Source organism: Pseudomyxococcus flavus (genome assembly GCF_050038885.1).
Classification (GTDB): Bacteria; Myxococcota; Myxococcia; order Myxococcales; family Myxococcaceae; genus Myxococcus; species Myxococcus flavus.
Map to the genome: position 1 here is coordinate 3247501 of NZ_CP143624.1, position 230686 is coordinate 3478186.

Below are 230686 nucleotides of genomic sequence, written 5' to 3' on the forward strand. Positions count from 1 at the left end.
GTCCCGAGGGGACTCATAGGCCAGGGCTTCGTGCGTGAAGAAGCGGTGGTGCTGCTCGGTGTGGCGGTGGAAGAGCAGCCCCAACCCCCGCCGGCGGTGATGCATGGGCCCGCGGTGGCCCAAGAACTCCACGATGTTTCCCAAAAGGAAGACGGCGGGCAGGGTCAGCCATTCCGCGGCGGGCCCTGGCTCCACGCGTGAGAGCGCAAGGCCGATGACCGACAGGCCGCCCAGGCTCGTGAAGGCGAAGTGCGCGCGCCCGGAGTAACGGGGGCCCACCCGCTCGCGCCGGTACGCCTCACGAAACGCCGCCACGCGGTCTGGAATCGAGCGCGTGGCCCTGGCGGCCCCGTCCATCCCTCTCCCGTCTAGGCCTTCTGGCGGGCCTTCGCCTTCTGCAGCTTCTTCATCCGGTCCAGGATGAGGGTGCGTTTGAGGCTGGACAGGTGGTCCACGAAGACGTGCCCATCCAGGTGGTCGATTTCGTGCTGCAGGATGTGGGCAATCCGGCCCTCCGCCTCGAGCTCGTGCCACTCCCCCGTCTTGTCCTGGTAGCGAACCTTCACCTTGTGGAAGCGCGGGCACTTCTCCCACTCGCGCGGGACGGAGAGGCAGCCCTCCTCCAGCGTCACGGGCTCCTTCTTCTCCAAAATCTGCGGGTTGACGATTTCAAAGGACGTCCCGTCCTCCCGTGTCACCAGCGCCACGCGCAGGGGCTCGCCGACCTGGTTGGCGGCGATGCCGATGCCCTCTGCTTCCTTCATGGACTCGGCCATCTCCTCGAGGAGCTTCTCGAGCGAAGGGCCGAAGTCAGTCACGGGCTTGGTGGACGTGGTGAGGACCTTATGGGGCCAGATGACGATGTCGCGAGCCATGGGCCGCAATCTGCCATGCACGCCTGCTCAACGCCCTCCGATTCCGCATTCCAACGGTCCAACGGCGTACACCCCGGCCATCCCCGGGTCCGGCTCACCGGGGGTCCGGCCACAGCAGGCAATAGAACCCCGAGAAGGGCAGCGTCGCGCGCCGGTACAGCACCGCGTTGCCCCGAGGCGCGCCCCCCTCCAGCCAGGCGACATGGACCTGGGCGCCACAGCGGGAGGACACCACGGACGCTTCTCCCGAGTCTTCCTGGCTCCGGCTCAAGTTCTCCACCGGCCCCAGGCCCAGGCCCAAGCCCACCGTGGCGCGCGTCAGGACCTCCCGCTCGCCATTGAACCCCTCCGTCCAGACCAACCGCACGCCCGTTCCCGCTGGCACCATCCGAAGGGACGAGGATTGAACCTGCGTCTGCGTCACCTTCCGGGGGGCCGTGAAGGTTGCGCCACCATCGACACTCATTGTCAGGACGATGTCGGGCCCCAGGGCGCCCGGGGACAGGTCCTGCCATGCGACGAAGAGCCGTGAGTCCCGCGCCACGACCTGGGGCCGGGTAGACGCCTTCCCGTCATTGCTGACATTGACCACGGGCCCGAAGGTGCGCCCCGCATTCGCGCTCCGCCGCAGCAGCACCTCGCAGGTCGAAAGGCCCGTGCCACACTCCGTCCACACCGCGTAGACGTCGTTGCCCTGCACCGTCAGCGTGTGGTTCCGCGAGCCCTCGCCCAACCCCGCGAGCTGCTGGGCCGGCTCGAAGGTGCGCCCACCGTCGGTGCTCCTCCGGAAGGAGAGGCTCGACGCCTCGTCACTGCCCGAGCCGTTCCACAACACGTAGACGTGCTCCCCTTGCGCCGCCAGCGCCACGTCACCGTAGCCCCGGCCGCTCAGCGCCTCGGCGTCCGCGAAGACACCTCCCGCGGAGCCGCGGATGAAGTGAATCCCTCCACGCTCGTCTTCGCTGGAGCGGAACCACCCCATGTAGACATGGCTGGCCGTGGCCGCGAGGCGCAGCCCGCCCTCCTTGTCCTGGGTCAGCTCGAGGACATTGCCAAAGGTGGCGCCGCGGTCGTTGCTCGAACGAAAGCGCAGCCCGCCTTCGAGCCACGTCACGTAGACACGCTCTCCATGGGCCAGCACCTTGACGCCTCGGGCATTCGCGCCGGGAATCGAGCTGGCCGCGCTGAGGCTGCGCACCGGCTGGAAGGAGGCACCTCCATCCATGCTGCGCTGGTACTTCACATCACGCCCCCCTTCCGCCCCGTCCAGCCAGACCACGTGCACATCCCCCTGCCAGGTGCATACCTGGGGCACCTGGAAGCCCACTGCCGTCGTGGTCAGGGTCTGCGGAGGTGAGAAGGACTGCGCGCGGGCGCTCGCCGGCAGCGCGCACACCGCCAGCGCCATCATCGCCCCCACCATCGGGCCGCCACGATTCGGACTGCGCATACGCGCCACGCCCCCTGCGCCCTGGCATGCGGCGCCGACCGGCCGGGGTAGCGCGGCGACACGCTCCGCCGCCATCCGTCCCGGGTGCATCTTCACGTCGCCGCAGTGGATGCCGGACAGTGGGCGCATCCACGCTGACAGGTCTGATACACCCGTCCCATGCACCCGCACGCCCAGCTCCTCACTGACTTCTATTCAGCGTTCCAACGACGTGACGCCCAGGCCATGGCGGCCTGCTACCATCCCGAGGCGACGTTCACCGACGAGGCCTTCGTCGGACTCCATCACCGTGAGCCCGGCGCCATGTGGCTCATGCTCTGTGAGCGCGGCAAGGACCTGGAAGTCACCTTCCGCGATGTCCAGGCCGATGACCAGCACGGCCGTGCCCACTGGGATGCGCGCTACACCTTCAGCACCACCGGCCGGAAGGTGCTCAACCGCGTCGATGCGGAGTTCGAGTTTCGCGACGGCAAGATTGTCCGGCACCGCGACCACTTCGACTTCTGGGCGTGGTCCCGCCAGGCGCTCGGGCCCGCGGGGCTGGTGCTCGGGTGGACGCCCCTGCTGAAGAAGAAGGTCCAGGCCCAGGCCCGGAAGTCGCTGGATGCCTTCATGCGTGCGCGCGGAATCCCCACCGTCTGAGGTGAGCCCCATGTCCGAGAACGCCGCGGGGGATGTGGATGCCCTGGACCGGTGGCTCCTGGAAGTCGCCATGGAGCTGCCCACGCCCCTGCACATGCTCGTCGCACCCAACCCCCATGTCGCGCTCAACATGCCGGACGACCCGCGGCTGTCCCGGCAGGAGCTGTGTGAGCGCCTGTCAGGGCTCGCCGAGCGTGGGCTCATCCGCGTGTACCCGTTTCCAAGCGGATTCCAGGAGCTGTTCTCTTCCGAGGAGATTTCGCGGGCCATTGACGCCTGGCAGCCCCGCTCCTACTTCGTCTACGAGCTGACTGCCGCCGGGGGCGCGGTCTGGGAGCAGCACGCCAAGCCTGACTGGAGCCGGTACGTCAATGCCGGGCAGGAGCCCTCGGCGAATGACGCACCGGAGACGTGGGTCATCGAGGCCGCGAGCCCCGAAGCCGCGGAAGAGGAGTTCCGCTTTCACGAGACGCTCGGTGACGAGAATCAGCCCGTGGCCGAGTCGAAGCGCGGCGAGGCGCTGGTGCCGTGGCAGCTGAACTACTGGAAGACGCTGCCGCGTGGTTACCGGCTGCGATACGTCACCGTGCCCCGGCCTCGGGACAGTGCCCGGATGATGCGCGCTCCCTCCCGACCGCCCTGGTACACACGCGTGTGGCTGTGACGCGCCCCCGCCGCTTGTCCGGGTCACTCAGGCCAGCGGCTATTGGCGTCCGCTCGCGGCGGGTTCGGCCTTTCGCGACGCCTTCGGCCTGGCTGCGTCGCGGTAGGCGTAGAGCGTGTAATACGAGCCGGTGGCATAGCCTGGCAGCTTCCGGGGGTTGAAGACGCTGGTGCTCGATACCGTCCCGCCCAGGTAGCCCTTGGGCACGTCCACGAGCCGCATCGCGCAACCGGCGAGCACCAGGCCCGCCGCAGGCACGTCGTTGCTCACCACCGTGCACGTGCCCTGCGCCGTGAAGCCGCCTTCCGGCAGGTTGTAGCGCATGTGGACATTCAACTGCTGCCCGGCGGGGAATGCGCTGTCCTTCAGCTCGATGCACGCCGTCGCCGTGCCCACGCGCCGGTTTCCGGCGTCCACCGCCGTGCCGCCGCCCGGTTGGTGCAGCGGGATGAAGACGCTCGCGCCGAGCTTCACGTTCGCCGCGAAGGGCGCCGCCGCGCAGACCTTCGCGTCCGCGGGGACCGCGGGGTCCTCCTGCGTGCGGAACTGCATCACCACCTCCGTGGCGACCGCTTCCGCGGACAACAGGAGCATTCCCGCCCCCCACATCGCACTTCCCCTCAGACGCGACATGCGCACCTCCGTCCGAACCCGTGCCTTCGACGCGCGGCGTTGACCGCGGCTACTGCCAGGACAGCGTGTACTCGGTGTCGAGCGGCCCCGTCTGGCGGCCGTGCACCTGCACCTGCTTGCCGCCCACGGCCTCGATGACCGCCTGCAGCGTGCCCTCGTGGTAGGCGGGCGGCATGAAGTCCCGCTTCATCGTGAAGATGCCGCTGGTGTCGCCCGTCCACTTCACTCCGCGCTCGCCATAGCTGACCGCCGCGCGGTAGCCCGAGTGCAGGTTGCCCACGAGCCGCTTCGGGCTGTCCGAGGCCAGCAGCAGCAGCGTCTTGCCCGCCGCCGAGGACAGGAAGTCCGTCGTCGCGACCACGCCCATGCGCCGCAGCGCTCCGTCGAAGCCTCCGTGCTGCGGCGCCATCACCTGCGCCGCGGTGAAGGACATCTTCAAGAAGGCAGCCACCGGGTAGTTGAAGAAGTCGATGAAGCGCGTCTCACCACTCGCTGCCAGGCAGCGCGCCACCGCGCTGTCGCCGCCCATGGTGCGCACGGCCGAGACCACGCCATTGAAGAAGAGGCCTCGGGCCGTGTCGTCCTTCGTCGCCAGCGCGAGCCGTGCTTCCAGGTCCCGGGCGGTGTTTGCATCCAGATTGTCCATTACAACCTCACGAGCTGCGCTCCGTAGTGGATGTTCGCGCCCACCGCGGCCACGACCACCAGGTCGCCACTTCCCAGACGCACGCGCCCCGCGTCCAGGTCCTCGGCCAGGAGGATGAGCATCCCCGCAGCCGAGGTATTGCCATATCGGTCCACATTGCACGCCACCGCCTCACGCGGCAGCCCCGCCCGCGCCACGAAGGCGTCCATCACCCGCTTGTTCGGCTGGTGGAAATAGTACCGCTGCACCTGCGGGCGGAGCTCCGGGTGCGGATCGAGTACCGTGTCGAGGCACTTCTGCATGTACTCCGGATAGCTGCGCGCCACACGGAAGCCATCTACCACGAAGGCCATGTCCGCCGGACGCATTCGTCCCGGCTGGTACGGCAGCTTCAGCAGGCCGCCGCCCTTCCGGATGACCAGGTCTCCATGCGCATTGCCCGAGAAGGAGGCCAGGATGCCCTGCGTCCCCGCCTCGCCCGGCTTCGACTGGAGCACCACCGCGCCCGCGCCGTCCCCGAAGACGTACATGGAGAGGTAGCCCTGCAGCGTCTTCGCTCGGCCGGGTCCGGGCGGCAGCTCGTCGGTGTAGACCTCGCGGTTCACCAGCGGCGACGTGAAGGCCGAGGCGACCACCGCCACCGTGCGCATGCGGCCCCCGTCCATCATCTTCTTCACCAGGTCCAGGACGTACGGCGTGCCACCGCACCCGTCATCCACCACCAGGCCGAAGGCGTCCTCGCGAAGCTCCAGCCGCCGGTGCAGCTCCATGGCGTCGTGGTTGAAGTGCGGCGCGTCCGGCGTACACGTCACGACGAAGAGCGCGTCCAGCTCCTTGGCGTCCACTCCCGACTGCGCGAGCGCCTTGCGGAGCGCCACCTCGCACATGTCCGTGTTGCTGGCCGGGTAGATGTGCCCGTCGTTGTCCGGCGGCGGCACCGCCCGACCCGATGCCTCATCGATGTCCCAGAGGAAGCGGCGCTCGCGAATCCCGACCTTCTCTTCGATGCGTGCCGCGGACCATCCCGGGATGGCTCGGGCGATGCGCTCGTTGCTCACAACCCGTGAAGGAACGAAGGCACCTGCACCGACGACACAGACATTGGGTGTCATTTAATGGCCTCGTTTTTTCACAGCCTCGCCACATGGGAGAGATTCCCTGGCAAGCGAGGTTGAGCAGGATTCAGGCCACTTACGAAGTCATTGAAACGACTGCCCCTGGTCTCCCAGGCGGATTCACCCGTGAATCACCACTGAGCGGGCAACTCACTCAAGCATTCAGGATTATTGCACATTTTGGATGCTTCACAGATGAAGCGCCAACCTGTGAGAATGAAGCGCGCGGTGTTGAGAATTCTCTTCCGCTGACTCGCCATGTCACCTGCGGTGTCGAATTCGACTTCGCCCCGAGTGAAGAGACATGTGACAGGCATGAGTGAATCATGACCCCTGTCTCATTCGCGGGCTGAACATCTCACTGCGAGTGCATGTTTTGAAGCAAAAGCGTCAGCGCTGCCTGTCTGGATGAGACATCCGTGCTGTATTCAACACGCCGGGAAGGCCGCCCGTTCCGGGCGGCCACTCACCCGCGGGACCGCGCTCAGAACGGAATGTTGTCGTCATCCGTCGGCGGCGGGATGTCGTCGCCGCCGTAGCCGCCGCCACCCCGGCCGCCGCCGTAGCCCCCACCACCGCCGTAACCACCCTGGTTGCCGTAGCCACCTTCGCTGCCGCCCGCGTCACCGCCCCGCTGACGCGCGATCTCCGCTTCGATGGCGGCGAGGAGCTGGCGCTCCTTGTCGTGCCAGCGCGACTTGCTCGCGTCGTTCAGCGTGCGACGCGCGCCGTTGGCGTAGAACTCCAGATCGCCCATGCTGGCGCCGACGATGGGCGCGCCCTTGCTGCGGCCGTAGTTGGGGAAGACCATTCCATCGCCGCCGCCACCACCGCTGCTCGCGGGCGCCGAACGCCGCGCCGCCGGGGCCGCCGCATCCGGCGTGCCGCCGATGGACATCTCTCCCAGCGTCAGCGTGAAGCCCTCGCCGCTCTTGAACGCCGTGCCCACTCGCACCTGCTCCACTCGCCCGTCGGGCCGACGCACCGCCACGGTGACCGGATAACCTTGCTCGCTCATGCGGGCCGAATCCCATCCCGCTCGACCCCTGTCAACGGTCACCCGACCGCGGATGTCCGGCACTCTGCCGCCTGCTCGGCCTGCGCCAGTTGGCCCTCACGGGTGCGCTGCCTGGGCGCGATGGCCCCTTGCCATGTCGGGGCACATCGAGGGCGACGCCTTCTCCCGGGTCCGCAGCATGGACACCGGATGGCCACGCCCCAATCCCATTGGGAGTCAACCTGCTGCCCTGGTGTTCCTTGCGCGACCGCCAGCAGCGTAGGGGGCAAGCGCTCCGGCGACGCTGCGGGTTGCCGCCTCCCCGGCCACACTGCGGCTCAGTTCCAGCTTGGCGCCTCCGCCCGGCCGTACTCGAGCGCCGGCATCACGACCGCCAGCCATTCAGGAACCAGGTGTTCCAGCGACAATGCAGGTTGCCGCCTCCCCGGCCACACTGCGGCTCAGTTCCAGCTTGGCGCCTCCGCCCGGCCGTACTCGAGCGCCGGCATCACGACCGCCAGCCATCCAGGAACCAGGTGTTCCGGCGACGCTGCAGGTTGCCGCCTCCCGCATGGTCGCGCACGGGCGCTTGGGGCTGGGCGCTGGCAGCCTGGAGACCAGACACTCCGGCGAAGCTCACGTCTGGAGGTGCGTCATCCACTCGTTTGACGCCTCTCGCCTGTGAGCAGCCCAGACACGGGCATCAAGACGCGGATGGGACCTGGCCATCCGCCCGGCTCCGTGGCCCTGGGCGCTCGCGGATGCCTCGACGTGAAGGCGAGGTCAGAACAGCGAGCCCTGCGCGGCGCTGCCCTTCTTGCGCTTGCCCGCCTTGGCCTTCGCGCCCTTCGCGGCCCTTACGACCTTCTTCGCCGAAGCCTTCTTCGGCCGGGTCTTGGTGCCGGCAGCCTTGGCGCTCTTGCTCCTGGCCGAGGGCGCCTTCTTCGCGCCGGCAGCCTTCGCCTTGCGCCCGCCCTTGGCCGCGGCCTTGACTGTCTCGGCGCTCTCACGCAGCGCCTTGCTCGCCGCGCGGCCACGCGGCAGCGTCACTTCCTGCACGGAGTGCGGCGGCGCATCATCCCGCCATTCCGCAGGCCGACGGTTGGTCCGCATCAGCAGACGCAGCTTCTGGTAGTGCGCCGAGCAGTAACCCTTGGAACGGCTGGGCCGGTCGCACCCGATGACGGCGCATGCCCGCGGCCCCTCTTCCGTCGACACGCTCAGCGGCTTCGCCGCGGCGACCCTCCCGGTGGGAGCCCGGCCCTTCACGGCCACGCTCGCCTGCTTCCGGCGTCCCCGACGGCCTCGCGCCGAGGCTGGCTCAGGCAGGGCCGCGGGCGTCCTCACGCCAGCCATCGCGCCCAGGCGGCTGGTCAACGGCGCCAGCCGGTGCGTCACCGAGCGCAACAACTCCAGGGCTTCCAGGCCCTCCTCCATGCGCCGGACCGCCTCCTGCAGAGGGACCAACTGCGCATCGAGTTCGCGCCGGAAGATTTCGCCAAGAGCATTCGCAATGGACATTACACGGGAGAATACACGGGGCCCCGGCTAACCGGTGTGAAAACCTGTGCTTGGCTCATACCAATCGTTGACCGGCGGGCGAAGGCATACATCCCGTGAGGTCGGCCCCTCCCGGCAGAGGACCGGCTACCCTCGGCGGCTCACCGTGGCCGGCGGCTCGCGAACCGGCACGGGCTGCGTCGGCGCCTCCCGCCGGAGCTCGGGCGTCCGGACGACGGCGGGCGTCCCGCAGGTGCGCACCGCCAGGGAGGCGGCCCCCACGAGCAACAGTGCAGGAACGAACAGGTGACCCATGGCGCGTCCTCGAAGCAGGTGACGGAGCGGGTGCCCGGCCAACCCCACGGGTCTGCCCTCCCCCCGATACATACGAACGATGATGCCGTTCGGGTCTGACGTTTCCGGGTGCCCCGGTACGTGAGCCCCCACGGCGGCGGCGCGGGTGTTAAAGGGACGGGGCATGAGCCAGGCGCCCACTCCCGTCCGCTTCAAAGGCACCGACACCTACCTGACCCACGAGAGCCTCCAGGCCGCGGTCAATTGCGCGCTGACGCTCCAGCGCCCCCTCCTGGTGAAGGGCGAGCCCGGCACGGGCAAGACGCTGCTGGCGGAGGCCATCGCCGAGGCCCTGGGGCACCGCCTCATCACCTGGCACGTGAAGAGCACCACCCGCGCGCAGGACGGTCTCTACGTCTACGACACCGTCCAGCGCCTGTATGACTCGCGCTTCAACGACGGCGACGTGCGCGACATCCGCAAGTACATCCGCCAGGGCCCCCTGGGCGAGGCCTTCTCCTCCCCCGAGCGCGTGGTGCTGCTCATTGACGAGGTGGACAAGGCGGACCTCGAGTTCCCCAACGACTTGCTCCACGAGCTGGACCGGATGCGCTTCCGCGTCACCGAGACGGGCGACGAGGTGGTGGCGAAGCACCGCCCCGTGGTGGTCATCACCTCCAACAACGAGAAGGAGCTGCCCGACGCCTTCCTGCGCCGGTGCGTGTTCCACTTCATCGACTTCCCGGACGCGGACCTGATGCGCCGCATCGTCGACGTGCACCACCCGGGCCTGGACAGCGCGCTGGCGGAGCAGGCGCTGAAGGTCTTCTACGAGCTGCGCAGCTTCACCCGCCTGCGCAAGAAGCCCTCCACCAGCGAGCTCATCGACTGGATTTCCGTGCTCAAGGCGCAGGGGGTCCACGACCTGAAGATGGACGAGCAGCTCCCCTTCCTGGGCGCGCTGCTGAAGAAGGAGCAGGACCTGGTCTCCGTGGCGGAGGCCTTCGGCCGCGGGCGCCGTCCCCGGGCCTGAAGAGGCACTGCCATGTTCCTGCCCTTCTTCTACGAGCTGCGCCGGCGCGGGCTGAAGGTCGGCGCCCAGGAGGCGCTGGCGCTGGCGGGCGCGCTGCGCGCGGGCCTCCACGACAGCCACCTGGACGGCTTCTACCACGTGGCCCGGGCACTCCTCGTGCACTCGGAGACGCAACTGGACGTCTTCGACCAGGCCTTCCTCGCGCACTTCCAGGGCGTGGAGACGGCGAGCCTGGAGCTGACGCAGGAGCTGCTCAACTGGCTGGAGGAGGCGCGCGAGCGGCCCGACCTGAGCCCGGAGGAAGTGGCGCTGCTGGAGCAGCTGGACCCGGAGGAGCTTCGCAAGCTGTTCGAGGAGCGCCTGCGCGAGCAGAAGGAGCGCCACGACGGCGGCAACCGCTGGGTGGGCACTGGCGGCACGTCCCCCTTCGGCAACAACGGCTTCGGCCGCGAGGGCATCCGCGTGGGCGGCGCGGGCGGCAGGCAGAGCCGCGCGCTGATGCAGGCCGGCGCCCGGAAGTACGCGGGCTACCGCGACGACGTGGTGCTGGACACGCGGCAGATGGCGGTGGCGCTGCGCAAGCTGAGGGCCTTCGCTCGCGACGGCGCGCCGGACGAGCTGGACGTGGACGAGTCCATCGCCGCCACCGCGCGCAACGCGGGTGAGCTGGAGGTGGTGACGCGGCCACCGCGACGGCCCAACACCCGCGTGGTGCTGGCCATGGACGTGGGCGGCTCCATGGACCCGTACGCGGCGCTGGTGAGCCGGCTGTTCAGCGTGGCGAGCCAGGCCACGCACTTCAAGGAACTGCGCACCTACTACTTCCACAACTGCGTCTACGGGAAGCTGTACGCTACGCCGCAGCTCACCGGCGGCATCACCGTGCCGGAGCTGGTGGCCCAGGTGGGGCGGCACCACAAGCTGGTCATGGTGGGAGATGCCTCCATGGCGCCGTACGAGCTGGGCATCCGCACCGACGCGAACGGGCATTACAAGGCGGACGGGCAGGAAGGGCTGACGTGGCTGATGCAGCTGGCGCAGCACTTCGAGCGCAACGTGTGGCTCAACCCGGAGCCCATCGGCACGTGGCGCTCGGGGACCATCGCCGTGATTGCCCGCCTCTTCCCCATGTTCGCCCTGACGGTGGAGGGCCTGGGTGAGGCCGTCACGCACCTGACGCGCGGGCGCACCGTGAGGGGCGCGGCGGCACGGCGGTAGACGGCGCGCGGGATTCATTCCCGTGCCCTCCGGGGCAGGAATTCCCGGTGTGCCCGTGGACTGGCGGACGGCCCGGCGGGCTCCCTCGCATTTGGTGCAGCACCTGGAGCGCCACTTGCGGCATGGTGCGCGCGCACGCGAGCGGGACCGCGAGGACACCATGACAACCGACAAGCAGGACGTGCTGGCCATCAATACCATCCGCACCCTCGCCATGGATGCGGTGCAGCAGGCCCACTCGGGCCACCCGGGGGCGCCCATGTCCCTGGCTCCCGTGGCGTACCAGCTCTGGCAGCAGGAGCTCCGGTATGACCCGTCCCACCCCATCTGGCCGGACCGTGACCGGTTCATCCTGTCCAACGGCCACGCCTCCATGCTGCTGTACGCGCTGCTCCACCTGGCCGGGGTGAAGCGCGTCACGCGCGACTACACCGTCGAGGACGCGCCCACCGTGTCGCTCGACGACATCAAGAAGTTCCGGCAGCTCGACTCGTCCACCCCGGGACACCCCGAGTACCGGTGGACCAGCGGCGTGGAGACGACCACCGGCCCCCTGGGCCAGGGCGTGTCCAACAGCGTGGGCATGGCCATGGCCAGCCGTTGGCTGTCCGGCTACTTCAACCGCCCCGGCTTCGAGCTGTTCAGCTACGACGTCTATGCCATCTGTGGCGACGGCGACCTCATGGAGGGCGTGGCGTCCGAGGCGGCCTCCGTCGCCGGCCACCTCCAGCTGCCCAACCTCTGCTGGATCTACGACAGCAACCACATCTCCATCGACGGCAGCACGGACCTGGCCTTCACCGAGGACGTGGGCAAGCGCTTCGAGTCCTACGGCTGGCGCGTGCTGCGCGTGCCGGACGCCAACGACCTGAACGCGATGGGCGAGGCGCTGCGCACCTTCAAGACGATGCGCGGCAAGCCCACGCTCATCATCGTCACCACCCAGATTGCCTACGGCGCGCCCAAGCTCCAGGGCTCGTCCAAGGCGCACGGCGAGCCGCTGGGCGAGGAGGAAATCAAGGGCACCAAGCGCTTCTACGGCTGGCCCGAGGACGCGAAGTTCCTGGTGCCCGACGGCGTGCGCGAGCGCTTCCAGGAGCGCATGGGCAACCGCGGCAAGCAGCTGCGCACCGAGTGGGAGCAGAAGTTCGCCGAGTACCGCAAGCAGTTCCCCGAGCTGGCCGACCAGCTCGAGCGCATGCAGCGCCGCGACGCGCCCCAGGGCTGGGACGCGGAGCTGCCGACGTTCCCCGCCGACGCCAAGGGCCTGGCCACGCGTGACTCCAGCGGCAAGGTGCTCAACGCCATCGCCAAGCACTACCCGTGGCTGGTGGGCGGCTCGGCGGACCTCAACCCGTCCACGAAGACGTACATCACCGGCTCGGAGCCGATGAAGCCGGGCGACTTCGCCGGGCGCAACGTCCACTTCGGCGTGCGCGAGCACGCGATGGGCTCCATCGTCAACGGCCTGTGCCTGAGCAAGCTGCGCGGCTACGGCGCCACGTTCCTCATCTTCAGTGACTACGAGCGCCCCGCCATCCGCCTGTCCGCGCTGATGGAGCTGCCGGCCATCCACATCTTCACCCACGACTCCATTGGCGTGGGCGAGGACGGCCCCACGCACCAGCCGGTGGAGCAGCTGGCGTCGCTGCGCGCGATTCCGGGCATCATCGTGCTGCGCCCCGGCGACGCCAACGAGGTGGCGGAGGCGTGGCGGGTGATTGGCCAGCAGCGCAAGCACCCGGTGGTGCTGGTGCTCACGCGCCAGCCGGTGCCCACGCTGGACCGCAGCAAGTACGCGCCCGCGTCGGGCGTGGCCCGCGGCGGCTACGTGCTGTCCGAGGCGGAGGGCGGCAAGCCGGAGGTCATCCTCATCGGCACCGGCAGCGAGGTGTCGCTGTGCCTGGACGCGCAGGAGAAGCTCAAGGCCGATGGCATCGCCGCCCGCGTGGTCAGCCTGCCATCGTGGGAGCTGTTCGAGGAGCAGTCCCAGGAGTACCGGGACAGCGTCCTGCCGCCGTCCGTGCGCGCCCGCGTCTCGGTGGAGAAGGCCGCCGCCTTCGGCTGGGAGCGCTTCGTGGGACATGACGGCAACATCGTCGCCATGCGCAGCTTCGGCGCCTCCGCGCCCATCAAGGCGCTCCAGCAGAAGTTCGGCTTCACCGCGGACCACGTGGCCGCGCAGGCCAAGGACTCGATGAAGAAGGCGAAGGCGCGGTCGTAGCCCGTCGCCCGCAAAAAGTAAGGGCCTCGGACCGTCCCCCAACGGTCCGAGGCCCCTCGGGCCTTCTCGGCATCCAGGTGCTCTCCCTGGCAGGCCCATGACGCGGAAGTCGCGACCCCCGTCGCATCCCAGCCCCCCGGCTGGTTCCTCCCGCGCCATGTGCCCATCAGGTCACTTCGGCGTCGTTCCCGGCGTCCTCTCGGCGTGAGCGCTGCGTCCCCCCGGTCGCTTCCCGGTCCCCCCGAACCGGTCTCCGCTCACCCCATCAAGTCCTCCAGGTCCGACTGACTCTTCCGCCCGGGTGATTCGCCCCCCGGCGCCTGGTCCCCCCAGACCAGGCCACCCGTGCTTCGAGCCCCGCTCCGTGCTGGAGCGTGATGCCTTGGCCTATTGCGCGTGGCGTGCCAGACACCGGCCCGGGTGGGCGCTGCTGGGCGATTCGAGTCTTTTCAATGGGTTGCCGAAATGAAGGGTGGTTTCCCGCCGGCTCGAGGGGGTGGTGACAACTGTCATCACCGATGACAGTTGTCATCACCGGGGGGGGCCGGAGGTGGTGACTGTTGTCATCGGCGGCAGTGCCGGGTAGGCGTCCGTGACATCCTGGCGCGTTGCGCGCGGCCGGGGCGTCCGTGAGCGGAGCCGAACCCGCGTGGGCGGCTCAGAGCCCGCCGCGTAGCTCCAGAGCGCGGCCTGGCGCCGCGCGCCGCCGGACCGGGTACCCGTGAGCGAGGTGACGTGGCGTGGGTGTCTCAGAGCCCGCCGCGTAGCTCCATGTCGCTCCAGAGCGCGCCGTCGCGCTCCCGCAGCAGGAAGGTGAGGCGCCCCTGGTGGAAGCCCCGGATGGGGGCCTCCGGGTCCGGGAAGCCCGCGGGCAGTTTCCAGTCCGGGGGCAACACGCCGCTCGGGGGAATGGAGCGCTCACGGCGCAGCTCGCCCACCTCCGCGTCGGTGAGCGTCCGCACGCGGGCCCAGGGCAGCAGCTCCCGCCCGTGCAGCCATCCACGCTGGCCGGGGCCCGGGTCCTCCCACGGACCAATCGCCGTGCGCCGCAGGGCGGACAGGTGCGCCCCGCAGCCCAGCACGCGCCCCACGTCGCGGGCGAGCGCCCGCACGTAGTAACCGCCGCGGCAGCTCAGCCACAGGCGGCTGCTGCGCGGCAGGTCATGGGACAGCCAGCGCGCCGCGTGCAGGTACACGCGCGAGGGGGGCAGCTCCACCGCCTCGCCCCGGTGCACCTTGCGATAGGCGGGCTCGCCGCCCACCTTCTTCGCGCTGGTGGCGGGAGGCACCTGCTCACGCCAGCCCACGAAGGACGCGAGCGCCGCGTCCAGCGCCTCGGGCGTCAGGGCGCTTGCGTCTCCCTGGTGGACGGGCCGGCCGTGCAGGTCCCCCGTGTCCGTCTCCGAGCCCCAGACGACTTCGGCCTCGTAGGTCTTCGGGACCGCGTGCAGCAGCTCGAACAAGCGCGGCGCCTGTCCCACCAGCACCAGCAACAGCCCTTCCGCGAACGGGTCCAGCGTCCCACCGTGACACACCGGTGTCCGCTTGCCCGGCTGCGCGGCCTGCGCCTCCGCCATGAATTGCTGCACCACCGAGAAGCTCGTGGCGCCCACCGGCTTGTGGACCCGGTAGATGCCCGGACTCAGTCTCCCTCCCACCTCGACCCTCCTGGGCCCCCAGCCTACCCCGCCCAGCGACGCCGGGGACGCGAGGGCCGGCGCGTGCGTCCTGCGCCATCTTCCCAGACATCCGTGGGGGCACTCGCGGTTGCAAGGCCAGGACCATGACAAGGACCGGCGGCCCGGGTCCGCCCCGCAGCGCCCGATTCCCCTCCATCCGGCAACCATCCGAACCCGGAAACGCCAAGGTCGGCATATCCATACGTAGAGCCGCAAGACCGCCACACCCGCAGTGCCCCTGATTCCCTCACGAGGTGCCTCATCATGACGTCTCCGCTCCGTTCGGGTCGGGCGCTGCTGCCCACGCTCGTCCTGATGCTGTCCTCCGTCACCGGCTGTGATGACGACACGCCCACGCCCGTTCCCGACGCGGGGACTCAGCACCCCACGGACTCCGGAACGGATGGCGGCACCGACGACGCGGGGACGGATGGCGGTCCCTCGGAGCCGTGGGACGGCAGTTACACGGTGCTCGACGACCCGGGCGACTGGATTGACCGGGGCGCGTTCTCCGAGTGCCGGTTCACCGCCACCAACCCCACCCTCGAGGAATGCGAGGACCCGGCGAACTTCGACCTGTCGTCCTGCAACGCCGACCAGCTCGCCGCGGTGGCGCCACACGGCATCTACGCGGGCGACGGGCGGGGAGCGCGGCCGCTGGAGGATGGCGGCACATCCGTCACGCCGGGAGTCGCTGGCTTCCAGCTCTTCTCGGACGGGGGCACCGATACGCTCCTGGGCAGGCCCCTCACCACGCGGATGACGGACGGCGGCAGGTTCTTCCTCTCCGCCCGGCAGACGCACCCCGCCCTCGGGGAGCAGGTCTTCTCCCTGGCCGGCTGCGAGACGCCCAAGCCCGGCTTCATCACCGGCTGCTACGTCACTTGCCGGCAGACGCCCCAGTTCTACACCTGGACCCCGGGGACCTTCGAGGTCGAGCGCGCGGAGCGCAGCGGTGAAGCCGAGGTCTCGGGTGGGCTGCAGCTCGTCTCCGAGTCCTTCGTGGAGCTGGGCATGCCGGCGGACGTCTACGTCACCCACGGCCACGCCTACGTGGTGTCCCTCAACCGCTCCGGCCGCTTCGGCGGGCTCACCGTCTTCGACGTGAGCGACCCGGCGCACCCCGTCTTCAAGACCTCCATCAGCCTGCCAGGTGACTCGTACTGGAACGGCGTATGGGCCAAGGACAACGCGCTGTACGTCGCGAGCGCCGACACCGGCGTCTCCGTCTTCGACATCTCCAACCCGGGGGCACCGGAGTTCGTCATGGGCCTGCCCGGCAACGGCTACGCCAACGTGCACACCGTGCTGGTGGATGGGGACCGGCTGTATGCGTCGGACATCACCGACTACGTGGGCAGCACCCGCGTCTACGACGTCAGCACGCCGCTGGCGCCCGTCCTGCGGCAGGTCATCACCCTGCCCGAGCAGTACGCCCTGGGCGGGCCGCATGACTTCTTCGCGTACCAGGACCGCCTCTACATCAGCAACGCCTTCGGCGGTTACTCCGTCATGGATGTCAGCGACCTGGAGAACGTGCGGCACCTGGGACAGTACTTCTACCCGGGGTTCGGCGGCTTCGCGCACCACAGCGCGGTGGGCACCTTCGCCGGACGCACCATCGCGTTCGAGGGCGGCGAGTTCCCGGGCTCGCACCTGCGCGTCCTGGAGGTCTCCGACCCGGCGAACATCGTGAAGATTGGCGAGTACCGCATGCGGTACTCCACCTCCATCCACAACATGATTCTCAAGGGCGAGCGGCTGTACATCGCCTGGTACCACGAGGGCCTGCGCGTGCTGAACGTGGCCAATCCCACCCAGCCCCGGCAGGTGGCGCACTTCAACACGTTCCGGGACAGCGACCCGAATCGAGGGGACAGCCCCTTCGAGGGTGCCATCGGCATCCGCGTGCCCGGGGATGGGTACGTCTACGTCGTCGACACCTCGCGCGGGCTGCTCATCTTCAACGAGCTGTGAGCCGGCCCGGGGCGCCTCTTTCCGGCGCTCGCGGCGACCTCTAAGCTGGAGGCAGGGCGCCCGGTGGTCGGGGCGGGCGCCCCATCTCTCCACACTCGAGGCTCCCGCATGTTCCGTCGTGCCGTGCGTCCGCTGCTGGCGCTCGCCTGCGCCGCGTCGCTGTCCGCCTGTTCCTCGTCGGAGCCCGCACCGCCCGCGCCTCCTCCCGAGCCGCCGGCCTATGACGGCCCCTGGGCGGTGGTTCCGGAGCAGGGTGAGTGGGTGGACCCGGGCCCGTTCGAGACGTGCCCCACCCTGAGCGCCCAGGCCGCGTGCGGCGCCCCTGAGACGTTCGTGGTGCCGGGCTGCGACATGGGCTCGCTGGCGACCCTGGAGCGGCAGGGCGCCATCTACCGCGCGGAGATTCGCTACGAGCTCCCGAGCAGCGGCGGCGGCACCCGCAGCGCGCCCGGCAGCGGCGGCTTCCAGTTCGATGCCGCCGGCCAGCCGCTGTCCGTCATGGGCCGCACGCCCAATGCCTCCTCCGTGGAGGGCGAGCGGTTCGTCCTCTCCACCGAGTACACACGCACCTCCAACGAGACGGACCGGCTCACCTTCGCCGCGTGCCGCGCCCAGGGGCCCCGCAGCCTCTCCGGCTGCTTCACGTGGTGCCGCAACGGAGCGCTGCACTACCTGGGCTCCTTCCGCGCCGAGCGCATGACGTGGCGGGAGGACGAGCCCGAGTCCTCCGCCCTGGAGCTCCTCTCCGAGTCCTTCGTGGAGCGGGGCACGCCGGTGGACGTGTACGTCACGCGTGGCCATGCCTACGTGGTGTCCATCAACGCGCCCCAGGGCGAAGGCGGGCTCACCGTCTTCGACGTGCGCGAGCCCCGCGCGCCCGTGCAGACGGCGTCCTTCCAGCTCCCCAGCGACGGGTACTGGAATGGGGTCTGGGCCAAGGACAACGCGCTGTACGTCGCCAGCGGGGACGCCGGCCTGCTCGTGTTCGACCTGGAGAACCCGGCGCGGCCCACCTTCGTGCGCAACCACCCGGGGAACGCCGGCCCCATCAACGTTCACACCGTCTTCGTGGAGGGAGCGCGGCTCTACGCCATGTCGCCCTCCCCCAGCCAGGAGACGCTCATCTTCGACATCGCCAACCCGCTGGAGCCCCGGCTCCTCACCCGCTACGCATACCCGGGCGGCACGGGCTACCCGCACGACGCCTTCGCGTACGGCGGGCGCCTCTACGTCAACCACACCACCGACGGGTTCCTCATCGTGGGGCTCGACGGCGAGACACCGTCGTTGCTGGGCCGGTATGGCTATGCGCACGCCTTCAGCCATGCCAACGCGGTGGGCACGTTCAGCGGCCGCACCGTGGCCTTCGAGGGCGGCGAGACGCTGGGCGCCCACGTGCGGGTGCTGGACGTCACGAACCCCACGGGCATCGCGAAGATTGGCGAGTACCGGCTGCGTGGCCTCACCTCCATCCACAACATGGTGCTGGTGGGCACGCGCCTCTACGTCGCCTGGTACCACGAAGGCGTGCGCGTGCTGGACGTATCCAACCCCGCCCAGCCGCGCGAGGTGGCGCACTTCAACACCTTCCGGGAGACGGACCCGCGCCGGACGGACGGCATGTACGAAGGCGCCATCGGCATGCGCGTGCCCGGTGACGGCCACGTGTACGTGGTGGACACGTCGCGCGGGCTGCTCATCTTCGACGAGCCATAGCCCCGTGGCTCACGCCTCGATGCGGTTGCGGCCGTTCTCCTTCGCCCGCAGCAGCCGCGCGTCGGCGGTCCGCAGCAGCGCCTCCACGGTGTCGCCATCCCCTTGCGACACCGCGATGCCGGCGCTGAACGTCACGTGGAAGGGCTCGCCGTTGTCGCCCTCGAACGTCATGGCGGACAGCTCCGCCGCGGTGCGGGCGAGGATGTCCGTGGCGCTCCCCGCGTCCTCCCCCAGCAGCCCCACCACGAACTCCTCGCCGCCCCAGCGGCCGCGCACGTCCTCGCGACGGAAGCGCGCGCCCAGCAGGCGGCCCAGCCACATCAACACGCGGTCTCCCGCCAGGTGGCCGTAGCGGTCGTTCACGTGCTTGAAGTGGTCCACGTCCAGGAAGCACACCGCCAGCGACTTCCCCTGACGCCGCGACTCGGCCAGCCGCGTGCGCAGCCCGTCCAGGAAGGGCCGGCGCAGCAGCAGGCCCGTCAGGGCGTCCCGCTCCGCCCGCTCGCGCGACAGCCGCGTGCGCTCCAGGCGGGCCTGGACGCGCGCCCGCAGCTCCTCGCGCAGCACCGGCTTGGAGAGGTAGTCATCCGCGCCCGCCTGGAAGGCCGCGAGCCGGAACTCCAGGCCCAGGTGGGCCGTAATCAGCAGCACCGGCAGCTCCTGCCACTCCGGCGTGGAGCGCAGAATCCGGCACAGGTCGAAGCCGCTGGGCCCCGGCATCTGCACGTCGAGCAACAGGAGGTCCGGCCGGTGCTGGGCCAGTGCCTCCATCAGCCCGTGCGCGTCGTTCAGCCCCACCACCTCCACGTGGTCGCTGGCCAGCGCCTGCGACAGCGCGGTGATGGCGTCCGGGTCGTCATCCACCACCAGCACCCGGGCGCGCTCCGGGCGTCGCGCCGCGACCATGCGCTCGACCGCGGCGGAGAAGTCCTGTGCGGTGAAGGGCCGGGGCAGGAAGAGGGATGCCCCCGCATGCGCCGCCGCCACCCGGTCCTCCAGCACGTCGCGCGTCCCCGTGAAGGCCAGCGGCAATACGGGCAGGCCCTCCTCGGCGCGCAGCGCATGGGCCGCCTTCAGGCCGCCCAGGGGACCTCCCAGGTCCATGTGCAGCAGCACCCCGTCCACCCACCGCCGCCGCACCACGCCGCAGGCCGCGTCCGCCGTGCGCGCCGTCACCACGCCCACGCCCAGCTGCTGCCCCAGCCGCTCCACGTCCGCCAGCAGCTTCGCGTCCTCGTCCACCACCAGCAGCACGCCCTCGGAGGACGGGGGCGGCGCGGCGGCGGGCTTCACCGGCACCGCGGCGGCGGCGGCCAGCTCGCGGAAGGCCGCGTCCAGCGCCGCCACGTCCACCGGCGCCCCGCCCCGGGCCGGGAGGAGCACCGCCTCGAGCTCGCCCGCCCGGAGGCTCACCTCCGCGAAGCCATAGCTGCCCGCGGTGCCGTGCAACTTGTGGACAACCGTGCAGGCTGGCGCCAGGGCCTCGCGCTCGCCGGACCGCACGCGGACGAGCAGCGCCTCCAGCTCCGCCACCTTGTCCTTGAGCCGGGCGCCGTACTCCGCGTTGAGCGCCGCGATGCTGGCGGCCAGGTCCTCCTCCAGGTCCACTTCCTCGGCCGCTTCCTCCAGCGCCTCGGGCGGCGGTGGCGGAGGCAGGACGGGCGCGGGGAAGAGCTGGCTCACCCAGACGAGCAGCTCCTCCGGCTTGTAGGGCTTGTGGATGATGCGCACCACGCCGAGCTGCCGCGTGAGCAGCTCGTGGCTCTTCAGGTCCTTCCAGAAGGCGGAGGCGAAGAGGACGGGCAGCTTCGGCTGCGTCTTGCGCAGCTCGCGGATGAAGTCCGCGCCCGTCATCCCCGGCAGCAGGCCGTCCACGATGGCGGCGTCCACCGGCCCCCGGGCGAGCACGGCCTGGGCCTCCGCCGCGGTGCGCGCGGACTCCACGCGGTAGCCCTTCTCACGCAAGAAGGCGCAGACCAGGGACTGCAGGTCCCGGTCGTCTTCCAGGAAGAGGAGCGTCCTGCCACTGCTCATGGCGGGTGTGCCTTTCTCGCCAGCAGGCCGTTGAGGAGGTCACGCACGGAGGAGACCAGCTCCTCCTCCGAGGCCCGCGACTTGGTGAGGTGCCGGGTGACGCCCAGGGTGAGCTGCCGCTCGTCCGTGCGCGTCAGGTCCCTGCCCGTGAAGACGATGAGCGGCGTGGCGCGGCCCCGGCCCTGACGGAGGATGTCCACCACCTCGAAGCCGTCCAGGCGGGGCAGGCCCACGTCCAGGATGATGAGGTCCGGCGTCATCTCTCGCGAGAGCTCCACGGCGCTCTCGCCGTCGGCCGCCTCGAACACCTGCACGCCCAGCCGCTCCATCCGCGCGCACAGCGTTTGCCGGGTGCTGGCGTCGTCGTCCACCACCAGCACCCGCGCCTGTCCCGGCTGCCGGGTGGCGTAGCGCAGCGACTCGAGCAGCCGCGACTCCTCCAGCGGCGGGGGCATCCAGTCCACCCAGTGCGGCACGCCTTCCGCCTCGTCCGAGCGCCCGGACAACGCCAGCACGGGCAGCGCGTGCGTGCGCGGCTGCTCCCGCAGGCGGCGCACCCAGTCCAGGGCCTGGCCGTCCGGCCAATGCATGTCCACCACCAGCGCGTCCGGCAAGTCCGTGTCCAGGTGCCTGGCCGCCTCGGCGAGGCTGGTGGCGCACCGCACGCGGTAGCCTTCGTGGGACAGCAGCCCGCGCAGCCGCGATGCCAGCTCCGTGTCCGCGGTGGTCACCAGCACGTCATGCAGGGCCGTGTCCCGGGGCACGTAGGCCGGCGCCACGGCGGGCGCGGGCGTCACCGACTCCAGCGTGAAGGTGAAGGTGGAGCCCTGGCCCGCCTCGCTCTCCACGTGGATGCGGCTGCCGTGCTGCTCCACGATGGCCTGCGAAATCGCCAGGCCCAGGCCCGTCCCGCCCTTGGAGCGGGTGTCCGAGCTGTCGAGCTGCTGGAAGCGTCCGAAGAGACGCGCGCGTTGCTCCTCGGAGATGCCAGGGCCCTGGTCCACGATGCTGAAACGCACGCGGCCGCCCGCCTCTTCCCCCACCCGCACCGTCACGCCCGCTCCCTGGGGGGAGAACTTCACCGCGTTGGACACCAGGTTGGTGAGCACCTGGATGAGCCGGTCCCGGTCGCCCTTCACCCGCGGCGCGCCCGTCACCTCCGCGTGGAGCGACACGCCCGCTCCGTCCGCCATGCCCTTGACGCCCGCGAGGGTGGCCTCCACCAGCTCCGCACACTCCAGGGAGGCGACCTTCAGCTCCAGCTTCCCGGCCTCGATTTTCTCCAGGTCGAGGATGTCGTTGATGAGGCGGATGAGGCGCTCGGTGTTGGTGCGGGCGATGCGCACCATGTCCTGGGCCTGGGGCGGCAGGTCGCCCACGATGCCGCCCTCCAAGAGGCCCAGGGAGCCGCGGATGGAGGTGAGCGGTGTGCGCAGCTCGTGGCTGACGGTGGAGATGAACTCGTTCTTCATCTTGTCCACGGCCTTGTGCTCGGTGAGGTCGCGCACGAAGACGGTGTAGCGGGGCGGGCCGTCGCTGGGCACGCGGACGATGGTCAGCTCCGCGGGGAAGGTGCTGCCATCCATGCGCAGGCACGGAGACTCCAGCCGGGTGGCCTGTCCCGAGACCGTGCTCCGGCCCGCGGCCAGCACCTTCTGCCGGGCCCCCTCCGGCAGCGCCGCGGGCATCGCCACGGAGAGGAAGTCGCGCCCCACCACGTCCGCGGCGGCCACCTGGAAGGTGCGCTGCGCGGCGGGGTTCAGCTCCAGCAGGTCACCCCCGCCGTCCAGCAGGAGGATGCCGTCCGGCGAGGCCTCCAGGATGGCCGCCTTGCGCGCCTCGCTGGCGCGCAGCTCATCGTTGGCGGCGGACAGGGCGCGGGTGCGCTCCTCCACCCGTCGCTCCAGCTCCTGGTTGAGCGAGGCCAGCTGGGCGGTGGTGCGCGACAGCCGCAGCACCACCACCAGCACGTAGGCGACCAGCGCCAGCGACACCATGAAGAAGATGATGCGCGAGCGCTCGTTGCGCGCCTGCGTGCGCTCGTACAGCTCCAGGTAGGTGACGATGACGCGGTCGGCCCGCATGCTGGCGGTGCCCTCCAGCAGGGCACGGAGGGCCGCGTTCGCCTCGGACTTCGCGCCCCGTGCGTCCGCGGCGCGGACCCGCTCCAGGAGCGCGGCGCTCTCGTCCAGGGCTTTCAAGTACAGGTCCAGCGCCGCGTTCATCGTGCGCCGGTCCATGTCGGTCAGGAAGGAAGGGAACTCGCGCAGCGCTTCCGCGCGGGCCCGCAGCGCGGCGAAGTCCTCCGGGTCCGTGCCGTGCAACGTGCGCAGGCCCAGGCGCTCGCGCAGCACGTCCATCTCCAGGTCCGCGCTGGATACGCGCAGGTGCCGCAGCGCGCTGCGATAGCGGTCGTTCTCCGACGTGGACCAGGGGCGGCCCATGGTGAACAGACCGCACAGCAGCAACAGCACGCCCGCGGCCACCACGCCCGAGCGACGCGAGAGCCCAAACGGCTGGCTCATCCTGGCACCAGCTTGCGAATCTCCTGGGGCAGCGTCATGGGGTCGAAGGGCTTGCCGATGACCCCCAGCGCGCCCAGCTCCAGGTAGCGCGCCACCTCCTGCTTCTGGATTTTCGCCGTCATGAAGATGATGGGCGTGTGCGCCGTGGCCTCCTCGGCGCGCAGCCGGCCGAAGGTGGTGGGCCCGTCCATGCCCGGCATCATCACGTCCAGCAGGATGAGGTCCGGCTTCTCCGCGCGGGCCTTCTCCAGCGCCTCGGCGCCGGATGCGGCGAGCACCGTCTGCCAGCCACCCACGCGGCTCAGGCTGAGGTTGCCAATGGTGCGGATGTCATCCTCGTCGTCGACGAGCATCACCTTGCGAAGGGGCGTCATGGCTGGGCCTGGATTCTACCAGGGCCCCCAGGACCGCCCGCCGCCGCGACAACGCCGGGGATGGGACCACCCCAGGGAACGGTCCGTTACCCGCCACACGGCGAGTCCAGGCGCTCGCCGTCCCCCGCGGCGTGAGGGCGCTACGGCACGCCCGTGAGGACACGCCCGTCGTAGACGCGGATGTAGCCCTCGCCCTGGTCCGTGATGGCGCCGAAGCCGCCGATCACCACGACATGGCCCGTCGGGGTGAGCGCGAGGCCGCTGATGCGGACCGGGCCTCCCGTCCCCGTGCTCCCTTCGACGTAGGTCACCGGGCCGGGAGTGCGGGTCGTGAGGCTCATCGCCGAGAACCAGCCCCGGCCCGCCCCCGTTCCGCTCGCGAGGAGCTCGTTTCCGCCGACGAGCAGCGTGCCGGAGGGCGCGAAGGTGTGCAGGGTGACCAAGCCCGGCCCGTTCGGAGTGGCCGCGCTCCACTGCGTATCCCCGTTCGCGCCAATCCACCACTGAGTGAAGCCCCCGGTGGGCAAGGAGTCGGGCACGAGGGTGCTCGTCGCGCCCTCGGCGCTGACGGCGAAGAGGTTCCAGTTGTCCTGTGTCTCCCACTGAAGGGCGCCCTCGGTGCTGTACTTCCGGAAGTAGGACTTCACGAGCAGCAACTCGGAGGACGTCGCGCTCCGGTTGAACGCGCTGCCGGACAGATAGACCTCCCCGCGGGCATTCACCGCCAGGCCGGAGGCGAAGTTGAACTGGCCCTCATCGAAGAGCAGGCTCCAGCGCTCGGTCCCCTGTGGCGAGAGGGCGATGAGCTTGAGCTGACGCGCGTGCTCGGCATTGCCCAGTGTCAGCAACACGTAGACGTGCCCGCTGGCGCTCACGGCGAGCTCATGCCAGCTCGGATATTCGGCGGCCTCCGCGAAGGTCCACTCCGCCTGCCCGCCCACGCCGTACCGGGTCACCCGCCCGGAGTAGTCCACCACGTAGGCGTTGCTCGCGCCATCCGGGACCATCTTCACCCCGCCGCTCACGGGAACCGACCAGAGCAGCAGCCCGGTGCTGCTGAACCGCTGCAACTGCCCGACCTCCAAGACGAGGATGTCGCCGCCGGTCGAGACCGCCACGCTCCGGGGATGGGAGTCCCGCCGCGCCTCCCACCGCAGGACCGGGTCGAGCTCCTCCAGGGAGACGACCTTCGTCCCGTCGATGACGAGCGAGCAGCCGCCGCCCGCCACCACGGCGCAGTCCCCGCCCCAGGTCGGAAACCCTCTCGGCGTGGCCCGGAGCGTCACCTGGGCCTTTCGGACCGGCACTCTGCACGGCTCTTCGCAGGACCAGCCTTCCCCCTCGGCCACCACGAGCGCTCCGTCACCGGGCATGCTCCGCACCTCCACATAGCCGACGCCCATGCCCTTGAGGACCGCGCTGTCCACGTCGGGAGCGCCCTCCACTTCGAGAAGCGCCTCGCTCGGTCCCGCCAGAGGGGGCGAGAACCGCACCCGCACCTCGCACTCCATGCCCGCGTCGAGGAAGCGCTCGCAGGTGTTGGCGGTGATGGTGAACCCACGGCCCTCCACCTTGACGGAAACGGACTCCACCGCCCACGGAGACGCATTGCGCACCGTGAAGAGGTGCTCAGGGGAGGCCTGGCCCACCTCCAGCTCACCGAAGTCGACCACATCCCGGTCGATGATGAGCACGGCCGGGTCCGGCTTCTTTTCGCCGTCGGAGTCGGAGCACGCGGTGGAAAGGACAGACGCGCTGAGCAGCAGGGGGAGCAAAGGCTTGCGGAGCATGCGCGGCTTCCTATGCGAGCCCATGTCCGCGTGACAAGTGGCGCCCCCTCGCCCCCGCGCGGAGCCCACAGGTCGGTGCGCATCCGTCTGTCATTGCCCGGCGGGCAGGGAGTCAGCCTCGCGTCCCCGCCCACCCGGGCTTCGCGGGAGCCGCGGACGAAGCGCCCAGGCGCCCGCGTCGCCTGGCTCCGCCACTTAGTGTCCCCGCGCGCCAGCGCTGAGGCGCATGAAGGCGTTCTGAGCGGCGGGGGGAGTGCAGAGCCGCGTGGTGATGGAGAAGGCGTGCGCCATGAACGGTCTCTCTCCTGGCACTGGCGCCCTGGGCACCGCATTGGCGGACAGCGCACGAAAGACAGGCACGCGGCCGGGCGGCCGTCACGCGCCCAGCGGGAGGGCGTTCGACCGATAGCCGCCAGGAGGATGCCTGTTCGTTGACTCCTGGCGGCTCCAGAATCCCTGTGACGCGCTCAACGCGCCCGCGCTGTTAACTCGTCCATCCCGCACCGGGTACGGAGGAGGCACATTTGGGTGGGGCTGAAGCAGCCGGAGACGCACGCTACCAGGAACTGTTCAACGGCGCGGATGTCTCCCTGTGGGAGGAGGACTTCACCGCCGTGACGGCCGCGCTCGACGCGCTCCGTGCCTCCGGCGTGCAGGACCTGCGCGCCTGGCTCGAGGAACATCCCGGGTTCGTGCTGGAAGCCGCGGAGCGGGTGAAGGTCGTGGACGTGAACGAGGCCACGCTGCGCCTGCTCGAGGCACGAAGCCGCGACGAGGTGAAAGGCTCCCTGCCCCGCTTCTTCGCGCCGGAGACGGTGAAGGCCTTCACCGCCGAGCTCCTCCTGCTCTGGGATGGCGGCACCCGCGTGGAGCTGGAGACGGCACTCCAGACGATGGGCGGCCGCCGTATCGACGTGGTGCTCACCCTGACGCGGCCGTCCAGGGAGCGCAGCGACCGGGTGGTCATCACCATGACGGACATCACCGCGCGCAAGGCGTCCCAGCGGGCGCTCCAGGAGAGCGAGGCCCGCTTCCGGAACATGGCGGACCACTCGCCGGTGATGCTGTGGGTGACGGACGTCACCGGCCGCAGCATCTACCTCAGCCGGAGCTGGTACGAGTTCACCGGGCAGACGGAGGAGACCGGCCTGGGCTTCGGCTGGCTCCAGGCCGTGCACCCGGACGACGCCAGGCGCTCGGAGGAAGCCTTCCTGGCCGCCAACGCACGGCGGGGTCCATTCCGGGTCGACTACCGGCTGCGGCGCAAGGACGGCGAATACCGGTGGGCCATCGACTCGGCGAGCCCCCGCTTCGGGCCGAGCGGCGAGTTCCTGGGCTACATCGGCTCGGTCATCGACATCTCGGAGCGGAAGCAGGCCGAGCAGGAACGCGAACGGCTGCTGGCCGGAATGGACGAGGCCATCCGGCTGCGCGACGAGTTCCTCGCCGTGGCCAGCCATGAGCTGAAGACGCCGTTGACGCCACTCAACCTGAGGCTTCAGACGCTGGCGCGGGCGGCTCGGGCGCGGCGGGGGCCAGAGCTGCTGGAGCGATTGCCGGCGGACCTGGAGGTGATGCAGCGGCAGGTGAAGCGGCTGTCCGCGCTGGTGGGCGAGCTGCTCGACGTCACGCTCATCAGCGGCGGCCAGCTGCGGCTGGAGCTGGAACCCGTGGACCTGGGAGCCCTCATCCGCGAGGTGGCGTCGCGCTTCGAGGGCGAGTCCCAGCGGACGGGAACGCCCATCCGGACCGAGCTGGACGAGGTCGTGGTGGGCCACTGGGACCGTGTACGCCTGGAGCAGGCGGTGTCGAACCTCCTGTCCAACGCGCTCAAGTACGGCGTGGGGCGCCCCGTCCACGTCCAGGCCGGCAAGGAGGGTGCGCACGCCTGGCTCACCGTCCGCGACGAGGGCATTGGCATTCCTCCCGAGGCCATGGACCGCATCTTCGAGAAGTTCGAGCGCGCCGTCTCCGAGCGGCACTACGGCGGGCTGGGCCTGGGGCTCTTCGTCACGCGGCAGAACGTGCGGGCCATGGGAGGCACCATCGAGGCACGCAGCACCCTGGGACAGGGCGCCACCTTCACGATGCGCCTGCCCTGTCAGGTGCCGGAGCCGCACGCGAGGCGGTAACAGGCGCCATGACGGAGCGGCGCTCCGTGGCCGGCTCCGGGCAGAGCACCGCCGCCGTGTCAGCCGGTCGCCCGGCGCTTGCGCGCGGCCCGGGCGGCGGGCTTCGCCGCGGCGGCCGGCGCCGAGGCCTGACGCGGCAGCACCGTGACGACGGCGTTCACCACGCGGGACACAGCACGCAGCTGCCCGGGCTCGAGCTCCCGCAGCTTGCGCGTCATGCGGCGCAGCTCCACCGGGTCCTCCTTCACCTGCTTCCGGGGCGTGGCGGGCGCGCCGTCCGTGCGGCCCACCCCCAGCAGCGTGTCCGCGGAGACCTGGAGCACGTCACACAGGCGGCGCAGCGTCTGGGTCCGGGGCAGCATCTTCCCGCGCTCCAGGCGGCTGTAGACCTCCATGGCCATGCCCATGCGCTCGGCGACGTCGCCCTGGGTGAGCCCCAGCCGCAGGCGGGCATCGCGGGCGGCCGCGCCCAGGAGGGCGGCCAGCTTGTGGTCTACGGGCTCACGCATGGCGGCCGAGGGTTGCACGCTCGGCGGCGCCTGCAAGTTTCCGTCCGCCGCCCCGGTGCATTCCCTACCCAATCCCCTACCTCCCAAGTGAGGACACTACCTCAAAGGGCAAACGTCATGCTATGGACCTCCCAGGTTGAATCATGACGCCCTTTGCAATGACAGCCGCTGGAACCCCGTCTGAGTTGGACCTCCAAGGTCCCATGGGAGTCCGTCCGTGATGCCAGGAGAGGACCTGCACCCGCTGATGCTCCAGGACTCGGAAGAGGTGGGCACCTTCCGCATCGTGCGGCGGCTGGCCACGGGAGGCTTTGGCGCCATCTTCCTGGCCGAGTCGGAGACGCACCGGCAGGTGGCCCTGAAGTTCGCGCTCCAGGGGCCCTCGCCCGAGGAGGACGGCCCCGGCGCGGACGCCCGGACGTGGAAGGAGGCCCACGTCCTCATGCGCCTGGAGCACCCCAACGTCGTGCAGCTGCTGGGCTACCGGCGGTGGCCGGACGTGAAGAATGGCTACCTGGTCCTCATCATGGGCTACGTGGAGGGCCCCACCCTGTCCGAGTGGGCCCTGCACGCGCAGCCCACGCCCCGGCGCGTGGTGCAGGTGTTCCAGCAGCTGGCGCTCACCCTGGACGCCATCCACCGCGAGGGCGTGCTCCACCGCGACATCAAGGGCAACAACATCATCATCCGCGCGTCGGACGGGCAGCCGGTGCTGGTGGACTTCGGCTCGGGCGACCACGCGTGCTCGCCCGTGCTGACCGAGGACACGCTGCCGCCGGGCACGCCCAGCTACCGGAGCCCGGAGGCCCTGCGGTTCTGGATCCAGCCCCGGCCCCCGGGTTCGCGCTACGCGTTCGCGCCCACCGATGACCTGTACTCCCTGGGGCTGGTGCTCTACGAGGTGCTCACCGGGAGCTTCCCCTATCCCGCCCACCTTCCACCCTCCGGGCTGCTGGCCAGCATCGAGGCCGCCAGCTTCCCGCCACCGTCGGCCCGCAACCCACGCGTCCCCGCCGTGCTGGACGCCATCGTGTCCCGGCTGCTGTCTCCCCATGCGGCGGGCCGCTACCCCACGGGCGGGGCGCTGTTCGACGCGCTGAGCGACGCCCTCCCGGTCGCGGACGCCTCCTGGGATGAGCCGCTGTTTCCGCCGCGAGCCCCCGACGAGGCCGTCACCGAGGAGGCGGTGGAGCTCTTCGATGGCGACGAAGAGGCTCGCGAGCTGCGCCGCTGGATGCGTGCACCCGAGTGGCCCGGCTACGCGATGCCTTCCCAGGTGGGGGACACGCAGGTCACATCGTCCACGGAGCCGGGAGCGCCCTGGCTCACGCCCCGTGGCGCGGTGGCGGGCGCGGGCTGGCCCCTCCGGCTGCGGCGATGGCTCGGTGGACTGCTGCGACACCTGGCGGCGCTGTGGCCGTGGCGCCGCTGACGCCCTGTCCGGACGCCTGAACCCCTGACATCCATTCACTGTTGCTCAACCTGGGACGTTCCCTGCGGGCAGACGTTCGTGCTACCTGGGAAATCCCTCTCACGTCACACCACCCCAGAGGTCCATTCGAAGATGATGACGCCTGACACGACGACGGAGGAGCTTCCCGGAGGTCCTCACAGGCCACGCGTGCTGTTCACCGTGGCTGGCACGGTGTTCGAGTTCGTCCGCAAGCTGGAGATGCGCTCCACGGGTGAGCTGTTGATGCTGGCGCAGCGACGCTACCGGAACGGCCTGGGCGGGCCGGTGGTGGTGAAGCGGCTGCGAAATCCCGCCACGTTCGTGGAGCGGCGCCGGCTGGTGGAGGAGGTGGCCCTGACGTTCCGGCTCAACCACCCCGCCATCGCCAAGGTGCTGCTGCTGAAGCTGTACCGCGGGGCGCCCCACGTGGTGATGGAGTACGTGGAGGGCCGGTCACTGGACACGGTGCTGAACCTGGCGGCCATGCGGCGGCGGCCCCTGTCCGCGGCCTTCGCGGCGCACGTGACGGCGGAGGTGGCGGAGGCCCTGCACCACGCCCATGTCCTGACGGACGAGTGGAACCGGCCGCTGCACATCGTCCACCGGGACGTGAGCCCCCGGAACATCCGCGTGGGCGTGCATGGCGAGGTGAAGCTGACCCATTTCACGGTGGCGGCCTCGTCGCTCGCGGGGCGCGAGGTGACGAGCCGCGCGCTGGTGAAGGGAGACATCGCCTATGCCTCGCCGGAGGCCTTGCGGCGGCGGAAGGTGGATGCCCGGTCGGACCTGTTCTCGCTGGGGCTGGTGCTCCTGGAGTTGCTCACGGGGCGGCATCCGTTGATGGTGGATGACCTCGTTCCGGTGGTGGAGCCGGAGCCGCTGGAGCTCCAGGCCCAGGGCCCCACCTGGATGCCCGTGAAGGAGGTGGCGGCGCGGATGGCGCAGCTCGGCCCGGAGCAGGTGGAGCGGCTGGCGTCGGGCGTCCCCGCGCCGCTGCTGGCCATCGTGCAGCGGGCGCTGCGACAGAACCCGGCGGAGCGGTTCCAGAGCGGCGCGGAGATGGCCGGGGCCTTGCGCGCGTGGCTGGAGGCGCAGGGGCTGCACCGGGGACGTCAGGCCATTGCCGAAGAGGTGGAACAGGCCGCCGTGGAGGCGACGGTCCGGCGGAACCAGGCGGAGCTGCTCGAGGGCGGGCTCTATCCAGAGGGACTGACGGCGGAGGAAGCGGCGTTGACCGGAGAGCCGACGTCCGAGCCGCCGCTGGGAGAGAGCCCGGGGTCCGCGGCTCGGCTCTCCCAGGTGGCGGAGCTGACGCTGGAGGCGCGAATCACCCTGTCGATGGAGCCGCCTGTGGAAGCACAAGGCTCCGAGGCAGTAGAGCCGCCGATGCAGGTGCAAGGCTCCGAGCCGGTGATGCCGACGGTGAAGGCGCAAGGCTCCGAGGCAGTAGAGCCGCCGATGCAGGTGCAAGGCTCCGAGCCGGTGATGCCGACGGTGGAGGCGCAAGGCTCCATGGCGGTGATGCCGCCGATGCAGGTGCAAGGCTCCGAGCCGGTGATGCCGACGGTGAAGGCGCAAGGCTCCGAGGCAGTAGAGCCGCCGATGCAGGTGCAAGGCTCCGAGCCGGTGATGCCGACGGTGGAGGCGCAAGGCTCCATGGCGGTGATGCCGACGATGCAGGTGCAAGGCTCCGAGGCAGTAGAGCCGACGGTGGAGGAGCAAGGCTCCGAGGCAGTGGTGCCGACGGTGGAAGCGCTGGGCTCCAAGGCGATAGGGCCGCCGATGCAGGTGCAAGGCCCCGAGGCAGTAGAGCCGGCGGTGGAGGCGCAAGGCTCCATGGCGGTGATGCCGCCGACGCAGGCGCAAGACTCCACGGCAGTAGAGCCGCCGACGCAGGCGCAGGGCTCCGAGGCGGTAGCCCTGGAGGCACAGCGCCCGGACGTCACGGCTCCCGTCCAGGCTGCCGCACAAGCATCGGGAACGGAGCGACTCCCGCCTGGCCCCGGCGGAGAGCGCTCGCCGGGAGCACAGTCGACTCCGTCCGAAGCCGCAGCCTCGCAGCCACCACATCCCGCGCCCACGAAGCCCGGGACGCCGTGACGCCCGCCGGGTCGCGGCGGGCTAGAGCGCGCCCGCTGCGTACAGCACGCCCACGAGCACCAGGAGCACCACGACGACCACGGCCGCCACGCGCCACGCGGAGATGGGCGCCTCGCCCAGCACCACCTGCGCGTCCTGCCCGTGTACCAGCACCCGGTACGGCTTGTCCCGGTAGCGATAGGCCAGCACGTACACGGGCAGGGCCAGCCGTCGGGTGCGCAGGCTGGACAGCGCCACCGCGACGTGGATGTTCCGGAAGCGGCGGCCCGGGATGACGCCCTGCTGGAGCTGCTCGCGAGACAGCCGCTCCACCGCTTCCAACACGCTGCGCCGCGCCCCCGAGCGCGTCGCCTCGAAGCGCTCGATGTGGGCGCCCTCGGGCCCCACCGGGGTGTCCCGCGCGGAGTCAGGCTGATAGTGGGGCGCGAGCGCCTCGCACTCCGCCACCTTCAGCCCGCGTGAGGCGGGGACCGGGATGCCGTCGAAGTCGAAGCGCGTGCGTCCCGCGTGCGGCGCCCAGTCCGACCGCCGGGAGCCCGCATCCGAGTCCGCCGTCCAGCTCACGTCCACGCCCGCGTCGAACATCCACGCCGGCCACCACACCGGGCGCAAGGACTCCAGCGACGCCTCCTGCGCCAGGCCGGAGGGGCGGAAGAAGCCACCCCGCCCCAGGAAGCCCATCAGCGCGCCGCGCGCGGCCTCGGGGTCCACGGTGAAGGGCAGCCAGGCCTGGGCCTGCTCCACCGGGTCCGCCGTCGTCTCCACATGGGTGACGGAGCCGCAGTAGTCACACCGCGGCGCCTTCGCCTCCACCGAGTACTCCACCGCCGCGCCACAGCTCTCGCACCGCACCACGCGCGCCCGGACACGCTCCACCGCGGCCCGAGGCGGCGGCGGCGCCGTCAGCCCACAAATCGGGCAGCGCAGGTCCTCCGCCTCCAGGGCGCTGTCGCAGCGCTGGCAGGGCGGCACCGCCACGGCCTCGGCGCTCATCGCCCACCTCCCGAGGTGAGCAGCCAGCCCACGGCCAGCACCGCCAGCAGCACCACCACCGCGGCCAGTACCTTCCAGGGAGAGATGGGCGCCTTGCCATGGACGGCGCCTGTCTGGCCATTCACCAGCACCCGAAGCGGCGGCGCATCCTCCGCGTACTTCACCGCCAGCACCCAGACGGGGAGCAGGCACACGTCGAGCGCCTCCCACTCCAGGCGCGACTGGTGCTCCAGGTCCCGGTACGAGTCCCCCGGCATGAAGCGCGACAACTGGATTCCTATCCGCTCCACCGCTTCCCGCCGGGCCAGCGACTGGCACTGCTCCAGCGTGAGCGAGGGCTCCTCGGCCATCCAGCCGGAGATGAGGGCCGGGGTGTAGCGGGCCAGCGCGCGCAGGTCGAAGGGCTCCAGCGCCTCCAGCTCCGCGTTCTCCAGCCCCTTCGACGCGGTGACGAGCACGTCCGCCACGTAGCCAGAGAGCTCTCCCTCCAGCCGGCGCCACTCGGTGCGCGTCACCGTGCGCGTGCGCGTCACCGTCTTCCCGTTCTCCGTCGTCGTGTACGTCTCCGTCTCCTGGTAGTTCTCGCCGATGGAGGCGCGGTAGCGCGCCTGCGCCAGCACGCTGTAGAGGTACGCGGGCACATACACGCCACGCACCTCGCCCGGCGATGCGGAGCGGATGCCCGAGCGGGAGAACCGACTGCGCGAACGCAGCCACCGCGCCACGTGCTCCTTGGCCGCGGTGTGGGTGAGGGCGAAGCCCAGCGCGAAGACGGGCTCGGGCACGCCGGGCATGGGCGGGCGCTCCACCACCGCGGGCGCGGCGCAGTAGGGACAGCGCGTGGTCCGCAGCGCGGGCTCCAACACCAGCCTCGCGCCACAGGACTGGCACCCCAGATGGAGGAGCGGCTCCGTCACCGCGGATGGCGTCTCGTGGGTTTGCTCGGGCATCACCGGTGAGTCTTGGCGCATCCACGGCAGAACGTCCATGCGATGGTCTGAAGGCTCTTCGCGGCGGCCTCCGTGGACCATCACGCCCGCCTGCCCACCCTCCAGACGCCCGGACTCCCGGGCCGGTTGCCGCCAATGGCCTTCATCCCGAACCTAGATTGACGGAGGGAATCCACATGGCTCAGCGCGACAAGCAGCAACAGCCGGGCATCCAGCCACCCGAGGATTACTACGGCCGTACGATGGAACCACGGCAACTCACTCCGGAGCAGGAAGAGCACGACCAGGAACGAAGCTCGGCGGAGGACACCGAGACCGAGCCGAAGCATCGCATGCGCACCATCGACCCGACGGAGCGCACGCCCGGCGCCATCCTGGATGAGATTGGCGATGGCGACGGACCGCGCAGCGACGCAGGCACCAATCCGCTGCCCGATACCTACTGGGGCGCCTACCCCGACGGCGAACCTCGCAGGGAATGAGCCCCAGACGTAGCGCCGCTTGGGAAGCCCATCACTTCCGAAGCGGCCACACCCGGCTCGTCCCGGGACTCGTCCCCAGTTCAATCCATGTCAGTCCCCCTCTGTACTGTGTGCTCATTCGCCAGCACCCAGGGGGAGCGATTCCATGGCGGAAATCCGTGAACTGCCGCGTGTGTCCGTGAACAAGCTGGGGGAGTACCTCACCGCCACGCCCGCGCGCCGCAAGCGCATCATCCACGACCAGAAGCACCCGCCGGAGCAGCAGTACCTGCGCTATCCGGAGGCGTCGCATGCGATTACGGACTTCCTCTGTCGCGGCATGGATTTGTCCATCCTCCGCGAGCACCAGCGCCGCTTCGCGTGCAGCGTGCCCCAGTCGGAGTTCGAGGCGCAGCGGCTGCATCTGTGCTCGGAGGCGCTCGAGCGCTTCGCGGACCTGGTGCCCTGGCTGGACCTGGAGGAGACGCTCATCAGCGCGGTGGGCGCCGAGCCCCCCGTGCTGGAGGTCGCGGGTGTCACCATCAGCGTGCGGCCGGAGGTCGTGCTCCAGCGCATGGACAGACATGGCAACGCGCGCGTGGGATTGATGAAGCTCTACTTCTCCAAGCACCACCCGCTGGACGAGCGCTCGGGGCAGTACATCGGCACGCTGCTCCAGCGCTTCACCGAGCAGCACCTGTGCCCGCTGGGGCCATGCGACCACCGCCTCATCCAGGTGGTGGATGTGTTCGCGGGCACCGTCTTCACGGCGCCCCGGGCCCACATCCGGCGGCTGAGCGACGTGGTGCTCGCCTGCGAGGAGATTGCCGAGCGCTGGTCCGTCCACTGAGCGTACGCTGTTGGACACTGCGCCTCTGGGCTGAGTTGGGGGTGGACACGTCGAGGCACATCGGCGAGAGCGATACGTCCGTTGTCGCGCCGATGATGTTCGCGTGCGTGCTGGACTCGCAGGCACGCGTCCCACCCCACCCCCGAGGACATTCATGAGCGCCAAGCCTGCCACGCCCTCTCTCTCCACCCGCGACTACATCGACCTGGAGGAGCGATACGGAGCCCACAACTACCACCCGCTGGACCTCGTCATCGAGCGTGGCGAGGGCTGCTGGGTCCATGACGTGGAGGGCCGCAAGTACCTCGACTGCCTGAGCGCGTACTCGGCGGTGAACCAGGGGCACTGCCACCCGCGCATCCTGGAGACGCTGCGCGAGCAGGCGGCGAAGGTGACGTTGACGTCACGGGCCTTCCGCAACGACCAGCTTCCGCACCTCTACAAGGCGCTGCGTGAGATTTCCGGGCGCAGCCGCGCGCTGCCGATGAACTCCGGCGCGGAGGCGTGCGAGACGGCCATCAAGCTGGCGCGCAAGTGGGGCCACACCGTCAAGGGCATCCCCGAGGACCGGGCGGAAGTCATCGTCTTCGAGAACAACTTCCACGGTCGCACCATCAGCCTCATCAGCTTCTCCACCGAGCCACGCTACCGGCAGGGCTTCGGCCCCTTCACTCCCGGCTTCACCGTCGTTCCCTACGACGACGTGGAGGCGGTGCGGCGTGCCATCACCCCCAACACCTGCGCCGTGCTGATGGAGCCCATCCAGGCCGAGGCCGGCGTGCTGATTCCCCGGGACGGCTACCTGACGCAGGTCGCCGAGCTGTGCCGGCAGAACCGGGTGCTGTTCATGGTGGATGAAATCCAGACGGGCCTGGGGCGGACGGGGAAGATGTTTGCCTTCCAGCACGAGGACGTCCACCCCGACGTCATCGTGGTGGGCAAGGCCCTGTCGGGCGGCTTCTACCCCGTCTCCGCGGTGATGGCGGATGACGAGGTCATGGGCGTCCTCCAGCCCGGCGAGCACGGCAGCACGTATGGCGGCAACCCGCTCGGCTGCGCGGTGGCGCGCACGGCCCTGGACGTGCTGCGGGACGAGCACCTGGTGGAGCGCTCCGCTGAGCTGGGGCAGAAGTTCCTGGCCATGCTGAAGACGCTGAAGAGCCCTCACATCGTGGAGGTGCGAGGCCGGGGGTTGATGGTGGGCGTGGAGCTGGACATCCCGGCCCGCCCCGCCTGCGAGGCCTTGATGGCGGAGGGCGTGCTCTGCAAGGAGACGCACGACTACGTCATCCGCCTCACGCCGCCGCTCGTCGTCACCCAGGAGGAGCTGGACTGGGCCTTCGCGCGCGTCCGGAAGGTCATCGAGGCGCTGTAAGCCCGGCGCTCGAAGCGCGGCGTCCGGGCATCCGAGCGGACGCGGGGCCGAGGCCGCCGCACCGGCGCCTCGGTTGTCCCCGCGCCGCACCTTCCTCACCGTATTGAAACCAGCGCGCGGTGCGGGCGCTGCGACAGGACGGTGGCCGGTGCTCGAAGCCCTCTGGGACAAGCGTGCCCTGCTCGTGTCGGGCAAGGGCGGCGTGGGGAAGACGACGCTGGCGGCGGCGCTCGCCCTGGCCGCCTCGCGAGCGGGACACACCGTGCTCCTGGCGGAGCTGTCGCCCGAGGAGGATGGGCCCTCACCGCTCGCCGCGCTGGTGGGCGCGCGCGGAGCGGGGCTTCGGGTGACGCGGGTGCGGCCCAGGCTCCACTTCGTGCGGCTGTCCGCGTCCGAGGGGCACCGCTCCTTCCTGGAGAAGGGCCTGCCCGCACGGTGGCTGGCGGAAGCCGCGCTGCGAACCCGCGCCCTGCGCCGCTTCCTGGAGGCGGGCCCCGCGCTGCGGGAGATGGGCTTGATGTACCAGTTGCTCACCCTGCTCCGGCGCACCCGGCCGGATGGGCGGTTCGTCCATCCGCTGGCCGTCGTCGACCTGCCCTCCACCGGCCATGCGCTGGCGCTGGCGTCCCTTCCCCATCATCTGCTGTCGCTGATGCCCGGAGGCCTCATCGGGCGTGACGTGCGGGAGGGGCTCGACTTCCTCCAGGACCCGGCTCGCACGGCGGTGGTCCTCACCAGCCTGCCGGAGCCGCTGCCCATCAGCGAGGCGCTCATCGTGGCCTCGGAGCTGCGGCGGCTGGCCCTGCCCCTGTCGGCCGGCATCCTCAACCGAATGCCGGAGGACCCCTTCACGCCCGAGTCGCGCGCCGCGCTGCACCGGCTGCTCGCGGCCCACGGGCCACACCAGGGAGCGCTCGCGCTGGAGCGGCTGGAGCGGGCCCGGACCGCCGCCGTCCGACTCCGCCGGGAGCTGTGCGCGCCGCTGCTCACCTTGCCGGAGCTGCCTGCCACGGGGCTCGCGCTGACCGAGGCGCTCGCGGGGGCCTTCATGCCGTCTCCGGCGGATGCGCTCTGGCATGAGGCGCGGCTATGAGCAGGCCGGCCCTACCTCGGCGCGCTCGAGCACGGCGCGCTGTCATGCGCACGCCCGCTCAATGTGGACGCGCCGTGGGGCGAGGCACTGCCATGCGCATGCTGGCCCTGCGCGGACGCCCTCCCGCAGGAGGCACTGCGATGCGCATTCCGGCCCCACGCGGACGCCCTTCGGCACGACGTGCCGCCGTACCCGCGCAAGCTCCGGGAGAACGTGCTCCGGCCAGAGTCCGTGCGATGCGCGCACAGGCCCCGCGCGGGCGGCCCCGCCACATCCGCCGGGGGCACGGGCCGTGAGCGCGGGCGACCTGCGGCGGCTGCTGTGCACCCAGCGCATCATCGTGTTGTGTGGCGCGGGCGGCGTGGGCAAGACGACGACCGCCGCGGCCCTGGGCATCGCCGCCGCGCGCGCGGGACGCCGGACACTGGTGCTGACCATCGACCCGGCGCGCAGGCTCGCGGAGACCATGGGCCTGCAGGAGAGCGGCCCGGACCCCACGCCCGTGTCCCCCGAGCGCCTCTTCGCGGACGGACCACGGGGCCCGGGATGCCTGGACGTGTGGATGCTGGACCCGCGCGCCGTCTTCGAGCGCATGGTGCACCGGCTCGCGCCCACTCCCGAAGCCGCGCGCGCGATTGTCGGACACCGCCTGTACCGCTTCCTGTCCGAGCTGGTCGCGGGCGTACAGGAGTACGCCGCCGCCGAGGCCCTGGATGGCTTCCTCGCGGAGCACCGCTATGAGCTCATCCTGCTGGACACCCCACCCAGCCGGCACGCGCTGGACTTCCTGGACGCACCCGGCCGGCTGGCGCGCTTCCTGGACACGCGCATCGTCGCGCTGTTCGTCCCCGAGCCACGCGCCCGTGGCGGCAGGCTGTGGCACGGCGCGCAGGCGGTGGTGGACCGCGTCTTCTCAGGCATCTTCGGCGCCAGCTTCACCCGGGAGCTGCGGGGCTTCCTGGGCGCCTTCGGTGGGCTCTTCGCGGGCATGCGGCTGCACTCGGAGCGGCTGCGCCAGCAGCTCGCCTCACCGGACGCGGCCTTCCTGCTGGTGACGTCCCCGGAACCCTCGTCCCTGCGCGAGGCCGCCTGGCTCCGCGAGACGCTGGAGGCGCGCGGCCTCTCCTTCGCGGGCTACGTGCTGAACCGGAGCTGGGCCCACGATGACGTGCTCGCGGCGCCGGAGGCCCTGCTGGAGCACACGGGCGGAGACCGCCATGCGGAGCGCGCCGTGGCGGCGCTGTCCCGGCTGGCCGCCACCGAGCAGGCGCGCTCGGAGGCCCACCGCGCCCTGCTCCACCACCTCACCGAGCACCTCCCCGCGGGCGCCCTCGCGGTGGCCGCGCCGGACACGGGCGCGGAGCTGGAGGAGTTCAGCGGCCTCGTGCGCCTGGGAGACGCCCTGACCGCGGGCTGACGTGGACCCCGGCGGGGCGGGCACCCGCTTGCCCGGACGCCCGCACCTTGGAGGCGCGCCCCCTCAACACCAGCGTTGCAGTTTGAACCCGACTTCGCCCGAGGACAGACATGGCCCACAGAAGCATGGACAACGGCAGGGACGAGACGCACGGCGCGCGGCGCGCGGCCCCCACCGAGCCCACCGCCCACCGCGAGGCGGACGTGGCGCCCCCGGGCTCGCGTGAGCGCGCCGAGTCCGACCTCACCGGCTGGAACCCGGCCCGCGACGAAGAGTCCTCCACCCGGCAGGGCCGCTACTACCGCGCCGCCACGCTGCGCATGTCCCAACCTCGCACCCAGATGGATGACGTGCCGGATACCGCCGTGTACGGCGCGCCGCCGGAGGACAGCGGCCCCTACGGCAGGGATGACCGGGACAGCCACTACGCCACTGGCTGGGGCCCCCGGCACGACACCGGCGAGCAGGACATCGAGCTGCCCCGCCAGCGCGCCGACTACCGGTCCTGGGACCGCTATGGCTATGGGCAAGGCCCGCGGGCCGAACCCGCCCGCGACGCGCGTCTCCAGACACGCGAACGCGCCCATGACCGCCATGGCGAGGCGCGCCCCCTCTACCGGGCGGACCGGAGCCCCGGCGACGCCGCCTCCAGCCACTCGGCCTCCTACGCGCGCGGGGGGCATGACGAGGCGAGCACCTCCCGTGGGCAGCACGTGGGCATGTCCGTCTACACCGCTATCGCGGGGCGCCCCGAGGCCACCACCTACCGCTATGAAGGCCCCGGCACGTCCGTCTCCACCGCCCTGGGAGGGCGCACCGAGGCGAGCACGACCCGCCGCGCGGGAGGCCGCCGCTGGCAGCACGAGCCCCTCACCGCCCGCGAGGTGATGACGCGCCAGGTGCGCACGGCCCGCCCGGAGAGCTCCCTGCGGGACGTCGCGCAAATCATGAAGGACGAGTCGTGCGGCGCGGTCCCCATCGTCGACGAGCGGGGCCGGCTGGTGGGCATCGTCACCGACCGGGACCTGGTCATCCGCGCCTTCACCGGGGGCCGCTCTCCCGAGCAGCTTCGCGTCGCGGACGTGATGACGGATGACGTGGAGGCCGTCACGCCGGACGACTCGCTCCATGACGTCATCGCGCTGATGGGGCGCCGTCAGCTCCGCCGCATCCCCGTGGTGGAGCGCGACGACTGCATCGTCGGCATCATCTCCCTGGGCGACATCGCCCTGCGCGCCGACCACGACGAGGAGCTCCAGCACGCCCTGGAGCGAATCTCGTCCAGGCGCTCCTTCTGGAGCCGGCTCGGTTGAGATGGGCGGCGCGTGGCCTCGCGGACGAGGCGCTCCAGCACGCCCTGGAGCGAATCTCGTCCAGGCGCTCCTTCTGGAGCCGGCTCGGTTGAGATGGGCGGCGCGTGGCCTCGCGGACAAGGCGCTCCAGCACGCCCTGGAGCGAGGCGCCTCCAGCCACTCCTCTCGTGGAGCCGGCTCGGCGGAGCGTGGGCTTGCAGACGGGGACGGGCGGGCCCGGTGACAGTCAGGCCCACCCGCGCGGCGAGGCGCGGCTCACGCCACGCCAGTGAGCACGATGGCGTCCGCCGTCTCCGACACCGTGAACTTCTTGAGGGGCAACGTGGCCGGCCCCTGTGTCACCACGCCCTCCCGCGTGAAGATGGAGGCGTGGCAGGCGCAGAACAGGTCCGCCTCCTGCTCGCGGTAGTTCACCTCACAGAAGGCGTGGGTGCACACCGAGTCCACCGCGGACAGCGACCCGTCCTGCAGCCGGAACACGAAGATGCGCTTGCCGTACCCCGACGGCACGCCCGTCACCGAGCCTCCGACGTCGCGCAGCTCCGGGAACTGGCTGAACGGCAACACCACCTCTCCGTTCACCGCGGCCGGGAAGTCGCTCTGGCCCGCACGCAGGTTGATGCGGAGCACGCCCGTGTTGGGGTTGTACTCCGCCGCGAACGTCTGCAGCGCCACGGTGGCCGGCCGCTGGAGCACCGAGCCGTCCCGGGCGTTGAAGCGCGACAGGTGGCACGGGCAGATGACGTCCTTGCCGTCGTAGCCCAGGGGGCAGCCCACGTGCGTGCACAGCGACGACAGCACGGAGAAGTCGTCCGAGGCGCCATCGTCCTTGGAGTGCACCACCAGCAGCGGCACCTGCTCGCCCGGGACGCGCACCGTCAGCGCGCCGCCCACGGGCTCCAAATCCGGATAGCGCGACACCTGGATGTCCACTGTCCCCAGCTCGCTGGCGGTGACGTCCGTCACCGGAGCTGGATTGATGTCCGGCGCGCAGCCCGGCAGCGTCGTGGCCGCCGCGCTCGCCGCGCCTGTTCCCAGAATGCCCTTGAGGAATCCGCGTCGCGTCGAACTCACGTACCCTCCACCTCGAACACCAGCTTGGGCTCCAGTACCAGCACGTCGTCCACCTTCACCATCAGCAGCGACGGCCGGTTGATGTTGTAGGCATCCAGGCTGATGTCGAAGGTGCCCTCGGCCACCGCCTCCTTCTCCGACTTGAACACCACCGTCATCGGAATCTCCACGGCCTTCTTCACGCCGTGGAAGGTGAGCTGGCCCTTCACCTTCACCGGCACCGTCGCCGGGTAGCTGGTGGGCGCCTTCACGCCGGTGGCCACGCCCTTGAAGTCGATGATGGGGAACTTCGCCGCGTCCGTGGTCTCCAGCATGTGCGCGTCGCGGTTGGCGTTGCCCGAGTCGAAGTCCTTCACGTTGGCGCGCACCGCCACCTGGAGCGTCCCGTCCGGCAGCAGGCGGGCCTTGCCATCGCTGGGCGGCGCCTTGCCCACCACCTCGTGCAGCTTGTGCTTCAGCTTGTAGGTCAGCGAGCTGGCGTCCTTCTTCACGGCATACGTGCGGGCCTGCGACTGCGCGACAGCGGGCAGCGCGAGCACCAGGGTGGCGATCAGGGCGATTCGTCGAGCAATCACGTCAACCTCCAGGGAACCACTACGAAAGGCATGCGCTTCAGAAGAACAGCGTGAGCACACCAGCGGTCACCGCGCCCAGCGTGGCGTAGCCGGAAATCTGATGGGCGGTGGAGAGGTCCGTCTCCGACAGCCGGCCGAAGCGGTCCGTGGCCATGATGCCGAGGATGACTTGCGCCACCATGCCGGCGGTGGCGAGCGCCATGAACAGCTTGTGGACGGTGATGGTGTCCCACCGGAACTCCTTCTCGAAGGGCTCCGGCGCCAACACGCCCAGCAGGCCCACGGTGGCGAACAGCGCCGAGGTGCCAATGGCGAGCCCGCGGTGCAGGCCGAGCAGGTTGCGATCATCCCCGCCCCCGCGGAACGAGTCGTTGAACTGGAGCTGCCCCACCACCGTGGTCCCCACCAGGCCCGCGGCCATGGCGAAGCCCAGGCCCTGGTGCAGCTTCAGCATGGTGCGGCGCCGGCCGATGCGCTTCTCCAGCTCCGGATCCACCTGCGCGGCGGCCGCGGCCTCCGCGGGCTCCAGCAGGTCGAAGTCCATCGGATCCACGTCCCCACCCGCCGGCGTCTCCCCGGGCTTCTGCACCGTGGGCGCGTCATCCGAGGGCGACAGCGGCCTGGCGGGCTCCACCTGCATCGTGGGCTGGACGGGCTGCACCTCTGGCGAGTCCGCGCGCTTCGAGTCCACCGCGGGCTTCGCCTTCTTCCTGCTGGAAGTGGCCTTCTTCTTCGCGGGCTTGCGCTTCGACGAGGCCTTCTTGGTCGTCTTGCCCTTGGACTTCGAGGAGGACTTCACCACCCGGGACTTCTTCGCGGGCTCGGTCTGGCCTTGCTGGGCCCAGGCGGCGTGGGGGGCGGCAATCAGTGACAGGGCGACGAAGAAGGCAGCAAAGCGGGTCATCAGGGTTTTCCGTGTAGACGCAAAGCAGACTGCCGGGTCAGGGCCGGTCATCCAAGGTCGAGTCCTCCGCCACACCATGTCCAACCCACCCTCTCCGAGGACGTCGCGCACGCTACCGCGTTCCGGAATTTCCGGAAACGCGCTGCGTCGTACGGTACCGCCCTGAGCCCCGCGGTCCGGCATCATTTTCCGCGGCCCCTGTCCTGACGGCGTTCGCTTCTCGGGGACGCGGCGGCTGACGGTAGCGTCCGGTGGGGCGAACCGGGAGGTGTCTGAAGGTCACGACCCTGTGTCGTGCAACGGCCAGGGGCGGCAGGCGGTTTTCACCGCCGCCGGCGTCCCGGAGCCCGGAGACAGACGGCGCTCCCCGCTCGCGCCCACAGCGGGACGCGAGGGCCGGCGTCTGTCGAATCTCGCCCGTGGGCCGCCACCCGGGAAAGGGGCGGCCCCGGCGGCCTCACGCCTCACGCGGGGGTGGTGGCGGGGACTTCCGTGCGCGGCGCGTTGCCGTGGGTCAGCTCCAGGCCGAGCGCGTGGGGATCGAAATACGCATAGAAGCGACGGATGGAATCACCATCCCACTCGATGATGGACACGCCTTCATAGGCCACCGCCGCGCCGTTGTGGGCGGTGCCCTGCGTCTCCCACTCGAGCGCGACGCGCGAGCCGGCTTCAATCATGTTCCGGAAGGTGGACTTCACCCGCTGGAGGGTGCCCTTGTACTCGCGCCAGAACTTCCGGGCCCCCTCCTTGCCGGAGAAGACCTGCGGCGAGGCCACGTTGCTCACCTGGGCGTCGTCACTGAACAGGGCGATGAGCGGCTCCAGGTCGCCGCTCTCCTCCAGCTTCGTCAGTGCCTCCACGAACCGCTGTGCTCGCTCCATCGCCATGCGCTGCCTCGCTCCTCGTGAAAGAGTCCCTGATGAGAGGGTGCGCATGGACCGGACGCGTGGCCCCTCGGGGAACCCGGCCCCTCGCTCCCCGGACGGTCGCGCCAGGGCCCGCGACACGGCCCGGTGGTAGCATCCCCGGTCGCCACGCCATGACCTCCACCCACGTCCGGCCTCCTTCCGTCGCGGATGATTCCCCTGGGGAGTCCCTGGGGGCCTTGCCGGCACCGTCCTCGCTGACCGAGCTGCGTGCGGCCCTGAGCTCGCCCGGCGTCATCCCCGCGGAGGTGGACGCGCTCCTCGCAGCCATTGCCCAGCCCCCTGAAGGGGAGGAGGCGCTGCGAGCAAGGGCGGACTTCCTGCTGTCCCTGATGTCGCTGCCCGGAGACGCCAGCGTGCTGACGGGGAGCGCGGGCACCACGGTGCGCACCGCGGCGGTGGAGGCCCTGCTGGAGCTGGGCTACCCGTATGCGCTGGAGGTGCCCCCGGACGCGCTGGAGCGGGCCCGGCGCGAGCGGGGAAGCCGGCGCAAGAAGGGGCGCGGCCGGACCATCAACGTGCCCACCTCCGCGCTCGTCGTCACCGTCATCACCGTGCAGTTGCAGCTCCTGCTGCTGTGGATGTTCGGCTTCGTCTCATTCAGCCAGGTGAACCTGCTCACCCTGCCAGCACTGCTCGGCCTCTTCGGCCCTCCGGCGCTGGCCGTCATCGGGGCCCGGAAGAACTCACCCGGCGTCCAGCTGCTCGGGGCCGTGGGCCTGGGGCTGCAGGGGCTGTTCTGGCTGATGACGGTCCTGCTCGCCACGGGGATGGGCAGGCACACGCCTCAGGTGTGGCTGGCGCTCCCCTGGTACGTGCCCCTGGTGGCCGGGTTCCTGATGCGTCCGAGGAAGCAGCCCGACGCACCGGGCACCAGCACCTCCGCGCCCCAGGACGTCTCGCCCTGAGGCGCCGCCCTCATCGCGAGGAACCGCTCCGCGACAGGGCCTGCGTCCACGCCTCCCGGTCCCAGCCATCCTTCGCGTAGGCCGCGCGCGCCGGGGCGGGCAGCGCGTCCCAGGCCGTCCGGGCTTCGAGCTCGGCGGGCAGCTGGAAGACACCGCGATGCCCCGGGTCGACCGCCTGCCGCGCCCGCTCCGCCGTCAATCCCTTCATGGAGAAGCCAGCCTCGATGCCGGCCTGGTCACCGTCCGCCCTCACCTTCGCGGAGACACCGCCTTCGAGCTCGGCCTTCTTCGTGTTCAGCGTCGCATGCACCTGGAACGCCTTGCCGATGCCCATCGCGACGCGCTGCGCTCCCTCCGAGCTGGCGCTGAGCTCCACGAGCCCCAGGTCCAGCTTGAGGGTCGCCTCCGTCTTGCCGCCCGTGTCCCGGGTCAGCTCGAGCTTCACGGGCCCCTGGCGCACGGCGACGCCGGCCTCCCCCTTGAGCTCGCGCTGTCCTCGCGCGTCGAGCGAGCCCTTCACGGACCACTGGGACGCCTCGGTTCCAGCGGCCACCTTGCCGTGAAGCCGCACCGTCCCCGCGGCCCGCTCTCCGGAGAGCTCCCGCTCACGGGCGCTGACATGCTGCAGGGTGCGGTTGAGCGACTCGGGCCGGCCGATGCCGGCCTTCCAGGCCGCCTCGAAGTCCTCGCGCGCGGGGTCCTTCCATTCGAGGCCCAGCAGGGATTCGGAGAGCTGGGCGGCGCGCGGCGGCCCGAGCGCGCCCAGCTCCCGGCGGCTCTGGGCCTGATCCACCGCGCTGGCATACCGGTCGAGGTACTCCGCGTGCGCCTTGTAGAAGCCCGCTCCCACGTCGATGGCGTGCGCATTCACCGCGTCCCGCATCGCCGGGGGCAGCCGCCGGTCGTTGACGAAGAAGTCCGGCACGGCGGGGTACCCCAGGGCGTCCACCGGGCCCGCCTCCCCCTTGCCGCGCTGGAGCACGCCCTTCGACTCGGCCTGCTCCAGGAACGCGAGCCGCGAGCCCGCATCCTGCGCCTTCACATAAGCCCCCAGCAGCCCGTCCTGCTGCAGCTTTTCCAGCGCCGCCCGATATGCCCCGGGCGACAGCGCTCCGAGCGCCCCGTGCACCGCTCTCACATCCTCCGCGCTGACCGTCCAGTCCGTCAGGCTGCGTGTGAGGTGGGAGCGGATGCCCTCGAGGACGCCCTGGGGCACCTCGGCCGGGGCCGGCTGGCGCAGCGGGCCGCCCAGCAGCGCCAGCTCGCCCGCGGACAGGGACGGGCCCGATTCCGAGGGCGTGGGTGAAGGGGCCCGCGCATCGGCGCGGCGCGCGGACGGTCCATCGAAGGCGCGCACCTCGTTGGACTTGCGCGTCGCGGGTGAGGGGGTGCGGGGCTCCGCGGCTTTGGGTGCCGCCGGCGGAGGCCCGGACGCCGGGTCGGCTTCGATGGGGAGAGAGGGACTGCCGGACGAATCGATACGTGGCATGAGGCGCGCTCCGGAAGGGAACGGCCTGGGGGGATGCAGCCCGCGCACCAGGGCCATTCCGACGGGAGCACACCGCGCCGGCCACGCGCGAAGTCGCCCGCGGCGGACGCGGCATCTCCCGGACGGGATGGACGCCCTCTCAAATGCGACGAGGACCGTGGCCTCGGCGGGCCCACGGTCCTCGCGTCACTTCACCGGCTCCTGGGAGCGCGGGCTCAGAACACGTTCAGCGCGCGGCGGTAGTACATCTCGCGGTCCGCCATGCCGTTGTAGCCACCGTTGATGCGGCGGGTGACCTCGCGGAAGTTGCCCGCGTCGGCGTAGGTGTTGAGGTTGCGCGACGACCAGTACCAGCCGGCGATGCGGAACGCGACGTCCGGGTCCTTCGCGCGGTGGGGGTTGCCCTCCAGGTCGATGCCCAGCGCCCGGCCCGCGGCACGGTAGTTGGCGCGGCCCGTGAGCTGGATGGGGCCACGACCCTTGTAGCGCACGCCATCGCCCGGCTGGGTGTTGCCCAGGTCCCGGCGGCCCTCGTAGGCGGCGCCGGAGGCAATCTCCTCCATGTAGCGGAGCTGGCCGCTCTCATGGGCGAGCTGCGCCAGGAAGGCCGCCTTGCGCTTGGGCGTGGTGATGTTCGCCTCGGCCATGGCCTGGTTCAGGTAGGGCAGGTACTGCTCCGCCTTCGCCTGCGACAGGTTGGGCATCACCGCGCGGAGCTGCTGCACCGTGACACCGGCGGAGCCACCGGTGGGCGGCTTCGGCCCGTCCACGCCGCCCACGGGGGGCTGGTTCGGCGTAGGCCGCGTCGGAGAGGCCCCACCGCCCCCCGGAATGGTGAGCCGCTGGCCCACGTAGATGAGGTTCGGGTTGGCGATGTTGTTGGCCTGCGCCAGCGCGCCCACCGTGGTGCCATACCGGCCCGCGATGCCGCTCAGCGTGTCGCCCGACTTCACCGTGTAGGAGCCGCCGCCCGACGAGGGCCGGCCAGGCGCCGCGCCGCCAGCGCCCGGGATGGTGAGCCGCTGCCCCGCGTAGATGAGGTTCGGGTTGGCGATGTTGTTGGCCTTCGCCAGCGCGCTCACCGTGGTGCCATACCGGCCCGCGATGCCGCTCAATGTGTCACCCGACTTCACCGTGTAGGAGCCGCCCGAGCTGCGCGGCGCGTCGAACCCATCCGGGATGCGGAGCGTCTGGCCCGCGTAGATGCGGTCCGGGTTGGAGATGCCGTTGGTCTTCGCCAGGGACGAGACAGAGGTGTTGAAGCGCTTCGCCAGGGCGCTGAGGGTGTCTCCACTGCGAACGGAGTAGGTCGTCACGGGGGGAAGACTCCTGAAAACGGAGAGCAGACGTGCCCACATTTTCGTAACGATTGAGAGGAAGTTTCCCCGTCAGCCCCGTTATTTATGGATACACTTATCCGAAACCACTGAAATCACGTAATTGTGACACGACGGGTGGGTCGTCACAGACTCGTGACTTCATCCTCCGAGCAGCCAGGATGTCGCACCCCCGCGGCGGCGCTTGTGTGACTCCGAGGGTTCCGTTACCTCGGGGGCCATGTCCGCTGAATCCGTTCTCCCGGCCCCTCGGCCCCGTCTCACGCAGCGCCCGGGTTTCTGGGCGGGTGTCGCCGTCACGGCGCTCGGCATCGCGACCGTGTCCGGCGTCACGCTGCTGCGTGCCCGGGGCGCCTCGCAGGCCCAGTCTCAGCAGGGCCCCCTGCCGCAGCTGGGGGCGCTGCCGGACTTCTCCTTCACCCGGCATGACGGGCAGCCCTTCGGCAGCGCCCAGCTCCGGGGCCGGCCCTACGTGGCCAACTTCATCTTCACGCGCTGCCCCACCATCTGCCCGGAGTTCACGCGGAAGATGGTGGGCGTGCAGAAGGCCACGGCGTCGTTCGGCGCCGGGCTCCAGCTGGTGTCGTTCTCCGTGGATCCGAAGTACGACACCCCGGAGCGGCTCGCCGAGTATGGCGAGCGCCACGGCGCGGACTTCTCCCGCTGGAGCTTCCTCACCGGCGACTACGAGCAGCTCAAGGAGACCATCGTCCAGGGCTTCAAGGTGAGCATGGGCCGCGAGCCCGGCGCGCCGGAGGATGATCTGCTCTCCATCTTCCACGGGACGCACTTCGTGCTCGTGGACGACGCCGGGCAGATTCGCGGCTACTACGACAGCGCGGACAGCGACTCCACCGAGCGCCTCATCCACGACACCCGGCGCCTGGCCCAGACGGGGCACTGAGGCGTCGCGCGCAGGCCGCCTCGGCGTGGGGTGGCCGCTGCCCCGCAAAGCCGAAGGGCCGGTCCCGGATGTTCTCGGGAGACCGGCCCTCGGGCTTACCACCAGGTCGCGCCAGGGTGGCGCGGCGCCTCACTCCACGAAGCGGGCGTGGTTCTGCGCGATGATGTTCTGGAAGTTCTGCAGGCCCAGCGGGTTCTCCGCGAACGCGCCGACCTTGTCCGCCGCCGTCTTCACGGACGTGGCGATGTTGGTGATGTCCTCCACCTTGGGGGCAATCTTGGACAGGAAGCCCAGGCTGCCCAGCGTGCCCTCGCCCAGGAACGCCGAGGCGCCCTGCTTCACCAGGTTCTCGGCGGTGGGGCCCAGGAACTTGCCCACCAGGGGCAGCTTGCCGACCTTCTCACCGATGAACTTCGCGATGGGGTCCACCAGCGAGCTCAGGGGCTTCTGGAGGAACTCCATGGCCTTGCCGCCGATGTTCGCGATGCCGCCAGCAATCTTGCTGACCGTGCTCGCCACTTTGCCAATCGTGTTCTTGATTGCGTTGATCGGGCCGCCCATGGTCGTGCTCCTCGAATTCTTAATCTGGTGGAAAGCTGGGATTTGTTCCGGAAGGAAAACTCGAGAGGATTCTCGGGAGCGGAGGGGAATTGTTTCCTCGCCGATTTCCGTTGGATTTTTTCCTCCGGCACCTCCCTGGGGGACGAGGGATTACGAGCGGTTGCCGCCGCTGGTCCCCTTCTTGAGCTGATCCATCAGCTCCTGGCGGGCCGCCGGATCTTGCGGACCACTGGGAACCGCCCCCACGGGCGCGTTGAGGGACGGCTTGCCGGCGGTGGACGCCTTGTCCTGGGTGAACCTGGAGGCCTCGAAGTCGGGCGGTGAGCCGGGCAGCTCCCCCTTCATGCCCTTGATGAGGATGTTGGCGGCCTCCTCGGTGGAGAGCGGGTTGAAGCCGTTGCGGCGCAGCTCCTCGTCCGGGATGACGGCGACCTCGGCTTCCTTGTCCTTGTCCTGGGCGTACTTGAGGACCAGCTCCACGTAGTCCTCGAGCTTCATGCTCACGGCCTCGGCGATCTTCTTCGTCTCCGGGTCCTTGAGCAGCTCGGCGCGAACGACCTCGATGGGTCGCTTCAGCCCGCGCTTCGGCTTTCCAGCGTTGTCCTGGGACATGTCTTGCTCCGAGAAGAAAATGGGACAGTGCGCCGGACTCTAGCCCAGTTTCCCTGCTTCACACATTCCCGCCCACCTTGGAATGGGAGCGGGGGCCGCTTCACGGCCGTGCGCTCGTGACTACCTTTGGGCGGCAGCGAGCACAGCCGCAAGGAGACGAGGCGCGCCATGGCGATTTCCAAGCGAGGGCTGGTGGACAAGGTCAAGGAGGCGGCCGTCGAGGCCGGCACGCGCGGAGCGAAGGTCCTCCTGGGCACCGCGGTGGTGACGGCCCGCGGAGTGGCCTCCCTTCAGTCGAAGATTCGGGGCGCTTCGGCGCGGAGCCGCACCACGCCGGCGGCCGAGGCGCGGCGCACCGCCAAGGCGGCCCGCGGGGTCATCGAGAGTGGCAAGCCCACCCCGGCGCCAACGCGCCGGCGGGCGCCCTCCGCGAAGGCGGCCTCCACGGTGGGCGCGAACAGGCAGGGGGGACGCAAGGCCGTCCCGGGACAGACCGCGGCCGCCAAGCGCAGCACGACGAAGGCGGCGCGCGCCGTGAAGGCGAAGCGCGGACAGAAGCACCGGCACTGAGGCGGGCTCGACAGGCCGTACCCGGATGGGCAACCGGCGCCGGAAGCACATGCTCAACGGAGGCCGCCGGACCTGTGTCCCCGGGCCGCGGCCTGCCTCGGATGTGGACCTTCGAGCCTGTCGTCCCCGGCCGTGGCCAGCCTCAGCGGACCGCGTTCCTCGACACCGCCTGGGTGCGCGAGGTGGCGCCGCCCACCGGCTTCGCCTTCGGGGCGATGCGCGTCACCGTGCCCGGACGCCGCGCGGCTGCCGCTTCGCGGGCCTGCTCCTCGGCGGCCCGAGCCTCGGCGGCCTTCAACGCGAGCTGCTCGGCCTGCTGCGCCCAGCGGCGCTTCAGCAGGTCGCGCAGCCCGTCCTTCTGCAGGTCCACCTGGGCCCGGTGCAGGCGGTAGTGCAGGTCCTCCCGCAGCGTGCCCCGCGCCAGCGCCGCGTCCGCCGCGCCGGAGACGCCCAGCACCAGCTTCGGCCGCTCCTCCTGCGTCTGCAGGCACCGCAGCAGCAGGAACTGCGCGTCCCGCCCCAGCTTCGCCACGTCCGCGATGAACACCACCCCGTTGGGCTGCCGGAGCGCCTGCGGAAGCTCCTCCGCGCGCCGCACCTCCACCAGCTCCACGTCGAAGTTGCGCGCGGCCTCCTGCGCCCAGCAGCGCCGCTCCTCCTCCGTGCCGCCATGGATGAGCAGCGAGGAACGATTACAGACGAGCTCCACTTCGCGATAACCCTTCGGTGTCACTGGCGGCCCCCCTGCGTCTGGAAAAGCGTTTCTTCCGGATTCTAATGCCTTCCAGGGTCCTGACTTCAACGGCACACGTGCCCCGCCGGGCGCGTATGGCCGGAGGCCACCTGCAATTCCTTTCATGTGATGACAGGTGCCCCCGCCGGCGGTGAAACATCCCGTCTCAGGCGGAGGGCACCACCATGACGGGCCGGCGGCAGCGGGCCACCAGCTCGTGGGCCACCTCGCCCTCCAGCGCGTCCCGCAGCCGCGAGGGCTCCAGCGACGTACCCACGCACACCAGGTCCACGCCCTCGCGCTCGGTGGCCTGGCAGATGGCCAGCGTCACGTCCTCTCCAGTGACGCCCTCCACGCTCCAGCGGACCGTCTGCGCGCTCTCGTCGCGCGGCACCAGCTCCCACAGCCGCTGGAGCACCTGGTCGCGCTCGCGCGCGGGCTCGGGCAGCACGCCATAATGGTCCACGAAGCCGCGGTCCTCCAGGCGGCGGCGGTGGACGTGCAGCAGGTGGACGCGTCCCCCCGGCCCCACCAGCGTGCGCGCCTGCAGAACCGCCCGCGCGCTGGCCTCGGAGAAGTCCACCGGCACCAGCACGCTGCGCGGCGCGTGCCCCGGCTTGCGCGCCTGCACCATGGGCGGCACGCACACCACCGACTGCGCCGCGTGCCGCAGCACGCCCGCGGACACCGAGCCGTGCCACAGCCGCTTCACCCCGCTGCGCTGGTGCGTGCCCACCACCATCAGGTCCACGCCGCGCGTGTGCGCCACGTGCATCAGGTGGTCCGCCGGCCGGCCGAAGCCGGGCTCCAGCACCACCTCCACGCGGCCCTCGCCCAGCAAGTCTCCCACCTGTTCGCGCACCTCGCGCTGCAGCACGCGCTCCACCACCGGGTCCAACGCCTCCATGTCCTGGAGCCCCGGCTCCAGCAGCTCCACGTGGACGGGGCTGTGGATGCCCAGCCGCTCGCGCTCGTCCATGGGCGAGCACACATAGGTGGCCAGCACGTCGCACGGCCCCACCCGGCGCAGCTCGCGCAGGAAGGACACCGCCGCGCCAGTGGTGGACGAGCCCGGGTGCACCCCCACCAGCACCAGCAGCCGCCTCCGTCCCCGCGCCCAGTCGGTCAGCGCGGTGTCGCTGCGCACGGCCAGCACCGGGGCGCAGCCATAGCGGGACAGGCGCTCCGGCACCCGGGCCCGCCGCCACGCCGAGGTGCGCCAGCCGGAGGCGGCCACCACAATCCACCGCGCGCGCCGGCACTCCTCGTCACTCAGCACCTCGTCGGCGGACGCGCCCGCCTGCAGCCGGTAGCGCACCACCCGCGCGAGCGGCTCCAGCCGTGCGGCCTCCGCCTCCAGGTGCTGCTGGGTGAGGGACAGCGCGCCCGTGCCTTCCTCGAGGAAGGCGTCGCCCTCCGCGACGCCCAGCAGGAGCAGCGGCTCCTGGAGCCGCCCCGCCACGGCCGCCGCCACGTGGGCCGCCGCCAGGGACTCCGGGGACAGGTTGGTGACGCAGACGATGGCCATGGCTGCCCTCCAGGTTCGGGAATCCCTTCCCCCTGCAGGAACAGATGGCCATGGTGACGCCAGGAAGCGGGCACCTGCGCCACGCTGGCTTGGTCCAGGGCCCGCCTCACGACGCGCATGGCCGCTCGCGCGGCACGGGACTGCCCCAGCGCCGGCCCGCCCGCACGCCGGCCCGCGGGCTAGGGCGCCCGCTTCGGCGCCTTGTGCCCGTCGTCGTTGGTGTGGTCCTGCTCCTCGCCCGAGCCGCCCCGGTCATCGCTCTTGCCGAAGGTGGCGAGGAACACCTTGTCCCCGTTGCTGGTGTAGCGGTACGCCCGCCCCCACGGGTCCAGCGGCAGGGACGGCAGGTACGCGGGCACCAGCAGCGCTTCGAGGTCCGCCTCTTCCGGCAGGGTGCCCTTGTCCGCCCGGTAGCGCAGCAGGGCCTCCTCGAGCACCTCGAAGTCCTGGTGGATGCGGTCGGCGTGCAGGGCCTTGGAGCCGCTCAGCGCGCCCACCAGGACGGCCACGAGCAGGCCCAGCGCGAAGACGAACCCCACCCACAGCACGGGGGAACGGCGGGACGGAGGGGGCTCTCCATCGGAGGAGGCATTCATGACCCTTCCCTATAGCCGCTTTCCGCCCGGGAGGCGCGCCCGGACTGCACGCACTCAGAGCGCGCGGTACAACGGAACGGGCTGCTGCTTGCCCTTCAGCCGCACGGGGGGCAGGTCCTCGAAGGCCGTCTCGTTGGCGTCCACCAGCTCGCGCGTGCGCTCCCCGACGAGGATTTCCCCCGGGCCCGCCAGCGCGCACAGCCGCGCGGCCACGTTCACCGCGTCACCGATGCACGTGTACTCGGCGCGCACCGTGCTGCCGATGTTGCCCGCCACCACCACGCCCGAGTTGATGCCGATGCCCAGCTCCAGCGCCAGCGGCTGGCCCTCGCGCCCGCCCGCGGCCCACTCCGCCTCCGCCTCGATGCGCAGGTCCGTCAGCGCGTCCATCATCATCTTCGCGCACTGGAGCGCACGCAGCGCGTCATCCGGGCGGGCCACCGGGGCGCCGAACACGGCCATCAGCCCGTCGCCGAGGAACTTGTCCAGCGTGCCACCGCAGGTGAGGACCGCGTCCGACATCCGCCCGAGCACCTGGTTGAGCACCCCCACCACCTGCTCTGGTGGCAGGCTCTCCGCCAGGCCGGTGAAGTTGCGGATGTCCGCGAACAGCAGCGTCACCTCGCGCTTCTCGCCGGTGAGCACCACCGCGTCCGCGCTCTTGAGGATTTCCTCCACCACGGCGTCGGACGTGTAGCGGGCGAAGAGCTTGCGCATGCGCTCCGTCTCGCCGGTGCGGCGCACCACGCTCTCGATGCGCGCGGCCAGCTCGTCCATGGACGCGGACTTGTTGACGTAGTCGTCCGCGCCGGCGCGCAGGCCCCGCACGCGCTCCGCCTCCACGTCGTTGGCGGTGAGGATGATGACGGGCACCCCGTGGCTGGGGCCCTCCTTCAGGCGGCGGCACAGCTCCACGCCGTCCAGCCCGGGCATCTCCAGGTCGCTGAGGACGATGGCGGGCTGGAGGCGGCTCATGCTCTCCAGCGCCTCGAAGGGGTCCTGGAAGCAGAGGACCTCGTAGCCCAGGGCCACCAGCCCCTCCTGCACGAAGGCGCAGGCCAGCGGGCTGTCGTCCACCACCACCACGCGGCGGCGGCCGTCGGAGGCCGGGCGCGGCAGGTCCTGGCGCCCCGCGATGCGGTTCTGCAGCCCCAGCGCCTCGTAGATCTGCTTGTAGGTGCAGTGCCCCAGCTCCACCAGGATTTCGCCCAGCTTGCGGCCGTCGCGGCGCTGGCGCGCGAGCGCCTCGTCGAGCTGCGCCAGCGTCACGTACTTGAGGCCCACCAGCAGCTCGCCCAGCGCGGGCTGCAGCGGGCTCTTGTCGTGGTGCAGCCCGAGCGCCTCGCCCAGCGCGTCCTGAATCTGCTCCCGCGTGACGTAGCCCAGGGAGATGAGGGCCTCTCCCACGCGCTGGCCGGTGAGGGCCTGCAGCGCGAGCGCCTCCTGCACCTGGCCGGGAGAGACGATGCCCAGCTTGAGCAGCAGGTCACCAAACAAGGGGCTGGAAGCACTCATGACGGACGAGCGTACCCCACGGCCCCCATATGCGGGGAGCCCGGGGCTCACGGCCGGGCGCGCGGCGCCACCACCCGCAAGTCCATCCGCCGGTTGGCCTCACGCCCCTGGGAGGTCTCATTGGACTCAATGGGCTTGTCGGGGCCGAAGCCCCAGGCCTCCAGGCGGTCCGGCGGGACACCCCGCTCCACCAGATAGTCCCGCACCGCCTCCGCGCGGGCCCGCGTCAGCTCCCGCTGCACCTCCGGCTCACCCCGGTTGTCGGTGTGGCCCTCGATGGCGATGACGCCCAGCCGCGGGTGCGCCAGCAGCACCTGGGCCACGTTGTCGAGCGCCGGCTGGGTGCGTGGCTGCAGGGTGGCCGTGCCGGGCGCGAAGGCGATGCGCTCCCGCAGCTCCAGCCGGTCCGGACGGATGATGACGAATTGCTTCTGCGCGGCGACGCAGCCCTGGTTGTCCGCCGCGCCCCGCTCGCGCGGGCAGTTGTCGCGGTGGTCCGGCACGCCGTCGCCGTCCACGTCCCGCTCCGGGCAGCCGCGCAGCGAGGGCAGGCCCTCGTCGTCGGGGCAGGCGTCCTCCTCGTCCGGCACGCCGTCCCCATCCGCGTCCCGCAGGGGGCAGCCCTCGCGCGAGGCGGGGCCGGGCTCGTCCGGGCACTTGTCCGCCGCGCCCTCCACGCCGTCGCGGTCCGGGTCGTCGACGGGACAGCCCTGCCGCTCCAGCAGGCCGGGCACCCGCGGGCAGCGGTCCTTCGCGTCCTCCACGCCGTCCTCGTCCGTGTCACGGACGGGGCAGCCCTCGCGCGAGGCGAGGCCCGCGTGGCGCGGGCACTGGTCGAGCGCGTCCTCCACGCCGTCGCCATCCGTGTCCCGCACCGGGCAGCCCCGCAGCCGCGCCAGGCCGCGCACGGTGGGGCAGGCGTCCTCCCCGTTGGGGACGCCATCACCCTCCGCGTCGAGCGCGGGGTTCCGCGCCGGTCCATGCCGACAGCCGGAAGCGGAGCCGCCGAGCACGGCGGCGAGCAGGGCCAGTCGGAGGAATGCGCGCGTCATCCGCGGAAACAGAGCGCAGGGCCCGCGGGCTGTCCAGGTGCTCAAGCCGTCAGGGGCAGCTCCACGGTGAAGGTGGAACCCTTGCCCGGCTCGCTCCAGAGGCGGATGGTGCCGCCGTGGGCCTCGACGATGCGCTTGGTAATCCAGAGCCCCAGTCCCAGCCCCTTGAAGTGCTGCACCGATGCCGAGCGCTCGAACTGCTCGAAGATGCGCTCCTGCTCCTCGGGCGCGACGCCAATGCCCTCGTCGCGCACGGACAGCCGCGCCATCCGCCCCTCCACGTCCACCGCCACCGTCACCGGCCGGCCCGCGCCGTACTTCGCCGCGTTGGTCAGCAGGTTCACCAGCACCTGCTCCAGGCGGAGGCGGTCCCACTGCCCCACCACCGGCCGGTCCAGCGCCAGCCGCACCTCGTTGCCCGCCAGCGCCAGCTCCTCGGACATGCGGTGCACCAGCTCGCGCGTCAGCGCCGCCAGGTCCACCTCCTCGCGCGTCAGCCCCAGCCGCCCCGCGCTGAGGCGCGAGACGTCCAGCAAGTCGTCGATGAGCAGCCCCAGGCGCTGGCCCGCCCGCGCGGCCCGCTCCGCGCGCTCCGCCAGCCCGTCGGAGGCCATGGCGTCGCGGGCCATGCGCGCCAGCAGGTGAATCTGGAGCTGGAGCGCGTTGAGCGGCGACTTCAGTTCGTGTCCCGCCACCGACAGCAGCTCGTCGCGCGCCTTCACCGCCTGCGTGGCCGCGCCGTACAGCCGCGCGTCCTCGATGGCCAGCGCCGCGCGCGCCGCCAGGCTCTCCAGCAGCGCGCGCTCCTCCACGGAGTACTCGCGCCCCTGCGCCTCACGCATGACGCCCAGCGTGCCCAGCACCCGGCCGCGCACGCCCAGCGGGACGACGATGACGCTGTGCGGGCCGTAGTGCTGGAGGAAGAGCCGCCCCTCCGGCACGCGCTCGTCGCGCAGGTCGTCCGCGTGCAGGCGCGGCAGGAAGAGCGTCTGGCCCGTGGCCGCCACCCGGCCCGAGAGTCCTTCGCCCACGCGCACCGGGCCGCGCAGCATGGATGCATCCAGCACCGCGCGGGCCTCCGCGTTCGGGTGGTGCACCGTCACCAGGTCCAGGTGCGTCCTGTCCTCGGAGAGGAGCTGGAGCACGCATGCGCCGCCCAGCGCCTCGGACACCTTGCGCACCAGCACCTCCAGCACCGAGGGCAGGTTGAGCCCCGCCTCCGCGATGAGCTGGCTGACCTGCACCAGCACGTGGAGCCGGGCCGCGCTGCGCCGGCTCTCCTCCTCCGCCGCGCGCGCCTTGCGGAACAGGTCCGCGTTGTCGATGGCCAGCGCCGCGCGCCCCGCCAGCTCCTCGGCCAGCGACAGGTCCGGGATGTCGAAGGGCGGTGAGGACGCAGCGCGCATGAAGGTGAGCACGCCCAGCGTGCGCTGCCGCGCCACCAGCGGCGTCAGGATGAGCGAGCCCACGCCCAGCTCGCGCGCCGCCGCGTACAGCCGGCCCGCGGCCGTGTTGGCGTCTCCGGGCTCCACCGAGGGCCGGGCCATCATCCACGGGCGGCCGGAGGCGAGCACCTCCGACAGCAGCGTGGGGCGGCCCTCCTCGGGCGCGAAGCGCAGCAGCTCCAGGCCACGCGGCGCCGCCTGGGGGTCCTCGTAGAGCACGGCCAATCGGCGCACGACACCGTCCTCGTACGAGTCCACCGCGCAGCCGTCCGCGAAGTGGCCCAGCGCCAGGCGCGCCACGCCAGCGACGGTCTCCTCCCAGTCCAGCGAGGCCGACACCAGGGCGCTCGCGTCCGCCAGCAGGCGCAGGCGCTGTCCGGCCGCCTCCGCCTGGAGCCGCGCCGAGCGCTCACGCTCGTACAGCCGGGCACGCTCCAACGCCTGACCGCACTCACGGCCCAGGCCGGTGATGGAGGCGCGCTCCAGCGCGGAGAAGCGACGGGGCTCGGGGAAGCCGAAGCACAGCGACCCGAAGGCCTGCCCCTCCACCTGGAGGGGGAGCAGCACGAGCGCGCGCACCGGTCCTGACGACACGAGCGGGGCGAGCCAGGGCAGCGTGTCCCGCACCGCGACCGCCGTCTCCAGCCAGAGAGGCTCGCCGGTCGACGGCGGACCGATGACCCTCCAGGTGCCGCTCGGAGGGCCCACCCCGCGCGATGGCAGCTGCGCATCAGGCGCCTCGCCCTGGTCGCGCGGGCCGGGCTCGAGGCGCGGCGTCGGCTGCGCGTCGAGTGCCAGGTCAGGCTCCGCCCCCGTGTCACCCTGTCCGGCTCGCGTCAGCGGGATGTCGGGTGCCAGGCCCGCGTCGCTCAGCCCCGACTGCTCGGGCTGCGATGCCGGTCGAGTGTCGACCGCGGCGCCAGGGGCGCTGGGCCCGAGCCACATCCGCGGCCAGGTCAGCTGCGCATCGGGTGCCGTGCCAGGGCCGCGCAGGCCAGCCTGCTCATGCAGTGACGCCAGCTGCGGACCAGGGCCCCCACCGACATGGCCCGTCCCGGGCAGCACCCGCAGCGGGGCCAGCTGCGCGTCGGACAGGCCCACCGCCGCCTTCAGCGCCAGCGTCCCATCCGGCTCCACCAGGTGCACCAGCCCGGCCACCGCGCCCACCGCGGGCAGGCCCTGCTCCAGCACCACGCGCGCCACCTCGTCCCGCGTGAGCGCCCGTCCAAAGGCCTCCGTCACCGCCTGGAAGCGCCGCAGCCGCAGCACCTCCGACGCCTCCGCCTCCACCCGCGCGGCCAGCACGGACTCGCGCAGCGTCTCCGCCATGCGCTCGCGCTCCAGCGCCAGGGCCGCCAGCTTCACGGAGAGGCCAAAGCGCTGGAGCGCCCCCTCGTCCGGATGCCATGCCTCACGGAAGAGCACGCCCAGCACGCCCGCCGCGCCCAGGCCGGACGCGAAGAAGAGCGGCTGCGACAGCAACGACGCCGCGCCCAGCCGGCGGCGTGCCTCCGGCTCCGACGCCAGCAGCGCGTCTCGCGACAGGTCCGCCACCACGGACGGCTGGCGCGGCTCACCCGGCGCGGGCGCCCGCTCCAGCAGCCGCTGCGCGCACACGGCCGCCGCCTCGACGTCGACGCCCTCCGTGGTGAGCGTGCGCCAGTCTCCCGAGCCTCCCCACCAGCAGATGAAGGCCCCCGAGGCCCCCAGCGTCGCCTGCGCCTGACAAAGCAATTCCTCCAGCACCGCCACCACGGGCGGCGCTGTCGACAGCCGCTCCAGGGCCCGCGACATGCGGTCCCCCGCGGCGCCCATGACTCTTTCGGGCACCTTCATGCCCCACTCCCCCCGGCAGGGGCACACAGCCGCCCTGCCTCGAAGCTTCATTCTCCCATGTCCTGCGAAGCATGGAAACCGCGCAGAACCTGTCCCAAGGTACGGGGTTTCCCGAAGGGCCTCAGTGCTCGAAGACGCGGAAGACGGCGAAGAAGATTTCGAGGACGATGAGCAGGACGATGACGGCTTCCAGCGTATGGGAGCGGTCGATGTCCACGTCGCCCTTGAGCAGGCCATACGTCTGAGCCAGCAGCTGGTGCTTGCGGGTGACGGAGGCCTGCCAGGCGGGGATGCGCATGCGGCGCACCGCGCTCTCGTAGACCTTGGCCAGGTAGAAGTCGCCGATGATTTTGAGGCTGTTCTCCACGCGCTCGATGAACTCGTTGAGGTCCACCAGCGTGGAGAGCGTCTGCCGCGCCAGGGAGCGATAGGGGCTGCGGAACAGCGTGGCCCAGCCATGCCGCGCGGCCTGCACCTTCTCGTGGATGCGGGTGATGTGCGCGTCCAGCCGCTCGTCGTAGTAGCGGAACTCCAGCAGCTGCGCGTTGGCAATCTCCAGCAGGTCGGGAATGTCTCGCGAGCCGGAGGGCTCGTAGACGAAGGCGCTGTTCCAGTCGATGACGACCAGGTCGTGGATGGTGTAGCTGAAGCGGGACTGGAGCACGGATTCACTCTCACGCGGCGACAGCGGCACCGTGCCGCTCTCCCCCAGCAGCAGCGGGGCCAGGTCCGCCTGCTTCAGCAGCTCCTCCGCGGTGGGGTGGCCGCGAATCTCCTCCGCGAAGATGACGGTGTAGCTCTCGTTCTGCTCCCACAGGTGGGGCGCCTGCGCGGCGGGGGCGATGGTGCGGCGCACGCCCTCCACCAGCTCCAGGGCCAGGTCCTCCAGCGCCTGACTGTCATAGAGCTCGTCCGCCATGCGCGTGAGCTCTTCCAGGGACGTCCCCGGGACGATGGGCACACGGAGGATGATGGACGCGGCGCCATGGTCGAACAGACGCGCGGTGGCATCCACTGTCACGGGCCCGTTACGCAATGCCAGAGGCCGGCGGCCCAGCTCATAGGCCAGCGGTGGATTGGGGAGCTGGAGGTACTGACTGTTCTCCCGTGAGAGTTTGAGCCGGCGGGAGTCCTCGGTGAGCACGCGGCGCGCGCGCTCCAGGTCCACCTCCTCCGCGATGTCGAAGGTGCGGTAGCAGAGGACGTACGCCTTGTCGAAGAGGAGCGGAGCGGCAGCGTCCATGGTGCGAGCAGGCTAACCCGCGGCCATGACAATCACCGGCCTTCCCCTCTGGCATGCGCGACAGTCGTCATTCCCCGGCGCGCGGCCGTGCCACAGTGGACGGCCCGCGGGGAGGCGCAGCTGTCTTCCGGGGGAGGCCGGACGCTCAGGGGCCGCGGTGGCGCGCCGGGGGCGGCGTCAGCTCCGTGCGCACGTCCCACAGCTCGGGGAAGAAGCGCAGGTCCAACGCCTTGCGCAGGAAGCCCACACCCGACGAGCCGCCCGTGCCCTGCTTGAAGCCGATGATGCGCATCACCGTCATCATGTGGCGGTAGCGCCAGAGCTGGAAGCGCTCCTCGGTGTCCACCAGCTTCTCGCACATCTCATACGCATCCCAGTGCGCCTCCGTGTCCTGGTAGATGCGGCGGAACACCTCCACCACCTCCGGGCTCTTCTCGTAGGGCTTGCGCCAGTCGCGCTGCACGTGGCTCTGCGGCACCGGGTGTCCCATGCGCGACAGGTGGCGCAGGAACTCGTCATACAGGCTGGGGGATTCGAACAGCCGCTCCAGCTCGCCGTGGATGGCGGGGACGTGGCGGAAGGGCGTCAGCGCCTGGGGGTCCTTGTTGCCCAGGAGGAACTCCAATGCCCGGTACTGGAAGCTCTGGAAGCCGGACGCACTGCCCAGCGTGTCTCGGAACTCCAGGTACTCGTTGGGCGTGAGCGTCTCCAACACGCTCCACTGTTCGAAGAGCATCCGCTGGATGTGCGCCACGCGCGCGAAAATCTTGAATGACGGCTCCAGCCGGTCCGCCTGCACGTAACGGATGCAGGCGCCCAGCTCGTGGATGAGCAGCTTCATCCACAGCTCGCTCGTCTGATGCTGGATGATGAACAGCAACTCGTCGTGGTGCGGCGGCTGTGAGCGCGCCACCTGGGCCGACAAGAGCCGGTCGAGCTGCAGATAATCACCGTACGTGGTCCTTCCGGCCAGGTCGGTGATGATTCCAGGCTCCAAATCGCGTGTGTTCATGGGCCCGGGCATTCATGCTCGTGCAAGCCCCCACGGGCAAGTCTCTCCCGCGTGGGCGGACCCCGAATCCTCTCTCAGCAACAGAGCGGAATGACGGGGGCGCGGTCACTCTCTGCCCGGGCCGGGGCAGCGTGCCGCTGGCTAGCCTGCGTGCCCAGCCTGAGCGGCCGCCGCCAGCGCCTTCGACGCGGCGCGTCCGCGCGGCAGCTTGATGTCTTCCACGGAGTCCGGGTCGGCGTAGTCCTTCCAGGCGCTCGGGCGACGGTTGGTCTTCTCCAGCATGCGGAGCTTCTGGTAGTGGGCCGCGCAGTAGCCCTTGGTGCGGCTGGGCTTGCCGCAGCCGATGATGGCGCAGGCGCGCCCGCCGTCAGCACCCGCCGCCGCCGGCTTGCGGCCACGGCGCTTGCCAGCGGCCGCGGGGGCCGCCGTCACCGAGCTGCGAGCCGCGGCAGGGCGGCCCGGGCCACGCCGGCCCGCCTTGGCGGCCGCCGGAAGCTGGGCGCCGAACAGGGGTCCCACGACCTCGGCCAGGGGCGCCAGACGCTCGGCCACGTTGCGGAGCGCGTCCAGATCCGCCGTGCCCTCCTCCAGCCGCGCGACCACGTCACGCAGCGGCTTGAGCTGGACCTCGATTTCGTTGCGGATCATGTCGCGAAACGCTTTATCCACGGACATTCGTTGAATCCTCACCTGGGGAACGACAAGGGTAATGCAGTACTAAGGGGGGGCTGATGCTCGATGCTTGTGATGCTGCCTATACCCATACCTTCCAAAAAAGGTTTTGTCTAAAGGAAGAGATAAAAGTTGTGACTGAGCAACGGACCCCTCGCCCCGTTGTCGCAGGTCTCACCTGTTTCCCGGCGCCGCCGCAGGCCTAACCGTCCCAGGAGAGAGACTCCTGGAGGGGGGCTCCCGCCACATAGGACACCTGAGGACGCGTGAGCAGTTCCGCCCCTGTGGCCGATAAATCGCGACGCAGGTCGTCCAACGTCAGGGAATCCAGGGCAGTCACGAGCTGGGGCAGCAGCGCATTCTCCTCTTCTTGGAAATGAGCCACCACCTGGTCTTCCAGTGTCAACAGACGGGCCTGCCACTCGGGGTGGCCCGGCGGCAGCTCTTCCAGCTCATCCATCAACTCTCGCATGGTGAGATGGTCTTCGGTCTGTTCACGGCAGCGCTCGCGGCCCACCACCCGCGCCAGCACCGGATAGAGGCAGCGCTCCTCGAGGCGCGAGTGGAACCGCAGCAAAGCCAGCAGCTCCGCGGCGTGCTCCCGCAACGCCTCGGGCTCCACGCCAGACGCCAGGCGCTCGAAACGCTCCTCCAGCTCCCGGTGCTGGTCGATGAGGCTGTCGAACGGGCTGCCCATACACCAACGTTCGGCATGCACCGGCAAGCAGACAACCTGAGTATGCCTGCAAGCTGGCATTAATCAAACTCCTACCAATGCACCGTCGCGGGGCCTTCCGGCCCTGTGTGCCTGGCCGCCCGCCAGCCGGGAGGCGGGAATGGCCTGTCCGGGAGGGCTCGCATCCCCATGTTTTTCCACCATGGGAGCCCCGCTCGCCAGCCTGCGCCGGGCCGTGTTCCGCCTCGCCGAGCAGGGCGCGGCGCTGTCCGTCCTGTACCACCGGGCCCGGCTGCCTGGCATCGAGCACCTGCCATTGAAAGGCCCGGCGCTGCTGGTGGGCAATCATGGCGTCTGGGGTTACGAGGCGCCTGCCTTCTCTCAGCTGATCCACCAGTGCACCGGCCGTCATCCGTTGGGCCTGGCGGAGCGAGGCTTCTTCCGCATTCCGTTGATCCACACGGCGTTGCCGTGGCTGGGCGGCGTGGAGGGGGACGCGGGGGAGCGCGCTGGCGGCGCTGCGGGCTGGAGCGCGGGGCGTCTGTTATCCCGGGGGTGCGTGGGAGACCTTCAAACGCAGCCAGGACCGCTACCGGCTGCGCTGGGAGCGGGCGCCAGGCTTCGCGCGGCGCGTGGCCCGCACGGGGGGCGGGTGGTGCCCTTCGCCGGCCTGGGAGTGGACGACACCTCCCGGTGGCCGCCAGCGTCCGGCGGCTGGCGAGGCACCGACAGGCCCGAGGCCCCTCCACCCCGGCCGAGGGGACACGCGAGCCTCCCGCCCGTCCCGGACGTGGACGACCTCCCACCCCTGCCGTGGAACCGGGCGGTGCTGGACCACGCGGCGGCGCTGCCGCCAGGGTGCTTCGCGCTGCCGGGCTCGTCCTACGGCGGCCTGCTGTCCCTGGCCCACCCGGAGCGGGTGAAGGCGCTGGTGCGGATGGCCCCCGTGGCCAGCGTGCACCGCATCCGCGGGCGGGCCCCGGCGCTGTCCACCCTGGTGCGCGCGCCCCGGCCCCTGGCCTCCCTGCTGGTCCCCACCGTGGCGCGGGTGCTGGGCGGCCACCACCTGCCTCCGGAAGGCCGCGCGGAAACCGTGCGCGAGGCCCGGCGCCCGTCGCCCTTCGGGTTGCTGCGCCGCCTGCGCGACGTGCTGGCCGCGGACGACCTGCTCCGGCTCCACGCGCTCCAGGTGCCCACGCGCGTCATCCCGGGTGGCAGGGACCTGCTGGTGCCGCCCCGCACCGCCCGGGACGAGGTGGCCCCCTCCCGCGGCGCCCGCCACCTGCCCTCCATGAGCCCACCCCGAGGCCATCAACGTGCTCGCCGGGGATTTCCTCCGGCAACCCCTGGACTGACCCGCCATGACCGCCGACACCGCCCACCTGTCCCGCGCCGCGCTGCTGTTCCTGGCCCGCAAGCCCGCCTTCGAGGATGTCGCCACCCGCCTGCGTCCCTTCCGCCGGCTGGCCTCGCGCTTCATCGCCGGGGAAACGCTGGAAGAGGCCGTGGACGCCGTGAAGGCGCTGGGGGCCCGGGGGCTGATGGCCTCGTTCGACCACCTCAACGAGGCCGTCCGGACGCCCGAGGAGACGCGGGCCGAGGTGCGCGAGTACCAGCGGCTGCTGGCCCGCATCGACGCGGTGGGCGTGCCCGCCAACGTGTCGCTGAAGCTCACCCAGTGCGGGCTGCTGTTCGATGAAGTCCTGGCCCTGGAGAACGCGCGCACCGTGGTGGCCGAGGCGGCGGCGCGTGGCTCGTTCGTGCGTGTGGACATGGAGGACAGCTCGGTGACGCAGGTGACGTTGGACATCGTCCGCCAGCTCCGCGCCGAGTTCGGCGAGCCCCACGTCGGCGCCGTATTGCAAAGCGCCCTGCGGCGCACGGAGCAGGACGCGAAGGACTTGTGTGCCCAGCGCATCCGCATCCGTCTGTGCAAGGGCGCCTATCTGGAGAAGCCCGACGTGGCCTTTCCAGACAAGCGCGACGTGGACGCCAGCTTCATCCGCTGCATGCGGGTGCTCCTCGACAGCGGCATGTATCACGGCATCGCCACGCACGATGAGCGGATGATTGAAGCGACACTGGAGCACGCGGAGCGCCGGGGCCTGCCGCGCGGCGCGTTCGAGTTCCAGATGCTCTACGGCATCCGGAGGGACCTGCAGGAGCGACTCGTCAGGGCGGGTCATCCGGTGCGCATCTACGTGCCCTACGGGCGGCACTGGTACCCGTACTTCATGCGCCGGCTGGCCGAGCGCCCCGCCAATCTGGGGTTCCTGCTGCGCAACCTGGTACGTGGGTAGGCCCCGGGTGCGCGCGGCCCCGCGGGCGGTGCGGGCCCGCCCCCAGCCACCCCGCACGTGAAACACGCGGATGAAACACCAGACCCGCGCCCCAAGCCCGGCCCGCGTCGCCGCGACCCAACACCAGCCGTGAATGCCGGCACGCAAGGACAGTCATCCCGTGCCACCTCACACGCGGTGCCTGACGGCCCGCCGCTCCATTGACTGCTCAGACCGCCGGTCCCGCACCGGCCCTGTGTGTCGAACGCCGCGCCCCGCCATGGCCTTGCGTGGAGACGGTGGGGGGCCCGGCGCCTCCGGGAGAAGACGGGCGAGGGCCCGCGGCCCGCGCCCTGGCACCGCGGCGGCGTCCCTAGCTTTGCGGCATGCCGCCCATCGAAGACCACGCGCTCATCGGAGACACCCATAGCGCCGCGCTGGTGGCGAGGGATGGCACCATCGACTGGCTGTGCTGGCCGCGCTTCGACTCGGACGCCTGCTTCGCGGCGCTGCTGGGCGACGGGGCGCACGGCTTCTGGCGCATCGCCCCCGCTGTGCCCGTGCGCCGCGTCCACCGCCGCTACGTGAGCGACACCCTCGTCCTCGAGACGGAGTTCCACACCGACACCGGCGCCGTGCGCGTGTGCGACTTCATGCCGGTGCGCGAGGACACGCCGAGGCTGGTCCGCATCGTCGAAGGTGTTTCCGGGCACGTGCCGCTCCACATGGTCTTCGCCCCCTGCTTCGGCTACGGCGACCGGACGCCCTGGGCGCGGCTCGTCCTCGGCGGCGTCAGCACCAAGGCGGGCCCGGATGCGCTCTACCTGGCCACTGACCTGCTCCTGCGCCTGGAGCACAGCCACGTGTGCGCGGACTTCCACCTCGCGGCGCATCAGCGCCGGAGCTTCGTCCTGTCCTGGCACCCCTCCCACCTGCCGCCTCCCCGGCTACCGCAGGAGCCGGTCCTCATGCGCAAGGACACGCAGCAGTGGTGGCGCGCCTGGGCGGGCCGCTGCATCCATGAGAGTCCGTGGCGCGAGCAGGTGATGCGCTCGCTCATCACCCTCAAGGCGCTCACCTATTCCCCCACGGGGGGACTGGTCGCCGCGCCCACCACGTCCCTGCCGGAGCGGCTGGGCGGCGTGCGCAACTGGGACTACCGCTACTGCTGGCTGCGCGATGCCACGCTCACCCTGCTGACGCTGCTGGACGCGGGCTATACCCAGGAGGCCCTCGCCTGGCGCGACTGGTTGTTGCGCGCCGTGGCAGGCGAGCCCGACGAGCTGCAAATCCTGTATGGCGTGGCCGGCGAGCGCCGCGTCACGGAGCTGGAGCTGCCATGGCTGCCGGGCTACTCGGGCTCGCGTCCCGTGCGCATCGGCAACGCCGCGGTGAGCCAGCTCCAGCTGGACGTCTTCGGTGAGATTGCCGACTGCCTCTACCATTCGCTCCGCCATGGCGTGCGCTCGGACGACGAGGCGTGGGACGTGAGCGTCCACCTGCTGAGCTTCGTGGAGGACCACTGGCACGAGCCCGACGAGGGCATCTGGGAGGTGCGCGGCGGGCGCCAGCAGTTCACCCACTCCAAGGTGATGGCGTGGGTGGCCATGGACCGGATGGTGAAGATGGCCCAGATGCGCGGCATGCACGGCGCGCAGGTGGAGCACTGGATGGCGTTGCGTGAGCAGATGCATGCGGAAGTCTGCGCGCGAGGGTATGACGCGCGCCGCAACACCTTCACCCAGGCCTTCGGCAGCCAGGCGCTCGACGCCAGCCTGCTGATGATTCCCCTGGTGGGCTTCCTGCCGCCCGAGGATCCGCGCGCACGCGGCACCGTGGAGGCCATCCAGCGCGAGCTCTGCTACGAGGGGCTGGTCCGCCGCTACCACACGCACGAGACGCAGGACGGCCTTCCTCCGGGGGAAGGCGTGTTCCTGGCCTGCAGCTTCTGGCTGGCGGATGCGCTGACGCTGATGGGCCGCAGGCACGAGGCGCGCGAGCTCTTCGAGCACCTGCTGAGCCTGTGCAATGACGTGGGCCTGCTGGCCGAGGAGTACGACCCGACGACCCACAGGATGGTGGGCAACTTCCCCCAGGCCTTCAGCCAGCTGGCGCTGGTGGGCACCGCGCTGAACCTGTCGCGCGAGGGCGGCCCCGGACAGCAGCGGAGCCACTGACGCGGGCCCTTCCCGCCGGGCGCGGAGCACCCGGCCCCGGTACGCGGTGGGAGCACGCCCACCCCGCCCGGGGCCCCATGCCCACGTCCCCGAAGGACGCGGGCGCGCGACGACTAGAAGTAGCCGCCGATGGTGGTGGCGACGCTGAAGTTCACCTCCACCTCATCGCCCAGGCCGAAGGCCAGGCGCGGGCCACCGCCCACGAAGAAGTGCGGCGTCACGTGGAAGAGGAACGGCGCGTAGCCCTCCAGGATGACGGTGACGTCGGCGTTGATGGCCTGGTTGGCGAAAGGCAGGACGGGGTCGCCGATGTAGAGGGACACCTGCCCCTTGGGCCACACCGAGACGCGCTCGGAGAGCGCGATGTTGTAGCCGACGCGCCCGTTCAGGCCGAAGGCGGCCACGGTGTCGCCCTCGCCGAAGAGCGCGCGGACCTGGAGGCCGCTACCCACGGACAGGTTCTTCTTGAGGAAGTAGTCCGCGCCGGGCTCGAGGAAGATGTAGCCCAGGCCGCTGGACTGCGTGGAGTAACCCAGGCTGGCCGAGGCATCCGTGCTGATGACGATCTGCCCCTCCTGACCGAAGCTCCCCGACGACTCCTGCGCGCCCGCGCTCGCTGACACCATGACGCCCGCCACCGCAGCCAGGCTCTTCCAGTTGTTTGCCTTCATGAGACGTCCCTCCGTTGCGTAGGCCCGGTGCACATGTCCGGGCGCTCGGCGCCCCTTCTAGCCAATGGGCACGGTGGAACGTCATTTATTTCGTCATGGAGGTGAACAGTCGCGCCGAGGTCGCACACACGCCCGGCGGATGTATACGCCCATGCACTTGGCGAAGCCCGGCGTTGCGAGCCGGGGCGCTCCGTTCCATGACACGCGCTGGCCCCGCCTCGAAAGGACGCCCAGCGTGTCGCTCCGCCCCCGTCTGTCCGCCCTGCTCCTCACCATGGCCCTGCTCCCCGGTGCCGCCGCCGCGCAGGCCCCCTCGGCCCGCCCCGCTCCCGCCCCGGCCACGCCGCGCGAGCCGCCCGCCGCCTCCCGCGTGCGCACCGAGCCCCTGACGCCCCAGCGCCAGGAGGTGAAGCTGGACGCGCTGCCCAGGCCCTACGCCACGCGCAGCGCGTCGAAGAGCCCCGCCGTGGTTCCGCCGCTCCCCCATGCGCCGCTGCGCGTGCCCGAGGGCTTCGCCGTCAACGTGTACGCGGACACGCTGGAGGCGCCGCGCTGGATGACGCTCTCCCCGGAGGGCGACGTGCTGGTGGTGGAGAGCCGCTCCAATCGCATCCAGCGCCTGCGCGACACGAACGGGGACGGCGTCGCCGAGTCGCGCGAGCCGTTCGCCGGGGAGGCCAACGGGCTGAACCTGCCCTTCGGCATGGCCTTCAACGACACCCACTTCTTCGTGGCCAACACCAACGCGGTGAAGCGCTACCCGTACCGGCGCGGCCAGGGGAAGCTCACCGGCACGGGCGAGGTGCTCACGCAGCTGCCGGGGCTGGGCTACAACCAGCACTGGACGCGCAACGTGCGCGTGGCCCCGGACGGCCAGCGCCTCTTCGTCACCGTGGGCAGCGAGAGCAACGTGGACGTGGAGCCGTCGCCGCGGGCCGCGGTGCTGGTGATGGGCCTGGACGGCAAGGGGCGCGAGGTCTTCGCCAGCGGCCTGCGCAACCCGGTGGGCCTGGACTTCCACCCGCGCACCGGTGAGCCCTACAGCACCGTCAACGAGCGCGACGGCCTGGGCGACGACCTGGTGCCGGACTACCTCACCCGCCTCCAGCAGGGGGCCTTCTACGGCTGGCCCTACGCGTACCTGTCGCCGAAGAACGTGGACCCGCGCCGCGCGAAGCAGGGCAAGAGCGAGCGGCCGGACCTGGTGGCGAAGACGGTGACGCCGGACGTGCTCTTCCCGGCGCACTCGGCGGCGCTGGGGCTGACCTTCTACAAGGGCACGGCCTTCCCGGAGCGCTACCGCCACGGCGCCTTCGTGGCCTTCCGCGGGAGCTGGAACCGCTCCGAGGGCACCGGCTACAAGGTGGTGTTCGTGCCCTTCGACGCGCAGGGCCGCCCTGCGGGCGGCTTCGAGGACTTCCTCACCGGCTTCCTCGTCGACCCGAAGAAGCCGGAGACCTTCGCGCGGCCGGTGGGCCTGCTGGAGCACCCGGACGGGAGCCTGCTGCTGACCGACGACGGCAACGGCCGCATCTACCGCATCCGCTACGCGAGGTAGCTCAGTCGTCCCAGGAGAGGGTGTACTCGCTGTCGAGCAGCGAGGTCTGCTGGCCCTGCACCTGGATGTCCTGCGCGCCCACGGCCCGCAGGGCGCCTTCGAGCATGCCCTCGTTGTAGGCCACGGGGGTGAAGATGCGGTGCATGTGGATGCGGCCCGAGCGCGGGCCCGTCCACGTCACCTGGAGCTCTCCGAAGTTGATGGCCATGCGGTAGGCCTCCGGGAGCATCTCCATGAGGCGCTTGGGCTCGCCGCCCACCTGCTGCCGCACCTCGGTGCCGAACATGGAGTTGATGAAGGCCAGCGTGCCCTGGACGCCGAGCTGCCGCATGGCCTCCTCGATGCCGCCCAGCTGCGGCGCGAGCAGCCGGGCCGCGGAGAAGAAGACGCGCATGAAGGGCGGGACGGGGTAGAGCTCGGTGGTGTCCAGGTCCGCCGGGTAGTCGCCTTCCTGCTGGATGCGCGCCACGGCCTGCTCACCGCCGAGGAAGCGCACGGTGTCGAGGACGGCGGCGAAGTGCATGCCGCGAATCCCCTCGGACGGCTCGACGAGGGCGAGGCGCGCGCTCAGCTCGCGCTCCACCTCCTCTGGCGTGTCCCACTTGCCGCGCTCCATGCTCACCTCCCGTCTGAAAGCGCGCGGGATGCTGGCACAGCTTCGCCACCCGTGCGAACTCCCAGCGCCGGCGCCCACGCCCCGTGGCGCGTGGAGCCGACCTGGGACGTCGGGTGGAGGACGGGGCTCAGGGCGCGGGTTCGGCGGCGGCTTCGGACGTCTCGCGGCGCAGGCGCGCTTCGAAGACGAAGGTGCCGAAGGGGAGCAGCGACGCGAAGATGGCGCCCAGCACGCGCAGGATGGACCAGCGGTGGGCGATGGCCACCTCCATGAGCGCGAAGAGGTAGAGCACGAAGAGCAGGCCGTGGACCCAGCCGGTGAACTTCACGGCCTGCGGCATGCCCGCGGCGTACTTCAAGGGCATCGCGATGAAGAAGAGCGCGATGACGGACAGGCCCTCCGCCAGGGCCACCGCGCGGAAACGTCCAAGAGGGGTCTTCAGCATGAGGTTCTCCCCCGCCTGTTTCCCATCCCCGGACGCCGAGGTCCATGAGTCAAGGTGACGCAGGGGGTGTGCCTGGCTGCCTGCCCTCCTTGCTCGCATCCTCCTGGACGGCCTGTCCACGTGTGGGCAGCTCGAAAAAGGAGCCCCCCACCAGCCCCAGGCGATTCATTGCGTTTCGGAGCCCCTCGGTGCCGATAATCACCAACTCCCGAAGGCGCAGGTATCCAGAAAAGGGGTTCGGGCCGGGCCTTTTCGAACGCATTCCGCCCCGTCGATTTCGACAGGTCCAGGCGGTGGCCGACGCCCCCTGCACGAGGGTCACATTCTCGGGCCGTTTGCCTTGAGCGCTTCACATTACAGGGAAAATCATGACGCGATTGAATCGGGGTTGGTTCGTGCTTGTCGCCGGCGCGCTCTTCGCGCCCGGGTGCGGCGACGACGGCGGGTGTCCCGACACCGGACCGGCGAACGTCACGCTCGATGCGAGCTCCGTCTTCAAAGGTACGCTCACGCTCGTCGGCACGCTCACGCTCCCGAAAGGCTCGGCGTCGGGAAAAGCGGTGCGGCTCGCGGTGGCCGGCGGCGGCACGACCGCAAAGGGCAGCGTGAGTGCACTCGCTGAGGGCACGACGACAGGCGAGAGCGTGACCTACAGCATCACGGGTCTGATCGAGGGCACGTACACCGTTCGCGCGAACGTCGACATGAACGATAACGGTAGGCTCGGCGAGCCCGGGGATCTCGACGGCTACTCGGGCGGAACGCTCGATGCGCCCGTGCTCGAATCAACCGCCGCCCAGAAGATCGCCCTCGGGGCCGACGGCGCGTCGTGCGTGAACTTCGGCCTCGCCGTTCTTCCATGAGTCGCTGCGGCTCGCGCGGTGCTGAGGCTCAGCGCGCGCCCGCCGCAGCGCTCTCGGCACGTCGGAAGCGCTGAACACGCGTTTCCGCCGCGCTCGTCGCTCTTCTTCACCGCGGAGTCGCGCTGCCTCGATGCGGGCGTAGAAGAGCGCCGCCGCCTTGGTGCGCCGCTGAGACTTGCTGCCGTAGTGGTTCTTCCTGCCAATCCCCCTGGCTTCTTCATGCCTGCCACCGGCGCCAGCGCCTGCTTCTCGACAGGGGCCCGGGCGCCCTCAACGCCTTGGCCGTCCCCGCGAACGTGCCGCCTGTCTCCAGCCTGTGCGCGACGTAGCGCACGGCGAACGCTCGGAGCGTCTGGGGGTAAGGCAAGGACCCGCGCTGGCGCCCGGCTCTCAGCCTCTGCACTTCCTCATGGGAGGTCGCGCGGCGCACTCTCCTATTGTCTGCCCACCAACAAGCTGGGAGCACATGCCCGCGCGGTTCACCGCGACGGCAGCGCGACGCCGTAGCGCTCGAGGTCCTCGGGCGTATTCACGTTCGCCAGCGAGCGCAGCGTCGGATCCACCGCGCGCAGCACGTCCTCCGGCAACAGCCGCGTGCGCACCCGCGACAGCAGCTCCCGCATGGACGGATTCACCGCCAGCGCCTCGCCCCACGCACTCGCGAGCGCGGACCGGTACACGGCGAGCAGCGGCTCCAGCCGCCCCCCGACCTCGAAGCACACCGCGTCCACGTCCTCGTCCGCCCCGTCCAGCAGCACGCCGGGTACTTCGGGCGCGATGAACGGCATGTCACACGCCACCGCCATCACCCACGGCGTGCGCGCGGCCACCAGCGCCGCGTGGACACCCCCCGGCGCGCCCTTGCCGGGCACCACGTCCGCCACCGTGCGCAACCCGAAGCGGGCATAGGGCTCGGGCGCGTTCGCCACCAGCAGCACGTCTCCGAAGCGCGATGCCAGCACCAGGAGCCGCTCCAGCACCGTGCGCCCCTCCGCCACCAGCAGCCCCTTGGGCACACCGGACAGACGCCGCCCCTGGCCGCCCGCGATGATGGCCAGTGTCACCTCTGGAAACGCCGTGCCGCTTCGCGCCATGCTCGTGCTCCGTCCACGGCCACCATATCCGTCCTCCGGTGCACGTCCGCAGCGGGGGAAAGCAGACGAAGGCCCCCGCGCCTTCGTGGACACGGCGCACGCCCCAGGGCATAGGCTGCGGCGCTGTCCATGCCACTGATGCCCCTCAGCTCCGCCCGGCAGGCCGCGCTCGATGCCATCGTCCCGGCGGCGCCCGAGCGCGTGCCCCTGCTCGATGCGCAGGGCCGGTTTCTCGCCACGCGCGTGGCCGCGTCGCGCGACCTGCCCGGCTGCGACAACTCCGCCATGGACGGCTGGGCGGTGCGCGCCGAGGAGACCCGGGGCGCCAACCGCGACCGGCCCGCGCGCCTGCGCATCGTCGACACCGTCTTCGCCGGAGCGCTCCCCACCACGCACCTCCAGCCCGGAGAGGCCGCGCGCATCTTCACCGGCGCGCCCCTGCCCCCCGGCGCCGACGCCGTCGTCCGCCAGGAGGCCGCGCGCGCCACCGAGGACGGCGCCTGCGTGGACGTCTTCATCACCGTCTCCCCCGGCAACGACATCCGCCGCGCCGGAGAGGAGGTTCTCGCCGGCGCCCCCCTCTTCGACGTGGGCCAGCGCGTGGGCGCCGCGGTGCTCGGCGTGCTCGCGTCCATGGGCGCCATGGACGTCTGCGTGCGTCCCGCGCCGCGCGTGGCCGTGCTCGCCACCGGCGACGAGCTGGTGCCGCCCGGCACGCCCGCCCTGCCCCACCAGGTCTACGAGAGCAACCTCATCCTCGTGGCCGCGCTCGCCCGCGAGGCCGGCGCGGAGGTCCGCCAGCTCGCCCGCGCCCGCGACGACGAGGACGCGCTGCGCGAGGCCCTCACCCGGCTGGCGCCCCAGGTGGACGTGCTCATCACCACCGGCGGCGCCTCCGTGGGCGACCGGGACTACGTGAAGCGCGTGCTCGCCGCGATGGGCGCCCGCTTCTTCGTGGACGGCGTCGCGCTCAAGCCCGGCAAGCCCGTGGCCGTGGCCCGCCTGGGCGACACCGCCGTCGTCGTGCTGCCCGGCAACCCCGGCGCCGCCACCGTGGCGTTTGATCAGCTCGCCCGCCCGCTCCTCCTCAAGCACCAGGGCGTCCTGGAGACGCGCCGCCGCGTCCGCGCCCACCTCTCCGAAGCGCGCCACAAGCAGGCGGGGCTCACCTACCTCATCACCACCACGCTGGAGGCCCGCGAAGGCCACCCGCCGCGTGCCCTGCTGCGCCCCCAGGGCGCCGGGCAGATCCTCCAGAACGTCCACGGCGAGGGCTGGGCCATCCTCCCCCCGGGCCGCGCGGACTTCGCGGCGGGGGACGCCGTCGAGGTGGAGCTCTTCGACCGGCCCGTCTACACGCCCGTGGAGCCCCTCGCGTGAGCCGCGTGCCCGCGCTCAGCGTGGTGGGCTGGTCCGGCGCCGGGAAGACGACGCTGCTCACCCGGCTCGTCCCGGAGCTCGCCGCCCGGGGCCTCCGCGTGGCGGTGGTGAAGCACTCCTCGGATCCGCACCCGCTGCACCGGCCCGGCAGCGACACCGCCCGCTACCAGGACGCCGGGGCCGTCCTCGCCGGCTTCGCCTCGCCCTCCGGCGTACAGCTGACCACCCCCATCGCCCCCGCGGACGCGCTGCCGCCGCTGTTCGAGCGCTACGCCGGCGCCGTGGACCTGATCCTCGTCGAGGGCTGGAAGGACGGCCCCCTGCCGAAGCTGGAGGTCTGGCGGAGCGGCCTGGGCCCGCCCCTGGCCCCCTCCCGCCCGGAGGTCCTGGCGGTGGTGTCCCCCGAGCCCGCACTCCCCGCCGACTTCCCGCCGGGCCTGCGGGTGCTGAGCGCCGAGGACGTGCGCGGCGTGGCGGACCTCGTCCTCGCCCACCTGCGCCCGGGCCGCCGGGCCCCGCTGCCCCCCGGGGATGCCCGCGGCGTCACGCGCCGCCCCGTCCAGCGGTGGACCGGCGCCGCGCTCACCCCGTTCCAGGATGACGACGTCGCCGTGGAGGAGCCCCTGGAGATCCGCGTCAGCGGGGACACGGTGGCCACCACCATGCGCACCCCGGGGAATGACCGCGAGCTGGCCACGGGCTTCCTCTTCGCCGAGGGCATCCTCCAGAGCGTGGACGACCTGGGCGGGCTGGCGCACTGCGGGCGGCCCGGCGAGGAGGGCTTCGGCAACGTCATCGAAGTCACCCCTGCCTCCGGCGCCATCCTGGACGTGGAGCGCGTGCGCGCCGCCCGCCGCGGCACCCTCACCACCTCCGCCTGCGGCGTGTGCGGCCGGCGCAACGTGGACGACCTGCTCGCCGTCTGCCCACCCCTGCCCGCGGGGCCCGTGCTCGCCCCCGACGCCGTGGCCCGCGCCACCGAGCACCTGCGCGGCGTGCAGCGGAACTTCGCGCGCACCGGCGGGGTCCACGCCGCCGCCGTGCTGGATGCCGAGGGCCACCTCCTGGCCGCCCACGAGGACGTGGGCCGCCACAACGCCGTGGACAAGGTGGTGGGCAGCCTGGTGCTCGCGGGCGTCGTGCGCCAGGGCCGGCGTCCCCACCCGCCGCTGACACGTCAGCCCGCAGTGCTCGCCGTGAGTGGACGCGTCAGCTTCGAGATCATCCAGAAGGCCGCCATGGCCCGCATCCCCATCGTCGCGGGCGTGTCGGCGGCCAGCTCGCTGGCGGTGGACCTGGCCCTGCGTGCTGGCATGACGCTGGCCACGTTCGTGCGGAACGGGCGCTTCAACGTCTACACCGGCCAGGAGCGCCTGATACGGCTGTAACTCCCTGAAACGCCAGGTCCCCTCCCCGATACCACCGTGCCACAGACACCATCCGCGGCCTGTCGTCAGACCGGCATCGTAAATGCAACAAAGGCGTGTCGGAGGAAATGTGGGAAGCCGCCGTGCAACACGAGGTGTTCGTGGCGCTCGGTGAGCTCGAACCCGGGTAGGGCGATCACAAGATTTTACATGCTGTCACGTCTTACTTACGCGGCAGGGGTTGCAACGCGCCGCAATATCGGGCAAAACTGGTTTCCTTCCGACTTGAATATTTTCAGCCTAAACGGCTACCTCTGCGTGAACTGTAGGAAAGTGAGCAGAGGGGGGTGGACACGATGAGCGGCGCAACGGCAAGTGCGGCGGTGGTCGGTGCTCCTGGGTCGGCCAACGCTCAGGGTCAGTCAGCTGAAGAGGTGCAGGGGCCGCCCAAGCTGGCTCCGGGGTTCGCGGCGAAGCTGAACCTCACGGTCGACCTCGTCCTGTTGTCGCTGGTGCTCGCGGGCTCCGCGTGGCTGAGCGGTGAGCTCCCGGCCGCGTCCGACTGGAAGGTCCCGAGCCTGGTGCTGGCGGCGTGGGGGGTTTGGATTGTGACGGGCACCGCGCTGTGCCTGTACGACTCGCGCTTCGCCGACCGCAGCAAGCTGGACCACGTGGCGCTGGTGTCGGTGACGACGCTGGCGGTGGTGACGGTGCTGTCGCTGGGCAGCGTGGCGGTGCCGACGGTGGTGACGTCGCCGGTGGTGGGCCCGCTGCTCTTCATCTTCTGGCCGGTGACGCTGCTCCTGCGCCTGTTCGTCTTCCGTCCGGTGGCCTCGCAGGAGCGCCCCATGGACGCGGTGCTCATCGTGGGCACGGGCGCCATGGGCCGCTACACCGGCGAGGACCTGGTCCAGCGCGGGCGCCGGCAGATTCTGGGCTACGTGCGCTTCCATGACGACAACGGCGCGGTGGGCGAGCTGCCGGGCCCCGTCCTGGGCTCGGTGGACGACCTGGAGCGCATCCTCCGCAACACGGCGGTGGACGAGGTCTACATCGCCGGCAACACGCTGAAGCAGGGCGAGTCCATGCAGGCGGCCATCAAGCTGGCCGAGCGCTTCGGCGTGCCCTTCGCGCTGCCCGCGCACAGCTTCCGCCTGGACCGCGCCCGCCCGGTGGAGCGCCGCGCGGTGTCCGACGGCTTCCTGCACTTCGCGGCGGTGAGCCCCAAGCCGCACCAGATGGCGATGAAGCGCCTGTTCGACATCTGCGTGTCCGCGGTGGCGCTGTGGGCGCTGCTGCCGCTGCTGGCGGTGGTGGCGCTGGCGGTGAAGCTCACCTCCAAGGGGCCCATCTTCTTCAAGCAGCTGCGCGTGGGGCAGAACGGCAAGCCCTTCTACATGCTGAAGTTCCGCTCCATGGTGGTGAACGCCGAGGAGCTGAAGGAGAAGCTGGCGGCGCTCAACGAGCAGACGGGCCCCGTCTTCAAGATGAAGCACGACCCGCGCATCACCGGCATCGGCCGCTTCATCCGCAAGTTCTCCATCGACGAGCTGCCCCAGTTCATCAACGTGCTGCGCGGGGAGATGAGCATCGTCGGGCCGCGCCCGCCGGTGCCTGGCGAGGTGGCCAAGTACGAGACGTGGCAGCGCCGCCGCCTGTCGGTGCGTCCGGGACTCACCTGCATCTGGCAGGTGTCAGGACGGAACCAGATCTCCTTCGAGGAGTGGATGTACCTGGACATGCAGTACATCGACCACTGGAGCCTGACGAGCGACCTGCGGCTGCTGCTCCAGACGGTGCCGGTGGTGCTCACGGGCCGCGGCGCCAGCTAGCAGGCCACCAGGCGACCCAACCTTTGCGGGGGCGGCATTGACGTGCCGCCCCCGCTCGTTTTCTATGCACTCGGGCAGTCCTGGCCGGCGCCGGGGCCGCACGCTCCCACCGTGAACAGTCCCAGCCATTCCATTTCGCAGGACGCTGGCGAGCGCGAGCGCTCGCATGAGGCGATGGGCGCTGTGCGCAACGGGCTCCAGCTCGGGGGCTCGCTGCTGGCGACGTATGCCATCGCCATGGGCGTGCGCTTCCTGCTGCCCGCCCACCTGGGGCCGGAGAGCTTCGGGCGCTTCAACTACGCGGATGGCTTCTCCGCCGTCTTCTTCATCGCCACCCACCTGGGCCTGGAGATGTACATCCGCAAGGAGGTGTCGCGCCGGCCCGAGCACGCCAGCGACTTCTTCGGCACCACCCTGCTCTTGCGGCTGGGCCTCACCGCGGTGCTGATGGGCATCATGGCGCTGGTGATGGCCCACTTCGACGAGCCCGCCGAGGTGCGGCAGCTCGTCTACGTCTTCGCGCTGGCCCAGTCGCTCATCATCATCAACGCCTCGGTGGCCGCGCTGCTGCACGCCAAGGGCAAGGTGGCGGGGCTGTCCGTCTCCAACATCGTCACCAAGCTGGTGTGGGGCGGTGGCCTGCTGGCCGTCGCCGTGGCGGGCCTGCCGCTGCCGTGGCTGGCGGTGCCGCTGGTGGCGTCCGAGGCGGTGAAGTTCGCGGTGGGCTGGTATCTGGCGCGCGAGCACATGGGGCTCACCTTCAAGGTGAACGTCCCGACGACATGGAAGGTGCTCAAGGCCAGCCTCCCCTTCTTCATCACCGGCGCGGCGCTGGCGGCCAACGGGCGGCTGGACGTGATGATCCTGGGCATGGCCTCCAGCCACGAAGAGGTGGGCTGGTACGGCGCGGCGTGGAACATCGCGGGCCTCACCTTCTTCCTCAACCCGGTGTTCGGCTGGGTGCTGATGCCGCTGGCGTCGCGCGCGGCCGAGCGCTCGGAGGCGGAGCTGACGCAGCTCACGCGCCGCTCCATGGAGGGCACGCTGGCCGTCACCGTGCCCATGATGATGCTCATCGTCCTGGGCGCGCCGCTGTGGGTGGGGCTGATGGGCGGCGAGTTCGCCGAGTCCGCCATGCCGCTGCGGCTGATGTCGCCGCTGTTCGTGCTGGCCTTCGTGACGATGAACGCCGGCCTGTGGCTGACCATGACGAACCGCGAGTGGTGGGTGACCATCACCAGCGTCGTGGGCAGCGTGGTGCTGATTCCGCTCCTCAACCTGCTGCTGATTCCGCTGATGCACGACGCCCTGGGCGACGGCGGCGGCGCGGCGGGCACGGCGCTGTCCATGCTGCTCATGGAAATCTGCGTCACCGTCAGCCTGCTCGGCCGCATGGGCCCGGCCGCCTTCGACGCGCGCCTGCTGGCCATGATGGCCAAGACGGCCGCCATCTGTGTGACCATCGCCGTGCTGGACCAGACGCTGCTGGCGCCCCTGAACCCCTGGGTGCGCCTGGGCCTGGAGGCGGTGCTCTACATCGTCGCGGTGCTGGCCACCGGCGCGGTGCGTCCGCGCGAGGTGCTCCAGGTGGTGCGCATCGCCCGCCGCCGCGGCCAGCCCGCGCCCGAGGCAACCCCCACCCCCTGAGGAGAGCTCCGTCGCTCATGCCGTCCACGAACCGTCAGCCTGCCTCCGCCCCGCGCCATCCCTGGCGCATGCTCGCCTGCGCCGCGCTGCTGCTGCTGGCGCCCGCCTGCCGGGGCCTGGGCAAGTACACGTGGGTGGATGACTACCAGGAGAAGCCGCCCCCGGTGGACACGGCGTACCGCATCGCCGCCGGAGACCTGCTCAACATCCGCGTGTGGAACCAGGAGTCGCTCACCACGCAGGCCCGCGTGCGCGAGGACGGCCGCATCAGCCTGCTCTTCCTGGACGACGTGGAGGCCGCGGGCCACACCCCGGCCATGCTGTCGCAGCAAATCCAGACGCGGCTGAAGGACTACATCAACCACCCCGTCGTCACCGTGGCGCTGGAGATGGCGCGCCCCATCAAGGTGACGATGGTGGGCGAGGTGAACCGCATCGGCCCGCTGGAAATCGAGCCGGGCGCCAGCGTGCTCGAGGCCCTGGCCGGCGCGGGCGGCTTCACCGAGTACGCCCACAAGGACCGCATCTTCGTCATGCGCCAGGAAGAGGGCGCCGCGCTCGAGCGCATCCGCTTCCGCTACGACGACCTCATCCACGGCGAGGGGCGCGCCCCCTCCTTCCGCCTGCGCCCCGGCGACGTGGTGGTGGTGGAATAGCCCGTGCTGGGGACGGTCCTCACCGTCGCGTGGCTGGAGGTGTCCTCCGCCTCCGTCAGCTACTCGGCGGGCGCGCGCGTCGACTCGCGCCTGCGCTCCAACGAGGACCCGGCGGCGGACGCCCCGCGCGTCGCGGGCGACACGGACGTCACCCCCCTGCTGGGCCTGGAGATTCGCGATGGCAACACCGCGCTCCAGGTGGAGTACGCCCCGCGCATCAGCCTGCGGGAGGTCACCGCCCGCGCCCGCACCGAGCTCCAGCACACCGGCCGCCTGGCCGGCATCTGGCGCCCCGAGCGCGGCCTGTCCCTGCGCCTGACGGAGGAGCTGGTGCTGGGCAGCGTCAACCTGCTCACCACGGACCTGTCCTCCCTGCCCGGCGGCACCCCGGGCTCGGACCCGGACGGCCCGCTGCGGCCTCCCGGTAGCGGCGGCCCCCTGCAGCCGCTGCCCCAGGCGGACACCGTCTACTTCCTCTCCTCCGCCACCACGCTGACGGTGGACACCGGCTGGCTGGGGCGACGGTGGAACCTCACCGGCTCCGGCGGCTTCTCCATCAGCGGCGGCATGGATGGCCCCGCCCGCGAGGCGGTCCCCCTCCAGTACGGCCCGCGCGCGGACGCGTCGCTGAGCCACGCGCTCTCCCCCCTGAGCGCCATCACCACCTCCGCGGCCTTCTCCCATGCGCGCTTCTCCACCGGGGCGAACAACACCATCCTCACGCTGACGGAGGCCTGGGGTCAGCGGGTGGACAGGCGCACCTCCCTGGAGGCCGGCGCGGGCCTGAGCGTGGTGCGCTCCATCCCCGTGCCACCGGAGGACGGCGAGCCCGAGCCCGGCCCGCTGGACGGGCCCCGGACGGAGCTGCTCCCCAACCTCAATCTGGGGGTGAGCCACCGGATTCCCTCGCGCACCGCGGACTTCAACGGCCGGGTGGACCTGCGGCTCGTCCCCTTCACGGACCGGCTGACGGCGCGCGTCTACCCCCGGGCGGACCTGACGTTGACGGGGACGTGGGCGCTGGGACCCCGCGTGCGGGTGTCCGCCATTGGCGGCGGTGCCACGGCCGTGGGCGGGAGCAGTGGGGACAGCATCCTTTCCGGAGGCTTCACCGGTTCCTGGATTCTCACACGCTGGGTGTCCGTGGATACCGACCTCCGCGGGACGTGGAGCCGCTCGCCCGAGCTGCCAGCGGCCCGGCTGACCTGGGCGGCAACGCTGGGCCTGTCCGTGCGACAAACTGGTATTCTCTGAGGGCTGGCGACATGGCGAAGCTCATCTTGATGTCCGTCCTCATCCTCACCATCGCCCTGCCAGCCAAGGCGGCGAGGGATCCGCATCCCGTGCGGGGGCTGAAGAAGGCCATCCTCTGGTTCGTCCTCTTCAACGCGGCATACACGTACGGCGTCCTCGTCTGGGTGCCAAGGCTCGGATTCGGCTGAGCGAGTTTCAGAAAGGTTGACGACGGATGGAGTCCGACCTGCACACGGTCCTCCTGGTGGAGGACGCCCCCTTCTTCCGGAAGATGCTGGGCGACTACCTGCGGGACATGGGGTTCAAGGAGGTGGTGGAGCTGCCCAGCGGGCGCGCCGCGCTCAAGCACCTGGAGACCGCGTCGCGTCCGGCCCTGGTGTGCCTGGACCTGACGCTGCCGGACATCTCCGGCTATGACCTCTGCGAGCACATCCGCCGCACGCCCACGATGGCGGACGTGCCGGTGCTGGTGGTGAGCGCGCGCGACCTGCCCGAGGACAAGGCCCACGCCGAGGAGGCGGGCGCCAACGGCTACCTGGGCAAGCCCTTCACGCAGGAGGAGTTCACCCGGCGGGTGCAGTCGCTCCTCAAGAGCAGCGCGGCGAGGAGGACGCCGTGACAGTCCCCGCGCCCGGGGCTCCCGGGCCGCGCCCTCCGCCGATGCCGCCGCCCGCCTTCACTCCGGAGCGTCCGGAGACGAACGCGCCGGCGGACCTCATCGACTGGGGATTCGCCATCGACGCGGTCTTCTATTTGAAGAACGCGGTGGTGCGGCACTGGTTCCTCGCCCTGGTGGTGATGGGCACGGTGTCCGCGCTGGCCATGGGCGTCAGCAAAATCCTGCCGCGCAAGTACCGCGTGGAGACGCGGATGCTGACGCAGCGCAACTTCATCATCTCCTCGCTGGCCAACCCGGGGCGCTCCATCCCCGTGGACGCGGACCAGCCCACGCGCGCCGCGTGGGAGATGGTGATGAAGCACGACAACCTCAAGTCCATCATCGCGAAGGCGAAGCTGGTGGAGTACTGGGAGCTGCAGCGCTCCCCGCTGAGCCGGCTCAAGGAGTTGGTGCTGCGCCGGCCGCCCAAGCCCATGTCGGACGAGGACAAGCGCGACGCGCTCACCGCCATGCTCGAGCAGGCGATGATTGTCGGCGTGGAGGGCGGCACGGGCACCGTCTCCATCGGCGTGGAGTGGAGCGACCCGCAGCTGGCGCTCAACATCGTCGAGGCCGCGCAGCAGAACTTCCTCGACACGCGGCAGGCGGCGGAGATGGGCGCGGTGCAGGAGGCCATCACCATCCTGGAGAAGCAGGTGGTGGAGGAGGCCGAGGGCATCCAGCAGGCGATTGCCCAGCTCAACGCCATCGTGAAGCGCGTGGAGGCCCGGCGGAAGAAGGAGGAGGCGAAGCAGGGGCGCCGAGGAGGCCCCGCGACCGCCGCCAACGCCGCGCTGGGCATCAACACCGACCACCTGCTGGCGCAGATGCGCTTCATGATTCAGACGAAGCGCCGCGCCATTGGCGACGTGGAGGACTTCCGCGCGCGCCGGCTGACGGAGCTGCGCAACCAGCTGTCCGAGCAGCGCGTCATCTACTCGCCGCAGCACCCCATCATCACCGACCTGGAGCAGCGCATCTCCGCGCTCCAGGAGGACTCGCCGCAGCTCATCGCGCTGCGCTCGGAGATGACGGAGCTCATGAACGAGTACGTGCGCAACGGCGGCGACCCGGCGGAGCTGGAGTCCGGGCTGGCGACGCCCACGCTGGGCGGCGCGACGTTCGGCGGGCCGGCCACCTCGGATGACCCGGAGGTGTCGGTGGCGGCGGACAAGGTGCGCATGCTGGTGATGCGGCACCAGGAGAAGATGCGGCGGCTGGACCAGGCGCGCACGGAGCTGGAGATTTCCCGCGCGTCCATGAAGCACCGCTTCAGCGTGCTGTCGCCGCCCACCTTCCCGGAGCGGCCGTCCAAGCCGAAGGTGCAGCTCATCGTCGCCGCGGGCGTGGTGGGCGGCATCGGCATGGGCATCTTCGCGGCGCTGGCGCTGGACATCATCCGCCGGCGCATCCTGGAGAAGTGGCAGGTCGAGCGGATTCTGAAGCTACCGGTGCTGGCGGAGCTGGAGCGTCGCTGAACAGCGCGCTCGGGGGTGCATGTCGTGACATCGTGGACGTGGCTGGACGTGGCGCTGTGCGTGGTGCAGCTTCCCGTGGCGGTGGCGTGTGGCTACCTGCTGAGCCTCACGCTGTTCTCCTATCGGCCCCAGCCGCCGACGACGCGCATCGGGCCTCGGACGTTCGACATCATCATCCCCGCGCACAACGAGGAGCTGGGCATCGCCCGGACGGTGGCGAACCTGTCCGCGGTGGACTACCCGGCGCAGCTGCGGCGCATCATCGTGGTGGCGGACAACTGCTCCGACGCGACGGCGCAGAAGGCGCGCGAGGCGGGCGCGCTGGTGCTGGAGCGCCAGGACACGACGAAGCGGGGCAAGGGCTACGCGCTGGCGCATGCCTTCGAGTTCAGCCAGAAGGATGGCTTCGCCGAGGCGGTGGTGGTGGTGGACGCGGACACGGTGGTGTCGCCCAACCTGCTGACCGCCTTCGCCAAACGCATCGAGGGCGTCGAGGCGCCGGAGGCCGATGGGGTCAAAGGCCAGGCCGAGCGGGCGCACGCCATGCAGGCGCACTACGGGGTGATGAACCCCACGGCGTCCTGGCGCACGCGGCTGATGACCATTGCCCTGGGCATGTTCCACAAGGTGCGCTCGCAGGGACGGGAGGCGCTGGGCGTGTCGTGCGGCCTGCGTGGCAACGGCATGTGCTTCACGCACCATGCGCTGACCCAGGTGCCGCATGACGCCTTCAGCGTGGTGGAGGACCTGGAGTACGGCATCCGCCTGGCCCAGAGCGGCTTCCGCGTCCACTACGTCTGGGAGGCGGAGGTGCTGGGAGAGATGGTGTCCGGGGAGAAGCAGAGCCGCTCGCAGCGCCAGCGCTGGGAGGGCGGGCGCGCGCAGATGCGCAAGCTGCACGGGTGGCCGCTCCTGAAGGAGGGCCTGCGGAAGAGGGACGGCACGCTGCTGGACCTGGCCATGGACGTGCTGGTGCCGCCGCTGAGCCAGCTGGTGCTGGCGGCGGTGGGCTGCGCGGTGCTGGCCGGGGTGTTCGCCGGGGTCTCCGGTGCTCCCGTGCCGTGGTCACTGGGCGTGGCGGGCTTCAGCCTGGCGAGCCTGGGGGCCTATGTCCTGCGCGGCTGGTGGGTGTCCGGCGTGGGGGCCCGGGGGCTGCTGGACCTGGCCTGGGCGCCTGTCTACGTGGTGTGGAAGGTGTGGCTCATGCTGCGCGGCCCCGGCGCGGAGAAGCGCGGCGAGTGGGTGCGCACGACGCGTGAGGGGGAGAACCGGTAGCGGACGCTGGACGCACGGAACTCAAGTTGGACTTGAGTTTCGTGCAGGTGGGCGTGGCGGCTTGCACGAAACTCAAATTGGACTTTAGTTTCGTGCGTGGGAACGGCGCGCCGTGGTCAGCCAGATTGGGACATGGGAGGCGACGCTGATGGCAGTGCGCTCCAAGGGCCGCCGCAAGCTCCACCGGGAGGACCGCCTCATTCTGTGGTGGGTCGCTCCGGCTGACGGTCCGGGAAATGTCCTGCACGTCATCTCGGAAGACAGCGGGTTCAACGTCCAATATGCGTTGGAGCAGGCCGCCGGGCAGGGACTCCTGGCCATCATTGGCAGGGAGTTTCCGGGCCTACCGGACGCAGGCGGTTGCTGGATTCGAGTGAGAACTCCCGACTGGGACTCCACAGCGGTGGGCCCGGGTTTCGTTCGCCGCCTCATCGACTGGGCTTTGACGCCGGATAAGCCCCTCCTTCGGGTAGATTGGCAGGGCGTGCCCATCGCCTGCGGCGATGAGCCCTTGAATTGACGTCCCGGAGGGCACGCCGTATCGCGACTGTTCCTCACCAGCACTTGATGATGGAACCGTGATGAAGACGCGAGCTCTGCATGACGCTCGCGGGGAGCAGCTTCTGGAACATGCACACCTCTCGTTCTTCGGAGGTGACTCGCGATGCATTCCTTCTCACGCAGTGCGCTGGGCCTCCTCCTGCTGCTGTTCGCCCTTCCCGTCCTGGCTCAATCCGATGCCTGCGACCACCCGAACACCAGCACCCTCATCGGCGTGGTGCGCAACGCGCATCAGCGCCGTCCCATCGCCGATGTCATCGTGACCGCGCGCTCCCCCAGCCTTCAGGGGGAGTTGATGGTCTCGACGGATGCAGAGGGGAGCTACTACCTCCCGCAGCTCCCACCGGGTGAGTACACCCTGACGTTCGAGAAGGAAGGGTTCGAGGCCTACACACGCTCGGCCATTCAACTGCCTCTCAACCGGATCATCGGCGTCGATGTGGAACTCCTTGCCGCCGCGCCCGAGGAGCCGGTACGTGTCCGCAGCTCCCCTCCGGCCGTCGACGTGGGCGCCTCGACCGTCTGCGTGAACGTCGACCAGGAGTTCCTCAAGCGCATCGCTGTCCCTTTCGATCCATGTGACAGGACCGGCGCGTCCATTCCCTTCGAGCATTCCGGTCCCAAATGTCCCGAGCCCCATGTGTCCCTCAACGGCTCACCCTCCTCGATTCTGCCCTCGCGCCCCCTGGGCTTCTCGAGGCCCTTCCCGGTGCCACCGCCTACGCTTTGACTCATCGTCCGCGCGACCAGGCGCGCCATGACACCAGCGCTGGTAGGTATTCAGAGTGCAGCCCAACATCCCTAGGACGCCTCAAGAAGCAAGAGCTCCCGCACCGAGTATGGCGAGCGCGCGGCGGGGCGTCCCTGGGCACGCCTCAGAGCGGTATTGACCGCTGGTGTCCGACAATGCGGACGCCGTGCCACCCACTGCGCTACGTAGCAATCAAAGGGGCGTGCTACCCCTGCCGACTACCCATCCAGGGTGATAGACGCATGAAGCGAGGCCGTGCTTTTCCGGTCCAACATGCGAGAACGGAACACCAAAACCTCCCTGATGTGCCTCTTCGCCACCCTCGCGCTGGGTTGCTCCAGCAGCGCCTCCGGCACCGCCAGCCGTCGCAACGCGTACGCGCTAGCGACCTGCGCTGACACCGTGTCGTGCTGCATCCAGCGCAACCCAGGCGCTCCCGAGGCGTGTGGTCTCACGGCGAGCGAGGCCGCCATGTACATGGCGGGCGTCAAGACGGCCATGGACGAGGCCGCCAAGGAAGAAGAGGCACCCGCTATCTGGGACGACGCTCATAACGAGGACCTTCCCGAATGGCGGCGCGAGTGCATCCGGTTCTACGGCGACTGCAAGACGGAGCCTGGATGGACGGGACCTTGCTATGAGTGTCTGCGCCGCTGCGAGGCCCAAGAAGAGTGGCCCGTGTCGATGTGCAAGCCCGGAAGAAAGACGCGGAGGAAGTAATGGACGACAGCCCCGATTGGGACCCGGTGCGCGCCCTCGCACATCAAGTGTTGAATCAAGGCATCCCGCTGGAGCTGACGGATGACGTGCGGAGCTTGCTCAGGCGCACCGCTCGAGAGGTTGCCATCAGCGACGCAGACGCCGCGCTACAGACCGAAGCGGGCGCGACGGAACTTCTGCGAGAAGCCATGCGCCGAATCAAGGATGGCTCCTGGCGCTTGATGCGAGCGCTTCACCGCATGTACCAGCACAAACGCGCGGGTGACTTCGACAGCGCCCGCCAAGAAATGCGGACTGTGCTCGCCGAAGAAGTGGTGCCCTTCTACCGGGACGTCGCAGCCGGGCAGCTCGAAGACCTCGAAGACGAGCCGTAACGACGACGGGGGCGCGACTGACACGGCGCCCCTCCGTGCTCAGGTGCCGCCGTCACCACCTCTGGGCGGCGCCACCCTGTCGCACGCGGCGCGGGTAGCCGATGCGACTTGGGAGGAGGAGGCAACGCGAATGGCCGTGCTCACCGAGAGACGGCGCAAGCTCCACCGGGCATACCTCCTGCACGTCATCTCCGACGACAACGCTCAAGCGCCGTCCGTGCGACGCGCGTCGGATGATGGAACCGTGATGAAGACGCGAGCTCCGCATGACGCTCGCGGGGAGCAGCTTCTGGAACATGCGCACCTCTCGTTCTTCGGAGGTGACTCGCGATGAATTCCTTCGCACGCAGTGTGCTGTGCGTCTTCCTGCTGCTGTTCACCCTACCCGCGTGGGCACAGAGTAGCGTCCTCGTGGGTACGGTGATTGACGCGTCGTCCCGGAAGTCGCTTCCGGACGTCATCGTGACCGCGAGCTCGCCCAACCTCCAGGGCACTCAGACCGCGGCAACAGATGCCCAGGGAAACTACCGCATCCCGCAGCTCCCACCGGGCGATTACACCCTGACGTTCGAGAAGGAAGGATTCAAGCCCTACACGCGCTCAGCGATCCAGCTACGGCTCAACCGGACGACTCGAATCAACGTGGAGCTCCTCCCCACGTCGATGGGCGAGGTGGTGGAGATCGTCGGCGCGCCTCCGACCATCGACGTGGGCTCCACGACCATGGGCGTAAACGTCGACCAGGAGTTCATCAAGCGCATCGCCGTTGCGCGTCCGGGTGGTAAGGGCGGCGCTTCCCGCTCCTACGAGAGCCTGGCCGAGCTCGCGCCTGGCGCCCAGCACGACACTCTCGGTGTGTCCATCAACGGTCCGCCAGCCTCCATCCTGCCCTCACTGACAGCGGGGCGTCCGGCGCCATCGAAGCCTCCGAGCGCGCCTCAGCTCGTGCTCAGTGTCGTCGAGCCCTCCGAGCCCGCCGCGACGCCCGCGCCGGTCTCTCCCTTCCACATGTACTTCCAGGGGTATGGCGTCAACCCCACCGTCAACACGGAGGAGGAGCGCTTCTCCACGTTCTCCGTCGACACGGATTCCGCGTCGTACACGCTGACGCGGGCCTACCTGGAGCGCGGGAGCCTGCCCGACGAGCGGGCCGTCCGCGTCGAGGAGTTCGTCAACACCTTCGACTACGGCTACACGCCAAAGGGCGCTGAACCCTTCAGCGTTCAGGTGGAGGGCTTTCCGTCGCCGGTGCGCAAGGGCTACCACGTGGTCCACATCGGCGTGAAAGCCCGGGAGGTCAGCCGTCCCCAGCGCAAGCCGAGCAACCTCGTCTTCGTCATCGACGTGTCCGGCTCCATGAACCTGGAGAGCCGGCTGGGATTGGTGAAGCGCTCACTCCACCTGCTCGTGAACGAGCTGGACGAGCGCGACCTCGTGTCCATCGTCGTGTACGGCTCCTCCGCGCGCACGGTGCTGGAGCCCACGAGCGCCGTGCACAAGCACATCCTGCACGCGATCATCGACGGCCTGCACAGCGAGGGCTCCACCAACGCGCAGGCGGGCCTGGAGCTGGGCTATTCGCTCGCGGCCTCGCGCCTGCTGAAAGGCGGCATCAACCGCGTCATCCTCTGCTCGGACGGCGTGGCCAACACCGGGATTACCGACGCGGACAGCATCTGGGCTCGCATCCGTGAGCACGCCGCGAAGGGCATCACCCTGTCCACCATCGGCTTCGGCATGGGCAACTACAACGACGTGCTGATGGAACGCCTGTCCCACATCGGCGAGGGCCACTACGCCTACGTGGACCGCATCGAAGAGGCCCAACGCCTCTTCGTGCGTGACCTCACCGGCACGCTCCAGGTGGTGGCCAAGGACGTGAAGCTCCAGCTGGAGTTCAACCCGAAGGCCGTGTCCCACTACCGGCTGCTCGGCTACGAGAACCGCATGCTCACCCAGGAGCAGTTCGCCGATGACCGCGTGGATGCGGGCGAGGTGGGCTCGGGCCATGCCGTCACCGCGCTCTATGAGGTGAAGCTGACCGAGCCCTCCGCCTCCTTCGGCACGCTGCGCATCCGCTACAAGGCGCCGGAGGGCGGAAGCTCCAAGCTCATCGAGAAGCCGCTGCCCTACGCGGTCCTGCGCCCCGCCTATGGCCGTGCCGCACCGCCCACGCGGCTGTCCTACGTGGCCGCCGCCTTCGCAGAGAAGCTGCGTGGCTCCTACTGGGTGCGCCCGCTGACCTATGACGCCTTGTCCTCGCTGTGGGAGGAGATTGGCCAGCCCCTGAAGAATCGCGCGGACGTGGCGGAGCTGGGCGCACTCATCCAGAAGGCGCGTGCCCTGGACCACCGCGAGGACCGCTTCGAGGCTTTCGCCCCGGTGAGCACCATGGACTTCGACCGCGTGCCCACCCTGCCCTGAGTCCTGCGCTCGCGCCTGGTGCGGTCCCCATGCTTCCAGGGTCGATTCCGCCAGGCGCGAGCGGCTGGACGAGCTGGCCTCGCCCCTACAACGCTCGGCCAATATCGAGCTTCACTTACGGAGCTGCGGCAGGCAGGAACAGTTCCATGACGACGACCTGGACGAGTGGAGTCTGCGAAACGAACGGCATCAACATCCACTACCTGAGCAACCCGAGCGACTGGGAGTGGTGGTCGCGTCATTCTTGCGTGAGCTGGCTTAGCTGCTGCAAGGCGCTTCGTAGGTCATCGATTGGGGCGCATCTCATGCGGAAACCGTGATGAAGACGCGAGCCCCGCATGACGTTCGCGGAGAGCGGCTTCTGGAACATGCGCACCTCTCGTTCCTGGGCGGTGATTCGCGATGCATCCCGTTGCGCGCAGTGTGTCGTGCGTCTTCCTGCTGCTGTTCACCGCCCCTGCGATAGCCCAGGAAGGCCACTACGGCACCTTCATCGGCGTGGTGGTGGATGTGACGACCCAGAAGCCCATTGCCGACGTCATCGTGACGGCGACCTCGCCCAGTCTCAAAGGCGAGCAGATCGTCGCGACTGACGCGAAGGGCCACTACCGCATCTCCAACCTGCCCACTGGTGAGTACACGCTCCGTTACGAGAGGGAGCGGTACGAAACCTATGAACGCTCCGCCATCCCGCTCCGCACGCGGCACACGCTCCGCGTCAGCGTGAAGATGCTCCCCACGAAGATGGGCAGCTCGACGTTGCGCACGGGCCTGCCTCCGCGCATCGACACGAACGCCACGACCTCGGGCGTGAATGTCGACCAGGGCTTCCTCAAGCGAATCACCGTCGCCCGGACAAGCGGACAGACCCGAGCCTCCCGCTCACTTGAAGAGAGAGACCCGGCCGAACTGGACAGCGACGGGGTGAACATCAACGGTCCGCCGGCTTCCATCCTGCCGTCGAAGCCCGTTCCCACGCCGCCCAGTGCGCCTCGAAACGTCCCCAGCGTTGCGGAGCCCTCCCACCCGAAGACTGAGGTCTCTCCCTTCCACATGTACTTCCAGGGGTATGGCGTCAATCCCACCATCAACACGAAGGAGGAGCGCTTCTCCAACTTCCCCATCGATATCGATTCCGCGTCGTACTCGCTGACGCGGACCTACCTGGAACGCGGAAGGCTCCCCAACGAACAAGCTGTCCGCGTGGAGGAGTTCGTCAACACATTCGACTACGGCTACACGAATCAGGGCACTGAACCCTTCAGTGTCCACATGGAGGGCTTTCCGTCGCCCGTGCGCAAGGGCTACCACGTGCTCCGCATCGGCGTGAAAGCCCGGGAATTTGGCCGCTCGGAGCGCCTACGGAGCAACCTCGTCTTCGTCATCGACGTATCCGACTCCATGGGCCAGGAGAACCGGTTGGACCTGGTGAAGCGAACGTTGTCCCTGCTCGCAAACGAGCTGGGCCCGAACGACCGGGTATCCATCGTCGTGTACGGTTCCTCCGCGCGCACCGTGCTCGAGCCCACGAACGTGACGTACAAGCACTACCTGCGCGATGCCATCTACAGCCTGCGCACCGAGGGAAAAACCAACGTTCAGGCGGGCCTGACGCTGGGCTATTCGCTCGCAGCCTCGCGCCTGCTGAAAGGCGGCATCAACCGCGTCATCCTCTGCTCGGACGGCGTGGACAACACCGATATCACCGACGAGGACAGCATCTGGGCGCACATCCGTGAGCGCGCTGCGGAGGGTATCACCCTGACCACCGTCGGCTTCGGCATCGGCAACTCCAATGACGTCCTGATGGAACGCCTGTCCCACGTGGGCAAGGGCCACTACGCCTACGTGGACCGGCTCGACGAAGCCCATCGCTTCTTTACGCGCGACCTCATCGATTCGCTCCAAGTGGTGGCCAAGGACGTGAAGCTCCAGCTGGAGTTCGACCCGGCGGTCGTGTCCCACTACCGGCTGCTCGGCTACGAGAACCGCATGCTCACCCAGGAGCAGTTCACCGACGACCGCGTGGCCACGGGTCTGGTGGGCTCGGACCATGCCGTCACCGCGCTCTATGAAGTGAAGCTGACCGATTTCGCCTCCTTCTTCGGCACGTTGCGCATTCGCTACACGCCGCCGCTCGGGAGGTTTTCGTTTCTCATCGAAAAGCCGCTGCCCTCCGCGGTCCTGCGCCCCGCCTACGGACGTGCCGCACCACCCACGCGGCTGTCCTACGTGGCCGCCGCCTTCGCAGAGAAGCTGCGTGGCTCCTACTGGGTGCGCCCGCTGACCTATGACGCCTTGTCCTCGCTGTGGGAGGAGATTGGCCAGCCCCTGAAGAATCGCGCGGACGTGGCGGAGCTGGGCGCACTCATCCAGAAGGCGCGTGCCCTGGACCACCGCGAGGACCGCTTCGAGGCTTTCGCCCCGGTGAGCACCATGGACTTCGACCGCGTGCCCACCCTGCCCTGAGTCCTGCGCTCGCGCCTGGTGCGGTCCCCATGCTTCCAGGGTCAATTCCGCCAGGCGCGAGCGGCTGGACGAGCTGGCTCGCGGGGAGCTGGCCTCGCCTCTACAACGCTCGGCCAATATCGAGCTTCACTTACGAAACTGCGGCAGGCAGAAACAGCTCCATGACGACCTGGACGAGTGGAGTCTGCGAAACGAACGGCATCGACATCCACTACCTCCGAACCGGAGGTGCCAACCCTCCCGTCGTTCTGCTCCATGGATTGCTCGGGAGCGGCGCCTGCTGGACTCCCTTGGCGCGCGTGCTCGAAGGAGAATTCGACGTTGTCATGCCCGACGCCAGAGGGCACGGCGGTTCAAGCGCGCCGCACCACGGCTACCGGTACGACGACCACTCGGAGGATGTCGTGGGTCTCATCCGCGGCCTGGAGCTCTCTCGCCCGGTGCTGCTGGGCCACTCGATGGGCGGCATGACCGCCGCGGTGACGGCGAGTCGAGGGGCGGGAGGCATCCGCGGCGTCATCCTGGTCGACCCGACGTTCTTGAGTCCCGAGCGCCAGCGCGAGGTGCGCGACAGCGACGTCGCCGATCAACACCGCCGAGCCCTCGGCTTGCTCAAATCTGAGCTCGTTGCACAGGCCCGAGCCCGAAACCCGCGTCGCTCGCCCGAAATCGTCGAGCTTCTTGCCGAGGCGCGATTGAAAACCCGCCTGGGCGCCTTCGACGTTCTCACGCCGCCCAACCCCGCGTATCGCGACGTGGTGAGCGCGATTGACGTCCCGATCCTCCTCGTCATTGGGGACAGGAGCCCCGTCGTCACGCTCGAGATGGCGACGGAGCTGCGGAGCCTCAACCCACGCGTGCGAATCGAACAGGTACAGGACGCCGCCCACGGCCTTCCGTTTGATCAACCCGAACGACTGGGAGAGGTGGTCGCGTCGTTCTTGCGTGAGCTGGCTTAGCCTTTCAAATCAAGCGGCTGCGCGTCCTCAAGGAGCGGCGCGCCGACTTCCACCTCGCGCTGCTTCAGCCCAGTTGCCGCATCGTGCTCCTGCGCTGAGCTGGACGGAGGGTGTGAAACGAACTCTTAGCTTCTCCACCTCAACCAATCGATCAACGCCCGCAGCGCCGGCGGCGTCTGCCGCCGGCTGGGATGGTAGAGGTGATAGCCGGGGAAGCTGGGGCACCAGTCGTCCATCACCTGGACCAGGCGGCCGCTGGCCAAGTCTTCGGTCACTTCGTGTTCCATCAGATAGCCCAGGCCTGCGCCGGCGCGCACGGCGGACAGGGCCAGCGGCACTTCGTCCACGATCAGCGGGCCGCGCGGGCGGACGTTGAACTCGCGGCCGTCGCGGGCGAACTCCCACGGCAGCAGGCCGCCGCTGCTCTTCATTCGATAACCGATGCAGGCGTGACGCTCCAGGTCGGCGGGCGTCTCAGGCTTGGGGTAGCGGGTGAAGTAGTCCGGCGTGCCGACGACGATGGTGCGCATGTCCGGGCCGACGCGCACGGCGACCATGTCCTTCTCCACGCTCTCGCCGAAGCGGATGCCGGCGTCGAAGCCTTCGGCGACGATGTCGGTCAGGCCGTTGTCGATGTTGACCTCCACCTGCACACCCGGGTTGGCCAGCAGGAAGGCGGGCAGCTTGGGTTCCAGCACCATCTGCGCGGCGGAGGAGAACGTGGTGAGGCGCACGCTGCCGGTCAGCGCCTGGCGCCATGCGCCCAGAGCGTCGAGGCCGTGCTCGATTTCGGCCAGGGCCGGAGCGAGCGATTGCAGCAGGCGTTCACCGGCGTCGGTAGGTGCCACGCTGCGGGTGGTGCGGGCCAACAGCCGCACGCCCAGACGCTCTTCCAGCCCACGCATGGCGTGACTGAGGGCGGAGGGTGACATGCCCAGCGTCGCTGCGGCGCGGGTGAAGCTGCGCTCACGAGCCACGGCGACGAAGGCCATCAAATCATTGAGTTGACGTCGCTCCATTGCTGCAGACTGCTCACAAGCCCATGCGGGCAGCAATGGCTAATCAGGCGTCACGGCGGCTCATAGCCTGTGCGCAAGGTCGCCTTGCTGTGGCGACCACGCACAAAGGAAATCCCGATATGGACCTGACGCATTACCGCAGCCTGGGCTGCTCCGGCCTCCTGGTGAGTCCGCTGGCGCTGGGCACGATGACCTTCGGCGCCGAGCGATGGGGCTCTGGCGAGGCCGCTTCGCGCACCGTGTTCGATGCCTATGTCGAAGCTGGCGGCAATTTCATCGACACCGCCGACATCTACTCGGCCGGACGCAGCGAGGAAATGCTGGGCGGCTTCATGGCCGACGCTGGTGTGCGCGACCGGCTGGTGGTGGCGACCAAGTCGGGCTTTCCGCGCGTCCCGGGCACGCCGACGGCGGGCGGCAATGGCGCCAAGAACATCCGGCTGGCCATCGAGGGCTCGCTCAAGCGCCTGCGCACCGACTACATCGATCTGTACTGGATGCACGTGTGGGATCGCGTAACCCCACCGGAAGAAGTGCTGCAAACCCTCACCAGCGCGGTGCGCGCCGGCAAGCTGCTGCATTACGGCTTCTCCAACACGCCAGGCTGGTACGTGGCGCGCGTGGCGACGCTGGCGCAGGCACACGGCCTGCCGGCACCGGTGGGGCTGCAATACCAGTATTCACTCATCGACCGCGGCGTGGAGCTGGACATCCTGCCGGCCGGCAACGCGCTGGGTCTGGGCCTGGTGCCATGGAGCCCACTGGGTGGTGGCCTGCTGACCGGCAAGTACGGGCGCGACATGCTGGCCCAGGCCAACCGCGCCTCGCGCCTGCCGGGCGATGCCAGTGCCTCAGGAGGTGAGCAGCAGGAAAGCGATGGACGCTTGAATGGCGACAACCCGTTCGGCGGGATGCTGTTCACCGAGCGCAACTTCGACATCGTCGATGCGCTGCGTGCGGTGGCCGACGAGGCCGGGCATTCGATGGCGCAGGTCGCCCTGGCCTGGGTGGCGCAGCGTGCTGGTGTGTCCTCTGTGCTGATCGGCGCCAGCCGCGTGGAGCAGTTGCAGCAGAACATCGCCTCGCTCAAGGTCGCGCTGACGCCCGAACAGCAGCGGCGCCTGGACCAGGCCAGCCAGCCGCCGGTGCTCAACCCGTACTTCATCTTCCAGCTACCGCCGGACATGCTCTTCGGTGCGAAGCACGTGGAGGGTTGGCGCGCGGCATGACGTGTGCCCGCAGGTTCGCGGAGGCGCCAAGAGCGGCGTACGGGCCAGAGCGAAATGTCTGGGAGGACCTGCAACTGCAGCTCGCCCCGGCATGCCGAGGCGCCTTCGCCAGGCCCAAGCGCATGCCTCCGTGACACCGCGTGCAGCTCCACGTGAAGCGCACCGGGGCCTTCCTTCAGTGCGCACTGTCGAGCCCCGCCGCGAAGAGCACGGACGCCTCCGCGAGCTTCACCGTCTCCTGCTGCTTCAGGTGGAGCACGCGCATGTCCTTGAGCGAGCGGAACGCGTCCAGCAACTCCAGGATGCCGCCGCGTCCCTCGCGGTAGGCGTCCTCGGCCATCCGACGCACCGTGGGTAGCCGTTCCACGACGTCGTGCTCCAGACGCGCCAGCGCTGCCTTGCGCCCCTCCAGGACCGCGTGCGCCCGCGCCAGCTCCGCGCGGGCCTCAGCCAGCTCCGCCTCCATCGCGCGCGCCTCGGCCTGCATCTCCGCGGACGCCCGGGCGATGGAGCCCTGGTTCCGGTCGAAAAGCGGCAGCGGCAGGCCCACGCCCACCATGGCGATGGTGCTCTTCTCGTTCCGCGTGAGCATGACACCCGCCGCCACGGATGGCACCGGCAACCGGTCCCGGCGCGCCACGTCCAGGCCGCCGCGCGCCACCGCCTGCCGCGCCCGCGCCGCCACCAGCGAGGGCCGGCGCTGCTGCGCGGACTCCCACAGGAGCGGCAGGTCGGGCAGGGACTCGGTGATGCGCAGCGAGCCCTGTGCCCTCGGGTGCCACCCCTCGATGCCAAGCAGCGCGGCCAGCCGGCCGGAGGCGTCGTCCACGCTGGCGCGCGCGTTCATCACCTCCACTTCCAACGCACGGCTCTCCACTTCGATGCGCTCCACGTCGTACCTGCTGGAGTCGCCCGCTGCCGCGCGGCCCTTCACCACCTTCTCCACGCGCGCCAGGTCCACTGCTGTCTCTTCGAGGACGCGCAGTTCTTCCTGGTTGGTGAGCAGGGCCGCGAAGGCTTCGCGCACGGCCAACGCGCGCTCCGCCAGCGAGGCCTTGACCCGTGCCTGCTCGGCGGACACGTTGCGCTCCGCCAGCTCTCGGCGCACGCCACGCTGCCCGAAGAGCAGCAGGGGCTGCTCCAGCGACAGCTCGTGCACCACCGACGAGCCGGTATTCACGCCCGCTGCCAGCAACTGCGTGCCGTAGCTGAATGACGGGTTGGGCAGGATGCTCGCCTCGGCGCGGCCCGCCGCCGCCACGTCCACGCGTGAGCGCTCGGCCGCGGCCCAGGGACTGCGCTCATCAAGGAGCGCCAGCGCCTGCTCCAGCGTGATTCGCTCCGGAAGCGCGGCCTCGGACCGCTTCTGTTCCATCGTGTGACGGTCCGGCGGAGGAACCTCGGCCTGCTCCGCCCCGGCGCTCCCGGCCGACAGCAGGCCCAGGACGCCCCATGCGATGAACCGCTTCATTCCGTCACCTCCGCCTCGCCCTGAACGCCTTCCGTCACCAACGACAACCATGGAACTCCCTCTGTGCTGAACCCGCTTCTGGCGCCGCACGGCTCCGTCTCCGGTAGCGCCCAGTGGGCACGCACCGGCATGAAGCGCTTCAAGCCGCCATGCACTGAACGCAGGCCACTCCGCAGAACAGGACCGCAGCCGGCGCCACGCCGAAGCGCCTCGATGCACCACCGTTGCCGCGCCTTGCGGTCCGCCATGCCGCGCTTCGCGCCGACATCACCACGGGATGCCACGCTCGGCGGCGACCTCCGAGCTCTCGCCCCGATGAAGCGCCTCATGCCGCCACCTCCGCGGTGGCCTGCTCCGGGCCGTGCCCCTTCGGGCCGATGTGCTCCACGCCCGCATCCAGGCCGTCCTCCTCGTCCTCCCGCGAGCCCGAGGCGGACACACTGTTCCCCACGATGACGGAATAGAAGGCCGGCAGCGCGAACAGCGACACCAGCACCGCCGTCACCAGCCCGCCGATGATGACCACCGCGAAGGGCCGCTGCGTCTCGCTGCCCGCTCCGCTGGAGAGCGCCGCTGGCATCAGCCCAAGCATCGCCAGCAGCGCCGTCATCAGCACCGCGCGGAAGCGGCTTGCCGCTCCCGACGGCAGCGCCAACTCCAGCGCCTCGCCCGCCTTCCGTCGGTCATCCACCGCGCTCACCACCAGCAGCGACGCCAGGCACACCTGCCCCAGCAGCGTGATGAAGCCCACCGCCGCGCTCACCGACAACGGGATGCCCGTGACGGCCAGCGCCAGCACGCCGCCGCACATCGCGAAGGGCGCCCCTGCCAGCACCGCGCCCGCGCTCCGCATGGAGCCCAGCGCCGCGTACAGCAACGCGAACACCACCAGGAAGGAAATCGGCACGATGACCGCCAGCCGCCCCAGGGCGCGCTCCTGGTTCTCGAACTCGCCGCCCCACTTCAGGAACGTGCCCTCCGGCACCGTCACCTCGCGCTCCACCGTGGCCATGGCCTCCTGGATGGTGGAGCCCATGTCCCGGCCCTCCACGTTGAACTTCAGCGCCAGCGTGCGGCTGTTCGCCTCGCGGTTGATGCTCGCGCGGCCCAGCGCCTTCTCCAGCCGCGCCACCTCGCGCAAGGGCACGTGGCCACCTGTGGCCGTGGGCACCAGGATGCTGCCGATGCGCGCCTCGTCGTCCCGCTCCGAGGCCGGCAGGATGACGCGCACCGGGACGGGCCGCTCCTGCTCCCACAGCTCCGTCACCACCCGGCCGCCCAGCGCCGTCTCCACCAGGTCCTGCGCGGTGGACACATCGATGCCGGCTCGCGCCAGCGCGGGGCGGTCCAGCACCACCTGGAGCTGCGGCACGCTGGAGTCGCGGTAGAGCCCCAGGTCCACCACGCCCCGCACCTTCTGGAGCGAGGTGACGGCCTGCTCCAGCGTGCCGCGCATCGCCGCCAGGTCCGTGCCGAAAATCTTCAGCACGACCTTGCCGCGAACGCCGCTGATGGCCTCCTCCACGCTGTCCTTGATGGGCTGCGAGAAGTTGAAGCTGACGCCCGGAATCTCCAGCAGCGAGGCACGCATCTCCCGCACCAGCCGCTCCTTGTCCCAGCCCTCGCGCCACGTCTCCTCGGGTGTGAAGCGGACGAACGTCTTCCCCATGTTGACGGCCTCGTTGTCCGTGCCGTCCTCGGGGCGTCCCTGCTCGACGAGCACCTCCTTCACCTCGGGGAAGTCCAGCAGCCGTCGCCGCACCTCCAGGAGGATGTCCGCGCCCTTGCCCAGGGAGATGCTGGCCGGCATCTCCACGAAGATGTTGATGTCCCCCTCGTCCAGCTCCGGGAGGAACTCACTGCCCACGCGCGAGCCCACCACGCCGGTGAAGAGCACCAGCGCCGCCATGCTCGCGAACACCAGCGCCTTGCGCGGCATCAGCCACGTCACCGCGCGGGCGTAGCCGTCCCGCAGCGTGCCCAGCAGCTTCGGCTCCTTCACCTCCGCGTCCTTCGGCCGCAGCAGCAGCGCGCACAGGGCGGGCACCACCGTCAGCGCGAAGACGAGCGCCCCCACCAGCGCGAAGCTGTACGTCAGCGACAGCGGCCGGAAGATGCGGCCCTCCACGCGCTCCAGCGTGAAGACGGGGATGAGCGCGGCGATGATGATGGCCATGGCGAAGAAGGTCGGCCGCGCCACGTCCAGCGCCGAGTGCAGGATGAGCCCCAGCATCTCCCTGCGCCGCCGCGGCCGCTTCACCCCCGCCTCGTGCAGCACGTTCTCCACCAGCACCACCGCGCCGTCCACGAGGATGCCGAAGTCGATGGCGCCCATGGAGATGAGGTTGGCGGGCAGCCCCACCAGCTTCAGGCCGATGAAGGCCGTCAGCAGCGCCAGCGGGATGACGGACGCGACGATGAGCGAGCAGCGCAGGCTGCGCAAAAACAGCCACGCCACCGCGACCACCAGCAGCGCGCCGTGCAGCAGGTTGTGGTGCACCGTGGACAGCGTGTGCCCCACCAAGTCGTTTCGGTCGTAGAAGGGCTCGATGCGCATGCCCTTGGGCAGCACCCGCGCGTTGAGCTCCTCCACCTTCGCGTGTACGCCCTCCAGCACCGTGCTGGGGTTCTCCCCGCGGCGCAGCAGCACGACGCCCTCGGTGACGTCCATGTCCAGGTTGTGGCTCACCGAGCCCCGGCGCGGCGTGTGCGACGCCACCACCCGCGCCACGTCGCCCACCGTCACCGGCGTGCCGTCCTCGCTCTTGAGGACGATGCTCTGCACGTCTCGCGCGTCCCGCAGGTAGCCCACGCCGCGGATGAGGAGCTCCTGGTCGCCCTGGCGCAGGAAGCCGCCGCCCACGTTGCGGTTGGAGCGCTCCAGCGCCTCGGTGACGCCCGCCAGCGTCAGCTCGTGCGCGAGCAGCCGCGACGGGTCCACCTGGACGTGGAACTCCTTGAGGAAGCCGCCCAGGCTGAGCACGTCCGCCACGCCGGGCACCTGGCGCAGGTGCCGCGCGATGTTCCACTCCATCTCCGAGCGCGTCTCGGTGAGTGTGTGCCGGTCGCTCAGCACGCGGAACTGGTAGATCTTGCCCAGCGGCGTGGCCTCGGGCGCCAGGCGCACGTCGGCGCCCTCCGGCATGTCCGCGGTGGACATGCGCTCCCCGACGATGGTGCGCGCCCGGAACGGGTCCACGCCGTCATCGAAGGTGAGGAAGATGAGCGACAGCCCGAAGAGGCTCTCGCTGCGCATCTGCACCATGCCCGGCGTGCCGTTGAGCACGCGCTCCAGGGGCACCGTCACCTGCCGCTCGATTTCCTCGGGCGCCAGCCCGGGCATCTGCGCGATGACGTTCACCTGGAGGTTGGTGACATCCGGAAACGCCTCCACGGGCGTCTCCAGGTAGGCCTTCACGCCGAAGAGGCCGATGCCCAGCGTCAGCAGCAGGACGGGCAGGCGGCTCCGGACACAGAACGCGATGAGTGCTCGCAACATGGGTAGAGGTCCTCGCCGCGCTCAGAGAAGTTGATCCGCCGCGCCATCCAGCAGCAGCGCGCCCCGGGTGACGACGGGCTCCCCGGGTGACAGGCCCGCGATGACCTGCACCCGCCCGTCCACCGGCTGGGCGACGACGACGGGCCGCCGCACGAAGGTGCCCGTGCCCTCCTGCACGTACACCACCGAGTCCCTGCCGTTGCGCAGCAGCACCGCCTCCACCGGCAACGTCAGGCTGGCGTCCGGTGAATCGATGCGCGCGCGCCCGAACATGCCGGGGCGCAGCCCCGCCACGGGCGCATCCAGGGTGATGCGCACCGGCGCCGTGCGCGAGCCGCCCGCCACCACCGCGCCCACCGAGTCCACCTTCCCCTCCAGCGGCGCGTGCACGGACGGCAGCGTCACCCGCACCCGCGCGCCCTCGCGCACCCGGGGCAGGTCGCGCTCGAACACGTCCGCCACCACCCACAGCGCCGAGGGGTCTCCCACCTCCACCAGCACGTCCCCGCCCGGCTGCACGGCGATGCCCTCCGCCGCGCTCCGGCTCAGCACCGTGCCCGCCAGCGGCGCGCGCAGCACCACCGTGGTGCCGCTGCCCGCGCCCACGAAGCCCACGGATGCCTGGGCCCGCGCCAGCTCCGCCTGCGCCTCCGCCAGCCGCGTCTCCGCCGACAGCCGCTCGCGCTCGGTCGTCACGCCCTGCGCGAACATGCGCGCCTCGCGCTCGAAGGCGGACTGGGCCTCTCGCAGCGCCGCCGTCGCCGTGGCCACCGCCGTACGCGCCGCCGCCGCCTCCGGGCAGTCCAGCGTCACCAGCGCGTCTCCCGGCTTCACCGTGTCGCCGGTGCGCACGTGCACGCTCACCACCCGGCCCGCCAGCGGCGCCACCAGGCGGGACAGCGCCCCGTCCCGGAAGGCCACGCGCGCCGGGGCCTGGAGCGCCGCGCTGCTGGCGTCCGCCTTCACCGGGGTGACGGTGACGAAGGCCTGGGAGGCCTCGGAGAGCCGCACCACCCCCTCCTTCAAGGGAGCGGGCGCGGCGCGCTCGGGAGGGGCGGGAGGAGTGGCCGCGCCCGAGCAGGCGGCGGAGGCGGCCCAGAGGCCAAGGAGCAGGGTCCGATTCATGCCCAGCCCCCTGGGCAAGTCCCGGTCCACCGCGTCAAAGCCTCAACCCACTGGAATCATTCAGGAAGCTCAAGCCCAGCGAGCAGGCGTGACTGGTGCTTATTGAACCACCTGTGCACTTTCGCCACAGTGCCCGGCGTGCGCATCTCCACGAAACTGGGACTGGGCCTGACGCTGACGAGCGCCATCATCCTGGGCTCCTACGGCTACAGCCAGCTCCGGAAGGAGGAGGACGAGCTGCGCACGGCCACCGAGCAGGCGACGCGCCTGCTGGCCACGGCGCTCCAGGTGGCCATGGAGAACGCGCTGCGCGACGGGCAGGCCGCGGACGTCAACGAAATCCTCGAGTCGCTGGAGCACCGGGACCCCACCGTGGACCTGTTCGTCTTCGACGCGCGGGGCACGGTGGTGGTGCGCTCGCCGGGCAGCACCCAGACGCTGCCCCTGGTGGAGGACGCGTCTTCACGGGTGCTGCAGACGCGCCACTCGCTCACCGACTTCACGGGCCCCGACAGGCTGGCCCACCTGCTCGTCGTGCTGCCCCTGCTCAGCGATGACGGCGCGTCGGTGGGCGCGCTCGCGGTGGTGAAGCCGCTGGACGGGCTGCGGCAGGACCTGGCGTCCACCACGCGCACCACCGTGCTGTCGGTGCTGACGCTCATCGCCGGCATCTCCGTGGTGGGCTGGCTGCTGCTGATGCTCTACCTCCAGCAGCCCCTGGAGCGGGTGGTGCGGGCGATGCGCGCGGTGCGCGGCGGCGACTTCACCGCCACCGTGACGGCGGGCGGCGAGGACGAGGTGGGTGAGGTGGTGCATGCCTTCAACGCCATGGTGAAGGAGCTGGGCGAGGCGCGGCAGCGGCTGGCGGCCGAGGCGGACTCGCGGCGCGCGCTGGAGGCCGGGCTGCGGCGCGTGGACAAGCTCGCCGCCGTCGGACAGCTCTCCGCGGGGCTGGCGCACGAAATCGGCTCGCCGCTGCTCATCCTCAACGGGCGGGCCCAGGCGCTGGCCGCGCGCGAGGAGCTGCCGGAGGACGTGCGGCGCAACGCGCGCATCCTGGTGGAGCAGTCGGGGCGCATCGAGCGCATCGTCCGCCAGCTATTGGACCTGGCGCGCCGCAAGCCCTCCCGGCTGGAGCCGCTGGACGCGCTCGCCTCGGTGCGCGCGGTGGTGGAGCTGCTGGCGTTCGACGCGCGCAAGCGCGACGTCCGGCTGACCTTCCACCCCGAGGAGCCCCTGCCGCGCGTCCTGGCGGATGGCGATGGCCTGCAGCAGGTGACGCTCAACCTGCTCACCAACGCGCTGCGCGCCACGCCCCGGGGCGGAGCGGTGCGGGTGACGCTGAAGCCCTCCACCTTCCAGCCCGCTCCCGGCCTGCGCGAGCGCCACGGCGTGAGCCTCCACGTGGAGGACACGGGCGTGGGCATGGACGCGGCGGCGCTGGAGCGTGTCTTCGAGCCCTTCTTCACCACCTGGGGCGCCCACGGCGGCACGGGCCTGGGCCTGCCGGTGGTGAAGGCCATCGTCGCCGAGCACGGCGGCGCCGTGGCGGTGACGTCACGCGAAGGCCAGGGCACTCATTTCATCGTGCACATTCCTTCCGCGACGGAAGCGGAAATGGGGGCGGTATGAGCACTCCCAGGAAGCGCCTGCTCATCCTGGACGATGACGCGGGTGTGGTGGACTTCCTCTGCGAGAGCCTGGACGCGCGGGGCTACGAGACGGTGGGGCGCACCTCGCCCGAGGAGGCGCTGGCCCTCTTCGAGCGCGAGCCCTTCGACCTGGTCATCACCGACGTGGAGATGCCCCGCATGCGCGGCACGGAGGTGCTGGAGGCGCTGCTGGCGCGCAAGCCCGGACAGCTGGTGGTGCTCATCACCGCCTTCGGCAGCGTGGAGCTGGCGGTGGCGGCGGTGAAGGCGGGGGCCTGCGACTTCGTCACCAAGCCCTTCAACATCGACGCGCTCGTCCTCACGCTGGAGCGCGCCTTCCGCGAGCGGCAGCTCCGCCGCGAAATCGTGCGCCTGCGCGCTTCCGTCCCGGGGGACACGCCCGGGGGGCTGGTGGCCCGCAGCCCCGCCATGCAGAAGGCGCTGGAGGTGTCCCGCCGCGCGGCGCGCAGCGACGCCACCGTGCTGCTCACCGGCGAGACGGGCACCGGCAAGAGCGCCCTGGCGCGCTTCATCCACGAGTCCAGCGCCCGGCGCACCCAGCCCTTCCTCCAGCTCAACTGCGCCGCCCTGCCCGCGGGCCTCGCGGAGAGCGAGCTGTTCGGCGCGAAGCGGGGCGCCTACACCGACGCGCGAGAGGACCGGGCCGGCGTCTTCGTCTCGGCCGGCGGCGGCACGCTGTTCCTGGACGAGGTAGGCGAGCTGTCTTTGGAAGTGCAGGCCAAGCTGCTCCAGGCGCTGGAGACGGGGCGCGTGCGGCCCCTGGGCGCGAGCACGGAGACGCCGGTGCGCGCCCGCGTGCTGGCCGCCACCAACCGGCCGCTGGAGACGCTGCTGCGCGAGGGCCGCTTCCGCGCGGACCTCTACTACCGCCTCAACGTCATCCGCATCGAGGTGCCCCCGCTGCGCGAGCGGCGCGAGGACATCCTCCCGCTGGTGGACTTCTTCCTCGGCCGGCTGGGCGAGCAGCAGCAGCGCGAGGTGCTGGGCGTGTCCGCCAGCGCGATGAAGCGCCTGCTCGCCCACGCGTGGCCCGGCAACGTGCGCGAGCTGGCCAACCTGCTGGAGCGCGCGGTGGCCCTGGCGGACCATGACACGCTGGTGCCGGAGGACTTCGACCTGCCCGGCGGCGACAGCGGCCTGACGTCGCTGCTGAACCGTGCCTCGGGCGAGGACGCATCCCTGGAAGAGGTGGAGCGCGCCTACGTGCGCCAGGTGGTGGAGGCGCAGGGGGGCAACAAGGCCGCCGCCGCGCGCATCCTCGGCATCAACCGGCGCACGCTGTACCGCAAGCTGGACCTGGACGAGTGAGGCCGCGCCCTCAGTCCGCCAGGGGCATGCCCCAGTCCGGCTGGCCGCGCTCGCCCAGCACCCAGCGGTAGACCTCCAGCACCTGGTCCGCCTTCGCCTTCCAGGTGAAGTGCTTGAAGATGCGCTCCCGGGCGCGCTCGCCCATGGGCCGGATGACGGACGGGTCCGCCGCCAGCTTCGTGAGCACCTCGCGCACGCGCACGACGATTTCCTCCGGCGTGCCCATGGGGATGGCGAAGCCCGTGGCCGGGCTCACGATTTCGCCCGGCCCGCCGTAGTCCATGACGATGGGCACCAGCCCCAGCGCCATGGCCTCGCACACCACCGCGCCGCCGAACTCGCGCACGCTGGGGAAGCCGAAGATGTGATTCTTCGCCAGCCGGCCCTGGAGCTCGTGGTGCTTCACCCAGCCGGCGAAGGTGACACCGGACTCGATACCCTCGCGCGCCGCCTGCGCGCGGAGGTTGGCCATCTCCTGCCCGTCACCGATGTACTCCAGCACCACCTTGCCCTCGCGGATGAGCGGCGCGGCGGCCTCCATCAGCATGGCCATGCCCTTGTAGGGCACGAAGCGGCCCACGAAGGCCACCCGCAGCGGCAGCTCCACCGGCCCCTCCGACTTCGCCGAGCCGAAGCGCCGCGTGTCGATGGCGTTCTCCGGCACGTACACCGTCTTGCCCTGCCACCGCGCCGACACCTGGCTGCGCGTGGCGCGCGAGCCGGTGAGGATGGCCGCCGCGTTCTCGCGCGTGGACTTGTAGAAGGGCATCAGCTTGTAGACGTCCCGCACATAGCTGAGCCACTCCTTCTCCCGCCGCCGCGCGCCGCCAAAGCCCTTGGGCCACGGCAGGCCGCCGTTGAGCGGGCCCATGACGAAGGGCACCCCGGCCTTCTTGCAGCGCGCCGCCAGCGTGCTGGGCGTGGTGGGGCTGATGGGCGTGTAGCGGTGCACCAGGTCGAACTCGCCCGCCTCGATACGCGGGCCGAAGCGGCGCCAGAGCACCTCCTCGAAGTAGTAGTAGGGCAGCGCGCTCAGCGCGGTGGCCGTCGTCCAGCCCACCCCGGAGCTACCCCGCAGCACCTCGCCCACCTTGTCGAGCGGCTTCTCCACCGGCGTGGAGTCCAGCGCGGTGAACCGCGAGCCCTCCTGCACGCCCTGCTTGAGGATGTTCTCCCGGTTGCGCACGTGGGTGACCAGGTGCACGTCCGCCACGTCGGCCAGCGCACGGTAGAGCGACCAGCCCTCCAGCGGGACGCTCACCCAGTCGGGGTTGCACAGCTCGGCAATCAGGAGGACGCGTGGGCGGGGGGCAGGCATACGTGCCACTCCATCTATCCCAACCCGTGTCCCGGATGTAGCCTCCTCCGGTCCCGATGTACGCACCCCACCGGCCGCCCTACCTGCGCTTCGCCGCGCTGCTCGCCTTCCTGGTGCTGGCCACCGTGGGCGGCGCCGCCATCCACCCCGTGGTCGCATTGGCCCCGGTGCTGGGCGTGGGGGTGGTGTGGGTCATCCTGAAGGTCCCGATACGCTACCCGGTGTTGGTGGTGACCTGGCTCGTCCTGGCCGTGGACTACGTGCCGGAGCGCCCGCAGTCCGGGCTGTGGCCCTCACCGCTCTACCCGCTGGGCGAGCTGATGTTCGCGCAGCTCAGCTACATCACCAAAATCGGGGCGCTGCGCTTCCCGCTGGTGGACGTGCTCATCGTCGGGCTGCTGGGGCTGGCCATCTACCGGCGGGTGACGAAGTCCACCATCGACCCGGAGCCCCTGCCCATGCCCCGGCCGCTCATCGCGGCGGTGGCGCTGTCCCTCATCGCCATCCTCTGGATGGAGGTGCGGGGCATCGCCCGGGGCGGGGACTTCAAGAACTCGCTCTGGCAATGGCACCAGGCCGCGATGATGCCCTTCATCGTGGCGATGTATCACTACGCCATGCGGGGCCCGGAGGACTGGCCCGCCTTCGCGAAGACCATCATCCTGGCCGGCCTCACCAAGTCCGCGGTGAGCACCTACTTCGCCATGGTGGTGGTGCACCAGCTGGGTGTGGAGGTGGAGTACACCACGTCCCACTCCGACTCGATGACGTTCATCTTCGCCCTGCTGGTGGCGACGACGCGCTTCATCGAGAGGCCCAAGTCGGCGCACATGCTGCGCGGCCTGGTCATCATCGCCCTCATCGCCATTGGCATGGTCTTCAACGACCGGCGCCTGGCCTATGTCAGCTTCGGCGGCTGCATGCTGGCCGCCTTCCTCATCAACCCCTGGACGCCGCTGAAGCGGTTCCTCGTGCGCCTGACGCCCTTCTTCGCGCCGCTCGTCGCCGTGTACATCGCGGTGGGGTGGAGCTCGGGCTCGTCCGTGTTCTCGCCGGTGCAGACCATCCGCTCGCTGATTGAAGGCCAGGGCGGCGAGGGCAACCTGGACTACCGCGACATCGAGAACCTGGACGTCATCGCGACGTGGGCCCAGTTCCCGATTCTCGGCACCGGCTACGGGCACGAGTTCCTGGAGCCCATCCCGCTGCCGGACATCGCCTTCGTCTTCCCGCAGTACCGCTACCACCCGCACAACTCGCTGCTGGGGCTGTTCGCCTTCGGGGGGATGCTGGGCTACACGGGCGTGTGGATGTACCTGGCCGTCACCATCTACCTGGTGGTGCGCGCCTACCACCGCACCCATGAGTCGGAGTACCGCTCCGCGGCGCTCATCATCGTCGGGCTGGTGGCCACGTACATCAACCAGGTCTTCGGCGACATGGGCATCATCTCGTACATCTGCACGTTCCAGATATCGCTGGCCGTGGCGATGACGGGGAAGCTCGCCGTGCACACCGGCGCGTGGCCCATGCCGCGCAGCCGGCTGCTGGGCCCCGCCGCCACCGCGCCGCTGCCACCGCCGGGCGCCATCGTCTACCCCAACGACGACGCCCCGGCCGCGCGCCAGCAGCGCTGAGCCTCACGTCGCGGGCTTGTCCTGCGCCGCGGGCAGCACGACATGGAAGGTGCTGCCCGAGCCCTCGCCGCCGGGGGACTCCGCCCAGATGCGACCGCCGTGGCGCTCGACGATGCCGCGGGCGATGGACAGCCCCAGCCCGAGCCCGCCGTAGGAAACCCCGTGCGCGCGGCTGAAGCGCTCGAAGATGTGCTCCAGCTTCCCGCCCGGAATCCCCAGCCCGTGGTCCACCACCTCCACGTGCACGCGCCCATCCTCCTCGCGCGCCGCGAGCCGGATGCGCCCGCCCTCCGGCGAGTAGCGCAGCGCATTGGAGACGAGGTTGGTGAACACCTGGTCCAGCCGCTCGCGGTCCCCCGGCACCACCAGCCCCTCGGGCGCGTCCAGCTCGATGCGCTGGCCCTCGGTCAGCGGCTCGAAGTGCTCGGCCACGTCGCGCAGCAGCGCGCCCACGTCCAGCGCCGTGGGCTCCAGGTCCAGCTCGCCGCGCTGGATGCGCCCCACGTCGAGCAGGTTCTCCACCAGCTTCGCCATCCGGTTGACGCTGCGGTGGAGGCCCTGCAGCGCCTTGTCCATGCCCGGCGCCAGCGTGTCACCCGCCTTCAGCGTGGCCAGGTGCGCGTAGCTCCGCGCCGCCTGGAGCGGCGTGCGCAGCTCGTGCGCCGCCATGGTGAGGAACATGTCCTTGGCCTCGCTGGCCGCCCGCAGCGTCTCCACCGCCTGGCGCGCGTCGTCCACGTCCGTCGCCGTGGAGACCCAGCCCATGAGCTGGCCCCGCTCGTCCCGCTCCGGAATGGTGCGCGTCAGGAACCAGCGGTACTCCCCCGCCGCGCGCCGCAGCCGGCACTCCTGCTGCAATGGCTGGCCCGAGCGCTGGGCCACCTGCCAGGCGGAGCGCAGCACCGGGACGTCGTCCGGGTGGAGGCAGCGCAGGGTGGCCTTCCACTGCCGCCCCTGCTCGGGCGTCAGCCCCGCGTAGTCCAGCCAGCCGCGGTTGGCGTAGCCGATGGTGCCGTCCACCAGCAGCTCCCAGACGAACTGGGGCATGGTGTCCACCAGCCGGCGGAAGCGCAGCTCGCCCTGCTGCTCCAGCATCCGCCGCTCGCGCTCCCACAGCGCGGCCTCGTGCCGCTGGAGCCGCTGCTGCTGGAGGTACAGCCCGACGAAGGCGTCCACCTTCCAGCGCAGCACGTCCGGGTGGAAGGGCTTCACCACGTAGTCCGCCGCGCCGACCGCGTAGCCTTGCACCAGGTTGGCCTCGTCGCGGTTGTGCGCGGTGAGGAAGATGATGGGCGTGTAGCGCGTGCGCTGGCGCTGGCGGATGAGGCGGGCCGTCTCGAAGCCGTCCACGCCGGGCATCTGCACGTCCAGCAGGATGACGGCGAACTCCTCCTGAAGCAGCCACCGCAGGGCCTCGGGGCCGGAGGTCGCCCGCACCAGCCGCTGGCCCAGTGGCTCCAGGACAGCCTCCAGCGCGAGCAGGTTCGCCGCGTTGTCGTCCACCAGCAGGACGGACGCTTGGAACGTGGGTCGCTCGGGCGCAGTCACCCGCCATGCCTCCCTTCGTGCCTGAATCCCAGGCGGTAATGCGTCCCCGGTGATCTGGCAACGGGCCCAGCCCGCTCCGCCCGCTGGCGACCGGGAGGCAGGCGGATGCCTCCGCCCCCGGTGTCAGTCAGGACGTGCCCATCATGGTCCTGGCATGGGTGCCCCACCAGTCCGCGCAGGGCCTTCGCCAGGCCAGTGACGGCCCGGCAACACCTTCCAGCGCGGAGAGGGCATCCTACCGTGTGGCCCGCTACACCACCGCCCGCTGCAGCATCTGTGCGAGCATGTCCGCGCTGCGCTCGCTGCTGAACGTCGTCTCCACCTTGCGGCGGCCCGCCTCGCCCAGCCGCTGCGCCTCCTGGGCGTCGCGCGCCACGGCCTCCAGCTTGTCCGCCAGGACCTGGGGCTGCTGCGGGGGCACGAGGATTCCGTCCACGCCGTCATCCACCAACTCCGGCACACCGCCCGCGCCCGTCACCACCACGGGCACGCGCATGGCCATGGCTTCCATGATGGCGACGCCCAGCGGCTCCTGGAGGCTGGCCAGCGAGAAGATGTGCGCGCGCTCGATTTCGCCGCGCACCGTGTCCTCGTTCACCGCGCCCAGCAGCGTCACCGCGTCGCCCAGGCCCGTCTCCTTCAGCCTGGCCTCCAGCACCTTGCGGTAGGTGGTGCCGCCCGCCTCGTCCTCGCCCGCGATGGCCAGCCGCGCGTCGAGGCCCTTCGCGCGCAACAGCCCCACCGCGTCGATGAGGTCCGCGTGGCCCTTGCAGGGGTTGAGGCGGCCACAGGAGAAGATGCGCAGCGGCCCCTCGCCCGTCCACGGCGTGTACGCCACGGAGCGGTTGAACTTGCGCAGCTCCACGCCCATGGGCGCCAGCTCGATGCGCGGCGGCAGCGCGCCGGCCAGCGCGTCATTCACCTCCTGGAGCAGCTTCTTCGTAATCACGAAGGCGAACTTCGCGTGCCGCCACTTCTCGCGCTGGTTGGGGCCGTAGTCGTCCAGCGGCCCATGCAGCGTCAGGCTGTACGTCAGGCCCGACAGCAGGTGCGCGAAGAGCGCCACATGCGCGGCGTTGGCGCACGAGTGCACGTGCACGTGCGACCAGCCGCGCTCCCGCGCCAGCGACGCCAGCCGGCCGCCCATCACTGCGAAGGCCAGCAGTTGCGCGCGGCCCTTCGCGTCCAGCCCCTCCGCGCGGGCGATGGACGCCAGGCACCGGGCCCAGCCCGAGGGCATGGCGCGCGCCACCTCCGCGGCGGCCTTGGCGACTCCCAGCGGCCCGGGCGGCGCGAGGTACTCCGTGCGCGCCATGGCTTCCTGGGCCCAGCGATGCGAGATGATGCGCGCGGGCGGAGGACGCGTGGACACCAGCTCCGGCGACACGCCCTTGCCCGGCAGCGCCTGCAGCTCGCGCCAGAAAAAGATGTGCGTCTGTCCGGGGAACTCGGGAATCAGGTAGCCAATCTTCTGCACGCGAATGGCATAACACGCCTGCCTGCCCCTGCCACGGCGTGGGTAGCGCGGCACCCAGTCCGAGACGTGGCCTTCACGTGCGCGGGTACGGCGCAGGGGCTGGAGGCTCCCGGCGGGTTGGCCGCGAAGCGCGCGGCGCGATGGAACGCCGCTTCCGGGGCCGCCCGTCACACGGCGCTCCCCCAGCAGGGATGCGGGCCGGCGCGCCCTGGACTGCCCGGAGAGGCCGTTGGGCCGGCGCCACGCGTTGCGCTATACCGAGCGCCTCCCCATGGCCGCAGACTCCAGCGCACCACCCGCCGACGCCACGCCCACCGACAGCGCCATTCCTTCTCCGGCGCTGCAACGGCTGTGGTTCGCCCTGGAGCGCCACGCCTGGCGCTCCCTCACCGTGGTGCCGGCCCACCCTGGCGCGCCCGCGCTGGAGGCCGCCATGGCGGTGCTGGAGGCCGGCGCGCCCTACGCCTACACGCAGAAGATCCACCTCGAGGACGCCACCGGCCTGTCGCCCACGGCCGCCGCGCAGAAGGTGCTGGAGCTGCGCGAGCGCGTGTCCCGGGGTGAGCGCGTCGTCGTCGTCATCGACTCGCTGGTGACCCACCCGGCCAGCCTGCCCCTGGCGCTCGCCGCCGACGGCTGCCTCCTCTGCGTCACCCTGGGCGAGACGGACTTCGGCGCCGCCAACAAGACCCTGGACTTCGTGGGCCGCGAGCGCTTCCTCGGCAGCGTCACCTTTCCCCGGCTGACGAAGAAGCAGCGCCGGGCGTCTTCCCAGAAGAAGAAGCCATGACCTCCGCCCCCGCGCCCCGGCTCAGCGTCGTCATCGCCACGTACAACCGGCTGCCGCTCATCACCCGGCTGCTGTGGCAGCTCGCCGGGCAGACGCTGCCGGCCGAGCAGTTCGAGGTCGTCGTGGTGGACGACGGCTCCAGGGAGCCCGCGCGCGAGCCGCTGCAGGCCCTGGCCCTGCCCTACACCCTGCGCGTGGAGGTGCAGCCCAACGCCGGCGCCGCCGCCGCCCGCCACCGGGGCGTCCTGGCCGCGCGGGGCGAGGTGGTGCTCGTCACCGACGACGACATGCAGGTGGCGCCGGACTTCCTGGAGCGGCACCTGGCGCACCACCCGGCGGGCTCGCGCACCGTGGTGCTGGGCCGCATCCGCCCCGACCCGTCCATTGGCGACATGCCGCTGTTCGAGCGCTGGTACGCGTACCTGAACAACCGCATGGCCGAGGAGCTCTCCGCCCCCGGCGCCCGCGCCCGTGGCGTCCACCTGTTCACCGGCAACGTGTCCTTCCCCCGCGCGGACTACGTGGGCGTGGGCGGCTTCGACAAGTCCCTGGGCCAGTCCGAGGACGTGGAGCTGGGCGTGCGGCTGGAGAAGGCCGGCTGCGCCTTCGTCTTCGCCCGGGACGCCTACGTGCTGCACGGCAGCGACCACGTGTCCTTCGAGCGCTGGCTGAAGCGCGCCCACCGCTACGGCATGTTCGACACGCAGGTGGCCCGGAAGCACCCGGACGTGCGCGACGTCAATCCGTGGCGGCTGCTCTTCCAGACGAACCCCCTCACCCGCCCGCTGCTGGCCGCGACCCTCGTGGCGCCGGATGCGTCGCGCGTGCTGACGCGCGCGGTGATGCACGCCGCCAACGCCGCGGACAGGCTGGGGCTGGAGAAGGCCGCCTTCGCCGGCACCTCGGTGGTGTACGGCATGGAGTATCTGCGCGGCGCGCGCGGCGAGGCTGGCGGCTGGACGGGCATCGCCCGCGAGGTCGCCCGCTACCTGCAGGGCCGGGGGGAGTAGTCACACACCATGCTGAAGGCCAGGGACTCGATGATTGGCTCGCTCGTCACGGATGCGCTGGAGCTGGCGAAGGCCGCCAATGGCAACTCGGACGCGAAGTCCATTGCCAAGGTGGTGCTGACCAGTGACTCGTACCGCATCACCGCGCTCAACCGCGCCCGCGAGGCCGCGCTGGCGTACCGCATCCCCCTGCTGAACCACGTGCTGCGCGTGGCGCAGACGGCGGTGATGGGGATTGAGATTGGCAAGGACGTCACGCTCGGCAAGGGCGTGTACTTCGTGCACAGCCTGGGCATCGTCATCGGCGGAGACGCGCGCATCGGCGACCGGGTGCGCTTCTACGGCAACAACACCGTGGGCACCGCGAAGGACAACGGCTACCCCGTCATCGAGGATGATGTGTGGATTGGCGCGGGGGCCCGGATTCTCGGGCCGGTGCGCATCGGCGCGCGCTCGCGCATCGGCGCCAACGCGGTGGTGCTCCAGGACGTGCCGCCGGACAGCGTGGCCGTGGGCATCCCCGCCCGCATCTTCCCGCGCAAGGACATGGATACCGTCGCGCTCTAGCGCGGCGGCGTGGCCGCGCCCATGGAGGTTGGTGTGAAGCGTTCGCGGAGGATGTCGCGTGCTGGCGCGGTGGCGCCTGCGCTCCCAGGGAGGACGGTGTGAAGGGTTCTCGGACGAAGGCGGGCGCCGCCGTCCTGGCGGGCGCGCTGCTCGCCGGTGGCACCGTGGCCGTGGCGCAGGCAGCGGGCGCGGAGGGCCCGGGCGCAGGTAGCACGAGCGGCGCGGCTACGGGCACGAGCGGTGGCGCGGCGACAGGCGGCACCGCGAACTCGGCCGCGAGCGGCGACGCAGCGACGGGCGCGGGCAGCACGAGCGGTGGCACATCGGCCGCGAGCCCTGGCGCCAGCCTGGAGAACACCGCCCCGATGATGCTGTACGACGGGGGCCTGGCCGCCGGCTGGACGGACATCGGCTGGGCGCCGCGCGTGCTCCCCAAGGGCGCGCCCGCGCGCATGCGCCTGTTCAACTACGGCGGCTGGATTCTCTACCGCCCCAAGCTGGAGGGCACCTTCGGCGCGCTCTCGTTCCGCCTCAGCGCGCCCGAGTCCTTCGGCGAGTTCCTGGAGGTCCGCCTGGACGCCCAGGGCGCCGCCAGCTTCCCGCGCATCCCCATCACGCCCGAGCTCATCGTCCGCAAGGACGGCGAGTGGTCGGAAGTCGTCATCCCCATGGAGCAGCTCAACCCGCACGGCCAGCCGTTCGACCGCGTGGTGCTGCGCGCCGCCAAGAGCGTGGGCCGTGACTGGGTGCTCTTCGACAAGGTGGCGCTGGCGGAGCTGCCCCCCGAGCTCGCCGCCGCGCTGGCCGCGGGAGGCGGCCGCATCGGGCAGGGCAGTGGCCGCGAGGCCCCCATGACCATCGACTGCACCGCGCCGGGCCACCGCATCAGCCCGCTCATCTACGGCATCGCCTTCGACGGGCTCACGGAGAAGCGGGACACGCACCAGTACCAGCTGGGCGCCACCACGCGCCGCTGGGGCGGCAACACCACGTCCCGCTACAACTGGAAGCTGGGCGGCGCGTGGAACACCGCGAACGACTGGTTCTTCCAGAACGTCGACATCGGCCTGAGCTACGACGACTTCCTGGCGTCCAACCGCAAGCACGGCATGAGCTCCGCATTGACGGTGCCCATGCTGGGCTGGGTGGCCAAGGACACGAAGTCGGTGGGCTTCCCGGTGGTGCGCTTCGGTCCGCAGCAGGAGGAGGACAACGGCGCGGGCAACGGCCTGGCGCGGGACGGCACGCCGCTGAAGCCCGGCTCGCCGTCGCTCACCAGCACCGAGGCGCCGCCGGAGTTCGTCGCCGAGTGGATCCGCGCCATCCGGAAGAAGGACCAGGAGCGGGGCCAGCGCAGCGTCCAGATGTACATCCTGGACAACGAGCCCATGCTCTGGAACTCCACGCACCGCGACGTGCACCCGGAGCCGCTCACGTACGACGGGCTCCTGGAGCGCACCATCGCCTACGGCACGGCGGTGCGGAAGGAGGACCCGGAGGCCCTCATCGCGGGCCCGGCCGAGTGGGGCTGGACGAACTACCTGTGGTCCGCGGCGGACTTCGCGCCGGGGAAGATGCCGCACTCGGACCGGCGCGCGCACGGCAACGTCCCGCTGGTGCCCTGGTACCTGCGGCAGCTTCGCGAGCACGAGAAGAAGACGGGCGTGCGGCTGCTCGACGTGCTGGACCTGCACTTCTATCCCCAGACCAACGTGGGCGTGGGGCTCGAGGGCGACACGGACCCGGTCACCAACGCGCGCCGCATCCGCTCCACGCGCGGGCTGTGGGACCCCACGTACAAGGACGAGTCCTGGATTGGCGAGCCCGTGCGCCTCATCCCGCGCATGAAGGAGTGGATCGCCGAGAACTACCCGGGCCTGCGCATCTCCATTGGCGAGTACAACTTCGGCGCCTTCCGGCACATGAGCGGCGGCCTGGCCCAGGCCGAGGCGCTGGGCCGCTTCGCGCAGGAGAACATCTACGCCGCCTACTTCTGGCAGTACCCCACCAACGGCTCGCCGGTGTTCTGGGCGTTCCGCGCGTTCCGGAACTTCGACGGCAAGGGGGGCCGCTTCCAGGACTGGTGGGTGCCGGCGACGGCCGCCGAGGGCACCAGCGTGTTCGCCTCGCGCGACGAGGCGGGCGGCAAGCTGGTGGCGGTGGTGCTCAACTTCGACCCGGACCAGGCCGCCCAGGCTCGGATTCAGCTCAAGGGCTGCGGGACACTCGACAGCGTGCGCGTGCTGGGCTACTCGGGCGCACCTGGGGGGTTCACCGAGCAGACTCCCGGTGCGAAGGCCGCGGGCTCCCTGACCCAAAGGCTGCCACCCTATTCCATGACAGTGCTCGACCTGACGGTGAAGAAGCCATGAGCTCCGCCGCTGCCCCCGTGCCTCCGCAGTCTCCGTTCATCACCGGCCGTCCGCGCCTGCGCATCGGCCAGCTCGCCATCGACCAGCTCACCTTCGCCGAGGCGCTGACGGAGATTGGCCGGCTGGTGGACTCGCGCGAGGGTGGCTACGTCTTCACCCCCAACGTGGACCACGTGGTGCTGGCCGAGGACCACGAGGCCTTCCGCGAGGCTTACGCGCGCGCCCGGATTTCGGTGGTGGATGGCATGCCCATCGTCTGGGCCTCGCGCGCCATGGACGTGCCGCTGCCCGAGCGCATCGCGGGCTCGGACCTCATCCTCCCGCTGATGAAGATGGGGGCGGAGCGCAAGTGGCGCGTGTACCTGCTGGGCGCGGGCCCTGGCGTGGCGGAGAAGGCGGGCCGCATCGTGAGCGAGAAGTACGGCGTGGAGGTGGTGGGCTGGGACTCGCCGATGGTGAGCATCGACGGCGGCGCGGCGCAGAACGACCCCATTGTCGCGAGGATTCGCGAGAAGGACCCGCACCTGCTCCTGGTGGCGCTGGGCTGCCCGAAGCAGGAGGTGTGGATTTCGCAGGTGGCGCCCCAGCTGGGCCCCACGGTGGCCATTGGCATCGGCGCGGGGCTGGACTTCATCGCCGGGACGGTGAGGCGCGCCCCCGTGTGGGTCTCGCGTGCGGGCTTCGAGTGGCTGTTCCGGCTGGTGAACGAGCCCAGGCGCCTGTGGCGGCGGTACATCCTGAATGACTCGCGCTTCGCCACCATTCTGCTGCGCGAGTTCTGGCAGCGCACAGGCGCGCAGAAGCCGGAGTAGCCGCGGGCCCAACCCGGGCGGAGTTAGAGTCGGGGCCCTTCGCGGGGTAGCATGGCTCCGGGACGTGAGCAGAGGGGGGACGCCGGCTCCTTGTCCGGAAGCCATGCGGAACGCCATCGACAACCGGACACCGTTCGCCTGCGAGCCCTTCGTGCTCCCGGATGAAGAAGGGCGTCCCATCCTCGTGCTCGTCGTCAAGGCGACCTACCGGCTCGGGCAGGGCCCGCTGCGGCTCGCGGAAAAACAGGTACCCGTGAACGCAGGAGGCACCTGGTGGGGGCCTCCGGAGGCGTCCAGCTACCGCTACGAGCCCGAGTGCGCTCCCTTCAAGCCCGCAGCGGACATCGTGCTGGTGGGGCACGCCCAGGCCCGCGAGCGAAACACCACCTCCCTCATGGTGTCGCTGAAGGTGGGAACGGCGCAGAAGTCCGTGCGCGTCGTAGGCGACAGGGTGTGGTTCAAGAGCATGGGGAGCGTTTCCATGACACGTCCCCTTCCCTTCGAGCGCATGCCCCTGCGGTACGAGCGGGCTTTCGGTGGATGGGACCGCAGCGCCCCGGATCCGGCCCGCCATGCGTTCGAGCCGCGCAACCCCGTGGGCGTGGGCTTCCGCGTGGACGCGCGGTCCTTCGAGGGGGAGCTCCGCCTGCCGAACCTGGAGGACCCGGAGCACCCGCTCAAGCAACCGGGCCAGCGAGTGCCTCCCGCGGGGTTTGGCTTCCTCTCTCCGAACTGGCAGCCACGCGCGGCCTTCGCGGGCACCTACGACGAGGCCTGGCGCAAGCAGCGCATGCCCCGGCTGCCGAAGGACTTCGACCGGCGCTACTACAACGCCGCGCCCGCCGGCCTGGTGGTGCCGGGATACCTGAAGGGGGGAACCCCCGTCACGGTCGTCAACGCCTCCCCGCAGCCCCTCGCCTTCCAGCTCCCCGCCGAAGCCCCACCCGAGGTGAGTGTGAGCCTGTCCTTCTCGGGTGATACGCCCATGGCGCTGAAGCTCGACACCTGCATCATCGACACGGATGACGCGTGCGTCATGCTCCTGTGGCGAGGGAGTGTCACCCTGCGGGACGGGCCCGACGACGTCTGGGACATCGCGGTGAAGCCCCCTTCGGCGGGATAGCGGCCATGGCACCCCTCGCGATGACAGGTCTGGGCATGGTGACGACGGTCGGCCACGACCTCGTGACGGCCTATGGCGCCCTTCGATGCGGAATGGCCAGGCCCTGGCCGGTGGAGTTCGAGGTGCCCGCCGACGCGGGCAACGGCAACGTGCCCCTCACCGCCCACCCGCTGCGCGGCATCACCGATGGCTTCCAGGGCCTCGGGCGCTACCTGCGGATGGGGCTCCACGCCCTGGAGGACCTGCTGCACCAGGGAGGCCTCCGCCAGGAGCCCGCCCGGTTCTGGCAGGGCACGGGGCTCTACGTCGGCCTGAGCCGGACAAGGAACCGGGAGATCGACTTCTACGACGACATCCTCCAGGAGCAGTTGCCAGCGCGGCTCGTGGCCGAGGCCGGGCTCGCCATCCCGGAGAACCGCCGGCAGGTCGTGTTCCGGGGGCACGCCGCTGCGCTCTGGGCGCTGCGCGAGGCCTCCACCGCCATCGAGCAGGGGCACCTCGAGCGCGCGCTCGTCCTGGGCGTGGACAGCCTCCTGGAGAGCGACACCCTGGCCTTTCTGGCGGCCACGCGGCGGCTGAAGATGACCATCAAGCCAAGGGGACTCGTCCCGGGCGAGGCCGCGGCGGCCATCCTCCTCGAGTCGCTCCGTGGCGCCAGGAGCCGGGAGGCGGCCATCCGCTGCACCGTGGAGGCCACCGAGACAGGACAGGAGCAGGCCACTCGCGCCTCCGGTGCCCGGTCCGCCGGTGCGGCCCTGTCGGAGGTCATCGCCCGCGTCCTCCCCCGGGAGCGCCCGCTCCAGGCCATCTACGGGGACCTCAACGGGGAGGACAGCCGGGCCGACGAGTGGGCCCACACGCTCGTGCGGCTGTCGGAGGAGCACGACCTCTCCGCGGCCGCGCAGCACTGGCCGGCCGTGTCCCTGGGAGACACGGGGGCCGCCAGCGGCGCGGTGGCCCTGGCCGCGGGGGCACATGCCCTGTGGCGCCGTCACGTCAGCGGGGGCGATATCCTGGTGTGGTCCAGCGCGGACAGCGGAGAGGTGGCCGCCACCATTCTCCGGGGGGCTGATCCGCTCGCTTCTGCTCCAACCCCGCAGGGAGGACGCCGATGAGCGCGAAGCAGGTCAACGACCCGGACAATCGGCATGTCGATGAGCGGAAGGTCCTGACCGAGCTCCACAAGAAGAGCGGTGGCAAGCCCTGCTTCTGGAAGCACGAATACGGCACCTCGAGCGACGAGTGCATCGCCATTCCCAAGGGGGAGTACGACACGCACGCCTGTCACTACCGTGCCAATGGCATCAAGCGCGCGGAGAGCGAGCCCGAGGTCTACAACACACGTCGCATCCCGGGCACGGGAGAAGCCCGGAGCGACAACCGGGAAGTGGCAATGAAGCTGGGCTTCATCGTCATGGACCCGGCTCGGCGCAAGTACACCTTCAGTCGCGAGACGCCCGAGTACACCACCCTGGCCGAGGACATCGCGGCCCGGAAGAACAAGTCAGAGGCGGGCAAGGGCACCCGCTTCCTCGATGCCTACCGCGGCCGCTACGGCAAGTCTTTGGGCTGGCTCGCGAAAGACCGGCACGCCTGGGACGTCAAGCACCGCATGACGCTGGACCCACAGGACTTCAAACAGGTCTACGGCGCCACCAAGAACAACGCGCTCACGGACTACGACTCCGACTTCCTGGAGCTGGCCACGCCCATCGTCGACAAGGCGCAGCTCGCCCCCATCAACTTCCACATCCCGCAGAGCGACAACCCCGCGATGCAGGGCCTTGGCAAGTGGTTCCCATACGAGCACGACCACCACCACATGATTCCCGCGAGCGCATTTCAGGAGTACGTGCTCAACGGGCCCAGCGCCGACCCGAGCGTCATGCACTACATGTCCCGGGCGCGCGTCGTCATGCAGGGCACCTGGAACATCCACAATCCAGACAACATGATCCTGCTGCCGAATGAGGTCTATCCGGGGCGCATCCTGGACCTCGCCGCCCACATCCCCTGGCAGATGGGCGCGGACCACAAGCCGTATTCGAAGGAGCTTAAGAAGAGGCTGAAGCCCGTCCGGGAGATCATCGACGCGGGGCTGGAGCAGGCTCCCGAGACGCCGCATGATGCCGAAGAGAGAGCGGCCGCGAGGTTCTCCCGGGAGATGAAGCAAATCTGCGATGAGCAGCGCGAGGAGTTCCTCGAGAAGGGGTTCTTCGTCCTCGAGCCCAGATGACTCCGGCGTGAGGAAGGGGGAATGTGATGAACAACGAAATGACGTATCAGGTCTTCAGCCTCAACCCGGATCCCCGGGTGGCCTTTCTCGATGACGTCGACGAGAACGTCCCGGACTACAGGAAGCTCACGAAGGGCTTCCGCCTGAAGGGGAGCATCCCGGAGTCGACGACCTTCACCCTCTCCGAGGAGGGAGGTGACATGCTCTGCGACTTCGTCGAGAACACCTCGGGGACACTCATCGTCTCCACCCGGGCTCGCGAGGCGCTGGAGGCGGAGGGTGTCACGGGCGACGACTTCGAGTACCTGCCCGTCACCCTCAAGGACAAGCGCGGCCGTGCCCTGAAGAGCCGATTCTATATCGTCAACCCGCTCCAGAAGGTCGAGTGCATGGACCGGGAGCGCTCGAAGTTCTCCGCCTACGAGGACGAGGTTCTGTCAGTCCAACGGCTGGTGGTGCGGCAAGAGAAGGTGCCCGCGGAGCTGAAGCTCTTCCGGCTGGGAGAGTGGCCGCAGGTCATCGTCATCCGCTCGGACCTGGTGCAGCGGCTCCAAGAGGCGCAACTGACCGGACTGTTCGTGGTCGGGCCTGGCGAGAAGTTCACCTAGTGAGCGTAAAGGAACTTCAAGGATGAGCATGGACCCGGGATTCGTCAGCCTCCAACTGGAGCAACTCATCGACCTGCGGCTCGAGGCGCTGCGCAAGGGGAACGCGAAGCCCAGGCACGTGCTGGACCTCTCGCGCATGTTCCGGCGCATGGGGTGCGGCACGCTGCTGGCCGGCGGTGACACCAGCTTCTTCTTCCAGGGCCTCTTCTTCGCCGCCGATGCCTACCTCCAGCTCCTCGAGCGCAAGGAGCGCGACCCCTCGCTGGCGGACCCCTACGACCTGGCGCGCGGCCGAGCCGAGCCGCTGCTGGATGCCCTGGCCCTGGGAGACGCGGAGCTGGTGCGCCGCATCGACGCCCGCGCGCAGACCCAGTACCGGGAAGGCATGGAGTACGAGGAGGACTTCTGGTTCTTCATGCTGCTGCCCCGGCTCCTGGACCCGTCCGTCGGAGAGCCGGAGACCCGTGAGGAACTGGGCCAGATGCATGAGGCCCTCCAGGGAATCGTCTACCCCCGCTACGACGCGGTGGTGGCGCTGGCGCGCGGGGACCGCGAGGGCTTCGAAGCGGCGCTGGAGGCCCTGACCCAGGCCTGGGCGAGCCAGATGGAGCGCGACGCGGAGTCGGAGCGGGGCAATCCCTACGCACTGGCGACGGAGTCCGAAATCTTCGTGGAGGGACTGGCGCTCGTCCGGCTGGCGCGCATCCGGGGAATGCCCACGCGTCAGGAGTACCGCCTCATCCCCGCCGCGGCGCTGACCGCGCCTCCGGCGGAGCAGCACCGCGAGCCCCTCTGGAAGGACTGACGAGGCAAGCCATGGCCAACCATGTCGGCGTGAACAAGATGTCGGTGGTGACGAAGGACAGCAACGGCACCTCGGTGGCGTTCCCGGACGTCTGCAAGACGCCGAGCCCGGCCGGCCCCATCCCCATTCCCTATCCCAACATCGCGAAGTCCTCGGACACGGCCAAGGGGAGCAAGACGGTGACGGTGGATGGCCACCCGCCGTGCCTGAAGGACTCCCACTTCAGCACCAGCACCGGGGACGAGGGTGGCACCGCGGGCGGAGGCGTGGTGTCGGGCAAGACCAAGGGCAAGGCCGAGTTCGTCAACTACTCGTTCGACGTGAAGATTGAAGGCAAGAACGTGGCCCGGGCCATGGACCTCATGCTTCACAACGACAAGAACACGCCTCCCACGCCGGTGCTCCAGCCGCCAGTCGTGGCCGTGGGCCAGGGCACCGGCAAGAAGACGTGCGCCATCTGCAAGGAGGACTACTAGCCATGGGGGCGCCGAAGCAGGGCCCGGGCCGCGCCTCCGAAGCGGACGTGGCGCATTTGCCGCACGGGTGCGTGGGGTGGATCACCGGCTGGGAGCCGCAGCAAGGCATGCTCGTCGACTACGAGGGCAACACCGCCGGGCCGCTGCCCGTGCTGTCCACCGTCACCCTCACGCCCGAGGCGCTCTCGCGCGCCATCGCGGAGCGGCAGCGGGTGGTGCTCCTGTTCGCCGGAGGGGATCCGCTCCGACCGCTGCTGGTGGGGCTGGTGCAACCGCCTCCCGCGCCGCTGACCGAGGCCGTACTCGAGGACATGGCCCGGCCCGGGGCCGGCGTCATCGCGAAGGTGGATGGCAAGCGGGTCCACATCGAGGGACAGGACGAAATCGTGCTCTCCTGCGGCAAGGCCCGCATCACCCTGCGCCGCAATGGCCGGGTCTCCATCCAGGGCGTCGAGGTGGAGTCCAGCGCCGTGGGCAACCACCGCATCAAGGGTGGAACGGTGGGCATCAATTGACGGGCTTGCGCGAAGACCTGCTCCCGCGCTGGGACATCTTCGAGGAGCACCTGGACGAGGCCACCTTCCTGTGGACCCGCCGTGAGCAGTGCCTCGTGTCGCCGCTCTTCGACCTGCGGGAGACGGGCGAGGAAGAGGCGCGACTGGTGGCGCACCTCGACGCGCTGGCCGAGGCCGGCGGCGTGGTGACCCGGAAGCTGGCCGAGCCGGCGCTGCAGGAGGACGAGCCCGCTCGCGTGTCCGCCGCAACGTACGTGCTGCTCTCCGAGCGGGGCCAGGACGCCGCCGGGCTGCTGCTGAAGGCGCTGGAGGAAGGTGACTCGGCCCGGCACCTGGCCATCCAGGGTGCCCTGGAGCTCTGGGATGAGCCCGGGTGGGCCGAGCGGCTGGCGCCCCTGTCCGCCTCCCCACTGCCCGCCCTGAAGGCACTGGCGCTCGAGGTGGCCGCGTTCCACGGCGAGTTGCTGGATGCGGGCACGCTGACCTCGCTCGCCGCGAACGGAGAGGTGGCGGTACGGGTCTCCGCGCTCAGGAGCGCGCGGCTGTTGCCAGAGGAGGCCCGCGCGGCCCTTGTCCGCGCTGCCCTGGCCTCGCCGGAACCCTCCGTGCGTCTGGCGGGCATCGAGCTGGGGCTTCTGGGAGGAATGCGAGCCGCCTGGAGCGCATGCCAGGAGCTGGCTGGCGTGCACTGCCCGGAGCGTGCCCGGGCCTGGGTGCTGCTGGCGCTGGGAGGCGGGGAGAAGGCCCTGGAGGTCGTGCTGCGGAGACTCGAGGAGAAAGCGTCACGGCGCCAGGCCCTGTGGGCCCTGGGGTTCAGCGGGCAGGTAGCCGCCGCGGATGCCTGCATCGAGTGGATGGCGGAGGACCCACCCACCTCCCTCCTGGCAGCGGAGGCCTTCTGCGCCATCACCGGCCTGCGCCTCGAAGGTTCCTACGTGGGGATATCGCCAGAAGCGCAGGAGCTGCCTCCCTTCGAGGAGGACGACCTCCAGGCGGACCTGACACCCAAGCCCGAGCAGGCCCTCCCGGTGCCGGCCGCTGACGCCATCGCGGCCTGGTGGCGCAGCGCGCGCAAGCAGTTCGACCCCCAGAAGCGCTACCTGTACGGAGAGCCCTTCGACGGCAGGGTGCTCCTCGAGGCGCTCGCCCACACGCCCATGCGGCGCCGGCATGTCCTGGCGCTGGAGCTGGCTCTGCGCAGCGGAGGAGCGCTCCGGGTGCGGACACGGGGCCGCGTGTCACGCCAGTACCAGGAGCTGAAGGAGGCCTCCGGCGCGCGCCAGCGCATCTCGAGCCAGCCCTTCGACACGCTGATGTCGAGATGACCAATCCCCGGAGAGGACATGGGCATCAAGGAGCTTGAGTTCACCATCGAGAACATCGGCCAACTCATCGACCTGAGGCTTCAGGCCCTGCGCGGGGGAACCGTGCACCCCAAGCATGTGCTCGACGTGTGTCTCCTATACCGGCGGATGGGGTGCGGCACGCTGCTGGCCAGCTACGACGCCGACACGTTCTTCTACCTCCTGTACCAGGCAGCGGACACATACCTGCAGCTGCTCGAGCGCAAGCACCTGTGGCCAGCGCTGGACCCCTACTACCTGGCGCGCAGCCGGGCCGAGCCGCTGCTCGATGCGCTCGCGCTGGGAGACGCGGCGCTGGTGCGGCGCATCGACGCGCTCGCGGAGACCCGGTGGCAAGAGGGGATGGAGTACGAGGATGAGTACTGGTCCCTCCGGCTCCTGCCCCAGTTGGCCCGGCCGGAGACGCCACGGGCGGAGCTGTTCGACCTGCTGGACCACCTGGAGCGGGCGGTGGACGGAGCCGAGTTCCCCCGCTTCGACGTTTTGAAGGCGTTGCTCCAGGGAGACTCCGAGGCGTTCGAGGAGGCACTCCTGCGGGCCATCGATGCCTGGCAGTCCCGGATGGAGCGCGCGAGAAAGTCGGGCACGGGCAATCCGCTGGCCCTGGCCACCGACGCCCACGTGTTCATCGAGGGGATTGCCTTCGTCCGGCTGGCTCGGACTCGAGGACTGAGGCTCCGGACGCAGTACCCCCTCATCCCGCCGCTCGCCCTGTCAGCCCCACCCTCGGACATCGAGCGGCGCCCCCTCTGGTGAGGCGGACCGCTACACCATGAGACCCCCGCTCGAACTTCCTGAATCCCTCCGGCGCCTGCTCCGTTCGCGTTCACCAGGACTCGAGTCCGACGTCGAGCGGTTCCTCGAGACGGCGCCTGCACCGTGTCTCTACGTGCGCTCGGAGCGGGTCTCCCGCTCGCCCCTCCGCCCTTCCCTCATCCACCGGATGCTGGGCCATGGGGCCGCGCAGCCCAGACTCGCCGCGCTCGACAGCAAGTTCGGCGGCGTCCCCTACGTCGAGGAGGCGGACCTGACGTGGGATGGCTTCCACTTCCTCGGGCAGCTCAACTTCGCCCAGTTGGCTGACGCACCCGTCGCGTTGCCTCGCCGGGGCCTCTTCGCGCTCGACCGCGACCTTCGTGCTCCGGACTGCTCCCCCAGGTCGTTCCGCGTGCGCTGGTACCCAGAGCCCAGCGAAGCACACGCACAACCTGTCTCGCCGCCTCGATGCGTCGGACGCTGGGAGACGCGGATGCGGTTCGTCCCAGGATGGTCTCTCCCTGGAGGCGACGCGTGGGAGGCGCCGTTGCCACCGGGTGACTCGCAGCTCCAGGACGCATGGAGCGACTGGACGCCTGCGGGCTACCTGGAAGATGAGCGCGGTGCAGGATTCCACCGCCTGTCGGGACACCGAAGCGCGGGACTCGACGAGCCCTACGCCTTCGTACCGCCTCCCGGACGTGGCAATGACCTTCGGGCGTACGCGCAGCTCTGGCGCATCACCTTCGACAACGCCTCGGGCTTCCACTGGGGCACGAACCAGGCCTATGTGCTGCTTCACCCCGAGGACCTGGCCGCGAACCAGCTCGGGCGCGCGGTGGTGACCTGGTCCAACGCCTGAGCGTGAATCCGGGAGCCCACTCGAGTGGCAGGCGAGCTCGACCTGCCAGCAGGTTCCTTTTCCGGAGCCCGCCCGAAAATGGTTTCGTCCATTTTCCCCGCGCCGGACGTTGGGCATCTCGTGGACCCCGCAGGCCCCTCCAGACGTGGCCCCTTGAGTGAAGCCCCCTCGGCGGAGGCAGGCCCGTGGCTTGCCCGGTTCCACGCCGGGGACGCCCGGGTGCTCAACGCGTGCTACCGCGACCACTTCGACACCGTGTACCGCGCCGCCGCTCGCGTCCTCCCCGCCGTGGACGCGGAGACCGTGGTCCATGACGTCTTCCTGCGCCTCGTGTCCGACGGCGCCGCGCGCCGCTCCTTCCAGGGGGGCTCCCTGGCCGGCTGGCTGCACACCCTCTCGTACAACCTCGCCGTGGACCGGGTACGCCGCCAGCGGCGTGAGTCGGACGCGCTGGCCCAGCTCGCCGTGGAGACCTCCGCGTCCGAGGACCCCTCGCCGCCCGAGCCCGGGCTCGACGCCAGCCTCCTGTTGGACCGCTTCCGCCAGGAGTGCCTTCCCCCGAAGTGGGCCCCCGTCTTCGAGGCCCGCTTCGTGCGCCAGCTGAGTCAGCGCGAGGCCGCCGCCGCGCTGCGCATGCGCCGCACCACCCTCGCCTACCAGGAGCTGCGCGTCCGCCAACTCCTCAAGAAGTTCCTCCTCACCCCGGAGGCCCGATGAACCCCTCCTGCGACCTCCTCCCCCTCGTCGACAGTCACTTCTCCGGGCGAATCGCGCCCCCCGACGAGCGGCGCATGCGCGAGCACCTGCCGGACTGCGCCCACTGCCGTGAGCGGTATGAGCGCCAGCTCCTGCTCGCCCGGTTGGACCCTGCCGCTCCGGATGCGCGGACACGGCTCGCGCGGGGGCTGGGGCTCGATGCGCCTGCGCCGGTATCCCCCTGGCGGCGGATGCTCCACGGCCTCGGGTTCGGGCACGAGTCCTCGGATCCGTCGCGAGGAACCTCCGGTTTCGACGCCGAGGCCCGTGAGGCCCAGCACGACACAGCGCTCCTGCACGGGGGCACTGTCGCCCCCGGCATCCAGGCAGAGCCACGGTCCCGCCCGGACTCCGGAAAGCCCACGCCCCGCTGGTGGCAACTGGCGCTGGTGCCAGTGGCTGTCGCCTGCCTCGCGCTCCTCGTGGTCCGCATCCCGCCCAGCACCACCGTGGACGAGGGCTTCACTGCTCGTGGCGCGGGCAATGTCACGGCCCAGGCGCGGCTGCTCGCCTATGCGGTGGCGCCCGGCGGACACACCTCCCTGCTGGGGCCTACCTTGAGGCCCGAGCAGGAGCTGGCCTTCGCCTTCCGCAACCCCGACGCCCACCGCTTCCTCATGGTCTTCGCCCGAGACACCTCGGGCCGCGTCTACTGGTACCACCCGAGCTGGACCGACCCGGCGAGCAACCCCTCGGCCATTCCCATCCCCGCGGGCGACACCTTGCGCGAGCTCCCCGAAGCCATCTCTCATCCGCTCGCGCCTGGCCCCCTCACCCTTCATGCCGTCTTCCTGGAGTCGCCGCTCACCGTGAGGCAGATGGAGTCGCTCGTGGAGCAGGGTGACCTGGACACCGTGCTCCCCGCCGGCGCGGACGTCACCTCGCTCCAGCTCCAGGTCATCCCATGAGATTCGCCGTCCTGCTCCTCGCCCTGGCTCCGATGGCCACGTTCGCCTCCGCATCTGGGGCCGCGACGTCTCCGCCGCGCATCGCGTCCTCGGAGGCCACAGCGCCGCGCACCGCATCCTCGGGGGCCGTAGCGCCGACGCACCCCGCATCCTCGGGGGTCGCAATGCCACTCACCGCAGCCTCGGAGGCCGTGCCACCATCGCTCACCGCGTCCCCGGAGACCGTGCAGCCACCGCGCACCGCGTCCTTCGCGCTCATCATCGGCGTCAACCGCAGCCATGAACCGGACCAGCCCGAGCTGCGCTTCGCCGACGACGATGCCGCGCGCTACCTGGACCTGTTCCGCATGCTGGGCGCGCGCACGTACCTGCTCGCACGCCTGGACGACAACACACGCCGGCTGCACCCGCAGGCCGCCGCCGAGGCCCTGGACCCGAAGCGCGCCGAGCTGGCCACCTCCGTGACGAAGCTCGGCGAAGACATCGCCCTGGCGCGCAGCCGTGGCGTGGAGACGGTGGCCTACGTCGTCTACGCGGGCCACGGCAACGTGCGCAACGGCGAGGGCTACGTCAGCCTGGAGGACGGTCCCCTCACCGGGCAGATGCTGTCCTCCGACGTGGTGGCTCGGCTCGGCGCCGACCGCGTCCACCTCATCGTCGACGCCTGCTACTCCTACTTCCTCGCCTACAGCCGAGGTCCCGGCGGACAGCGGCGGCCCTTGCCCGCGGGCTTCACGCGCGCGGTGGGCCTCGCACTGGCGGACAACGTGGGCCTCCTCCTGTCCACCTCGTCCGCTCGCGAGAGCCACGAGTGGGAGGCCTTCGAGGCCGGCGTCTTCAACCACGAGGTGCGCTCGGGCCTCTTCGGCGCGGCGGATGCGGATGGTGACGGCCAGGTGAGCTACCGCGAGATCGCCGCCTTCGTGGAGCGCGCCAACGCGGCCATCCCCAACGAACGCTACCGCCCCCAGGTGCACGCGCGCCCGCCCAAGGGCTCCGAGCTGCTGGTGGACCTGCGCCAGGGACTGGAGCGGCGGCTCGAGGTCGATGGCGCTCAGGGCGCGCACTACCTGCTCGAGGACGCCAACGGCGTGCGCCTGGCCGAGTTCCACAACGCGCAGGGCCAGCCCCTGCGCCTGCTGCGCCCGCCACCGCGCGGCCCCGTCTTCCTGCGGCGCGTGAGCGACGAAGCAGAGTTCCCGCTGCCCACCGCGCCAGACGTCGTACGCCTGGAAGCCCTCTCCGCCGAAGCGCCGCGCGTGGCGTCACGCGGCGCCGCGCATGCGGCCTTCCAGCACATCTTCACCCTGCCCTTCGGCAGCGACACCGTCGCCCGCTTCGAGTTCCGGCCACCGCCCCCGATGACCCTGACCGAAGCCTCCGCCGCCGGCGGGCGCTCCAGCATCCGGAAGCAGCTTGGCTGGGGAGCGCTGGCGCTGGGTGTCGCCTCCGCGGGCGCGGGCATGTGGGCCACGCTGGAGGCCCGTGACCTGCGCAACAGCGTCGCGCCCAGCCTGTCGCAGCAGGAAGCCGCCGCGCGCAACCGTCGCATCCGCGCCTACAACACCACCAGCGGTGTGCTCTACGGACTGGGCGGCGCGGCCGTGCTGGGCAGTGCACTGCTGTTCCTGTGGCCCGACACGGACACGGTGCCGCTGGCCACCCTGAGCGCGGATGGCGCGGCCCTGGGCCTGTCGGGCGCATTCTGATTCGTCCAATGCGCGGGCCCCCTTCGTTGTGAAGCTTGAAATGAAAACCTCCGTGAAGCTTCCGTCCCGCGCCTTGAGCCTGCTGCTCGGCGCGCTGCTGTTCGCCGGCTGCATCAACCCCGTGAACGAGGGTGAGCGGCCTTGTCCCTGCGCCGAAGGCTGGACGTGCTGCCCCGACGCCAACGTGTGCGTGGCGGATGCCGCCCGGTGCGAGCAGCTCCAACCGCCCAAGCCGCCCGAGCCCACCGCGCCGTCCGCGCCGCGCCTGGTGTCCGCGATTCCAGACCCGGGCACGGTGACGCTCACCTGGTTCGAGCCGGCCCAGGACGGCGGCAGCGCGATTACGGGCTACGAGGTGGGCGTCGAGCCCCATGAGGACGGTATCCAGGTGCACGTGGAAGGCACCACCGCGCGAGTCACCGGACTGCGCGCGGGAGGTACCTACGGCTTCACCATCGCCGCGCGGAACGCCGTGGGCCTGAGTCCGACGATGGGCGTGGACGGCGTGAGCCTTCCGGATGTCCCGACCGCGCCCGTGGCCCTCGCCGTGGAGCGAGGTGACCGGCAGGTGCGCGTCACCTGGCGCGCGCCCGCGTCCGACGGTGGGCGCGCCGTCCTCCATTACGTGGTGACGGCCCACCCGAGCGGCGTCAGCACCGAATCGAACGGGCCCGAGCTGACGGCCATCGTGGGTGGGTTGACGAACGGCGTGGCCTCCACCTTCACCGTGCACGCGGTGAACGCGGTGGGCGCGGGCCCCGCTTCCGCCGAGTCCGCGTCCGTGGTCCCCGCCGCCTCGCCCGGTGCGCCTGTCTCCGTGGCCGCTACGCCCGGCGTGCGCACGGTCTCCGTCTCCTGGCTGCCGCCCGAGGACACGGGCGGCCTGCCGGTCTCCGGCTACGTGGTGACGGCCTCGCCGGGTGACGTCACGCAGCAGGTGGACGGCGCGGCCAGCGACGCCACCTTCACGGACCTCCAGGACGACACCGAGTACACCTTCACCGTGGCCGCGCGGAACGACGTGGGCCCGGGGACCGAGAGCGGCACCGCCTCCGCGCGCACGCCTGCACGGCCGAGCGCGCCCGAATCCGTCCAGGCCCAGCCCGGGGTGCGCTCGCTCACCGTGACGTGGGAGCCCCCGGTGTCCGATGGCCGCGCTCCCGTCACCGGCTACACCGTGATGGCCCAGCCATCGGGCGTGCAGTTGAACGTGGGCGCGCACCTGCACAGCGCCGTGCTGGAGAACGTGCCGAGCACGAAGGCCCAGACAATCTCGGTGGTGGCGCGCAACGCCGTGGGAGACAGCCCCGCCGCCACGGCCGGCGCGCCCGTGAAGACGCGGCCCGCTCCCGTGGAAGTCACCCAGCTCGACGTGCCCACGGCGGTCCGTGGCTGCCAGCCGGTGACCTACACGCTGCGGCAGGTGGACGGAGAGCGCGCGGACGTCCTGGTCGAGCTCGATGCCACGGGCAGCGGGACCTTCACCCGCACGACCCAGGCGGCGGATGCACATTACGAGCGCGCGTCTGGCCTGGTCGCGCTCTCGACCTCCCTGGAGGGCACCGCGCACACCTTCCGCTGGAATCGCCCCAAGGACCTGCCGAGCGCCGCGCCCACGGCCCTGATTCGCATCACCGCCACCGTCCCTGGGACCACGCCCACGACGCGCACGCACGCCGTGGCCCTGTCCGCGCCGGAGATGCGCTGCGAGGTGGACCTGGACTCCAGCCCGCTGCAGTCGATGCCGCAGTCCTACTCGGGGAAGACGTACGGCACGGCGCTCGGTGACTTCAACCAGGACGGCAAGCCGGACATCGCCGTGCTGCACGACGCCAACTCCGAGGTGCGGTGGCTGCGCGGGCTGGGCAATGGCGGCCTCGAGTTCCAGAACGCCCTTCCCAACATGCTGATGAGCGGCAAGCACCTGGTCACCGCCGACGTGGACCAGGATGGCGCGCTGGACCTCATCTCAGCTGACGCCTCCTCCGGCCCAAGAGTCGAGGTCATGCGCGGCCAGGGCCAAGGCTTCTTCGACCCGCGCGTCTACGGCTTCATCCCGTACCAGTCCAGCCGCGACCACACCTATGACCTCACGCCGCCCGTGGTTCGAGACCTGGACGGTGACGGAACGCCCGAGGTCGTCATCTCGCTGCCCACCCGGCTCGTCGTCATGCGCCACACGAGCGGCGGCCAGCTGACCCTTGCCTACGAGGGCCCGAAGGTGACCCATCAGGCGCAGGGCGCCGTGGTCGCCGGTGACTTCAACGACGATGGGCGCGTGGACCTGGTCGTCATCGGCGGTTCCATCCAGCCCTTCTATGGCCAGGGCTCGCTCACCTTCACGTCCGAGAGCGTCGGGGCGCTCGAGGGCAACGTTCCCTTCGCCACAGCCGCGGACTTCAATGGCGATGGCCACCTGGACATCGCGGCCCTCGTGGTGGGCCGGAACGAATCCACCATTTACCTGCTGCAAGGTGATGGCAACGGCCGGTTCGCCTCGCCCGCGCGCCTGCACCACCACACATGGCACAGCTTCGGTGACCAGAGCCACCTCATCTCCGGTGACTTCGACGGAGACGGACGGCAGGACCTGGCCTACACGCACGCGGATGCGAACGTCGTCACGCTCTTCCAGGGACGGGGCGATGGCACCTTCGAGCCTCGCACCTTGCCCTCGGGACGGTATCCCTCGCGGCTGGTAGCGGGAGACTTCGACGCCAGCGGCAAGCTGGACCTGGCCGTGCTCTCCGGGATTCAACAGACCGTGCGCGTGCTGAGGGACCTGGAGGCGCCCACGCCCCCGGCCATGGGCTCCGTCTTCGTCACCGCGGACTTCGATGGGGATGGCCAGGACGATGTGGCCTCTCGAGTGGATGGCGGCGCCCAGGTGCACCTCACGCGCGCGGAGGGTGGGCTCGTGACGCGCGGCCCTTCACCGCTGCCCGAGGGCACGTGGAAGCTGCTCGCGGGCCGCTTCGACGAAGGCCCGACGGTGGACCTGTTCGCGCTCACCCGTCAGGAGGAGGCGCCCTACGCGCAGTCGCTCGTGCTGATGCGCGGCAACGGAGACGGCACCTTTCGCTCGGGTGAAGAGCTGCCGCTGGGAGAGACCTTCACGACGTCGAGCACGCGGGAGCTCGTCGCTGGAGACGTGGACGGGGACGGCGACCTGGACGTGGTCATCGACCTGTCTCGCGAGGAGGGCGGGCGCTACATCACCGACCTGCAACTGCTGCGCAACGCGGGGGATGGCACCTTCTCGGCCAGCGGCGCGTTCGCGACCTACTCCTCGCGCAACGAGCTGCTCCTGAAGGACCTGAACCAGGATGGCCGGGCGGACCTGGTGGTGCTGCGCGGAATCTATCCGACCTTCGAGCTGGTCATGTTCGAGGGCCGCGCGGATGGCACGCTGGCCTGGAAGCTCGATTACGCGCCGGTGGTCGCGGCCTGTCATCCCGGTGGCATGGTGGCCGAGGACCTGACCGGTGACGGGCTCGTGGACCTGGCGGTGTCCTGCATGAACATCGCGCAAGGCGTCCTCCCGATGATTGGCACGGGTAGCTTCAGCTTCTACGACGGGCGACTCGCGCGCGTCGGCGCCAGCTCCGGCCGCCTCACCGCCAGGGATTTGGATGGGGATGGCGCTCCCGAGCTGCTCGTCGCGGCCCCGGAGGAACAAGCCGTCTGCGTCCTGCCCTCCTGGGGCCATGGGGACTTCGGCATCTCCAGCTGCTTCGGGACGCTCGCCACCCCTCACGAGCTGGCCCTGGTGGACGTCGACCATGACGGTGTCCCGGAGGTGCTCACGGGGAGCGGCATCCTCTCCTCCAGTGCCACGCTGCTGCGCGTGCGCTGACACGGAGCCACGGGCTTGGAAGGCGAGGTGTTATCGTCATGGGCTCCACGGACATGATGGAGCCCCCTTCCAGCCCGCCGGTGAAGCCCCGGCGCGACGCGCCGGACGACGACTACGGCATGTCGCTGCCGGCGCTGGTCGTCCTGCGCATCAGCATCATGCTCATCGAGCTGTTCACCCGGCTCGGTGACGTCCTGGTGCTGCTGCGCCGGCCCCGGCTGCTCCCGCCGTACCTGGGGCTGTGGCTGCGCGAGGTGCTCGTCTCGCCGTACCGCCTGAAGCGCTCCTTCGAAGTGACGCGGGTGCTCCAGGCCAGTGGGCAGGTGTTCAACGAGCTGATGTACGGCGAGATGCCGGTGCACACGGGTGTGTGGCTCTTCTGGAAGGCGGGCCTGGGCCCGGGCTCGCGGCTGGTGGACCTGGGCGCGGGGCGGGGCCGCACGCTGATTGCCGCGCGCTGGCTGGGCGCGGAGGCCCGGGGCGTGGAGCTGATGCAACACCACGTCGCCCTGGCGAGCAAGCCGGTGGAGAGGGCCGGCGCGCAGCTCGTGCTGGGCGACGCGACGCAGGCGGACCTCCAGGATGCGACGCATGTCTTCACCAACTGGACGGCGCTGACGCCGCAGACGCGCGCCCGGCTCGTGGAGCGCTTCCGAACCTGCCGTCCGGGCACCCGCGTCCTCACCGTGACGCGGCCGGTGGAGGCGCCGGGCTTCACCATCGTCTCGAAGCACCGGCTGCTCTTCACCTGGGGCCCTGAGTACGTCTGGATTCACGAGGTCCGCGGCGACGTCGTTGGAGATACAACCAATTGAGCCCGCTTCCGATGACACCGACACCCTGTCTACGCTCCGCGACGCGACGCCGGGCCTCCTGGATTCGAGGCCATGGGCCGAGGCGTCCAGGAGCTGAACCTCATGAAGGCATGGATGACGGTGGTGTCACTGGCGGTGGTTCCCCTCGCCGTGGGTTGCACGTCGTCGCGCGAGCTGACACGGGCGCGCGTGGAGGCGAACACGCTGCGCAAGGACGCGGACACGCTGCGCGAGGAGAACGCGACGCTGAAGGAGCGCGTCAGCGAGCTGGAAGCACAGCTCGCCAAGGTGCAGGAGGAGCGCGACGCGCTGAAGGCCGCCGCGGAGAAGCCCCCCGAGCCTGTCGTCGCGCCCGCCGCGGGCAAGAAGCGAAAGAAGTAATCCTCGCGAGGCCGCACCGATGACCGTGACGCGCACCACGGCGGTCCATGTCCACGAAGGCTGCGACGTGTACGTGGGCCGGGCCTTCCGCGCCTACGCGAAGCCGAGCCCGCTGAACCCGGTGCCCGGCCGCTTCGGCAACCCCTTCAAGCCCGGGGGCGTGCGCACTCCGGGCGCCATGCTGCGCACCTACTTCGAGCCGTGGCTGGTCGCGCTGCCGGAAGCGGAGCGGGCGCGCATCCGCGAGGAAGCCCTGCGTCGCATGGGCCCCGACGAGGACGCCTTCGACGCGTTCCGCTGGTACCTCGCGCTGCGGACACGGCACGACGCGGACTACCGCGCCGCCGTGCGGACGTTGCGTGGCAAACGCCTGGGCTGCTGGTGCAAGCCCGGCCCCTGCCACGCCGACATCCTGGCCGAGTGGGTGGACGCGCAGCCGGCGTAGGGGCGCTATATAGCCCCGCCATGCCCACCCTCATCCTCAGCGCGCAGGACCTCCGCAGCCTCTACACCGTCGAGCTCGGCCTCTCCGCCGTCGAGCGGGCCTTTCGTGCCCACGGCCTCGGCGAGTCGCTGATGCCGCCCAAGGTGTACCTCTCCCTGCCCAAGTACGACGGCGACTTCCGCGCCATGCCCGCGTTCCTCGACGGCGCCGCGGGCGTGAAGTGGGTCAACGCCCATCCGCGCAACCCGGAGAAGCACGGCCTGCCCACCGTCCGCGCCCTCTACATCCTCAGTGACCCGGACACCGCGTCCCCGCTGGCCATCCTCGATGGCACCCTGCTCACCGCCTGGCGCACCGGCGCCGCCGGCGGCGTGGCCTCCAAGTTCCTCGCCAGGAAGCAGCCGCGCACCCTGGGCCTCGTCGGCTGCGGCGTGCAGGCCCGCGTGCTCATCGACTCGCACCGCGCCGTCTTCGGCGACAGCCTGGAGCTGCTGCTCGCCGACACCTCCGAGGCCGCCGCCAAGGCGCTCCAGGCCGAGAAGGGCGGCCGCATCGTCAGCACCCTGGAAGCCTGCGGCGCCGACATCGTCTGCACCGCCACTCCCGCCCGCGCCCCCGTCGTGAAGCGCGAGTGGTTCCAGCCCGGTGCCCACATCAACGCCATGGGCGCGGACGCCCCCGGCAAGCAGGAGCTCGACCCGCGCCTGCTCACCGAAGGCCGCGTCTTCATCGACGACACCGAGCAGGCCCTCCACTCCGGCGAGGTCAACGTCCCGCTGCACGACGGCCTCCTCCGCGCCGAGCAGATTGCTGGCACCCTCGGCGAGGTCGTGGCGGGCAAGAAGCCCGGCCGCGCCAGCGACGCCGAGCTCACCGTCTTCGACTCCACCGGGCTCGCCCTCCAGGACGTCGCCCTGGCCCGCGCCCTCTACGACGCCGCCCTCGCCCGCGGGCTCGGACAGGCCTTCGACATCGTCGGGAGCTGAGGCCAGGAAGGCCGGCCAGGCGCCACGCGCCATGTGCGGTGCCTGCACGCCCCGCCTCGCCAGGCGGGCAGGCACCAGCGCCACGCACTGGCCGCCGAACACCAGCCGCCCGCCAGGCGGGCGCCACTGGCGTAGGGCCCCGCCCGCAGCCGGACGACAAGCACCCGGCCTTGCACGCTCCATCCCACCGGGCAGGCACCCGCGTCACTGCCTGGCCCCTGTCCCGATGCCCACCCTCCCTGCGCAGGAATGAAGCAGCGCGGAGCCCCACCTCGCGCTTGGCCCCTGTCCCGACGCCCATCCATGCAGGCATGAAGCAGCGCAGAGCCCCACTCCTCGTCCGGCCCCTGTCCCGATGCCCACCCTCCCTGCGCAGGTATGAAGCAGCGCGGAGCCCCACCTCGCGCCTGGCCCCTGCCCTGACACCCGCCCTTCCCAGGCAGGCGCAAGGCAGCGAGGCACCCCACGCCGGGCGACAGACAACCGGCCCCGGACGCCCAGCCGCCCACCGCTGGCGCAGCGCCTAACTTGGAACGGCGTGGGCGCCCGACACGCAGCCAACAGCCCTCTCGGCGTGGGCGGTCCCAGCGGACGGAGCCGCTTCGTCAGGACGCTCCTGGGAAGCATCACCGGCCCGGAGCAGCGCTTCTGGCTGCTGGTCGTCACGGTGGGGCTCATCGCCGGACTGGGCGCGGTCGCGCTGCTGAAGGTGCTGCACTTCACGCAGCAGCTCTTCTGGCGGAGCACCAGCGAGGACTTCCTCGCGGGCGTCGCCGCGGCCCCCACGTGGCGCCGCGTGCTCATCCCGGTGCTCGGCGGGGCGCTCGTGACGATGCTGACGCTCCTCGTCGGCCGTCCCATGCGCGGCCATGGCACCGCCGGCATCATCGAGTCCATCTGGGTGAAGTCCGGCCGCCTGTCCCTGCCCCGCGCGCTGCTGCGTGGGCTGGTGTCCATCCTCGCCGTGGCGCTGGGCGCGCCGCTGGGCCGCGAGGGCGCGCTGCTCTCCACCGGCGCGGCCAGCGGCTCCTCGCTGGCCCAATGGCTGCGGCTGGGCCCCGGTCAGGCCCGCCTGCTGGTGGCCTGTGGCGCCTCCGCGGGCATGGCCTCCGCGTACAACGTCCCCATCGGCGCGGCCCTCTTCGGGCTGGAGGTCCTGCTGGGCAGCTTCGCGTTGGAGCTGTTCGGCCCCATCGTCGTCTCGTGCGTGGTGGCGACCATGGTGTCGCGCGGCCTCATCGCGGACCACCCGAGCTTCGTGATTCCCCATTACGCGCTGCTGCATCCGCGCGAGCTGTTGCTGGCCGTGTTGCTGGGCGCGGTGCTGGGCGTCGCGTCCGCGTTCTACGTGCGCGCCATCAACGCCATGTCGGACCTGCTGGACCGAGCGGCCGCGTGGCTGGCGCCCTTCCTGCCCCTCCTGTCCATGATGGTGGTCGGCGTGACGGCGGTGTGGCTGCCGCAGCTGCTCGGCAACGGGTACGACGCGGTGAACGCGGCGCTGCTCGGCAAGCTGCCCCTGTCCCTGTTGCTGCTGCTCCCGCTGGCGAAGCTGGCCCTCACCTCGACCTGCGCGGGCGCGGGAGTGCCCGGCGGACTCTTCACCCCGTCGCTCTTCTACGGAGGGCTGCTGGGGGGCGCGTTCGGGATGCTGTCCGAGCAGGTGCTCCCCGGCGGCGCCCCCAGCGGCGCGTACACCCTGCTGGGCATGGGCGCCATCCTCGCGGGCACCACGCACGCGTCGGTGTCCGCGGTGCTCCTCATCTTCGAGCTCACCGGCGACTACCCATTGGTGCTGCCCCTGATGCTCAGCGCCGTGGTGTCCGCCGCGGTCAGCCGGCGCCTGGAGCCCGAGTCGCTGTACACGGCCGTGCTCAACCGCCGCAACGTGCGCGTCCCCGCCACCGTGCCGCACTGGCTGCGCCAGGAAGGCGCCCGCGCGCTGCTCAAGCCCGTGCGCCAGCGCGTGCCCCCGTCGGCGCCGCTCCAGGAGGTGCTCGCGTCCCTGCTCGAGCAGCCCCTGGGCGAGGACCTCTACGTCACCGACGACGAGGGCCGGTACCGGGGCGCGCTGGTGCTCGACCAGCTGAAGGGCCACCTGCCGGACCACTCGCAGCTGCACGCCACCATCGCCGCGGACCTGATGGACGCGCGCGTGCGCCCCATCACCCCGGGCCTGTCCCTGGGCGAAGTCGCCGCGCGCTTCACGGAGACGTCGCTGGAGCGGCTCCCCGTCGTGGACGGTGAGCGGCGGCTGCTCGGCACAATCTCCAAGCGCGACGTGTTGAGACAGGGGACCTTCTGAGGGACACGGCGTGGAAGACCGGCGGATGCTGCACGGACCAGCGCGCGCATGGAGCATCGTGCTCATGTCCCTGCTGTGCCTGGTGCTGAGCGTCTTCCTGCTCCGTCGCCCGCCGCCCGTTCCTCCCGAGTCCACCTCCGCGCCGCCCGAGCACGTCCCCACGCCCGAGGAGCGCCGCTCCGTGTATCGCGCCTGGCCAATGTTCGAGGGCTGGCCGCTGCCACAGCTTCCGCCGACCCATTCCGCCCCTGGAAGCCCCGAGCCGCCGCGCGACGCGCCCCCAGCCCCTCGCGATGGCCCGTGCAATGACTCACGCGGATGCAAGTGATTCAGCGCGAGCACCGCCTCCGCGAAGTGCCTCGCGTTTCAGCTCCACCCCACGGACGCCCCACCCACAGCGCCTCCGCGCGATGAGCAGGAATGGCGCATGTGTCTCGAATGCCTCGGGTGAAAGGGCCTCGGGGTGACGAGGGACCCTCGTTCGGCGCGAGGGTTGTCTTGCATTGGGAGACAGGCGCGCGCCCACGACCCCGGGCTCCGGGCTTGCATGAGCGCGCCCCCATGCCCTCACGCCTTGATGCCCTCACCCCACCACGCCCGACGCGCGCGTGGAGCACGCTCCTCCTCGTCTCGCTTGCGGTGCTGGTGCTCGCCAACCCCGCACGAGCGGCCACCAACGCCGAGTCAGCGCAGCGCGCCATCAACTTCCTCAGCGCGGACGCGGAGAACTGGGCCATCCGCTTCGGCTGCACGTCGTGCCACCGCCACGGCGCGGCGATGTTCGGCCTCGCGAACGCGCGCACCACGGGCTACGACCTGGACGCGCTCACCTACAACGGGCGCACCAACCGGCAGAACCTGGAGTCCTTCGCCGGGCGCCTCGTGTCCGAGCAGCGCGCGGACGGCTCCTGGTACCACGAGGGCATCCACTACCCGAGCGCCAAGACGAGCTACTCGGCCTTCGGGCTCGCGGGCTACGACGCGCACCTGGGCACGCGGTACTCGGAGGCGCTGGTGCTCGCCGCGGACTGGGCGCTGACGCGGCAGGAGGCCAGCGGACGCTGGCGCGAGGACTACCCCTACTACCCGGTGGGCTACGGCAACGTCGGCATCACCGCGCGGATGATGACGGCCATTTCCCAGGCCCGGCAGCGCGTGGCTCCGGCGAAGGCGGCGCGGTACCAGGCGGCGCTGGACCGCGCGGCCGCCTATGTGCGCGCGCACATGAACGACCTGACGGATGGCCCGACGATGGATGGCCAGCGCTACACGCACCAGGTGGCCTGGGCCATGGTGGGCCTCAAGGCCGCGGGCCCGGGCGCCAACGGTGAGAACACCCAGGCCCTGGAGGCCATGGCCACGCGCCTGCTGTCCACGCGCGCTGGAGGTGGCACGCCGGGCTGGGGCTCGCTCGAAGGCGACGCGCCGGACGAGTTCGCCACCGGCATCTCCCTGTATGCGCTGTGTCTCGCGGGCCGGAAGCCGGGCGCGGACGGGCGCATGTCGGAGGCGCTCGAGTGGCTGAAGGCGCGGCAGGCGCCAAATGGAAGCTGGGGCGCGGGCACGCGCTACCCGGACATCCCCACCACCTTCGCCTCGCTGGGATTGGCGTGCTTCGGCGACTACAGCGTGGGCGTCACCGTGAGCGGCGCGGCGCGCCGGCCCTTCGAGCACGACCTGCCGCGCGCGCAGTCCGTCACCTACCCCCTCACGGTGCGCAACCATGGCTACCAGACGGACAGCTACCGCCTGAGCACGCAGGGCGGGCTCGTCGGCTGGACGGCGACGCTGAGCCGCACCACGCTGGAGCTGGCGCCCGACACCGAGGCCACCGTCACCCTCACCATCACCGCGCCGGAAGGGCTCGCGCCGTCGCTGACCTCGGAGGTCATGGTGGTGGCGGCGTCCCAGGAGGCCACCGGGGTGAAGGGCTCCGCGCGCGTCACCACGTATACCCACCCACCGCCGCCCACCGACGGAGTCCCCACCACCACCACGCTGCTGGCACCCGCGAGCGGCGAGCTGACGGTGGCGCTGGACAACACCCTGTCCGCGCGCGTGGAGGATGCCCGGGGCTGGGAGGCGCGGGGCCCGGGCATGGGCGTGGTGACGTTCTCCGTCGCGGGCGTCACCGTGGGCGCGGACAACGACGCGGACGGAGACGGCATGTACACCGTCGTGTGGCGTCCGCGCGCCGCCACCTGGAGCGAGCTGGGCGAGCAGGACCTGCGCGCGGTGTACTCGGGTGTGACGCTGGCGCCCGAGCGGGAGAACCGGCTGGGCAGCACCGCGTCCTTCGCGGTGGAGGTCCACCCGTCGCCCTTCCCCGCGCCGTCGGTGACGCTGTGCGGGCTGCCCGGCTTCACGGACGCGCTGACGCTGGACGTGTGCGGCTTCGTCACGCCGCTGGCGGCGGGCGCGTTCATCGACTCGGCGGCCTTCGTCATCCAGGGCGTGAGCCACCCCGTGGCGCCGGACCCCAGCGGCGGCTACGTGGGCACGGTGCTGCCGCTGGTGGACGGCCCCAACGTCATCCGGCTGGTCGCCACCGACTCGTTCGGCGGCATCGCCAGCGAGGAGGCCACGGTGATGGTGGACAACACCGCGCCGGAGGTCACCTTCCTCGCGCCGGCCCCGGGCGCGGCGCAGACGGCCTACAGCGTGGATGTGCGCATGGTGGTGCGGGACTGGTCGCCGGTGCGCGTGGAGACCAACTGGGTGCAGGTGTCGGACGTGCCCGCGGGCGGCGGCGACGTGACGCACCGGGTGGACGTGTGGCCCGGGGAGAACCTCATCCTGGTGCGGGCCACGGACTCGGTGGGCCACGTCACCGAGCACATGTTGACGGTGTGGGTGGACGGACAGGCGCCGTGGGTGTCCACCGGCCTGCCGGACGGGTGGCTCGTGGGGCCCCAGCCGGGGGACACGCTGCCCTATGACATCGGCGTGTACGCGGCCTCCGCGACGACGGTGACGCTGTCCACCGGGCGCACGTATTCGCTGCCCCGGGGCGGAGGCGGTGTGCGGGCGACGCTGGACCTGATGCCCGGGGACAACACCTTCACCATCGACGTGACGAGCGAGACGGGCCTGCGCACGACGCTGTCGCGCACGGTGCGCTACGACAACGCGGCACCGGAGGCCGCGCTGCTGCTGCCGGCGCCGGGGCAGACCTACAGCGGGGTGATTCGGCTCACCGCGCGGGTGGCGGATCCGCTCAGCGGCGTGCGCGGCGTGGCCTTCACCCGGGACGGCTCCGGCATCCGGGCCGCCACGCTCCAGCCGGACGGCACCTGGGCGGCGGAGCTCGACACGCGCGAGCTGGTGGATGGCGCGCACACCGTGGAGGTGTGGATGGACGACTTCGCGGGGAACTTCGTCATCCAGACGTTCCCCTTCGTCACGCGCAACCTGCCGTAGCCACGGCGGGCCGCGCGCCGCCTACTTCTTCTTGTGCTGCATCGCCGAGGCGACCAGGTTCATCAGCTTCAGCTGCACGGCCGTCAGCTTGCGGAGGTTGCGCATCAACCGCCGCATCTCCGGCGTGTCGTCCTCGCGGTTCTTCGCCGCCGCCTTCTCCTTCACGGGCGGCGGCGCCGTGAAGCCCTCGCCCAGGCCCAGCAGCTCGTGCGGCGGCACGTTCAGCACCATGCACAGCCGGCGCAGGTTCTGGACGCTGGGCAGCATGTGGCCCCGCTCCAGCCGCCCGTACACCTCCGACGCCATGCCAATGCGCTCGGCGACATCCGCCTGTGTCAGTCCCATTCGCACCCGGGCGGCTCTCGACGCGGCCCCCAGCATGCTCGCCAGTTCTGTGTCCATGCGTGTGTCAGTCCACGGAAGGAGGAGCCCCGGCCCCGGGCCCCTGGATAACCCTCAAGGTCGGGTACTTTCACCATACCTTCCGCGTTTTTTCAAAGCACACGCGCGTCTCAACCAGCGGGGGTGCTCTCCGCCGCGTCCAGCAGCAGCCGGCGGCGCTCGGCGGCGGTGAACAGCATCGCCAGCGGCAACCCCAGGAAGACGGCGTGCAGCAGCAACTGCGGGAACTGCGGCACGTCGGTGAACCACGGATAGGAGCCGCGCCCGACGAACTGGAAGTTCACCAGCCACACGAAGAGGCCGTAGAGCATGCCCACCGCGGACTGGAACTCCCAGCGCCCGCGCCCATCCGGCGGCAGCAGGGCATCCAGCACCGAGTAGAAGAGCCCCACCACCGCGGAAATCACCAGGTGGACGCCCACGCCCAGCAGCAGGGCCGTGCCGTCGGACACCTGGGCCGTGAAGGCCGGCGGCCCCAGCACCACGCCCGCGGACATGCGCACCGGACGCATGGGGCTGTCCCCCGCGGCCACCGCCAGCACCACCTCCGCCAGGGCCAGCACCACACCCGCGGCCATGCCGAAGAGCAGGCCGTTCGTGGCGGACCAGGGAGTGTACCTCCGCCGAGCCATCCATCCCTCCTTGCCAGGGCCCGCCGCATGCCTGGCCCCGAGGTCAACGTGGGCACGGGCGGAACGGGCGGGCAGCCAGTACGAGGCAGGGGCCCGGGACGCCGCCTCCACGGCGGGCGCCCAGGCGGGGCCCCGCGCGGCGGCACTCGCGGGCGCCCCCTTGCGCGGAGCGCCCAGACGGAGCCCCGCACGGCGGCACCTGCGGGCGCCACCCTCCCACGGAGCACTCAGGCGGGGCCTCGCGCGGCGGCATCGGCGGGCGCCGTCCCCGCTGGGCCACCAGGCAGAGCCTCGCCCCCCCGCGCCGACGGGCCACGCCTCCTCTACCCGCGGAGCCACCGAGCGGGCCTCGCATTTCCGTCAGGCCCGCGCGCCGCTGGGGCGCTCGCGTCACCCTGCCTCGCATGCACCTCCAGCAAGCGGTCCCGGAGGGCATGGAAACTGCGACTCCCGGGACTTCGAGCCTGTCCTTTCTTCCGTCCCGACTCTCGCCAGTCTGTAACTCCTGCAGCATGACGGAGGCGGCTGCTGTCCCACATCACTGAAAATCCTAGGGGTGGGTCCAAGGCACGCCATTGGCATGCAGGCACGGCCGGAAAGGACGAAGGACACCGGGACATGCCGCAGCTCCGTCAACGACAAGGACCCCACCGTGTGCATTACGCGCCACAAGCGTGGCGAGAGGTGGGCCGCATGACGGCGGAGACGTTCCATGCGCTACAGCAGATCCTGGAGCGCCTGGGAGACGCGGCCCTGCGGGAGCCTGCCGCTTCCGAGGGGCTCGTCGCGCGGCATGTGGTGCCCCAGCACGGGCTGGAGCTCGAGTACGCCTGGGACGAGCGCTCCCGCACCCTCACCCTGCTCGGCCTGGCCCGCGTGCCGCGCTCGCCCTGATCAACGGCCCACGCGCGCCCATAGTGTTTGAGCTTCAACTACTTCATCGATTTTCCAGATTTTACGCACGATGCCGCCGGGAGCCGCGCTTAAAAGAAGCGCTCCGACGCGAAGGCAACGTGAAGTCGTACACGAGCGACCCGGGCGGCAGTGAGGCAGGGGCTTACCTCCGCGCCGGGCGCCTCCCTACCTTGGACGGGTGATGTTCCAAATGGCCGAGGAGCGGAGAGGCCCGCCAGAGGACTGCGGGAGGCGTTCATCCTGGAAGTCACAGGCCTGGTCCGAGCTGGAAGCAGCGCGCGCGCGTGTGCTGTCCATGCTGGGCGGACTGCCCGAGGCGGAGCTGCTGCGCCAGCACTCGCCGCTCATGTCGCCGCTCATCTGGGACGTGGCGCACGTGGCCAACTACGAGGAGCAGTGGCTGCTGCGCGCCCTCGGCGCTCCGGCCATCACCGACCCCGCCTTCGACGCCATCTACGATGCCTTCCGGCACCCGCGCTCCACGCGCGCCGAGCTGCCGCTGCTCCCCCCCGAGTCCGCCTTCGCGTATGCCCGGCGCGTGCGCGAGGCGGTGCGCGAGCACCTGGACGCGCTGCCCGAGGACAGCACCGCGCCGCTGCTGGCCAGCGGTTACGTCTTCGGCATGGTGGCGCAGCACGAGCAGCAGCACGCGGAGACGCTGGCCGCCACGCTGCAACTGATGACGTCGCCCGAGTACCCCGTGCCCTCGGCGCGCCCGCGTCCGCGCCCTGGCGCCGTGCCGCAGGCGGAGGTCTTCATCCCCGGCGGCCCGGTGCGGCTGGGCAGCGACACGCCGTGGGCCTACGACAACGAGCGGCCTGCGTTCCAGCAGCACGTCGCGCCGTTCCTGATGGACGCGCACCCCGTCACCAACGGGGACTACCTCGTCTTCGTCGAGTCGGGGGGCTACGAGGATCCGCGCTGGTGGCACCCCAGGGGCTGGGAGGTGCTCCAGGCCGAGGGCTGGAAGCACCCGGGTTTCTGGCTGCCCCAGGGTGGCCATACCTGGCTGCGCCGCCGCTTCGGCCAGGTGGAGCCGCTGCCCAGGGACGAGCCGGTGCAGCACGTGTGCTGGTACGAGGCGGACGCCTACGCGCGCTGGGCCGGCAAGCGCCTGCCCACCGAGGCCGAGTGGGAGAAGGCCGCGCGCGGCAGTGACGGCACGCCGCGAGAGTACCCCTGGGGCGACGCGCCCCCCACGCGGGCGCACGCGAACCTGGGCGGCGGGACGTGGGGCCCGGCGCCGGTGGGCAGCTACCCGGAGGGCGTCAGCCACGACGGCGTCTGGGGCCTGCTGGGCGACGTGTGGGAATGGACCGCGAGCGACTTCCGCCCCTACGCGGGCTTCAGCGCCTTCCCGTATCGCGAGTACTCCGAGGTGTTCTTCGGCGACGCCTACAAGGTCCTTCGTGGAGGCGCGTGGGCCAGCGCACCCGTCGCGGTGCGCAATGGCTTCCGCAACTGGGACTTCCCCAACCGCCGGCAGATTTTCGCCGGCTTCCGATGTGCACGGGACGCGAGGTGAGGCGATGCGGGTGACGACGGTACCAACGGTGATGACTCCGGGAGAGGACGCGCAGCACACCCCGGGTGTCCAGGTGGACGTGTACGTGAAGCCAGGGGACGCGAAGCGCGCCCTGCGGGAAGAGGCGCTCCAGGGCCTGTGCGGCACGCCCAAGGAGCTGTCGCCCAAGTGGCTCTACGACGAGCGCGGCAGCCAGCTCTTCGACGACATCACCCGGCTGCCGGAGTACTACCCGACGCGGCGCGAGCGCGAAATCCTGCTGGCCCACGCCAGCGACATCGCCCGCCTCAGCGGCGCGGACACGCTCATCGAGCTGGGCAGCGGCACCAGCGAGAAGACGCGCCTGCTCCTCGACGCGCTGGAGGCGGCGGGTCAGCTGGCGCGCTTCGTCCCCTTCGACGTGAGCGAGGTCTTCCTGCGGCGCGCGGCGGCGGGGCTGGCGCGCGAGTACCCCGGCATCACCGTGCACGCGGTGGTGGGCGACTTCGAGCGGCACCTGGGTCAGCTCCCCGGCGGCGGCCGGCGACTGGTCGCCTTCCTGGGCGGCACCATCGGCAACCTGAAGCCGGCGCAGCGCGCGCTCTTCCTGCGCCAGCTCTCCGCGGGGCTGCAACCGGGAGACGGGCTGCTCCTGGGCACCGACCTCATCAAGGACCGCGAGCGGCTGTACGCGGCCTACAACGACAGCGCGGGCGTGACGGCCGAGTTCAACCGCAACGTGCTCAAGGTGCTCAACCGCGAATTGGGCGCGGACTTCGACCCGGATGCCTTCGACCACTTCGCGCCCTTCGACGAGGCGAACGCGTGGGTGGAGATGCGCCTGGTGTCGCGGCGGCCGCAGACGGTGCGGCTGTCCACGCTGCGCAAGCAGGTGGACTTCGCCGAGGGCGAGGTGCTGCGCACCGAGGTGAGCTGCAAGTTCCACCAGCCGCAGGTGGAGGCGGAGCTGTCGGAGGCCGGGCTGGACCTGTCCGAGTGGTGGACGGACGCCGCGGGTGACTTCGCGCTCTCGCTGGCCTTCAAGCGCTGAGCGCGAGGCCAGGTGCCACGAGGGGCGCGCGGGCGGGGACCATCACCCCGCCTCCGCGCCCTTCGCCGTTTCACCGGTGAAACGGCGGAGGAAGAGAAGGCCGCGCTTCAGCGGCGCGGGTTGCGGCGCGACGCGCCACGCACGGGGACGGGCACCGGCTGCGCGGACGGACGCGTCCAGGCGGCCCAGAGCGCCCCCAGCCCAGCGACCACGAGGCCGCCCACGGCGATCAGCTGCTCACCCACGGGTGAAAGGTCCACGGTGGCGAGCGGGAGGGGGAGCATTCCGGAGAACGACATGCGGGGACTCCTTGCGAGGGCACTGCGTGGAGGTCCTGGATGGGTCGAAAGCGAGCACCCAACGCAGTCCGGGAGGGTGAGGTTAGAGATTCGTGACGGCCAGGGGAAGCCCCCGCGCGTGGATGACGACGTTGACGTGCACGGAAGTGCACCGTGGATTCATAACGGTGAGACACCGGAGGCGCGCTGGATGTTCACATGTCCGCCACACGCGCACGCTCGCCTGCCTCCTCACCTCCAGGAGACGACACCCCACCGGCCTCACCGTGTGATTCCCCTGAACGAAGGGTGCGCCACGCGACGCTGGCCTGCCCCGGAGTGCGAGGCGCGGCGCTACGGGAGCGCGCCCTGCACCTGGATTTCGCGGCACGCCTCGGTGGCCAGCCGGACCTCCTCGGGCGAGGCACCCGGCAGGCTGGCGCAGAGGAACAAGTCATCGTCCACGCGCCGCGCGCCGAAGAAGCCGGGGGCCTCCTGCCCCACGCCACCATCCGCCAGCCGGGGCGCCAGGGTGATGCGCACCAGCGCGTAGCGGTCCGTCGTCTCCTCCTGGTCGAAGGAGAGCTCGAAGTCCTTCAGCTCCTCGCGGATGCGGTCGGCCAGGGTGTCCACGGAGGGCATCTGCTCGCCGTCCCCTCGCTTCAGGTCCACCCGCAGCACGGGGCGGCCGGGCGGGCCCGCCTGGAAGCTCTCATCCGGCGCCACCTGCGCGGACCAGCCGTCCGGCAGCGGCACCTTCACACCGGAGCGGATGGAGGACGCGCGGCCCTCGTCCCCTCCGGTGGTGGAAGCAGACTCCCCCTTGCAGCCCTTGCAGCCGCCCAGGAGGGTCAGCGCCAGCAGCGTGGCTGGCGCCATGTGCTTCCAGGGGCGCACGTCTTACTTCTTCTCGCCACCCGGCGGAGGCGGACGGGGACCGGTGCCCAGGTTCTCCATCTTCAGCGAGCCCTCGAAGATGACGCCGCGGTCCATGGACAGCGACGGCGTCTCGAGGTTGCCCTTCACGCGGCCGGGCGTCTTCAGCTCGATGATTTGCGTCGCCTTCACGTTGCCTTCGACCTGGCCGTTGATGATGACGGTGCCGGCCTGGATTTCGGCCTGGACCTTGGCGCCATCTCCAATGACGAGCACGTCCTTGGTGATGATCTGCCCCTGGAACTTGCCGTCGATACGGACCTGCCCTTCGAAGGTCAGCTTGCCCTCGAACTCGCTCCCCTTGCCCAGGAGCGTGTGGACCTCACCAGAACGCTGCGACACGGATTCCTCCTCCCGCCTGAACAGAGGCTTGCTGGGTGCTTCGTCTTTTTTCCCGCCAAGGAGCGCCACGTCCTACTCCTTCCTGAGAAGCTTCAAGAGCCGGTCGAGGTCATCGTACGAGAAGAAGTCCACCTCGATGGTGCCCTTTCCGGGGCTTCGTTCCGTGAGCCGGACCTTGGTACCCAGCCGCCGCTGAAGCTCCTCCACCAGTGCCTTCACCTGCGGGCTCTGCTTCGGTGCCGCCTTGCCCGCGTCCTTCTTCCCACTGGAGCGACTCTGCTGGACCAGCCGCTCCGTGTCACGCACGGAGAGCTTCTTCTCCGCCACCTGGCGGGCCAGGTTCTGCAGCTCGGGCAGCCGCGGCACGCCCAGGAGCGCGCGCGCGTGCCCCATGCTGAGCGAGCCGTCCGCCACCATGCCCTTGACGTCCGCCGGCAGCGCCAGCAGGCGCAGGGCGTTGGCCACCGTGGAGCGCTCCTTGCCCACGCGCACGCTGACCTGCTCCTGCGTGAGCTTGAACTCCTCCACCAGGCGCTTGTAGCCCTCCGCCTCTTCGATGGGGTTGAGGTCCGCGCGCTGGAGGTTCTCCACCAGCGCGAGCTCGAAGGCCTGGACCTCCGTCACCTCGCGGACGATGGCGGGCACTTCCTTGAGGCCGGCCGCCTGCGACGCGCGCCAGCGGCGCTCGCCCGCGATGATGCGGTAGCCGTCACCGTCCTTGCGGACGAGGATGGGCTGCAGCAGCCCCTGCGCCTTGATGGACTCGGTGAGCTCCTTGAGCTTCTCCTCGTCGAAGTAGCGGCGCGGCTGGTCCTTGTCGCGGTGGATGGACTCGATGGGGAGCTTGAGGACGCCGGCCTTCGGGGCCTGCTCGCCCTTGCCGGACCCGGTGGCGCCCGCCTGGGGAATGAGGGCGGACAGCCCGCGGCCCAGGGCCCGCTTCTGCACGTCTGCTTTCACCACGTCGTGACTCCAGCGCCGCCGCGAGCAGGCTCACGGCGGCCATGGCCCACAGGGGCGCGGCTCAAGCCACGCGCCGGCGAGGGCTCTTGGGGGTGTCCCGCTTCATCAGCTCACGGCCGAGGGCGAGGTAGCTCTCACAACCCTTCGACTTGATGTCGTACAGGATGATGGGCTTTCCGAAGGACGGGCACTCGGACAGGCGCACGTTGCGCGGCACGATGACCTCGAACACCTGCTTCTTGAAGTACCCGCGCACCTCCTCGACGACCTGGTGGGCGATGTTGGCCCGCGAGTCGAACATGGTGAGCAGGATGCCCTCCATCTTCAGGTCCGGGTTGAGCCCCTGCTTCACCAGGTCGATGGTGTGCGTCAGCTGCGAGAGTCCCTCGAGCGCGTAGTACTCGCACTGGAGCGGGATGAGCACCGAGTCCGCCGCGGACAGCGCGTTGAGCGTCAGCAGGCCGAGCGACGGCGGGCAGTCGATGATGATGTAGTCGTACTCGGAGGCCAGCGGGCGCAGGGCGTCGCGGAGGCGGAACTCGCGGTTGTCCTGGTTGACGAGCTCGACCTCGGCGCCGGTCAGGTCCGGCGTGGCGGGCACCACCTGGAGGTAGCGCAGCTCCGTGGGGTGGAGCAGCTCCTGGATGGGCCGGTCATTGAGGAGCGCCTCGTAGATGGTGCCGTGGATGTTGTCCTGCTTGATGCCCAGGCCGCTGCCCGCGTTCCCCTGCGGGTCCATGTCCACCAGCAGCGTGCGTCGCTCCGCCGAGGCCAGGCTCGCGGCGAGGTTGATGGCGGTGGTGGTCTTCCCGACGCCGCCCTTCTGGTTGGAGATGCAGATGATACGACCCACGGTGGCCCATCCTCTCTCTCCCCGGCCGTTGGCCAGGGCCCCGCGCGTGATGCAGTGCACGGTTGCGCGCTGATCCACGCTGCTAGCACGCGGTTTGGTATCGGATCAAATTCACGGCGAGCCTTGCCTCCCTGCTCTCCTCACGGGGGATTGCGCGGACCTGAGGTCCCGTTGGGGAGGCCGGGCTGCCGGGTGTGCCCTCCTTATATAAGGAGGTGACGCGCCGCGGGGCCAGTCGAACGGGACCCCGGAGGGCCCATGTCAGCCCCCTATATAATGATGCGGCCGAGCCGCCGGCTCGTGGGCCGCGCTTCCGAGGCTGTACCCGGTGGATGGGGGCGCGGGTTGGGTCTGGCCGCTTGTTCCGGGTGGAGCCGTTTCGGGGGCTCACGGTTGGGGCGGCAGCAGCCGGGCGAGCGGGAATATCGGCTGATGGGCCGGGTCTCGCCGGTGCGGAGGGCCCGCGGACCTCTGTGCCCGTTTTCAGGAGGTCGGCGGCGGGGAACTTCGTGCGGAGCCACCGGGGTCGCCCCACGCCCGAGGCGCCCGCCTGAGCGGAAGCCCCGGACGCGGAGAAAGCCGTACGGACGTCAGCAGCCGGCCGGCTTCTGGGTGAGGACGTAGACGAAGAGCGCGAAGTTGGCCACGAGCTGGAGCATCACGATGGCCACGTAGGCGCCCCGCCTGTGGACCACAGCGCGGCGACCTGCAGCATGAGCATGGCGCAGTTGGCGGCGATGGTGAACCAGCTCCCCGTCAGCACGGCGCCGAGGATCTTGCCCAGGGTCCCCGCCGTGTAGAACGCCTTGATGATTCGGATGATGCTGTCGGCGCCCTGGGCAGAGCCCTCCGCCACGCGCTTCACCGTGTTGAGCAGCGCGGTGCTCTCCGTGACGGCCTTCTCGATGGGGGAGATGAGCCTCGCGCCCGCGAAGCCCACTCCGAACGCAGACAGCAGCATGGAGAAGCCCGTCGCGGCCACGGTGACAATCCACCCGACGCACTGGGTGTTGACGCTCAGCTCCATCCGGCCGGCCTCCACCTTGCCGCGCGCGGTGTGGTGGCAATAGACGAAGTGGTTGCCCTCCACCTGGCCGGTGAAAGCGCCCACGGGCGTGCCACCGGAGCCGCCCACTCGCGCCAGCCCCTGGTACAGGTTGTCTCGGGAGAGCGAGCGCATCCGCTCACGCGTCGACTCGGGGAGCGTGGCCAGCAGGGGCTCTAGCGAGGCGAGGACGGACTGCGCCTGCTCCTGCGTCAGCAGCTTCTGGTCGGGGAAGGGCACCGGCTCCGCGAAGCGCAGCTGGGCAGAGGGCAGCGGCGGGTCGGCCTTCGCCCGCTGCTGCGCCGCGACGCCCGCGCCCGGAGGTGGCGTGGAGTCCGACGGCGGCGTGGCGACGATGCTGGGAGTGGCCATGTTGAGGAACAGCGGCGGGTGGCCGGTCACCTGGTTGCCCAGGACGGTGCCGTTCCATGCGTAGTACGCCACGCAGCCATCGACGTCGCTGGGGTCCTGCGACATGTACTGCTGCACCTCGCTGGCGGTGAGCGCCCGGGACCAGAGCCCCGCCGCCTGGAGGTGGCCCTGGAAGTCATAGGCGGCCCCGCCCGCGACGTTGGACTTGGGCTGGGCGCCGAAAAGCCAGACGGGCTGCGACAGCGTGGGCTGGACCACGCCGGGGATGGTCATGTCGACTTGGCCGTCCAGATAGAGGGTCAGCATGCTGCCGTCACAGGTGGCCGCCAGGTGGTGCCACGCGCCGGGAGGAAGCTGGGTCTTGTGCCCCCAGCCCCGCGAGCCGCCGTCGCCGACGTACCCGGTGGTCTTGACGTTGTACCCGGTGCCGTCCCACTCCAGGCCCAGCGTGAAGCCCTCGTTGCTGACGCTGTCCAGGCACGCGAACAGGGTATGCGTGTCAGCCTGGGAGACGGCGCGCCGAGGTGGAACCACGCATGCACACTGAAGGCACCACCGTCCGCCACTATCGTGAGGCTGTCGCGGGGTGAGGGCTGCGCCGCCCCGTTCACCAGCCGCAGCGATGGAGCCAGCATCACCACCTGCGCGCCGTTCAGCAGGCTCGCCTGGCCCAGGTTGTGTCCGGAGACGTCCGCGCTGGAGCCATCGCTGAAGCTGTAACAGGCGACGAGCATCGGGTCCGGCTGCGGTACGTCCCACACCGGCTTGAGTTGGTCTCCGGACCGCATGGCGGACCAGAAGGCGACGTTGAAGAACTGCGCGTCGCAGGCCGTGCCCAGCACGAACGGCGCCGTGCTGCCCGAGATGTTGGACTGGCTCCCCTCGAGGAGGGTCGTTCCGTCCACGTAGACCGTGTAGCTGCCAGCGCGGGTGCCGGTCGACTCGAAGTTGATGAGGACGCACTGCCACTCGCCCGGCCGCAGCTCGCTCTCCGAGACCTGATGCGACGACATGCCCGGGAGGCTGAACGTCAGCTTCAGGCCGCGCAGGCCCAGGTACCAGTTCGTGCCGGACCCCAGCAGCTTGCCGTCATAGGACGGAGCGCGCGGGCGCAGCCAGAAGCCAATGGCCTAGGACGCGTTGCCACTCAGGTCGAGCGGGCACTGGCCGCCGAGCTGGATGTCCTGGCCATGGCGAACGTCGGCCGCGACGTATTGATACACGGGTCTCATGATGAAGGTTCCTGGTTGAGAGGAAGGCCCGCGCCCGCCAGAGGTGACAGGCGCCGGCACTGCTTCCACGCAAGAGAAAGGGGTGCGCCATCGCGTGCGCGCTCGTGCTCCCTCGGAGTCGCGCGGTGTGAGCGCGGCGCGTGCATTCCGGCGACACGCAGCCGGGTCGGCCCGGAACGCACCCGGGGATGCGCTGCTCCTGGATGACCCGTGTCGTGTCCTTATGGGTCGCGAGCTTCGCCGCGTGCGCCGTGGACACGCCTGGGCTCCAGGCTGACGGCGCCCCCGAGCAGGCGGTTCAAGTCGATGTGCTTCACCTGCGTCGGGTCCACATGAAAGGCGCGCGATGTCCCATGCAGGTGCGGAGAGCGGGGACGCGCGACTCGGGGCAGCGGCCTGGAAGCAGCGGACGCCGCGAATGGACCCGGCAGCGATGCCAAATCGCGTCTCGCCTGCGTCCCGGAAGATACGAGGTCGTGCCGGCGCCGAGGTGCGCCCCCATCGGGCCCCACCGCATGCGTCACCCGGACCGCTCACGTCCTCAACGCACGAACCCCAGGTGCACCGGACCGGACTGATGCGGCGGCTCGGCCCCCCTGCACCACCTGCTCCACATGAACGCGCGGCTCAGCGCACGGCTCACGCGGACTCAGGGCATGACGTCGGGCCGATGATGCGGCCATGCACGCCGCCACGCCTCACCATCAACTCCACCTGAACCCCACCCCCTGGAGCGCCCCACGGCATGCGGGGGGACATCGACACGGTGACAGCACCCGCGACGCGCACCACGCGCTGCGTGGAGCGGCCACCGCATTGAACGCTGCGGACAAGGAGGACACAGACACCTCGGTTCGGCGGACCTGGATGGAGCGGAACACGAAGCAGAGCCGGCATGGGCCACGGGTCTCCAGGCACCTGTGCACCGGCTGACCCGGACGGCAGTCGCCGCGACGCGTGCGGATGCTCACCTGAAGCGCGAGCATCAAGCCGGCCCACGCCACTGGTGGGCCGATGGGGACGCGCATGCGGAGCATCGGTCCACCGCGAAGCTCGCCACGTGTTCCACGTGGAACTGGCGCTGAGTGCTGGATGAGCGCAGGCCACACCTTCATGGCCGCGCCTGATGAGCGCATGGCGGAGCACGCGCCGGTCCATGCGGCGTGAGCGCACCGCGCGGCATGAACGCGGAGCAGGAGCCAGCGGCCGCTCCAGCTGCGAGTTCGCGACTGCGCCCCACCCCACCACGCTCCACGAGGCGCAACTCCTGAACGGCCCGCGGCTGAGAGGTCCCCTCCACCTCGTCGAACTGCACGCGTCAGCGCGCGCATCACCTCATCAGGCGCACGCGCTCACGCTGAGCGGTTCGCTGGCGCGGAGCGATGCGATGCACGGACAGCCTCCACCTGCATCGCTGGCCCCACGAAGTACGCAGGCGCGCGGCGTCGCCAGCCACCGCGATGTGACTCCTCGGGCGACGTCTCTTCCTTCCAGGTGAATCGCTGGCCCCGCGAAGTACGCAGGCACGCGGCGTCGCCAGCCACCGCGATGTGACACCTCGGGCGACGTCTCTTCCTTCCATGTGAATCACTGCCCCCGCGAAGCGCGCATGCGTCGCGGCGTCGCCAGCCACCGCGAAGAGCCCCCAAGCGCACTGCTTCGTTCCACGTGGAACAGGCATCCGCGAGCTCGCGGGCACGCCACGACGGCCATCCTTGGTGGGGAGGAGTCCGCGTTCCACGTGGGACTGGCGCTGCGCCGCGAACACGCACTGGCGTGGGCACCGTGCTCACGTTCCACGTGGAACGCGCGATGAGGCGCGGGCATGAACAAGGACCCACTCAACCACCGCGACGACATGCCCACCTGACGCATGGACCGGCGCGAAGCGACGCACGCGCGAGCGCTCAATCACCATGCGCCCCGTGCTCACGCTCCCCGCATGTTCCACGTGGAACCGAGCACCCGCATGGGCACGCTGGATGCGAGCAAGGCAGCAGGTCGCTCACCGTTCCCGCGTTCCACGTGGAACACGCCAGGCGCCGCGCGCGCGAGGAAGCCGGGCTCCGCGAGCATCGATGGCGCCTCCCTGTTCCACGTGGAACAAGAAGCACAGGACCAGCGCCGCGCATGAGCACCATGCACTCCCGCACCGGCGACTGCGCCTCCCTGTTCCACGTGGAACGCAGAACAAGCGTCATGCATGAGCACCATGCGTTCCGGCGACCGCGCCTCCCTGTTCCACGTGGAACGCGAATCGAGCGCCACGCATGACCACCGAGCGTTCACGCACCGGCGACCGCGTCGCCATGCTCCACATGGAACGGGCAGCGAACGCCCGGGCATGGGGAAGCGACTGCGCTCACCGCGGTCAGCCGCGCATGAGCTTCATGTTCCACGTGGAACGTCCAACGGGTGCGGCTCGGGGACCTTCGATGTGCTTCTTCATCCCGACGTCCGCCCGCCCACCGCCGCATGACTTCTCGCTGTTCCACGTGGAACGACCGAACAACCGCGCGGCGCGCCCCCCCGCAGCACCACCTGCGCGCCTCCCGCTTCGCTTGAACGGCGGCGCCCATCGCTGATGTGACAGCCGCCTCCGTTCGCCAGGACGCGCGTTCGGGGCTCCACCCCGCTCGGCATCAAGCCGGTGAGCTCGCCGCGCAGGGCACTCACGCCCGCTCATCACGACCGCGCGTTCACACCTTCCTGCGCCACCGGGAACGTCTGAGGGACTCGCTCGACGGCACGCCATGCCGGTTCGAACCAACCCCGTGCTCAGGCCTCCGCCATGTTCCACGTGGAACGGTGAAGTGCCTCGCGCGTGGGCACGTCTCGTCGGCTCACCAGCCCGATGCGTTCGCTTCCTGCTGCTTCAGCACGAAAGGTGTCGCGCCGGCATGAGCACGCTGCGGCCGTTCGTCGCGGCCGTCCAAGCGTCTTCCTGTTCCACGTGGAACCGCGGAGCGCATCGCGCGGGGCGTATCCGCCCAGCATGACCATGCGCTCACAGCTTCGTGCCCCGCCGAGAAAGGTGGAGGGCCAGACATGAACACGCTGCGGCCGCTCATCACGGTCGCCCAAGCCTCCGCCAGTTCCACGTGGAACCGTGGAGCGAATTGGCTGGGCGCGTCCGCCCATCACGAGCGCGGGTCCGTACCTTCATGCTCCGCCGAGAAGGGTGGAGGGCCGGGCAGGCGCATGATGAAGCCCTCCGCGCTTCTTCCTGTTCCACGTGGAACCGTGGAGCGCATCACGCCGGACGGGTCCAGCCGAACACGGCCACGGGCTCGCACCTTCATGCTGCACACAGCGGAAGCCGAAGCACCGGCATGAGCACGCCGCTGCCGCTCATCGCGAACGCCTGCGCTCCTTCCCATGCCACGTGGAGCCGTGATGCCCATCGCGCACGTCGCCCCGTGCATCACGCCACGCGCTCACCTCGCCCTGCCCCACCGTGAGCGGCGACAGGACGGGCATTGGCGCGCCGCAGCCGTTCATCGCAGCCGACTGCACTGCTCCCTGTTTCACGTGGAACGGCAGGCGCACCGCATCCGTCACCGCGACCACGCGCTCGCTCTTCCTGCTCCAACGGGCCCTTCGGTGGCGCCACGCACAAGCAAGCCAGGCTGCGTAACGCAATCGGCTCCGCACCTCGTGTTCCGGTTCCACGCCGAACAACCACCCCGCCCAGCACGCGGCCCGATGACGTCCGGGCGCCAGCGTGAAGCTCCACGCGGAACGAGCGCCAGGCAGAGGACGGAGTCAGCCGCCGCCGTTCGCCATGACGACCCGCGCGCCCCCTCTTCCCGGTCCCCTGTGCAACCCGCATCGGGTGAGCACGCGAACATCGGATGCCCAGCACCCGCGAAGCATGCGCCCGTCCACGTGGACCTCGAGGTGCGCGCGGAGCGTCCGCGCCAGCACCATCCAATCTTCGTGATGGCGTGGACCCGAGGTGTCCGCTCCAAGTCCAACGCGGACGAACCTCGAGCAACGCCACCCGCCGGTCCTGCTCTTCGGCGCATGTGTCGCGCATCCCACTCCACGTGGAACGCGACCGGGTTCAGTCGCGGGGACGCACGCCATCCATCACATGCCGTGCTGACGCGCGATTCGCCTCGGGCATCGAATCGAGCCCAGGGCGCATCCCGTTAGCGCACGGGTCTGGCTCCGCGCGCATCCATCGCGAAGCCCCGCGCAACGCCCGCCCCCATCAACGCGTGGCTCGTCCGGAACTGGCTCGCGCCCACTCAGGAGGACTCGACTGCGTTCACGTCTCGACCCGCGGAGCGCTTCCATGTCGACGCCGGCGCGGCCCCGTTCCGCATGAAGCACGAACCGGAGGAGCGCCCCTGCAAGGACGGGTGCGCTCCTCACTCATCCCTCCCGGATGAATCGCCGCCGCACGAAGAACGCGAACGGCCCACGCACGATGGGCTCGCAACCGCGGGTGGATGAAACGGCGGCGAGGATGCACTTCGCCGCCAACGACACCGAGCCTGAACCGGCGCAGCCCAAGGGACCTTGTCGTGAGGCTCCTTCGTTCAGCGCGCAGGCTGTCCTCAGCATCCAGGACACACGGCTGCAGCACTTCGGATGGCAATGTGGCCGCAGCCAACAGCACAGGCGCGACGCCTGGAGTCACCCCGCTCGTCACACGGAAGTCGGCCTGGTGCTGCCCCGGTTGTCCGGTCATCGCCTTCGCTCAAGCTCCCGGGTGGAGAGACGGAGCGACGCGAATTCGCGCTCGGAACACGGGCGCGCGCGGACGGATGTACCATCGCGCGAGACAGCAGCTCAGCCAGGCCGAGGAGCCTGCTTCCGGGCACCCCTGAGCGAGGAGTCCTTACCCTGCAACCAGGAGAGCCGCTTCATGGCACGGCTGTCGTCCGGCCCCGTGCATCCAACAACACGAGCGTCGTCATGCCTGCTCGATGAGGAGCAAGGCGACCGTGCCAGCGTTCCGTCTACGACCCACGCGGCGACAGCATCGCTCGGCGGAACGGGACGCGGTCGCGCTGGAGCACCATCCAACCGCTCGTCACCTTGGACGGAGTGAGCCCGCAGCACAGGTGGGTGGGATGGCCGCTGCCTACTGCGCCCGTAGCTCGCGGCGGCGGAAGACGGAGATTTCCGTCGGAGCGTCCTTCACCCAATCGTAGTCCGGCGACTGGCGAAGCAGCTCCAAGAGCTGCCTGTCGCCAATCTTCCAGCCGCCTGCCTGCGCGAACGAGCACTCCTGCCGCACATAGCAGTGGTTCACATTGACGAAGATGAGCTTGGGACGCCGGGCCAGGACATATTCCGGGTCCATCTTCACGTCGATTCCGCGCTGAGGCGACGGCAGGTGCGCGATGTGCGTGTCGTTGAGCCCGAGCATGTCGAGGGTGGGACGCCCCGTCGCGTAAGGCACGCGCCCCGCCCAGGGGACAGCGATGACATCCGTCGGCAGCGTGTGTTCGAGGATCCACGCTGGCAGGACGCCATGCGGTTCGTCGGTGAGCTGAGCCAGCTTGGTCCGGAGCAGTCCCTGTTGGGATTCGTCCCCGGTCGGGAGCGTTCCCTTGAGCAGCTGCAGCCCATCCTCCGCCCAGGCCATGGCGATCAACGTGACGACACCGACTGCACACGCGCGCGGCGAGAGCTTCGTCCAATGGCGGCTCGCGCCTGCCACCAACATCACCGTCGCCATCCAGAGCAACGGGAGGACAGGAAGCACCAGTCGCACCGAGGGAAAGGCCGAGCGGTCATCGCCTCCCACCCACATGATGTAGAGCAGATAGACGAGGCACGCCCCGCCAAGACGGAGCGCCAGCTGCTGGGTCCGCCTGATGGAGGGGTCCTCCTCTCGCGTCGGCGTTGCCACCCAGGCGAGTGCGCCCAGGGCGAAGGGCACGGCGAGGTACGGTGCCCACGCGAGCGCGAGATAGTAGATGCCCAGTGGCAGGTTCAGGAGGCGGTTGCCGGAGTGCTTCGCGTAGTACGTGTTCGGGAAGAGCCACCCGTAATGCTGAAGGCGCCACAAGAAGTACGTGAGCCAGATTGCGAGGAAGGGCGCAACGAAGAGCAAGAGCCCTCGACGTGAGAGCCCTCCTTCTTGCGGGCTCCGTCGAAGAGAGAGCCCCGATGCGGCGATGAGGCCAAAGAGCAATACCCCTTCAGGCCGGGTGATGGCAGCGAGGCCGAAGAGCGCAGAGGAGGCCATCAGCCATCGGGGCCGCGGGTTGCCAGCGAACTCACGCAGCGCGAGCCCCGTGCCCGCGAACGCGAGGGCCGTGAAGAACACGGTCTCCATTCCTGTCTGCGTGTAGTAGGCGAGGGGCGTGCACAACGCGACGAGGGTCGCGAGGGCAGCCCGCCACGGCCGCTCCAGGACAGGGTGAGCGCCACCAAGCGTCAGCAGGATGATGGCGCAGGCAGCCCCGCTGGCGAGCAGCTTCGAAGCCACGAGCGGGGACCCACCGAGCGCGATGGCGATGGCATTGAGGATGACCCACAAGAAGGACGTGTAGCCTTCCACCGGCGGCTCACCGACATTCCAGGCCAATCCATGCCCGCTCGCGAGATGCTTGGCATAGCGGTAGGTAATGAAGGAGTCGTCCAGGCCGCCGCCCGTGAGAAGCAGGCAGGCGAAAAGGAAGAGCGCCATCAGCGCCACTCCCAGGAGCACCGTACTGCCCCAGGAGGGGCGGTGCTCCGAGGAGGAACCGGGCACACGTCGAGAGTCGAGCCGCACGCAGTTGAATCCAGTCTGGATATGAGAAGAGCGCTGGGCGCCTGCTCTACCAAGTGTACCACGCCAGATCACGGCCAGGCGCTTCGGGCCGGAGCCCCTCACCCGGGCACTTGATGGCAAGCGGACGTCCCCAATCGCTTCCTCGAAGGCGCTTGGAGTGCAGGCGAGCGCTTCTAGAAATTCCCTCTCGTGCTCCACCTGCTCGGCGGCGCCCGCAGACGGTGGAGCTATCGCCGCTCGAGGCCCGCGTCACGCAGTGGGGGTGGCATGGCACGCCCGAGCTGCCACCATGAGGCGTAGGTAGACACAGCGCCGATTCCGACGTCGACCGTCAACCCGTCCCGGATGGCGGACGCCAACCCTGTGAGTCGGCAATCGGCGGTGAGGCTTCTGGTGGATGCCCTGGCGCCAGCATCTCCCTGGGGGCGGTGAGTACCGTCGGGGCGAGGGCCAGCGAGACCGTGAAGCCCGCGGTCGACGAAGCCTGGGCCAAGGTGGCTCAGGTTTGGGTGAAGCACGTCGACGGCGCCAGCTGACTCGCGGTCGGACTGACGCGTACGTTGTGGACCATCGTCACGCCGGTGGCCAGTGCCACCAAGATTCTGGTGAACGGCAGGGCGGAGACTCGCTCGTGCCGCTGTTCAGCCAGAAGCTCGGCATCGTCTTGAGCGACCGGGCGACCACGCTGAACCACTGAGCCAAGGAAGAGCGGCAGGTGCGCGGCACCCCTCGAGGAAGGCTGTCTCCCGCACGGAGCGCGATGGACTGGCCGGAGCGCTGAGGCGCGAGCTGCACGACGATTTCGGCATCACCCTCGCCTACGCATTGGCGAACATCGTCGCCTGCGCTCGGCGCCGGAGAGCGGCAGCCGGCAGGCCCGGAAGGACTCACGGGCCGCGGCGCGCCGCGCTCCCCTCCCCTACTCCTTCGCGAACACCGCCACCTGGCGCTCGGCACCGGAGAACGGCAGCCGGTACGCTCGCGCGGACATGACGCGCAGTTGCCGCTCCGCAGCGCGCGCCGCCAGCTCCGCGTCCGTCTGCGCCTTGCCGAGCATCGCCACCACGCGGCCACCGGGTTCCACATACGCGGGCGCGAGCGCGAGCCAGTCCGGCAGGTCCATGAAGGCGCGCGCGATCAGCACCTCCGCGCGCGGAATCCCTTCCGTCTCCGGCTTGCCCTCCGCGCGCGCGTGCAGCCCGCGCACCCCCTGAAGCCCGAGGCTCGCCGCCGCGGCCTTGATGAACGCGACCTTCTTGCCCACCGTGTCCACCAGCGTGACGCCCAGCGCGGGCAGCGCCAGCTTCAACGGCAGCCCCGGGAAGCCCGCGCCCGCGCCCAAGTCCAGCAGCGTCGCCGCGCCTGTCACCTCCGGCAGCACCGCGAGCGAATCCAGGAAGTGCTTCTCCAGCACCTCCTCCGGCGCCGTAATCGCCGTGAGGTTCACCTTCGCGTTCCACTTGAGCAGCTCGGCCATCAACCGCTGGAGCCGGGGCCCCACGTCCTCCGCCACCGTCACGCCCAGTGCCCGGCAACCCGCCGCGAACTGATCCTCGAACCGCGCGTTATCCACAAGCCCTCCACGTCAAACCTGTCCGCAAACCACTGGAATCATTCAGGAGACGGCAATCCCCAGAGTTTCCCACACGTTGTCCACAGCCCCTTATTTGATCAGTTCTCGGACTGCGAGCAGACTTCCCGCGCCCCCGCGCCGCGCTTGAGCGCCACCAGAAGCAGCGACACGGCGGCGGGCGTCAGCCCCGGAATGCGGCGCGCCTGCCCCACCGTCCCGGGACGGTGCGCGGTGAGCTTCTCCACCGCCTCCGCGCTCAGCCCTCGCACCTCGTTGAAGCGGTAGCCCTCCGGAATCCGCCACCGGTCCGTGGACTCGGCCTCGCGCGCCGCCGCCCGAGCGGCCTGGGCGATGTAGCCCTCGTACTTCACCTCGACCTCCACCTCCTCGGCGACGTCGGGGGAAAGCCGCGGCCATGCCTCGCGGCCCTCGCCGAGCTGCGCGTACGTCATCTCCGGACGACGCAGCTTCACCGCCAGCCCGGTGCGCTTCAGCCGCGCCACCTCCTCCGTCACCGCGCGGCCGCGCGCCTCGGCCCGCTCCAGCGCCTCGCGAGGCAGCAGCCCCACCCGGTGCCCGTGCCGCGCCAGCCGCAGGTCCGCGTTGCCCTCGCGCAGCTTGAGCCGGTGCTCGGAGCGGCTGGTGAACATGCGGAACGGCTCGTCCACGCCCTTCGTCACCAGGTCGTCCACCAGCACCGCGCCGTGCGCCTCGTCGCGGCCGAGCAGGAGCGGCGGCTCGCCCTTCACCTGGAGCGCCGCGTTGATGCCGGCCCACAGGCCCTGGAAGGCGGCCTCCTCGTAGCCCGAGGTGCCGTTGAGCTGCCCCGCGAAGTACAGGCCGGCAATCGCCTTCGTCTCCAGCGTGGCCTTGAGCTGCGTGGGCGGCGCGTAGTCGTACTCCACCGCGTAGCCGAAGCGGACCACCTCCACCTGCTCCAGGCCCGGGATGGTGCGCAGGAAGGTGAGCTGCACGTCCGCCGGGAGGCTGGTGGACAGGCCCGCCGGGTACACCAGCGGCGAGGTGGGCCCCTCGGGCTCCAGGAACACCTGGTGCTTCTCGCGCGAGGCGAAGCGCACCACCTTGTCCTCCAGCGACGGGCAGTAGCGCGGCCCCCGGCCGACGATGTCCCCCTGGAACAATGGCGAGCGGTGCAGGTTCTCGCGCAGCACCGCGTGCGTGCGCGGCGTCGTCTCCGTGAGCGCGCACGTCACCGCGGGCTGACGCGGGAACGGCATGCCGCCCTCCCCTTCCACCCGCGTGCGCCAGGAGAAGGGCCGCACCCGCGTGTCCCCCGGCTGCGGCTCCAGCGCGTCCCAGTCGATGCTCGCCCGCGCCAGCCGCGCCGGCGTGCCCGTCTTGAAGCGGCCCAGCGTGAAGCCCAGCGCGCGCAGCGAATCGGACAGGCCGCGCGCCGCCTCGTCACCCAGGCGGCCGCCCACCTCCTTCTGCTCGCCCACGTGCATCAGCGCCTGGAGGAAGGTGCCCGTGGTGAGCAGCACCGCGGAGGCCGCCACCTGCGTGCCGTCCTTCAGCACCACGCCCTCCACCCGGCCTCCACCGGCCACCAGCGCGGCGACCTCGCCCTCGCGCACCGTGAGGTTCGGCTGGGAGAAGAGCACCTCCTGCATGCCCACCGCGTAGGCGTCGCGGTCACAGAGCAAGCGCGAGGCCTGCACCGCCGGCCCCTTGGAGGCATTCAGCGTCTTGAAGTGCGTGCCCGCCTTGTCGGCCGCGCGCCCCATCTCTCCGCCGAGCGCATCCAGCTCGCGCACCAGGTGGCCCTTGGCCGTGCCACCCACCGCGGGATTGCAGCTCATCACCGCCGAGCGCTCGCGCTTCAGCGTCAGGCCCAACGTGGCCAATCCCATCCGCGCGCAGGCGAGCGCCGCCTCGCAGCCCGCATGGCCCAGCCCCACCACGATGACGTCGTACCGGAGTCCCATGTCTCACGAAGGTCGCGGGCGGCGCGGGGAGGCTGACCTGCCCGCGCCGCCGATTCGCGCCTTCGTATGACTTCCGCCCGGGCCCTTGGCAAGCAAAGGCCCCCGAGGGCAGGCACCCGACACAGCGGGCGCCCTCCCCCTTCGAGAATTTACGGAGCGCGCGAGGCAGGCAGTGGGAGGGGTTAGGCGCTGTCTGCCTCGCGCGCACCGGCCACCCTCCAGGAGCTCGGCCAGGCAATCGAGCCTGACCTCGCCCTCCGGCCTGGGCGGCAAGAAACAGTCATGTCGTGGGACGAGAAGAGCGGTGCCGCCCGCCCCCCCGGGTTGGCGGCACCTCTCCCGCTCAGCGGACCCGAAGGCCCGCCCCACGCTGGCGCGGCCCCAGCCCCCATGGCCGGACACCGCGCTTTTCCCCCGCGCGCGACGTGCTTCCGCCGCGCGCGGGGGAATGGGATGTCGCGTCCACGAGCGGGTGGAACTGCTCCCGTGCGGTGAGGGCACAGCGGGAACATCGAGCTCGGGCCACCAGGGCCCGACACCCTCGTGTGCGCGACGGGAAAAGGAATAACCCGGGGGTCTGACATGCCGGAAAGCGTGGACGGAGCCGGCGTGCTGGCGCCGCCTACAGTCCTGGCGTTCCCTTCCAGCACTCGTGCTTCTGGCGTCGCCACACATCCTGCTGTGCGGCGGCGTGGCGCCGGTTATTCGCCCGGGCTCGGCCCTCGGCCCAGGGAGTCCATGACCACGCCTTCGAACACCCCCACCACGCGGGGCACGCTCGGCCTCGAGCTGCTGCTGGGAACACTGACCGCGTTCGCACCGCTCTCCATCGACATGTACCTGCCGGCGCTGCCGCGCATCGCGGAGGACCTCCAGTCCACCGCGCCGGCCATCCAGCTCACGCTCGCGTCGTGCTTCGCCGGGCTGGCGCTGGGCCAGCTCCTCACCGGCCCGCTCATCGACCGCTTCGGCCGCACGCGCCCTCTCTATGCGGGGCTGGTGCTGTACGTGCTGGGCTCGCTCGGCTGCGCGCTGGCGCCCACCGCGACCGCGCTGGTGGGCATGCGCTTCGCGCAGGCGCTCGGTGGCTCGGTCGCCCTGGTGGTGCCCCGAGCGGTGGTGCGGGACTTGTGGTCGGGCGCGAACGCGGCGCGGACCATGTCGAGGCTGATGCTGGTGATGGGCGTGGCGCCCATCCTCGCGCCGCTGCTGGGCGGCTTCGTGCTCCAGCATGCGGGGTGGCGGGCCATCTTCCTGGCGCTGGCGGCGGTGGGCGCGGTGGCGCTGGCCTTCGTGCTGAAGACGCTGCCAGAGACGGCGCCGCCGCACTCGGGCTCGCAGTCGGTGCTGTCGCGCATGGGCGTGCTGCTGAAGGACCCGGACTTCGTGGGCCCGGCGCTGGCGGGTGGCTTCGCGCAGGCCGGCATGTTCGCGTACATCGCGGGCTCGCCCTTCGTCTTCATCTCGCTGTACGGCGTCCCGGAGGAGAACTTCGGTTGGTTCTTCGGCGTCAATGCCATGGGCTTGATTGCCGTGGCGCAGCTCAACCGCAAGCTGGTGACGCACCTGCCGCTGCACCGGCTGCTGCGTCTGGCCTTGAGCCTGTGTGTGATTGCGGCCGTGGGCGTGCTGGCCGTGGCGTGGACGGGCTTCATGGGGCTGTGGGGCATCGCCGCCGCGCTGTTCCTCTTCGTGTCCGCCATGGGCCTGGTGGGCCCCAACGCGACGGCCATCGCGCTGGAGCGGCACGCCGCGCGCGCGGGCATCGCCTCCGCGGTGCTGGGCGCGCTCCAGTTCACCGCGGCGGCCGGCGCGTCGTGGGCCGTGAGCACGTTCAGCAACGGCACCGCGATGCCCATGGCCGGCGTCATGGCCGCGATGGCCGTGCTCGCGTGGCTCGCCGCCTTCTTCGGGCTCCGGGTGCGCACGCGCCAGCAGGAGGCAGGGGAGGTGAGCGGTGTGCAGCCTGAGCAGGGCGCGGCGCGCACGGGGTGAGTCCGTTCCCAGAATCCGACACCGGCGTCGCGAGGGGAGGGCGCGCCAGGCACACGCGCCGGGAATCGTGCCAAGGTTCCCGGTGACATGACTTCCACCTCACAGACTGTCCAGGGCCCCGCGGGCCGGCTCGCTGTCACGGAGACGGGGAGCGGCGGCCTTCCCGTCGTCTTCGTCAACAGCAACGCGGGCCGGCGCGCGCAGTGGGCCGCGCAGCAGGCGCACCTGAAGCAGCGCTCCGTGTCCTTCGACCTGCGTGGAATGGGGGACTCGGAGCTCGACGCGAAGGGACGCTACGGCTCCACGGACATGGCCGAGGACGTCCACGCCGTGGCCACGGCCCTGGGCCTGGAGCGCTTCGTCCTGGTGGGCCACAGCTTCGGCGGTGACGTCGCTGCGGAGTACGCCCGCCGCTGGCCCGAACGGCTCGCAGGGCTCGTCATCGTGGACGCCGGAGGGACCATGCCGCCGCTTCCTCCCGAGCAACTCCAGGCCTTCCACGAAGGCACCCGGCCCGAGTCCTACCGCGCGTACATGGACGCGTGGTTCACGCCCATCCTCCAGAACGCGAAGCCCCGCACGCGCGAAGCCGTGATGCGCTGGCTGCACGAGACGCCGCGCGAGGTGGTGGTCGGCGCGCTCATGAGCATGCTCGCGTTCAACTCGGACCGCGTGTTCGAGCGCTACAAGGGCCCATTCCACACGCTCGTCGTGGACGCCTTCATCCAGCCCAATGCCTACCATCTGCTCTACCCGGGAACGCCGCACACGGTGTTCTCGGGTGTCAGCCATTGGCTGATGATGGACGCGCCGGAGCGCTTCAACGCCGCGCTCGACGCGTTCCTCGCCACGCTGCCGCCGCGGTAGCCTTCCACGGAAGGCTCCAGAAACGAGAAGCCCCACGGCGCCGTGAGCGCACCGTGGGGCTTTCGTTCATCAAGACGCCGTGGACGAACTACCGCGTCACGGCGCCGCGGGGACCTTCGCGGCCCCCGAGGCCTTCTTCAGCGCGGTGGCGAAGTCACCCGCGCGCACCTGCGTCACCTTCGTCCAGTCGAGGTGCCGCGCCATCGCCTTGCGCACGTCCTCGGGCTTGAGCTGGGCCAGCTTCTGCTCGAACGCCGCGTCGAAGGCCAGGGTGCGGCCCAGGAACAGGTAGCTGGCGAGTTGCCGCGCCAGGCTGCCGTCCTGCGCCCGCGCCGACTGCCGGTACTCCAGCATGCCCGCGCGCGCCTTGTTCAGCTCCTCGGCCGAGTAGCCCTTCTGCACCGCGCGCGTCACCTCCTCGCGCATGGCCGTCTCCAGCCGGGCCGCGTTCTCCGGCGCGTAGATGGCGTAGGTCAAGAAGGTGCCCACCTCGTCCACGTCGCTCGCGTCCAGGCTGCTGGCCACGCCGTAGGACAGGCCGTCCTGCTGGCGGATGCGCGTGGCCAGCCGCGAGTTGAGGAAGCCGCCGCCCAGCACGAAGTTGCCCAGCGACAGCGCCGGCCAGTCCGCGTCGTCCCTGCGCAGCTTCAGCGCCTGGCCCGCCAGGTAGTACGCGTTCGCCTTGTCCGGCGTCTCCAGCGCGACGGAGGCCGGCTTCCCGCCCGAGAACACCTGCGGCACGCGCTGGTACGGCGCCGGGCTCTTCCAGCCGCCGAGCAGGCTTCCCATCAGCGGCACCACGTCCTTCGGCTCGAAGTCGCCCACCACGGCCAGCTCGCCGTGAGACGCGCCGTAGAAGGCCTGGTGGAAGGCGCGGGCCTGCTCCAGCGTGGTGTCCTTCACGCCGGCGATGCGCTCGTCCAGGGTGGCCACGTAGTAGGGGTGGCCCTTGGGGTAGTGGCCCGACACCGCCCGCCAGAAGGCGATGTTGCCCAGCGTCTGGGGCTCGCTGCGCTCGGACTCCAGCGACGCCAGCCGCTCCTGCTTGAGCATCGCGAATTCCTTCTCGTCGAAGGCCGGCTCGCGCAGCACCTCGGCTACCAGCTTGAGCACCTCCGGCAGGCTCTCGCGCGGGCACTCGATGGAGGCGGACGCGCCCGTGCTGCCGCCGTCCACGCCCACGCGCGCCTTCAGCTTGTCGAAGGCATCCTGGAGCTGCTGCCGCGTGCGCTTCTTCGTGCCGCGCATCAGCATGCGCCCGGCGTACTGCGCCGCGTCCGACTTGCCTTGCAGCGCGGCCTCCGTGCCCCAGCGCAGGGTGAGGGCCACGTTCACCATGTTGCCGCGCGTCTGCTTCGGCAGCAGCGCGTACTTCACGCCGCCCGGCAGCTCGCCGCGCTGCACGCGGGCCTCGATGTTGGCGGGCGACGGGTCGAAGGCCTCGCCCTGCGCCACCGCCTCGCGGCCCTTGTAGCCCTCCATCATCTTCGCCACGTCCACCGGCGGCGGCAGCTCCGCGCGGTCCGGCTTCGGGGTGGGGATGAAGGTGCCCAGCGTCCGGTTGGACGGCTTGAGGTAGGTGGCCGCCACGCGCGTCACGTCCTCGGGCGTCACCGCCTCGATGCGGTCGCGGTGCAGGAAGAGGAGGCGCCAGTCACCGGTGGCCTCCCACTCGGACAGGTTGATGGCGACGCGCTCGGAGTTGTTGATGACCAGGTCGATGTACTTGGACAGCGTGGCCTTCGCCCGGTCCACCTCCTCCGCGGTGAAGGGCGTGCGCGCCGCCTCTTCCACCGTCTTCAGCAGGGCCTCGCGGGCCGCGGCCACCGGCTGGTCCTCGCGCATCTCCGCGTTGAACACGATGACGCCCGGGTCGCGCAGCTGGAGGTTGGATGCGCCCACGCGCGCGGCCTTCTTCGTCTCCACCAGCGACTTGTAGAGCCGCCCGGAGGGGCTGTTGCCCATGGCCAGCGTCAGCACGTCGATGGCGGCGAAGTCCGGGTGCGCGCCTTCCGGCACGTGGTACACGCTGGTGAGCATCGCGGTGTCACCCACGCGGCGCAGCTGCACCTCGCGCTCGCCGTCCTGCGTGGGCTCGGCGGTGTACGTGGCGGGCAGGGGGATGTTGGGCTTCTTCAGCTTGCCGAAGGTGTCCTGAATCATCGACAGGGCCTTGGCCTCGTCGAAGCGGCCCGCCACCACGAGCATGGCGTTATCCGGCCGGTAGTACTTCTTGTAGAAGGCCTGCAGCCGGTCGATGGGCACGTTCTCCAAATCCGAGCGCGCGCCGATGGTGGCCTTGCCGTAGCTGTGCCAGATGTACGCGGCGCTCATGACGCGCTCGAAGAGGATGCCGCGCGGGTCGTTCTCGCCGGACTCGAACTCGTTGCGGACCACCGTCATCTCGCTGTCGAGGTCCTTCTTCGCGATGAAGCTGTTGACCATGCGGTCGGCTTCGAAGGCCAGGGCCCAGCGGAGGTTGGCGTCCGAGGCGGGGAGCGTCTCGTAGTAGTTGGTGCGGTCCAGCCAGGTGGTGCCGTTGGGCCGGGCGCCGCGCTCGGTGAGCGCCTGGGGCACGTTGCGCGTGGTGGGCGTGCCCTTGAACATCAGGTGCTCCAGCAGATGGGCCATGCCCGTCTCGCCGTAGCCTTCATGCTTGCTGCCCACGAAGTACGTCACGTTGACCGTCACCGTGGGCTTGGTGGGGTCGGGGAAGAGGAGCACCTTCAGCCCGTTGGGCAGGCGGTACTCGGTGATGCCCTCCACGCTCGTCACCGGGGTGAGCGCCCGGCCCTTCGCCTGGGTGACAGCGGCCTTGGCAGTGATGGCCTGCGCGGCCTTCGGAGCAGGGGAGGGAGCCTGGGCCCACACTGGAGTGCCGGCCACCATCATCAGGGCCGCCACCAGGGAGAGCGGGGTACGTCGCTTCATGCGGTCCTCGCGGGTCGTCTGGGAGTGCACCGGCTTCTAACCCGAGATGCCCTCCTGGCCATCCCGAACGGTGGCACTCCAGGCAACCTGGCGTCGCGCAAGCGACGGGCGTGGGACATGAGGTGCCGCGGACTCATGGCCCGTCACCGTCAGGGGTGCGCCTCTCCCTGCGACGCGCCCGCGCCCGGGAAGAAGGACTCGATGTCGCGCTGCGCCTCTGGCGGCAGGCGCAGGTCCCCGGCGCTGATGAAGCCATCCACCTGCTCCGCGCTGCGAGCGCCGACAATCGCCCCGGTGACGGCGGAGTGCTTCAGCACCCACGCGATGGCCACCTCCGCGGGTGAGCACCCCTGCTTGCGGCCAATCTCACGCAGCACCTCGACCAGGGCGAGGTTGCGCGACAGCTGGGGCTCCTGGAAGTCCGCGCTGCCGCGACGCCAGTCGTCCTGGGGGAAGCCCGCGATGCGCTCCCGCGTCATCTTCCCCGTCAGCAGGCCCGAGGCCATGGGGGAGTAGGCGATGACGCCAATCCCGTTGCGCTCGCAGAAGGGCAGGGTGTCCTGCTCGATGTCGCGGTGGATGAGCGAGTAGGGCGGCTGCAATGACGTCACCGGCGCAATCTCGTGCAGGCGCTTGAGCTGTATGGCGTTGAAGTTGGACACGCCAATCCACCGCACCTTGCCCTCGCGCTGGAGCGCCGCCAGGGTGGCCCAGCCCTCCTCGCACTCTGCCTGGGACGCGACCGGCCAGTGGATTTGATACAGGTCGAGGGTGTCCACCTTCAGCCGGCGCAGCGAGGCCTCACACTCGCGACGGACGGAGTCGGCCTTGAGCGAGCGGGTGATGCGCCCCTGCGCGTCCCAGACCATGCCGCACTTGGTGAAGACGTAGGGCCGCTGGGACACGCCCTCGAGCGCCCGGGCGACCAGCTCCTCCGAGTGCCCCAGCCCATAGACGGCCGCGGTATCAATCCAGCCGATGCCTTGCTCGATAGCCCGGCGGATGGCCTGGATGGACTGCGCGTCGTCCTGCGGTCCCCAGGCGAACTGCCAGCCGCCTCCGCCAATGGCCCAGGCTCCAAAGCCCAGCCGGGTGATGTCCATATCGGAATTGCCCAACCGCCGCGTCTGCATGCCTTCCTCCTGTCGTGCGAGCCCTGGGCCACCGCGGCCCCTCACGCACCGGCGATGGAGCCACGGGGCAGGTGCGCTGGGCCCGCTCCGGCCAGGCCCGGCGTTCCGGTGAAGCATGGTGACGCCCGGTGCCGGAGCAGCGATGCCCGCCACGCCCGCTCCTCTGCCTGGTAGGGGTGAGCCGGGGCCATTCCCGGCCCGGCAGGCCCCATGCACAGGGCCACGCCGGGAAAGCGCGGGGACGCGCAAGCATCGTCGCCAGCGCGCGTTAGTAGTAAGGACCGCTTGCCAGGGCCGTTCCCTGTCTCTCCCGGACACCAGGAGTCCCTTCGGATGAAACGATTCTTCATCGGCGCGCTGGCGTTCATCGGCGCGCTGTCTGTCCTCTTCATGGTGGGCCTCGTGGGCCTGATGCTGCTGGCGTCCGCGAGCAAGCCCGGTGTGCCGGCCAACATCGTGCTGGAGCTGGACCTCGAGAACCCCCTGCCGGAGCACACGGCGCCGAACTCGCTCGCGGGGGCCTTCGGCGAGGAGCCCACCACCGTGCGCGACGTGGTGGAGGCGCTGGAGAAGGCCGGGGACGACGCGCGCGTGAAGTCGCTGGTGGTCCGCGTGGGCCAGCCGGGGTCGCCCGCCGCCACGCAGGAGCTGCGCGACGCGGTGAAGGCCTTCCGCGCCAAGGGCAAGAAGGCGGTGGCCTACACGGACTCGTTCGGAGAGCTGGGCAACAGCACCCTCGGGTACTACCTGGCGTCCGCGTTCGACGAAATCTACATCCAGCCCTCGGGCGACCTGAACATCGCCGGACTCGCCCTCGAGGTGCCCTTCGCCCGCGACGCCTTCGCCAAGCTGGGCGTGACGCCGCGCTACAGCGCCCGCCACGAGTACAAGAACGCCGTCAACACCTTCACCGAGCAGGACTACACCGCGCCGCACCGCGAGGCCACCGAGCGCCTCACGAACAGCCTCTTCACCCAGGTGGTGCGCGGCATCGCCGAGGACCGCGGGCTGACGGAGGACGTGGTGCGCGGCCTCATCGACCGCTCGCCGCTGCTGGGCAGCGAGGCGGTGGACGCCAAGCTGGTGACGGGCCTGCGCTACCGGGACGAGGTGCTGGGCGAGCTGAAGCAGCAGGCCGGCGAGGGCGCCAGGCTCCTCTACGTGAACAAGTACCTGGAGCGCGCCGGCCGGCCCTACGTGGCCGGCGGTGACACCATCGCCCTGGTGTACGGCGTGGGCAACGTGATGCGCGGCAAGAGCGAGTCCAACCCGCTCTCCGGTGAGCAGTCCATGGGCGCGGAGAGCGTCGCCGCGGCGCTGCGCAAGGCCGCCGAGGACCCGCGCGTGAAGGCCATCGTCTTCCGCGTGGACAGCCCGGGCGGCAGCTACGTGGCCAGCGACACCATCCGCCGCGAGGTGCAGCGCGCGAAGGAGGCGGGCAAGCCCGTCATCGTGACCATGGGCAGCTATGCCGCGAGCGGCGGTTACTTCGTCTCCATGGAGGCGGACCGCATCGTCGCGCAGCCCGGCACGCTCACCGGCAGCATCGGCGTCTACGCGGGCAAGTTCGTGACGGCGGACTTCTGGGAGAAGCTGGGCGTGAACTTCGACACCGTGACGGCCGGGAAGAACGCCGCGATGTTCGGCTCGGACGCGGACTTCACGCCGGAGCAGCAGGCCCGCCTGGACGCGGTGCTGGACCGCATCTACCAGGACTTCACGACGCGCGCGGCGGCCGGGCGGAAGCTGCCGCTGGAGAAGCTCGAGCCCCTGGCCCGGGGCCGCGTGTGGACGGGCGAGGACGCCCTGGCCCACGGCCTGGTGGACGCGCTGGGCGGCTACGCGAAGGCGCTGGAGCTGGCGAAGGAGACCGCCAAGCTGCCGGCCGATGCCCGCGTCAACGTGGTGGTGTATCCGCGCAAGAAGCCCGCCGCCGAGGTCCTCTCCGAGCTGCTGGGCCAGACAGGCGACAACAGCGAGGACGACGCCGTGGGCGTGAGCGTGCTGTCGCCGTGGAACGCCCTCGCGGCGGGCACGCGGCAGGTGTTCGCCCTGGGCGCGAAGCTGGGCCTGCTCGAAAGCCAGCAGGGCGAGCTCTACGCCCCCATGCCCACGCCGAGCTGGTAGTCCACGCGTCCGTCCGGGACGCGGCTGCGTGGCACCTGGACGCATCAGGTGCCACGCGCCCCGTGCAGGAAGCCCGCGCCGCCTGGACTCACGGTAGAGGGGGCGGTGACAGGGCTTCCGGGGGAGCGAGCGGCCGCCCGAAGACGGAGTGGTAGCGAAGCTCCCGCGCGACGCAGCGCTGTCGGCGCGCGTCGAAGACGAGACACCGGTCCACCGGCCCCGCGTAGACGTGCAGTGAGATGGCGGGGCCTCGCGTGGCGGTGACGCGATGGATGGGCGCCCTGGGGCAGCGGAAGTCCACGTGGCCCAGGCCCACCGGTCCCATCACCACGGGCGCTCCGAGCCGCGCGGGCCCTGGCCCCAGGCCGCCGGATTCCAGGGGATAGTTCTCCAGCAGGAAGGCCCCGGCTTGGACGCTGAACCAGCACTCCTGCCCGTCATGGTCATGGATGGGGGACACGGCGCCCGTGTCCCAGCAGTTCAGCAGCACCTCCAGGCGCGCGTCCCGGTAGACGAGGTTTCGCGTGTAGCGGCCTCGCCGGAAGTGCAGGTAGGGCCGGAGGCTGGACGGCTCCAGCACCAGGCCCGCCAGCCCTTCCCCCACGTCCACCAGGCCCGGCACGCCGCCGGCCTTCTCCCGTAGGCGCTCCACCCACTCGCCAAGGCACATGGCGCTCATGCAAGTGAAGCTAGGCAAGGCTCCGACATGGTGCCGTCCAGCGTGTCTGATGGGGGACGCCGCACAGGGACGCAGCGCACTTGAGGACAGGGCAACCATCGACTACCCAACGCCCGCTCCTGCGGGGTGGGGGGCGGTCCTCGCCTTGCAAGTGGCGCGGCGACGGAAGCATCTGTCGCCTGTCGGGAAGCTCCCCGTCAGGTGGCGGCGTAAAGACACTGTGACTTTCCTGGACTCGGGCTGCCCCACGGGGCTGGCGGCCAGGGCGGAAGGCGTGAGGGGGACGACATGAGGAAGCGACTGGGGGACATCCTGCTGGAGCGGGGTGTGGTGGACGCGTTGCAGCTCCACTCGGCGCTGGCGTACCAGCGCAAGTGGGGCGTGCCGTTGGGGCAGGTGGTGGTGGATCAGCGCTTCAGCACCGCGCAGCAGGTCCTGGAGGCCCTGGCGTTCCAGGCGGGTATGGAGACGGTGGACCTGGAGTCCCAGCCGCCGGATGCGAGCCTCGCGTGGCTGATTCCAGAGCGGGTGGCCGAGGCGCACCGGGTGGTGCCGCTGAAGCTGGAAGGGCAGGGGGCTCGGGACTCGGTGCTGGTGGTGGCCATCGCCGCGCCCGCGAGCCTGGCCTCGCTGGACGCGGTGAAGAGCGTGTCCGGCAAGCCGCGCGTGGTGGCGAAGCTGGCCATGGATGCGTCCATCCAGCGCGCCATCGGCCGGATGTACCGGGGTGAGACGGGTGAGGCGCCGCCCCGGCGCCCTGGCATGGAGAGCTTCTCGCTGCCGGAGGCCGACGAGCGCATGCCCATGGTGCTCGGCGGCAGCATGGCCGAGCTGACGAACATGGATGCGCCGTTCGTGGACGACGGGCTGCCGCTGCTGTCCTCCCTGGACGACGTCGTCGTGCAGCCCCAAGCGGTGCCCGCGGAGATGCGGCGCCTGGTGCAGGCCATCCGCGCCATGCCCGAGCCGCAGGCCGCTGTCGCGCAGCCGTTGCCCCTGGATGCAGGGCGCTCCGAGCAGGTCGCGACGGAGCGCTTGCACCTGGCGCAGGCCTCGCGGCCCGGGTCCACGAAGGCGCCGTTCTCCGCGCGCGCCATGCAGCTCACAACCGGGACGAGGGCTCACGTCCCCACGGCGCTGCCCGTGCTCACGGCCGCGAAGCCGGTGCCCATGGCCCAGGTCCTGGTGTACGGCTGGGGCGCGGAGGCCACCGCGGGGCTGGTGCGGGTGCTGTCCGAGGCGGGCCTGCGGGCCCGGGTCGCCAGCACGGAGGAGCTGCTCGCGGCGAACGAGGCCCAGGTCGTGGTGGCGCCGCTGCCGTCGATGGAGGCACTGCCGCGTCAGGTCCACGCGCAGGTCCTGGTCGCGGGCAAGATGCCGGAACAGGACCTGCCTCGCGCCCAGGCGGTGGGGGCCCGCGGCTTCCTCGCCGCTCCGGTGGATCCGGATCTCCTCCTGCGCGCGGTGCGGCGGCTGGCGCGGCCCGCTGGCGACGCGGACCTCAGGCGCGCCAGCTGAAGCTCACGCGGCTCATCAGGGGACGAGGTTGCCCTTCAGCCTCGCCCCGGAGGCGCTCGGGCTCGCCCACGGGGCAACGCCCCTGGAGGCTTGGAGCAGTCCCCTGAGAGATGCCGCGCACGCGTGCCCCGCGCTCCGTGCATGGGCTACGTTTTGGCCCATGGGTCCGGTCGCTCCGCGCCAGCTTCCTCTCGCCGCCATGGAGGCGCGCCTCCGCTGGCTGCTCGGTGCGACCACCACCCTGACCGCATCACCCGCGTGGGCTCAAGGTGCCGAGAATGCCCTGGGCGCGTTGTTCTCCGGTGTCATCGCGCTCGGAGTCCTGTTCGTCGCGGTCGTCGTGGGAGTCGTGACGCTCGGCATCAACCACCTCAGGGCCCAGCGCCACGTCTCCATCGCCCTGGGCATCCTCGCGGGGCTGGCGCAGGCGTGCGTCGGAGGCGGGTTCCTCCTCGCCTTCGTCATCTCGTCCATCCAAAGCGTGTTCGCCAACGGGTCCGTCGCCTTTGGCGGCGCGAGCCTCCTGCTGCCCTTCGCCCTCGGCCTGCTGGTCCTCGGCCTCTATGTGGCCCGCGTTGCCTGGCGAGCGAGGGCCCCAGCGGCCCTTCCGCCCCACGCCCGCTAGCCCTGACACGGCCGGGCGCCTCCTGGCGGAGGCTCCGACCTGGCAGCCGATGCAGCGGCGCGCAGCACGGCGTCTCGCGCTCCCACCGCTGACACATCACCCCGACCTGCATGGTGTCACCAGCGCGGGTATGGACGACGCGCGGGACACAGGCGCTCAGCACTCGCGCCACGAGCGACGCAACGCCGCACCCTGATAGCGCCGCTCGAGCTCCTGGACCGTGGCGGCAGTGACCTCGCCCTCCAGGTCCGCCCCAACCCGAAGCCCTGGCCATCGGGCCCCGTGTCGGGCCTCGCGGGCGCCGTCGGCAGCCCCTGAGCGAACAAGCCATCGCGCCGCGCCGCTCTCTTCGTGTCGCTTGACACGTAAGCATCTCCTTACGCATTATGGATTCACGATGATGCACACCGAGCCAGGGGTGTTCGGAGCGATCAGCCATCCGGCGCGGCGCCGCATGCTCGACCTGCTGGTCGACGGCGACCGCCCGGTGAATTCGATCGCCGAGAACTTCGAGATGAGCCGTCCGGCGGTGTCTCAGCACCTGCGCGTGCTGCTCGATGCTGGCCTCGTCACCGAGCAACGGCACGGACGGGAGCGGAGGTACCGCCTCGTGCCGGAGCAACTGGCGCCGGTGCGCGACTGGATCGCCCACTACGAGCGGTTCTGGGACGACAACTTCGCCCGCCTGCGGCGGCACCTCGAAAAGAACAGCGAGCAATGACGACAAGGACCATCCGACGAGAGCTGAAGTTCCCCCAGTCGCCCACCGCCGTGTGGCGCGCGCTCGCGACGAGCGAGGCGCTCGCCGACTGGATGTACCCGAACGACTTCGAGCCGCGTGTCGGGCATCGCTTCACGTTCCGCGTGCCTCCGGACCCTCGGGCCAAGTTCGATGGGCTCGTCGTGCACTGCGAGGTGCTCCGGTGCACGCCTCCGTCCGAGCTCGAGTTCACGTGGGTCGTCGGCGATGGCTGGCTGGATACGCGCGTCAGCTACCGCCTCGAAGCCGATGGCGATGGGACGCGCGTCCTCTTCGAGCACTCCGGCTTCAAGGAGGACCAGGCGTTCCACGGCGCCGAGTACGGCTGGAAGATGATGCACGGAAAGCTCGCCAAGACGCTCAAGAAGGCGCTGGACGGCACCACATCTCCCTCTCCCATCAACGACAACCCGGCCCCCAAGGCCTGAACACCGAGCCCCCCTATGAACATCGTCTTCTGGATTCTTCAGGCTGTCCTCGCGCTGCTGTTCCTCGCAGGCGGCTCGTACAAGGCGTTCTCGTTTCAGCAGCTCGCGGGCCAGTTCAGCGAGATTCCCCTCGGGGGATGGCGAGCACTCGGCTTCCTCGAGATGGCCGGTGGCGTGCTGTTGATTGTCCCGGCGGCGTTCAAGTGGATGCCCGGTCTCACCGCGCACGCGGCCGCCGTGCTCACGCTCGAGACGTTCGCGCTCGCCGCGCTGTACGCCACGCATTCGACGAAGTTGACGCCCGAGAACCCGATGCTCTGGTCGATGGTGATGGGTGTTATGGTCGCCTTCGTGGCCTACGGCCGCTACGTGCTCAAGCCGGTGGTGGCGGTCGCCGCGTGACGGAGTGAAGGACGATGCCTGCGAAGTCGCCCACGAAGCCACGGAAGACCGCGATGAAGTCGGGGCGGTCTCGAAAAACCGCCAGCAGCGGCGCCCCGAGCGCCGCGAAGCCGAAGCTCCTGTCAGGCGGCAACCCTCAGATTCCGAAGGGCGAGGGCGACGCGCCGGTGCAGGCCTTCATCGAAGCGATGCCCGAGTGGAAGCGCGACATCGGCCGTCGCATCGACGACATCATCGTCCGCACCGTCCCGGGCGTGCGGAAGGCGGTGAAGTGGAACACGCCGTTCTTCGGCGCCGGCGAGGTGGGCTACTTCACCGCGTTCCACTGCTTCGACAAGTACGTCAAGGTGACGTTCTTCCGGGGCACGTCGCTCGAGCCGCTTCCCCCCGGCGCGTCCAAGATGAAGGACGTCCGCTACTACGACATCTACGAGGGGAAGTTCGACGAGGTGCAATTCGCCTCGTGGATCCGCCAGGCCGCCGCGCTCCCGGGCGTGGTCCCCTGACGGGGTGAATCACGGCACAGCCGCCAGCAGCGAGGGCTTCTCGGAGCCCTCGGGCAGCCACAGCGAGCCCAGCTCCAGCACCGAGGACGGGAAGGGGTCGGCGCGAACCAGCGCGTCGTCCTCGTAGCTCGCCGTCAGCAGCCAGCCCCGCTTGACGCGCTGATACACCTCCAGCGTGCGCACGGCGGGGTCCACCAGCCACACGTGCGACACGCCCGCGCGCGCATAGAGCGGCAGCTTGCGCGCGCGGTCCAGCGCGGCGGTGGAGGGCGTCAGCACCTCACAGACCCAGTCCGGCGCCAGCGTGAGGAAGGGGACGTCCGGTCCGAATGGCACGTCCACGCGCTCGCGGCGCCAGCCGGCCAGGTCCGGCACGAGCATGTCGTGGCCGAGGTGCAGCTCCGGCGCGCGCAGGAAGCACCAGCGGCCACTGCCACCGCGGCGCTTGTCGAGCTGCTCTCCCAGCTCCACGCCCAGCATGAAGGCCGCGCGCGTCTGCGCGGCGGTGGGACGAGGCGAGGCGACCAGCTCCTCGTCCAGAATCTCCCCCACCCAGCCCGAGGGCAGGGCCGAGAGCATCGAATGGTTCGCCAGGGGGATGGTGCCTTCAGTCACAGCGCCTCCGAGAATCACCGGTTGAGGCGGGCATTCTAGGGAGCCGTCTGACACGCCTTCCGCGCCGTGGCGCGCGTCACTTTCCGATGCAGAAGCGCTGGAAGATTGCGTCCAGCAGGGCCTCCGAAACGACGGTTCCGGACACTTCGCCGAGCGCCTCCAGCGCGAGCCCCACCTCGCCGGAGACGACCTCCAGGGTGGACACGCGCGAGGCCTGCTCCGCGCTCTTCAGCGCCTCCGCCGCGCGACGCAAGGCATCGGCGTGCCGCTCCGAGACGAGCGCCACCGCCGAGGGCGTGCCACCACCCCACAGCAACCCGAGCATGTCGGCGCGCAGCGCATCCACGCCTTCACCCGTGAGGCCACTCACGCGCCGGCGCGACAGGCCTCGCGCATCCGCCACGTCACACTTGCCATCCACCGTGAGCACCGGCGTGTCGCCCGCCTCGCGCAGCCACGCCTCGGCCTCCGCCTCGGTGCCTCCGGGCGGAAGCACGAGCACGGCCAGGTCCACGCCCGCGAGCAGCTCGCGCGTGCGAGCGATGCCCAGCGCCTCGATGCGGCCCGGCGCCTCTCGCAGCCCCGCGGTGTCGAACAGCGTCACCGCCAGCCCGTCCCACTCGGCGCGGGCCTCCAGCACGTCGCGCGTGGTGCCCGGCTCGTCATCCACCAGCGCGCGGGACTCGCCCACCAGCCGGTTGAACAACGTGGACTTGCCCGCGTTGACGGGACCGAACAGCGCCACGCGCGCGCCCCGGCGCACCAGCCGGCCACGGCCCGCCTCGGCGAGCAGCGCCTCCGCCTGGCCCCGCAGCGTGGCGACGCGCTCGGCCACGTCGGCGTCCGCGCCCTCCGCCTCGTCGGGGAAGCTGAGCACGCCCTCCATGTCCGCGTGCAGCGCGCGCAGGGGCGTCTCCAGCGCCTGGACCCGCGCGGAGAGGACACCGGACAGGCCCGCCGCGGCGGCGCGCACCGCGGCTTCCGAGTCCGCCGCCACCAGGTCCGCCACCGCCTCCGCGCGCGTGAGGTCCATGCGCCCGTTGAGGAAGGCCCGGCGGGTGAACTCCCCGGGCGCGGCGTGGCGCACCCGCGAATCCTCCAGCGCGCGCGCCAGGAGCAGCCGCAGCAGCCGCGGGCTGCCGTGGGCCTGCAGCTCCACCACGTCCTCGCCGGTGAAGGACTGCGGCGCGCGGAAGTAGAGGAACAGGCCCTCGTCGAGCGCGCGGCCCTCCGCGTCCACGAAGGCCGCGAGGTACGCGTGGCGCGGCGTGGGCTGCGCGGGCACGCCCGGGGCCAGCATGCGGCCCACGTCCAGGGCGTCCGGGCCGGACAGCCGGAGGATGCCCACGGCCCCCGCGGCGGGCGCGGTGGCCAGGGCGGCGATGGTGAAGGAAGACACGTCCACCTCGAACGGCGAGGGCCTCGCGTCAGCGGTTGCCCATGGGAGGCGTGGAGCCGCGGGCGGCCTTCTCCACGGCCTCGCGGTTCTCCTCGATGTACCGCTCCACCGCCTCGTCCTCGAGCTCCAGGTCTCGCAGGACGCCGGGGTAGACGAAACGGAACGCGGGAGACTCCTCGTCTCCTCGCAGACGGAAGCTCATCTTGAGCACCGCCGCGCCGTACAGCTTGTCCTTGAGAGCTTTCGCCTTGCCCATCCCTCGTCTCTCTTCGGAGCTCCGGCGCGCACGGTGCGCTCGGCGCTCACGCGTCGAAGTCGTCCTCGTCGTCGTCCGGCAGCAAGCTCCGCTTCGGCAGCGGTGCGGGCTTGTCCGGAGTGAATACCACGCGGCGGTTGCGGCCCTCGCCCTCCGCCGTCACCTTCACGCCCCCCACTCCTTCTACTGACGTGAGGACGCGCGCGCGGTCTTCAAGCTTCATCGCGGCGATCGCGTAGAAGCGGCCCAGGCCGGCCGACTTCTCCGCGAGCTGGCGGACCGCCGCCTTCAGCGCGGCGTCCTCGTCGACCGTCACCGAGCGCTCGTCCCCCTCCGCCTTCGCGGCGGGAGCGGCCTTGGCGGCCTGCGCCTGCGCGCCCTTCTGGCCCCCCTTCGCCGGAGCAGGGGCCGCGGGCTGGGCCGCCGCCCGGGGCGCCGCGGGAGCCGGAGCCGCCGCCTGCGCCGCGGGGGCCTGGGGCTCCCGGCGCTGCCGGGGCTCGGGGTGCACGCCCGCGCCCAGCATCACCCAGCGCCGCTCGGCGCCAGGGCGGTGCAGCATCTTGTTCAGCAGGAACTGGAGTGAGTCCACCACCTGGCTGCGCCGTCCCACCTCGACCCCGGGAGGCGGCGTGGGCTCGAAGTGGAGCGCCACGGACAGGCTGCCGTCGGCGGCATCCTTCATGTCGAGCCGGGCGGGGAAGCCCATCAGCCCGAGGATGTCACCGAGGAGCTTCTCCACACGGCCCCGGAACTCTCCGGACGAATCGCCGGAGGCCGGGGCGGACGGCGTCTGCTGGGGAACCTGCTCGCTCACTTGCGCCTGCCTCCCGCACCGGCCACCGCCGGCGTCCCACCGCCCGTCTGGGGCTTGTTCCGGTCCAGCCACTTCCGCAGGCCGTACTGCTGGGCGATGGAGAGGATGTTGTTCGTGAAGATGTAGAGCGACAGGCCGGCGGGGTACTGGAGCAGCGTCAGCGTGAAGATGATGGGCAGGAACCAGGTCATGATCTTGGCCTGGGTCGCATCCATCATCTGCGGCTGCATCTTCTGGGTGATGACCATGGACACGCCCAGCGCCAGCGGCAACAGGTACGTGGGGTCCTTGTAGGTCAGGTCCCGCCAGATGGGCCCGATGAAGGGCTCACCGTAGATGTCGAAGCTGTTGCGCAGCGCGGTGAACAGCGCAATCCACACCGGCATCTGGATGAGGAGGGGGAGACACCCGCCCAGCGGGTTCACCTTGGCCTCCTGGTACAGCTTCATGATTTCGAGGTTCTGCTGCTCGCGGTTGTCCGCGAACTTCTTGCGAATCTCCTCCATGCGCGGCTGGAGCTTCTTCACCTCTTCCATGCTGACCATGGAGCGGTAGGTGAGGGGCAGCAGCACCAGCTTCACCACGACGGTGAGCAGGATGATGGCCACGCCCCAGTTGCCGGTGAGGCCGTGGAAGAACTTCATCACCGCGAGGAGAATCTTGCAGATGACGGCCCAGATGCCGAAGTCCACCGTCTCCGCCAGCGGCGGGTGGAAGGTGGCCTCGCCCAGGCCGACGGACGCGCGCAGCGACGCGCCGGGCACCAGCGACAGCAGGTCCGTGTCCTTGGGGCCGAAGTAGCCGCCGAAGCGCAGCGTCACCGTCTCGCCGGGGGCGGCGTTGATGGGGAAGGACGCCGTCACCTTGCGCAGGGTGGGCGTGGCCTCGAAGTGGCACGCGCCGGCGCGAGGCCCCTCCAGCGGGTAGAGCGCGGAGAGGAAGTACTGCTGGTCGATGCCGAAGAACTGCACCTGCCCGCGGGTGTCCTCGGCCTCCGGGGTGTCATCGCCCGGGTTCATCGTGTGCAGCTCGTCACCCACCCAGCACGCGGAGCGGCTCAGGTTGCCCACGCCGCCGAAGAAGGACGGCGCGTGCTCGAAGTTGGGGTCGATGGCGCGGTTGTGGTGCACCTGCAGCTCGCCCATCTGCGGCTGGCCGGAGGTGTTGCGCACCTGGACGGTGTAGGACAGCTCGAAGCCGTCCTGGGGCCACTTCACCGTCTTCACGAGCTCCCACGGGCCGCTGCGGCCGGTGAAGGTGACGCCGTCGGCGTTGCCGGGCGCGCCCTCGTCCATCGTGTAGCGCAGGTCCGCGGGCACCGGGCTGGAGCCCGTGATGGATACGGCCAGCGGCAGCGGCTGGCCCGGGGTGGGGCGCGCCAGGTCCATCTGCGGCGCGGGGGGAATCTCCTTGCCGAACAGCTTCTGGAAGCCCTGGGTGACGGTGAGCTCCTGCTGCTCCCGCATCTTCGCGCCCTTGAGCACGGCGGCGGTGAGGCCGGCGCCCTCGGAGGAGAAGGCGTAGGTGGCCTCGTCCCGCTGCAGCTCCACCTTGCGCACCGGAGGCGGCGGGGCCTCCGCGGTGGTGGTACCCGTGCCCGTGCCACCCTCGGGAGGCGGCACGGCGGGCTGACCGGCGGTGCCCGCGTCGGGGCTGGCCGTGGCGACCACGCCCGCGTCGGGCGTCTCCGAGCCGGGCGGCGGCGGGGTAGGGGCGAAGAAGAAGGTGTAGACGGCAGTGGCCGCGAACGAGAGGGCCAGGGCCGCCAGCAGTCGCTTCTGCGAATCGTTCGACTGGGGCGAGAGCGGATCGTTCATAGACTCCCCCCTCCACGTGGGAGAGGGCGGCAATGGGTGGAACCCCTCGTCACGGCACCGGGTCGATACCGCCGGGGTGGAAGGGCTGGCAGCGAAGGAGCCGCCAGAGCGTGAGCCACGCCCCCTTGAGGCCGCCGTGCTTCTCCAGGGCCTCCATGGCGTAGGTGGAGCACGAAGGGTGGAACCGGCACACCCGAGGGAGCAGCGGTCCGAGGAACTTCCGGTAGAAACGGATGGGCAGCGAGATGACGAAGGCGAGCGGGCTCATCCGGGAGGCTCCTTCTTCGGCTTCGTCTCCGCTGCGCGAGGCAGCCGCTGCAGCTTCCGGGTGACACCGTCAAACGCCCGCGAGAGCACCGGGAAGGAAGCGTCCTTCGCGGACGAACGCGCCACCAGGACGACGTCCAAGCCCGCCGGCCATTGCGCACGGCGCTTGCGAAAAAGCTCTCGCAGGACGCGCCGCAGACGCGCGCGGACGACCGCGTTGCCCACTTTGCTCGACACGGTGAGGCCAACACGGGAGTACGGCCGGCCATTGCGCTTCACGAGGGCCAGGAGGCAGTCCGAAGGGACTTTCTGCCCGCCTTCCTGGACCTCGAGGAACTCGCGCCGCTGAAGCAGGCGCAGGGCCTTGGGGAAGCGCTGGTCTGCCGGGTGGGACGGGCCCGGCGTCGCACCCTCGGCCCTCACACGCGAACTCGCTTACTTCTTGGGGGCGGACACGACGAGCCGCTTGCGGCCCTTGGCGCGGCGGCGCTTGAGGACATCCCGGCCGCTCTTCGTGGCGTTCCGCTTGCGGAACCCGTGGGCGCGGTTGCGGCGGACCTTCGACGGCTGGTACGTGCGCTTGGACACGGCTCTACTCCTTGATGATGGCGGCGGCGCCTCCTACCGCTCCGGCGCGACCTGAACTGAGGAAAGGGGCGGGTCCGTACCCCCATTTCCAGGGTAAGTCAATGTTGGATCACCCTGCCCCACCCTGGAGCCCACACCCCAAGGGCCCGAAGGCCACCCTGGGGTAGGGCCATGAAGGTCCGGGTGATACTGCCGGTACCGACCAACGCCCAACCCGCGGCGGCGGGAGTTTAATCGCGGACAGCTCGGGCGTCTGTTTCCACGGCGCTTTTTCTCCGCGGCTGCCAGCTCGCTGGGGCACCGGCCATCCGGGCATGGGCCGAGGCGCTGGCTGTCGCGGCTTTGCGCCCATGCAAAAGACGTCTCCGGAGATGTGCATGGCTGCGAATGTGGCCGGTGGCTACAGCCCTGGCCATGAACTTCCACGGAAAGACGGTCCTCATCACCGGTGCCTCCATGGGCATTGGCGAAGCGTTCGCGCGGGAGCTGTCCCGCCGGGGTGCGATGCTCCTGCTGGTCGCGCGCAGCGAGGCGAAGCTCCAGGCCCTCGCGGCCGAGCTGGGCAACGCCCAGGTCTTCGCGTTCGACCTCGAGGACCCCACCGCTCCCAGGCGGCTCCACGACGCCGTCCTGGCTCGTGGCCTCGCGGTGGACGTGCTCATCAACAACGCGGGCTTCGGCCTCTATGGCGCCTTCGAATCGCTCCCGTTCGACGGGCAGCATGGGCAAGTGGCCCTCAACGTCTCCGCGCTCGTGGACCTGACCTACCTGTTCATCGACGGCATCTCCCGCCGCCAGGGCGGCGTCATCAACGTCGCCTCCGTCGCGGCCTACCTGCCCACGCCGTACATGGCCGTCTATGGCGCGACCAAGGCCTTCGTCCTCAGCTTCTCCGAGGCCCTGTGGGGCGAGTACCGGCCGCGCGGGGTGCGCGTGCTGTGCCTGAGCCCCGGCCAGACGGAGACGGCCTTCTTCGACCGCGCCGTCGGGCTGCAACAGCAGAAGCACAAGGCCCGGCCGGAGGATGTCGTGCGCCTGGGACTGGAGGCCTTCGCCAAGGGCCGCGCCTCCGTCGTTCACGGGCACACCAATCGCCTGCTCACCACCCTCTCCCAGCTCTTCCCTCGGGGGCTCATCGCCCGCATGGGCGCGCGGATGTTTGCGCCGCCGCGCACACCCGCGACACTGCACCCATGAGCTGGGACGACTACCGGCTGCTCCTCGAGTTGCGCCGGCATGGCAGCTTCCTCGCGGCGGGCGCGCGCCTGGGCCTCTCTGCGTCGACCGTCATGCGGCGCATCGGCAAGCTGGAGGAGGACCTGGGCCGCACGCTGGTCCACCGCACCGCGCGCGGCGTCTGGCTGGAGCCCGAGGCGGAGGAGCTCGCCCGGATGGCCGAGCAGTTCGAACACGCCCTGGCCGCCCGCGCCCGCGATGCCGCCGCGTCTCCCTTCGCGGGCACCGTGCGCGTCTCCGTGCCGGACGGCTTCGCGCCCTACATCGCCGAGGCCGCGGTTCGCGCGCGGCGGGCCCACCCCGAGATCTTCGTCGAGATCATCACCGAGCAGCGCTACGTCGACCTCTCCACCCGCGAGGCGGACATCGGCTTGAGGGCCGTGGCTCCGGCGAGCGCACGCAGCCGCCACGACGCCTCGCCCGTCCTCATCGAGAAGCCGCTCGGCGACGTCGTCTCCGGCCTCTTCGCCAGCCCCGAGTACCTCGCCCGGCACCTGCCCTCACGGCGCCTGGCCGACGCCGACTTCGCCGCGCACGACTTCATCGTCGATGAGTACGTCGGGCGCAGGCCCTGCATGGCGGACTGGCTGCTGAAACGCGGCGCGCATCGCTTTCCCCTGCGCTCCAACTCCGTCGCCGCGCGCATGCACGCCGCGCAGGCGGGGATGGGGCTCGTCATCGGCGCGCTCGGGGAGATGAACGAACAGCAGCACGGCCTCGTGCGCGTGCACCTCGAAACCCCCGGCCCCTCGCTCACCTTCTGCCTGGTGATGCACGAGGAGCTCCGCAAGGTGCCCCGGGTGCGCGCGGTGGCCAGCGCCATCACCGAGCTGTTCGACGCGTACCTGGAACGCCAGCGACGCGCCATGGACTGAGGGCCTGGAGGAACCCTGCTCCCACCAGCCGGGCCCGATGCCTGGAGCGTCGCGGATGCAAAGTCACCCGGCTTTGCAAAACGCACTGAAAGTCAACCCGGGATGATCCATCCCCCAGCGCTTGGGGTGGGGGAGGGGAGGATCCACAACCGTGCCCACCTGGCGCGTCCGTCGTGGATCCGCCGTGTCCGGAAAACCCCTTGAGCGGGCGGCGGTTTTGGCCGGTTGCTTGATCCACCTGGAACCGTCTGTTAGCACGGCCGGACGCCCGTCGGTCCCCAGCTTTTGCACGTTTGAGACACGCGTGAACGCCCTCGCCCAAGCCGCTACCCCCTTCCCAAGTGCTGGAATTATCTGGGCTCGGATGCTGGATGCCATCCGCCACGAGAAATTCGACTACGCACTGAGATGGCTCGAGCGCATGCGCCCGCTGGAGGTGCGTGAGGGCGCCCTGGTGATGGGCGTACCCGACCGCTTCTTCCGCGACTGGGTGGACGACCACTACCGGCCGCTGCTGGATGCGCAGCTCGCCCGGCTGGGTGAGGGACTGACCTCCATCGCGTACGAAGTGGTCGAGGGTCTGGAGCCCGACCCCCAGTTTCCACCCATACCCACAGTCAAGCCGAGCGCCTCCCGCCCGGCGCGCCTCAACGGGCGCTTCACCTTCGACACCTTCGTGGTGGCGGACAGCAACCAGCTCCCCGCCGCCGCCGCGCAGGCCGTGGCCGACAAGCCGGGCCACGCCTACAACCCGCTCTACATCTACGGCGGCACGGGCCTGGGGAAGACGCACCTGCTCCAGGCCGTGGGCAACCACATCTGGGAGCGGGACCCGTCCCAGCGCGTGGTGTTCCTCTCCAGTGAGCAGTTCACCAACGAGTACGTGGAGAGCGTCCGCGAGCACCGCATGGCGGACTTCCGCCGGAAGTTCCGCGAGGAGTGCGACGTGCTCCTCATCGACGACATCCAGTTCCTGGGCAAGCGCGAGGAGACGCAGAAGGAGTTCTTCTACACCTTCAACACGCTCTACGAGCTGAACAAGGCCATCGTCCTCACCAGCGACACGGTGCCCGCGGAGATTCCAGGCCTGGAGGACCGGCTGCGCAGCCGCTTCGCCATGGGCCTGATGACGGACATCCGCGAGCCCACCTACGAGACGCGGGTGGCCATCCTCCAGAAGAAGGCCGTGGCCGAGGGGCTGGACCTGCCGGACTCGGTGGCGCACTTCATCGCCAAGCACATCCAGAAGAACGTGCGCGAGCTGGAAGGCGCACTGGTGAAGCTGTCCGCCGTGCACAGCCTGACGCGCCAGCCGGTGACCGAGGAGTTCGCGTCGCAGGTGCTGCGCGACATCCTCCCGGCCCATCAGGCCGTGGACGTGGAGGCCATCCAGCGCGAGGTGGCCCGCTTCTACAAGGTGACGGTGGAGTCCCTGAAGGAGGACCGCCGGCACAAGGCCCTGGCCCACGCACGGCAGGTGGCCATGTACCTCAGCCGCAAGCTGACGAAGAGCTCCTTCCCGGAGATCGCCGCGCGCTTCAGCAAGGACCACTCCACCGTCATCTCCGCGGTGCGCAAGGTGGAGGGCCTCCGCATGACGGACGCCACCGTGCAGCGCGAGCTGGCGGAGCTGGAGCTGAAGCTCGGCAATCCCTGAAGCAGCCGCACGTCTGTCTCACACCGGACGGCTCGTCATGACGCGCGGAGACGTGGGTCTCCGTGGCCTGGCGTGAGCCCTGTTTCAACGGGAGTGCACAGCAGCCAGGATTGCTTCACGGGCGCGTATCGGAGGGAGTGAGTCCGCGTCTGAAGAGCCTGGTCCTGCTGCTCGCGGTGCTGGTCGGCGCCGCCGTGTGGCATGCGGGCACCTGGACGCGGCGGCCGGACGTTCCTCCGGCGGCGACCGGTGAGACCTGGGTCCCCGAGGACGGTGAGGCCCTCTCCCTCCCCGAGGACCTCCGCCAGGGTGTGAAGGGGCAGGAGCGAACGCTCGTCGTGGGGCATCGGCTCCGCTACACGTTCGACCTGGACGTCCGGACCAGCACCCAGCACGTAGATGGCACGCGCGAGCAGGCCCACACCGGCTGGAGCGGCCTGCTCGAGCTCACCTACCTGGGCGCCGAGGGTGAGCAGCACCTGTTCTCCGGGCTCGTGGTGCCCACCCGTGTGGACCTGGAGGGCGGTGAGCCGGCGCCTCCGCGTGACGACGTCCTGCGCGCCCTGCAGGCCATGTTCGAGCGGCCCATGTACGTGGCCCAGGAGTCGCGCGGCCGGGTGGTGGCGGTGCACTTCGACGCGGCGCAGGATGCGATGGCGCGGCGGCTCGTGCGCAGGCTGCTCGCGGCGACGCAGTTCGTGGCGGAGGACGGGACGCGCTGGAGCACCGAGGAATCGGACACGCGCGGCGACTTCGAGTCCGAGTACCGCGCGGGAGGCAGCGCGAACACCTACGTGAAGACGAAGCGCCGCTACCTGCGGGCCTCGTCGCCGGTGCTGCCCCGGCTGCAGGGGCATCTGGCCTTCACGCTCTTCACGGATGGGCACGTGAGGGAGGCGGTGGGCTCGGACGTGGTGGAGCTGGGGGGCGCAGACGCGAAGCGTCCCCGGGTTCGTGAGGAGACGCGGGTCGCGCTCATCAACGTCGGCGTGGATTATCAGCTCTCATCGCTGAGGCCGTTCCAGGCCGCGCGGGCGACGTTGCATCCGGAGCGGCTGCCAGCCAGTGCCGCACCGCGGGCGTCACATGAACGAGAGTCCGTGCGTGGCGAGACGCTGAAGGACCTGCTGCGGCGGATGGCGACGCGCAAGAACCGGGACGCGATTCACTCGCGACTGGCGGCGCTGTTCCACCAGGACGCGGGAGAAGTGAACCAGGCCGTGGAGCTGATACGCCGGGGCGCCACGGATGAGGTGCGCTCGGAACAGGTGCTGGAGGCGCTCGCCAGCGCGGGAACACCGGAGGCGCAGCGAGCGCTGACGTCGGTGCTCGAAGCAACGCAGGTCCGGCCGAAGACCCGCGCTCATGCGGCACGGGCCGTGGGCGAAATGGAGCGCCCCACCTTGCTGCTCGCGGACGCGCTGAGCCGTGCGCTGGAGGAGGAACCCGACGCGGCCGTGAGAGATGCGGCGGCGCTGTCGATGGGCGCCCTGTCGAAAGCGCTGGAGCTGTCGGAGCCGGGGCGGAGCAAGGCGTTGCTGGAGGAGCTGCTGCGGAGCTGTCGCTCGGGCATACCGGCGCCCAAGGTCTGCCTTTCGGCGCTGGCGCGAGCGGGCTCACCGCTCGGGATGGCCTATGTGAAGTCGGCGCTCCTCCATCCCGACGCAACCGTGCGCGGCGCGGCGACGGATGCACTGCGTGCCATCCCAGGCGCCTCCGCGGATGTCTTGCTGGACCACGTGATGCTGAACGACCCGAGCGCCCAGGTGCGAACCCTCGCGGTGAAGGCCGTCGCCCACCGTGTCGCGACTGCCCATCTGGAGGCCCTGGCCCAAGCGCTGCGCACGGAGCGGAGCGAACGGGTGCGCATCGAAGTGGTGCGGTTGCTGGGTGCCCTGCAGGAAGTGGAGGCTCCCGCGCGGGCCCTGCTTCACGACGTGGCCCAGTACGACACGTCCGGCAACGTGCGTGCGCTGGCTTCGGCGTTGCTCGGTGAGTAGGGCGTACCAGACGCCCCTCATTGAAGCGCCGGGCCATGCGCGGCCTCGCGGCGGCAACAAGGCATAAATCTACCCACACAGGACTCTCGGAGCGCAGGGTGCGTCCCTTGGGAATCAAGAACCCAGTGACAGACATCTCCGCTTGAGTTGCCATGTCTGGCGAACCGGAGCGCAGCGCGGAGTCCGCACGCATGCAGTCATGTCCCCAGGAAGCGACGCTGACGGACTTTCTCGCCGGGCTGCTCTCCGAAGAGCACCGGGCCTCCGTCCTGGCACACCTGGAAGGCTGTGCGGACTGTCGGTGGGCCCTGGCGGTGGGGGATGGCGCTGGGGTCCTGACCGGCGCTCCGACGGCACTCGCGCTGCCGCCCTCCCAACTCCTGCAGCCTGGCGACAGGGTCTCCCGCTACGTGGTGCGAGCGCGCATCGGCGCTGGAGCGATGGGCGTCGTGTACGCGGCGGATGACCCGGAGCTGGGCCGCCGGGTGGCCCTCAAGATGCTGCGTCCCGAGGGACGCCAACGAGAAGAACTGCGGCAGCGGCTGCTGCGCGAGGCCCAGGCGCTGGCCCGGCTCGCGCATCCCAATGTCGTCACCCTCTACGATGTCGGCACCCATGGCGACGGTGTCTTCCTCGCCATGGAGCTGGTGGAGGGCACCACCCTATCGGAGTGGCTGCAGCAGCCGCGTTCCTGGAAGGAGGTGCTCCGCGTCTTCCTCGAAGCCGGCAAGGGCCTGGCGGCCGCGCACGCGGCGGGCCTGGTGCACCGCGACTTCAAGCCCGCCAACACCCTCCTGGGAAAGGACGGCCGCGTCTTCGTGACGGACTTCGGCATCGCCCGGCTCCTCCAGCAGGAAGGGGCCCCTGAGCCGGCGAGCCACGAAGCCTCTGCCCATCCCCCGGGGCTGCTCACCCGGACGGGCCACGTGCTGGGCACCCCCGCATACCTCGCCCCGGAGCTGCTGCGGGGTCAGCGCGCGGACGCGCGTTCCGACGCGTTCAGCTTCTGCGTGGCGCTCTACGAGGCCCTCTTCGGCGTGCGTCCCTTTCAGGGGGAGACCCTGCGGGAGCTCGCCGAGGCCGTGCGGCAGGGCCGGCTGCATCCGCCCGAGCGCGAGGTGAAGGTCCCCGACCGGGTGCGGCGCGCGCTCTTCCGGGGGCTGAGGCACGAGCCCGAAGAGCGCTTCCCTTCCATGGAGGCCCTGCTGGTGGCGCTCACCCCGCCGCCCCAGCGGATGCTCACGCGGGTGGTGGCCACCGCGACCGTGACTGGCGTGCTGGGGGCGCTCGCGGCCTTCGGGGTGACGCATCGGCAAGAGGCGCGCTGCGAGCAGGACGTGGAGAAACTCGCGGCGACCTGGAGCCCCGCGCGACGCGAACGGATACGCACGGTGTTCCTCTCCACCGGCGCGCCCGATGCCACGGCGACCTGGGAGCACCTCGCGTCGCGGCTGGACGCCTACGCCGCCCAATGGCGGGCGCTGCGGACCGAGGCCTGCCTCGCGGCGGACAGCGACACCGCGGACGGCGCCTGGCAGACGGCCACGTGCCTCGACGCGCGGCTGTGGCAGCTCGCCGCGGTGACCGAAGTGCTGGAGAAGGCGGACGCGCTGACGGTGCAGCATTCGCACGAGCTGATGAGCTCCCTCGAAGGACTCGTCGGCTGCCGGGACACGCCCGGCCTCTCCGCCCGTCCCCAGCCACCCGACAGCCTCCGGGCCCGGGTAGATGCGGCACGGCACAAGCTCGCGCAGGCCCGCGCCCACCTCGTGTCGCGCCGGTTCACCGAGGGCTTCGCGATGACGTCCGCCCTCCTCGAGGAGCTGAAGGGGCTCGACTACAAGCCGCTGCAGGCGGAGGTCCTCCTGGCCCACGGCATATTCCTCGGGGGCCAGAACAAGCCGAAGGAGGCGGAGTCGCACCTCTATCAGGCCCTGTGGGCGGCCGAGGCCGCGCGTGACGACGAGACGGTGGCCAGGGCCTGGCTGGAGCTCGTCTGGGTGGTGGGCGAGGAGCAGTCCCGCGCCGACGAAGCGGAGCAGCTCATCCGGCATGCCCGGGCCGCCGTCGAGCGGCTGGGGCGGGAGCGCTTCCCGGACATCACGACGGACCTGCACACGCGCGTGTCGTCGCTGCGAGACGCGTACGGCCAGCTCGCCGAGGCGGAGCGGGAGGCGCTCCAGGGACTGGAGTTCTCACGGAGGCGGAATGGCCCGGACAGCCTCCGCACGCCCAACCTCCTCCACCAGCTGGGGCGCATCCGCTTCGGCCAGGGCCGGTATGAAGACTCGCTGAAGCTCCACCGCGAGGCCCTGGCGCTGCGCGAGCGCGTGCTGGGCCCCGACAACCCGGCCCTCGTGACTTCCTACAACCGGGTCGCCTCGGCCTTGATGGAGATGGGCCGGCTCTCCGAGGCCGTCAGCGCCTGGCGCAGGGCCCTGGCCCTCCAGGAGGCATCCTCCACCCCGGAGAGTCCTCCCCTGGCAACGGTGCTGCTGAACCTCGCCGGGGTCTTGCGCGTCGAGGGACGGCTGGAGGAGGCCCGGTCCATGGTCGAGAGGGCGCGCGCCATCTTCGAGCGGGCCCGGGGCCCCAACCACATCACCGTCATCTTCGCGCTCTCGGAACAGTCGACCCTCTCTCTCGAAGCGGGCCAGGCCGACGACGCGCTGGCCCTTGCCACCGAGGCCCTGGAACGCGTCCAGCGCTCCCTGGGCAAGGACACGCCACGCGCCGCCCTGCCGCTGACCGTCCGGGGGCAGGTGCACCTGAAGGCGGGCCGCTACCCCGAGGCACGGCGCGACCTGATGGAAGCGCTGGAGCGGCTGGAGCGGGAACATGGCCCGGAGAGCGGAAAGCTGGTGAGCGTGCTCCTGCCCCTGGCCGAGCTGGCCCTGGCGACCCGGGCTCCGCGGGAGGCGCTCGCATACTGCGAGCGTGCGCGGAAGGTCACCGAGAAGGCCCATGCCGCGGAGTCCCAGAACGGTAGCAGCGCGCTGACGTGTGCCGGCGAGGCGCACCTGGCACTGGGCGCCGCGGCGGAAGCCGTACCGCTGCTCGAGCGCGCGCATCGGATCCAGACCCGCTGGGGCGAGCCCGGTGACGCGGCGGCGGCCGGGAAGACCGCGTTCCTGTTGGCCCGGGCGCTCCTGGAAACGCGCGCCTCCCCGGACCGGGCGCGGGCGCTCTCGCTGGCCGAGGAGGCTCGGGAGCAGCTGAAGTCCGTGGGCGTCCGAGGCCAGCCGGAGCTCCAGCAGGTGCTGGCCTGGCAGCGGCGTGAGGGAAATCGATGAGCGAGGAACAGAAGACAGGCTCACTCGCGACGCTGCTGCGGGAGCACCTGCCACAGGCGCAACGCGCGGAGCTGGACGCCGTGGAGCATCTCGAGGCGCTGCTGCTCGGACACGTCGAGGCGGCCCGGACCGCGTGGCCCACGGTGCCGCTCCCGGCCGAGTCCTTCCTGCGGCACCTGGCCCGTCACCTTCCCGCGGGGAAGACGGCGGAGGTGATGCGCATCCTCCGCGGTGCCGACCTGTACCTCGCGTGCGCCTGCGCCACCGGCGAGCCCTCCGCCCTCCGGGCCTTCGAGCAGGACATCCTCCGGCACATCCCCGCCCGGCTCGGGAAGGTGTCACCGACCCTGGTGGAGGAAGTGCTGCAGGTGCTGCGCGAGCGACTGCTGGTAGGCAGTGGCAACACGCCACCGCGGATTGCGAGCTATGCGGGGCGTGGCCCCCTGCTCACCTGGGTGAGCATCATCGCCGCGCGCATCGTCCAGGAGCTGGTGGGCCGGGACGAGCGCCATCAGCTCGTCGCCGAGCCTCCCGAGGAGCTCGCGCGGCTGCTGGCCCCGAGCGACCCCGAGTACACGCTGCTGCGCGAAGACGCGCGCCAGCTCCTCGTCGAGGCGCTCCGGAAAGCGGTGGCGGTGCTCTCCGAGGAGGAGCGGACCCTGCTGCGCCTGCACCACTTCCATGGGTTCACGATGGACCGGCTGGCGCTCATGTATGGTGGCTCGCGCTCCAACATCGCGCGCAAGGTCGCCGATGCCCGTGAGCAGCTGATCGAGCGTGTTCGCATGGAGCTCGCGCCCCGGCTGAAGCAGGACCAGCTCGCCCTGGAGAGCCTCCTGGGACTGGTCCGCAGCCGGCTGGATATCAGCCTCCTGGGACTGCTGACCTGAACGGTCCCCCGTCACGGAGGCCGGCGGCCCTGGCTCCCAGAATTATTTTGGGACGCCGGCGGGCCCGCGCCCTCTTTCTCCTCGATGGCAGGGGCTGCCCTGGCAAGGGGCCGCAAGCCCCATCATGAGGAGAGGTCTCTGGGGACGTGATGATTCATTCCACCGACGGCAAAGCGATTGCATCTTTGTCGAGCACCCCCTGGCGGCATCACGCCTCTGCCTGGGCCCTGGTCCTCGGGCTCTTCCTCCTGCCCCTGGGGGCCCGAGGCGACGTCTCCCCCGACGTGCACCGCTATGCGGTGTCCATCCACCAGTTGATCGAGGACCTCGAGTACGAGCGCGGACTGGAGCAGGTCGCCCGAGGCAAGAAGGTGTCGCGAGGTCCCGACGATGATGTGGTGATGTCGCTCTATGAGGGCGTCATCCTGGCGGAGCTGAGCGGACGGCTGAGCGACGCCGAAGCCGCCTTCAAGGCCGCCCTCTTCTTGAACCCCGATGCGACGTTGCCGCTGCTCGTCTCCCCCAAGGTGAAGCGGCACTTCGAAGCGGTGCGCCAGGGTGTCCGGAACGAGCTGGCCGCGCGAGGAGCAGGCCCTGAGCCCTTGAAGGCGGAGCGCGCCTCAGGGGCACAGCAGGTTCAGGCGCCACGAGAGTCACTCCCCACGGTGGCTGCCCTGGGGCGCCCGGGGGCTTCCGCTTCTTCGGTGCCTGCGGTGTCCGGCTCGCACGCACCCTGGCGAGACCGAGCCATCATCCCCGCCGTGGCGGGAGGCTCCCTCGTCGTCGCAGCGGGCGTCTTCTGGGGATTGGCGGAGAAAAAGAAGTCGGACCTGGCTCGCCCTGCGCAGCACATCCACTCGCAGGCCGATGCACGGAACGTGGCCAACGGCGCGCGAAGACTGCAGACCGTCTCCGTGGGACTGCTGGTGGGAGGCATGGCGGGGCTGGGCGCCGCCCTGGGGATGCATCTGCTGGGGTCGCCGGGGGAGCCGGTGCCCCTTCAAGTCGGGCTGGATGGGACATCCGCGTTCGTGGCTGGGAGCTGGCCATGAAGGCCCCACTTCGCTCGACAGCCCTTGGCTTGATGCTGCTCAGCGTCCTTGCCGCCGCGTGCCTCGACGTCGACGACGCGGTGGCCCAATTCTGTCTCGAGAAACCTGACGCCTGCCAGGAGGGCGCGCCGGATGCGGGCCCTGATGGCAATGGCAACCAGGGCGGAGACGGCGGCGGCGAGCCAGACGGCGGGCACAGTGAGCCGGACGGCGGGGACGGTGGGCCGGGCAACCGGGACGGCGGTTCGGATGCGGGCACTGACGGGGGACTTCCGGATGGCGGGCATGAACTGCCGGGGTGGAAGCCCGTAGCGCCCATGCAGACGCGGCGCATCGGTCATACGGCCACGGAGCTGAGTGATGGCCGAGTGCTCGTCGTTGGCGGGAGCAGCTCGGGCCCCCTCCCGACGAACACCACGGAGCTCTACACCGTCACATCGAACAGATGGCTCCCCGGGCGGAACCTCGGGACGGCTCGCATGGACCATTCCGCCACCCTGTTAGGGGGTGACAAGGTCCTGGTGGTCGGTGGTCGAGGCCCCACGGGAGAGGCGCTGAGCAGCGCTGAAATCTACGACGCGGAGAAGGATGAATGGACCCCTGCCAGTCCCATCCCGTTCGGCGCACGTGCCGGCCATGCCGCCGTGTTGCTGCCCTCCGGGAAGGTCCTGGTGGCGGGTGGTGGGACCTCGGATAGCGATGGGCTGAACACCTCCGCCATCTATGACCCGTCCAGCGACTCGTGGACGAATGCTGGGAACCTGAACGTCAAACGCAGCATGCTGACGCTCACCCTTCTGGACGGAGGAGTGGTGGTGGCCATCGGTGGCTTCAATCGCGATGGCGCGGAGACCACCGCCGAGGTCTATGACGAGGATCGGCCAGATGCAGGCTGGCGCCCCATTTCGATGCAGATGAACCATGGACGCAACGGGCACGCCTCGACGTTGCTCCCTTCGGGAAGCGTCCTGGTGACAGGCTCCGTTCAGGGTTCGCCTGGAACGGTCCTCGACGCCGTGGAGCTCTTCAACCCGAGCAGCGAAGCCTGGACACCCCAGGCAGACATGCAGGAAGCCCGCTTCGTCCACACTGCCACTGCGCTGCCCTCGGGCGAGGTCCTGGTCGCGGGTGGATATTCCACTCACGACGGGGCACCGCATGCCTCCGCGGAGATATTCAGGAGCGATGGCGGTTGGGAGCTCATCTCCCCCATGTCATCGGAGCGCGCCTATCACACAGCCACCTGGCTGCAGTCGGGAAGCGTGCTCATCATCGGAGGCACCGACGGTCACACGGTGTTGAACACCGCCGAGCGGTACGTCCCCTGACGCCGCCGCGCCGAATGTAAATACATTCGAATGCAGGCACCTCGTGTGCCTGCTGAGACAACGCACGCTGTATCACCCGCGAGTGCGCCCGCCCGAGATTCGGGCGAGTGGCGCATCGTGCGGCAGCGTTTGTTTCAGCTGACGTTGGCGTGCAAATCCAGCACAGCCCATCATCCCAATGAGACACAACTCCATGATCTGATTTTGCGACAACTGTGTATGTCGATGGATTTTCCCGCGACATTCACACACAGGAACCTCCCATGCCTCCGCCCCCTGTCAACCGCAACGTCCCGAAGCCGCCTCCGCCTCCCGTCAAGCCTCCGCCTGAGACTCCGGCGCAGGCCTCGGGCTCGAAGACCTCCAAAGGCACTCAGAAGCGGAACCCAACGGCGGCACAGCAGAAGCCGAAGGACACCTTCGGGCCCCCGGACTCCGGTGTGAATTCCCCGAAGAGGCAGATGGGGCCCTATGTCCCCGGACACGAACCCAAGAAGGTCGCGGTCCAGACGCCGGCACCGCAGCAGACGGCGCCCCAGGGACAGAAGCCTGCGCAGGCTGCGAAGGAGGAGGAGGAGCCGAAGGGCTTCAAGAACCACGAGACGTATCCGAAGCTCCTGGATACGCCCCTGACGGTCCGCCAGCAGTTCCAGGATGGCAAGGACAGGGTCCAGACCTGGAAGGACAACCGGAATGCGGGCCACGGCATCGCCAGGACCACATGGGAGGGAACCAAAGACAACTTCAAGAAGTCCATTGCGGACGGCAAGAACCCGAAGGACCTGGACCAGGCCGCGGGAAAGCTGGGCAAGGCCAACACGCTCCTCAAGTTCGGGGTCGGCGGGCAGGGACTCGTCAGTGAGAAGGCAGGCAGCGCCTGGGATGCCGTCGTCAACGGAGGGCTGACGAGCGGCAGCGCCACCGAGCGAAACGAAGCCCTGAAGGACGTGTCTGACGCAGGCAAGACCGCGACCGAGACCTTGAAGGCCGGGCTCGAGACGGCGCGAGACGTCCAGAAGTATGGGAGCGCGTATCGGGCCGCCAGCAAGTCCCTCGAGGCCGACGCCCCTGACCTGAACGGCAAGGGACGGCGCGCGATTGCCCGCGACATCGCCAAGAAGGCCTTCAACAACGTGGACGCCGGGGACGTGGGCACGGACGCGAAGTTCGATGCGCTCAAGAAGGCCAACCGGACCTCCGCGAAGGACATCGCCGCCGAGGCGCACGACGTCAGCAAGAACAAGGCCCAGGAGCTGCTCAACAAGGGAGTCAAGACAGGCGCCGAGAAGACCGCCGACAATGCCCTGGACGCCGCAATCGAGAAGGGAGCCAAGGCCGCGGGCGGAATGCTCGCCAAGGGGGCGGGACGCTTCGTGCCCGGCGCGAACGTCGCCATCGCCGGCTTCGACGTCGCCAAGGCCATCGCGACGCAGAAGTCCAACGAGAATGTGGGCAAGAAGGCCACGGCGTGGATTACCGCCGCGGGGTCCATTGCCGCGGCCACGAACATCCCCGTGGTGAGCCAGGTCGGCGCGGCCGTCTCCACCGTCTCCGACTTCGTTGGCAGCTTCTTCTAGGAACCTTCCATGAGCTTCCCTAGCGACCATGGCAACAATGGCCAGCCGCTCTCGATAGGGGAACTGCAGGGCATGGGGCTGCTGAGCAGGGCGCCGGGAGCAATGGCCTTCCGAAGCACGGCAAGCCCCCGGCTCCCCACCCTCCGTGAGGCGCCTTCGCTGGAGGGGCTCCAGGTGAAGATGCCGGCTCCGCGGGCCATCACGCCCGAGGCCATCATCGAACGCTTCGATGCGCTGTGCCGCGCGGTGGCCCCCCGCAGGGAGCGCGAGCCGGGCGAAGCCGTGACACCCGGAGATGACGTGCTCCTGGACGTCCTCGGCTTCGCGAACGGAAGGCTCCTTCCGTTCTCCGCCCGCGCGGACTGGTGGACGGAATGTACGCCGGACCCGCTGCTCCCCGGCTTCTTCGAGTCCCTGGTGGGAGCCCGGGTGGGCGAGGCCGTCGCGGTGAACCTCGTCCTCCCCGACGACTACGCGGTGGAGTCGCTCCGCGGCGTCCCTGCGCGGTTCGGCGTGGTGCTCAAGGCGGCCCGGGAAGTGACTCCGCTGGAAGAGGAGGACCCGCGGCGCTTCTTCGCCTTGGGTCGGGGGGCCACGCTCGACGAGGTCATGGAGTCCATCGCAGGGGAGCTCGTCGCCGAGCGGGACGCGCAGTACCTGCAGGACTTCCAGGAGCGCGTCCTGAAGGAGGTGGCGCGACGCACGCGCGTCGAGGTGCCACGAAGCCTCGTCGACGAGGAAATCCGTCAGCGGTGGTCGGAGGCCGAGTACCCGGTACTGGTCGGCCTGGGACTTCCTCCAGAGCAGACTCGGGAAGCCGTCGATGGCTGGCTGATGGACGTCCCCACGCGGCTCGAGGTGGAGTACCGGCTGCGGCTGGCCCTGGGGCTTCGGGCCATCGCCGAGAGAGGCCGCATCCAGCCCGAGCGCGAGGAGGTGGAGGCGCTGTTCGACGGCCTCGCGGAGCGTCTCGGCATGGGCCGTGAGGCGCTGGGACGCCTGCTCCAATCCGACAAGGCGCTGGGCCGGAAGTTCGACACCCTGGCGACGCACGTGGCGGTCGTCAGTCACGTCCTGTCGGAGGCCACCGTCGCGCCGGGCATCGCTCAAGGCGCTGGATGAAGGGCCCTATTGAGCAACACGGGCCTCGCGATGAGGTGCGCGGGGCCTTCGTGCTTGTCCAAGGGGCAGCGCGTGGCGAGCTGGAGCTTCGGCGTTGCTTCGTTAAGGAAGGTGGGACGCCGGGCGGATGACACGGCCCGACGTCCCCTTTCATTCTCCGGGGCCTACTCGGCCTTGCGGCGGCGGCCGACGACGACGCGCATCAGGCCCACGAGCATCCACGGCAGCATCGCCGTGGGCGACGAGGACTGGCACCCGCAGCCACTGTCCGGAGGCGGCGGCGGCGGAGAGGTTCCCGCGTCCTGTCCCTGACCGGCATCGGTTCCCGGCTCCTCGCCCGGACCGCCGTCCGCCCCTGGCTCCTCACCGGGGCCCGCGTCCGGATCCGTGCCGGGACCCGCGTCCGGGCCCGCATCCGGATCCGTGCCGGGACCCGCGTCCGGATCCTCACCCGGGCCACCATCCACACCACCGTCCGGATCCTCACCGGGACCGCCATCCAGGTCAGGGCCGGGACCGCCGTCCACACCGCCATCGAGGTCAGGCCCGGGGCCGCCGTCCACGCCGCCATCCAAGTCCGGACCCGGACCACCGTCGAGGTCAGGCCCGGGGCCGCCATCCAGGTCCGGACCCGGACCACCGTCGAGGTCAGGACCCGGGCCGCCGTCCACGCCGCCGTCCGTATCCGGGTAGGTCGGCCTCGCGACGAACACGGCCGTGCCCCACTCCTCCTGGTCGTTGTCCGGAGGCGCCAGGCCCGCGGCCAGCGTGACTTCGCCAAACACGTTGATGCCCGCGGAACCAGCGAACACCGGGTTGGAGGGCGTCTCCTGGTCAATGCGCGCGGGTCCCAGGTCCGAGAGCACGAGGTCGTGCTCCGTCACCACCCGCCGCAAACCCTGGCCATCCCCCACCCACACCGCCCGCATGCTCGCGGAGTCGAAGGCACGGAAGACCACGACCCCATTGTCGCTGATGTCCGGCGGGAAGAACTCCAACTGCCGGATGTCACCCTGGCCATCCTGCGCGACGACTCGCAGCGCGTTGCCGTCCCACAGCCACAGCGTGGTGACGTTGCTGCCCTGCGCATTGCGCGCGGTTCCCAGGAACGCCACCTGTCCCAGGTTGTTCAGCGCCGGCTGCACGGACGCGAAGCGGTACACCTGCGACGCCGCATCCAGTCCGCGCGTCCGCGCGATGAGCCGCGACGACTGGCCGTCAGGCTCGAAGATGCGCAGCTCCTGGAAATACTCCGACGACGCCGTCGCGAGGTCACCCACGCCCGCCATCTGCCCCAGGTCATTCATCGTCGGCGAGTACAGGAACTCGTAGGGGCCCACGCCGTCGACGGCCCGCTCACTGGCCACGATGGTCGCCTGGAAGGCGCCACCAGGCGTCTCGGACGCGACGGCGTAGGCGCGCCCCACGCCCGCGAACGTGGCCCGGAAGCCAATCTGTCCCGCCTCGTTGAGCCACAGGCTGCTCCAGTCCGATGCGCCCACGGGCACTCGGATGATGCGCACGTCGTCAGGCGTGTCGACGTTCAGCAGGTAGATGCCATTCTGCGCCGCCGACGTCGCGCCCGTGACCGCGAAGGCGATGTCACCCCGCGAGTTCACCCCGGGGTCGCTCATGCGCGCGTCGACCCCCAGGTCGGGGAGCTGGTAGATGCGGCGCCCCACACCGTTCTGCCCCCACCACACCGCGGAGCGCCCCTCGGGGGTGATGGCCAGCCGGAAGGCGAGCTGACCATTTCCGGCCAGCGGAACCTGGAGACTTCCCGCCAGCAGGTTGCCCGGCGCCACGTTGTAGGCACCCGAGGCATTCCCCCGCAGGTTCGTCCGCGCCTGGAGCTGCAGGGTGTATTCCGGTAGCTGTGCCCAGGCTGGCGTGGCCAGCGTGAGCCCACACAGCGCCACCTTGATTCCGCGGGCCAGCAATGCCCGCGCATTCCGCTTCCGTCGTGCGACCGACATGGATGCCGCCTCCCTGTGTCGAAGGGAGGCAGGCTATCACTGGCACCCGACGCTCAGTGCGCCGCGGGCGGCGGTGCCTCGGAGATGGTCTCCAGCGTCTCGCTGACCTCCCCCTCCGCCAGCTCCTCCAGCAGGTCGCTCAGGGCGACAATCCCCACCAGCTTCTTGTCCCGGTCGAGCACGAGGATGCGGCGGACCTTCTTGTCCTTCATCTTCTCCGCCACCACGTTGATGTCTTCGTCATCGAAGGCGTACTCGAGCTCGCCCGTCATCGCCTCCGCCACCGTCGTGGCGTTCGGGTCCTTCCCCTGGGACACGGCGCGCACCACGATGTCGCGGTCGGTGATGATGCCCATCAGCCGGTCGCCGTCGCAGACGGGCAGCGGACCCACGCTCAGCTCCCGCATCTTCAGCGCGGCATCCTTCAGGGAGTCCTTCGCATTGATGACCGTGAGGTCCCCGGTCATCACCTCTCGTATCTTCCGCATCACACGACTCCTTTCTTCGGTTCGGGTCTCGAGAGCCTCATGGCTCACGCCTCGGGCACCCACAGTGAGCGCAGGTCGGCGGGCAGCTGGCCCATGACGTCGTCGGCCTCGCCCTCGCTGATGTGATTGCGCACCGTGACGAAGACGGCGCGGGCCAGGCGCTCGGCCTCGTTGGGCGTGGTGTCGAGCTCCTCGGCCACCATGGCGAGGAACTGCTCCAGCTTGTACTTCTTGGCCACCTTGCCCTCGTGCCGGGGACACCGCTTCAGCATGTCCGTCACCTTGCGCGGGAGCTGGGCCTCCAGGTGCTTCGCCTCGGTGTCCATGAGGCGCTGTTCGAGCAGGCACAGCACCGACTGCGCGGCCTTCTCCGCCAGCTCGCGGACGACGCCCGCGTTCGCCTCGAGGTCCTTCAGGAAGGCCGCGTAGGTCTGCGCCGCGCGCGACTCACTGCGCTGCTCCTGGATGCTGGGCGTGGTGACCCGGCGCTCCCCTGCCTCCCCTTGTTCCTCGCGTATGTTCGCCATGGCTGTGGCCTCCTCGGTGTCGGGCTTGGGTCCTCCCCGAGAGCGTGGGCACCCCATGGCCCCCAGGCACCGGCCGCCCCCCGCGCGCCGGGGCGACAGGGTGGGAAGCGAGCCATGCGCCGAGGGCACACGCCGCCCGGAGCAGGCAGCCGCCTTCCCGTTCCTCCGCGCCAGTGGTGCCGCGCACCGCCCCCGCCGTCAGTCCACCTGGCCGCTGAGCAGCTCCAGGGCGTGAGGCCCGTACAGCAGCCCCCAGAGCGCCAGCGAGGCGAGCCCCAGGCACAGCCCCCCGAGCGCCTCCCAGCGGCGACCAATCGGCGGCTGCGCCTGCGGGTCCACGCGCCGCAGGGCCACCGCGCCCAGCACCACGGCGAGCACCGCCACCCCCACGAAGCCGAAGGTCAGCACCGGCAGCACGCCGAGGATGAAGAGCATCTGCGCGAACACGGGCATGAAGAGGGCGAACACGCCCAGCGACAGCGCATGCCGGGCGAGGGGGTTGTTGATGCGCCGGTCCCACAGCAGGTGCAGCTCGCGCTCGGGGACGTCCAGGCGGAAGAAGAGCCGGTTACGCGTGTCCCGGAAGATGTTCACCGCGACGATGAGGGGAATGAAGAACAGCAGCGCGGGTGGCCCCAGCGATGGCGCGGTGAGCAGCATGGCCAGCAGCGGCACGGCCAGCAGGCCCAGGCGCGCCCAGCGCAGGCCCAGGAAGAACGCCACGCCCACGCCCGCGCTGGCCAGACACGCCAGCCCGGCGCCGAGGTCACCGGACACCAACGCCAGCAACGCCAGCCCGACGAGCAGCACCGTGACACCGCCCACCAGCCAGGCGCCCGCGTCGCGCCGGCCCCAGAGCCCGAGCCGGAAGGTCTCCAGGTAGTCCACCTCCGGACGGACGGCACAGGTAGGGCAGTACATCCGCCCCATCACCCAGGTCGTGCACGTGGTGCAGAGGAAGCTGCCACAGCGCTGACAGGTGGCACCCGCGAGCGCATCCGGATGGAGGGCGCAGCGGGGCAGGGCACCGGGGGAGACATCGGCGGACATGATTTCAGTCTCTCACGTTGACCAGCAACCAACATCCTGGCGCGAGGAGCCGTCCCGCCACCATTCCCCACCCACGCCGCCGGACGTGCGTGCTAAGCGCGTCACGTGAGTCATTGGCATCGAGACCCGGAGGCACCTTGTTCCGAATGAAGGCCCTCGTCGCCGCAGCCCTCGTGTTCAGCGGGCTGCCGGCGCTTGCCCAGACACCCCAGGAGGCGAAGCCGCTGGAGCCCGGCCGTGAGGCGCTCGCCATTCCCTATGAGAAATACGCGCTGCCCAACGGCCTGGAGGTCATCCTCTCCGTGGACCGGAAGCTGCCGGTGGTGGCCGTCAACATCTGGTACCACGTCGGCGCGTACCACGAGCAGCCCGGCCGCACCGGCTTCGCGCACCTCTTCGAGCACATGATGTTCCAGGGCTCGCGCAACGTGGCCGACGACGTCCACATCTCCATGCTGGAGCAGCTGGGCGCCACCGACCTCAACGGCACCACCAGCTTCGACCGCACCAACTACTTCCAGACCGTCCCCAGCAACCACCTGGAGACGGCCCTGTGGCTGGAGAGCGACCGCATGGGCTTCCTGCTCGACGCGCTCACGCCCGAGAAGCTGGAGACACAGCGCGAGGTGGTGAAGAACGAGCGGCGCGAGGCCATTGAAACGGCGCCCTACGGCGCGGCCCGCGAGAAGGCATGGCACGCGCTCTTCCCGCTGCCGCACCCGTACCACGGGGACGTCATCGGCTCGATGCAGGACCTGAACGCGGCCACCGTGGATGACGTGAAGGACTTCTTCCGCAAGTGGTACGCGCCGTCCAACGCCACGCTGGCCATCGTCGGTGACTTCGACATGGCGAAGACGAAGGCGCTGGTGGAGAAGTACTTCGGCTCGCTGCCCAGCCACCCGCGGCCGCAGCGGCCGGAGGTCGCGCCGGTGAGCCTCACCGCGCCCGTGGTGCTCCGCGAGGAGGAGCGCGTGGCCCGGCTGCCGCTCCTGTCCATCCAGTGGCACTCGCCCGCGTACCTGGAGGAAGGGGATGCCACCGCGGACGTGCTGGCCACCGCGCTGTCCACCGGCAAGGCCAGCCGCCTCTACCGCAAGCTGGTGCTGGAGAAGGAGCTGGCCCAGAGCGTCAGCGCCACGCAGCAGAGCCAGGGCGCGCAGTCCGTCTTCAGCGTGGACGTGGTGGCCCGGCCCGGCGTCTCCACGGACGTGCTGCTCCAGGAGGTGGACGCGGTGCTGGACGAGGTGCGCCAGAAGGGCATCACCCCGGAGGAGATCGCGCGCGCACGCACCCGCTATGACACGCGCACGCTGGCCGGCCTCCAGGCCGTCGGCGGCTTCGGCGGCAAGGCGGACGTCCTCCAGAGCTACAACCACTTCGTCGGCGAGCCCAACTACGTGGCCCAGGACCTGGCCCGCTACGAGTCGGTGACGCCCGAAGCCGTGAAGCAGTTCGCCCAGGACACGCTGCGCCCCGGCGCGCGCGTCATCCTCCACGCGGTGCCGCCCGCACGCCGGCAGGCGCCCCTCGACTCGAAGGAGCGCCACTGATGCGCCGCCTCTTCTCCGCCCTGCTCGTCACCCTGCTGACCGCCTGCGCCAGCGCCCCGAAGCCCGCACCGGACTCGCCCGCCCTGGGTGAGAAGGCCACTCCGGCCGAGCCCGCGCCCGACGCCGAGTCCTTCCGCGCCCGGCCTCCCGAGCCCGGCAAGGCCCCGGACCTGGTGCTGCCCACCTTCCAGCGCGCGAAGCTGGACAACGGCCTCACGGTGCTGGTGAGCACCCGGCGCGAGCTGCCGCTCGTGTTCGCCGGCGTGGCCTTCGCCTCGGGCAGCGCGCAGGATCCCCAGGGCAAGGAAGGCCTCGCCGCGCTGACGTACCGCATGCTGCTGGAAGGCGCGGGCAAGCGGGACACGGTGGCGCTGGACAACGCCTTCGCCGACCTGGGGGTGTCCCCCTCCATGGACGTGCAGGTGGACGGCGCGCAGGTGGGCGTGCGCGTGCTGACACGCAACCTGGACACCGCCCTGTCCCTGCTGTCGGACGTGGCACTCCGGCCCACGTTCAACCCGCAGTCCTTCGACCGGCGCAAGAAGCAGCAGCTGGCGGACCTGGTGCGCATGATGGGACAGCCCATCGTGCTCGCGCAGCTGGCGTACCTGGAGGCCGTCTTCGGCCTGAACCACCCCTACGGGCACATGGCCGATGGCCTGCCCGCGTCCGTGGAGACGCTCACGCTGGCGGACGTGAAGCGCTTCTACCAGCAGCACGCGGGGCCAGGCGCTGCGGCCGTCATCCTCACCGGGGACATCTCCCTGGACGAGGGCGTGGCCCTGGCGAAGAAGCACTTCGGTGGGTGGAAGGGCAAGGCCACGCCGCCCGCGCCCCCGCCGGCCGCCAAGGCCTCGCCGCGCCAGCAGGTGTACGTGGTGCCCAAGCCGGGCCTGGACCAGACGGTGCTGCTGGTGGGCCGCCCGGGCATCGCCGCGGGGAACCCGGACGAATACGCGCTGGACCTGGCCACCACCGTGTTCGGCGGCTTCTTCGGCAGCCGGCTCAACATGAACCTGCGTGAGAACAAGGGCTACAGCTACGGCGCGGGGGTCCGCCTCGCTCCGCGCCTGGGCGTGGGGCCGCTGACCGCGTACAGCTCCGTGCGCCAGGACGTGACGGGCCCGGCCCTCACTGAAGTGATGAACGAGCTGTCGGGCCTCAAGACCCGGCCGATTACACCCGAGGAGCTGAACGCCGCGCGCGAGGGCCTCATCCGCGCCTTCCCGGGCGCCTTCGAGACGGTGGAGGGCCTGGGCGCCAGCGCCGCGGCGCTCTTCATCACCCGCCGCCCGCTCGACGAGTTCAACCGCACGGTGGAGGGCCTGCGGGACGCCACGGACGCGGACGTGCAGCGCAAGGCGGAGGAGTACCTGGACCCCGCCATGATGCAGATCATCCTCGCGGGTGACCCGGCGACGATTCAGGAGCAGGTGACGCCGCTAGGCCTGGGCAAGCTGGTGCCCGTGGAGCCGGATGAGGCGCCGACGCCGCGCGCGGCGAAGTAGGACACTGCTGACACCGGGCCGTGGCGAGGCTTCGAGCTCGACGCCGCAGCCCGGTGTGCCTCGCGGCGGAGCAAGACACTGCTGATGCCGGGCCGTGGCGGGGCTTCGAGCTCGACGCCGCAGCCCGGTGTGCCTCGCGGCGGAGCAAGACGCTGCTGATGCCGGGCTGTGGCGGGGCTTCGAGCTCGACGCCGCAGCCCGGTGTGCCTCGCGGCAGAGCAAGACGCTGCTGGCGCCGTGACTCATCAGCGAAACAGGGTACCGCCGGCGCCGTGCCACGACAGGCATCTCACCTGACGCCTCGGCCCGGCACGTCTCGCGGCGAAGCACGCGTCACTGACGCCAGGCCGTGGCGCGGCATCGGTGCCAGCCACGCCCCGGCGACCTGCCCTCAGCGGTTGCGCGCTTCGTCTTCCTCATCGGAGACCTGACGCTCCTCGGCCTGCTCGCGGCCGTGGCGCTCGCGCTCCAGCTCATCCGCCTCGTCGATGGGGCTGCGGATATCGGGGACGTGGCCGCCCGCCTCGGCGTCACTGTCCAGCGCGAACTTCTGCTCTCGCGTGTCGCGGATGGAGTCCGCGGAATACAGCGGCAGGGTGTCGTCGGCTTCCAGTCCTCGCTCCACACGGTCTGGAGCGTAGGGCGGCTTCCTGGCGGCCTCCTTGCCACCCGTGTACGGGTCGTACTTCCTGTTGGGCATGGCGCGCTCCTCGTCGAAGTGGGTGCTGCTCCGAGCTTCAATCTCGGAGCGCACCCGCCAGGCACCAAGGTCCCCACGGCACGCCGTGGGCACGCCCGGCCGCTCGGCTCACGAGGGAGACGGGGAGGCACGCAGGCATCCCCAAGTTGCCCACAGGCGGGCAACCCACCGCCGCGTCACTTCCCGAGGAAGTCGAACAGCGTCGCGTGGAACTTCTCGGGCGCCTCGAAGTGCGGGATGTGGCCCACGCCGGGGAGCTCCACCAGCGTCGCGTTGGGGATGGCCTTCGCCACCTTCTTGCCCAGCTGCGGGTACTGGCCCAGCGTCGCGGCGTCCGCGGCGGGCACCCGGCCGCGGCCGATATAGGTCCGGTCCTCCTGGCCCAGGTACAGCAGCGTGCGCGGCTTCACGAAGGGGAACTCGTGCACCACGGGCTGCTCGTAAATCATGGTCCCCGTGGCGGCGGATACCCAGGCGAGGCGGGGGTACTCGGCGCTCTGCATCTGGCGGGCGGCCACCTGCACCCAGGTGTCGTACTCGGGCTTCCACTTCACGTAGTACGTCTGGTGGTACTTGCGGGTGCCCTCCTCGGTGGCCTTGAGCTGGTTCTTGTAGTCGTCCTCGGTGGACACCCAGGGCACCTTCTCCCGGTAGTCCTCCAGGCCAATGGGGTTCTCCAGCACCAGCTTCGTGACGGTGTCCGGGTACATGAGCGTGAAGCGCGTGGCCAGCATGCCGCCCATGGAGTGGCCCACGACGGCCGCCTGCTTCACGCCCAGCGAGTCCAGCAGCTGCTTCGTCAGCGAGGCGAGCGTGTGGAAGCTGTAGTGGATGTCCGGCTTGGACGACTTGCCGAAGCCAATCTGGTCCGGGACGACCACGCGGTAGCCCGCGCCGGTGAGGGCGCGGATGGTGCTCTCCCAGTACGCGCCGAAGAAGTTCTTTCCGTGCAGCAGCACCACGGTGCGGCCATTGGCCCGGCCCGTGGGCTTCACGTCCATGTAGGCCATGCGCACGTCCTGGCCCTCGACGGTGAGGGGCAGGTACTGCACGGGGTGGGGGTACGCGTAGCCCTCCAGGGCGATGCCGAGCGGCTCGGCAGGGCGGCGCTCCTGCGCGAGCGCTGGCGAGCTGGCCAGGAGCAGGGCGGTGAGAGCCAGGGCGGGCTTGCGAACGGGCATGAAACTCACTCCTCGGGCGAGATGCGTCTTGCGGGTGGAGACACGTCTCTATCGCGCGGAGGCCACGGGTGCAGGTCGTTCTCTCGTGAAAGATGCCGCGTGTCGGACGCCAGACCGGGGAGCGCGCCTACGCCCCGGCCCCGTCGAAGCGCTGCGGGCGCAGCAGCCGCAGCGTCAGCACCAGCGCCAGGAACAGCACGCTGGCACTCACGGTGACGAAGCGCACGCCCAGCCGGTCCGCCAGCGCGCCCAGGCCCCACACGCCGGACGCATACGCTCCGCCCAGCACCATGCTGTACAGGCTGCTCATCCGCGCCTGCAGCTCACGGGGCACGCGCGACTGGCAGTACGCGTGCATCCCGCTCATCAGCATCATGTAGTTGGCGCCGAGCACGAAGATGACGGCGGCCGCCACCTGCAGCGTGGGCGACAACCAGTAGAGCGTGGACACGGCGCCAATGGACGTCGCCACGAGGCCCAGCAGCTTCCGCTGCCCCAGCCGGTCCACCAGTGTGCCCACCAGCAGCGCGGCCGTCACCGCGCCCGCGCCCTGGCAGGTGACCAGCAGCGACGTGGCCGCGGCGCCCTGACCGAAGACGCGGATGGCGAACACCGGCACCAGGCCGATGAAGGGCGCCACCAGCCCCGCGGTGAGCAGCGTGCCCCACAGCATCAGCGAGATTTCTGAATCGCCGCGCGCCACGGAGAAGCCCTGGGCAATCTGCTGCCACAGGCCCTTCCCCGTCTCCGCCGTCCTGCGCGCCAGCGCCTTCACCTGCGCCAGCGCCACCAGCACCGCGACGAAGGACAGCGTGTTGACGAGCAGCGCCCAGGACGTCCCGCCCATGCTCAGCACCAGCGCCGCGAGCGCCGGGCCGATGATGCGCCCCAGGTTGAACTGCGCCGAGTTGAGGCTCATGGCGCTGTGCAAGTCCCGGGGCGGAACGAGCTCCGCGAGCATCGCCGCGAACGCGGGGTTGATGAGCGTGCTCGCGCAGCCGTGGAAGAAGGAGATGACGCCCACCACGGGCACGCTGAGCTGGTGCGTGAAGGCCAGCAGCGTCAACACGCCCGCGAGCACGAGCTGCACCACCGTGCCCACGGCGACATAGGTGCGCCGGTCGAACCGGTCCGCGAGCGCGCCGCCCACGGGGGACAGCACCACGGCGGGCAGGAAGGTGAGGGCGACGATGCCGCCGGTCCACTCGGCGCGGCCCGTCGTCTCGGTGACGTACACGCCCATGGCCACCGTCTCCATCCAGGTGCCGATGGTGGAGACCAGGGCTCCCACCCAGACCGGGAAGTAGCCGGGGTGCTCGAAGGCGCGAAGCGAGGAGAGACGTGGCAGTCGGAGGGTGCGCACGGCAGGACCTTTGTATCCCGGGGCGCCGCGACATGCCTGTAGGGCTCGGCCAATGCTTTGAGCCGCTATGACGAAACCCACGACGCATCCAGCAGCCGCGCTTCACCCCGGTGGAGGTGATGGGGCTCGGACGTCGTGTACCTCACGGACATGACGGGGCTTCCGGGGCTCGCGCGGCGTACCCCGGCTCCCATGTGCGCGGTGAGACGCGCCTACCGCACCCGGTCCAGCGAGGAGACAGGCCCCTTGCCGCGGACCTTCACGGTGCCGTCCTCGGCGATGCGCGCGCCCGTCTCCGGGAAGTCGTCCGCGGTGAGCTCGCGCACCAGCTTGATGACGGCGCCCTTCGGGTCCGGCACGGCGATGCCCCTGTCCACCTGCTTCGTGGGCAGGATGCGGCCCGCGGTGAAGTCGCCGTCGCGGTTCAGCTCGACCTCCAGCACCATGCCCAGGCCCTGCGGACCGCGCAGGTTGAACCGGCCATAGGTGGCGAAGTTGCCCAGCGAGTAGGCGATGAGCCGGCCCTTGTAGAACTCCATGCCGCGCACCACGTGCGGGCCATGGCCGATGACCAGGTGCGCGCCGGCGTCCACCACCGCGCGCGAGAAGGCTCGCAGGTCTCCCCGGTCCTCCCCGTAGAACTTCTCGCGCCCCTTCGGCACGTGCAGGGCCTTGCTGCCCTCCGCGCCGCCGTGGAAGGACACGATGACGATGTCGTGCTCGGCCGCGGCGATGCGCACCAGCCCCGTCGCGGTCTCCAGGTTGTTGAGGTGGTTGCACGACGGCGACGTGTGGAACGCCACCATGCCGATGCGCAGCCCGTTGCGCTCCACCGTGGCCACCGTGCCCGGCGCGCCGCTCCACGCGATGCCCAGCGTGTCGAGCGTGGCCTCCGTCGCGCGGCGGCACTCCTCGCCGAAGTCACCCGAGTGGTTGTTGGCCGTGGACGCCAGGTCCACCCCGGCCTCCTTCAGGTACTGGCCGTACTCGGTGGGCGAGCGGAACGCGTAGCAGTTGCGCGACGAGCGGCACTTCTTCGTCTCGCCCGTGTCGCACAGCGGCCCTTCCAGGTTGATGAAGGTGAGGTCCGCGTCCTCCAGCAGCGGGCGCACGCCGGCAATCACGCTGCCGGCGCCGTCGGGGGGCAGGTGGCCCTCCGGCACGGTGGTGCCCAGCATGACGTCACCCACCGCGCGGATGCGCACCTTCGCGTCGGCCGGCGGGGGAGGGCGGTTGATGACCTGCGGCCCCTGGGACAGCTTCGCCTGGAGCATGGCCTGCCCACGGGCCTGGGCCAGCGCTCCCTCGAGGTCCGGGTGGTCCGGCTGGAGCTTCTGCACCTCCGTCCACTGCGTGAAGGCCTCCGCCCACTGGGCTTCCATCGAGTGTGCCCAGCCCAGCTCCCACCGGCAGTCCACGCGCGAGGGCGCGGCCTCCACGCAGGCGGACAGGTGGGTGATGGCGGTGCGCGCGTCCTTCGCCTGGAGGGCCTCGACGCCTTGGGCGTAGCTGGTGTCCGGGTCGGCCAGCGGGGCGCGCGGAGTGGCCTCCTTGCTCATGGCCAGGGCCGCGGCGCGCAGGGCGGCGGCACCGGCCTCCGCGGCGGCGCGCCCCAGGTCCATCACCGCGCCCGGGTCCCCCGCGCGTGGATAGGCGTTGAGGTCCGTGATGACGGTCTCCGGGGCGGGGGGCTTGCCCTGTGTCTGCGAGCCTTCCTGTGCAGGTGTCTCGGCGGTGCTGCCCCGCGAGGAATCCTGCGGCCCCGTTGCGGTCGTGGCGGTCGCGTCCGGCGCGGTGCCCTGGGTGGGGGCGGAAGCGGAGGCCATCACCACCGCCGGACGGGTTCCACGAACCACTGCGCTCACCGACCCGGCGCCCGCGCCTTGGAGCAGCGCGGCATGACCTGCCTCGCGGACAGCTGCGCTCACGGCGCTGGTGCCCGCAGTGGAAATGAGCCCCGCGCTGGAAACGCGCGGAATCGAGAGGTGCGGGGCAGAAGCAGGCTCACGCGCCGAGGCGGCACCCGGCGTGGTGGCGAGCGCCATCAGGAGGAAGACGGACGAGGGCATGTCCCATCATTCTAGAGGCCCTCCCGGGATTCTGTGACAGGGGAGATGTCCTCGCTCTGGCAGCAGGCGAACAGGCGACACACACCTCCTCGGTCAGGGTGATGGGATGTGTGTCGCACCAACGAGCTGGGGCTGAGGCCACGCCCAGCACGTCGCGGCTCGCACCGACGAACGGGACCGGGGTTCAGCCCAGCACGTCGAGCAGCACCGAGCGGCGGCGCTGGCGCGGCAGCAGGCGCAGCCGCCTCAGCTCCTTGCGCTTCACCTTGCGCTCGATGGCGCTGTGCACGGAGATCGGCCCCGGCCCCCGCAGCAGCAGGCCGAGCGCGATGGCGCCCAGGGCCAGGTTGAACTCGAAGCCGCCCTTCGTGTTGTCGAAGCCCTTGGCGCCATGGACCTTGGCCACGGCGATGGCCTGCATGACGAGGACGGCCAGGGCAGCGGGACGCGTGGCGATGCCGAGGATGGAGCTCACTCCGGCGAGCAGCTCCGCCACACCCGTGGCGATGACCCAGGGCTTGCCGGGCTTGATGCCCACTTGCTCGAAGAAGCCCGCGTGCTGCTCGATGCCCTCGCCGCGGAGCTTGGCCACGCCATGCACCACCATCGTCGACCCGAGCGACAGCCGCGGAGGCAGCAGGGCCGCCGCCTTGAGGATGCTCGGTTGCTCGGTCAAGGTCGCCACGTTCATTGCTTCCACTCCTTGCTGGGGGCCTGGGCCCATTGCCGGAAACCTGGGTAGGTTGGGCCCGGCCCGGGCAGGTGGCACGCCGCGGCGATTCCGCTGCCCTTGCCTGGTGGGCATACTGCCGGCCTCGGGGTCCTGCTTCAGCGGTGTGGCAGCACCGCATGCACCCGCGGCGGGCCCGGCGTGAATACCCCCTGGTACGAGGCTGTCACTCCGTCATGTTCCTCCGCTGGCCATTGATGTCCCTGTCGTTGCTGCTGTCCGCCCCGGCGTTCGCGGAAGACGGTGTCGCCGTCCGGGTGCGGTGCACCGAGAAGTGCTCGGTGGTGCTGGATGGAAAGCATGGGTACCGGGTGAATGACTCCACCTGGGAGTTCAAGGGCATCACGCCGGGCTCACGTCGAATCGACGCCACGGGCGTGTTGAACCGGCCACTCGCGGGCAGCTTCGTGGTCATCCCGGACGTGGCGACGGCGGACGTCTTCCTGGTCAGCAACAAGCGCATCATCATCGAGCCCGGCAGCACCACCATGCCCGGCACGCCGGCGTGGGCCGAGCCGAATCCCCCACAGCCGGTCTCCACGTCGAATGCGCCCAGTGTGGCCATCGTGAAGTGCCAGGATGAATGCACGGTGCTGCTCGACCACAAGCGTGGCATCCGGAGGGACTCGCGGACCTGGGAGTTCCGGGACGTGGCCCCGGGCCAGCGGCGCGTGGAGGCCACGGGCGGCCTCTTCGACCGGCGGCAGTTCGTGGGGTACGTGGAAGTGCCGGGGGGCTCGGAGGTCACCCTTCACGGGGACTCCAAGGGCCGCGTGACGCTCACGGAGCAGAAGGACCTCACCCCGGCGAAGAAGGCCGAGCCCCCGAAAGAGGCCGCGCAGTCGTCCCTCCTCCATGTGCGCTGCCCCAAGGCGTGCACCGTGACGCTGGATGGACAGCGCCGGGGGTCGAGCAACACCGAGAGCCTGAGCATCCGCGACGTGTCACCGGGCTCGCATGACCTGCAGGTGGACTTCACGGTGGGCGGGAAGGTGCGGCGCGCGACGCTGGACGTGCTCGCGAGTCACGAGGTGTTCGTCACCGCGACGGAGGACCACGGGGTCCAGGTGACGAACTCGAAGCCCCTCACGGGCCCGCTGTAACCCGGCCCCTGTCGACACAGGGGCCTCAGCCTCTCTCCGCGAGCGGCGGCTCCATCAACGCCGCCACCTCCGTGGAGTATCCACCGGGGCCTTCGCCATGGACGATGAGGGGCGGGCGCACGGCGAGGCCCCGGTCCCTGTCCCGCAGCGCGTGCACCAGGAAGCGGGTGGCGGGTGCATCCACGCGCGCGTGCACGAAGCGCAGCACCGTGGGGTGGAGCTTCGCCTGGATGAGGAGGCCCAGGACCTCGGCCGCCCGGGCAGCCGGGTACACCAGGCTCACGCCGCCTCCGGGCATCAGCGCGTACCGCGCCGCGGCCACCACCGATGGGGCATCACACGCCACCTCCGACTTGGACACGGCGCGCTCGTCATCCGGGCTGCGGACGCCGGCGTCAGCCAGGCGGAACGGCGGGTTGGAGACGACGTGGGTGTACTGGCCCCCAGGCACGAGCTCGCGGATCCGCCGCAGGTCGCCGAGCAGGGGCTGCACCCGACCCTCACACGTATTGAGCGCCACGGCGCGCGTCAGCCGGGCATGCACCGCGGGCTGGAGCTCCAGCGCATCCACGGGGCCCAGGCTGAACTGCTTCACCAGGAGGAAGGACACCACGCCGCTGCCCGCGCCCAGCTCCAGCATCCGGCCCGGCACAGGGGCCCCCTCCGTGGCCGCGAAGTGGGCCAGCAGCACCGCATCCAGCGTGAAGCGGTAGCCCGTCCGCCGCTGGAGCACCCGCACTCCCGCCGTGCCAATGGAGTCGAGCGTCTCGTCCGGACCGGGACCGGCAGGGGAGGGGTCAGGCATGGGCGTGAGGACTTCCTACCGAACGTGAGCCCGAGCCCCAAGGACCGGCCTCCCGCCACGGTGAGCCATTCCCGCCGGTGGGCCCTCAACCGGGTCGGCCGATTCCATCATCCAGAACACCGAATCGCGTCGCCCACATGCCGAGGCGGGGCAAATCTCATTTGAATTCAGCCATTTATCGGCGTTAAACCGATTCCCGATCTCTTCACGAAGCCTTTCAGGGATCTGTTCATGGCGACCCTGGAGCAACTGCTGACGGTCCTCGGACGTCAGGCCGAGATACGAGGGAGCGAGCTGGCCGCGCAGCTTCGGGTGTCACGCCCGACGGTGTCGCGGCTTCTTGCCTCAGCGGGCACGAACATCTGCCGGATGGGGCAGGGGCCTGCCACGCGCTATGCACGGGCCCGGACCATCGCGTCCCTGGGGACGCAGATTCCCCTCTATCGGGTCGACGAAGCAGGCCGTCCCCACGAAGCAGGGCTCCTCCAGCCTCTGTGGAACGGCGGCTGTTGGATTGCGCGGGAGGATGGCTCGGGCGAGCGATTCGTCGGGCTTCCTCCCTTCGCCGCCGACATGGGCCCGCAGGGGTACCTCGGCCGAGGCTTCGCGACTCGCCACCCGGAGTTGGGGCTCCCGCCTCGCATCACCGACTGGACGGAAGACCACCAGCTCATCGCACTCGCGCTCCGAGGCGACGACTGCGTCGGAAACCACATCATTGGTGCTGCCTCCCTGGACCGGTTCCTCGCAGCCCCCCTTCGGCCGGCCACCGAGGCCCAGTACCCGGAGCTCGCGCGTTCATCCATGTCGAGCGAAGCAGGCTCCTCGGCGGGAGGTGAGCAGCCCAAGTTCACGGCGTACGCCGGAGGGCGGCATGTCCTGGTGAAGTTCGCGGCCAGTGACGACGGTGTCGCGGCCCAGCGCTGGAGAGAATTGCTCGTGTGCGAGGGCCTGGCACTCGAAGCGGTGCGCGCAGCCGGGATTCCCGCCGCAACCACGCGCTCCCTCAACGTCGAGGGCTACCAGTTCCTCGAGGTCGAGCGCTTCGACCGGGTTGGCGAAAGAGGCCGCAAGGCGCTGCTCTCCCTCAAGGCCATCGACAACGAGTACCTCGGTCATGAGGGCAAGGGGAGCACCTGGACCAGCGCGGCGCGGTACCTCCTTCAGAGCCAGTACATCGGTGCAGAGGATGCTCGGAGGATTCGCTGGCTCGATACCTTCGGGCAGCTCACCGGCAACACCGATCGGCATTTCGGCAACCTGTCCTTCTTCGAGGAGGGACCGAAGCAGTTCCGGCTCGCGCCGGCCTACGACATGCTCCCGATGATGTTCGCTCCTGTGGGCACGAGCATCATCGAGCGCACCTTCGAGCCTCGGCCCCCGACCGCGGAGACACTCGACGTCTGGTCCGATGCCGCCCAGCATGCGATGGCGTACTGGACCCGGCTGGAGCAGACGCAGGGGCTCAGCCACGCGTTCCGGGAGCAGTGTTCCCGGTGCAGAGACGCACTGGCTGAGTTGGTGAGGCGGGCACCGGTCTGAGCCGGCGCCCACCTCCGGTTGAGCGCCTCTTCAGGGCCTTGGCGGCCAATAGATTGAAGCAGGGTGCCCATTCACTCAATCTATTGACTTCAATCCCCCATAATTACCAATAGATTGAAGCATGCCCCGACAAAATCTGACGAGCGACACGACGCCTCTCGCGGTGGTCCGCGCGGTCACTCGCCTGGGCCAGAACATCGCGCGGGCGCGGATCCGGCGTGGCCTGCGGCAGGTGGACCTCGCGAAGAAGACGGGGCTCGCTCCCGGGACGCTCAAGCGCATCGAGGAGGGGAGTCTCACGACGGGACTCAGCGCCTACTTCACCGTCCTGTGGGCCCTGGGCCTCGAACACGAGTTCGAGAACCTCGCCGCTCCGGACCGCGACGAGGAAGGCAAGACGCTCGAGCTGGCACGGCAGCCGCAACGGGTGCGCCTCAAGAAAGGCCTCGATGCGGACTTCTGAAGACCAAAGTTGCTACGTGTACATCCAGCTCCCGGGTTCCATGGAGGTGGGCAGCGCGCAGCATCGGCGCGCCACCCGGCAGAACCTCCTGAGTGAATGCGGCCGCTTCCGGTTATCGAAAGAAGCCGCCACTCACCTCATCGACACGATGAAGCGCATCGTGTCCACCCGCTGGTGAGGCGCCGTCGAGGAGTGCGGCGGTACGGAAGCCGACCTGAAGGCCATCGAACGGGCTTTCGACTGCGAGGGCTTCGAGTACATGCACTACGGCGTGTAGACGACCGTCAGCACTGCGTTCGCCCCATCGCGCACGAAGAGGTACTGCGTCGCCGTCTGCGCCTGGGTGAAGCGCAGCCGCAGCTGCGTCTTCCCCGTCTTGTTGATGGCGGAGAGCCCCGCGCCGCTGAAGTCCCCCGAGCTCTTCGCCCCCATGCTGAACCGGTCGATGGCCGCGACACTGCTCGCCGTGGCGGAGGCCGCCCAGTCCGCGGCCTCCGTGTTCGCCGCGTTGAACGTCCCCGCCTGCACGTCGATGACCAGCGTGTTGCCCGCGGGCGTCGACCACGGGTCACCCGAGCCAGACGAGTAGCTCACCGTCAGGAACGCCCGCGTGACGGTCGCGCCGTCCGGGAGGCTCGACGTGTCGAAGGAGAGGAACGAGCGGTTGTACTTCCCATCCGTTCCCCGGCCGAGCGCCAGGTTCGTCATGAACCCCAGCGCCGCCCCGCTGCCGTCCGCGTTCGCCTTCAGGTAACCGTCATCCGCGGCAATGCTGGTGAACTGCACCGTCACCGGCACCGGCGAGCCGCTGTTGCTCACCGTCACCACCGTGTCGTTGTCCGTCGCCTGGTTGCCGGCGGCGTCGAACGCACGGGCCCCCAGCGTGTGCTGCCCGTTGGAGACCACGGTGCTGTTCCACGCAAAGGCATACGGCGCCTGCGTGTCCGTGGACACGACCTCGCCATTCACCAGGAACTCCACCCGGGTGACGCCCACCGCGTCCGCCGCGTCCGCGGTGACATTCACCGTGCCGCTCACCGTCGCCCCACCCGCCGGCGCCGTCACGTTGACGGTGGGCGGCGTGGTGTCTCGCGTCGGGTCGCCGCCTCCTCCCAGGAGCCCGAAGAACTGCGCCTGGTGGTAGACGGAGCAGAGGTTCACGTCGTTCAGGTACGCGCCCACCGAGCCACAGGCCGCGGTGCCCGTGCCGCCCGGGAACTGGAACTGCGCGTCCATGGCCACCCCGTGGCCCATGCCGGTGAGCTCCCATGTCTCCACCAGCGCGTTGCCCGCCCCGTCCCGGTACACCTTGTGCGGGAAGCCGGACACCGTCTCCACCGTGTCCGGCGTCTGGTCGATGCCGTGGACGTTCGTCCACTGCTCCATCGCCTCGGTGAGGTTCATCACGTTCACCGTGTAGTCACTGGTGCCGTGCCAGATGGTGACGCGCGGTCGCGGCCCCGCGTAGCCCGGGTACGCGCTGCGCACCACGTCCCCCCACGCTGCGGGCGTGCGGTTGACGCCCGGGCTCATGCAGTTGAAGCCCTCCATCATCGAGGAAGCGCACCGGTACGGGCCGCCGGAGTGGATGGCCCCGGCGGAGAAGACATCCGGATACGCGGCCAGCAGGGCCGGCACCATGTACCCACCGGCCGAGAAGCCCGCCACGTACACCCGCGCCGGGTCGATGGAGTACGTGGCCTTCATCGTGTCCACCATCTGCTTGATGGACAGCGCCTCGCCCCGGTCGCGGGCGATGTCACCGGGCTCGAACCAGTTGAAGCAACTGGTCATGTTGTTGCCGCCCTGCTGCTGCGGGTAGACGACGTAGAACTTGTAGACGTCCGCCGCCGCCGACCAGCCGGTGCCCTCCATGCCCGCGGCCCGCTGGGTACAGCCGTGCATCACCACCACCAGCGGCGCGTTGGCCGGCATGCCGGACGGCACGTGGCGGAACATCTGCAGGTTGCCGGGGTTGCTGCCGAAGCTCGTCACCTGCGTGAGCAGGGGATTGTGCTGCTCGGCCAACGGCGCATCGGCAGCCGCTGGCGCTTCCTCGGCCGGGCCACAGCCCGCGATGACCACGGACATTCCCGCGGCGAAGGACACTCCGGCGAGCCGAGACCACGAACGGCGCAGACGCTGCTTGAGCATGAAGTGACTCTCCCCGGCCGCCACGAGTGGGGGAGGGCGGCCGCGGAGCAAGACCTGACTCCTCCGACAGCCACTGATTCAAGGCGCGTCGCGTCGCATCACGATGAAACATGAACCAGGATTCACGTCACGCGGTGCGTCGTTCCAGAATGAAACATGAGCCATGCTTCATCCCCGCCGCCCAGCCCAGGGCCACGGGGCACGTCCCCGTGGCCACTGGCACCTCACCCCGCCGCGCGCTCGGCGACGAGCCGCTCGGCCACGTCCAGCACCGTGGCCTCCACGCACACGTTGTCCAGGTGGTTCGCCTCCACCAGGCCCGTGGGGCTCGTCACGTTGACCTCGGTGAGGTACCCGCCGAGCACGTCGATGCCCACCAGCCGCAGCCCGCGCCGGCGCAGCTCCGGCTTCAGGCGCTCGCAAATCTCCAGATCCCGCGGGGTGAGGACGGCCTTCCGAGGCACGCCGCCAGCGGCCATGTTGCCCCGGTGGTCATCGTCGGACGGGACGCGGAGCACCCCGCCCACCGGCTCGCCGTCCACCAGGAGGATGCGCTTGTCGCCCTGCCGGCTCTCCGGGATGTACGCCTGCGCCATCACGGCCTCCCGGCCGCCCCGGGTGAGCAGGTCCACCGCGGAGCGCGCGTTCCGGTCCGTCGACGACAGGAAGAGGATGCCCTTGCCCGCGAAGCCGTCCACCGGCTTGAGGATGGTGCCCGCCGGGTTGCTGGCGATGAAGTCCAGCAGCACCGGCAGCTCGCCGGTGACGCGCGTGTCCGGCATCAGGTCCGGGTAGCGCAGCGCGAAGAGCTTCTCGTTCGCGTCGCGGATGCCCGCCGGCTCGTTGATGAAGACGGGCGGCGGCCGCGTGCCGCACAGCTCCACCAGCTGCGTGGCGTGGAGGAACTCCGCGTCCACCGGCGGGTCCTTGCGCATGAAGAGCACGTCCAGCGAGGAGATGGGGTGGGGGGCCTCGTCATGGATGTCGAAGTGCCGTCCCAGCTCACGGCGCACGGTGACGTGGCGCATGCGCGCCTCCGCGCACGTCCCGTTGAAGCGCAGCCAGCCCTGCTCGAAGTAGCGCACCTGGTGGCCGCGCTTCTGTGCCTCGAGCATCAGCGCGAACGTGGAGTCGTGGTCCACCCGCACCGTCTCGAGCGGGTCCATCAGGAAGCCAATGGTCAGAGGAGCCATGCAGTCCAGAGTGAAGGGGGGGCGCGAGGATAACGAAGTGCCCTCCGGCGCGCCCTTCAATCACGGCGCGGCTGTTCAACGCTCGGGGATTTCCGCCAGCTTCAAGCGGAACTGGGCCGTCTCCCCCGCCTGGATGGGGACCGACAGCATGCGCTTCTTCCCGTCGGGGCCGATGAGGGTCAGCTCGTGCTCGCCCACGGGCAGCGCCACGTTGAACATGGGCGTGCGGCCCAGCTTCTTCTTGCCCCGGAAGACGTCGGCCTCCGGGAGCACCAGCAGCGTCAGCTTGCCCCGGCCCCTGGCCGGGCGAGCGCTCGCCGCCTCGGGCTTGGGCCGGACCTCCTCGACCGGCGGCGGGGCGGGGACCTCCGCCCGGGCCTGCGCCTCGCCCGCGTCCGCCGGCGGCCCCGAGCCCGGGCCCAGGTAGACGGGCAGGTTCGAGTCCTGGGAGGGCAGGGTGCGCAGGGTGCTCGCGTCCTCCTCCTCCACGGTCGCGTTGAGCACCTGCGCCAGGTGCCACGCGGCGTAGACGCCCCCGCCGAGGATGCCCGCCAGCACCAGGCCCCACAGCACGTTGGAGGACCCGCTCTCGGTGGAGGCCGGAGGCTTGCTCGCGGCGCCCGGCTTGCGAGGCGCCGCCGCGGGCACCTTGCGCGAGGGCTTGCGCGGCATCCCCGCCACCCACTTCTGGGGTGTGGCCTCGTCTCTCCGCTCGGGGAGGTACGGCCCGTCATCGCTGCGGAGCGCGCGCTTCGCGGACTCCAGCATGACGCCGCTGGTGGTGCCGTCCGCCGACTCCAGCATGACGCGCGTGGCGGACATGCGCTCCGCGAAGTAGTCCTGCATCAGCGCGGCGCGGTCGTGCGCGTCCATCATCATCTTTCCCGCCGCGGCCTCGATCGCCCGGGCCATGTCCCGGCCGGTGGCGAAGCGCTTCTCGCGGCTGCGCTCCAGCGCCTGCATCACCACCTTGGACACCTCTTCGGGCACGTGCGGCGCCACGTGCGAGGGCCAGGGGACGGGCGCCTCGAGAATCTTCATCATCTCGTCGCGCTCGTTCTTGCCCGCGAACAGGCGCGCGCCGGTGATGAGCTCGTGCATCATCACGCCCACGGAGAACAAGTCACTGCGGCCGTCGAGCGTGTCGCCCCGCACCTGCTCCGGGGACATGTACCCGGTGGTGCCCTTCACCGTGCCGACGTTGGTGCGCTCCAGGCTGTCCTTCGCCTTGGCGATGCCGAAGTCGAGCAGCTTCACCACGCCGTCGTACGTCACCATGATGTTCTTCTGGGCGACGTCGCGGTGGATGACGGGGCTGGGCGCGCCGGAGGGCGACGTATAGGTGTGCGCGTAGTGCAGCGCCATGCAGACGTCGCGCGCCACCGACAGCGTGAAGCCCAGCGGGAGCTGCTCCTTGCGGCGCAGGCACGCGCCGGTGATCTGGTTCAGGTTCTGCCCGGCGATGAACTCCATGGCCAGGTAGAGCCCGTCGTCCTCCTGCCCCAGGTCGAACACCTGCGCGATGTTCGGGTGGTTGAAGGCCGCGGTGATGCGCGCCTCGTCCAGGAACATGCGCTCGAACTGGGCGTTGTCCCGCGCGTCCGGCAGCACCCGCTTGATGACCACGAACTTGCGGAAGCCGCCCGGCCCGGACGTGAAGCCCAGGAACAGCTCCGCCATGCCGCCCACGGAGAGCTGCGTGACGACCTCGTACTTCCCGATGCGCTCGCCCCGATAGAAGTCGATGGGGAAACCCTCCGCCGGCACCCCACTGTCGGGGCACATCTCCGCCCAGACGATAACAGGCATGTGCGGGGCGGACGTCTCGTGAGAATCAGGTGGCACCCCGGGTCGTCCCCGCATCCACCGCCCCGCTGTGGATGGCCTGTGGACAGCGGGGGAGCGGCTGTGGAGAACCCCCCGTGTGGATCAACACCTGTGGGCTCCCGGGGATAACCGTCACTTTACCCACATGTAGCACATCCGAAATTCGTGAGGATTCTCGCGAGCTTGCTGACTTGTCCCCAAGTCCGAGCTGCCTACTTCCTCTACCAATAGATCAATACCTCTATGAACCTTTAGAAGAAGCCGTTGGTGCTGGGGACGAAGCGCCTGTGGAAACAGGCAGGCCGGTGTCTCAAGGCAGCGCGGCGCGCAGGCGATCGAGCAACGCAGGCAGCCGGGTCATCAGCTCCCGGTCCATGTCCTCCAGCGCGCCCCGGAGGATGGCCAGGTCCTCCGGAGCCCGGTCCGTGTTCACCATGCGCTGCAGGATGCGCAGGCGCTGGTTGCGCAGCACCAGGCTGGCCAGGACGTCCTCCAGCTCCTCGGAGAGCGCGTCATCCAGGTGGAGGTCGTGGCCAATCAGCTCCCGCAGCTGTTCCACGAGGTACGTCAGGCCCCAGGATTCCGCGTATCCGGCACGGCGCGACATCTCACCCTTGTCCGAGGCGTTCCGCCGGGCTCATTCCAGCGGCTGGGGGCGAATCAGGCCCACGAGGGTGAGGCGCGAGCGGGAGGCATCCAGCTCCACGCTCACCTGGCAGCTGGCCACGTCCAGCCGCAGCATGTAGGGGCCTTCCAGGGGCAGCTGGCCCTGCTCCTGCCGGGCCAGGGCCGCCAGCCGGAACAGCTCGGCGAGCAGCTCCTGGCGGTTCTCTGTCGGCAGTCCTTCCACGGCCGCCTGCAGGCCGCGTGGGATGAGCACGGTGAAGGCCTGCGATGACGACGGGGCGCATGAAGACGCGGCAGAGGTCATGCCGTACCCCGGGTGCCAGAACCGTACCTTTCTGGCACCCAACCATTTCGGGTGGTTGCAGGCTGTAGCACCCAAACGGCCTGTAAAAAACACTGCCTCGGCCAGCGCCAACCCTGAAGTGTTGGGAGTTGAGAGCGCTGGACGGGGGGCCCGGTCAGGGCGCCTCCGCGCGGGCTATAGGCGTCGGCGTGGGGGGACACGCCATGGCGCATGCGACCAGGGCAGTGGGGGTAGGGCGGTGGTGGAGTGGCATCTTGTGGGCCCTGCTGCTGGGGTGGGGACTGGCCTGCCGGGAGCCCCCGGCCCTGTCCGGCGCGGTGGGGCGCCTGCGGTTGTCGGCGCAGCGCGTGGACTTCCCCGTCGCCTATCCGGGCTCCCAGCGAGAGGCCGAGGTGCGGGTGGTGAATGGCGGCCGCGCCCCGCTGGACGTCACGTGGACGGACGTGCCGGCGCCCTTCTCGGTCGGCGGGGCGCTGCCGGCCCACGTGGGGGCGGGAGACGTGCCCGTGCGCCTGCGCTTCGCGCCCCAGGTGGAGGGCCACTACGAGGTCACCATCACCGGGACGGCGTCGGACGGCGGCCGGGTGGAGCTGGTGCTGGCAGGGGTGGCGCGGCCGGTGCCGGAGTGCTTCACGCCCGCGACGTGCGCGCAGGCCGCGTTCGACCCGGTGGCTGAGCGGTGCGTGGAGTCGGCGCTGCCGGACGGCACCGCGTGTGATCCGGGCAACGCCTGCCTCGTGGGCGCCACCTGCCAGGCGGGACGCTGCCGCGGCGTGGCGCGTGCCTGTGACGACGGCAATGCCTGCACCACGGACGTGTGCCACGCGCTGGACGGGTGTCAGTCGGTGCCCGCCCCGCCCTGCCCGTCGGCCGGGCCGTGTCAGGTGGGCACGTGCGACCCGCGCACGGGGTGCGCGACGGCGCCCGCGCCGGACGGCACCCTCTGCGGCGCGGAGCGGGGACGCTGTGAGGACGCGGACGTGTGCCTGGACGGTGCGTGCGTGCAGCGCGACCTGCCGGAGGGCTTCGTGTGCGAGGCCAGCAGTCCCTGCCAGGCGGAGGGGCGCTGCCGGAGCGGCGTGTGCCAGCGGCCTGCGGCGCGTCCCCTGGCGCCGGACTGGGAGTACGACGCCCAGGCGGAGGGGCAGCAGCTGCAGGACATGCTGGTGGGGCCCGAGGGGAACCTCACGCTGTCGGGCTTCTACGGCACGCCGCTCCTGGACGCGGCCGGCGAGGCGCCGGTGCGGGCGTCCCACCCGGCGCGGCGCTGCATGCTGTGGAATGACCGGCTGTTGTGCATGGACATGCCGGCGGACGGGACGGTGTCGCTGCTGGAGCGCGCCACAGGCTCACCGCGGTGGACCTTCACCCTGGGCGAGGCGCGGCCGGACTTCCGGGAGGGGACGCAGAACCTGTTCCTGGCGAGGCTGGCGGTGATGGCGCCGGATCGGCTGGCGGCCCTCTTCGAGGCCTACCCCGTGGACCAGCCGCGCGACACGTTGTGCCGCAGGTACTTCCTGGTGGTGCTGGATGCCTTCGGGCACCTGGTGTCCGCGCGCGAGCTGACGGACCCGCTGCTCGCCGAGTGCAACCACCCGCACCCCTACGGCCTCGCCTCGGACGCGGTGGGCAACCTCTACATCGCCTTCGCCCGGACCCTGAACGTGGGCGCGCCGCTGGCGTCCGGGACGCCGACGTTGCTGATGGCCTTCTCCTCGGACGGGGTGCCGCGCTGGCGGAGGACGGAGCCCATGCGCGCCGGGGAGCTCGCGGTGGTGGACGGGCTGCTGCTGCCCGAGTGGAGCTCCCAGGCGCTGAGCACGCGGGACGGGACTCCGACGGGCACGTCCCTTCCGCAGGACCTCGGCCGCGCGGTGGCCACCCGCGACGTGGTGGTGCCCAGCGCCCCCGGCACCACGGTGAACGCGAGCGCGGGCCAGCCGGGCTCCACGCCCGCCGCGACGCAGTTGAAGGGCTTCCGGCTGCCGGACCTGTCGCCGGCCTGGACGTATGCGCTGAAGGCCGGGCAGCGCCTGACGACGAAGGAGCTCCGGCTGGCCACGTGGCTGGTGGGCGCGGGCCTGCCGCCGGAGACACTGGTGTTGACCCACGCCGAGGGGGCCGACAACCAGCGGCTGCTGGTGGGCGTGCGCACGCGGGACGGGAGCGAGGCCTTCCAGTGCCCGCTCGACTACGCGCCGCGCACGTTGCCGCAGTTGATGGAGCTGGCGCGGGGGAACCTGTTCCTCATGGAGGGGGCGCTCAGCTGCGGCGAGTGCGACCCTCCGTTCGCGAACAGCCAGCCCCGCTTCCTGCGCTTCGCCCTGCCGGGGCTGCTGCCCGCGCGCGAGCCCTGGCCCGGCACCTTCGGTGGACCGGGACATGGGCACCACGAGCAGTCGGTCCACTGAGCCGGGCGGCATCGCGCACTGTGGAGAACTTGTGGGCGTTTCAGCTCGGAGGCCGGGACCGCAGGTCGAGGATGCGGCCCTCGCGCAGCCAGCCCTGCGCATCCATCGTGAGTGGCGCGCCCATGGCGATGACGTGCTCCGGTGCCTTGCGCGTGAGCCACCCGAGCCAGGCGCACAGCGCCGCGTCCAGCTGGTCATGCGTGGGCAGCATGCCCGAGGGAAACCGGAGGCCTCGAGCCTCCAGCACCGCCCGCCTTCGCTCGCGCCCCTCGCGTGACGCCTTTGCCCCCAACTTCTCCACAGCCAGCGCGCGCCACGTCGCGCCCGGGAAGGCCTCGAAGAGGCGTGCCTCCTCCAGCGCCGGCGTGTCCGCGTCCAGCATGGGGTGTCCACCGCGGGCACGCAGCGCCGCGAACAGCAGCACGCTGCCTCGCACGAAGCCGGTGAAGGGACGTCCGGGCTCGGGCAGCACGTCGGGTGTCCGCCCCGGCGCGCGCAGCAGGCGCTCCGCCTCGCGCACGGAGGCGCCTGGACGGGCCAGGGCCTGGGGGCCGTCGATGACGAGCACGTCTTTCGCGCTCAAAGGAAAGGCTTCCAGGAGCACGGCGGGGTCCAGGCCACGCGTCCGCGACACGGCGGGCCATCGGTGCTCGGCGAAGCGCACCTGCCCGGGGGCATCCACGTCGGCCACGTCCACCGGCCTGGGAGCGCGTGCGAAGGGGTCCGTCAAATCCCAGCCCAGGAAGTGCATGGTGCTCTCGGAGACACCTGTATCGACGTAGCGGTTTTCCGCATATCGCGGTGCTTCCCGCCGCACCCTGAAAGGAATTCAGCCTTCGCACCGCCTGCTCACACTTGACGTGAACGAGCAACTGCTACGGGTCCTCACCACATCCGGCCTGCCACGGTGCTTGCGAGAGTCAGGACCCGGCGGGTGGACACGCCCGGCGCAGCCGATATTCTTCGGCCACCGTAGCGTTGGAGTTCGTGGACGGTATTCCACGGTGCCCACGCGCAGGCCGCCCGGGAGGCAACCCCCTTGCTCCCGGCGCTCGCGTGGAAGAAGTGCGGTTGCCCGGACGACCTTGGAGGTCCGGCGTGCGGCGGCTTCGTGGCATCGTGGGGGGCCCGCTCGGGCCCCGGGTTGAAGTTCCCGGGGCCCGAGAGACCTCGTTCCACTGTCGCGATGATTGCCACGTTCCCAACGCTGGCTCCGCCAACCCGCGTGCGGTCAGGCCCTCGCGTCAGTTCTTGTAGACGACGCGGGAGCCACCGCTGGTGCTCACGTTGCTCTGGCTTGGCTGGGACACCAGTTGGATGATGCTGCCACCGGAGGCCTCGCCGCTGACGCGCTCGGAGGCGTCCACTTCCACGCGCGAGCCGCCGCTGGCCTCCGCGTCCAGCGTCTTCACCCCTCGCACGTCCAGGGCGTGCACGATGGAGCCGCCGCTGGCCTCGGCGTCGAAGTCCGTCGCCCGGCCCGACAGCGTCACCTGAGAGCCACCGCTGGCCTCGGCCTCGACCTGCCGCGCATCCACGCCCCGCACGTTGATGATGGAGCCGCCGCTGGCTCCGACGTCGAACTCGTCCGTGCGGGTGGCATCCGCCTCCACGCGGCTGCCGCCGCTGGCGTGGATGCCTTCGACCCGAGGGCTGGAGACATAGAGGCGGACGCTGCTGCCGCGGAACCGGTTGAGGGAGCTCTTGTTGTCCACGCGGGTGCGGAGCGTCCCGTCATCCACCTCCAGGGTGATGCGGGACAGCAGCTCCTCCGGCCCCTCCAGGCGCACGGACTTCGGGCCCACCTTCACCTCGGCCTTGATGCCGTGGCTCACCGATACCTCGTCGAAGTCAGCCACCTCGCGGACATCCCCTCGTTGGCGAGCGGACGCGTTGGCCTGGGGCTCCTCGGCGTGGGCACAGGCGGCGAACAGGAGGAACGAGGCGACAATCGACACGCGGGCGGGGGACATGGGCACGCTCCAATGGAAAGGGGGGCCATGACAGACCCCGACGTGTCCAGGGTACGCAGGGCCCCGCCATCCATTGCCTGCCCGGGGTTCAGGGGTCCGAAAGCAGGCTCAGGGGGCCGCGGACGGAGGTTGTCTCACCGGGCTTGATGTCCACGGGCACCTGATGCGCCTTGTCGGTGGCGTCCACCAGCTTCAGGGTGTGTTGACCCGCGGGCAGCTTCACCTTGAAGAGCGGTGTCTTGCCCAGGTCCTGGGCGCCGAGGAACACGTGGGTCTTCGGCTCGGTGACCAGGGTGAGGAAGCCGGGCTCACCCGTGGGTGCGCCCTCCGAGCTGGCGGGCGCGGCCGAGGCAGCGTCCCTGGGCGTGCGGGACTTGCGAGGCGGAGCGGCGGCCACCTTGTCGCGCTGGGCTCCGCCTCGGACGCGCTTGAAGGTCCTGGGCTCCCTGGCCACGACCGCGCCCTCGGATGCGGATTCCGGATCGCCGCTTTCGCTCGGAAGTAGCGCCTGGTCCGTCAGGGTGTCCGGGCTCACGTCTCCCGCGGGCACCAGGTCCGAGGACTCCGTGCCGAGGGGCGCCGTCAGGCCCGGTGGGGCCTTGGTCTCCCCCGTGTCCGAGGCGGCGTGGGTGTTCTCCCTGGGCGTTCCCCCTGGCGCGGCGCTTGTCGCTTGAGCCAGGGCCGCCGATGCCGCTCCAGGAGCCTGGGGCTTCCGAGGGGATGCCACGGGCGCACCCTGGCCCAGCAGCGGCTTCAACCGGGAGGACACGACGCCCCCGTCCAGCTCCAGCATCACGACCGCGGCGCCCAGTGCCAGCACGCCCGCCATCCCCGCGACGGCCATCCACGCCCGGCTGCGGCGTGGGGGCGCGTACCCGGACGCATGACCCCGGCCGAGCATCGTGGACTCGTCGTCCTCGTCCTCGACCATGTCGTGCACGCGGACGGGCTGGGTGGCGGCTTCAGCCAGTGAAGCACCCTGCCGACGGCGCGTCGGCGAGGCGGGACGGCGAAGGGGAGGCGTCACGGAGACGGTGTCGCCGCCGCGCTCGGGGGGGAGCACCGGCATGCGAATCATCGCCGTCTGCAGGTCGCGCTCGACGGGCTGGGAGGCGGGGACGGCGGCACCCTGGGTGCGCGGTGAGCGGGACCGGGGAGCATCTTCCGCAGCACGTGGAGAGGAAGGCTCGGGCGCCACGGTACGCAGGCCGTCCTGGGTTCGCGGTGAACGGGACCTGCCGTCGCCACGCAGCGTCTCTTCCCCTGTCGCGGAGAGCTCGGGCGCCACGGTGCGCAGGCCGTCCTGGGACCGCGGTGAACGGGACCTGCCGTCGCCACGCAGCGTCTCTTCCCCTGCCGCGGAGGGCTCGGGCGTGGCGGCACGCAACCCATCCTGGGTGCGGGTCGGTCGGATCCGGCCCTCGGCACGAGGCGCCTCGTCCACCCCGGAAGAGGGCTCGGGAGACCGCGACGCGCGAGGCCGGGGAGCGTCTTCCGTCGAGGCCGCGGACTCCGGTGCACGAGCGGCGCGGGCCCGGGGGTCGGCACGGGGCTCCTCGGAAGGCGGCGGAGGCGGCTCCGGGGGACGCAGCGCGCGGACCTGCGTCTGTTCCAGCGAGGCGGCGGGGACCTCTGCTGGAGGGAGCCGCGCACCCTGACGCGAAGAGACCTCAACGGCGGCTGGCGGCGGGGCTCCCGTCTCTCGAAGGGACGCGGGCAGTTGCGCGCGGACCGTGTGCTCCGGGGGGATGGCCGGCAACCCTGGCGCCGTGCGGGCGTTCTGGGCCGAGGGCTCGGGAGGTGGCGGAGCCAGGGCCTCGGACGGCGGCGGAGGAGGGCTGGACGTCAGCCGCTTGCCGGAAGGAGCCCGGAGCACGGCGGTGCGGCCGGGGGCTGCCGGCGGGGCCGCGCTGGGCACGCTCGTGGTGGCACGTCGTGGCGAGGGAGGCGGTGGCGGCGTGAGGGCCTTCGCCGGCGCGTGGGGCTTCGGAGGCGTCACGGCGACGCCTCCGGTGGGCAGCTCGGAGGGCTCGAGCCCACCCATGGCCATCACCTTGGCCAGCTTCACCACGCCGGTGGTGTCACCCGCGTCCGTCTGCCCGCTCATCAGGAGCTGCCGCGTCTGCTCGCGCCGGTCGGAGAAGAGGCGCAGCATCAGCTCGCTGCTCTGCTCCGGGTGCCAGATGAGCGGCCCCACGGCGCGCTCGATGGCGCGAGCGAACTCCAGCGTGGACGCGTACCGGTCCTCGCGGCGCTTGGACAGCGCGCGCATGACGATGGCGTCCAGCTCCGGCGGCACGTGCTTGTTGGTGCGCGAGGGGGGCGTCACCTCGCAGCGCAGCACGGCGTTCATCATCGCCTCGGCCTGCTTGGCGTAGAAGAGCCGCATGCCGGTGAGGCACTCGTGCAGCACAACGCCGAGGCTGAACAGGTCGCTGCGCGCGTCCAGCGGCTCGCCCATGATCTGCTCGGGCGACATGTAGCCGCTGGTGCCCTTCACCATGCCCACCGCAGTGCGGCTGGCCCGGGCCAGGCTCTTGGCGATGCCGAAGTCGAGCAGCTTGGTGACGCCCTCGTACGTCACCATGATGTTCTTCTCCGCCACATCCCGGTGGATGACGGGAGAGGGGCGGCCCAGCGGATCCGTGAAGGTGTGCGCGTAGTGGAGCGCCACGGCGGTGTCGCGCACCGCCATCAGGCTGTAACCCATGGGGATGGGCGTGTGGGCCTGTCGGCACGCGCGCGCCACCTCCACCAGCGTGGCGCCCGGGACGAACTCCATGGAGAGGAAGAGCTCCCCGTCCGCGATGTCCAGGTCGTACACCTGGGCGATGTGCGGGTGGTTGAACGCGGCCGTCACCTTGGCCTCGTCCAGGAACATCCGCACGAACTCCTCTTCACCGCGGATGTCGGGGAGGATTTGCTTCAGCACCACCAGCTTGTGGAAACCCGCCAGGCCCCGCTGGGATGCGAGGAAAATCTCCGCCATCCCGCCCGTCGACAGGCGGCAGAGCACCTCGTACTTGCCCAGCGACCGCGCTTCCGGCGCGAGCGGCAGCGTGTTCCCACTCATCGAATGGCGTCGAATGTACACCGTGAGCCGGATGGACGCGAAAGCCCCGCCCTTCATGGGTTTGTTACCGGACCCGGTGACTTCCCGGGTTGGGCGGAATTGAAGCCGGATTCAGGTGGGGAATCGTATGCGGGGTCCGGGCGGACGGGGTGTCAGGGGCGCCAAGGTGGCGACGTCCACGGCGCCAGCTCGCCAAGCCTGGCGACGCCCTGGTGAGACGCAGGCCCCCCTGGTGGCCGCGCTCCCGGGGCCTGACACTTTCCCATGCGCGCCTGCCTCACCCTCACGGAGAGTGGGCTAAGACGCGCCTCAAGGTCCCATGGATACTTCCGTTTCACCCCGCACCGTCACCGGCCGTCTCGACGTCCACCCTCGTGGCTTCGGCTTCCTCACCGTGCAGACGCCCGGCTCGTCCGAGGTGCTGTCCGCCTTCGTTCCGCCGCCCGAGCTCAACCCCTACTTCGCTGGAGACGTCGTCACCGCCACGGTGACGGCGGGCGCGGATGGCCGCTGGTCGGCCAGCCAGCTGTCCCTGGTGGAGCGCTCGCGCACCCAGGTCTACGGCGAGGTGGTGCTGCGCAAGGGCGCGCCCCAGCTCCGGGTGGACCGCGAGGTGGCGAACGCGGACTGGGCGCTCGATGCGGCGGGCACGCCGGTGCAGGCCGGGGACGCGGTGGTGGCGCGCATCGACGACGGCAAGGTGGTGCTGCTCTACCGCGTGGAGGCAGGGGAGGACCGCTCGCTGGAGCGCGTCATCGCCCGGCACGGGTTGCGCAAGAACTTCTCCGCGGAGGCCGTCGAGGAGGCTCGCGGGGCGCGCGCGGTGCCGCATGCGCTGGGGGCGCGGCGCGACCTGCGGGATGTGCCCACGGTGACGGTGGATGCGCCGTCCACGCGGGACATCGATGACGCCATCTCCGTGCTGCCGGCGGGGCCGGACGGGGCGCTGCGGCTGATGGTGTCCATCGCGGACGTGGGCGAGTACGTGAAGCAGGGCACGGCGCTGGACACGGAGGCGCGCGAGCGGGCCACCAGCGTGTACCTGGCGGGGCGCGTGCTGCCGATGCTGCCGGAGGAGCTGTCCTCGCATTGGCTCAGCCTGGTGCAGGGCGAGGAGCGGCTGTGCCTGACGGTGGAGCTGCGCATCGACCCGCAGGGGCGGGTGACGGCGGCGGACGTGTACGAGAGCATCATCCGCTCGTGGGCGCGGCTGAACTACGACGAGGTCGCCGCCTTCCTGGACCGGGGCGAGGTGTCGGAGCCCATGGCGCCGGTGCGGGAGGTGATGCCGTGGTTCCGGCTGGCGGCGGCGCGGCTGGCGGTGGCGCGGGCCGCGCGCGGCGGCATGGAGTTCGCGCGGGACGAGGCGCGCTTCACCTTCGACGAGGCGACGGGCGAGCTGTCCGGGCTGGTGAGCGAGAAGCCGACGTCCGCGCACGCGATGATTGAGCGCTTCATGGTGGCGGCGAACGAGTCCATCGCCGGGTGGCTGCTGGCGCGCGGGCTGCCGGGCGTGTACCGCGTGCACGAGCAGCCGGACCCGCTGCGGGTGGCGGACCTGAATGCCTTCGCGGAGACGTCTGGCTTCGCGGCGGGCTTCGGGCGGGAGCTGACGCCCCTGGCGCTGGCGGCGTTCGACCGGCAGATTGCGGGCGCGGTGGCGGAGCCGGCGCTGCGCTCGGTGCTGCGGCGTTCGCTGGGGCCTTCGCGCTACACGGTGAAGCCGGGGCCGCACTTCGGATTGGCGGCGCCGCTGTACCTGCACTTCACGTCACCGATTCGCCGCTACGCGGACCTGGCGGTGCACCGGACGCTGAAGGCGTACCTGCACGGGCGGCGGGACTTCGTGGACGAGGACCCGTCGGTGGAGGCGCTGGCGGTCCACATCAACGCCAAGGCGCGCGCGGCGAGCCGGGCGGAGAATGACAGGCACCGTGAGCTGGAGGCGCGGTGGATGGCGGGGCACGTGGGCAAGCAGTTCCCCGCGCGCGTGACGCGGGTGCGGCCCTTCGGCCTGGTGGTGCAGCTGGACGGCATGCTGGTGGAGGGCGTGGTGCCCACGGAGGCGCTGTCAGGAGGCCCCTACCGCCCCGATGCGCGTGAGCTGTCCCTGGTGGGCAAGGAGCGGAGCTTCACCGTGGGCATGCCGGTGAGGGTGAAGGTGACGTCCACGGACGAGCAGCTCGGTCGCATCGAGCTGGCGCTGGTGGGATAGGGCGCCTCCACACTCCCTCAACACCTCCACGCGATGGTGTCGCTCAGGGCCGACGCGGTCGCCCATGAGGGCGCCGTGAGCGCATGGGGAACTGGCCCAAGGGGAGAGTGCATGAGATTCGTTTGGATGGTCGCCGCCGCCGCGTGCTTCACCGCCAGCCCGGCCTTCGCCTCGGACTGCGAGGACCTGCCCGCCAAGGGGCAGGCGAGCCTCCAGAAGAAGTACATGAAGATCAAGGCCGAGGCCGAGCACGCGGCCACCGACTGCGTCGCCGTCCGGAACAACGACGCGCTGGGGACGGGCCACGGCATCACGCTCAACTGCCGCATCCACTTCCGGCCCCGGAACGGGAGCTGCTACGTGGACTACACGCCCTACGGTGACACCAACAAGAGCCTGTCCCGGCATCCGGGCTGTGACGCGGGCAAGTGGGCCTGGGCCCAGAGCGTGAACATGTCCACCGGCGAGTCCAACTCGAACCCGAGGGGAAAGACGTACACGGGCAAGGTCCGCTTCAACATGATGAAGGCGGAGTACGAACTGAAGTACACGGCCGTGGTCGGTGAGAAGAAGAGCGACAAGCCCCTGGAAGACACCTACGCGGCGACCCTGAAGAAGATCTGCATCCGCAAGTCGAGCAATTGATGCCTGGGGGCGGCGCGGTGCCCGGCGCGCCGTCCCGAAAACCGCTCAACCCGCGAGCGGCAGGCCCTCTGTCTTCGTCGTCAGGTCCTTCGCCGTGGCCCACCCGAGCAGCCCCGTGGAGGACTTCACGAGGTAGAGGTAGCCCTCTCCCTTGCGGCCCGACGGCGAGGCGGCGAGGACCTGAATCGTCGAGCCCTGGGCCAACGTGGCGATGGTGCTCTTGTCCGTGCGGCTGCGGGCCAGCGGGAACGACTGTTTCACCGTGGCCTCGACGCCGACGGCGTACAGGTCCTGCGGCACCTCGGACACCTTGCCCGTCTTCGCATCCACGACGTACTTGTCGCGGCGGTTCCAGAAGCCCTGCCACGAGTCCGACAGGATGATGCCGTTGCCCTTGGCCTCGGTGAGCGCGGGCACGGTGCCCAGCAGCTTCAGCGACTTGCCGTCGAAGCCATAGATGTTCGAGCGCTGGTCGTAGTCCGTCTGCCCGGTGCGCACGACGAGCTCCTTGCGCTTGTCCCGGCTGTCGAGGTCCACGATGAACACGCCCTCGGGCGGGTTGTCGTCACCGGGGCCCTGGATGGTGGCGCCGCCGGCCTTGAGGGTGAACTCGTTCTTCCCCTCATCGAATGAGAGGGAGATGGCCTCGGGCGTGCCGTCGCCGTTCAGGTCCACGGAGCCGGACTTGATGGGCCCTTCGATGTCCGCGAGCACGGGCGGCGCCGTCAGCAGGGAGCACGTCATCACGGCCAGCACAGGCGCCTTCATCTTCATCGGAGTCCTCGAGGTGAAGCGGCACCGCGATGGGCACGGACCGCGGGGTCTCACGCGCATCGTAGTTCCAATGGCAGAGACGACGGCTGGGTTTCACCGCGCCGCGGCGCTCACGGGCTCAGCCTCACCGCCCGAAGCGTCCGCGGAAGTGCGTGTCCAGATACGCCTCCGCACGCTCGTACGTGGCCTGTGCCTCCGGCGACACGGGCCCACCGTGCTCGCGCAGATGCGCGCGGCGGGCCCGCTGCAGCACGGAGCGCGGCGCGTCCTCCGGCGCATCAGGCGCCAGCGTTCGCGCCACCGCGTCCACCCGTGCATGGGCCTCGTCCACCACCGCGAGCGCCTCCTCCAGGGAGACCTCCTTCTCCGCCAGCGCGGAGAAGAGCTGGCAGTGATAGCGGCGGCAGCTCGCGGGGCGGTCCGCGTAGACGGTGCAGGCGCGCCCATCCAGGGCGGCGCAGCGCTGTGTCAGCGCCGGGCTCCCATCCGCGCGCGAGCCGATGGCCAGCCCACGCTGCTGAAGCGCGGCGGCCTCTTCCGGCTGGAGCGACACATGGGTGAAGAGCGTCCCGTCACAGCACATGCCGCAACGAAGGCAGAGGGTGTTGAGCGGCATGGTCTCCTTCCCCTAACCCGGCGGCCCCAGCCGTTCCATCGCGGTAAACCAGCATCCGAGCGCCCGTCCTCCTGCTCGCCTGGCGCCATGCGACACGGACCCACCCCGGCACGCTCGGGCTTTCCAGGCCCGCACCGGGTGCGGGCGGACCCGATGGGAGTCAGGCGTACATGACGTCGGATTCACGTCGGGAAAGGCGTCTCGGCGTCACCGCTTCGAGTGAGATAACGGCCTGGGTGTGACACTTGAAATGTCAGACCTGCTGGCCTGTCCTGGAGAACAGGTTACCCGTGGCTCTGTCATGTCCACGGTGCGTGTGAGAATTCTCAGGTCTCGCACCTCTGAAGTCGTACAATCAGTGCCCTTCAGACAACGGAGCTGTCATGCAGGCGGACACGCTGGAAGGTTTGAGCGGCCGGGCGTCGATGCTCGGCTACCGGATGGGGACGGAACTGACGGCGGTGGCGTCGTTCGGGAACCTCCAGGCACCGTGCCGGCTGGTGCAGCTTTCGTTGGAGCACCTGACCCTGAACCTGGGCACCCAGGCGGCGCCGAAGCCGGGAGAGACGGCGTCGGTGGTGCTGGGCCATGGCGAGCGCTGGGCCACCGCGCTGGACGCCGAGGTCATGGACGTGCGCGGCGCGCCCGAGGTGAGCCTGCGCTTCCTGGCGCCGCCGCTGGACGCGGGCCGGCGCATCGTCTCGGTGCTGGAGGCCCTGCGCGACAACGGCCTGCTGCTGCCGCCCGAGACGCGGCCAGTGTGGAAGGAGCGCATCCAGCACGCCGACCGCGTGCGCCGCATCTGTGACGCGCTGGTGGGCAGGCAGGCGCGCGGCATGGCCCGTGCGGAAGGGGGCCGCAAGGTCCCGGTGACGGCCGCCCTCTTCGATGCGCGCATGGGCGTCATCGGCTGGCGCTTCGAGGGCGAGGTGCCCGAGCGGCCCTTCACGCTGGAGGCCTTCGGCTACAGCAGCGTGGTGCACCTGGAGGTGCGCGAGGCGCGCGTGGAAGACGGCTTGCTGGTGATGCCGCTGCCCCAGGAGCTGGTGCGCTACCGCCACCGCTGGCTGCGGCGCGCGCCGCCGAGCCGTCCCTGCACGCTGTCCTTCGACCATCCGCTGTGGCCGCAGGTGCATGTGCGGCGTCCGGTGCTGGACCTGTCCTACGAGGGGCTCGCCTTCCTGACGGAGCCCGGCGAGGACCTGCTCTACCCGGGCCTGCGCCAGCCGGTGCTGGAGGTGGTGACGGAGGGCATGGCGCCGGTGCGGCTGCGCGCCGAGGTGCGCAACATCTCCAGCACCGCGGCGGGCCGGCGGTGTGGCATGTCCGTGCGGCCGCTGGACGCGGCGGGGGCGCAGGCCTGGCGCGCGCTGGTGGAGGCGCA

The 230686-nt window shown here is 70.5% G+C and carries 191 protein-coding genes and 1 pseudogene (2 of these 192 running past the window's edge); 103 read left to right on the plus strand and 89 right to left on the minus strand.

The annotated features are described in order from the left end of the window. From VZL07_RS13660 to VZL07_RS13670, 3 genes are all read right to left on the minus strand, one after another. A protein-coding gene (locus VZL07_RS13660) for a sterol desaturase family protein (RefSeq protein ID WP_426755954.1) crosses the window boundary here: on the minus strand, window positions 1–357 show its start. 366 nt of this gene lie to the left of the window's left edge; 357 of the gene's 723 nt are visible here — the first part of the coding sequence; it begins with the start codon at window positions 355–357; the stop codon falls past the left edge of the window. A gap of 11 nt (window positions 358–368) precedes the next feature. Continuing rightward, window positions 369–875: a peptide deformylase gene (def, locus tag VZL07_RS13665; protein ID WP_426755955.1), complete on the minus strand. Its 507-nt coding sequence runs from the start codon at window positions 873–875 to the stop codon at window positions 369–371. Window positions 876–969: 94 nt separating this feature from the next. Beyond that, window positions 970–2325, minus strand: coding sequence for a sialidase family protein (locus VZL07_RS13670; protein ID WP_426755956.1), 1356 nt, complete (start codon window positions 2323–2325; stop codon window positions 970–972). A gap of 159 nt (window positions 2326–2484) precedes the next feature. Between VZL07_RS13670 and VZL07_RS13675 the strand changes: the two genes are divergently transcribed. Together VZL07_RS13675 and VZL07_RS13680 are read left to right on the plus strand one after the other, a co-directional pair. Then, complete coding sequence (locus VZL07_RS13675; protein ID WP_426755957.1) at window positions 2485–2967, plus strand: nuclear transport factor 2 family protein; 483 nt, start codon at window positions 2485–2487, stop codon at window positions 2965–2967. A 10-nt stretch (window positions 2968–2977) separates the two neighbouring features. Next, entirely contained in the window at window positions 2978–3631 is a 654-nt protein-coding gene (locus VZL07_RS13680) for a hypothetical protein (protein ID WP_426755958.1), read from the plus strand. A 39-nt stretch (window positions 3632–3670) separates the two neighbouring features. Here the strand turns inward: VZL07_RS13680 and VZL07_RS13685 are convergent, their stop codons facing one another. The 6 genes from VZL07_RS13685 to VZL07_RS13710 form a co-directional block, all read right to left on the minus strand. Then, window positions 3671–4225 carry a hypothetical protein gene (locus VZL07_RS13685; RefSeq protein WP_426755959.1) on the minus strand — a complete coding sequence of 185 codons (555 nt, stop codon included), beginning with the start codon at window positions 4223–4225 and terminating at the stop codon, window positions 3671–3673. An 88-nt stretch (window positions 4226–4313) separates the two neighbouring features. Then, entirely contained in the window at window positions 4314–4910 is a 597-nt protein-coding gene (locus VZL07_RS13690; protein ID WP_426755960.1) for a DUF2378 family protein, read from the minus strand. After that, on the minus strand, window positions 4910–6022 hold the full coding sequence (locus VZL07_RS13695) for a 3-oxoacyl-ACP synthase III family protein (RefSeq protein ID WP_426755961.1): 1113 nt from the start codon (window positions 6020–6022) through the stop codon (window positions 4910–4912). The genes VZL07_RS13690 and VZL07_RS13695 overlap by 1 nt, the downstream gene beginning before the upstream one ends. Before the next feature lie 487 nt (window positions 6023–6509). After that, entirely contained in the window at window positions 6510–7043 is a 534-nt protein-coding gene (locus tag VZL07_RS13700) for a hypothetical protein (protein WP_426755962.1), read from the minus strand. A gap of 762 nt (window positions 7044–7805) precedes the next feature. Next, window positions 7806–8459, minus strand: coding sequence for a cell wall protein (locus VZL07_RS13705; protein WP_426755963.1), 654 nt, complete (start codon window positions 8457–8459; stop codon window positions 7806–7808). Window positions 8460–8669: 210 nt separating this feature from the next. Continuing rightward, entirely contained in the window at window positions 8670–8837 is a 168-nt protein-coding gene (locus VZL07_RS13710) for a hypothetical protein (RefSeq protein WP_426755964.1), read from the minus strand. A 163-nt stretch (window positions 8838–9000) separates the two neighbouring features. Between VZL07_RS13710 and VZL07_RS13715 the strand changes: the two genes are divergently transcribed. The 3 genes from VZL07_RS13715 (at window position 9001) to tkt (ending at window position 13291) form a co-directional block, all read left to right on the plus strand. Next, complete coding sequence (locus VZL07_RS13715; protein ID WP_426755965.1) at window positions 9001–9849, plus strand: AAA family ATPase; 849 nt, start codon at window positions 9001–9003, stop codon at window positions 9847–9849. Between the two features lie 12 nt (window positions 9850–9861). Further along, entirely contained in the window at window positions 9862–11067 is a 1206-nt protein-coding gene (locus tag VZL07_RS13720) for a vWA domain-containing protein (protein ID WP_426755966.1), read from the plus strand. Window positions 11068–11227: 160 nt separating this feature from the next. After that, window positions 11228–13291, plus strand: coding sequence for a transketolase (gene tkt / locus VZL07_RS13725; RefSeq protein ID WP_426755967.1), 2064 nt, complete (start codon window positions 11228–11230; stop codon window positions 13289–13291). A 749-nt stretch (window positions 13292–14040) separates the two neighbouring features. On the opposite strand, the gene truB is transcribed toward tkt, so the two are convergent. Then, window positions 14041–14949, minus strand: a complete 909-nt coding sequence (truB, locus tag VZL07_RS13730; RefSeq protein ID WP_426755968.1) for a tRNA pseudouridine(55) synthase TruB — start codon at window positions 14947–14949, stop codon at window positions 14041–14043. 285 nt (window positions 14950–15234) lie between these two features. Between truB and VZL07_RS13735 the strand changes: the two genes are divergently transcribed. Both VZL07_RS13735 and VZL07_RS13740 read left to right on the plus strand, forming a co-directional pair. Next, on the plus strand, window positions 15235–16947 hold the full coding sequence (locus VZL07_RS13735; protein WP_426755969.1) for an LVIVD repeat-containing protein: 1713 nt from the start codon (window positions 15235–15237) through the stop codon (window positions 16945–16947). 108 nt (window positions 16948–17055) lie between these two features. After that, complete coding sequence (locus tag VZL07_RS13740) at window positions 17056–18663, plus strand: LVIVD repeat-containing protein (protein ID WP_426755970.1); 1608 nt, start codon at window positions 17056–17058, stop codon at window positions 18661–18663. 9 nt (window positions 18664–18672) lie between these two features. On the opposite strand, the gene VZL07_RS13745 is transcribed toward VZL07_RS13740, so the two are convergent. The 4 genes from VZL07_RS13745 to VZL07_RS13760 form a co-directional block, all read right to left on the minus strand. Further along, entirely contained in the window at window positions 18673–20697 is a 2025-nt protein-coding gene (locus tag VZL07_RS13745) for a response regulator (protein WP_426755971.1), read from the minus strand. Next, window positions 20694–23222, minus strand: a complete 2529-nt coding sequence (locus tag VZL07_RS13750) for an ATP-binding protein (RefSeq protein WP_426755972.1) — start codon at window positions 23220–23222, stop codon at window positions 20694–20696. Before VZL07_RS13750 ends, VZL07_RS13745 begins: the two co-directional genes overlap by 4 nt. After that, a complete protein-coding gene (locus VZL07_RS13755) occupies window positions 23219–23596 on the minus strand; it encodes a response regulator (protein ID WP_426755973.1) in 378 nt (125 codons plus the stop codon). Before VZL07_RS13755 ends, VZL07_RS13750 begins: the two co-directional genes overlap by 4 nt. Before the next feature lie 140 nt (window positions 23597–23736). Continuing rightward, window positions 23737–25386, minus strand: a complete 1650-nt coding sequence (locus VZL07_RS13760) for a hypothetical protein (RefSeq protein ID WP_426755974.1) — start codon at window positions 25384–25386, stop codon at window positions 23737–23739. A gap of 524 nt (window positions 25387–25910) precedes the next feature. Between VZL07_RS13760 and VZL07_RS13765 the strand changes: the two genes are divergently transcribed. Further along, window positions 25911–27518, plus strand: a complete 1608-nt coding sequence (locus tag VZL07_RS13765) for a PAS domain-containing sensor histidine kinase (RefSeq protein ID WP_426755975.1) — start codon at window positions 25911–25913, stop codon at window positions 27516–27518. Between the two features lie 59 nt (window positions 27519–27577). On the opposite strand, the gene VZL07_RS13770 is transcribed toward VZL07_RS13765, so the two are convergent. Continuing rightward, entirely contained in the window at window positions 27578–28027 is a 450-nt protein-coding gene (locus tag VZL07_RS13770; protein WP_426755976.1) for a helix-turn-helix domain-containing protein, read from the minus strand. 220 nt (window positions 28028–28247) lie between these two features. Here VZL07_RS13770 and VZL07_RS13775 point away from each other — a divergent pair, with 220 nt between their 5' ends. Next, complete coding sequence (locus VZL07_RS13775) at window positions 28248–29459, plus strand: serine/threonine-protein kinase (protein WP_426757291.1); 1212 nt, start codon at window positions 28248–28250, stop codon at window positions 29457–29459. Between the two features lie 132 nt (window positions 29460–29591). Then, on the plus strand, window positions 29592–31580 hold the full coding sequence (locus VZL07_RS13780) for a protein kinase domain-containing protein (protein WP_426755977.1): 1989 nt from the start codon (window positions 29592–29594) through the stop codon (window positions 31578–31580). 21 nt (window positions 31581–31601) lie between these two features. On the opposite strand, the gene VZL07_RS13785 is transcribed toward VZL07_RS13780, so the two are convergent. Both VZL07_RS13785 and VZL07_RS13790 read right to left on the minus strand, forming a co-directional pair. Further along, window positions 31602–32573 (minus strand): zinc ribbon domain-containing protein, encoded by a 972-nt coding sequence (locus VZL07_RS13785; RefSeq protein WP_426755978.1) that lies wholly within the window; start codon window positions 32571–32573, stop codon window positions 31602–31604. Beyond that, the gene (locus VZL07_RS13790) at window positions 32570–33523 is read right to left on the minus strand and encodes a hypothetical protein (protein WP_426755979.1); all 954 of its coding nucleotides are present in this window, start codon (window positions 33521–33523) and stop codon (window positions 32570–32572) included. Before VZL07_RS13790 ends, VZL07_RS13785 begins: the two co-directional genes overlap by 4 nt. A gap of 176 nt (window positions 33524–33699) precedes the next feature. Between VZL07_RS13790 and VZL07_RS13795 the strand changes: the two genes are divergently transcribed. From VZL07_RS13795 to VZL07_RS13820, 6 genes are all read left to right on the plus strand, one after another. Further along, window positions 33700–34005 (plus strand): hypothetical protein, encoded by a 306-nt coding sequence (locus tag VZL07_RS13795; protein WP_426755980.1) that lies wholly within the window; start codon window positions 33700–33702, stop codon window positions 34003–34005. A 145-nt stretch (window positions 34006–34150) separates the two neighbouring features. After that, window positions 34151–34834, plus strand: coding sequence for a hypothetical protein (locus VZL07_RS13800; RefSeq protein WP_426755981.1), 684 nt, complete (start codon window positions 34151–34153; stop codon window positions 34832–34834). A 154-nt stretch (window positions 34835–34988) separates the two neighbouring features. Beyond that, window positions 34989–36209 (plus strand): ornithine--oxo-acid transaminase, encoded by a 1221-nt coding sequence (gene rocD, locus VZL07_RS13805; protein WP_426755982.1) that lies wholly within the window; start codon window positions 34989–34991, stop codon window positions 36207–36209. A gap of 148 nt (window positions 36210–36357) precedes the next feature. Then, complete coding sequence (locus VZL07_RS13810; RefSeq protein ID WP_426755983.1) at window positions 36358–37302, plus strand: ArsA-related P-loop ATPase; 945 nt, start codon at window positions 36358–36360, stop codon at window positions 37300–37302. Window positions 37303–37594: 292 nt separating this feature from the next. Then, window positions 37595–38719 (plus strand): ArsA family ATPase, encoded by a 1125-nt coding sequence (locus VZL07_RS13815; RefSeq protein ID WP_426755984.1) that lies wholly within the window; start codon window positions 37595–37597, stop codon window positions 38717–38719. Between the two features lie 110 nt (window positions 38720–38829). Continuing rightward, window positions 38830–40032 (plus strand): CBS domain-containing protein, encoded by a 1203-nt coding sequence (locus VZL07_RS13820; RefSeq protein WP_426755985.1) that lies wholly within the window; start codon window positions 38830–38832, stop codon window positions 40030–40032. A gap of 255 nt (window positions 40033–40287) precedes the next feature. Here VZL07_RS13820 and VZL07_RS13825 read toward each other — a convergent pair whose 3' ends face one another. The 4 genes from VZL07_RS13825 to VZL07_RS13840 all read right to left on the minus strand — a co-directional run bounded on the left by VZL07_RS13825 (window position 40288) and on the right by VZL07_RS13840 (window position 43475). Next, on the minus strand, window positions 40288–41106 hold the full coding sequence (locus VZL07_RS13825) for a ubiquinol-cytochrome c reductase iron-sulfur subunit (protein WP_426755986.1): 819 nt from the start codon (window positions 41104–41106) through the stop codon (window positions 40288–40290). Continuing rightward, window positions 41103–41681, minus strand: a complete 579-nt coding sequence (locus VZL07_RS13830; RefSeq protein WP_426755987.1) for a YceI family protein — start codon at window positions 41679–41681, stop codon at window positions 41103–41105. The genes VZL07_RS13825 and VZL07_RS13830 overlap by 4 nt, the downstream gene beginning before the upstream one ends. 37 nt (window positions 41682–41718) lie before the next feature. Continuing rightward, complete coding sequence (locus VZL07_RS13835) at window positions 41719–42585, minus strand: hypothetical protein (protein ID WP_426755988.1); 867 nt, start codon at window positions 42583–42585, stop codon at window positions 41719–41721. Between the two features lie 464 nt (window positions 42586–43049). Then, on the minus strand, window positions 43050–43475 hold the full coding sequence (locus VZL07_RS13840; protein ID WP_426755989.1) for a nuclear transport factor 2 family protein: 426 nt from the start codon (window positions 43473–43475) through the stop codon (window positions 43050–43052). A 218-nt stretch (window positions 43476–43693) separates the two neighbouring features. On the opposite strand from VZL07_RS13840, the gene VZL07_RS13845 reads away from it, so the two are divergent. After that, window positions 43694–44422 carry a hypothetical protein gene (locus VZL07_RS13845; protein ID WP_426755990.1) on the plus strand — a complete coding sequence of 243 codons (729 nt, stop codon included), beginning with the start codon at window positions 43694–43696 and terminating at the stop codon, window positions 44420–44422. A gap of 10 nt (window positions 44423–44432) precedes the next feature. On the opposite strand, the gene VZL07_RS13850 is transcribed toward VZL07_RS13845, so the two are convergent. Continuing rightward, window positions 44433–45911 (minus strand): hypothetical protein, encoded by a 1479-nt coding sequence (locus tag VZL07_RS13850; protein WP_426755991.1) that lies wholly within the window; start codon window positions 45909–45911, stop codon window positions 44433–44435. A 215-nt stretch (window positions 45912–46126) separates the two neighbouring features. After that, window positions 46127–47227, minus strand: a complete 1101-nt coding sequence (locus VZL07_RS13855) for a LysM peptidoglycan-binding domain-containing protein (RefSeq protein ID WP_426755992.1) — start codon at window positions 47225–47227, stop codon at window positions 46127–46129. Window positions 47228–47468: 241 nt separating this feature from the next. On the opposite strand from VZL07_RS13855, the gene VZL07_RS13860 reads away from it, so the two are divergent. Beyond that, complete coding sequence (locus VZL07_RS13860) at window positions 47469–48152, plus strand: SCO family protein (protein ID WP_426755993.1); 684 nt, start codon at window positions 47469–47471, stop codon at window positions 48150–48152. Between the two features lie 129 nt (window positions 48153–48281). On the opposite strand, the gene VZL07_RS13865 is transcribed toward VZL07_RS13860, so the two are convergent. Beyond that, a complete protein-coding gene (locus VZL07_RS13865) occupies window positions 48282–48713 on the minus strand; it encodes a hypothetical protein (protein WP_426755994.1) in 432 nt (143 codons plus the stop codon). Between the two features lie 150 nt (window positions 48714–48863). Then, a complete protein-coding gene (locus VZL07_RS13870; RefSeq protein WP_426755995.1) occupies window positions 48864–49325 on the minus strand; it encodes a hypothetical protein in 462 nt (153 codons plus the stop codon). 168 nt (window positions 49326–49493) lie between these two features. On the opposite strand from VZL07_RS13870, the gene VZL07_RS13875 reads away from it, so the two are divergent. Then, on the plus strand, window positions 49494–49895 hold the full coding sequence (locus VZL07_RS13875; RefSeq protein ID WP_426755996.1) for a hypothetical protein: 402 nt from the start codon (window positions 49494–49496) through the stop codon (window positions 49893–49895). A 142-nt stretch (window positions 49896–50037) separates the two neighbouring features. Here VZL07_RS13875 and VZL07_RS13880 read toward each other — a convergent pair whose 3' ends face one another. The 10 genes from VZL07_RS13880 to VZL07_RS13925 form a co-directional block, all read right to left on the minus strand. Further along, a complete protein-coding gene (locus VZL07_RS13880; RefSeq protein WP_426755997.1) occupies window positions 50038–50628 on the minus strand; it encodes a Fis family transcriptional regulator in 591 nt (196 codons plus the stop codon). 166 nt (window positions 50629–50794) lie between these two features. Next, the gene (locus VZL07_RS13885) at window positions 50795–52156 is read right to left on the minus strand and encodes a universal stress protein (protein WP_426755998.1); all 1362 of its coding nucleotides are present in this window, start codon (window positions 52154–52156) and stop codon (window positions 50795–50797) included. 179 nt (window positions 52157–52335) lie between these two features. Then, the gene (locus VZL07_RS13890) at window positions 52336–52752 is read right to left on the minus strand and encodes a type II secretion system protein GspG (RefSeq protein WP_426755999.1); all 417 of its coding nucleotides are present in this window, start codon (window positions 52750–52752) and stop codon (window positions 52336–52338) included. Window positions 52753–52806: 54 nt separating this feature from the next. Next, window positions 52807–54267, minus strand: coding sequence for an adenylate/guanylate cyclase domain-containing protein (locus VZL07_RS13895; protein ID WP_426756000.1), 1461 nt, complete (start codon window positions 54265–54267; stop codon window positions 52807–52809). A gap of 47 nt (window positions 54268–54314) precedes the next feature. Next, the gene (locus tag VZL07_RS13900) at window positions 54315–55319 is read right to left on the minus strand and encodes an OmpA family protein (protein ID WP_426756001.1); all 1005 of its coding nucleotides are present in this window, start codon (window positions 55317–55319) and stop codon (window positions 54315–54317) included. Between the two features lie 41 nt (window positions 55320–55360). Next, window positions 55361–58600: a GAF domain-containing protein gene (locus VZL07_RS13905; protein ID WP_426756002.1), complete on the minus strand. Its 3240-nt coding sequence runs from the start codon at window positions 58598–58600 to the stop codon at window positions 55361–55363. A gap of 121 nt (window positions 58601–58721) precedes the next feature. Continuing rightward, window positions 58722–59843 (minus strand): hypothetical protein, encoded by a 1122-nt coding sequence (locus VZL07_RS13910; RefSeq protein ID WP_426756003.1) that lies wholly within the window; start codon window positions 59841–59843, stop codon window positions 58722–58724. Window positions 59844–59988: 145 nt separating this feature from the next. Further along, the gene (locus tag VZL07_RS13915; protein ID WP_426756004.1) at window positions 59989–60867 is read right to left on the minus strand and encodes a tryptophan 2,3-dioxygenase; all 879 of its coding nucleotides are present in this window, start codon (window positions 60865–60867) and stop codon (window positions 59989–59991) included. Window positions 60868–60996: 129 nt separating this feature from the next. Beyond that, window positions 60997–61530, minus strand: coding sequence for a cell wall protein (locus VZL07_RS13920; RefSeq protein WP_426756005.1), 534 nt, complete (start codon window positions 61528–61530; stop codon window positions 60997–60999). Between the two features lie 199 nt (window positions 61531–61729). Beyond that, a complete protein-coding gene (locus VZL07_RS13925; RefSeq protein WP_426756006.1) occupies window positions 61730–62224 on the minus strand; it encodes a hemerythrin domain-containing protein in 495 nt (164 codons plus the stop codon). 1340 nt (window positions 62225–63564) lie between these two features. Between VZL07_RS13925 and VZL07_RS13930 the strand changes: the two genes are divergently transcribed. Together VZL07_RS13930 and VZL07_RS13935 are read left to right on the plus strand one after the other, a co-directional pair. Continuing rightward, window positions 63565–64503, plus strand: a complete 939-nt coding sequence (locus VZL07_RS13930; protein WP_426756007.1) for a proline dehydrogenase family protein — start codon at window positions 63565–63567, stop codon at window positions 64501–64503. Window positions 64504–64868: 365 nt separating this feature from the next. Then, the gene (locus tag VZL07_RS13935; protein WP_426756008.1) at window positions 64869–66659 is read left to right on the plus strand and encodes a glycoside hydrolase family 15 protein; all 1791 of its coding nucleotides are present in this window, start codon (window positions 64869–64871) and stop codon (window positions 66657–66659) included. 113 nt (window positions 66660–66772) lie between these two features. On the opposite strand, the gene VZL07_RS13940 is transcribed toward VZL07_RS13935, so the two are convergent. Next, window positions 66773–67330: a hypothetical protein gene (locus tag VZL07_RS13940; RefSeq protein WP_426756009.1), complete on the minus strand. Its 558-nt coding sequence runs from the start codon at window positions 67328–67330 to the stop codon at window positions 66773–66775. A 235-nt stretch (window positions 67331–67565) separates the two neighbouring features. On the opposite strand from VZL07_RS13940, the gene VZL07_RS13945 reads away from it, so the two are divergent. Beyond that, window positions 67566–68888 carry a PQQ-dependent sugar dehydrogenase gene (locus VZL07_RS13945; protein ID WP_426756010.1) on the plus strand — a complete coding sequence of 441 codons (1323 nt, stop codon included), beginning with the start codon at window positions 67566–67568 and terminating at the stop codon, window positions 68886–68888. 1 nt (window position 68889) lies between these two features. On the opposite strand, the gene VZL07_RS13950 is transcribed toward VZL07_RS13945, so the two are convergent. Together VZL07_RS13950 and VZL07_RS13955 are read right to left on the minus strand one after the other, a co-directional pair. After that, window positions 68890–69504, minus strand: a complete 615-nt coding sequence (locus VZL07_RS13950) for a DUF2378 family protein (protein ID WP_426756011.1) — start codon at window positions 69502–69504, stop codon at window positions 68890–68892. A 127-nt stretch (window positions 69505–69631) separates the two neighbouring features. Further along, window positions 69632–69949, minus strand: coding sequence for a DUF3817 domain-containing protein (locus tag VZL07_RS13955; RefSeq protein ID WP_426756012.1), 318 nt, complete (start codon window positions 69947–69949; stop codon window positions 69632–69634). A gap of 368 nt (window positions 69950–70317) precedes the next feature. Here VZL07_RS13955 and VZL07_RS13960 point away from each other — a divergent pair, with 368 nt between their 5' ends. Then, a complete protein-coding gene (locus VZL07_RS13960; RefSeq protein ID WP_426756013.1) occupies window positions 70318–70812 on the plus strand; it encodes a hypothetical protein in 495 nt (164 codons plus the stop codon). 479 nt (window positions 70813–71291) lie between these two features. Here VZL07_RS13960 and mobA read toward each other — a convergent pair whose 3' ends face one another. After that, window positions 71292–71906, minus strand: a complete 615-nt coding sequence (gene mobA / locus VZL07_RS13965; protein WP_426756014.1) for a molybdenum cofactor guanylyltransferase — start codon at window positions 71904–71906, stop codon at window positions 71292–71294. A gap of 129 nt (window positions 71907–72035) precedes the next feature. Between mobA and glp the strand changes: the two genes are divergently transcribed. The 18 genes from glp (at window position 72036) to VZL07_RS14055 (ending at window position 91711) form a co-directional block, all read left to right on the plus strand. Further along, entirely contained in the window at window positions 72036–73286 is a 1251-nt protein-coding gene (gene glp / locus VZL07_RS13970; RefSeq protein WP_426756015.1) for a gephyrin-like molybdotransferase Glp, read from the plus strand. Continuing rightward, complete coding sequence (gene fdhD / locus VZL07_RS13975) at window positions 73283–74674, plus strand: formate dehydrogenase accessory sulfurtransferase FdhD (RefSeq protein WP_426756016.1); 1392 nt, start codon at window positions 73283–73285, stop codon at window positions 74672–74674. The genes glp and fdhD overlap by 4 nt, the downstream gene beginning before the upstream one ends. A gap of 326 nt (window positions 74675–75000) precedes the next feature. Next, window positions 75001–76485 carry an exopolysaccharide biosynthesis polyisoprenyl-phosphate hexose-1-phosphate transferase EpsZ gene (epsZ, locus tag VZL07_RS13980; RefSeq protein WP_426756017.1) on the plus strand — a complete coding sequence of 495 codons (1485 nt, stop codon included), beginning with the start codon at window positions 75001–75003 and terminating at the stop codon, window positions 76483–76485. 174 nt (window positions 76486–76659) lie between these two features. Next, a complete protein-coding gene (gene wzx / locus VZL07_RS13985) occupies window positions 76660–78132 on the plus strand; it encodes an exopolysaccharide biosynthesis flippase (protein ID WP_426756018.1) in 1473 nt (490 codons plus the stop codon). Between the two features lie 17 nt (window positions 78133–78149). Continuing rightward, window positions 78150–78788, plus strand: a complete 639-nt coding sequence (gene epsY / locus VZL07_RS13990; RefSeq protein WP_426756019.1) for an exopolysaccharide export protein EpsY — start codon at window positions 78150–78152, stop codon at window positions 78786–78788. Window positions 78789–78791: 3 nt separating this feature from the next. Then, the gene (gene epsX, locus VZL07_RS13995) at window positions 78792–80042 is read left to right on the plus strand and encodes an exopolysaccharide export protein EpsX (protein ID WP_426756020.1); all 1251 of its coding nucleotides are present in this window, start codon (window positions 78792–78794) and stop codon (window positions 80040–80042) included. 11 nt (window positions 80043–80053) lie between these two features. After that, window positions 80054–80230: a hypothetical protein gene (locus VZL07_RS14000; RefSeq protein WP_284663457.1), complete on the plus strand. Its 177-nt coding sequence runs from the start codon at window positions 80054–80056 to the stop codon at window positions 80228–80230. 26 nt (window positions 80231–80256) lie between these two features. Continuing rightward, window positions 80257–80661: an exopolysaccharide biosynthesis response regulator EpsW gene (gene epsW, locus VZL07_RS14005; RefSeq protein ID WP_426756021.1), complete on the plus strand. Its 405-nt coding sequence runs from the start codon at window positions 80257–80259 to the stop codon at window positions 80659–80661. Next, window positions 80658–82178 carry a PCP family exopolysaccharide biosynthesis protein EpsV gene (epsV, locus tag VZL07_RS14010; RefSeq protein WP_426756022.1) on the plus strand — a complete coding sequence of 507 codons (1521 nt, stop codon included), beginning with the start codon at window positions 80658–80660 and terminating at the stop codon, window positions 82176–82178. Before epsW ends, epsV begins: the two co-directional genes overlap by 4 nt. A 15-nt stretch (window positions 82179–82193) precedes the next feature. Then, window positions 82194–83453: an exopolysaccharide biosynthesis GT2 family glycosyltransferase EpsU gene (epsU, locus tag VZL07_RS14015; RefSeq protein ID WP_426756023.1), complete on the plus strand. Its 1260-nt coding sequence runs from the start codon at window positions 82194–82196 to the stop codon at window positions 83451–83453. Window positions 83454–83565: 112 nt separating this feature from the next. Further along, entirely contained in the window at window positions 83566–83973 is a 408-nt protein-coding gene (locus VZL07_RS14020; RefSeq protein ID WP_426756024.1) for a hypothetical protein, read from the plus strand. Window positions 83974–84117: 144 nt separating this feature from the next. Beyond that, the gene (locus VZL07_RS14025; protein ID WP_426756025.1) at window positions 84118–84744 is read left to right on the plus strand and encodes a carboxypeptidase-like regulatory domain-containing protein; all 627 of its coding nucleotides are present in this window, start codon (window positions 84118–84120) and stop codon (window positions 84742–84744) included. 294 nt (window positions 84745–85038) lie between these two features. Further along, complete coding sequence (locus VZL07_RS14030; protein ID WP_426756026.1) at window positions 85039–85485, plus strand: hypothetical protein; 447 nt, start codon at window positions 85039–85041, stop codon at window positions 85483–85485. After that, entirely contained in the window at window positions 85485–85859 is a 375-nt protein-coding gene (locus tag VZL07_RS14035; RefSeq protein WP_426756027.1) for a DUSAM domain-containing protein, read from the plus strand. Before VZL07_RS14030 ends, VZL07_RS14035 begins: the two co-directional genes overlap by 1 nt. Window positions 85860–85989: 130 nt before the next feature. Continuing rightward, window positions 85990–86193 (plus strand): hypothetical protein, encoded by a 204-nt coding sequence (locus tag VZL07_RS14040; RefSeq protein ID WP_426756028.1) that lies wholly within the window; start codon window positions 85990–85992, stop codon window positions 86191–86193. Continuing rightward, window positions 86190–88283, plus strand: a complete 2094-nt coding sequence (locus VZL07_RS14045; protein WP_426756029.1) for a YfbK domain-containing protein — start codon at window positions 86190–86192, stop codon at window positions 88281–88283. Before VZL07_RS14040 ends, VZL07_RS14045 begins: the two co-directional genes overlap by 4 nt. 402 nt (window positions 88284–88685) lie before the next feature. Next, window positions 88686–90752: a YfbK domain-containing protein gene (locus VZL07_RS14050; protein ID WP_426756030.1), complete on the plus strand. Its 2067-nt coding sequence runs from the start codon at window positions 88686–88688 to the stop codon at window positions 90750–90752. A gap of 161 nt (window positions 90753–90913) precedes the next feature. Beyond that, the gene (locus VZL07_RS14055; protein WP_426756031.1) at window positions 90914–91711 is read left to right on the plus strand and encodes an alpha/beta fold hydrolase; all 798 of its coding nucleotides are present in this window, start codon (window positions 90914–90916) and stop codon (window positions 91709–91711) included. A gap of 125 nt (window positions 91712–91836) precedes the next feature. Here VZL07_RS14055 and VZL07_RS14060 read toward each other — a convergent pair whose 3' ends face one another. Continuing rightward, window positions 91837–92730, minus strand: coding sequence for a LysR family transcriptional regulator (locus VZL07_RS14060; protein ID WP_426756032.1), 894 nt, complete (start codon window positions 92728–92730; stop codon window positions 91837–91839). Window positions 92731–92849: 119 nt separating this feature from the next. On the opposite strand from VZL07_RS14060, the gene VZL07_RS14065 reads away from it, so the two are divergent. Continuing rightward, on the plus strand, window positions 92850–93959 hold the full coding sequence (locus tag VZL07_RS14065) for an aldo/keto reductase (RefSeq protein WP_426756033.1): 1110 nt from the start codon (window positions 92850–92852) through the stop codon (window positions 93957–93959). Window positions 93960–94134: 175 nt separating this feature from the next. On the opposite strand, the gene VZL07_RS14070 is transcribed toward VZL07_RS14065, so the two are convergent. The 3 genes from VZL07_RS14070 to VZL07_RS14080 all read right to left on the minus strand — a co-directional run bounded on the left by VZL07_RS14070 (window position 94135) and on the right by VZL07_RS14080 (window position 100054). Next, on the minus strand, window positions 94135–95430 hold the full coding sequence (locus tag VZL07_RS14070; RefSeq protein ID WP_426756034.1) for a TolC family protein: 1296 nt from the start codon (window positions 95428–95430) through the stop codon (window positions 94135–94137). A 325-nt stretch (window positions 95431–95755) separates the two neighbouring features. Continuing rightward, entirely contained in the window at window positions 95756–98929 is a 3174-nt protein-coding gene (locus VZL07_RS14075; protein WP_426756035.1) for an efflux RND transporter permease subunit, read from the minus strand. 21 nt (window positions 98930–98950) lie between these two features. Further along, the gene (locus VZL07_RS14080; protein ID WP_426756036.1) at window positions 98951–100054 is read right to left on the minus strand and encodes an efflux RND transporter periplasmic adaptor subunit; all 1104 of its coding nucleotides are present in this window, start codon (window positions 100052–100054) and stop codon (window positions 98951–98953) included. 138 nt (window positions 100055–100192) lie between these two features. On the opposite strand from VZL07_RS14080, the gene VZL07_RS14085 reads away from it, so the two are divergent. Then, complete coding sequence (locus tag VZL07_RS14085) at window positions 100193–101686, plus strand: ATP-binding protein (protein WP_426756037.1); 1494 nt, start codon at window positions 100193–100195, stop codon at window positions 101684–101686. Beyond that, window positions 101683–103035: a sigma-54-dependent transcriptional regulator gene (locus VZL07_RS14090; RefSeq protein WP_426756038.1), complete on the plus strand. Its 1353-nt coding sequence runs from the start codon at window positions 101683–101685 to the stop codon at window positions 103033–103035. The genes VZL07_RS14085 and VZL07_RS14090 overlap by 4 nt, the downstream gene beginning before the upstream one ends. A 10-nt stretch (window positions 103036–103045) precedes the next feature. Here the strand turns inward: VZL07_RS14090 and epsH are convergent, their stop codons facing one another. Further along, entirely contained in the window at window positions 103046–104353 is a 1308-nt protein-coding gene (gene epsH, locus VZL07_RS14095) for an exopolysaccharide biosynthesis glycosyltransferase EpsH (protein WP_426756039.1), read from the minus strand. A 56-nt stretch (window positions 104354–104409) separates the two neighbouring features. Here epsH and wzy point away from each other — a divergent pair, with 56 nt between their 5' ends. After that, window positions 104410–105990, plus strand: coding sequence for an exopolysaccharide repeat unit polymerase (wzy, locus tag VZL07_RS14100; RefSeq protein ID WP_426756040.1), 1581 nt, complete (start codon window positions 104410–104412; stop codon window positions 105988–105990). A gap of 3 nt (window positions 105991–105993) precedes the next feature. Here the strand turns inward: wzy and epsF are convergent, their stop codons facing one another. After that, window positions 105994–107538 carry a response regulator EpsF gene (epsF, locus tag VZL07_RS14105; protein WP_426756041.1) on the minus strand — a complete coding sequence of 515 codons (1545 nt, stop codon included), beginning with the start codon at window positions 107536–107538 and terminating at the stop codon, window positions 105994–105996. A 250-nt stretch (window positions 107539–107788) separates the two neighbouring features. After that, complete coding sequence (epsE, locus tag VZL07_RS14110; protein WP_426756042.1) at window positions 107789–109015, minus strand: exopolysaccharide biosynthesis GT4 family glycosyltransferase EpsE; 1227 nt, start codon at window positions 109013–109015, stop codon at window positions 107789–107791. 271 nt (window positions 109016–109286) lie between these two features. Between epsE and VZL07_RS14115 the strand changes: the two genes are divergently transcribed. From VZL07_RS14115 to VZL07_RS14240, 26 genes are all read left to right on the plus strand, one after another. Further along, a complete protein-coding gene (locus VZL07_RS14115; protein WP_426756043.1) occupies window positions 109287–109805 on the plus strand; it encodes a hypothetical protein in 519 nt (172 codons plus the stop codon). Beyond that, window positions 109802–110815 carry an exopolysaccharide biosynthesis glycosyltransferase EpsD gene (gene epsD / locus VZL07_RS14120; RefSeq protein ID WP_426756044.1) on the plus strand — a complete coding sequence of 338 codons (1014 nt, stop codon included), beginning with the start codon at window positions 109802–109804 and terminating at the stop codon, window positions 110813–110815. The genes VZL07_RS14115 and epsD overlap by 4 nt, the downstream gene beginning before the upstream one ends. A 9-nt stretch (window positions 110816–110824) precedes the next feature. Then, the gene (gene epsC, locus VZL07_RS14125; protein ID WP_426756045.1) at window positions 110825–111382 is read left to right on the plus strand and encodes a serine O-acetyltransferase EpsC; all 558 of its coding nucleotides are present in this window, start codon (window positions 110825–110827) and stop codon (window positions 111380–111382) included. A gap of 98 nt (window positions 111383–111480) precedes the next feature. Next, window positions 111481–113754, plus strand: coding sequence for a GH44 family glycoside hydrolase EpsB (gene epsB / locus VZL07_RS14130; protein ID WP_426756046.1), 2274 nt, complete (start codon window positions 111481–111483; stop codon window positions 113752–113754). Beyond that, a complete protein-coding gene (epsA, locus tag VZL07_RS14135) occupies window positions 113751–114566 on the plus strand; it encodes an exopolysaccharide biosynthesis glycosyltransferase EpsA (protein WP_426756047.1) in 816 nt (271 codons plus the stop codon). The genes epsB and epsA overlap by 4 nt, the downstream gene beginning before the upstream one ends. Before the next feature lie 103 nt (window positions 114567–114669). Further along, window positions 114670–115689, plus strand: coding sequence for a DUF2169 family type VI secretion system accessory protein (locus VZL07_RS14140; protein ID WP_426756048.1), 1020 nt, complete (start codon window positions 114670–114672; stop codon window positions 115687–115689). Window positions 115690–115694: 5 nt separating this feature from the next. Further along, the gene (locus VZL07_RS14145; RefSeq protein ID WP_426756049.1) at window positions 115695–116804 is read left to right on the plus strand and encodes a hypothetical protein; all 1110 of its coding nucleotides are present in this window, start codon (window positions 115695–115697) and stop codon (window positions 116802–116804) included. Beyond that, entirely contained in the window at window positions 116801–117925 is a 1125-nt protein-coding gene (locus VZL07_RS14150; protein WP_426756050.1) for an AHH domain-containing protein, read from the plus strand. The genes VZL07_RS14145 and VZL07_RS14150 overlap by 4 nt, the downstream gene beginning before the upstream one ends. Before the next feature lie 26 nt (window positions 117926–117951). Beyond that, window positions 117952–118533: an imm11 family protein gene (locus VZL07_RS14155; RefSeq protein ID WP_426756051.1), complete on the plus strand. Its 582-nt coding sequence runs from the start codon at window positions 117952–117954 to the stop codon at window positions 118531–118533. Between the two features lie 22 nt (window positions 118534–118555). Beyond that, the gene (locus VZL07_RS14160) at window positions 118556–119338 is read left to right on the plus strand and encodes an Imm49 family immunity protein (RefSeq protein ID WP_426756052.1); all 783 of its coding nucleotides are present in this window, start codon (window positions 118556–118558) and stop codon (window positions 119336–119338) included. Between the two features lie 11 nt (window positions 119339–119349). Beyond that, window positions 119350–119814 carry a DUF4150 domain-containing protein gene (locus VZL07_RS14165; protein ID WP_426756053.1) on the plus strand — a complete coding sequence of 155 codons (465 nt, stop codon included), beginning with the start codon at window positions 119350–119352 and terminating at the stop codon, window positions 119812–119814. A 2-nt stretch (window positions 119815–119816) separates the two neighbouring features. Then, complete coding sequence (locus VZL07_RS14170) at window positions 119817–120329, plus strand: DUF6484 domain-containing protein (RefSeq protein ID WP_426756054.1); 513 nt, start codon at window positions 119817–119819, stop codon at window positions 120327–120329. Between the two features lie 5 nt (window positions 120330–120334). Then, window positions 120335–121654, plus strand: coding sequence for a TIGR02270 family protein (locus VZL07_RS14175; protein ID WP_426756055.1), 1320 nt, complete (start codon window positions 120335–120337; stop codon window positions 121652–121654). 18 nt (window positions 121655–121672) lie between these two features. Then, window positions 121673–122449, plus strand: a complete 777-nt coding sequence (locus tag VZL07_RS14180) for an Imm49 family immunity protein (RefSeq protein WP_426756056.1) — start codon at window positions 121673–121675, stop codon at window positions 122447–122449. Window positions 122450–122465: 16 nt separating this feature from the next. Then, window positions 122466–123311: a DUF1963 domain-containing protein gene (locus VZL07_RS14185; protein ID WP_426756057.1), complete on the plus strand. Its 846-nt coding sequence runs from the start codon at window positions 122466–122468 to the stop codon at window positions 123309–123311. Window positions 123312–123464: 153 nt separating this feature from the next. After that, entirely contained in the window at window positions 123465–124028 is a 564-nt protein-coding gene (locus VZL07_RS14190) for an RNA polymerase sigma factor (RefSeq protein ID WP_426756058.1), read from the plus strand. Continuing rightward, entirely contained in the window at window positions 124025–124975 is a 951-nt protein-coding gene (locus tag VZL07_RS14195; protein ID WP_426756059.1) for a hypothetical protein, read from the plus strand. The genes VZL07_RS14190 and VZL07_RS14195 overlap by 4 nt, the downstream gene beginning before the upstream one ends. A gap of 164 nt (window positions 124976–125139) precedes the next feature. Next, complete coding sequence (locus tag VZL07_RS14200; protein WP_426756060.1) at window positions 125140–126684, plus strand: caspase family protein; 1545 nt, start codon at window positions 125140–125142, stop codon at window positions 126682–126684. A 52-nt stretch (window positions 126685–126736) separates the two neighbouring features. Beyond that, the gene (locus VZL07_RS14205; RefSeq protein ID WP_426756061.1) at window positions 126737–130540 is read left to right on the plus strand and encodes an FG-GAP-like repeat-containing protein; all 3804 of its coding nucleotides are present in this window, start codon (window positions 126737–126739) and stop codon (window positions 130538–130540) included. 38 nt (window positions 130541–130578) lie between these two features. Continuing rightward, a complete protein-coding gene (locus VZL07_RS14210; protein WP_426756062.1) occupies window positions 130579–131355 on the plus strand; it encodes a class I SAM-dependent methyltransferase in 777 nt (258 codons plus the stop codon). A 72-nt stretch (window positions 131356–131427) separates the two neighbouring features. Next, window positions 131428–131736: a hypothetical protein gene (locus tag VZL07_RS14215; protein WP_426756063.1), complete on the plus strand. Its 309-nt coding sequence runs from the start codon at window positions 131428–131430 to the stop codon at window positions 131734–131736. 19 nt (window positions 131737–131755) lie between these two features. Then, window positions 131756–132181, plus strand: a complete 426-nt coding sequence (locus VZL07_RS14220; protein ID WP_426756064.1) for a DUF4326 domain-containing protein — start codon at window positions 131756–131758, stop codon at window positions 132179–132181. Window positions 132182–132201: 20 nt separating this feature from the next. After that, complete coding sequence (locus tag VZL07_RS14225) at window positions 132202–133167, plus strand: ornithine cyclodeaminase family protein (RefSeq protein WP_426756065.1); 966 nt, start codon at window positions 132202–132204, stop codon at window positions 133165–133167. A 538-nt stretch (window positions 133168–133705) separates the two neighbouring features. Continuing rightward, window positions 133706–135472, plus strand: coding sequence for a chloride channel protein (locus tag VZL07_RS14230; protein WP_426756066.1), 1767 nt, complete (start codon window positions 133706–133708; stop codon window positions 135470–135472). Window positions 135473–135536: 64 nt separating this feature from the next. Then, window positions 135537–135800, plus strand: a complete 264-nt coding sequence (locus tag VZL07_RS14235) for a hypothetical protein (protein WP_426756067.1) — start codon at window positions 135537–135539, stop codon at window positions 135798–135800. Window positions 135801–136033: 233 nt separating this feature from the next. Beyond that, window positions 136034–138892, plus strand: coding sequence for an Ig-like domain-containing protein (locus VZL07_RS14240; protein WP_426756068.1), 2859 nt, complete (start codon window positions 136034–136036; stop codon window positions 138890–138892). Window positions 138893–138913: 21 nt separating this feature from the next. Here VZL07_RS14240 and VZL07_RS14245 read toward each other — a convergent pair whose 3' ends face one another. Next, on the minus strand, window positions 138914–139294 hold the full coding sequence (locus VZL07_RS14245) for a helix-turn-helix domain-containing protein (protein ID WP_426756069.1): 381 nt from the start codon (window positions 139292–139294) through the stop codon (window positions 138914–138916). Window positions 139295–139404: 110 nt separating this feature from the next. Beyond that, window positions 139405–139926 (minus strand): hypothetical protein, encoded by a 522-nt coding sequence (locus VZL07_RS14250; protein ID WP_426756070.1) that lies wholly within the window; start codon window positions 139924–139926, stop codon window positions 139405–139407. A gap of 693 nt (window positions 139927–140619) precedes the next feature. On the opposite strand from VZL07_RS14250, the gene VZL07_RS14255 reads away from it, so the two are divergent. The 3 genes from VZL07_RS14255 (at window position 140620) to egtD (ending at window position 143396) form a co-directional block, all read left to right on the plus strand. Continuing rightward, window positions 140620–140820 carry a hypothetical protein gene (locus VZL07_RS14255; protein WP_426756071.1) on the plus strand — a complete coding sequence of 67 codons (201 nt, stop codon included), beginning with the start codon at window positions 140620–140622 and terminating at the stop codon, window positions 140818–140820. A gap of 202 nt (window positions 140821–141022) precedes the next feature. Further along, window positions 141023–142366, plus strand: coding sequence for an ergothioneine biosynthesis protein EgtB (egtB, locus tag VZL07_RS14260; RefSeq protein WP_426756072.1), 1344 nt, complete (start codon window positions 141023–141025; stop codon window positions 142364–142366). Window positions 142367–142370: 4 nt separating this feature from the next. Next, window positions 142371–143396, plus strand: a complete 1026-nt coding sequence (egtD, locus tag VZL07_RS14265) for an L-histidine N(alpha)-methyltransferase (protein WP_426756073.1) — start codon at window positions 142371–142373, stop codon at window positions 143394–143396. Between the two features lie 107 nt (window positions 143397–143503). On the opposite strand, the gene VZL07_RS14270 is transcribed toward egtD, so the two are convergent. From VZL07_RS14270 to mnmG, 10 genes and pseudogenes are all read right to left on the minus strand, one after another. Next, window positions 143504–143695, minus strand: coding sequence for a hypothetical protein (locus tag VZL07_RS14270; RefSeq protein WP_426756074.1), 192 nt, complete (start codon window positions 143693–143695; stop codon window positions 143504–143506). A gap of 333 nt (window positions 143696–144028) precedes the next feature. Next, window positions 144029–144571 (minus strand): hypothetical protein, encoded by a 543-nt coding sequence (locus VZL07_RS14275; RefSeq protein WP_426756075.1) that lies wholly within the window; start codon window positions 144569–144571, stop codon window positions 144029–144031. A 3-nt stretch (window positions 144572–144574) separates the two neighbouring features. Next, window positions 144575–145021 carry a bactofilin BacM gene (gene bacM, locus VZL07_RS14280; protein ID WP_043709801.1) on the minus strand — a complete coding sequence of 149 codons (447 nt, stop codon included), beginning with the start codon at window positions 145019–145021 and terminating at the stop codon, window positions 144575–144577. 3 nt (window positions 145022–145024) lie between these two features. Beyond that, window positions 145025–145915: a ParB/RepB/Spo0J family partition protein gene (locus VZL07_RS14285; protein WP_426756076.1), complete on the minus strand. Its 891-nt coding sequence runs from the start codon at window positions 145913–145915 to the stop codon at window positions 145025–145027. 61 nt (window positions 145916–145976) lie between these two features. Then, window positions 145977–146768, minus strand: coding sequence for a ParA family protein (locus VZL07_RS14290; protein WP_426756077.1), 792 nt, complete (start codon window positions 146766–146768; stop codon window positions 145977–145979). 658 nt (window positions 146769–147426) lie between these two features. Then, window positions 147427–148719, minus strand: coding sequence for a LamG domain-containing protein (locus VZL07_RS14295; protein WP_426756078.1), 1293 nt, complete (start codon window positions 148717–148719; stop codon window positions 147427–147429). Window positions 148720–149048: 329 nt separating this feature from the next. After that, window positions 149049–149312, minus strand: a pseudogene (locus VZL07_RS14300) (LamG domain-containing protein); the annotation flags it as partial. A 5200-nt stretch (window positions 149313–154512) separates the two neighbouring features. Then, window positions 154513–156069 (minus strand): hypothetical protein, encoded by a 1557-nt coding sequence (locus tag VZL07_RS14305; protein ID WP_426756079.1) that lies wholly within the window; start codon window positions 156067–156069, stop codon window positions 154513–154515. Between the two features lie 1006 nt (window positions 156070–157075). Continuing rightward, window positions 157076–157729: a 16S rRNA (guanine(527)-N(7))-methyltransferase RsmG gene (gene rsmG / locus VZL07_RS14310; RefSeq protein ID WP_426756080.1), complete on the minus strand. Its 654-nt coding sequence runs from the start codon at window positions 157727–157729 to the stop codon at window positions 157076–157078. Window positions 157730–157827: 98 nt separating this feature from the next. Then, window positions 157828–159675, minus strand: a complete 1848-nt coding sequence (gene mnmG, locus VZL07_RS14315) for a tRNA uridine-5-carboxymethylaminomethyl(34) synthesis enzyme MnmG (protein ID WP_426756081.1) — start codon at window positions 159673–159675, stop codon at window positions 157828–157830. A gap of 738 nt (window positions 159676–160413) precedes the next feature. Here mnmG and VZL07_RS14320 point away from each other — a divergent pair. Together VZL07_RS14320 and VZL07_RS14325 are read left to right on the plus strand one after the other, a co-directional pair. After that, complete coding sequence (locus VZL07_RS14320; protein WP_426756082.1) at window positions 160414–161670, plus strand: multidrug effflux MFS transporter; 1257 nt, start codon at window positions 160414–160416, stop codon at window positions 161668–161670. Window positions 161671–161757: 87 nt separating this feature from the next. Further along, window positions 161758–162537 (plus strand): alpha/beta fold hydrolase, encoded by a 780-nt coding sequence (locus tag VZL07_RS14325; RefSeq protein ID WP_426756083.1) that lies wholly within the window; start codon window positions 161758–161760, stop codon window positions 162535–162537. Between the two features lie 96 nt (window positions 162538–162633). On the opposite strand, the gene VZL07_RS14330 is transcribed toward VZL07_RS14325, so the two are convergent. Both VZL07_RS14330 and VZL07_RS14335 read right to left on the minus strand, forming a co-directional pair. Then, entirely contained in the window at window positions 162634–165468 is a 2835-nt protein-coding gene (locus VZL07_RS14330) for a M16 family metallopeptidase (RefSeq protein ID WP_426756084.1), read from the minus strand. Window positions 165469–165617: 149 nt separating this feature from the next. After that, window positions 165618–166601, minus strand: a complete 984-nt coding sequence (locus tag VZL07_RS14335; RefSeq protein ID WP_426756085.1) for an aldo/keto reductase — start codon at window positions 166599–166601, stop codon at window positions 165618–165620. 333 nt (window positions 166602–166934) lie between these two features. On the opposite strand from VZL07_RS14335, the gene sppA reads away from it, so the two are divergent. Beyond that, window positions 166935–168728 carry a signal peptide peptidase SppA gene (gene sppA / locus VZL07_RS14340; protein ID WP_426756086.1) on the plus strand — a complete coding sequence of 598 codons (1794 nt, stop codon included), beginning with the start codon at window positions 166935–166937 and terminating at the stop codon, window positions 168726–168728. An 88-nt stretch (window positions 168729–168816) separates the two neighbouring features. Here sppA and VZL07_RS14345 read toward each other — a convergent pair whose 3' ends face one another. Further along, entirely contained in the window at window positions 168817–169407 is a 591-nt protein-coding gene (locus VZL07_RS14345) for a cysteine dioxygenase (protein ID WP_426756087.1), read from the minus strand. A gap of 288 nt (window positions 169408–169695) precedes the next feature. Here VZL07_RS14345 and VZL07_RS14350 point away from each other — a divergent pair, with 288 nt between their 5' ends. The 6 genes from VZL07_RS14350 (at window position 169696) to VZL07_RS14375 (ending at window position 173646) form a co-directional block, all read left to right on the plus strand. After that, a complete protein-coding gene (locus VZL07_RS14350) occupies window positions 169696–170925 on the plus strand; it encodes a hypothetical protein (protein ID WP_426756088.1) in 1230 nt (409 codons plus the stop codon). 160 nt (window positions 170926–171085) lie between these two features. Then, window positions 171086–171550 carry a hypothetical protein gene (locus tag VZL07_RS14355; RefSeq protein WP_426756089.1) on the plus strand — a complete coding sequence of 155 codons (465 nt, stop codon included), beginning with the start codon at window positions 171086–171088 and terminating at the stop codon, window positions 171548–171550. 397 nt (window positions 171551–171947) lie between these two features. Then, window positions 171948–172271, plus strand: a complete 324-nt coding sequence (locus tag VZL07_RS14360) for an ArsR/SmtB family transcription factor (protein ID WP_426756090.1) — start codon at window positions 171948–171950, stop codon at window positions 172269–172271. Continuing rightward, on the plus strand, window positions 172268–172738 hold the full coding sequence (locus VZL07_RS14365; RefSeq protein WP_426756091.1) for an SRPBCC family protein: 471 nt from the start codon (window positions 172268–172270) through the stop codon (window positions 172736–172738). Before VZL07_RS14360 ends, VZL07_RS14365 begins: the two co-directional genes overlap by 4 nt. 15 nt (window positions 172739–172753) lie before the next feature. Then, window positions 172754–173140 carry a DoxX family protein gene (locus tag VZL07_RS14370; protein WP_426756092.1) on the plus strand — a complete coding sequence of 129 codons (387 nt, stop codon included), beginning with the start codon at window positions 172754–172756 and terminating at the stop codon, window positions 173138–173140. A gap of 14 nt (window positions 173141–173154) precedes the next feature. Beyond that, window positions 173155–173646: a DUF1801 domain-containing protein gene (locus tag VZL07_RS14375; protein ID WP_426756093.1), complete on the plus strand. Its 492-nt coding sequence runs from the start codon at window positions 173155–173157 to the stop codon at window positions 173644–173646. A 9-nt stretch (window positions 173647–173655) separates the two neighbouring features. Here VZL07_RS14375 and VZL07_RS14380 read toward each other — a convergent pair whose 3' ends face one another. The 8 genes from VZL07_RS14380 to rpmH form a co-directional block, all read right to left on the minus strand. Beyond that, window positions 173656–174261 (minus strand): Uma2 family endonuclease, encoded by a 606-nt coding sequence (locus VZL07_RS14380; RefSeq protein WP_426756094.1) that lies wholly within the window; start codon window positions 174259–174261, stop codon window positions 173656–173658. 76 nt (window positions 174262–174337) lie between these two features. Further along, a complete protein-coding gene (mnmE, locus tag VZL07_RS14385; RefSeq protein WP_426756095.1) occupies window positions 174338–175666 on the minus strand; it encodes a tRNA uridine-5-carboxymethylaminomethyl(34) synthesis GTPase MnmE in 1329 nt (442 codons plus the stop codon). A 22-nt stretch (window positions 175667–175688) separates the two neighbouring features. Next, entirely contained in the window at window positions 175689–175916 is a 228-nt protein-coding gene (locus VZL07_RS14390) for a hypothetical protein (protein WP_191264724.1), read from the minus strand. A gap of 46 nt (window positions 175917–175962) precedes the next feature. After that, window positions 175963–176730: a hypothetical protein gene (locus VZL07_RS14395; RefSeq protein ID WP_426756096.1), complete on the minus strand. Its 768-nt coding sequence runs from the start codon at window positions 176728–176730 to the stop codon at window positions 175963–175965. Continuing rightward, window positions 176727–178547 (minus strand): membrane protein insertase YidC, encoded by a 1821-nt coding sequence (yidC, locus tag VZL07_RS14400; protein ID WP_426756097.1) that lies wholly within the window; start codon window positions 178545–178547, stop codon window positions 176727–176729. The genes VZL07_RS14395 and yidC overlap by 4 nt, the downstream gene beginning before the upstream one ends. 49 nt (window positions 178548–178596) lie before the next feature. After that, on the minus strand, window positions 178597–178815 hold the full coding sequence (gene yidD, locus VZL07_RS14405) for a membrane protein insertion efficiency factor YidD (RefSeq protein WP_426756098.1): 219 nt from the start codon (window positions 178813–178815) through the stop codon (window positions 178597–178599). Beyond that, a complete protein-coding gene (gene rnpA, locus VZL07_RS14410; protein WP_426756099.1) occupies window positions 178812–179237 on the minus strand; it encodes a ribonuclease P protein component in 426 nt (141 codons plus the stop codon). The genes yidD and rnpA overlap by 4 nt, the downstream gene beginning before the upstream one ends. 12 nt (window positions 179238–179249) lie before the next feature. Continuing rightward, the gene (rpmH, locus tag VZL07_RS14415) at window positions 179250–179402 is read right to left on the minus strand and encodes a 50S ribosomal protein L34 (RefSeq protein ID WP_426756100.1); all 153 of its coding nucleotides are present in this window, start codon (window positions 179400–179402) and stop codon (window positions 179250–179252) included. A gap of 414 nt (window positions 179403–179816) precedes the next feature. Here rpmH and VZL07_RS14420 point away from each other — a divergent pair, with 414 nt between their 5' ends. From VZL07_RS14420 to VZL07_RS14465, 10 genes are all read left to right on the plus strand, one after another. Continuing rightward, complete coding sequence (locus tag VZL07_RS14420) at window positions 179817–180599, plus strand: SDR family NAD(P)-dependent oxidoreductase (RefSeq protein WP_426756101.1); 783 nt, start codon at window positions 179817–179819, stop codon at window positions 180597–180599. Continuing rightward, window positions 180596–181513, plus strand: coding sequence for a LysR family transcriptional regulator (locus tag VZL07_RS14425; RefSeq protein ID WP_426756102.1), 918 nt, complete (start codon window positions 180596–180598; stop codon window positions 181511–181513). The genes VZL07_RS14420 and VZL07_RS14425 overlap by 4 nt, the downstream gene beginning before the upstream one ends. 304 nt (window positions 181514–181817) lie before the next feature. After that, window positions 181818–183170: a chromosomal replication initiator protein DnaA gene (gene dnaA, locus VZL07_RS14430; RefSeq protein WP_426756103.1), complete on the plus strand. Its 1353-nt coding sequence runs from the start codon at window positions 181818–181820 to the stop codon at window positions 183168–183170. A 137-nt stretch (window positions 183171–183307) separates the two neighbouring features. Beyond that, window positions 183308–185170, plus strand: a complete 1863-nt coding sequence (locus VZL07_RS14435) for a HEAT repeat domain-containing protein (RefSeq protein ID WP_426756104.1) — start codon at window positions 183308–183310, stop codon at window positions 185168–185170. A gap of 152 nt (window positions 185171–185322) precedes the next feature. Continuing rightward, window positions 185323–188463 (plus strand): tetratricopeptide repeat protein, encoded by a 3141-nt coding sequence (locus VZL07_RS14440; protein ID WP_426756105.1) that lies wholly within the window; start codon window positions 185323–185325, stop codon window positions 188461–188463. Beyond that, window positions 188460–189353 carry an RNA polymerase subunit sigma-70 gene (locus tag VZL07_RS14445; RefSeq protein ID WP_426756106.1) on the plus strand — a complete coding sequence of 298 codons (894 nt, stop codon included), beginning with the start codon at window positions 188460–188462 and terminating at the stop codon, window positions 189351–189353. The genes VZL07_RS14440 and VZL07_RS14445 overlap by 4 nt, the downstream gene beginning before the upstream one ends. Window positions 189354–189502: 149 nt before the next feature. Next, entirely contained in the window at window positions 189503–190405 is a 903-nt protein-coding gene (locus VZL07_RS14450; protein WP_426756107.1) for a hypothetical protein, read from the plus strand. Then, window positions 190402–191733, plus strand: a complete 1332-nt coding sequence (locus VZL07_RS14455) for a Kelch repeat-containing protein (protein ID WP_426756108.1) — start codon at window positions 190402–190404, stop codon at window positions 191731–191733. The genes VZL07_RS14450 and VZL07_RS14455 overlap by 4 nt, the downstream gene beginning before the upstream one ends. Before the next feature lie 440 nt (window positions 191734–192173). After that, a complete protein-coding gene (locus VZL07_RS14460) occupies window positions 192174–193310 on the plus strand; it encodes a hypothetical protein (protein WP_426756109.1) in 1137 nt (378 codons plus the stop codon). Window positions 193311–193319: 9 nt separating this feature from the next. Beyond that, window positions 193320–194432: a peptidylprolyl isomerase gene (locus VZL07_RS14465; RefSeq protein WP_426756110.1), complete on the plus strand. Its 1113-nt coding sequence runs from the start codon at window positions 193320–193322 to the stop codon at window positions 194430–194432. A 164-nt stretch (window positions 194433–194596) separates the two neighbouring features. On the opposite strand, the gene VZL07_RS14470 is transcribed toward VZL07_RS14465, so the two are convergent. From VZL07_RS14470 to VZL07_RS14485, 4 genes are all read right to left on the minus strand, one after another. After that, a complete protein-coding gene (locus tag VZL07_RS14470) occupies window positions 194597–196408 on the minus strand; it encodes an MXAN_5453 family MXYO-CTERM-anchored protein (RefSeq protein WP_426756111.1) in 1812 nt (603 codons plus the stop codon). A 53-nt stretch (window positions 196409–196461) separates the two neighbouring features. Beyond that, entirely contained in the window at window positions 196462–196896 is a 435-nt protein-coding gene (locus VZL07_RS14475; RefSeq protein ID WP_426756112.1) for a CBS domain-containing protein, read from the minus strand. A gap of 44 nt (window positions 196897–196940) precedes the next feature. Further along, a complete protein-coding gene (locus VZL07_RS14480; protein WP_426756113.1) occupies window positions 196941–197423 on the minus strand; it encodes a DUF2267 domain-containing protein in 483 nt (160 codons plus the stop codon). 198 nt (window positions 197424–197621) lie between these two features. Next, complete coding sequence (locus tag VZL07_RS14485) at window positions 197622–198473, minus strand: B-box zinc finger protein (protein ID WP_426756114.1); 852 nt, start codon at window positions 198471–198473, stop codon at window positions 197622–197624. A gap of 146 nt (window positions 198474–198619) precedes the next feature. Here VZL07_RS14485 and VZL07_RS14490 point away from each other — a divergent pair, with 146 nt between their 5' ends. Continuing rightward, window positions 198620–200026: a M16 family metallopeptidase gene (locus VZL07_RS14490; RefSeq protein ID WP_426756115.1), complete on the plus strand. Its 1407-nt coding sequence runs from the start codon at window positions 198620–198622 to the stop codon at window positions 200024–200026. Then, window positions 200026–201534, plus strand: coding sequence for an insulinase family protein (locus VZL07_RS14495; RefSeq protein WP_426756116.1), 1509 nt, complete (start codon window positions 200026–200028; stop codon window positions 201532–201534). The genes VZL07_RS14490 and VZL07_RS14495 overlap by 1 nt, the downstream gene beginning before the upstream one ends. A gap of 391 nt (window positions 201535–201925) precedes the next feature. On the opposite strand, the gene VZL07_RS14500 is transcribed toward VZL07_RS14495, so the two are convergent. The 5 genes from VZL07_RS14500 to VZL07_RS14520 all read right to left on the minus strand — a co-directional run bounded on the left by VZL07_RS14500 (window position 201926) and on the right by VZL07_RS14520 (window position 207538). Continuing rightward, on the minus strand, window positions 201926–202234 hold the full coding sequence (locus VZL07_RS14500; RefSeq protein WP_426756117.1) for a hypothetical protein: 309 nt from the start codon (window positions 202232–202234) through the stop codon (window positions 201926–201928). Window positions 202235–202410: 176 nt separating this feature from the next. Further along, the gene (locus VZL07_RS14505; protein ID WP_426756118.1) at window positions 202411–203415 is read right to left on the minus strand and encodes an alpha/beta fold hydrolase; all 1005 of its coding nucleotides are present in this window, start codon (window positions 203413–203415) and stop codon (window positions 202411–202413) included. 127 nt (window positions 203416–203542) lie between these two features. Further along, entirely contained in the window at window positions 203543–204778 is a 1236-nt protein-coding gene (locus VZL07_RS14510) for an MFS transporter (protein WP_426756119.1), read from the minus strand. Between the two features lie 212 nt (window positions 204779–204990). After that, complete coding sequence (locus tag VZL07_RS14515; protein ID WP_426756120.1) at window positions 204991–206847, minus strand: CapA family protein; 1857 nt, start codon at window positions 206845–206847, stop codon at window positions 204991–204993. Window positions 206848–207031: 184 nt separating this feature from the next. After that, entirely contained in the window at window positions 207032–207538 is a 507-nt protein-coding gene (locus VZL07_RS14520) for a DoxX family protein (RefSeq protein WP_426756121.1), read from the minus strand. Between the two features lie 215 nt (window positions 207539–207753). Between VZL07_RS14520 and VZL07_RS14525 the strand changes: the two genes are divergently transcribed. Continuing rightward, window positions 207754–208680 (plus strand): hypothetical protein, encoded by a 927-nt coding sequence (locus VZL07_RS14525; protein WP_426756122.1) that lies wholly within the window; start codon window positions 207754–207756, stop codon window positions 208678–208680. Window positions 208681–208705: 25 nt separating this feature from the next. On the opposite strand, the gene VZL07_RS14530 is transcribed toward VZL07_RS14525, so the two are convergent. After that, window positions 208706–209485 (minus strand): tRNA1(Val) (adenine(37)-N6)-methyltransferase, encoded by a 780-nt coding sequence (locus tag VZL07_RS14530; RefSeq protein WP_426756123.1) that lies wholly within the window; start codon window positions 209483–209485, stop codon window positions 208706–208708. 231 nt (window positions 209486–209716) lie between these two features. Between VZL07_RS14530 and yjjJ the strand changes: the two genes are divergently transcribed. The 3 genes from yjjJ to VZL07_RS14545 all read left to right on the plus strand — a co-directional run bounded on the left by yjjJ (window position 209717) and on the right by VZL07_RS14545 (window position 211668). Beyond that, the gene (gene yjjJ, locus VZL07_RS14535) at window positions 209717–211027 is read left to right on the plus strand and encodes a type II toxin-antitoxin system HipA family toxin YjjJ (protein WP_426756124.1); all 1311 of its coding nucleotides are present in this window, start codon (window positions 209717–209719) and stop codon (window positions 211025–211027) included. Between the two features lie 121 nt (window positions 211028–211148). After that, window positions 211149–211490, plus strand: a complete 342-nt coding sequence (locus tag VZL07_RS14540) for a helix-turn-helix domain-containing protein (RefSeq protein WP_426756125.1) — start codon at window positions 211149–211151, stop codon at window positions 211488–211490. Beyond that, window positions 211477–211668 (plus strand): hypothetical protein, encoded by a 192-nt coding sequence (locus tag VZL07_RS14545; RefSeq protein WP_426756126.1) that lies wholly within the window; start codon window positions 211477–211479, stop codon window positions 211666–211668. The genes VZL07_RS14540 and VZL07_RS14545 overlap by 14 nt, the downstream gene beginning before the upstream one ends. An 86-nt stretch (window positions 211669–211754) precedes the next feature. Here the strand turns inward: VZL07_RS14545 and VZL07_RS14550 are convergent, their stop codons facing one another. From VZL07_RS14550 to VZL07_RS14570, 5 genes are all read right to left on the minus strand, one after another. Beyond that, the gene (locus tag VZL07_RS14550; protein WP_426756127.1) at window positions 211755–213644 is read right to left on the minus strand and encodes an extracellular catalytic domain type 1 short-chain-length polyhydroxyalkanoate depolymerase; all 1890 of its coding nucleotides are present in this window, start codon (window positions 213642–213644) and stop codon (window positions 211755–211757) included. 224 nt (window positions 213645–213868) lie between these two features. Next, window positions 213869–214837 carry a glutathione synthase gene (gshB, locus tag VZL07_RS14555; RefSeq protein ID WP_426756128.1) on the minus strand — a complete coding sequence of 323 codons (969 nt, stop codon included), beginning with the start codon at window positions 214835–214837 and terminating at the stop codon, window positions 213869–213871. Between the two features lie 75 nt (window positions 214838–214912). Further along, window positions 214913–216646: a serine/threonine protein kinase gene (locus VZL07_RS14560; RefSeq protein ID WP_426756129.1), complete on the minus strand. Its 1734-nt coding sequence runs from the start codon at window positions 216644–216646 to the stop codon at window positions 214913–214915. 328 nt (window positions 216647–216974) lie between these two features. Beyond that, window positions 216975–217271 carry a hypothetical protein gene (locus tag VZL07_RS14565; RefSeq protein ID WP_426756130.1) on the minus strand — a complete coding sequence of 99 codons (297 nt, stop codon included), beginning with the start codon at window positions 217269–217271 and terminating at the stop codon, window positions 216975–216977. 30 nt (window positions 217272–217301) lie between these two features. Then, window positions 217302–217595 carry a hypothetical protein gene (locus VZL07_RS14570; RefSeq protein ID WP_426756131.1) on the minus strand — a complete coding sequence of 98 codons (294 nt, stop codon included), beginning with the start codon at window positions 217593–217595 and terminating at the stop codon, window positions 217302–217304. A gap of 254 nt (window positions 217596–217849) precedes the next feature. Between VZL07_RS14570 and VZL07_RS14575 the strand changes: the two genes are divergently transcribed. Further along, entirely contained in the window at window positions 217850–220006 is a 2157-nt protein-coding gene (locus VZL07_RS14575) for a tenascin-X (RefSeq protein WP_426756132.1), read from the plus strand. Between the two features lie 40 nt (window positions 220007–220046). Here VZL07_RS14575 and VZL07_RS14580 read toward each other — a convergent pair whose 3' ends face one another. The 3 genes from VZL07_RS14580 to VZL07_RS14590 form a co-directional block, all read right to left on the minus strand. After that, a complete protein-coding gene (locus VZL07_RS14580; RefSeq protein WP_426756133.1) occupies window positions 220047–220757 on the minus strand; it encodes a DUF429 domain-containing protein in 711 nt (236 codons plus the stop codon). A 493-nt stretch (window positions 220758–221250) separates the two neighbouring features. Then, window positions 221251–221979, minus strand: a complete 729-nt coding sequence (locus tag VZL07_RS14585; protein ID WP_426756134.1) for a head GIN domain-containing protein — start codon at window positions 221977–221979, stop codon at window positions 221251–221253. Window positions 221980–222067: 88 nt separating this feature from the next. Then, window positions 222068–225052, minus strand: coding sequence for a protein kinase domain-containing protein (locus VZL07_RS14590; protein WP_426756135.1), 2985 nt, complete (start codon window positions 225050–225052; stop codon window positions 222068–222070). 319 nt (window positions 225053–225371) lie between these two features. On the opposite strand from VZL07_RS14590, the gene VZL07_RS14595 reads away from it, so the two are divergent. After that, window positions 225372–227267, plus strand: coding sequence for a ribonuclease R family protein (locus VZL07_RS14595; RefSeq protein ID WP_426756136.1), 1896 nt, complete (start codon window positions 225372–225374; stop codon window positions 227265–227267). 111 nt (window positions 227268–227378) lie between these two features. Further along, the gene (locus tag VZL07_RS14600; RefSeq protein ID WP_426756137.1) at window positions 227379–227912 is read left to right on the plus strand and encodes a hypothetical protein; all 534 of its coding nucleotides are present in this window, start codon (window positions 227379–227381) and stop codon (window positions 227910–227912) included. A gap of 45 nt (window positions 227913–227957) precedes the next feature. On the opposite strand, the gene VZL07_RS14605 is transcribed toward VZL07_RS14600, so the two are convergent. Next, the gene (locus tag VZL07_RS14605) at window positions 227958–228686 is read right to left on the minus strand and encodes a hypothetical protein (RefSeq protein WP_426756138.1); all 729 of its coding nucleotides are present in this window, start codon (window positions 228684–228686) and stop codon (window positions 227958–227960) included. Window positions 228687–228810: 124 nt separating this feature from the next. After that, window positions 228811–229302 carry a YkgJ family cysteine cluster protein gene (locus tag VZL07_RS14610; RefSeq protein WP_426756139.1) on the minus strand — a complete coding sequence of 164 codons (492 nt, stop codon included), beginning with the start codon at window positions 229300–229302 and terminating at the stop codon, window positions 228811–228813. 383 nt (window positions 229303–229685) lie between these two features. Between VZL07_RS14610 and VZL07_RS14615 the strand changes: the two genes are divergently transcribed. After that, window positions 229686–230686, plus strand: the beginning of a protein-coding gene (locus VZL07_RS14615; RefSeq protein ID WP_426756140.1) for a PilZ domain-containing protein. Its footprint extends 1051 nt past the window's final position; the window shows 1001 of its 2052 coding nt (coding positions 1–1001); its start codon is at window positions 229686–229688; its stop codon lies beyond the right edge, outside the window.

Coding starts and splice junctions, on each gene's coding strand:
- def (WP_426755955.1), bottom strand. CDS start 875: ATGGCTCGCGACATCGTCATCTGGCCCCATAAGGTCCTCACCACGTCC.
- VZL07_RS13670 (WP_426755956.1), bottom strand. CDS start 2,325: ATGCGCAGTCCGAATCGTGGCGGCCCGATGGTGGGGGCGATGATGGCG.
- VZL07_RS13675 (WP_426755957.1), top strand. CDS start 2,485: ATGCACCCGCACGCCCAGCTCCTCACTGACTTCTATTCAGCGTTCCAA.
- VZL07_RS13680 (WP_426755958.1), top strand. CDS start 2,978: ATGTCCGAGAACGCCGCGGGGGATGTGGATGCCCTGGACCGGTGGCTC.
- VZL07_RS13685 (WP_426755959.1), bottom strand. CDS start 4,225: ATGCTCCTGTTGTCCGCGGAAGCGGTCGCCACGGAGGTGGTGATGCAG.
- VZL07_RS13690 (WP_426755960.1), bottom strand. CDS start 4,910: ATGGACAATCTGGATGCAAACACCGCCCGGGACCTGGAAGCACGGCTC.
- VZL07_RS13695 (WP_426755961.1), bottom strand. CDS start 6,022: ATGACACCCAATGTCTGTGTCGTCGGTGCAGGTGCCTTCGTTCCTTCA.
- VZL07_RS13700 (WP_426755962.1), bottom strand. CDS start 7,043: ATGAGCGAGCAAGGTTATCCGGTCACCGTGGCGGTGCGTCGGCCCGAC.
- VZL07_RS13705 (WP_426755963.1), bottom strand. CDS start 8,459: ATGGAGGAGGGCCTGGAAGCCCTGGAGTTGTTGCGCTCGGTGACGCAC.
- VZL07_RS13710 (WP_426755964.1), bottom strand. CDS start 8,837: ATGGGTCACCTGTTCGTTCCTGCACTGTTGCTCGTGGGGGCCGCCTCC.
- VZL07_RS13715 (WP_426755965.1), top strand. CDS start 9,001: ATGAGCCAGGCGCCCACTCCCGTCCGCTTCAAAGGCACCGACACCTAC.
- VZL07_RS13720 (WP_426755966.1), top strand. CDS start 9,862: ATGTTCCTGCCCTTCTTCTACGAGCTGCGCCGGCGCGGGCTGAAGGTC.
- tkt (WP_426755967.1), top strand. CDS start 11,228: ATGACAACCGACAAGCAGGACGTGCTGGCCATCAATACCATCCGCACC.
- VZL07_RS13735 (WP_426755969.1), top strand. CDS start 15,235: ATGACGTCTCCGCTCCGTTCGGGTCGGGCGCTGCTGCCCACGCTCGTC.
- VZL07_RS13740 (WP_426755970.1), top strand. CDS start 17,056: ATGTTCCGTCGTGCCGTGCGTCCGCTGCTGGCGCTCGCCTGCGCCGCG.
- VZL07_RS13745 (WP_426755971.1), bottom strand. CDS start 20,697: ATGAGCAGTGGCAGGACGCTCCTCTTCCTGGAAGACGACCGGGACCTG.
- VZL07_RS13750 (WP_426755972.1), bottom strand. CDS start 23,222: ATGAGCCAGCCGTTTGGGCTCTCGCGTCGCTCGGGCGTGGTGGCCGCG.
- VZL07_RS13755 (WP_426755973.1), bottom strand. CDS start 23,596: ATGACGCCCCTTCGCAAGGTGATGCTCGTCGACGACGAGGATGACATC.
- VZL07_RS13760 (WP_426755974.1), bottom strand. CDS start 25,386: ATGCTCCGCAAGCCTTTGCTCCCCCTGCTGCTCAGCGCGTCTGTCCTT.
- VZL07_RS13770 (WP_426755976.1), bottom strand. CDS start 28,027: ATGCGTGAGCCCGTAGACCACAAGCTGGCCGCCCTCCTGGGCGCGGCC.
- VZL07_RS13775 (WP_426757291.1), top strand. CDS start 28,248: ATGCCAGGAGAGGACCTGCACCCGCTGATGCTCCAGGACTCGGAAGAG.
- VZL07_RS13780 (WP_426755977.1), top strand. CDS start 29,592: ATGATGACGCCTGACACGACGACGGAGGAGCTTCCCGGAGGTCCTCAC.
- VZL07_RS13785 (WP_426755978.1), bottom strand. CDS start 32,573: ATGAGCGCCGAGGCCGTGGCGGTGCCGCCCTGCCAGCGCTGCGACAGC.
- VZL07_RS13790 (WP_426755979.1), bottom strand. CDS start 33,523: ATGCCCGAGCAAACCCACGAGACGCCATCCGCGGTGACGGAGCCGCTC.
- VZL07_RS13795 (WP_426755980.1), top strand. CDS start 33,700: ATGGCTCAGCGCGACAAGCAGCAACAGCCGGGCATCCAGCCACCCGAG.
- VZL07_RS13800 (WP_426755981.1), top strand. CDS start 34,151: ATGGCGGAAATCCGTGAACTGCCGCGTGTGTCCGTGAACAAGCTGGGG.
- rocD (WP_426755982.1), top strand. CDS start 34,989: ATGAGCGCCAAGCCTGCCACGCCCTCTCTCTCCACCCGCGACTACATC.
- VZL07_RS13820 (WP_426755985.1), top strand. CDS start 38,830: ATGGCCCACAGAAGCATGGACAACGGCAGGGACGAGACGCACGGCGCG.
- VZL07_RS13835 (WP_426755988.1), bottom strand. CDS start 42,585: ATGACCCGCTTTGCTGCCTTCTTCGTCGCCCTGTCACTGATTGCCGCC.
- VZL07_RS13840 (WP_426755989.1), bottom strand. CDS start 43,475: ATGGCGATGGAGCGAGCACAGCGGTTCGTGGAGGCACTGACGAAGCTG.
- VZL07_RS13850 (WP_426755991.1), bottom strand. CDS start 45,911: ATGCCACGTATCGATTCGTCCGGCAGTCCCTCTCTCCCCATCGAAGCC.
- VZL07_RS13860 (WP_426755993.1), top strand. CDS start 47,469: ATGTCCGCTGAATCCGTTCTCCCGGCCCCTCGGCCCCGTCTCACGCAG.
- VZL07_RS13865 (WP_426755994.1), bottom strand. CDS start 48,713: ATGGGCGGCCCGATCAACGCAATCAAGAACACGATTGGCAAAGTGGCG.
- VZL07_RS13870 (WP_426755995.1), bottom strand. CDS start 49,325: ATGTCCCAGGACAACGCTGGAAAGCCGAAGCGCGGGCTGAAGCGACCC.
- VZL07_RS13875 (WP_426755996.1), top strand. CDS start 49,494: ATGGCGATTTCCAAGCGAGGGCTGGTGGACAAGGTCAAGGAGGCGGCC.
- VZL07_RS13885 (WP_426755998.1), bottom strand. CDS start 52,156: ATGGCCATCGTCTGCGTCACCAACCTGTCCCCGGAGTCCCTGGCGGCG.
- VZL07_RS13890 (WP_426755999.1), bottom strand. CDS start 52,752: ATGAATGCCTCCTCCGATGGAGAGCCCCCTCCGTCCCGCCGTTCCCCC.
- VZL07_RS13895 (WP_426756000.1), bottom strand. CDS start 54,267: ATGAGTGCTTCCAGCCCCTTGTTTGGTGACCTGCTGCTCAAGCTGGGC.
- VZL07_RS13900 (WP_426756001.1), bottom strand. CDS start 55,319: ATGACGCGCGCATTCCTCCGACTGGCCCTGCTCGCCGCCGTGCTCGGC.
- VZL07_RS13905 (WP_426756002.1), bottom strand. CDS start 58,600: ATGAAGGTGCCCGAAAGAGTCATGGGCGCCGCGGGGGACCGCATGTCG.
- VZL07_RS13910 (WP_426756003.1), bottom strand. CDS start 59,843: ATGGACGCTGCCGCTCCGCTCCTCTTCGACAAGGCGTACGTCCTCTGC.
- VZL07_RS13915 (WP_426756004.1), bottom strand. CDS start 60,867: ATGCCCGGGCCCATGAACACACGCGATTTGGAGCCTGGAATCATCACC.
- VZL07_RS13920 (WP_426756005.1), bottom strand. CDS start 61,530: ATGTCCGTGGATAAAGCGTTTCGCGACATGATCCGCAACGAAATCGAG.
- VZL07_RS13925 (WP_426756006.1), bottom strand. CDS start 62,224: ATGGGCAGCCCGTTCGACAGCCTCATCGACCAGCACCGGGAGCTGGAG.
- VZL07_RS13930 (WP_426756007.1), top strand. CDS start 63,565: ATGACCGCCGACACCGCCCACCTGTCCCGCGCCGCGCTGCTGTTCCTG.
- VZL07_RS13935 (WP_426756008.1), top strand. CDS start 64,869: ATGCCGCCCATCGAAGACCACGCGCTCATCGGAGACACCCATAGCGCC.
- VZL07_RS13940 (WP_426756009.1), bottom strand. CDS start 67,330: ATGAAGGCAAACAACTGGAAGAGCCTGGCTGCGGTGGCGGGCGTCATG.
- VZL07_RS13950 (WP_426756011.1), bottom strand. CDS start 69,504: ATGGAGCGCGGCAAGTGGGACACGCCAGAGGAGGTGGAGCGCGAGCTG.
- VZL07_RS13955 (WP_426756012.1), bottom strand. CDS start 69,949: ATGCTGAAGACCCCTCTTGGACGTTTCCGCGCGGTGGCCCTGGCGGAG.
- VZL07_RS13960 (WP_426756013.1), top strand. CDS start 70,318: ATGACGCGATTGAATCGGGGTTGGTTCGTGCTTGTCGCCGGCGCGCTC.
- mobA (WP_426756014.1), bottom strand. CDS start 71,906: ATGGCGCGAAGCGGCACGGCGTTTCCAGAGGTGACACTGGCCATCATC.
- glp (WP_426756015.1), top strand. CDS start 72,036: ATGCCACTGATGCCCCTCAGCTCCGCCCGGCAGGCCGCGCTCGATGCC.
- wzx (WP_426756018.1), top strand. CDS start 76,660: ATGGGCGCTGTGCGCAACGGGCTCCAGCTCGGGGGCTCGCTGCTGGCG.
- epsY (WP_426756019.1), top strand. CDS start 78,150: ATGCCGTCCACGAACCGTCAGCCTGCCTCCGCCCCGCGCCATCCCTGG.
- VZL07_RS14000 (WP_284663457.1), top strand. CDS start 80,054: ATGGCGAAGCTCATCTTGATGTCCGTCCTCATCCTCACCATCGCCCTG.
- epsW (WP_426756021.1), top strand. CDS start 80,257: ATGGAGTCCGACCTGCACACGGTCCTCCTGGTGGAGGACGCCCCCTTC.
- VZL07_RS14025 (WP_426756025.1), top strand. CDS start 84,118: ATGCATTCCTTCTCACGCAGTGCGCTGGGCCTCCTCCTGCTGCTGTTC.
- VZL07_RS14030 (WP_426756026.1), top strand. CDS start 85,039: ATGCGAGAACGGAACACCAAAACCTCCCTGATGTGCCTCTTCGCCACC.
- VZL07_RS14035 (WP_426756027.1), top strand. CDS start 85,485: ATGGACGACAGCCCCGATTGGGACCCGGTGCGCGCCCTCGCACATCAA.
- VZL07_RS14040 (WP_426756028.1), top strand. CDS start 85,990: ATGGCCGTGCTCACCGAGAGACGGCGCAAGCTCCACCGGGCATACCTC.
- VZL07_RS14045 (WP_426756029.1), top strand. CDS start 86,190: ATGAATTCCTTCGCACGCAGTGTGCTGTGCGTCTTCCTGCTGCTGTTC.
- VZL07_RS14050 (WP_426756030.1), top strand. CDS start 88,686: ATGCATCCCGTTGCGCGCAGTGTGTCGTGCGTCTTCCTGCTGCTGTTC.
- VZL07_RS14055 (WP_426756031.1), top strand. CDS start 90,914: ATGACGACCTGGACGAGTGGAGTCTGCGAAACGAACGGCATCGACATC.
- VZL07_RS14060 (WP_426756032.1), bottom strand. CDS start 92,730: ATGGAGCGACGTCAACTCAATGATTTGATGGCCTTCGTCGCCGTGGCT.
- VZL07_RS14065 (WP_426756033.1), top strand. CDS start 92,850: ATGGACCTGACGCATTACCGCAGCCTGGGCTGCTCCGGCCTCCTGGTG.
- VZL07_RS14070 (WP_426756034.1), bottom strand. CDS start 95,430: ATGAAGCGGTTCATCGCATGGGGCGTCCTGGGCCTGCTGTCGGCCGGG.
- VZL07_RS14075 (WP_426756035.1), bottom strand. CDS start 98,929: ATGTTGCGAGCACTCATCGCGTTCTGTGTCCGGAGCCGCCTGCCCGTC.
- VZL07_RS14080 (WP_426756036.1), bottom strand. CDS start 100,054: ATGAATCGGACCCTGCTCCTTGGCCTCTGGGCCGCCTCCGCCGCCTGC.
- VZL07_RS14090 (WP_426756038.1), top strand. CDS start 101,683: ATGAGCACTCCCAGGAAGCGCCTGCTCATCCTGGACGATGACGCGGGT.
- epsH (WP_426756039.1), bottom strand. CDS start 104,353: ATGCCTGCCCCCCGCCCACGCGTCCTCCTGATTGCCGAGCTGTGCAAC.
- wzy (WP_426756040.1), top strand. CDS start 104,410: ATGTACGCACCCCACCGGCCGCCCTACCTGCGCTTCGCCGCGCTGCTC.
- VZL07_RS14115 (WP_426756043.1), top strand. CDS start 109,287: ATGGCCGCAGACTCCAGCGCACCACCCGCCGACGCCACGCCCACCGAC.
- epsD (WP_426756044.1), top strand. CDS start 109,802: ATGACCTCCGCCCCCGCGCCCCGGCTCAGCGTCGTCATCGCCACGTAC.
- epsC (WP_426756045.1), top strand. CDS start 110,825: ATGCTGAAGGCCAGGGACTCGATGATTGGCTCGCTCGTCACGGATGCG.
- epsA (WP_426756047.1), top strand. CDS start 113,751: ATGAGCTCCGCCGCTGCCCCCGTGCCTCCGCAGTCTCCGTTCATCACC.
- VZL07_RS14140 (WP_426756048.1), top strand. CDS start 114,670: ATGCGGAACGCCATCGACAACCGGACACCGTTCGCCTGCGAGCCCTTC.
- VZL07_RS14145 (WP_426756049.1), top strand. CDS start 115,695: ATGGCACCCCTCGCGATGACAGGTCTGGGCATGGTGACGACGGTCGGC.
- VZL07_RS14150 (WP_426756050.1), top strand. CDS start 116,801: ATGAGCGCGAAGCAGGTCAACGACCCGGACAATCGGCATGTCGATGAG.
- VZL07_RS14155 (WP_426756051.1), top strand. CDS start 117,952: ATGAACAACGAAATGACGTATCAGGTCTTCAGCCTCAACCCGGATCCC.
- VZL07_RS14160 (WP_426756052.1), top strand. CDS start 118,556: ATGAGCATGGACCCGGGATTCGTCAGCCTCCAACTGGAGCAACTCATC.
- VZL07_RS14165 (WP_426756053.1), top strand. CDS start 119,350: ATGGCCAACCATGTCGGCGTGAACAAGATGTCGGTGGTGACGAAGGAC.
- VZL07_RS14170 (WP_426756054.1), top strand. CDS start 119,817: ATGGGGGCGCCGAAGCAGGGCCCGGGCCGCGCCTCCGAAGCGGACGTG.
- VZL07_RS14180 (WP_426756056.1), top strand. CDS start 121,673: ATGGGCATCAAGGAGCTTGAGTTCACCATCGAGAACATCGGCCAACTC.
- VZL07_RS14185 (WP_426756057.1), top strand. CDS start 122,466: ATGAGACCCCCGCTCGAACTTCCTGAATCCCTCCGGCGCCTGCTCCGT.
- VZL07_RS14195 (WP_426756059.1), top strand. CDS start 124,025: ATGAACCCCTCCTGCGACCTCCTCCCCCTCGTCGACAGTCACTTCTCC.
- VZL07_RS14200 (WP_426756060.1), top strand. CDS start 125,140: ATGCCACTCACCGCAGCCTCGGAGGCCGTGCCACCATCGCTCACCGCG.
- VZL07_RS14210 (WP_426756062.1), top strand. CDS start 130,579: ATGGGCTCCACGGACATGATGGAGCCCCCTTCCAGCCCGCCGGTGAAG.
- VZL07_RS14215 (WP_426756063.1), top strand. CDS start 131,428: ATGGGCCGAGGCGTCCAGGAGCTGAACCTCATGAAGGCATGGATGACG.
- VZL07_RS14220 (WP_426756064.1), top strand. CDS start 131,756: ATGACCGTGACGCGCACCACGGCGGTCCATGTCCACGAAGGCTGCGAC.
- VZL07_RS14225 (WP_426756065.1), top strand. CDS start 132,202: ATGCCCACCCTCATCCTCAGCGCGCAGGACCTCCGCAGCCTCTACACC.
- VZL07_RS14235 (WP_426756067.1), top strand. CDS start 135,537: ATGTCCCTGCTGTGCCTGGTGCTGAGCGTCTTCCTGCTCCGTCGCCCG.
- VZL07_RS14240 (WP_426756068.1), top strand. CDS start 136,034: ATGCCCTCACGCCTTGATGCCCTCACCCCACCACGCCCGACGCGCGCG.
- VZL07_RS14245 (WP_426756069.1), bottom strand. CDS start 139,294: ATGGACACAGAACTGGCGAGCATGCTGGGGGCCGCGTCGAGAGCCGCC.
- VZL07_RS14250 (WP_426756070.1), bottom strand. CDS start 139,926: ATGGCTCGGCGGAGGTACACTCCCTGGTCCGCCACGAACGGCCTGCTC.
- VZL07_RS14255 (WP_426756071.1), top strand. CDS start 140,620: ATGACGGCGGAGACGTTCCATGCGCTACAGCAGATCCTGGAGCGCCTG.
- egtB (WP_426756072.1), top strand. CDS start 141,023: ATGTTCCAAATGGCCGAGGAGCGGAGAGGCCCGCCAGAGGACTGCGGG.
- egtD (WP_426756073.1), top strand. CDS start 142,371: ATGCGGGTGACGACGGTACCAACGGTGATGACTCCGGGAGAGGACGCG.
- VZL07_RS14270 (WP_426756074.1), bottom strand. CDS start 143,695: ATGTCGTTCTCCGGAATGCTCCCCCTCCCGCTCGCCACCGTGGACCTT.
- VZL07_RS14305 (WP_426756079.1), bottom strand. CDS start 156,069: ATGGCGCTCTTCCTTTTCGCCTGCCTGCTTCTCACGGGCGGCGGCCTG.
- mnmG (WP_426756081.1), bottom strand. CDS start 159,675: ATGGGACTCCGGTACGACGTCATCGTGGTGGGGCTGGGCCATGCGGGC.
- VZL07_RS14320 (WP_426756082.1), top strand. CDS start 160,414: ATGACCACGCCTTCGAACACCCCCACCACGCGGGGCACGCTCGGCCTC.
- VZL07_RS14325 (WP_426756083.1), top strand. CDS start 161,758: ATGACTTCCACCTCACAGACTGTCCAGGGCCCCGCGGGCCGGCTCGCT.
- VZL07_RS14330 (WP_426756084.1), bottom strand. CDS start 165,468: ATGAAGCGACGTACCCCGCTCTCCCTGGTGGCGGCCCTGATGATGGTG.
- VZL07_RS14335 (WP_426756085.1), bottom strand. CDS start 166,601: ATGCAGACGCGGCGGTTGGGCAATTCCGATATGGACATCACCCGGCTG.
- sppA (WP_426756086.1), top strand. CDS start 166,935: ATGAAACGATTCTTCATCGGCGCGCTGGCGTTCATCGGCGCGCTGTCT.
- VZL07_RS14345 (WP_426756087.1), bottom strand. CDS start 169,407: ATGAGCGCCATGTGCCTTGGCGAGTGGGTGGAGCGCCTACGGGAGAAG.
- VZL07_RS14350 (WP_426756088.1), top strand. CDS start 169,696: ATGAGGAAGCGACTGGGGGACATCCTGCTGGAGCGGGGTGTGGTGGAC.
- VZL07_RS14355 (WP_426756089.1), top strand. CDS start 171,086: ATGGGTCCGGTCGCTCCGCGCCAGCTTCCTCTCGCCGCCATGGAGGCG.
- VZL07_RS14360 (WP_426756090.1), top strand. CDS start 171,948: ATGATGCACACCGAGCCAGGGGTGTTCGGAGCGATCAGCCATCCGGCG.
- VZL07_RS14365 (WP_426756091.1), top strand. CDS start 172,268: ATGACGACAAGGACCATCCGACGAGAGCTGAAGTTCCCCCAGTCGCCC.
- VZL07_RS14370 (WP_426756092.1), top strand. CDS start 172,754: ATGAACATCGTCTTCTGGATTCTTCAGGCTGTCCTCGCGCTGCTGTTC.
- VZL07_RS14375 (WP_426756093.1), top strand. CDS start 173,155: ATGCCTGCGAAGTCGCCCACGAAGCCACGGAAGACCGCGATGAAGTCG.
- VZL07_RS14390 (WP_191264724.1), bottom strand. CDS start 175,916: ATGGGCAAGGCGAAAGCTCTCAAGGACAAGCTGTACGGCGCGGCGGTG.
- yidC (WP_426756097.1), bottom strand. CDS start 178,547: ATGAACGATCCGCTCTCGCCCCAGTCGAACGATTCGCAGAAGCGACTG.
- yidD (WP_426756098.1), bottom strand. CDS start 178,815: ATGAGCCCGCTCGCCTTCGTCATCTCGCTGCCCATCCGTTTCTACCGG.
- VZL07_RS14420 (WP_426756101.1), top strand. CDS start 179,817: ATGAACTTCCACGGAAAGACGGTCCTCATCACCGGTGCCTCCATGGGC.
- VZL07_RS14425 (WP_426756102.1), top strand. CDS start 180,596: ATGAGCTGGGACGACTACCGGCTGCTCCTCGAGTTGCGCCGGCATGGC.
- VZL07_RS14440 (WP_426756105.1), top strand. CDS start 185,323: ATGTCTGGCGAACCGGAGCGCAGCGCGGAGTCCGCACGCATGCAGTCA.
- VZL07_RS14445 (WP_426756106.1), top strand. CDS start 188,460: ATGAGCGAGGAACAGAAGACAGGCTCACTCGCGACGCTGCTGCGGGAG.
- VZL07_RS14450 (WP_426756107.1), top strand. CDS start 189,503: ATGATTCATTCCACCGACGGCAAAGCGATTGCATCTTTGTCGAGCACC.
- VZL07_RS14455 (WP_426756108.1), top strand. CDS start 190,402: ATGAAGGCCCCACTTCGCTCGACAGCCCTTGGCTTGATGCTGCTCAGC.
- VZL07_RS14465 (WP_426756110.1), top strand. CDS start 193,320: ATGAGCTTCCCTAGCGACCATGGCAACAATGGCCAGCCGCTCTCGATA.
- VZL07_RS14470 (WP_426756111.1), bottom strand. CDS start 196,408: ATGTCGGTCGCACGACGGAAGCGGAATGCGCGGGCATTGCTGGCCCGC.
- VZL07_RS14475 (WP_426756112.1), bottom strand. CDS start 196,896: ATGCGGAAGATACGAGAGGTGATGACCGGGGACCTCACGGTCATCAAT.
- VZL07_RS14480 (WP_426756113.1), bottom strand. CDS start 197,423: ATGGCGAACATACGCGAGGAACAAGGGGAGGCAGGGGAGCGCCGGGTC.
- VZL07_RS14485 (WP_426756114.1), bottom strand. CDS start 198,473: ATGTCCGCCGATGTCTCCCCCGGTGCCCTGCCCCGCTGCGCCCTCCAT.
- VZL07_RS14490 (WP_426756115.1), top strand. CDS start 198,620: ATGAAGGCCCTCGTCGCCGCAGCCCTCGTGTTCAGCGGGCTGCCGGCG.
- VZL07_RS14495 (WP_426756116.1), top strand. CDS start 200,026: ATGCGCCGCCTCTTCTCCGCCCTGCTCGTCACCCTGCTGACCGCCTGC.
- VZL07_RS14500 (WP_426756117.1), bottom strand. CDS start 202,234: ATGCCCAACAGGAAGTACGACCCGTACACGGGTGGCAAGGAGGCCGCC.
- VZL07_RS14505 (WP_426756118.1), bottom strand. CDS start 203,415: ATGCCCGTTCGCAAGCCCGCCCTGGCTCTCACCGCCCTGCTCCTGGCC.
- VZL07_RS14515 (WP_426756120.1), bottom strand. CDS start 206,847: ATGCCCTCGTCCGTCTTCCTCCTGATGGCGCTCGCCACCACGCCGGGT.
- VZL07_RS14520 (WP_426756121.1), bottom strand. CDS start 207,538: ATGAACGTGGCGACCTTGACCGAGCAACCGAGCATCCTCAAGGCGGCG.
- VZL07_RS14525 (WP_426756122.1), top strand. CDS start 207,754: ATGTTCCTCCGCTGGCCATTGATGTCCCTGTCGTTGCTGCTGTCCGCC.
- VZL07_RS14530 (WP_426756123.1), bottom strand. CDS start 209,485: ATGCCTGACCCCTCCCCTGCCGGTCCCGGTCCGGACGAGACGCTCGAC.
- yjjJ (WP_426756124.1), top strand. CDS start 209,717: ATGGCGACCCTGGAGCAACTGCTGACGGTCCTCGGACGTCAGGCCGAG.
- VZL07_RS14540 (WP_426756125.1), top strand. CDS start 211,149: ATGCCCCGACAAAATCTGACGAGCGACACGACGCCTCTCGCGGTGGTC.
- VZL07_RS14545 (WP_426756126.1), top strand. CDS start 211,477: ATGCGGACTTCTGAAGACCAAAGTTGCTACGTGTACATCCAGCTCCCG.
- VZL07_RS14550 (WP_426756127.1), bottom strand. CDS start 213,644: ATGCTCAAGCAGCGTCTGCGCCGTTCGTGGTCTCGGCTCGCCGGAGTG.
- gshB (WP_426756128.1), bottom strand. CDS start 214,837: ATGGCTCCTCTGACCATTGGCTTCCTGATGGACCCGCTCGAGACGGTG.
- VZL07_RS14560 (WP_426756129.1), bottom strand. CDS start 216,646: ATGCCTGTTATCGTCTGGGCGGAGATGTGCCCCGACAGTGGGGTGCCG.
- VZL07_RS14565 (WP_426756130.1), bottom strand. CDS start 217,271: ATGTCGCGCCGTGCCGGATACGCGGAATCCTGGGGCCTGACGTACCTC.
- VZL07_RS14570 (WP_426756131.1), bottom strand. CDS start 217,595: ATGACCTCTGCCGCGTCTTCATGCGCCCCGTCGTCATCGCAGGCCTTC.
- VZL07_RS14580 (WP_426756133.1), bottom strand. CDS start 220,757: ATGCACTTCCTGGGCTGGGATTTGACGGACCCCTTCGCACGCGCTCCC.
- VZL07_RS14585 (WP_426756134.1), bottom strand. CDS start 221,979: ATGTCCCCCGCCCGCGTGTCGATTGTCGCCTCGTTCCTCCTGTTCGCC.
- VZL07_RS14590 (WP_426756135.1), bottom strand. CDS start 225,052: ATGAGTGGGAACACGCTGCCGCTCGCGCCGGAAGCGCGGTCGCTGGGC.
- VZL07_RS14595 (WP_426756136.1), top strand. CDS start 225,372: ATGGATACTTCCGTTTCACCCCGCACCGTCACCGGCCGTCTCGACGTC.
- VZL07_RS14600 (WP_426756137.1), top strand. CDS start 227,379: ATGAGATTCGTTTGGATGGTCGCCGCCGCCGCGTGCTTCACCGCCAGC.
- VZL07_RS14605 (WP_426756138.1), bottom strand. CDS start 228,686: ATGAAGATGAAGGCGCCTGTGCTGGCCGTGATGACGTGCTCCCTGCTG.
- VZL07_RS14610 (WP_426756139.1), bottom strand. CDS start 229,302: ATGCCGCTCAACACCCTCTGCCTTCGTTGCGGCATGTGCTGTGACGGG.